General features: G+C 42.3%; 203 protein-coding genes, 14 pseudogenes and 1 riboswitch (2 of these 218 running past the window's edge). Of the genes and pseudogenes, 95 read left to right on the forward strand and 122 right to left on the reverse strand.

The annotated features are described in order from the left end of the window. On the reverse strand, nt 1-290 hold the beginning of the coding sequence (locus ACGEDC_RS08945; protein WP_394497745.1) for a hypothetical protein. Its footprint begins 445 nt before the window's first position; the window shows 290 of its 735 coding nt (coding positions 1-290); the start codon lies at nt 288-290; its stop codon lies beyond the left edge, outside the window. Between the two features lie 296 nt (nt 291-586). Here ACGEDC_RS08945 and prlC point away from each other — a divergent pair, with 296 nt between their 5' ends. Then, complete coding sequence (gene prlC / locus ACGEDC_RS08950) at nt 587-2,641, forward strand: oligopeptidase A (RefSeq protein WP_080914547.1); 2,055 nt, start codon at nt 587-589, stop codon at nt 2,639-2,641. A 196-nt stretch (nt 2,642-2,837) separates the two neighbouring features. Continuing rightward, a complete protein-coding gene (locus ACGEDC_RS08955) occupies nt 2,838-3,509 on the forward strand; it encodes a flagellar brake protein (RefSeq protein WP_082972452.1) in 672 nt (223 codons plus the stop codon). 81 nt (nt 3,510-3,590) lie between these two features. Here the strand turns inward: ACGEDC_RS08955 and ribB are convergent, their stop codons facing one another. Further along, a complete protein-coding gene (ribB, locus tag ACGEDC_RS08960; protein ID WP_080914548.1) occupies nt 3,591-4,247 on the reverse strand; it encodes a 3,4-dihydroxy-2-butanone-4-phosphate synthase in 657 nt (218 codons plus the stop codon). A gap of 93 nt (nt 4,248-4,340) precedes the next feature. Next, nucleotides 4,341-4,516: riboswitch (FMN riboswitch) on the reverse strand. A 239-nt stretch (nt 4,517-4,755) separates the two neighbouring features. Here ribB and ACGEDC_RS08965 point away from each other — a divergent pair. Next, the gene (locus ACGEDC_RS08965; protein ID WP_055026398.1) at nt 4,756-5,310 is read left to right on the forward strand and encodes a thioesterase family protein; all 555 of its coding nucleotides are present in this window, start codon (nt 4,756-4,758) and stop codon (nt 5,308-5,310) included. A gap of 46 nt (nt 5,311-5,356) precedes the next feature. Further along, nucleotides 5,357-6,045: pseudogene (locus ACGEDC_RS08970) on the forward strand (DNA-3-methyladenine glycosylase I). 7 nt (nt 6,046-6,052) lie between these two features. Here ACGEDC_RS08970 and ACGEDC_RS08975 read toward each other — a convergent pair. Then, nucleotides 6,053-6,610 (reverse strand): TetR/AcrR family transcriptional regulator, encoded by a 558-nt coding sequence (locus tag ACGEDC_RS08975; protein WP_394497749.1) that lies wholly within the window; start codon nt 6,608-6,610, stop codon nt 6,053-6,055. 167 nt (nt 6,611-6,777) lie between these two features. Here ACGEDC_RS08975 and ACGEDC_RS08980 point away from each other — a divergent pair, with 167 nt between their 5' ends. The 4 genes from ACGEDC_RS08980 (at nt 6,778) to ACGEDC_RS08995 (ending at nt 13,299) form a co-directional block, all read left to right on the forward strand. Next, nucleotides 6,778-7,869, forward strand: coding sequence for an MBL fold metallo-hydrolase (locus tag ACGEDC_RS08980; protein ID WP_394497751.1), 1,092 nt, complete (start codon nt 6,778-6,780; stop codon nt 7,867-7,869). Nucleotides 7,870-8,245: 376 nt separating this feature from the next. Then, nucleotides 8,246-9,391: an efflux RND transporter periplasmic adaptor subunit gene (locus ACGEDC_RS08985; RefSeq protein WP_055026394.1), complete on the forward strand. Its 1,146-nt coding sequence runs from the start codon at nt 8,246-8,248 to the stop codon at nt 9,389-9,391. A 9-nt stretch (nt 9,392-9,400) separates the two neighbouring features. Then, a complete protein-coding gene (locus ACGEDC_RS08990; RefSeq protein WP_394497753.1) occupies nt 9,401-12,562 on the forward strand; it encodes an efflux RND transporter permease subunit in 3,162 nt (1,053 codons plus the stop codon). A 275-nt stretch (nt 12,563-12,837) separates the two neighbouring features. After that, the gene (locus tag ACGEDC_RS08995; protein ID WP_192023106.1) at nt 12,838-13,299 is read left to right on the forward strand and encodes a TlpA disulfide reductase family protein; all 462 of its coding nucleotides are present in this window, start codon (nt 12,838-12,840) and stop codon (nt 13,297-13,299) included. Nucleotides 13,300-13,382: 83 nt separating this feature from the next. On the opposite strand, the pseudogene ACGEDC_RS09000 reads toward ACGEDC_RS08995, so the two are convergent. Then, nucleotides 13,383-15,012, reverse strand: a pseudogene (locus tag ACGEDC_RS09000) (AbgT family transporter). A 587-nt stretch (nt 15,013-15,599) separates the two neighbouring features. On the opposite strand from ACGEDC_RS09000, the gene ACGEDC_RS09005 reads away from it, so the two are divergent. The 3 genes and pseudogenes from ACGEDC_RS09005 to ACGEDC_RS09015 all read left to right on the forward strand — a co-directional run bounded on the left by ACGEDC_RS09005 (nt 15,600) and on the right by ACGEDC_RS09015 (nt 18,498). Next, nucleotides 15,600-16,814, forward strand: a complete 1,215-nt coding sequence (locus tag ACGEDC_RS09005; protein WP_394497755.1) for a lytic transglycosylase domain-containing protein — start codon at nt 15,600-15,602, stop codon at nt 16,812-16,814. An 8-nt stretch (nt 16,815-16,822) separates the two neighbouring features. After that, a pseudogene (locus tag ACGEDC_RS09010) lies at nt 16,823-18,201 on the forward strand (M28 family peptidase). 36 nt (nt 18,202-18,237) lie between these two features. After that, the gene (locus tag ACGEDC_RS09015; RefSeq protein WP_394497757.1) at nt 18,238-18,498 is read left to right on the forward strand and encodes a hypothetical protein; all 261 of its coding nucleotides are present in this window, start codon (nt 18,238-18,240) and stop codon (nt 18,496-18,498) included. Nucleotides 18,499-18,690: 192 nt separating this feature from the next. Here the strand turns inward: ACGEDC_RS09015 and ACGEDC_RS09020 are convergent. Next, a pseudogene (locus ACGEDC_RS09020) lies at nt 18,691-19,532 on the reverse strand (23S rRNA (adenine(2030)-N(6))-methyltransferase RlmJ). Between the two features lie 150 nt (nt 19,533-19,682). On the opposite strand from ACGEDC_RS09020, the gene ACGEDC_RS09025 reads away from it, so the two are divergent. Continuing rightward, on the forward strand, nt 19,683-20,432 hold the full coding sequence (locus ACGEDC_RS09025) for a class I SAM-dependent methyltransferase (RefSeq protein ID WP_394497759.1): 750 nt from the start codon (nt 19,683-19,685) through the stop codon (nt 20,430-20,432). A 19-nt stretch (nt 20,433-20,451) separates the two neighbouring features. On the opposite strand, the gene ACGEDC_RS09030 is transcribed toward ACGEDC_RS09025, so the two are convergent. Together ACGEDC_RS09030 and ACGEDC_RS09035 are read right to left on the reverse strand one after the other, a co-directional pair. After that, on the reverse strand, nt 20,452-21,321 hold the full coding sequence (locus ACGEDC_RS09030; RefSeq protein WP_394497761.1) for a VOC family protein: 870 nt from the start codon (nt 21,319-21,321) through the stop codon (nt 20,452-20,454). A gap of 23 nt (nt 21,322-21,344) precedes the next feature. Beyond that, nucleotides 21,345-21,734 (reverse strand): YybH family protein, encoded by a 390-nt coding sequence (locus ACGEDC_RS09035; RefSeq protein ID WP_394497763.1) that lies wholly within the window; start codon nt 21,732-21,734, stop codon nt 21,345-21,347. A 115-nt stretch (nt 21,735-21,849) separates the two neighbouring features. Between ACGEDC_RS09035 and ACGEDC_RS09040 the strand changes: the two genes are divergently transcribed. Both ACGEDC_RS09040 and ACGEDC_RS09045 read left to right on the forward strand, forming a co-directional pair. Next, nucleotides 21,850-22,704, forward strand: coding sequence for a LysR family transcriptional regulator (locus tag ACGEDC_RS09040; protein ID WP_394497765.1), 855 nt, complete (start codon nt 21,850-21,852; stop codon nt 22,702-22,704). Between the two features lie 595 nt (nt 22,705-23,299). Further along, nucleotides 23,300-24,490 (forward strand): annotated as a pseudogene (locus tag ACGEDC_RS09045) (efflux RND transporter permease subunit); the annotation flags it as partial. 80 nt (nt 24,491-24,570) lie between these two features. Here ACGEDC_RS09045 and sigZ read toward each other — a convergent pair. From sigZ to ACGEDC_RS09060, 3 genes are all read right to left on the reverse strand, one after another. Beyond that, entirely contained in the window at nt 24,571-25,143 is a 573-nt protein-coding gene (gene sigZ, locus ACGEDC_RS09050; RefSeq protein ID WP_394497767.1) for an RNA polymerase sigma factor SigZ, read from the reverse strand. A 147-nt stretch (nt 25,144-25,290) separates the two neighbouring features. After that, nucleotides 25,291-25,989, reverse strand: coding sequence for a glutathione S-transferase family protein (locus tag ACGEDC_RS09055; protein WP_394497769.1), 699 nt, complete (start codon nt 25,987-25,989; stop codon nt 25,291-25,293). A gap of 105 nt (nt 25,990-26,094) precedes the next feature. Next, complete coding sequence (locus ACGEDC_RS09060; RefSeq protein WP_394497771.1) at nt 26,095-26,649, reverse strand: TMEM165/GDT1 family protein; 555 nt, start codon at nt 26,647-26,649, stop codon at nt 26,095-26,097. Nucleotides 26,650-27,062: 413 nt separating this feature from the next. Between ACGEDC_RS09060 and dmeF the strand changes: the two genes are divergently transcribed. The 3 genes from dmeF (at nt 27,063) to ACGEDC_RS09075 (ending at nt 30,502) form a co-directional block, all read left to right on the forward strand. Continuing rightward, entirely contained in the window at nt 27,063-28,058 is a 996-nt protein-coding gene (gene dmeF, locus ACGEDC_RS09065; protein ID WP_119968228.1) for a CDF family Co(II)/Ni(II) efflux transporter DmeF, read from the forward strand. Between the two features lie 3 nt (nt 28,059-28,061). Further along, entirely contained in the window at nt 28,062-28,478 is a 417-nt protein-coding gene (locus ACGEDC_RS09070; RefSeq protein WP_394497774.1) for a MarR family winged helix-turn-helix transcriptional regulator, read from the forward strand. Nucleotides 28,479-28,672: 194 nt separating this feature from the next. Further along, on the forward strand, nt 28,673-30,502 hold the full coding sequence (locus ACGEDC_RS09075) for a tetratricopeptide repeat-containing diguanylate cyclase (protein WP_394497776.1): 1,830 nt from the start codon (nt 28,673-28,675) through the stop codon (nt 30,500-30,502). A 195-nt stretch (nt 30,503-30,697) separates the two neighbouring features. On the opposite strand, the gene ACGEDC_RS09080 is transcribed toward ACGEDC_RS09075, so the two are convergent. Next, the gene (locus ACGEDC_RS09080; RefSeq protein ID WP_065110240.1) at nt 30,698-31,153 is read right to left on the reverse strand and encodes a hypothetical protein; all 456 of its coding nucleotides are present in this window, start codon (nt 31,151-31,153) and stop codon (nt 30,698-30,700) included. A gap of 340 nt (nt 31,154-31,493) precedes the next feature. Between ACGEDC_RS09080 and ACGEDC_RS09085 the strand changes: the two genes are divergently transcribed. The 3 genes from ACGEDC_RS09085 (at nt 31,494) to ACGEDC_RS09095 (ending at nt 35,374) form a co-directional block, all read left to right on the forward strand. Next, nucleotides 31,494-32,345, forward strand: a complete 852-nt coding sequence (locus tag ACGEDC_RS09085) for an HAD-IIB family hydrolase (RefSeq protein WP_055025931.1) — start codon at nt 31,494-31,496, stop codon at nt 32,343-32,345. Nucleotide 32,346: 1 nt separating this feature from the next. After that, nucleotides 32,347-33,567 carry a glycosyl transferase gene (locus ACGEDC_RS09090; RefSeq protein WP_394497779.1) on the forward strand — a complete coding sequence of 407 codons (1,221 nt, stop codon included), beginning with the start codon at nt 32,347-32,349 and terminating at the stop codon, nt 33,565-33,567. A gap of 64 nt (nt 33,568-33,631) precedes the next feature. Then, nucleotides 33,632-35,374 carry a sugar phosphorylase gene (locus ACGEDC_RS09095; RefSeq protein WP_394497781.1) on the forward strand — a complete coding sequence of 581 codons (1,743 nt, stop codon included), beginning with the start codon at nt 33,632-33,634 and terminating at the stop codon, nt 35,372-35,374. 80 nt (nt 35,375-35,454) lie between these two features. Here ACGEDC_RS09095 and ACGEDC_RS09100 read toward each other — a convergent pair whose 3' ends face one another. Continuing rightward, nucleotides 35,455-36,909, reverse strand: coding sequence for a methyl-accepting chemotaxis protein (locus ACGEDC_RS09100; RefSeq protein WP_394497783.1), 1,455 nt, complete (start codon nt 36,907-36,909; stop codon nt 35,455-35,457). A 607-nt stretch (nt 36,910-37,516) separates the two neighbouring features. Between ACGEDC_RS09100 and ACGEDC_RS09105 the strand changes: the two genes are divergently transcribed. After that, nucleotides 37,517-38,314, forward strand: a complete 798-nt coding sequence (locus ACGEDC_RS09105) for a molybdate ABC transporter substrate-binding protein (protein WP_065110237.1) — start codon at nt 37,517-37,519, stop codon at nt 38,312-38,314. Between the two features lie 44 nt (nt 38,315-38,358). On the opposite strand, the gene ACGEDC_RS09110 is transcribed toward ACGEDC_RS09105, so the two are convergent. Then, nucleotides 38,359-40,296: a sensor domain-containing diguanylate cyclase gene (locus ACGEDC_RS09110; protein ID WP_394497786.1), complete on the reverse strand. Its 1,938-nt coding sequence runs from the start codon at nt 40,294-40,296 to the stop codon at nt 38,359-38,361. Nucleotides 40,297-40,780: 484 nt separating this feature from the next. Here ACGEDC_RS09110 and ACGEDC_RS09115 point away from each other — a divergent pair, with 484 nt between their 5' ends. The 3 genes from ACGEDC_RS09115 (at nt 40,781) to ACGEDC_RS09125 (ending at nt 42,490) form a co-directional block, all read left to right on the forward strand. Then, nucleotides 40,781-41,131, forward strand: coding sequence for a DUF4870 domain-containing protein (locus tag ACGEDC_RS09115; protein ID WP_055025937.1), 351 nt, complete (start codon nt 40,781-40,783; stop codon nt 41,129-41,131). 107 nt (nt 41,132-41,238) lie between these two features. Further along, nucleotides 41,239-41,895 carry a Bax inhibitor-1 family protein gene (locus ACGEDC_RS09120; RefSeq protein WP_055025938.1) on the forward strand — a complete coding sequence of 219 codons (657 nt, stop codon included), beginning with the start codon at nt 41,239-41,241 and terminating at the stop codon, nt 41,893-41,895. 73 nt (nt 41,896-41,968) lie between these two features. After that, a complete protein-coding gene (locus ACGEDC_RS09125) occupies nt 41,969-42,490 on the forward strand; it encodes a GNAT family N-acetyltransferase (protein ID WP_394497789.1) in 522 nt (173 codons plus the stop codon). A 5-nt stretch (nt 42,491-42,495) separates the two neighbouring features. Here ACGEDC_RS09125 and ACGEDC_RS09130 read toward each other — a convergent pair whose 3' ends face one another. After that, nucleotides 42,496-43,035 (reverse strand): NADPH-dependent FMN reductase, encoded by a 540-nt coding sequence (locus ACGEDC_RS09130; RefSeq protein WP_055025940.1) that lies wholly within the window; start codon nt 43,033-43,035, stop codon nt 42,496-42,498. A 90-nt stretch (nt 43,036-43,125) separates the two neighbouring features. Beyond that, nucleotides 43,126-43,524 carry a VOC family protein gene (locus tag ACGEDC_RS09135; protein ID WP_080914567.1) on the reverse strand — a complete coding sequence of 133 codons (399 nt, stop codon included), beginning with the start codon at nt 43,522-43,524 and terminating at the stop codon, nt 43,126-43,128. A 210-nt stretch (nt 43,525-43,734) separates the two neighbouring features. Here ACGEDC_RS09135 and ACGEDC_RS09140 point away from each other — a divergent pair, with 210 nt between their 5' ends. Further along, a complete protein-coding gene (locus ACGEDC_RS09140) occupies nt 43,735-44,640 on the forward strand; it encodes a LysR family transcriptional regulator (RefSeq protein ID WP_394497792.1) in 906 nt (301 codons plus the stop codon). A 90-nt stretch (nt 44,641-44,730) separates the two neighbouring features. Here ACGEDC_RS09140 and hutW read toward each other — a convergent pair whose 3' ends face one another. From hutW to ACGEDC_RS09180, 8 genes are all read right to left on the reverse strand, one after another. Beyond that, complete coding sequence (gene hutW, locus ACGEDC_RS09145) at nt 44,731-46,116, reverse strand: heme anaerobic degradation radical SAM methyltransferase ChuW/HutW (RefSeq protein WP_394497794.1); 1,386 nt, start codon at nt 46,114-46,116, stop codon at nt 44,731-44,733. A 239-nt stretch (nt 46,117-46,355) separates the two neighbouring features. Beyond that, nucleotides 46,356-48,179: an ABC transporter ATP-binding protein gene (locus tag ACGEDC_RS09150; protein WP_394497796.1), complete on the reverse strand. Its 1,824-nt coding sequence runs from the start codon at nt 48,177-48,179 to the stop codon at nt 46,356-46,358. A gap of 251 nt (nt 48,180-48,430) precedes the next feature. Next, nucleotides 48,431-49,354, reverse strand: a complete 924-nt coding sequence (locus ACGEDC_RS09155) for a heme ABC transporter ATP-binding protein (RefSeq protein ID WP_394497798.1) — start codon at nt 49,352-49,354, stop codon at nt 48,431-48,433. A 1-nt stretch (nt 49,355) separates the two neighbouring features. Beyond that, nucleotides 49,356-50,372, reverse strand: a complete 1,017-nt coding sequence (locus ACGEDC_RS09160; protein ID WP_055025945.1) for a FecCD family ABC transporter permease — start codon at nt 50,370-50,372, stop codon at nt 49,356-49,358. A gap of 59 nt (nt 50,373-50,431) precedes the next feature. Beyond that, a complete protein-coding gene (locus tag ACGEDC_RS09165; protein WP_394497800.1) occupies nt 50,432-51,322 on the reverse strand; it encodes a heme/hemin ABC transporter substrate-binding protein in 891 nt (296 codons plus the stop codon). Between the two features lie 103 nt (nt 51,323-51,425). Then, nucleotides 51,426-51,848 (reverse strand): ExbD/TolR family protein, encoded by a 423-nt coding sequence (locus ACGEDC_RS09170; RefSeq protein ID WP_055025947.1) that lies wholly within the window; start codon nt 51,846-51,848, stop codon nt 51,426-51,428. After that, nucleotides 51,848-52,618, reverse strand: a complete 771-nt coding sequence (locus ACGEDC_RS09175) for a MotA/TolQ/ExbB proton channel family protein (protein WP_119968100.1) — start codon at nt 52,616-52,618, stop codon at nt 51,848-51,850. Before ACGEDC_RS09175 ends, ACGEDC_RS09170 begins: the two co-directional genes overlap by 1 nt. A gap of 20 nt (nt 52,619-52,638) precedes the next feature. Continuing rightward, nucleotides 52,639-53,403 (reverse strand): energy transducer TonB, encoded by a 765-nt coding sequence (locus ACGEDC_RS09180; RefSeq protein WP_394497803.1) that lies wholly within the window; start codon nt 53,401-53,403, stop codon nt 52,639-52,641. A gap of 354 nt (nt 53,404-53,757) precedes the next feature. Here ACGEDC_RS09180 and ACGEDC_RS09185 point away from each other — a divergent pair. The 3 genes and pseudogenes from ACGEDC_RS09185 to hutZ all read left to right on the forward strand — a co-directional run bounded on the left by ACGEDC_RS09185 (nt 53,758) and on the right by hutZ (nt 57,082). After that, a pseudogene (locus ACGEDC_RS09185) lies at nt 53,758-55,793 on the forward strand (TonB-dependent hemoglobin/transferrin/lactoferrin family receptor). A 164-nt stretch (nt 55,794-55,957) separates the two neighbouring features. Then, nucleotides 55,958-56,467 (forward strand): heme utilization cystosolic carrier protein HutX, encoded by a 510-nt coding sequence (gene hutX / locus ACGEDC_RS09190; protein ID WP_055025951.1) that lies wholly within the window; start codon nt 55,958-55,960, stop codon nt 56,465-56,467. Nucleotides 56,468-56,539: 72 nt separating this feature from the next. Next, nucleotides 56,540-57,082, forward strand: coding sequence for a heme utilization protein HutZ (gene hutZ, locus ACGEDC_RS09195; RefSeq protein ID WP_055025952.1), 543 nt, complete (start codon nt 56,540-56,542; stop codon nt 57,080-57,082). A gap of 320 nt (nt 57,083-57,402) precedes the next feature. Here hutZ and ACGEDC_RS09200 read toward each other — a convergent pair whose 3' ends face one another. Continuing rightward, nucleotides 57,403-59,277 (reverse strand): methyl-accepting chemotaxis protein, encoded by a 1,875-nt coding sequence (locus ACGEDC_RS09200; protein ID WP_394497806.1) that lies wholly within the window; start codon nt 59,275-59,277, stop codon nt 57,403-57,405. Between the two features lie 324 nt (nt 59,278-59,601). Between ACGEDC_RS09200 and ACGEDC_RS09205 the strand changes: the two genes are divergently transcribed. Then, nucleotides 59,602-60,135 carry a dihydrofolate reductase family protein gene (locus tag ACGEDC_RS09205; RefSeq protein ID WP_055025954.1) on the forward strand — a complete coding sequence of 178 codons (534 nt, stop codon included), beginning with the start codon at nt 59,602-59,604 and terminating at the stop codon, nt 60,133-60,135. A gap of 28 nt (nt 60,136-60,163) precedes the next feature. Here the strand turns inward: ACGEDC_RS09205 and ACGEDC_RS09210 are convergent, their stop codons facing one another. After that, nucleotides 60,164-60,490, reverse strand: a complete 327-nt coding sequence (locus ACGEDC_RS09210) for an ArsR/SmtB family transcription factor (RefSeq protein ID WP_080914574.1) — start codon at nt 60,488-60,490, stop codon at nt 60,164-60,166. Between the two features lie 124 nt (nt 60,491-60,614). On the opposite strand from ACGEDC_RS09210, the gene ACGEDC_RS09215 reads away from it, so the two are divergent. The 5 genes and pseudogenes from ACGEDC_RS09215 to hmpA all read left to right on the forward strand — a co-directional run bounded on the left by ACGEDC_RS09215 (nt 60,615) and on the right by hmpA (nt 65,756). Next, a complete protein-coding gene (locus ACGEDC_RS09215; RefSeq protein WP_065110222.1) occupies nt 60,615-61,541 on the forward strand; it encodes a permease in 927 nt (308 codons plus the stop codon). A 622-nt stretch (nt 61,542-62,163) separates the two neighbouring features. Further along, nucleotides 62,164-63,045 carry a LysR family transcriptional regulator gene (locus tag ACGEDC_RS09220; RefSeq protein WP_055025958.1) on the forward strand — a complete coding sequence of 294 codons (882 nt, stop codon included), beginning with the start codon at nt 62,164-62,166 and terminating at the stop codon, nt 63,043-63,045. A gap of 33 nt (nt 63,046-63,078) precedes the next feature. Further along, the gene (locus tag ACGEDC_RS09225; protein ID WP_055025959.1) at nt 63,079-63,615 is read left to right on the forward strand and encodes a DUF2937 family protein; all 537 of its coding nucleotides are present in this window, start codon (nt 63,079-63,081) and stop codon (nt 63,613-63,615) included. 183 nt (nt 63,616-63,798) lie between these two features. Beyond that, nucleotides 63,799-64,271 (forward strand): annotated as a pseudogene (locus tag ACGEDC_RS09230) (peroxiredoxin). Between the two features lie 291 nt (nt 64,272-64,562). Beyond that, nucleotides 64,563-65,756, forward strand: coding sequence for an NO-inducible flavohemoprotein (hmpA, locus tag ACGEDC_RS09235; protein WP_394497810.1), 1,194 nt, complete (start codon nt 64,563-64,565; stop codon nt 65,754-65,756). Nucleotides 65,757-65,854: 98 nt separating this feature from the next. Here hmpA and envZ read toward each other — a convergent pair whose 3' ends face one another. The 10 genes and pseudogenes from envZ to ACGEDC_RS09285 all read right to left on the reverse strand — a co-directional run bounded on the left by envZ (nt 65,855) and on the right by ACGEDC_RS09285 (nt 77,184). Beyond that, on the reverse strand, nt 65,855-67,177 hold the full coding sequence (envZ, locus tag ACGEDC_RS09240; RefSeq protein ID WP_055025962.1) for a two-component system sensor histidine kinase EnvZ: 1,323 nt from the start codon (nt 67,175-67,177) through the stop codon (nt 65,855-65,857). A gap of 42 nt (nt 67,178-67,219) precedes the next feature. Then, nucleotides 67,220-67,945, reverse strand: coding sequence for a two-component system response regulator OmpR (gene ompR, locus ACGEDC_RS09245; RefSeq protein WP_055025963.1), 726 nt, complete (start codon nt 67,943-67,945; stop codon nt 67,220-67,222). A gap of 196 nt (nt 67,946-68,141) precedes the next feature. Then, complete coding sequence (locus ACGEDC_RS09250) at nt 68,142-68,924, reverse strand: hypothetical protein (RefSeq protein ID WP_394497813.1); 783 nt, start codon at nt 68,922-68,924, stop codon at nt 68,142-68,144. A gap of 179 nt (nt 68,925-69,103) precedes the next feature. After that, the gene (gene greB, locus ACGEDC_RS09255) at nt 69,104-69,583 is read right to left on the reverse strand and encodes a transcription elongation factor GreB (protein WP_055025965.1); all 480 of its coding nucleotides are present in this window, start codon (nt 69,581-69,583) and stop codon (nt 69,104-69,106) included. 98 nt (nt 69,584-69,681) lie between these two features. Next, a complete protein-coding gene (locus ACGEDC_RS09260; protein WP_394497816.1) occupies nt 69,682-70,200 on the reverse strand; it encodes a hypothetical protein in 519 nt (172 codons plus the stop codon). 44 nt (nt 70,201-70,244) lie between these two features. Further along, the gene (locus ACGEDC_RS09265) at nt 70,245-70,931 is read right to left on the reverse strand and encodes a TorD/DmsD family molecular chaperone (protein ID WP_394497818.1); all 687 of its coding nucleotides are present in this window, start codon (nt 70,929-70,931) and stop codon (nt 70,245-70,247) included. Between the two features lie 50 nt (nt 70,932-70,981). Next, a complete protein-coding gene (locus ACGEDC_RS09270; protein WP_055025968.1) occupies nt 70,982-71,662 on the reverse strand; it encodes a DMSO/selenate family reductase complex B subunit in 681 nt (226 codons plus the stop codon). Between the two features lie 12 nt (nt 71,663-71,674). Then, nucleotides 71,675-74,188 carry a DMSO/selenate family reductase complex A subunit gene (locus ACGEDC_RS09275; protein ID WP_055025969.1) on the reverse strand — a complete coding sequence of 838 codons (2,514 nt, stop codon included), beginning with the start codon at nt 74,186-74,188 and terminating at the stop codon, nt 71,675-71,677. 46 nt (nt 74,189-74,234) lie between these two features. After that, a pseudogene (locus tag ACGEDC_RS09280) lies at nt 74,235-76,222 on the reverse strand (MtrB/PioB family decaheme-associated outer membrane protein). Nucleotides 76,223-76,236: 14 nt separating this feature from the next. Further along, on the reverse strand, nt 76,237-77,184 hold the full coding sequence (locus tag ACGEDC_RS09285; RefSeq protein ID WP_394497821.1) for a DmsE family decaheme c-type cytochrome: 948 nt from the start codon (nt 77,182-77,184) through the stop codon (nt 76,237-76,239). A gap of 193 nt (nt 77,185-77,377) precedes the next feature. Between ACGEDC_RS09285 and ACGEDC_RS09290 the strand changes: the two genes are divergently transcribed. Next, complete coding sequence (locus ACGEDC_RS09290; RefSeq protein WP_080914582.1) at nt 77,378-78,310, forward strand: helix-turn-helix transcriptional regulator; 933 nt, start codon at nt 77,378-77,380, stop codon at nt 78,308-78,310. Nucleotides 78,311-78,779: 469 nt separating this feature from the next. Next, nucleotides 78,780-81,137, forward strand: coding sequence for a Tex family protein (locus ACGEDC_RS09295; RefSeq protein ID WP_394497823.1), 2,358 nt, complete (start codon nt 78,780-78,782; stop codon nt 81,135-81,137). A 66-nt stretch (nt 81,138-81,203) separates the two neighbouring features. Here ACGEDC_RS09295 and ACGEDC_RS09300 read toward each other — a convergent pair whose 3' ends face one another. The 3 genes from ACGEDC_RS09300 to bioH form a co-directional block, all read right to left on the reverse strand. Beyond that, nucleotides 81,204-82,130: a hypothetical protein gene (locus ACGEDC_RS09300; RefSeq protein ID WP_065110211.1), complete on the reverse strand. Its 927-nt coding sequence runs from the start codon at nt 82,128-82,130 to the stop codon at nt 81,204-81,206. Between the two features lie 173 nt (nt 82,131-82,303). Further along, entirely contained in the window at nt 82,304-82,825 is a 522-nt protein-coding gene (locus tag ACGEDC_RS09305) for a hypothetical protein (protein WP_394497826.1), read from the reverse strand. A 66-nt stretch (nt 82,826-82,891) separates the two neighbouring features. Next, complete coding sequence (gene bioH, locus ACGEDC_RS09310; protein WP_394497828.1) at nt 82,892-83,686, reverse strand: pimeloyl-ACP methyl ester esterase BioH; 795 nt, start codon at nt 83,684-83,686, stop codon at nt 82,892-82,894. A gap of 60 nt (nt 83,687-83,746) precedes the next feature. Between bioH and ACGEDC_RS09315 the strand changes: the two genes are divergently transcribed. After that, nucleotides 83,747-84,511, forward strand: a complete 765-nt coding sequence (locus ACGEDC_RS09315) for a ComF family protein (protein ID WP_394497830.1) — start codon at nt 83,747-83,749, stop codon at nt 84,509-84,511. Between the two features lie 161 nt (nt 84,512-84,672). After that, nucleotides 84,673-85,134 (forward strand): hypothetical protein, encoded by a 462-nt coding sequence (locus tag ACGEDC_RS09320; protein ID WP_394497832.1) that lies wholly within the window; start codon nt 84,673-84,675, stop codon nt 85,132-85,134. Between the two features lie 193 nt (nt 85,135-85,327). Here ACGEDC_RS09320 and ACGEDC_RS09325 read toward each other — a convergent pair whose 3' ends face one another. Next, nucleotides 85,328-87,946 (reverse strand): M14 family metallopeptidase, encoded by a 2,619-nt coding sequence (locus ACGEDC_RS09325; RefSeq protein ID WP_394497834.1) that lies wholly within the window; start codon nt 87,944-87,946, stop codon nt 85,328-85,330. A gap of 256 nt (nt 87,947-88,202) precedes the next feature. Between ACGEDC_RS09325 and nfuA the strand changes: the two genes are divergently transcribed. After that, entirely contained in the window at nt 88,203-88,781 is a 579-nt protein-coding gene (gene nfuA, locus ACGEDC_RS09330; RefSeq protein ID WP_055025978.1) for a Fe-S biogenesis protein NfuA, read from the forward strand. A gap of 206 nt (nt 88,782-88,987) precedes the next feature. After that, nucleotides 88,988-89,575 (forward strand): type II secretion system protein, encoded by a 588-nt coding sequence (locus ACGEDC_RS09335; RefSeq protein WP_394497837.1) that lies wholly within the window; start codon nt 88,988-88,990, stop codon nt 89,573-89,575. Between the two features lie 102 nt (nt 89,576-89,677). On the opposite strand, the gene ACGEDC_RS09340 is transcribed toward ACGEDC_RS09335, so the two are convergent. Beyond that, entirely contained in the window at nt 89,678-90,757 is a 1,080-nt protein-coding gene (locus tag ACGEDC_RS09340; RefSeq protein ID WP_055025980.1) for a PepSY-associated TM helix domain-containing protein, read from the reverse strand. Between the two features lie 577 nt (nt 90,758-91,334). Between ACGEDC_RS09340 and ACGEDC_RS09345 the strand changes: the two genes are divergently transcribed. Next, nucleotides 91,335-93,473 carry a TonB-dependent siderophore receptor gene (locus ACGEDC_RS09345; protein WP_055025981.1) on the forward strand — a complete coding sequence of 713 codons (2,139 nt, stop codon included), beginning with the start codon at nt 91,335-91,337 and terminating at the stop codon, nt 93,471-93,473. Nucleotides 93,474-93,598: 125 nt separating this feature from the next. On the opposite strand, the gene ACGEDC_RS09350 is transcribed toward ACGEDC_RS09345, so the two are convergent. The 4 genes and pseudogenes from ACGEDC_RS09350 to dinF form a co-directional block, all read right to left on the reverse strand. Beyond that, on the reverse strand, nt 93,599-95,548 hold the full coding sequence (locus tag ACGEDC_RS09350) for an alpha/beta hydrolase family protein (RefSeq protein WP_394497840.1): 1,950 nt from the start codon (nt 95,546-95,548) through the stop codon (nt 93,599-93,601). A gap of 54 nt (nt 95,549-95,602) precedes the next feature. Next, entirely contained in the window at nt 95,603-97,108 is a 1,506-nt protein-coding gene (locus ACGEDC_RS09355) for an alpha/beta hydrolase family protein (RefSeq protein WP_394497842.1), read from the reverse strand. Further along, nucleotides 97,030-97,536: a hypothetical protein gene (locus ACGEDC_RS09360; protein WP_394497844.1), complete on the reverse strand. Its 507-nt coding sequence runs from the start codon at nt 97,534-97,536 to the stop codon at nt 97,030-97,032. The genes ACGEDC_RS09355 and ACGEDC_RS09360 overlap by 79 nt, the downstream gene beginning before the upstream one ends. A gap of 80 nt (nt 97,537-97,616) precedes the next feature. Continuing rightward, nucleotides 97,617-98,965, reverse strand: a pseudogene (dinF, locus tag ACGEDC_RS09365) (MATE family efflux transporter DinF). A gap of 9 nt (nt 98,966-98,974) precedes the next feature. Between dinF and ACGEDC_RS09370 the strand changes: the two are divergent. Continuing rightward, a complete protein-coding gene (locus ACGEDC_RS09370; protein ID WP_394497846.1) occupies nt 98,975-100,021 on the forward strand; it encodes a polysaccharide deacetylase family protein in 1,047 nt (348 codons plus the stop codon). A 189-nt stretch (nt 100,022-100,210) separates the two neighbouring features. Here the strand turns inward: ACGEDC_RS09370 and ACGEDC_RS09375 are convergent, their stop codons facing one another. Beyond that, on the reverse strand, nt 100,211-100,402 hold the full coding sequence (locus ACGEDC_RS09375) for a hypothetical protein (RefSeq protein WP_394497848.1): 192 nt from the start codon (nt 100,400-100,402) through the stop codon (nt 100,211-100,213). A 773-nt stretch (nt 100,403-101,175) separates the two neighbouring features. On the opposite strand from ACGEDC_RS09375, the gene ACGEDC_RS09380 reads away from it, so the two are divergent. Further along, entirely contained in the window at nt 101,176-101,967 is a 792-nt protein-coding gene (locus ACGEDC_RS09380; protein WP_394497850.1) for a hypothetical protein, read from the forward strand. Between the two features lie 192 nt (nt 101,968-102,159). Here ACGEDC_RS09380 and ACGEDC_RS09385 read toward each other — a convergent pair whose 3' ends face one another. From ACGEDC_RS09385 to ACGEDC_RS09405, 5 genes are all read right to left on the reverse strand, one after another. Next, nucleotides 102,160-102,780: an SCO family protein gene (locus ACGEDC_RS09385; protein ID WP_394497852.1), complete on the reverse strand. Its 621-nt coding sequence runs from the start codon at nt 102,778-102,780 to the stop codon at nt 102,160-102,162. Between the two features lie 95 nt (nt 102,781-102,875). Next, nucleotides 102,876-103,790, reverse strand: a complete 915-nt coding sequence (gene cyoE / locus ACGEDC_RS09390; protein WP_394497854.1) for a heme o synthase — start codon at nt 103,788-103,790, stop codon at nt 102,876-102,878. Nucleotides 103,791-103,804: 14 nt separating this feature from the next. Further along, on the reverse strand, nt 103,805-104,785 hold the full coding sequence (locus tag ACGEDC_RS09395; protein ID WP_055025404.1) for a COX15/CtaA family protein: 981 nt from the start codon (nt 104,783-104,785) through the stop codon (nt 103,805-103,807). After that, complete coding sequence (locus ACGEDC_RS09400) at nt 104,785-105,339, reverse strand: hypothetical protein (protein ID WP_080914602.1); 555 nt, start codon at nt 105,337-105,339, stop codon at nt 104,785-104,787. The genes ACGEDC_RS09395 and ACGEDC_RS09400 overlap by 1 nt, the downstream gene beginning before the upstream one ends. Before the next feature lie 21 nt (nt 105,340-105,360). Beyond that, entirely contained in the window at nt 105,361-106,128 is a 768-nt protein-coding gene (locus ACGEDC_RS09405) for an SURF1 family protein (RefSeq protein WP_394497857.1), read from the reverse strand. Between ACGEDC_RS09405 and ACGEDC_RS09410 the strand changes: the two genes are divergently transcribed. Next, complete coding sequence (locus ACGEDC_RS09410) at nt 106,127-106,354, forward strand: DUF2909 family protein (RefSeq protein WP_055025401.1); 228 nt, start codon at nt 106,127-106,129, stop codon at nt 106,352-106,354. The genes ACGEDC_RS09405 and ACGEDC_RS09410 overlap by 2 nt on opposite strands. Nucleotides 106,355-106,382: 28 nt before the next feature. Here the strand turns inward: ACGEDC_RS09410 and ACGEDC_RS09415 are convergent, their stop codons facing one another. From ACGEDC_RS09415 to lexA, 6 genes are all read right to left on the reverse strand, one after another. Continuing rightward, on the reverse strand, nt 106,383-107,258 hold the full coding sequence (locus ACGEDC_RS09415) for a cytochrome c oxidase subunit 3 (RefSeq protein ID WP_055025400.1): 876 nt from the start codon (nt 107,256-107,258) through the stop codon (nt 106,383-106,385). Next, a complete protein-coding gene (locus tag ACGEDC_RS09420) occupies nt 107,255-107,818 on the reverse strand; it encodes a cytochrome c oxidase assembly protein (protein WP_065110194.1) in 564 nt (187 codons plus the stop codon). The genes ACGEDC_RS09415 and ACGEDC_RS09420 overlap by 4 nt, the downstream gene beginning before the upstream one ends. 1 nt (nt 107,819) lies before the next feature. Beyond that, nucleotides 107,820-109,436 carry a cytochrome c oxidase subunit I gene (ctaD, locus tag ACGEDC_RS09425; RefSeq protein WP_394497860.1) on the reverse strand — a complete coding sequence of 539 codons (1,617 nt, stop codon included), beginning with the start codon at nt 109,434-109,436 and terminating at the stop codon, nt 107,820-107,822. Nucleotides 109,437-109,445: 9 nt separating this feature from the next. After that, nucleotides 109,446-111,005 (reverse strand): cytochrome c oxidase subunit II, encoded by a 1,560-nt coding sequence (gene coxB / locus ACGEDC_RS09430; protein ID WP_394497862.1) that lies wholly within the window; start codon nt 111,003-111,005, stop codon nt 109,446-109,448. A 439-nt stretch (nt 111,006-111,444) separates the two neighbouring features. Further along, on the reverse strand, nt 111,445-111,951 hold the full coding sequence (locus ACGEDC_RS09435; RefSeq protein ID WP_055025396.1) for a cell division inhibitor SulA: 507 nt from the start codon (nt 111,949-111,951) through the stop codon (nt 111,445-111,447). Continuing rightward, the gene (gene lexA, locus ACGEDC_RS09440; RefSeq protein WP_055025395.1) at nt 111,948-112,565 is read right to left on the reverse strand and encodes a transcriptional repressor LexA; all 618 of its coding nucleotides are present in this window, start codon (nt 112,563-112,565) and stop codon (nt 111,948-111,950) included. Before lexA ends, ACGEDC_RS09435 begins: the two co-directional genes overlap by 4 nt. A gap of 409 nt (nt 112,566-112,974) precedes the next feature. Between lexA and plsB the strand changes: the two genes are divergently transcribed. Together plsB and mtr are read left to right on the forward strand one after the other, a co-directional pair. Continuing rightward, nucleotides 112,975-115,395, forward strand: a complete 2,421-nt coding sequence (plsB, locus tag ACGEDC_RS09445) for a glycerol-3-phosphate 1-O-acyltransferase PlsB (protein WP_394497865.1) — start codon at nt 112,975-112,977, stop codon at nt 115,393-115,395. 11 nt (nt 115,396-115,406) lie between these two features. Beyond that, complete coding sequence (gene mtr / locus ACGEDC_RS09450) at nt 115,407-116,651, forward strand: tryptophan permease (RefSeq protein WP_055025393.1); 1,245 nt, start codon at nt 115,407-115,409, stop codon at nt 116,649-116,651. 34 nt (nt 116,652-116,685) lie between these two features. Here mtr and ACGEDC_RS09455 read toward each other — a convergent pair whose 3' ends face one another. Further along, nucleotides 116,686-117,729 (reverse strand): helix-turn-helix domain-containing protein, encoded by a 1,044-nt coding sequence (locus ACGEDC_RS09455; RefSeq protein WP_394497868.1) that lies wholly within the window; start codon nt 117,727-117,729, stop codon nt 116,686-116,688. A gap of 160 nt (nt 117,730-117,889) precedes the next feature. Here ACGEDC_RS09455 and ACGEDC_RS09460 point away from each other — a divergent pair, with 160 nt between their 5' ends. The 4 genes from ACGEDC_RS09460 (at nt 117,890) to ACGEDC_RS09475 (ending at nt 120,852) form a co-directional block, all read left to right on the forward strand. After that, the gene (locus tag ACGEDC_RS09460) at nt 117,890-118,234 is read left to right on the forward strand and encodes a hypothetical protein (RefSeq protein ID WP_055025415.1); all 345 of its coding nucleotides are present in this window, start codon (nt 117,890-117,892) and stop codon (nt 118,232-118,234) included. Further along, on the forward strand, nt 118,231-119,454 hold the full coding sequence (locus ACGEDC_RS09465) for an HlyD family secretion protein (RefSeq protein WP_080914607.1): 1,224 nt from the start codon (nt 118,231-118,233) through the stop codon (nt 119,452-119,454). The genes ACGEDC_RS09460 and ACGEDC_RS09465 overlap by 4 nt, the downstream gene beginning before the upstream one ends. A 238-nt stretch (nt 119,455-119,692) precedes the next feature. Next, nucleotides 119,693-120,487, forward strand: coding sequence for a VOC family protein (locus tag ACGEDC_RS09470; protein WP_065110189.1), 795 nt, complete (start codon nt 119,693-119,695; stop codon nt 120,485-120,487). 98 nt (nt 120,488-120,585) lie between these two features. After that, nucleotides 120,586-120,852 carry a hypothetical protein gene (locus tag ACGEDC_RS09475; protein WP_394497871.1) on the forward strand — a complete coding sequence of 89 codons (267 nt, stop codon included), beginning with the start codon at nt 120,586-120,588 and terminating at the stop codon, nt 120,850-120,852. A 76-nt stretch (nt 120,853-120,928) separates the two neighbouring features. Here ACGEDC_RS09475 and ACGEDC_RS09480 read toward each other — a convergent pair whose 3' ends face one another. The 3 genes from ACGEDC_RS09480 to ACGEDC_RS09490 form a co-directional block, all read right to left on the reverse strand. After that, nucleotides 120,929-124,072, reverse strand: a complete 3,144-nt coding sequence (locus tag ACGEDC_RS09480) for an efflux RND transporter permease subunit (protein ID WP_394497873.1) — start codon at nt 124,070-124,072, stop codon at nt 120,929-120,931. 12 nt (nt 124,073-124,084) lie between these two features. Continuing rightward, entirely contained in the window at nt 124,085-125,728 is a 1,644-nt protein-coding gene (locus tag ACGEDC_RS09485; RefSeq protein WP_394497875.1) for an efflux RND transporter periplasmic adaptor subunit, read from the reverse strand. A gap of 221 nt (nt 125,729-125,949) precedes the next feature. Beyond that, on the reverse strand, nt 125,950-126,378 hold the full coding sequence (locus ACGEDC_RS09490) for a hypothetical protein (protein ID WP_394497877.1): 429 nt from the start codon (nt 126,376-126,378) through the stop codon (nt 125,950-125,952). Nucleotides 126,379-126,831: 453 nt separating this feature from the next. Between ACGEDC_RS09490 and ACGEDC_RS09495 the strand changes: the two genes are divergently transcribed. After that, nucleotides 126,832-127,395, forward strand: coding sequence for a NapC/NirT family cytochrome c (locus ACGEDC_RS09495; RefSeq protein WP_055025386.1), 564 nt, complete (start codon nt 126,832-126,834; stop codon nt 127,393-127,395). Nucleotides 127,396-127,760: 365 nt separating this feature from the next. Here ACGEDC_RS09495 and ACGEDC_RS09500 read toward each other — a convergent pair whose 3' ends face one another. Together ACGEDC_RS09500 and rsmD are read right to left on the reverse strand one after the other, a co-directional pair. Next, nucleotides 127,761-128,045 (reverse strand): DUF1145 domain-containing protein, encoded by a 285-nt coding sequence (locus tag ACGEDC_RS09500; RefSeq protein ID WP_055025385.1) that lies wholly within the window; start codon nt 128,043-128,045, stop codon nt 127,761-127,763. A gap of 9 nt (nt 128,046-128,054) precedes the next feature. Beyond that, nucleotides 128,055-128,639, reverse strand: coding sequence for a 16S rRNA (guanine(966)-N(2))-methyltransferase RsmD (gene rsmD / locus ACGEDC_RS09505; RefSeq protein ID WP_055025384.1), 585 nt, complete (start codon nt 128,637-128,639; stop codon nt 128,055-128,057). Between the two features lie 178 nt (nt 128,640-128,817). Here rsmD and ftsY point away from each other — a divergent pair. The 4 genes and pseudogenes from ftsY (at nt 128,818) to rpoH (ending at nt 133,368) form a co-directional block, all read left to right on the forward strand. Beyond that, nucleotides 128,818-130,613: pseudogene (gene ftsY, locus ACGEDC_RS09510) on the forward strand (signal recognition particle-docking protein FtsY). A 6-nt stretch (nt 130,614-130,619) separates the two neighbouring features. Continuing rightward, nucleotides 130,620-131,312, forward strand: a complete 693-nt coding sequence (ftsE, locus tag ACGEDC_RS09515; protein ID WP_055025382.1) for a cell division ATP-binding protein FtsE — start codon at nt 130,620-130,622, stop codon at nt 131,310-131,312. Next, nucleotides 131,312-132,277, forward strand: coding sequence for a permease-like cell division protein FtsX (gene ftsX, locus ACGEDC_RS09520; RefSeq protein WP_055025381.1), 966 nt, complete (start codon nt 131,312-131,314; stop codon nt 132,275-132,277). The genes ftsE and ftsX overlap by 1 nt, the downstream gene beginning before the upstream one ends. Nucleotides 132,278-132,504: 227 nt before the next feature. Then, a complete protein-coding gene (gene rpoH / locus ACGEDC_RS09525) occupies nt 132,505-133,368 on the forward strand; it encodes an RNA polymerase sigma factor RpoH (RefSeq protein ID WP_055025380.1) in 864 nt (287 codons plus the stop codon). Nucleotides 133,369-133,447: 79 nt separating this feature from the next. Here rpoH and menE read toward each other — a convergent pair whose 3' ends face one another. The 5 genes from menE to ACGEDC_RS09550 form a co-directional block, all read right to left on the reverse strand. Beyond that, the gene (menE, locus tag ACGEDC_RS09530) at nt 133,448-134,947 is read right to left on the reverse strand and encodes an o-succinylbenzoate--CoA ligase (RefSeq protein WP_394497882.1); all 1,500 of its coding nucleotides are present in this window, start codon (nt 134,945-134,947) and stop codon (nt 133,448-133,450) included. 48 nt (nt 134,948-134,995) lie between these two features. Next, nucleotides 134,996-136,102, reverse strand: a complete 1,107-nt coding sequence (gene menC, locus ACGEDC_RS09535; RefSeq protein ID WP_394497884.1) for an o-succinylbenzoate synthase — start codon at nt 136,100-136,102, stop codon at nt 134,996-134,998. A 72-nt stretch (nt 136,103-136,174) separates the two neighbouring features. Further along, a complete protein-coding gene (gene menH / locus ACGEDC_RS09540; protein ID WP_394497886.1) occupies nt 136,175-136,945 on the reverse strand; it encodes a 2-succinyl-6-hydroxy-2,4-cyclohexadiene-1-carboxylate synthase in 771 nt (256 codons plus the stop codon). Continuing rightward, nucleotides 136,945-138,672: a 2-succinyl-5-enolpyruvyl-6-hydroxy-3-cyclohexene-1-carboxylic-acid synthase gene (gene menD, locus ACGEDC_RS09545; RefSeq protein WP_394497888.1), complete on the reverse strand. Its 1,728-nt coding sequence runs from the start codon at nt 138,670-138,672 to the stop codon at nt 136,945-136,947. Before menD ends, menH begins: the two co-directional genes overlap by 1 nt. A 159-nt stretch (nt 138,673-138,831) precedes the next feature. Further along, nucleotides 138,832-139,260 carry an Lrp/AsnC family transcriptional regulator gene (locus ACGEDC_RS09550; protein ID WP_055025377.1) on the reverse strand — a complete coding sequence of 143 codons (429 nt, stop codon included), beginning with the start codon at nt 139,258-139,260 and terminating at the stop codon, nt 138,832-138,834. A gap of 178 nt (nt 139,261-139,438) precedes the next feature. On the opposite strand from ACGEDC_RS09550, the gene yjeH reads away from it, so the two are divergent. Next, nucleotides 139,439-140,707 (forward strand): L-methionine/branched-chain amino acid transporter, encoded by a 1,269-nt coding sequence (gene yjeH, locus ACGEDC_RS09555; RefSeq protein ID WP_394497891.1) that lies wholly within the window; start codon nt 139,439-139,441, stop codon nt 140,705-140,707. A gap of 76 nt (nt 140,708-140,783) precedes the next feature. Here the strand turns inward: yjeH and ACGEDC_RS09560 are convergent, their stop codons facing one another. Both ACGEDC_RS09560 and ACGEDC_RS09565 read right to left on the reverse strand, forming a co-directional pair. Next, on the reverse strand, nt 140,784-141,233 hold the full coding sequence (locus ACGEDC_RS09560) for a TerB family tellurite resistance protein (RefSeq protein WP_055025375.1): 450 nt from the start codon (nt 141,231-141,233) through the stop codon (nt 140,784-140,786). Nucleotides 141,234-141,361: 128 nt separating this feature from the next. Then, complete coding sequence (locus ACGEDC_RS09565; RefSeq protein WP_394498295.1) at nt 141,362-141,889, reverse strand: DUF2780 domain-containing protein; 528 nt, start codon at nt 141,887-141,889, stop codon at nt 141,362-141,364. 195 nt (nt 141,890-142,084) lie between these two features. Between ACGEDC_RS09565 and ACGEDC_RS09570 the strand changes: the two genes are divergently transcribed. Together ACGEDC_RS09570 and ACGEDC_RS09575 are read left to right on the forward strand one after the other, a co-directional pair. Further along, nucleotides 142,085-142,816 (forward strand): hypothetical protein, encoded by a 732-nt coding sequence (locus tag ACGEDC_RS09570; protein ID WP_055025373.1) that lies wholly within the window; start codon nt 142,085-142,087, stop codon nt 142,814-142,816. 31 nt (nt 142,817-142,847) lie between these two features. Next, nucleotides 142,848-144,250: pseudogene (locus ACGEDC_RS09575) on the forward strand (DUF4145 domain-containing protein). A gap of 166 nt (nt 144,251-144,416) precedes the next feature. Here ACGEDC_RS09575 and ACGEDC_RS09580 read toward each other — a convergent pair. Both ACGEDC_RS09580 and ACGEDC_RS09585 read right to left on the reverse strand, forming a co-directional pair. Next, complete coding sequence (locus ACGEDC_RS09580; RefSeq protein ID WP_394497894.1) at nt 144,417-144,764, reverse strand: NfeD family protein; 348 nt, start codon at nt 144,762-144,764, stop codon at nt 144,417-144,419. A 229-nt stretch (nt 144,765-144,993) separates the two neighbouring features. Beyond that, nucleotides 144,994-145,962, reverse strand: a complete 969-nt coding sequence (locus ACGEDC_RS09585) for a LysR family transcriptional regulator (protein ID WP_065110174.1) — start codon at nt 145,960-145,962, stop codon at nt 144,994-144,996. Nucleotides 145,963-146,092: 130 nt separating this feature from the next. Here ACGEDC_RS09585 and ACGEDC_RS09590 point away from each other — a divergent pair, with 130 nt between their 5' ends. The 3 genes from ACGEDC_RS09590 to ACGEDC_RS09600 all read left to right on the forward strand — a co-directional run bounded on the left by ACGEDC_RS09590 (nt 146,093) and on the right by ACGEDC_RS09600 (nt 148,438). Next, nucleotides 146,093-147,301, forward strand: coding sequence for a multidrug effflux MFS transporter (locus ACGEDC_RS09590; RefSeq protein ID WP_055025369.1), 1,209 nt, complete (start codon nt 146,093-146,095; stop codon nt 147,299-147,301). Nucleotides 147,302-147,449: 148 nt separating this feature from the next. Further along, nucleotides 147,450-148,049, forward strand: coding sequence for a tRNA-uridine aminocarboxypropyltransferase (locus ACGEDC_RS09595; protein ID WP_394498297.1), 600 nt, complete (start codon nt 147,450-147,452; stop codon nt 148,047-148,049). Between the two features lie 68 nt (nt 148,050-148,117). Then, nucleotides 148,118-148,438, forward strand: coding sequence for a hypothetical protein (locus ACGEDC_RS09600; RefSeq protein WP_174567616.1), 321 nt, complete (start codon nt 148,118-148,120; stop codon nt 148,436-148,438). Between the two features lie 30 nt (nt 148,439-148,468). Here the strand turns inward: ACGEDC_RS09600 and ACGEDC_RS09605 are convergent, their stop codons facing one another. Further along, entirely contained in the window at nt 148,469-149,980 is a 1,512-nt protein-coding gene (locus ACGEDC_RS09605) for an ATP-binding cassette domain-containing protein (RefSeq protein WP_394497897.1), read from the reverse strand. A gap of 191 nt (nt 149,981-150,171) precedes the next feature. Here ACGEDC_RS09605 and ACGEDC_RS09610 point away from each other — a divergent pair, with 191 nt between their 5' ends. The 4 genes from ACGEDC_RS09610 (at nt 150,172) to ACGEDC_RS09625 (ending at nt 155,098) form a co-directional block, all read left to right on the forward strand. Beyond that, entirely contained in the window at nt 150,172-151,470 is a 1,299-nt protein-coding gene (locus tag ACGEDC_RS09610) for an amidohydrolase (protein WP_197495564.1), read from the forward strand. A 95-nt stretch (nt 151,471-151,565) separates the two neighbouring features. Next, on the forward strand, nt 151,566-152,891 hold the full coding sequence (locus ACGEDC_RS09615) for a M16 family metallopeptidase (protein ID WP_055025364.1): 1,326 nt from the start codon (nt 151,566-151,568) through the stop codon (nt 152,889-152,891). After that, a complete protein-coding gene (locus ACGEDC_RS09620; RefSeq protein ID WP_394497900.1) occupies nt 152,888-154,330 on the forward strand; it encodes a M16 family metallopeptidase in 1,443 nt (480 codons plus the stop codon). Before ACGEDC_RS09615 ends, ACGEDC_RS09620 begins: the two co-directional genes overlap by 4 nt. Before the next feature lie 255 nt (nt 154,331-154,585). Then, nucleotides 154,586-155,098: a hypothetical protein gene (locus ACGEDC_RS09625; protein WP_225442147.1), complete on the forward strand. Its 513-nt coding sequence runs from the start codon at nt 154,586-154,588 to the stop codon at nt 155,096-155,098. Nucleotides 155,099-155,120: 22 nt separating this feature from the next. Here the strand turns inward: ACGEDC_RS09625 and trmL are convergent, their stop codons facing one another. From trmL to ACGEDC_RS09645, 4 genes and pseudogenes are all read right to left on the reverse strand, one after another. Beyond that, entirely contained in the window at nt 155,121-155,585 is a 465-nt protein-coding gene (trmL, locus tag ACGEDC_RS09630; protein ID WP_080914629.1) for a tRNA (uridine(34)/cytosine(34)/5-carboxymethylaminomethyluridine(34)-2'-O)-methyltransferase TrmL, read from the reverse strand. A 147-nt stretch (nt 155,586-155,732) separates the two neighbouring features. Continuing rightward, a pseudogene (locus ACGEDC_RS09635) lies at nt 155,733-157,108 on the reverse strand (ATP-binding protein). Beyond that, nucleotides 157,108-157,794, reverse strand: a complete 687-nt coding sequence (locus tag ACGEDC_RS09640) for a response regulator (protein WP_055025359.1) — start codon at nt 157,792-157,794, stop codon at nt 157,108-157,110. The pseudogene ACGEDC_RS09635 and the gene ACGEDC_RS09640 overlap by 1 nt, the downstream one beginning before the upstream one ends. A 130-nt stretch (nt 157,795-157,924) precedes the next feature. Next, complete coding sequence (locus ACGEDC_RS09645) at nt 157,925-158,815, reverse strand: DUF4437 domain-containing protein (protein WP_394498300.1); 891 nt, start codon at nt 158,813-158,815, stop codon at nt 157,925-157,927. Nucleotides 158,816-159,040: 225 nt separating this feature from the next. On the opposite strand from ACGEDC_RS09645, the gene ACGEDC_RS09650 reads away from it, so the two are divergent. Both ACGEDC_RS09650 and ACGEDC_RS09655 read left to right on the forward strand, forming a co-directional pair. Then, nucleotides 159,041-159,550, forward strand: a complete 510-nt coding sequence (locus tag ACGEDC_RS09650; RefSeq protein WP_174567600.1) for a lactoylglutathione lyase family protein — start codon at nt 159,041-159,043, stop codon at nt 159,548-159,550. A 235-nt stretch (nt 159,551-159,785) separates the two neighbouring features. Beyond that, entirely contained in the window at nt 159,786-160,298 is a 513-nt protein-coding gene (locus ACGEDC_RS09655) for a lactoylglutathione lyase family protein (RefSeq protein WP_394498302.1), read from the forward strand. 80 nt (nt 160,299-160,378) lie between these two features. Here ACGEDC_RS09655 and ACGEDC_RS09660 read toward each other — a convergent pair whose 3' ends face one another. Then, nucleotides 160,379-161,794 (reverse strand): cytochrome C biosynthesis protein, encoded by a 1,416-nt coding sequence (locus ACGEDC_RS09660; RefSeq protein ID WP_394497904.1) that lies wholly within the window; start codon nt 161,792-161,794, stop codon nt 160,379-160,381. A gap of 359 nt (nt 161,795-162,153) precedes the next feature. Here ACGEDC_RS09660 and ACGEDC_RS09665 point away from each other — a divergent pair, with 359 nt between their 5' ends. Beyond that, nucleotides 162,154-162,660 carry a Spy/CpxP family protein refolding chaperone gene (locus ACGEDC_RS09665; protein ID WP_394497906.1) on the forward strand — a complete coding sequence of 169 codons (507 nt, stop codon included), beginning with the start codon at nt 162,154-162,156 and terminating at the stop codon, nt 162,658-162,660. Between the two features lie 65 nt (nt 162,661-162,725). After that, entirely contained in the window at nt 162,726-163,598 is an 873-nt protein-coding gene (locus tag ACGEDC_RS09670; protein ID WP_080917338.1) for a cation diffusion facilitator family transporter, read from the forward strand. A gap of 279 nt (nt 163,599-163,877) precedes the next feature. Here the strand turns inward: ACGEDC_RS09670 and ACGEDC_RS09675 are convergent, their stop codons facing one another. Further along, the gene (locus ACGEDC_RS09675; protein WP_394497908.1) at nt 163,878-164,390 is read right to left on the reverse strand and encodes a gluconokinase; all 513 of its coding nucleotides are present in this window, start codon (nt 164,388-164,390) and stop codon (nt 163,878-163,880) included. A 155-nt stretch (nt 164,391-164,545) separates the two neighbouring features. On the opposite strand from ACGEDC_RS09675, the gene ACGEDC_RS09680 reads away from it, so the two are divergent. Together ACGEDC_RS09680 and ACGEDC_RS09685 are read left to right on the forward strand one after the other, a co-directional pair. Next, nucleotides 164,546-165,922, forward strand: a complete 1,377-nt coding sequence (locus ACGEDC_RS09680) for a GntP family permease (RefSeq protein ID WP_192021902.1) — start codon at nt 164,546-164,548, stop codon at nt 165,920-165,922. Nucleotides 165,923-166,109: 187 nt separating this feature from the next. Next, entirely contained in the window at nt 166,110-166,694 is a 585-nt protein-coding gene (locus ACGEDC_RS09685; RefSeq protein WP_394497910.1) for an outer membrane protein, read from the forward strand. A 90-nt stretch (nt 166,695-166,784) separates the two neighbouring features. On the opposite strand, the gene glnG is transcribed toward ACGEDC_RS09685, so the two are convergent. The 5 genes from glnG to typA all read right to left on the reverse strand — a co-directional run bounded on the left by glnG (nt 166,785) and on the right by typA (nt 172,355). Next, nucleotides 166,785-168,200, reverse strand: coding sequence for a nitrogen regulation protein NR(I) (glnG, locus tag ACGEDC_RS09690; protein ID WP_055025351.1), 1,416 nt, complete (start codon nt 168,198-168,200; stop codon nt 166,785-166,787). Between the two features lie 30 nt (nt 168,201-168,230). Next, on the reverse strand, nt 168,231-169,268 hold the full coding sequence (gene glnL, locus ACGEDC_RS09695; protein ID WP_055025410.1) for a nitrogen regulation protein NR(II): 1,038 nt from the start codon (nt 169,266-169,268) through the stop codon (nt 168,231-168,233). A 132-nt stretch (nt 169,269-169,400) separates the two neighbouring features. Beyond that, complete coding sequence (locus ACGEDC_RS09700) at nt 169,401-169,943, reverse strand: DUF4124 domain-containing protein (protein ID WP_055025350.1); 543 nt, start codon at nt 169,941-169,943, stop codon at nt 169,401-169,403. 91 nt (nt 169,944-170,034) lie between these two features. Continuing rightward, nucleotides 170,035-170,346, reverse strand: a complete 312-nt coding sequence (locus ACGEDC_RS09705; RefSeq protein ID WP_080914636.1) for a pyrimidine/purine nucleoside phosphorylase — start codon at nt 170,344-170,346, stop codon at nt 170,035-170,037. A 191-nt stretch (nt 170,347-170,537) separates the two neighbouring features. Further along, entirely contained in the window at nt 170,538-172,355 is a 1,818-nt protein-coding gene (gene typA, locus ACGEDC_RS09710) for a translational GTPase TypA (RefSeq protein WP_055025409.1), read from the reverse strand. Nucleotides 172,356-172,825: 470 nt separating this feature from the next. Between typA and glnA the strand changes: the two genes are divergently transcribed. Both glnA and ACGEDC_RS09720 read left to right on the forward strand, forming a co-directional pair. Then, nucleotides 172,826-174,235, forward strand: coding sequence for a glutamate--ammonia ligase (gene glnA, locus ACGEDC_RS09715; RefSeq protein WP_055025348.1), 1,410 nt, complete (start codon nt 172,826-172,828; stop codon nt 174,233-174,235). Nucleotides 174,236-174,527: 292 nt separating this feature from the next. Next, a complete protein-coding gene (locus tag ACGEDC_RS09720; protein WP_394497915.1) occupies nt 174,528-176,075 on the forward strand; it encodes a hypothetical protein in 1,548 nt (515 codons plus the stop codon). A gap of 89 nt (nt 176,076-176,164) precedes the next feature. Here the strand turns inward: ACGEDC_RS09720 and ACGEDC_RS09725 are convergent, their stop codons facing one another. Then, on the reverse strand, nt 176,165-177,106 hold the full coding sequence (locus ACGEDC_RS09725) for a LysR family transcriptional regulator (protein WP_394497917.1): 942 nt from the start codon (nt 177,104-177,106) through the stop codon (nt 176,165-176,167). Nucleotides 177,107-177,322: 216 nt separating this feature from the next. Between ACGEDC_RS09725 and ACGEDC_RS09730 the strand changes: the two genes are divergently transcribed. The 4 genes from ACGEDC_RS09730 to ACGEDC_RS09745 all read left to right on the forward strand — a co-directional run bounded on the left by ACGEDC_RS09730 (nt 177,323) and on the right by ACGEDC_RS09745 (nt 183,354). Then, a complete protein-coding gene (locus ACGEDC_RS09730) occupies nt 177,323-179,545 on the forward strand; it encodes a carbohydrate-binding family V/XII (protein WP_394497919.1) in 2,223 nt (740 codons plus the stop codon). 93 nt (nt 179,546-179,638) lie between these two features. After that, nucleotides 179,639-180,850 (forward strand): dicarboxylate/amino acid:cation symporter, encoded by a 1,212-nt coding sequence (locus tag ACGEDC_RS09735; RefSeq protein ID WP_282167527.1) that lies wholly within the window; start codon nt 179,639-179,641, stop codon nt 180,848-180,850. A gap of 356 nt (nt 180,851-181,206) precedes the next feature. Beyond that, nucleotides 181,207-182,793 (forward strand): sensor domain-containing diguanylate cyclase, encoded by a 1,587-nt coding sequence (locus tag ACGEDC_RS09740; RefSeq protein ID WP_394497922.1) that lies wholly within the window; start codon nt 181,207-181,209, stop codon nt 182,791-182,793. Nucleotides 182,794-182,823: 30 nt separating this feature from the next. Next, nucleotides 182,824-183,354 (forward strand): type II secretion system protein, encoded by a 531-nt coding sequence (locus ACGEDC_RS09745; protein WP_394497924.1) that lies wholly within the window; start codon nt 182,824-182,826, stop codon nt 183,352-183,354. A 14-nt stretch (nt 183,355-183,368) separates the two neighbouring features. Here the strand turns inward: ACGEDC_RS09745 and ACGEDC_RS09750 are convergent, their stop codons facing one another. Both ACGEDC_RS09750 and ACGEDC_RS09755 read right to left on the reverse strand, forming a co-directional pair. Beyond that, a complete protein-coding gene (locus ACGEDC_RS09750) occupies nt 183,369-184,487 on the reverse strand; it encodes an aminotransferase class V-fold PLP-dependent enzyme (protein WP_394498304.1) in 1,119 nt (372 codons plus the stop codon). Between the two features lie 14 nt (nt 184,488-184,501). Beyond that, the gene (locus tag ACGEDC_RS09755; RefSeq protein WP_394497926.1) at nt 184,502-185,680 is read right to left on the reverse strand and encodes a PrnB family protein; all 1,179 of its coding nucleotides are present in this window, start codon (nt 185,678-185,680) and stop codon (nt 184,502-184,504) included. A 172-nt stretch (nt 185,681-185,852) separates the two neighbouring features. On the opposite strand from ACGEDC_RS09755, the gene ACGEDC_RS09760 reads away from it, so the two are divergent. The 3 genes from ACGEDC_RS09760 to ACGEDC_RS09770 all read left to right on the forward strand — a co-directional run bounded on the left by ACGEDC_RS09760 (nt 185,853) and on the right by ACGEDC_RS09770 (nt 187,427). Beyond that, nucleotides 185,853-186,305, forward strand: a complete 453-nt coding sequence (locus tag ACGEDC_RS09760) for an Lrp/AsnC family transcriptional regulator (protein ID WP_055025342.1) — start codon at nt 185,853-185,855, stop codon at nt 186,303-186,305. Between the two features lie 178 nt (nt 186,306-186,483). Next, nucleotides 186,484-187,146 (forward strand): hypothetical protein, encoded by a 663-nt coding sequence (locus tag ACGEDC_RS09765; protein ID WP_394497929.1) that lies wholly within the window; start codon nt 186,484-186,486, stop codon nt 187,144-187,146. 125 nt (nt 187,147-187,271) lie between these two features. Further along, entirely contained in the window at nt 187,272-187,427 is a 156-nt protein-coding gene (locus ACGEDC_RS09770; protein ID WP_394497931.1) for a hypothetical protein, read from the forward strand. Nucleotides 187,428-187,435: 8 nt separating this feature from the next. Here the strand turns inward: ACGEDC_RS09770 and ACGEDC_RS09775 are convergent, their stop codons facing one another. From ACGEDC_RS09775 to ACGEDC_RS09885, 23 genes and pseudogenes are all read right to left on the reverse strand, one after another. After that, nucleotides 187,436-187,717, reverse strand: coding sequence for a hypothetical protein (locus ACGEDC_RS09775; RefSeq protein WP_055025340.1), 282 nt, complete (start codon nt 187,715-187,717; stop codon nt 187,436-187,438). Between the two features lie 56 nt (nt 187,718-187,773). Continuing rightward, nucleotides 187,774-188,199: a hypothetical protein gene (locus tag ACGEDC_RS09780; RefSeq protein ID WP_055025339.1), complete on the reverse strand. Its 426-nt coding sequence runs from the start codon at nt 188,197-188,199 to the stop codon at nt 187,774-187,776. Then, nucleotides 188,199-189,200 (reverse strand): flagellar motor protein MotB, encoded by a 1,002-nt coding sequence (locus ACGEDC_RS09785; protein WP_192021911.1) that lies wholly within the window; start codon nt 189,198-189,200, stop codon nt 188,199-188,201. Before ACGEDC_RS09785 ends, ACGEDC_RS09780 begins: the two co-directional genes overlap by 1 nt. Further along, nucleotides 189,200-190,057 (reverse strand): flagellar motor stator protein MotA, encoded by an 858-nt coding sequence (motA, locus tag ACGEDC_RS09790; RefSeq protein ID WP_065110153.1) that lies wholly within the window; start codon nt 190,055-190,057, stop codon nt 189,200-189,202. Before motA ends, ACGEDC_RS09785 begins: the two co-directional genes overlap by 1 nt. Before the next feature lie 15 nt (nt 190,058-190,072). Beyond that, entirely contained in the window at nt 190,073-190,795 is a 723-nt protein-coding gene (locus tag ACGEDC_RS09795) for an RNA polymerase sigma factor FliA (protein WP_055025336.1), read from the reverse strand. A gap of 13 nt (nt 190,796-190,808) precedes the next feature. Then, nucleotides 190,809-191,267 carry a flagellar basal body-associated FliL family protein gene (locus tag ACGEDC_RS09800; RefSeq protein WP_055025335.1) on the reverse strand — a complete coding sequence of 153 codons (459 nt, stop codon included), beginning with the start codon at nt 191,265-191,267 and terminating at the stop codon, nt 190,809-190,811. A gap of 15 nt (nt 191,268-191,282) precedes the next feature. Then, complete coding sequence (locus ACGEDC_RS09805) at nt 191,283-192,437, reverse strand: flagellar hook-length control protein FliK (RefSeq protein ID WP_394497936.1); 1,155 nt, start codon at nt 192,435-192,437, stop codon at nt 191,283-191,285. After that, the gene (locus ACGEDC_RS09810; protein WP_065110149.1) at nt 192,427-192,753 is read right to left on the reverse strand and encodes a hypothetical protein; all 327 of its coding nucleotides are present in this window, start codon (nt 192,751-192,753) and stop codon (nt 192,427-192,429) included. The genes ACGEDC_RS09805 and ACGEDC_RS09810 overlap by 11 nt, the downstream gene beginning before the upstream one ends. Further along, on the reverse strand, nt 192,722-193,102 hold the full coding sequence (gene fliS, locus ACGEDC_RS09815) for a flagellar export chaperone FliS (RefSeq protein WP_055025332.1): 381 nt from the start codon (nt 193,100-193,102) through the stop codon (nt 192,722-192,724). The genes ACGEDC_RS09810 and fliS overlap by 32 nt, the downstream gene beginning before the upstream one ends. A 16-nt stretch (nt 193,103-193,118) precedes the next feature. After that, nucleotides 193,119-194,476 (reverse strand): annotated as a pseudogene (gene fliD / locus ACGEDC_RS09820) (flagellar filament capping protein FliD). 357 nt (nt 194,477-194,833) lie between these two features. Beyond that, nucleotides 194,834-195,631, reverse strand: a complete 798-nt coding sequence (locus tag ACGEDC_RS09825; protein WP_065110147.1) for a flagellin — start codon at nt 195,629-195,631, stop codon at nt 194,834-194,836. A gap of 253 nt (nt 195,632-195,884) precedes the next feature. Further along, a complete protein-coding gene (locus ACGEDC_RS09830; RefSeq protein ID WP_394497939.1) occupies nt 195,885-196,916 on the reverse strand; it encodes a hypothetical protein in 1,032 nt (343 codons plus the stop codon). Between the two features lie 17 nt (nt 196,917-196,933). Beyond that, on the reverse strand, nt 196,934-197,851 hold the full coding sequence (gene flgL, locus ACGEDC_RS09835) for a flagellar hook-associated protein FlgL (RefSeq protein WP_394497941.1): 918 nt from the start codon (nt 197,849-197,851) through the stop codon (nt 196,934-196,936). Between the two features lie 16 nt (nt 197,852-197,867). Continuing rightward, nucleotides 197,868-199,235, reverse strand: coding sequence for a flagellar hook-associated protein FlgK (flgK, locus tag ACGEDC_RS09840; RefSeq protein WP_055025318.1), 1,368 nt, complete (start codon nt 199,233-199,235; stop codon nt 197,868-197,870). 58 nt (nt 199,236-199,293) lie between these two features. Beyond that, nucleotides 199,294-199,770, reverse strand: a complete 477-nt coding sequence (locus ACGEDC_RS09845) for a rod-binding protein (protein WP_394497944.1) — start codon at nt 199,768-199,770, stop codon at nt 199,294-199,296. Beyond that, a pseudogene (locus ACGEDC_RS09850) lies at nt 199,770-200,878 on the reverse strand (flagellar basal body P-ring protein FlgI). The gene ACGEDC_RS09845 and the pseudogene ACGEDC_RS09850 overlap by 1 nt, the downstream one beginning before the upstream one ends. Before the next feature lie 115 nt (nt 200,879-200,993). Further along, nucleotides 200,994-201,656, reverse strand: coding sequence for a flagellar basal body L-ring protein FlgH (gene flgH, locus ACGEDC_RS09855; protein ID WP_055025315.1), 663 nt, complete (start codon nt 201,654-201,656; stop codon nt 200,994-200,996). A gap of 98 nt (nt 201,657-201,754) precedes the next feature. After that, a complete protein-coding gene (flgG, locus tag ACGEDC_RS09860) occupies nt 201,755-202,540 on the reverse strand; it encodes a flagellar basal-body rod protein FlgG (protein WP_055025314.1) in 786 nt (261 codons plus the stop codon). Nucleotides 202,541-202,580: 40 nt separating this feature from the next. Continuing rightward, nucleotides 202,581-203,315, reverse strand: a complete 735-nt coding sequence (locus tag ACGEDC_RS09865) for a flagellar basal body rod protein FlgF (RefSeq protein ID WP_394497947.1) — start codon at nt 203,313-203,315, stop codon at nt 202,581-202,583. A gap of 9 nt (nt 203,316-203,324) precedes the next feature. Continuing rightward, on the reverse strand, nt 203,325-204,530 hold the full coding sequence (flgE, locus tag ACGEDC_RS09870) for a flagellar hook protein FlgE (protein ID WP_080914660.1): 1,206 nt from the start codon (nt 204,528-204,530) through the stop codon (nt 203,325-203,327). Between the two features lie 22 nt (nt 204,531-204,552). Then, nucleotides 204,553-205,221 carry a flagellar hook capping FlgD N-terminal domain-containing protein gene (locus ACGEDC_RS09875; RefSeq protein WP_394497949.1) on the reverse strand — a complete coding sequence of 223 codons (669 nt, stop codon included), beginning with the start codon at nt 205,219-205,221 and terminating at the stop codon, nt 204,553-204,555. Next, nucleotides 205,221-205,640, reverse strand: coding sequence for a flagellar basal body rod protein FlgC (gene flgC / locus ACGEDC_RS09880; RefSeq protein WP_394497951.1), 420 nt, complete (start codon nt 205,638-205,640; stop codon nt 205,221-205,223). The genes ACGEDC_RS09875 and flgC overlap by 1 nt, the downstream gene beginning before the upstream one ends. A gap of 8 nt (nt 205,641-205,648) precedes the next feature. Next, complete coding sequence (locus ACGEDC_RS09885) at nt 205,649-205,999, reverse strand: flagellar basal body rod protein FlgB (RefSeq protein ID WP_055025309.1); 351 nt, start codon at nt 205,997-205,999, stop codon at nt 205,649-205,651. A 155-nt stretch (nt 206,000-206,154) separates the two neighbouring features. Here ACGEDC_RS09885 and flgA point away from each other — a divergent pair, with 155 nt between their 5' ends. The 4 genes from flgA to flgN all read left to right on the forward strand — a co-directional run bounded on the left by flgA (nt 206,155) and on the right by flgN (nt 207,811). Further along, nucleotides 206,155-206,832, forward strand: coding sequence for a flagellar basal body P-ring formation chaperone FlgA (flgA, locus tag ACGEDC_RS09890; RefSeq protein ID WP_225442148.1), 678 nt, complete (start codon nt 206,155-206,157; stop codon nt 206,830-206,832). A 214-nt stretch (nt 206,833-207,046) separates the two neighbouring features. Beyond that, nucleotides 207,047-207,217, forward strand: a complete 171-nt coding sequence (locus ACGEDC_RS09895) for a hypothetical protein (protein ID WP_394497954.1) — start codon at nt 207,047-207,049, stop codon at nt 207,215-207,217. A gap of 5 nt (nt 207,218-207,222) precedes the next feature. Continuing rightward, a complete protein-coding gene (gene flgM, locus ACGEDC_RS09900; protein WP_394497956.1) occupies nt 207,223-207,336 on the forward strand; it encodes a flagellar biosynthesis anti-sigma factor FlgM in 114 nt (37 codons plus the stop codon). A 4-nt stretch (nt 207,337-207,340) separates the two neighbouring features. Continuing rightward, a complete protein-coding gene (gene flgN, locus ACGEDC_RS09905; RefSeq protein ID WP_394497958.1) occupies nt 207,341-207,811 on the forward strand; it encodes a flagellar export chaperone FlgN in 471 nt (156 codons plus the stop codon). 1,099 nt (nt 207,812-208,910) lie between these two features. Here the strand turns inward: flgN and ACGEDC_RS09910 are convergent. From ACGEDC_RS09910 to ACGEDC_RS09945, 8 genes are all read right to left on the reverse strand, one after another. Next, nucleotides 208,911-209,324, reverse strand: coding sequence for a flagellar FliJ family protein (locus ACGEDC_RS09910; RefSeq protein WP_055025293.1), 414 nt, complete (start codon nt 209,322-209,324; stop codon nt 208,911-208,913). A gap of 51 nt (nt 209,325-209,375) precedes the next feature. Further along, complete coding sequence (locus ACGEDC_RS09915; RefSeq protein WP_394497961.1) at nt 209,376-210,731, reverse strand: FliI/YscN family ATPase; 1,356 nt, start codon at nt 210,729-210,731, stop codon at nt 209,376-209,378. Then, nucleotides 210,721-211,551, reverse strand: a complete 831-nt coding sequence (gene fliH, locus ACGEDC_RS09920; protein WP_394497963.1) for a flagellar assembly protein FliH — start codon at nt 211,549-211,551, stop codon at nt 210,721-210,723. Before fliH ends, ACGEDC_RS09915 begins: the two co-directional genes overlap by 11 nt. Continuing rightward, nucleotides 211,551-212,561 (reverse strand): flagellar motor switch protein FliG, encoded by a 1,011-nt coding sequence (locus ACGEDC_RS09925; RefSeq protein ID WP_055025292.1) that lies wholly within the window; start codon nt 212,559-212,561, stop codon nt 211,551-211,553. Before ACGEDC_RS09925 ends, fliH begins: the two co-directional genes overlap by 1 nt. An 18-nt stretch (nt 212,562-212,579) precedes the next feature. Beyond that, the gene (gene fliF, locus ACGEDC_RS09930) at nt 212,580-214,289 is read right to left on the reverse strand and encodes a flagellar basal-body MS-ring/collar protein FliF (protein WP_394497965.1); all 1,710 of its coding nucleotides are present in this window, start codon (nt 214,287-214,289) and stop codon (nt 212,580-212,582) included. Between the two features lie 78 nt (nt 214,290-214,367). Further along, nucleotides 214,368-214,721 (reverse strand): flagellar hook-basal body complex protein FliE, encoded by a 354-nt coding sequence (fliE, locus tag ACGEDC_RS09935; protein ID WP_055025290.1) that lies wholly within the window; start codon nt 214,719-214,721, stop codon nt 214,368-214,370. A 30-nt stretch (nt 214,722-214,751) separates the two neighbouring features. After that, the gene (locus ACGEDC_RS09940; protein ID WP_082420021.1) at nt 214,752-216,047 is read right to left on the reverse strand and encodes a sigma-54 interaction domain-containing protein; all 1,296 of its coding nucleotides are present in this window, start codon (nt 216,045-216,047) and stop codon (nt 214,752-214,754) included. Then, nucleotides 216,044-216,940 (reverse strand): OmpA family protein, encoded by an 897-nt coding sequence (locus ACGEDC_RS09945; RefSeq protein WP_394497966.1) that lies wholly within the window; start codon nt 216,938-216,940, stop codon nt 216,044-216,046. The genes ACGEDC_RS09940 and ACGEDC_RS09945 overlap by 4 nt, the downstream gene beginning before the upstream one ends. A gap of 617 nt (nt 216,941-217,557) precedes the next feature. Between ACGEDC_RS09945 and ACGEDC_RS09950 the strand changes: the two genes are divergently transcribed. The 7 genes from ACGEDC_RS09950 to flhA all read left to right on the forward strand — a co-directional run bounded on the left by ACGEDC_RS09950 (nt 217,558) and on the right by flhA (nt 223,960). Further along, on the forward strand, nt 217,558-218,439 hold the full coding sequence (locus ACGEDC_RS09950; RefSeq protein WP_065110133.1) for a flagellar motor switch protein FliM: 882 nt from the start codon (nt 217,558-217,560) through the stop codon (nt 218,437-218,439). Continuing rightward, nucleotides 218,432-218,794 (forward strand): flagellar motor switch protein FliN, encoded by a 363-nt coding sequence (gene fliN / locus ACGEDC_RS09955; protein WP_055025287.1) that lies wholly within the window; start codon nt 218,432-218,434, stop codon nt 218,792-218,794. Before ACGEDC_RS09950 ends, fliN begins: the two co-directional genes overlap by 8 nt. A 1-nt stretch (nt 218,795) precedes the next feature. Continuing rightward, complete coding sequence (fliP, locus tag ACGEDC_RS09960; RefSeq protein ID WP_055025286.1) at nt 218,796-219,524, forward strand: flagellar type III secretion system pore protein FliP; 729 nt, start codon at nt 218,796-218,798, stop codon at nt 219,522-219,524. A gap of 95 nt (nt 219,525-219,619) precedes the next feature. Next, nucleotides 219,620-219,889: a flagellar biosynthetic protein FliQ gene (locus ACGEDC_RS09965; protein WP_055025285.1), complete on the forward strand. Its 270-nt coding sequence runs from the start codon at nt 219,620-219,622 to the stop codon at nt 219,887-219,889. Nucleotides 219,890-219,953: 64 nt separating this feature from the next. Next, nucleotides 219,954-220,727, forward strand: coding sequence for a flagellar biosynthetic protein FliR (fliR, locus tag ACGEDC_RS09970; protein WP_055025284.1), 774 nt, complete (start codon nt 219,954-219,956; stop codon nt 220,725-220,727). Nucleotides 220,728-220,729: 2 nt separating this feature from the next. Beyond that, a complete protein-coding gene (gene flhB / locus ACGEDC_RS09975; RefSeq protein WP_055025283.1) occupies nt 220,730-221,863 on the forward strand; it encodes a flagellar biosynthesis protein FlhB in 1,134 nt (377 codons plus the stop codon). A gap of 15 nt (nt 221,864-221,878) precedes the next feature. After that, entirely contained in the window at nt 221,879-223,960 is a 2,082-nt protein-coding gene (gene flhA, locus ACGEDC_RS09980; RefSeq protein WP_372036270.1) for a flagellar biosynthesis protein FlhA, read from the forward strand. A gap of 151 nt (nt 223,961-224,111) precedes the next feature. Here the strand turns inward: flhA and ACGEDC_RS09985 are convergent, their stop codons facing one another. The 3 genes from ACGEDC_RS09985 to ACGEDC_RS09995 form a co-directional block, all read right to left on the reverse strand. Beyond that, nucleotides 224,112-225,302, reverse strand: coding sequence for a GGDEF domain-containing protein (locus ACGEDC_RS09985; protein ID WP_394497971.1), 1,191 nt, complete (start codon nt 225,300-225,302; stop codon nt 224,112-224,114). A gap of 369 nt (nt 225,303-225,671) precedes the next feature. After that, nucleotides 225,672-226,319 (reverse strand): DUF2959 domain-containing protein, encoded by a 648-nt coding sequence (locus tag ACGEDC_RS09990; RefSeq protein ID WP_055025280.1) that lies wholly within the window; start codon nt 226,317-226,319, stop codon nt 225,672-225,674. Between the two features lie 29 nt (nt 226,320-226,348). Further along, on the reverse strand, nt 226,349-226,570 hold the full coding sequence (locus ACGEDC_RS09995) for a hypothetical protein (RefSeq protein WP_055025279.1): 222 nt from the start codon (nt 226,568-226,570) through the stop codon (nt 226,349-226,351). Nucleotides 226,571-226,657: 87 nt separating this feature from the next. Here ACGEDC_RS09995 and ACGEDC_RS10000 point away from each other — a divergent pair, with 87 nt between their 5' ends. From ACGEDC_RS10000 to ACGEDC_RS10015, 4 genes are all read left to right on the forward strand, one after another. Next, nucleotides 226,658-227,638, forward strand: coding sequence for a virulence factor BrkB family protein (locus ACGEDC_RS10000; protein WP_394497974.1), 981 nt, complete (start codon nt 226,658-226,660; stop codon nt 227,636-227,638). 195 nt (nt 227,639-227,833) lie between these two features. After that, nucleotides 227,834-228,403, forward strand: coding sequence for a hypothetical protein (locus ACGEDC_RS10005; protein ID WP_055025277.1), 570 nt, complete (start codon nt 227,834-227,836; stop codon nt 228,401-228,403). A 46-nt stretch (nt 228,404-228,449) separates the two neighbouring features. After that, nucleotides 228,450-228,899: a D-aminoacyl-tRNA deacylase gene (gene dtd / locus ACGEDC_RS10010; RefSeq protein WP_055025276.1), complete on the forward strand. Its 450-nt coding sequence runs from the start codon at nt 228,450-228,452 to the stop codon at nt 228,897-228,899. Nucleotides 228,900-228,911: 12 nt separating this feature from the next. Next, nucleotides 228,912-229,409, forward strand: a complete 498-nt coding sequence (locus ACGEDC_RS10015) for a thioesterase domain-containing protein (RefSeq protein ID WP_055025275.1) — start codon at nt 228,912-228,914, stop codon at nt 229,407-229,409. Between the two features lie 77 nt (nt 229,410-229,486). Here ACGEDC_RS10015 and ACGEDC_RS10020 read toward each other — a convergent pair whose 3' ends face one another. Both ACGEDC_RS10020 and ACGEDC_RS10025 read right to left on the reverse strand, forming a co-directional pair. Beyond that, complete coding sequence (locus tag ACGEDC_RS10020; protein WP_394497977.1) at nt 229,487-229,831, reverse strand: rhodanese-like domain-containing protein; 345 nt, start codon at nt 229,829-229,831, stop codon at nt 229,487-229,489. Nucleotides 229,832-230,019: 188 nt separating this feature from the next. Then, nucleotides 230,020-230,686, reverse strand: partial view of a hypothetical protein gene (locus ACGEDC_RS10025; RefSeq protein WP_394497979.1) — the 3' portion only. 86 nt of this gene lie beyond the right edge of the window; only the last 667 of its 753 coding nucleotides appear in the window; its start codon lies off the right edge, out of view — the gene reads right to left on this strand; the stop codon is at nt 230,020-230,022.

The following is a 230,686-nucleotide window of genomic DNA, read 5'->3' on the forward strand; positions in this document are numbered from 1 at the left end:
TCATGGAGGTGAAGTTCATACTCAAGCCCCCAATTATATTCAATGTAATGCGTTGAATCGCCTCTGATTACAGCTGCATATGCTGTTAAATCACCTGTAGATACTGCAGCAGCACCAGAATATATGCCACCACTTTCTAGATTGTTGCGCCCTTCCGAGATGTATTTTGAATCCCAACCTAAAGCAACGCCAAAACTAAGGTCTTCGGCATGGGCATGAAACGATGTGGTTAGGTATGTTGATATCATGCTTAGAGTTGTCACTAATAAAGGGGATAATTTAGTTCGCATTTCGACAACCTTTCTCAAAATCATATATTCAATAAAGGAGAATACCTGAAAAACATTTTTTGGAAATGATAACGAGTTAGATTTGCGATCGAGTTGTCAATATCTTCAGTGTAAAGTTTGCGTAAAAAAATCTGGGTGTTTACTCACGTTTTTTAAGCTTATTTTAATATACGTGTTTAGTGTATAGACAATACCAAATCGGTGAGCTCAAAACTGCTATAGACTTGAATTTACAGCTTGTTGCCCTTATTAATGGATAAAGGCCACAATTACCCTATTTCCCCGAGGAATCACCTATGAGCAATACATTGCTAGATAATCCTTTACTCGAGCAGAGCGAGCTTCCGCAGTTTTCGAAAATTAAAGCGGAGCACATTCAACCAGCTGTAGAACATGCTATTGCTCAATGTCGCAGTAAAATTGATGAAGTCTTAGCTGAAAACAGCACATATTCATGGGAAAACTTAATTGAGCCATTAGAAGAAGTGGACGATCAGCTCAGTAAAATTTGGTCGCCTGTATCACACATGAATTCTGTGACCAGCACTGATGAATGGCGTGAAGCTCATGATGCTTGCCTGCCGTTATTATCTGAATACGGTACGTTTGTTGGCCAGCACCAAGGCTTGTATCAAGCCTACAAATCCATTCAAGAGTCGGCGGCGTTTGATACGCTGTCTACGGCACAAAAAACATTATTAACTCAAAGCCTTCGTGACTTTGAGTTGTCGGGCATTGGACTCGATGAACAGCAAAAAATCCGATATGGCGAAATTGTAAAACGCCTTTCTGAACTGACTAGCAGTTTTTCTAATCAGTTATTAGATGCCACGCAAGCGTGGACTAAATTGATTACTGATGAAACTGAGCTAGCAGGCTTACCAGACTCTGCGATTGCAGCAGCCAAGGCGATGGCTGAAGCGCAAGAAAAACAAGGTTGGTTATTTACGCTAGATTTCCCATCTTACTTACCCGTGATGACCTACAGTGAAAACCGTGAGCTGCGTGAAGAGTGCTACCGTGCATTTGTCACTCGAGCGTCAGATCAAGGCCCGAATGCGGGCGAGTTTGATAACAGTGCCAACATGGACGAAATCCTAGCACTGCGTCATGAGCTTGCTAACCTACTGGGTTTTGATAGCTATGCTGATAAATCATTAGCAACTAAGATGGCGAATGATCCTAGCCAAGTATTATCGTTTTTAAATGAATTAGCCTTGCGTTCAAAAGAGCAAGGTAAAGCCGAGCTAGCAGAGCTTAAAGCCTTTGCTAAAGCTGAGTTTGGCGTGACAGAGATGGCGTCGTGGGATTTGAGTTTTTATGCTGAAAAGCTACAACAGCATAAGTATGAAGTGTCACAAGAGTTATTACGTCCATACTTCCCAGAAGACAAGGTCTTATCAGGTTTGTTCTACACTGTGTCACGCTTATTTGGTTTAACCATTGAAGAGCAACATGGTTTTGATAAGTGGCATGATGATGTGCGTTTCTTCCATATTTACGATGCGGATAACGTGCATCGTGGTAGCTTCTACTTAGATTTATATGCACGCAGTGGTAAACGAGGTGGGGCATGGATGGATGATTGCCGTGGCCGCCGTGTAACAAGCAATGGTCTGCAAAAGCCAGTTGCCTACTTAACCTGTAACTTCAATGGTCCAGTTGATGGCAAACCAGCGCTCTTTACTCATGATGAAGTGACAACCCTATTCCATGAGTTTGGTCATGGTATTCACCACATGTTGACTAAAATTGAAGTCGGTGGTGTTGCTGGGATTAACGGTGTGCCTTGGGATGCCGTAGAGTTACCTAGTCAATTTATGGAAAACTGGTGCTGGCAAGAAGAGGCATTAGCTGAGATCTCGGGGCATTTTGAAACGGGTGAGCCTTTGCCTAAAGCCTTATTAGACAAGATGCTAGCGGCTAAGAATTTCCAGTCAGGCATGATGATGCTTCGTCAGTTAGAATTTTCGTTGTTTGATTTTAGAATGCATCATGAGTTTGATGCTGAGAAAGGCGCTGATATTCAAGGTATCTTAGATGAAGTTCGTAGCCAAGTTGCTGTGAATGTACCGCCTGCTTTTAACCGTTTTCAACATGGTTTTGCACACATTTTTGCTGGTGGCTATGCAGCTGGTTACTACAGCTATAAATGGGCAGAAGTGTTATCAGCAGATGCATTTTCTCGTTTCGAAGATGAAGGGATCTTTAACCCAGAAACAGGCAAAAGCTTCCTTAACAACATCCTTGAAATGGGGGGCAGTGAAGAACCTATGACCTTATTTGTGCGCTTTATGGGGCGTGAGCCAAATACTGATGCGCTATTACGTCATTCAGGCATTAATGCGTAATCTTGTGAGAAATAAACAAGCACACTGTTATAAGTGATTGTTTAGGAACCGCAAAAATTAAATGATAAAAGGCACCTCAAGGGTGCCTTTTTTGTCTTTATGCTACTTAGGTCAATTAATTTTGCTAATGAACTTATTAATTCAGTAAAGTTACATTACTATGTTATCGATAGCATAATTTGAACGGACTCGTACTTTGACAGAGCAAGCATCTCCAGAAGAGCCAGTATTCTTCACCTTAACTCCGGGCAGAACCGTAGATTTACAAATTGATTTCCCAGTCAAATTCAGAATTAAAGCCACTTTGGTAGGCTATGAATTGGGTAAATATATCATTTTAAAACATCCTGCTCCGCAGCAAATGAACAATTATAAAGATGTGTTCGTTGAAGGTAATGGTGTGGTTGTTCGTTACTTGCTAGAAGGTCAGCAAGGCGAATGTTATGCATTTAAATCGATTATTCGCAATATCACTAAAATTCCAGAAAAGTTTATTTTTCTGTCGTACCCTAAGCAGATAGAAAACCGTCAGTTACGCACCCATCAACGTTATACCACCCATTTGCCAGCAATGATTCAAGCCAAAGGTGAAAACGACACCGCTCATGGTTCTCAGTTAAGAGGTATTATTTCTGATATTTCTATAAAAGGTTGCGGTTTCGTCTTTAAAGCTGACAACCCTAAAGTGAAAGTGAGCCAAAAAGACATCACAGTCACCATTCGTAATACCAATAACGAAGATATTTATATTTCTGCCAAGGTGTGCAATAGCCGGTTTGAGCATGGCAAAGTGAATGTTGGTATTCAGTTTGAAAATGATGATGAGCAAGTCAAAACATTACTGACTCAGCTATATATTGATTTGTAATGCAGGGGTGAACTCAGATTCAGATTATAAAAAAGCGACTGATAACAGTCGCTTTTTTGTCGATATACTATTGATATAAACTTACGCTAGTTTCAACTCATATTGCTGACGATACATCACCATATCTTCAATCGTCAGTACTGGCATATTATGCTTAAGGCCGAAGGCGACTATTTCAGGGGCTTTTGCCATAGTGCCATCTTCGTTAGTGACTTCGCATAGTACGCCAGCTGGTTGTAGCCCTGCCATTTGCATTAAATCTACCGTACCTTCAGTGTGACCGCGACGTGACATAACGCCGCCAGCACGTGCACGAAGTGGGAACACATGTCCTGGGCGAGCCAAATCAGATGCTTTAGCGTCAACTGCCGTGGCAGTTTTAACTGTTGTCACGCGGTCTTGAGCTGAAACGCCCGTGGTCACGCCTTCTTTAGCTTCAATGGATACGGTAAAAGCCGTTTGATTAGCGCTATTGTTATCCGCCACCATTGGCGGCAGTTCTAGCTTGTTGGCTTGCTCATCTGTTAAACATAAACACACAATGCCGCTGCATTCACGGATCATTAATGCCATTTGTTGACTGGTGAGGTGCTCTGCTGAATAAATAATATCGCCTTCATTTTCGCGATCTTCATCATCTAGCAATAATACGCCGTTACCTTCTCGTAAAGCAGATAAGGCTTTTTCGACACGTTCGATAGGATCGCCAAATGGCGAAAGTAGTGATAGCTGATTCATGGTTAACTCCTAAAAAATACCAGAATCAGGGCTTTAAAGAGGGTTTTTACGCCAACCGAAATACACCAGCAAGCACAATGCTCACTGGCGTATTTCTATTCTCTCTCATCCGGACTATAACCGTCGGCTCTGGAATCGTAGACATTACATCTACATCACCAAATCTGCTGACCTCGACGAATCGAGCGCTCGCGGGCTTAGTTAAGTTTACATTAGGGTAAGTTAACATCACCGCCGGTGGGGAATTTCGCCCCGCCCTGAGAATTAAAATAACCTGCTTAACACCCTATGTGCTAAACAGCGCCGTCATGGTAAGCCAAAAGTTTGGATTTAAAAAGTGATAAGGCACTCAGAGTTCATAAATATTTCTATCATTAAGGTGGCTGAACTTTGGCGGAGACATTTTCGTATAAGTTGTTCTATTTAATGATTTGTTAATTTAGTGAGTGGACTTGATAGCTGGTATGACCTCTGTTAGCCTGATGCGTTCATAAGGAGTAAGCAGTATATGAATTTATATTTTCGTCTCATTTGGTTGATGTTGTGGCGTAATCGCCAAGCTAAAAAAATTGGTTTTTTAGATACCAGCCGTATTAGTTACCGTGCATTGCCGCTAGATTGCGACATCAATATGCATTTAACCAACTCTCGTTATCCTGCGTTTATGGATCTTGCTCGTACTCATATGATTGCAGAAATGGGCCTAATGCAGAAATTTCTGAAGCTGAAATGGCTGCCTATTGTGAATGCATCAGAGTTTACTTTTTTCCGTGATATCAAACCGATGGAAAAATTTGAAATCGAAACTCGCATTGTTGGGTGGGATGAGAAATATTTTTATATTGAACAACGCTTTGTTACCGCAAGAGGCTTACATTGCATCATGCATGTACGTGGCGTGTTTATTTGTAAGGGTAAACAAGTTCCGATTACTGATTTAGTTGCTGCAGCGGGCTATGAAGGGCCGACACCCGCTATGCCTCCGGAGCTGGTTAAGTGGAAAGAATTTTTACAAGTTAAGAAAGACCAAAACCTTGCTCCTAAATTGAGTTTAGCTTCGTAAACGTTATTATATCTAAAGATAATAATGTATTGAGTAGGTAACCTAAGTGGCCACATTAGAGAAGTTTAGCGATATTTTTGACCGCGCAGCCGAACGTAAAGGTGGTGCTAAAGCGCTAGGCTTATTAATGCCGCAAACATTAGATGCTGATGAGATTGGGCAATTTACCGATGCCCAATTGTTATCTGCAATGAGCAAGCAAGTGTTTCAAAGTGGCTTTGTTTGGCGAGTGGTTGAGAATAAATGGCCTGTTTATGAAGAAGCCTTCTTTAACTTTGAGCCTTTTAAAGTGTTAATGTTGTCTCCTGATCAAATTCAAGAGCGTGCCACAGATGCCACGCTTATCCGTCATCAAAAGAAAACCCAATCCATTGTTGATAATGCTTATATGGTGCAACAATTGGCAGCAGAGCATGGCAGCTTTGCAGAGTTTATTGCTAACTGGCCAGAAGATGACATTACTGGGCTTTGGCAAGTGCTGAAGAAAAAAGGCAGTCGCTTAGGGGGAATACTGGGCCTTATTTTTTGCGCACGGTTGGTAAAGATACCTTTTTATTGACCAATGATGTGCAATCTTATTTAAAAGCCAACAAGGTCGTTGATGCAGGATTTACCTCTCAAACTGCGCTAAGACAGGCGCAAGCTGCGTTTAACCATTGGCAACAAGAGTCTGGCTTAAGCCAAGCTCAAATCAGCCGTATCATTTCATTAGGTGTGGGTGACAATCGCGTCTAACTACGGGCTAAGTTGATGCGTTTTGATAGCGACACAAAAACATCTTGGCGACTTCATTGGCTATTTCTTGTTGCTCATCATGGTTAAGTCTGTCAGCAAATTGCATGACTTGAGGCCAAAAACAACTTCCTTTAATCAAGCTATGTATTTGCTGTAGCGCCAATTCCTCATTAGTGACTGAAATCTTTTTGTCGGCCATGGCTGCTCTTATCCAGCGCATTGTGGCGCTTTCTTGCTTTTTAACACGTTGAAACTCTTGGTTCATGGACTCTGGTGTATAGAAAAAATGCCCAATAGCCATACGTGTCAGCTCTATGTATTCATGGCTACTGATAAAATTGATTTCTTTAAATACCACTTCCGATAACTGCTCAAGCAAAGGTGTATTGCTTTGGTATTCTGCAACATTATGTTTGAAAGAGCGGTCCCATAGATCAGCCATTAAGTTCATAACAATCGCTTCTTTCGTGGCAAAGTGATTGTAAACCGTGCGCTTAGACACGCCGGCAACTTCGGCCAGCTTGTCCATACTGGTTGCTGCAACACCAAATTCAGTGAAGGTCACTTTGGCTGCGTTGATGATGGCAGCACGTTTTTTTGGCTCAAAGTCATTTTTTCAGTCGGCATGGTTTTTACTCGTAATGTAAATCTCGAGACATTCTACACTGGGTAGTTTACTTTTCAATCATATTTTAATAAACTGCACCGTGCAGTTTACTTTTGGGTTTTAAGATGAAATATTTTTTGATTTTGGTGGGGGTATTGGTGATGGCTTTTTCAATTAAATCATTTTTTGCAGCTGATAAAACTGACGCTGTTAAATTTGAAAATACCGATATTCAATACCAATCAGGCTTCAGTGATATTTGGAATATCGCTAAAAGCTACATGACCACCAAACGTTTACACCCTGCTCCTGTGGTTGAGGTACCTGTACAACCAATAACGGCAACGAGTTTAAGCTTTAGTAATGAAGATCAGCTCTTTCGTCTAGGTCATTCAACGATACTTATTCGTCTTGATGGTGACTATATCCTGTTAGACCCTGTATTCAGTCAGCGTGCTTCGCCAGTACAGTGGGCTGGGCCTAAGCGTTTTCATCAATCGCCGATCAGTATTGAGCAATTACCGCCAATCAAAGCGGTTATCATTAGTCATGATCATTATGATCACCTTGATAAATCAGCCATTACTGAACTAAGCGATAAAGTGGAGCATTTTGTCACGCCCGAAAAGGTGGGCGATTATTTAATTGAATGGGGTGTTGAGCCGAGTAAAGTCAGTCAGCTTTCTTGGTGGCAAGAGCTCACTATTGGAGAGCTAACCTTAGCGGCAACACCTGCACAGCATTTTTCAGGTCGTGGATTACGTGATCGTGATACAACGTTGTGGGCAAGTTGGGTTATTAAAGGTACTAACAGCAATCTATTTTTCAGTGGTGATGGCGGATATTTTTCAGGTTTTAAAGAAATTGGAGAACGTTATGGGCCTTTTGATATCACGATGATTGAAACTGGCGCCTATAATGAAATGTGGAGTCAGATCCACATGATGCCTGAACAAAGCCTGCAGGCGCATATTGATTTAAATGGTTCTGAATTTGAAAGCAGTGTGTTGATGCCAATTCATAATGGCACCTTTGACTTGGCGCTACATGATTGGTTTGAACCTTTAGAGTGGATTAGCGACTTAGGCGAACAGGCCAATGTGTCAGTGATTACTCCCGTTTTCGGAGAGCCGGTTAATGTCGCCTCACCGCAAAAAACACAGGCTTGGTGGCGTGAGATGCTATCGAATGATGAATGGATTTTACAATCTCAATAATTTTTTGCTAAGAGATAGAAAAATATCTGGTTTCACCTACAATAAACCAAATAAAATACTATTTCATATGCATTTTTTTTAACGTTATGTTGTATATTGGAGTTTTTTAACTCATTCAGTTGTAACGTTATAGTAACATTTAAGGCTGTTTAATTTTTGTTAGCACAGCCTTGTTAACAAGCTTGAAACAAAGCCGCAAAACTTATTATTTGTTTACAATTTATAATATTTTAAGTGGTTGTTGAGTTCACATGGGTATGCGATAACAGTGCCCATAAAGTTTAGTCAATTTAAACGTTAGGATTATCGCTATTTAGCAATCGTTACGTAATGAAGCGTAAGGTTACTGATGATGTCATTAGGAGTAAGAACAGTCATGCATAAAGCACTGAAAATAGCCTCAGTTATCACTGCGGCTTTATGGATTACAGCATGTGGTCAAGCCCAAAAGGCTCAGGCCCCGCAAGAAGCACCACCCGTTCCAGTTGGCGTGTTGAGTGTGACTGAGCAATCTCAAGCTATTCATGTTGAGTTACCTGGTCGTAGTCGTGCATTTTTGGAAGCTGAAGTGCGTCCACAAGTCTCTGGCATTATCACGAACCGTGGTTTTGTTGAAGGTAAGGACGTTGAAGCTGGCCAATCACTATATCAAATCGATTCAGCAACATATAAAGCGGCGCTGATTAGCGCAGAAGCTGATTTAGCAAGTGCAAATGCGTCTTTAGCGTCGGCTAAAGCGACAGCTGATCGTTATGCTGCATTGGTACAAACCAATGCGATTAGTAAACAAGATTTTGATGAAGCAGATGCGGCTTATAAAGAAGCGATTGCCAATGTAACGGTAGCTAAAGCGGCAATTAACACAGCAAACATTAACCTTGAATACACTGAAGTTAAAGCACCAATTTCAGGTCGTATTGGTAAATCAAGTGTAACTCCAGGCGCTTTGGTAACAGCTAACCAGTCTGACACCTTAGCTAAAATTCAGCAGCTTGATCCAATCAATGTTGATATTGCTCAATCAAGCGCGCAATTACTGCGTTTAAAGGCCAAGTTGAAAGCTGGCAAGCTACAGCAAAGCGAGAATGCTGAAGTGAAGTTGATTCTTGAAGATGGGTCGACTTATGAGCAAACAGGTACATTGCAATTCGCCGAAGTGAGTGTGGATGAAGCAACAGGTTCTGTGACACTACGAGCTGAGTTCCCGAATCCAGATGGCGTGTTATTACCTGGTATGTATGTACGTGCAATTCTTAATGCAGGGCAAGATCCAAAAGCGATTTTAGTTCCTCAAAAAGCGCTGACACGAAACACCAAAGGCCAAGCTGTTGCTATGGTAGTTGGTGCAGAAAACAAAGTAGAGACACGCATTGTGACTACTGCTGAAGTCATAAACCACCAATGGCGTGTGACTGACGGATTACAAGCGGGTGATAAACTGATTGTTGATGGCTTGCAAAAAATCCGTCCTGGCGCAGTCGTGACACCACAAGTTTTATCTGCCACTCCAGCAACTAAATAGGGTAACGTTATGGCTCGTTTCTTTATCGATCGCCCTATTTTTGCTTGGGTGATCTCAATCTTAATTATGTTGGCAGGGGTCTTAGCGATTAAAGACCTACCTGTCGCACAGTACCCGACGATTGCGCCGCCAACCGTTGAGATTACTGCGTTTTACCCTGGTGCTTCAGCAAAAACCATGGAAGACACGGTAACTCAGGTTATTGAGCAGCGTATGACAGGTATTGACCACTTACGCTATATTTCGTCTAGCAGTGATAGCTTTGGTAATGCGACTATTACCTTAACTTTCAATGCTGAAGCCGATCCAGATATTGCTCAGGTTCAGGTACAAAACAAGTTGCAAGCAGCAATGACTTTGTTACCACAAGAAGTACAGTCGCAAGGGGTTAACGTTGTTAAGTCTAGTGCTGGCTTCTTAATGGTTGCAGCGTTCGTATCTGAAGATGACTCGCTACAAAAGACCGATATTGCCGATTATGTTGCTGCTAACATTCAAGACCCGTTAAGTCGTGTTGCTGGTGTTGGTGAAATTCAGCTTTTCGGTGCGCAATATGCGATGCGAATCTGGCTTGACCCGTTAAAACTAACGCAATACAACTTAACTAGTATTGATGTTATGGCGGCAATTCAAGAGCAGAATGCGCAAATTTCTGCTGGTCAATTAGGTGGTGCGCCATCCATTGCAGGTCAAGAATTGAATGCGACAGTGACGGCGCAAAGTCGTTTGCAAACGCCTGAACAATTCCGTGAGATTATCCTTAAGTCTGATTCTTCAGGTGCTAACGTTTATTTGAATGATGTGGCTCGTGTTGAGCTAGGCTCTGAAAGTTATTCGGTTGAGTCTTTCTTCAATGGTAAACCTGCTGCAGGTATTGGTATTCAATTAGCAACAGGTGCAAACGCACTTGAAACTGCTGATAACGTACGTGAAAAACTCGCTGAATTACAAGCTTACTTCCCTGATAGCTTAGAAATTTACTATCCATATGACACGACTCCGTTCGTTGAGAAGTCAATTGAAGGTGTGGTTCATACGCTAGTTGAAGCGGTTATCTTAGTGTTCTTGATTATGTATCTGTTCCTACAGAACTTCAGAGCAACATTGATTCCGACAATTGCTGTACCTGTGGTGCTGCTGGGTACTTTTGCTATTTTATCGGCCACAGGCTTCTCGATTAACACCTTAACCATGTTTGCGATGGTACTGGCGATTGGTCTACTGGTGGATGACGCCATTGTTGTGGTGGAAAACGTTGAGCGGGTGATGTCCGAAGAGGGATTAAGCCCGCTTGAAGCGACTCGTAAGTCGATGGATCAAATTACCGGCGCCTTGATTGGTATTGGTTTAACCCTATCTGCTGTATTCGTTCCAATGGCATTTATGTCAGGTTCTACGGGTGTGATTTATCGTCAGTTCTCAATCACGATTGTGTCTGCAATGGCGCTATCTGTATTGATTGCGATGATTTTAACCCCAGCATTATGTGCGACCATGCTTAAGCCTATTCCAAAAGGCCATACTCACATTAAAACGGGTTTCTTTGGTTGGTTTAACCGAAGCTTTGACAAGCTAACATCGCGTTATGAAGCGAGTGTTGCTGCTATCTTGAAGCGCACGGTTCGTATGATGGGGGTTTATCTTGTATTGGTGATTGCTACTGGCTGGATTTTCATGCGCATGCCAACGGCATTCTTACCAGATGAAGACCAAGGTATCTTATTTACTCAAACTATTTTGCCGACTAACTCAACACAAGAAAGCACCATTAAAGTGCTGGAAGAAGTGAGTGACTATTACCTTAATGAAGAAGGTGACACTGTTAAATCTGTATTCAGTGTTGCGGGCTTCAGTTTCGCAGGTTCTGGTCAGAATATGGGTATTTCATTCGTTGGTCTAGAAGATTGGGCTGACCGTACTGAACCAGGCCAAGATGTTCAATCATTGTCAAATCGTGCAATGGGTCGCTTCATGCAAATTAAAGAAGCCTTCATATTTGCATTTGTACCGCCAGCGGTAATTGAGCTAGGTACCTCGAATGGTTTCGATATGTACCTGCAAGATCGTAGTGGTATGGGCCATGAAGCCTTGATTGATGCTCGTAATCAGTTATTAGGTATGGCTGCACAAAACCCTAACCTAGTTGGTGTTCGTCCTAATGGACAAGAAGATGCACCAATGTACGAGATCCATGTTGACCAAGCTAAAATTCGTGCTTTAGGTGTTGATATTGATAACGTCAACAGCGTACTGGCTACCGCTTATGGTGGGTCATATGTGAATGACTTTATTGACCGTGGTCGTGTGAAGAAAGTATATGTTCAGGGTGAAGCTGAATACCGTATGCAACCAAGCGACTTAGACACGTGGTATGTACGAAATGCTGAAGGTGAAATGGTACCATTCTCTGCCTTTACAACAGGTACATGGGAATTTGGTTCACCACAGCTACAACGCTTTAATGGCTTACCTGCAATCAATATCCAAGGTGCGACAATGCCTGGCTATAGTACAGGTGATGCAATGCTAGATTTCGAAGAAATGGTGAAGCAATTACCACCAGGATTCGGTATCGAATGGAACGGTTTATCATACGAAGAAAGATTATCAGGTAACCAAGCGCCAGCGCTCTATGCCTTATCTATCTTAGTTGTATTCTTAGTACTTGCAGCGCTATATGAAAGTTGGTCTGTACCATTTGCGGTTATTCTAGTCGTACCGTTAGGTGTGATTGGTGCACTGCTTGCGATGAATGGCCGTGGTTTACCTAATGACGTATTCTTCCAAGTAGGCTTATTGACGACGGTGGGGCTTGCGACCAAGAATGCGATCTTAATTGTAGAATTCGCTAAAGAATTCTACGAAAAAGGTGCTGGCTTGATTGAAGCAACACTGCATGCGGTGCGTGTACGTTTACGTCCAATCCTAATGACTTCGTTAGCGTTTGGTTTAGGTGTTGTGCCACTTGCTATCAGTACCGGCGTAGGTTCAGGTAGTAAGAATGCACTGGGTACAGGTGTACTTGGTGGCATGATGAGCTCAACCTTTATTGGTATCTTCTTAATTCCACTATTCTTCGTTGTGGTAGAGAAAATATTCAGTAAGAAAGAGCGCAAAGGTTACAAGCCGCCAGAAGCGGAAGCACAAACTGAAACATCAGATAAGAGTTAATAAACCCTCTTAACTGGTTCATACTAAAAGCCTGCATCAAGCAGGCTTTTTTATGTCCGAACATAAAATATAGCGATACATTGAGCCGCATTGATCTTTAGCATGGGCTATAAACGTAGTTATCAACAGCGAGTCGTTAATTGATAGAAGTGGCCAATACGAGCAATTGATGCAAGTCGTCATTTTTATGAGGGTTAACTGAATAGACATCGGCATATAGGGACAGTAAAGATATGACAAACACACAGCCTGTTAAGTTAATGGTCTTTAGTTTTATGCTGATAGCTGCAATAACAGTATCGAATCAAGTTAACGCCGCGCCGTCGTTAACACACATGGTACAAAACGAACTGGGTGAGCAAGTCAGTTTGAATGAGTTTGAAGGTAAAGTTGTTTATGTGGATTTTTGGTCTTCATGGTGCGGACCTTGCCGTAAGTCGTTTCCGTGGATGAATCAAATGCATGCTAAATATCAACAGCAAGGGTTAGCTGTAGTGGCAATTAATTTAGATGTTGAATTGTCGTTAGCACAGCAGTTTTTACAAGACTTTCCTGCTGAGTTTACCGTTCGTTACGATCCAGATAGTGAGGTCGCAAGGCTATTTGCACTTAAAGGTATGCCAAGCAGTTTTATCTTCAATCGCCAAGGTGAGTTAGTGCAGCAGCATACAGGGTTTAACTTGGATAAACTCGAGCAATATGAACAAGAATTGGTTGAGCTTTTACAACCTAAATAGCTTATAAAGCGATGAGCGAACATAAAAAAACCAGTAACACGAAATATGCTACTGGTTTTTATTTATTAGCTTAACCTATGTCATTACGGCGTGTAGTAAGTCGCTGCACCTGGGCCTACCGGGAAGCCAAGTACGAACACCCAAAGGAAGAAGAACAAGGTCCAACCGATAAAGAACACGATTGAGTATGGCAACATGGTTGCGATGAGTGTGCCGATACCTAAATCCTTCTTATAACGACTCGCTACTGCAAGGATAAGCCCGAAGTAACTCATCATTGGGGTAATCAAGTTCGTGACTGAGTCGCCGATTCGGTATGCCGCTTGAATGGTTTCTGGTGCGTAACCTACCAACATCAGCATAGGAACAAAAATCGGCGCTGTCACAGCCCATTGGGCAGAAGCACTACCTAGCATTAAGTTAATCACGCCACACAGCATAATAAATAACACAAACACTAAAGGCCCTGTTAAGCCGATACTGCTTAGTGCATCCGCGCCTGTCACGGCAAGCACAGCGCCTAAGTTCGTCCACTTAAAGAAAGCAACAAACTGCGAGGCGAAGAACACAAGAACAATATACATGCCCATGGTGCTCATACTGTGTGACATTGCATTAATCACGTCAGTATCTTTCTTCATTGTGCCGACGACTTTACCGTACACCAAGCCTGGTATTGCAAAACCAATAAAGATGAAAGCGACAATCCCTTTTAAGAAAGGCGAACCAGCAACTAAGCCAGTTTCAGGGTTACGTAAAGCCCCCCAGTCAGGCAAGATAGTGAGCGCTAATAATGCTGAGAAAACCAATACAGAAAGTCCCGCCATTTTTAACGCATATTTTTCAGTTTGAGTGACTTTATCCATCTGCTGTTCAGATAGATCATCTGCAGCCTCAGAGACATCGTATTTGCCTAACTTAGGCTCAACGATTTTTTCAGTCACGATGGCGCCTAGCCCAGTGATTAAGAAGGTCGATACAAACATGAAGTACCAGTTCACTTCAGGGCCGACGATATAGTCAGGATCAATCATTTGCGCAGCAGCTTCAGTAATCCCTGATAGTAAAGGATCAACCGTGCCTAATAATAAGTTAGCGCTGTAACCGCCTGATACCCCAGCAAAGGCTGCTGCTAAACCAGCTAAAGGGTGACGCCCAAGCGAGTGAAATATCATGGCTGCCATTGGAATTAGTACCACATATCCCAACTCTGAGGCCGTGTTAGATACGATACCGGCAAACACAATGGTTAAGGTGACAAGGCGTTTTGATGCCCCCATGACCAATAAACGCATTGCTGCAGAAAAGTAGACCTGAACGTTCGGCAATCCCCACACCCAGTAGTGCGACTAACACTGTGCCTAATGGAGTAAATCCGGTGAAGTTGGTTACCAAGTTTGAGACGATCATTCTCAAACCTTCAGCATTCATTAGGCTGACAACGTGAATGAGTCCGTCTTCACTTCGGCCTGAACTGTCTATTGGCCTAGGGTCTGCAACGGTGAGTTCGAAGTAACCTGCTATGCCACTGAGTGCGATCACCGCTAAACAGAACATGGCAAATAAGGTGATTGGATGCGGTAATAAATTACCTAAACGTTCAACAATATTAAGAAATTTTACGAAAGCCCCACTTGAAGCGAGATCTTGTGGCGTGTTGCTTGGTGGCGCCCCGTTGTTAGGCGGCGTGGTATTTGATGGAGTAACGGACATGATCTTCCCTTTAGCTTGGCTTATTTATTATGAGTTTGAGATTTTGCCAACTTACAGACTAGCTGATAAATTTTAAATTAAGCTTAAATTAACGATGAAACAGTTGATAAATAATACTTAACAACAGTTATTCAATCAACGCAACGTAATGACAACTCATTTTAATTGAAATTGGTATTTAAACCATGATTTTTTTGTAAGAGGGTATAAAAAACACCCACTGCTGTTTTTGGTTAGCTTTATGTTTTTAAATAATAAAAAAACAAACGATATTTTTTGTTCATGATTTTATTGCTTAATCAGTATTTCGTCGTAGCTATTTGTAAAGCATTCATTTTGTAAGGTTTTAACCCTTATTTTTGTCAGGTTTTAGCCAAGGTTGTGAAAAAATGACTAATAAAAAAACACCTTCATTGTATTACTAAGATGAACTTTGTACTGAAATATGGCTATTATGGGGAAGTGATAGCAGTAAGCCTTACGCTTTAGTGGGGCGATTCGATATTAAAAAGTGGCAAGAAATTCACTGCTTAAACAAACTAAAATAATGTGTTTTATTAGATAATTATAAGAAAATGAATAAAATTGTGTGTGTAATTTACAAGGCTGTTGTGACATATGCCATTGCTGCGTTGTGTGGTAGTGCACTGGCAGATCCTAACAGTGCCTATCTTCCAGAATCTAAGGCTGTGATAAAAGCCAAAGTGTCAATGCAAGCTAACGATGCCAATGATGAAGTCATTACATTAAAACCGCAAAAAACGCTTTCGCCTTCAGTTGTGGATAACACAGATATTGTTGCTGATATCCAAGATCAAGCTATCGTCAAAACCAAAACCAAAACCAAAACCAAAACCAAAACCAAAGCACAAAAACAATTACAACCATCCCTAGCTCAACATAAGCCGACTCGGGTGTCAGTGCCTCAAGTTGCATTAAGCAATCAAGATAAACCTAAGTCACGACAAGTTTTGTTAGCGCCCATTGTGGTGCTGCCAGCAGAAGATGATAATCAAGATGTTGAAAGCCGCTTATACTTAAAACCTAAAAAGCAGCAAGTGCTCCATCCGGCAGTTGTGGCACTGCCTGATGAATCACCTAAACCTATGCTAGTGCTGCAACCTAAAGTTATCACCCAACCAGCGGTGGTCGTTGCTCCATCTTCGTCCAGTAAATCCGTGAGCAAGCCTAAGTGGGTTAAGCCATCAAAAACCGCTTCTTTTTCCGATCAAAGCCTCAATACCGGTAATAAACCCAAACGTAAAATCTACCAATATGAGCTGGGTGGGATTACGACTTTCTCAAATATTGTGCCTGACTCAGCGGACTTTGAAGTCTTACTTTACGACTGTTTTGCTTGCCAAGTGAACTCACAAGTTGATTGGCATCGTATTCCCTTATTCGCTTCTAAACACAGCGACTTTGTCAGCGATGCTGCCGAGCAGTTTGACTTGGATCCTGCTTTGATACGGGCAGTGATCCATGCGGAATCTGCATTTAATGCCAAAGCGCGCTCAAAAGTGGGGGCGATAGGGTTAATGCAATTGATGCCAGCAACGGCAAAAGAGTTAGGTGTCAGTGATGCCTATGATATTAAACAAAATATTTGGGGAGGCAGTCAGTATTTAGCGTATTTACTTAAACGCTTCGATAACGATATTGATTTAGCCTGTGCTGCCTATAATGCTGGACCGACAACAGTGACGAAATACCAAGGAATACCGCCTTATCCTGAAACCCAAGCCTATGTAGAGCGAGTCAAAATACTCTTAAAACGTTACCGCACTGCACTGCAAAGTTAGAGGAAACTATGAAAAAAACATTACAATTAACCCCTATGGCCGCTGCATTGTCTGGGCTCATATCATTATTCAGTTTAGGCGCGAGCGCTACGCCAGCGCCTTCGCAAGAAGACTTACGTTTATATGATATTGCTGAGGCGCCGCAGGCAAGCAGATTGCATAACGATGTCGCTAAGCTAGTCAGCTTCGGTACTCGACATACTTTATCTGAAACCGAATCTGATACTCGTGGGATTGGTGCTGCAAGGCGTTGGATTAAATCTGAGTTTGAGCGAATTTCTGCAGACTGTGGCGGTTGTCTTGAAGTCGTTATGGTAGGGGAAACCGTATCTGGAAAACGGATTCCCGAACCGACCGAAGTGGTCAATGTATTTGCTATTCAACGTGGCAAAACTGACCCTAATCGAGTCGTCATGATGAGTGGCGATATTGATTCGAGGGTAACCGATCCGATGAACTCTACCTCAGACTCTCCTGGGGCAAATGATAATGCTTCAGGCGTTGCTGGTGCACTAGAAGCAGCTCGAGTGTTATCAAAGTATCAGTTTAACGGCACCATTGTTTATGCAGCACTGTCTGGTGAAGAGCAAGGTCTATATGGCGGTGATGTGTTAATCAATTATGCCAATAAGCATGACTGGCAAATTCAGGCTGTTTTGAATAACGACATGATTGGTAATATTGCTGGTATTAACGGGGTGATAAACAATTCAACGGTAAGGGTTTTTTCGGAAGGCGTCAGAATTGCTGAAACGAAAGAAGAAGCCAAAGAGCGTTATTTCAGCGGCGGAGAGAATGATTCTGCGTCGCGCAATTTAGCTCGAAATATTAAAGCCCTAGTTGATCAATACATGACAAATTTAGATGTTATGTTGGTATACCGTCTTGACCGCTTTGGTCGCGGTGGACACCATTTACCGTTTAATAAAGCAGGCTTACCCGCTGTACGTGTAATGGAAACTAACGAACATTATGATCGCCAACATCAAGATTTACGCACCGAAAATGGCATTGAATACGGTGATGTGATTGAAGGTGTCGACTTTGATTTTAATGCCAAACTGACCGGATTGAATGCCATTAGTCTAGCCTCTATGGCATGGGCGCCAGCGCCGCCAACAAAGGTGAGTATTAAGGGGCAAGTCTCGGCGAATACGACCCTAAGCTGGGCAAGTGCGGATGATGATACCATTGCGGGATACCGTGTTTTTTGGCGCCTTACCACAGAGCCTGAATGGACTCATAGTCGCTATGTGGGAGACGTTAATGAATTTTTTTAAAAAACATGGTCATAGATAACTACCTATACGGTGTTGCAGCTGTGGGTAAAAATGGTAATAGCAGTCCAGTCGTGTTTCCGGGGGCTGCAGGTGCCTATTTTGATTAGTGTGACATGAGCTTGTTAATGTAAATGGAGAGATAGATGCGGAAAAGGATGCTGTTTATATGTCTACTAATGCCAATGATGATGACAGGATGTTCGTCTCGTTCTGCGTCAAATGCTGGTTGTGACTTTGTCACTGGAGCATACGGGAATGCTAAAGACAGAGAGGAGAGGGAATCGCGATCTCACCGTGTGTCTTCTAGTGATAACAATAAACAAGATGCGGCAGTCGGCCTTTTTAGTGCCATGTTTGGTGCACTGAGCCGCGCATTGAATAATGATGAATCCAGTTGTATTTAGTGCAGGTATTTAGCTTTTGTAAGTCGCTCTTTATATAGCCGCTTTTTATATAGCAGCATAGTTTAACTGGCTCGAAGTATTAAAACCCATGTACTCTCTTTTATCACAAAGAGCGACATGGGCTTTTTTCACTAAATGAATTGACCTAAATGATTGTTTGCAGGCTCTGTTAATCTAGATTGTTTTAGTGCCCTATTCTGGTACTTCTAGCTTAACCACGGTCTTACCGCCGCTTTGCCCTAAGCATCGCTCTAAGTAATCCAAGGTTTCTTTTGCTGCAATATCTAACTGCCAAGGCGGATTAATAATCCATAATCCAGCTGCAGTCATACCAAAAGCATCGCTGTCAGGGGTAATGGATTGCTCAATTCGCAATTGATTTTTAATGCCACTATCAGCCAATATTTTTAACATGGTCTCTGTTTGCGCTCTATCCACAACAGGATACCAAAGCATGTAAACCCCAGTGGCAAAACGTTTGTGAGCCTTAATGATTGCATTGGCGACATCTTGATAGTCTGTTTTGATTTCATAACTTGGATCAATTAGCGCAACACCACGACGTTCAAGTGGCGGTACAGCCGCAATTAAGCCTTTAAGACCATCACCTTTTACAACTCGAATATGGCGGTCATTGGCAAATTGTTCATCAAGGGAAGCGAAGTCAGTACCGTGTAGCTCATGTAATACCATGCGGTCTTTTTCGCGCATATTCATGTCAACAAATGCTGGTGAGCCAGGGTAAAAAGCCAGTTCTTCTTCACCTTGATTAAAATGTTTTACATCATCAACATATTGCTGCAAAGGCTCAGGTAAGTCGTCTTTGCCCCACAGTTTGGCGACACCGTCTAAATACTCGCCCGTTTTTTTGAAAACTCGTCGGTAAGTGCATAGCCGCCAGCACCCGCATGGCTATCAATGTAAGCCATAGGCTTATGTTTTTTGTGCATAAGTTTAAGTACTTGCAGCAACATTGTGTGCTTGAGTACATCAGCATAATTGCCAGCATGGTAACCGTGACGGTAACTTAACATGAGAATGTCCGAATATGAGTAAGCAGTAAAACTGCAAGATGGACACATTATAGGGGCTAAGTCATAGCAGGTATAGGTATTCACTGTTGCAGGCTTTTGGCATAATAGGCTTGAGTCTCATAAATACTGGAAATACTTTTGCACATACCAATGTTTTTTAATCAGCAATATCCGTCACTGGTCGATATTAGTGAACGTTGGGGATTGGAGTGGGATAAAGCCGCGCTATTTGAACTGCGCTTTGAACACAACACCTTAAGTTTGCATAAACGTGATGAGCCAAAGCTAGATGGTATTAGTGTAGATTTTGTTTCTGGTGCCGTCGCACACCGTCGTAAATTTGGTGGTGGCCGTGGGCAAACGATTGCTAAAGCTGTGGGTTTAAAGCAAGGGATTAGTCCCACAGTGGTCGATGGTACGGCGGGCTTAGGTCGTGATGCATTTGTATTGGCAAGCTTAGGCTGTAAAGTCATCATGGTTGAGCGTCATCCTGTGGTGGCTGCTTTACTTGAAGATGGCCTGCGCCGCGCTTATGAAGACGCTGAAATCGGTGATTGGATGTGCGAGCGTATGAGTTTATTCCATGGTTCAAGTATCGAAGCTTTGACCGATGCTGCTGAGCAATCAGGCGATGAAATTGATGTAGTTTATCTTGATCCTATGTACCCGCACCGTGAAAAATCCGCATTAGTGAAAAAAGAAATGCGCGTGTTTCAAACGCTTGTTGGTGCAGATTTAGATGCCGATGGATTATTAAAACCTGCCCAAGCATTAGCGACAAAGCGTGTGGTGGTTAAACGCCCTGATTATGCAGAAGATTTAGATGGGGTAAAACCTAGCATGGTATTAGCGCAGAAGAAAAACCGTTTTGATGTTTATGTAAAAGCGGCAATGAAGTAAGCATGTCTTTATTAATGGGTTAGTCGATTCGCAATAAAAAACCGTCAGGATCTTTAACGAGTTTATTAACACTATTACTTTGCCGTTCTTCAATTCCTTTTAAAGTGAGTCCTGCAAAACCGCTGTGGGTCGATGTATGGTAACTAAAGTCCTCATCCTCAGCGGTGCCGTCAAATTGCTGCAGTTCCAATATTGTTTCTGGGTATTGCCATAATAATTCCACAATTTCGGCATTCATTGATTTGCTGACTGATTGGCTGGTTGAATTAATTGCAGCTTGTAAATCGGCAAAGGCTTGTGTGTGTTTATCAGCCAGAAAGTATAAGCTCATGTTGCGCTCGTCTGAGCGGAAAGTATGTACTAGCTCTAATCCCAACTCTTGGTAAAACGACAGGCTTAATGCAATGTCTTTGACTCTTAAGGTCGATAGATTGAAGTGCGCGGTGCTGCCTAATGGGTAGTTTGGTGCTTGCTTTATTAATGAGCTTTGGCTGTTTTTAAGCAAATGTGTTTGGATTAACTCAATGCTATAGCCGTCAGGATCTTCAAGGTGACATAAGTACGCGAGATCAGGGATTTCTAAGCAAGGCGTAGTGGTAATGCCATTATCGATGAGGTTTTGACGTGCTGTTTTTAAGTGGCCTACCGCAATTGAAAATTTCCAATAGCCATCCACTCGACTTGGCTGCTTAGCAATACTAAAGACGCGCTGAGGATCATGTATTAATTCAAGTTGCGCATGGTTCGCAGCGTTGGGAAACTGCAATAAGTAATGACTGCGGCTGCCAATTTGATCCTGCTTTACCAGCTGCATTCCCAACTGTTGCAGATAAAACGCCAAAGATTGTTCAGGGTTACTGATATATAAACTGTGGTGGCTTATCTGCATGTTTAATTCCTTTTAGTAATTTTTTAACGCTCACCCTGTACTTCAAATTCGTCACTAGCAAGTCTGGCTTTACCGTCAGCATCAACGACCCATAGCTCACGATGTACCACGCCAAAGGCTTTATTCATGGTCCAGTGTGAAGTCAGAATATAACCATTGTCTCCTTCAGCTTCCCAAGTTACCTGAGTGTAGTCAACATCCTTAAAGCCTTGATCCATAATCCCTTGCCAAAACGCTTCAATGGCTTCACGGCCTTCAAATATGCCAAATGGACGAGCTGTCATCACGCAATCTTGTTGATATTGTGCAGCGCAGCCTTTGGCATCTTGATTATTAAAAGCGCTTTTCCAAGCAGCAATGCCATTTTTACATGCGGTTAATACTGGGTTTTCTGTAGTGGTTGATTGAGTCATTTTTAATCCTTAAGTGAGTGATGAACGCATCGAATAAGACTGATATTAGTCATGTCACTACTTCGGAAAAACAGCTATATTTACAATCACTGTTTAATAAAACTAAACAATAATAATGAATCGATTACGTCAAATGGCCGTGTTTGCCCATATTGTTGAGTCTGGCTCAATTACTGGCGCAGCTGACTCGCTTGAACTGTCAAAGTCAGTGATCAGTCAGCACTTAAAAGCACTAGAAACAGAGCTTGATGTGGTGCTGTTAAAGCGAACAACGCGCAGGCAGTCTTTGACTTCCGCAGGTGAGCAGTTTTATCAGCAATGTAAATTGCTCAATAAAATTGCCAGTGATGCTTGGTTTGAAGTTGAGCAAACTAAAGTCCTGCCTCAAGGGCGAGTACGTATTACCGCACCAAATGCATTGATGGAAACTTTAGTGACACCAGCAATTAGTGGCTTACTCAAGCAGTATCCATTACTTGAGCCGGAGCTGATTAGCCATGATCAGCATTTAGATTTGCTCAATGAAGATATTGATTTAGCCATTCGAGTGGGGCAATCTGAGCAGAATATGTTGATGCAAAAACGCATTGGCTCTTTTCGTGATGTGCTAGTGGGCCATAAGTCGATAGTAGATAATGGTGACATTCATGATTTGCCTTATATCGCCAATACTTGGCAGGGCAAACATATCACTCATCAGTTTGAATCAAAACAAGCATCAGCTATTCAATACACAGCCACAGCGCACTGCATGGCTAACTCCTTTCACACCTGTTTGGCGCTCATTCAGTCAGGCTGCGGTATTGGTATCGTGCCGGATTTTTACTTGCCTAAGTTGAGCGGTGAAATTAACCCTGCTGTTCCTCTGCATCGTCTGCCAGTCAATCACATTTATGGCTTACACCCTTATGGCCAAAAAGCCCCTCTTAATGTTAAAGCCTGCTTAGATGCTATTGCCAGTATGTTCTAACAGTGGTGATGGCGACGTATAAGAGTGCGGTTTTTCATTTTACTCAAGCGATTTTTCTTGAGTTTAGGAGCAAGCTTGTTATTGGTTCTGACTGGCGCTTGAGAATGTAAGCAAGTATGTCTTAACTTTATTCTTCGCCCTTGATATAAATTGTGTCACAGAAATAAAATGGAAAACTATTTAAGTTATTGTTTTTATGAAGCTAATTTTAAATGTTGAACTTCATGTAAGCGTGATACTACACAAAGAAATTCGAGTTTTTTTGACAAATTAGAAAGATAAAGTTGATGTTTTGTAAAGCCGTGCGAAGTTGGCATATAAGAGTGTGAATTTTCGGTGCAAATCTCTAGAATTATTAACATAAAAATAATGACATCTTGGGATCTAGGTAGATGAACAAACACCTCACTATAGCGATGATCGCCATGTCGTTGAGTGTATTAGCGGGTTGCACAAGTAACACATATTTGGACTAGAAGCAGGTTACGCCTGAATTACCGCCAACTTGGTATACCAGTGCACAAGCATTATAAGAAAACCAACCTTGGGTAGAGGCTATTGCAACTGAGCAATTGCTGGAGCTGGCGAGTATTACGCTGAATCAGTGACTTATCGTGCTGAAATTGGCCGAAGTTCCGTCCCTATTGATGTGCAGTTAAGTGCTAATTCGTTGGATACACTGCGAGAGATTGCCGATCAAGTTAAAGTCCATTTAGCAACCTATCCAACCGTGTTTGATATCTCTGATAGTTTATCTAACGGTAAAGAAGAGCTGCTGATTGAACTTACAGAACAAGGCAAAGCCTTAGGGTTAACTCGTGAGGAGGTCACTAACCAAATCCGCAGTTTCTACTTTGGCTCACAAGTACAGCGTATTCAACGTGGGCGTGATGATATTCGTGTCATGGTGCGTTTGCCGCTGAATGAGCGACAGTCATTAGCTGATTTAGAGAAAGTCTTGATCAGTACCAGCCAAGGGACGCAAGTGCCACTTGGCCATGTGGCTAAAATGACTTCAGGCAAAAGTCCGTCGACCATTAAACGCATCGATAGATATCGAGTACTTAATGTCACCGCCGATGTGGATAAAGACAACTCCAATATGACCGTGCTGCAAGCCGACCTTAAAATCTATCTTGATGGGTTAGTGGCGCAATACCCAGGTGTGCGTCATTCGCTGGAAGGTGAAGCCAGAGAGCAAAGTGAAAGCTTTGGTTCGCTTCAATGGGGCTTAATATTCGTATGCTTCATGATCTATAGCTTATTGGCGATTCCGTTTAAGTCATATATTCAGCCATTTATTGTGATGAGTGTGATCCCTTTTGGCTTAATCGGAGCTGTCATGGGGCACTGGATTATGGGTTCAGCATTGACCATATTCAGTATTTTAGGCATGTTAGCGCTGGTGGGCGTTGTGGTAAATGACTCACTGGTATTGGTTGATTTTATTAATAAAAAACGTGCAGAAGGTGTTGAGCTGGTGGAAGCTGTTCTGACTGCTGGAGCTAAGCGATTTAGACCCGTTATGCTAACGAGTTTAACCACCTTTATTGGTTTAATGCCGCTACTGTTAGAGCAATCAACCCAAGCGCAGTTCTTAATCCCAATGGCGATATCGCTTGGTTTTGGTATTATTTTCGCGACTTTCATTACCCTTATTATGGTGCCAGTAAACTACATGGTCGTTGAGCGCATTAAAGGGGTAAAAGTGGATGAAGCTGAATTTGATAAGGACTTTGGTGATACGTTTAATGTGGGAGTGAATAACCCCTTAAACGCTAACTAGTCACTGCAAGGATCATAACTCATTATTGAGGTTTAATGAGAGATCATTAAACCTCTTTTTTTGCTGGTTAAATTCTATTATTAGCACTTACCGCCACAATCTTTACCGGTTTTACGGGTGTAAGAAACGAGATTACCTTTGGCATCAAGGTGAAAATCACAACATTGATTAAATAAGCTGTATAAAGATTGGCGGCTTTTTTGCACTCGCGATTTTAAGGTCGAATACTTAATATCTTGCTGCTCAGCATAGGCTTTTTGGGCGACACCATTGAGCTCAACTGCGGTCAATAACGCCGCTTCTTCTGGTGGCAGACCATTAATAAATGGCGTAATACAATCAGTCATTTGTTCAAAAATATCTTCGCTTTCTTCTAAAGCCCAGTCATGTTGATCTTGTAATTCGCTTGTTTGGTTTCTAGCACGCTTGCGATAAAAATCGATGATGGTGTGATTAGCAATTTGGAATAACCAAGACTTTAGCTTTTTGGTATCTTGGATTTTTTCTAAGCTGTTATAACTTTTGATTAAGATCTCTTGCAGCAAGTCATCAACATCAGCATGATTGGAGACATTTTTAGTCAAAAACGCCTTAAGGCTAGTGCGATATTCAGCCCAAATAGTTTCAATGCTGATAGCGGTTGATGTTGTCATATAAGTTCCTGTAAAGCGCATTTATTGGAAACGCAAAAACTGATCTAAGCAGAGCTTAAATCAGTTTTATGGGTATTTACCTGTTGAGTATAATAGATAACAAGCCCTAGTTAACTAATGCGGTTAGCTAATTTGCTAGCTTGATTTTTATCCGCAGCAGTTAGCGCTGCCGCAAGCATCAGTTGGTTGAATATCTTTACCTTCAGCTAAAAACGTATTGGTTAAGTAAAAGTCAGCAAACTTTTCAGTAAAGTCATTAGCAACTGTTTTCTCAATTAATCCCGATGCCATAACAGCTTGTTGCCATGCCTGTACTTTAGGCAGTCCGCAAAGCATATCCTGCCCCGTTTTTTGCTTGACGATATTGGCGCGATGTAACAGCGGCAGCCAAGCAATATCAACATTGCTGAGTTCATCTGACTTAAAGAAGCGCGTATGACCGGAAAGCTGATTTTCCATCTTGTGGAATGCTTTGTATAGCTTGGCTAAACGTTCTTCGAATGTCGTTTGGTTTTTGCTACTCATAGTGCCACATTGCGCTAAATAGTGTTTAGCCCCCAAGTAACTCCATGCTCGGTCTAATGCGCGCTGCTCATTGGTAACGTTTTGCTCAAGCGGACCATATTCATCTTCGATGTATTCAATGATCGCATCAGACTCAAACAGGGCGGTGCCGTTGTCTGTCACCATCACTGGTACTTGGCCGTTGGGTGAGATATCTAAAAACCATTGTGGTTTATCACTCAAGCTAATGTATTCGATTTCATAAGCGATATTTTTAGCCGCTAATGCAGCTGTAACACGTTGAACAAAAGGGCAAATTTTGAAGCTGATAATTTTAATCATAACTGACACCTGATAAATATAAAGGTTATTAATACTGATAAGACGAAGTCATAATTAAAAAGACGAAAATTTTATTTTTTTAGGACATATTTACTTTCATGGTGCTTACATTAACACGCTGGCCATCGCCAATAGAATAAACAGGCTGGCTGTTATTTTACGAATTAATGCCAATGGCAACTTATCAGCTGATAGCTTTCCAATTATCACTACGGGGACATTAGCGAGCAACATGCCGATAGTGGTACCTATTACCACCATGGCTAACACATCAGCATATTGAGCGCCAAGAATGGAGGTGGCTATTTGGGTTTTATCGCCTATTTCGGCAATGAAAAAGGCAATAAAGCTGGCAACAAAGGGCCCTCTGTTGGAAATTTTTTCATCATCATCGAGCTTATCAGGAACCAGTATCCATGCTGCCATGGCTAAAAAGCTGATTGCGAGTACCCAAGTTAATAGCTGAGGAGAAAGGTAGTCGGCGATGACGACACCTAAATATGCAGCTAAAGCATGATTTGCAATAGTGGCTAAAAATATCGCTGCAATTATAGGGATAGGTTTACGGTACCGACTGGCAAGCAGTAATGATAATAGTTGAGTCTTATCACCAATTTCGGCTAATGCGACTGTGGTAATTGATATGGCAAGTACGCTCAAGAGGCTCTCTTTTAGAGGTGGGGAAAATTAACAACCAAGACAACACTCGCTCCCCCACCTCGGGTTGCGATTGTTGTCTATGGTCTCACTCAGCTCTGTGGTGACAAAGCCTTGAACGCCATGATGATTTTGCATCAATGATGTTGACGAACAAACCAACTTATTTAAAGGCTGTTTAAATGAGTGGCAAGTTACTCCCCAAAGACAGCGGCATTGTAAAGATTGTCAGCGTTCTTTTCAAGTTAGCGTTTGCTAAATAACGGCCGAAGTCGCGCCATTATTGGCTTTATCAACTCGGTAGCTTTCTACGTTATGTTATCTATGTCATTGGTTTAAAAGGATGGTGTTGAAATAGTTTGATAATCAAGTTAAATTCTAAAGAATACTTTGATTGTCAAACTATAGGTGCCAGCGTGCGATTTACTACAGAACATCAACATGACTTTTGTGCCCAACAAAGTTCCGGTGAAAAGAGAACCCTCTACGTATTGATATTGACTGTGACGGCGATGGTGGTTGAGATCATTGCTGGCACAGTATACGGCTCTATGGCTTTGTTAGCTGACGGTTGGCATATGGGCACCCATGCCGCCGCTTTTTGCATTACATTGTTTGCTTACCGTTATGCTAGGAAACATGCCAATTCTGATAAGTTTTCATTTGGGGCAGGTAAGGTGAGTGTTTTAGGCGGGTACACCAGTGCGATTGTACTTGGTGTGGTGGCACTATTAATGATGGTGGAATCAATTAATCGTTTATTTAACCCACATGATATTCATTTTAATGAAGCTATTATGGTGGCTTTTATTGGTTTAGCGGTTAATGTGGCAAGTATTTTTTTGTTAGGTGATCATCACCATCATGATCATTCGCACGGCCATTCTCACGGTCATTCTCATGCCCATGACCACACATCACATTCTCATTCTCATGAGCACCATCATGAACAGCATGCACACGGTCATCATCACGCATCAGGTGAAAAACACCATGACCATAATCTACGGGCGGCTTACATGCATGTGTTAGCAGATGCATTAACCTCTGTTTTAGCGATAGTAGCGCTGGTGTTCGGTAAGTTTTATGGTTGGCATTGGCTTGATGCCGTGATGGGGATGGTGGGTGCAATTGTGATTACTAAATGGACGCTAGGATTAATGAAGCAAACCAGTCCTGTGTTATTAGATGAGAGTATTGATGCTGAATATAAACAGCAAATTGAACAGGCATTAGCCCCTTATGCTGATGTCAAAGACATGCATGTTTGGAAGGTCAGTGGCCACCATTATTCGGCGGCGATAACATTAGTTGCTAAACAAACAACTTATTCTTTGCATGAATATAAGACCTTATTAAATCAGTTTGATAAAATCCATCACCTGACACTTGAAGTACACCCTATGAGATAAGCGATGCCAAATACTGAACTGCTAAATCAAACCATTACTGAATTTTATGACAAGATGTCCTCTTGGGAGCAATCGGTTGTAAAAGAGACTGGCTACAGTTTAGCTCAGACTCACACTATAGAAGTGTTGGGAAACTTTGGCGCGTTAAGAATGAATGCATTAGCGCAAAAACTGGGGATCACCACAGGTACGTTAACTGTACAAGTCGATAAATTAGTGAAGCTTGGGCTGATGGTACGTTGTGCTGATCCTAAAGATGGTCGAGCCACATTATTGAACTTAACCGAGGACGGCCTGGCAATTCATCGCCAGCACCATCAGCTACATGTCGAGTTAATGCAAGATTTAACCTTAGAGATGTCTCCATCAGAGGCTGAAATTTTGATATCTGCTATGCAAAAAATGAATAAATTATTTTAAAACTGTTAACTAGGCACTTTGTTACCAATGTAACTAAAGGTAACATTATCCCCATACAATCAATGCTTTAATATAGACGTATTATCATGTTACCCTGCTGGCAAGCATAATACGAAAGGATGATAAAATTGGGGCGGTATATGGATGTATTGTTATCAAGAGGGTGGATCTTCTGTTTATGCGGATGCCTTCTGATGTTCACTACTGAAGGATTAGCAAACCCCACACTTAATCAGTTAGAAACTGATGTTTATGCCGTTACTCCCGCCGAAGCAATTAACTTGCTGGATCAGTTTGATCTGAACAATCATGATTTTACACCTGAAGAGCAGGCCAAAGTGTACTTTCTGTATGGACAGATACACGAAAAGCTACGCCAGCTCGACCTCGCCATCAGTAGTTATGATAAAGGTATTGCCCTAGTAAAATACCTCTCGATCAGTGAGGTGTTAATCGACAGCCATTTAGAGCGTTCATTTGCTTGGTATCTTAAAGCGAATGACCCCGCAAGCTATTGTCCTGATAGACACCAAGCACTCGAATATGCCCGTAACTATGACAATGCAGAATTATTAGCTAAGGCGATGACACAAACTGCCTTTTGCTTTATTGAACCAGACAATGTCTATAAGGGCATAGACTTATTAGATGAAGCATTGCTGATTGTGGATAGAAGTGACAATTTGAATGTCAATCGTAAGGCAATGATATATAACGCCACAGGCAGCTTATATCGTCGTGTAGGCTTACACCAACGCGGCTACGAAAACTTTCAAAAAGCGTATGAAACTTGGAAAACCATTAATGATATTGAAGACATGTTCAATATGCAGCACAACATGGTGAGCCAAGCGATTAAGCTAGGTGACTGGGATAAAGCCGAAGATAATATTCAGCAGCAATTTGAACTTGCTCGTCAGGCCACAAAGCCAAATGATCTGTTATTTTTCTCCCATCTTAATGCTGGCAGAGTGGCGCTAAGAACCTTTGATTTTAATCAAGCGGTATTGCATCTCGAAAAAGCCATATCGTTAAAAGACACCACTAAAGAGCAGTATTTTGTCACAAGTGGGTATTTGTATCTGGCGATTGCGTATGTTCGTAGTGGTAACCTACCTCGCGCTGCGGAAATGGCACAGATATTTAGGCAAAATAAAAACTTCCCTGCCAACATGAAAGCCATGTTTTTAAAAGCGGATGCGATTATCGCCCTTGCGGCAGGCGAGTCGAATAAAGCTGCTAACTTGTTTTTGGAAGTTATTGATGTTGAGAGGGAAGATAATCAAAGCATTATCGATAATAAGGTACTGACAACGTCACTTGATCATAATATAAAACTAGCGAGTTTTGAGAATGAGTTATTAGCCAATCGCTTAGCCATTAATGAACTCAACTGGGCCGCCGTTGCTGATAAAGAACGCATTAGCGATCTAAAGCTAACCTTATTTCTGGTCTTGGCCATTGTATTGTTTAGTGTGATTTTAGTGTTATTGCATTCTCGAAAGACGTTGAAAAAACGTGCTCAAACCGATTATCTCACCGGATTATCAAACAGAGGCTATACCTTCCGAAAAGGCCAGCGCATTATAGAAAGAGCCATCAAAAAACAGCGCCCAGCCTCAGTGATAATTTTTGATATTGATAACTTTAAAGCAATTAATGATCGCTATGGGCATCATATTGGTGATTTAGCGATTAAAGCGGCAGCCAAACGTGCAAGCAGTTGGCTCAAAAAACAAGACTTAGTCGGGCGTATTGGTGGAGAGGAGTTTTTGATTGTATTAGACAACACCACGCTGGACGAAGCCTTTACCATCTCAGATAGGTTGAGAAACGGTATTGCGGCTCAATCATTTCACTTTGATGGGATTGAAGTGGAGTTTACGATTAGTTTAGGCGTCGCGACATTGAGTGCTGGTCAGCCATCAAATTTATCCGATCTTACCAAGCAAGCAGATGATGCATTATACCAAGCGAAGTTTTCTGGTAAAAATAAAGTCTACCTTGCTCCCCAATGTGCTTAAAGCTCAGTTAACGAGGCGAGAGTATATCCAACAGTGCAAAGAAATAGATAAAAAAGCAAGCAACGAAACCCTTGGAGTGGATGCAATGTTTAGTTGAGTGAAACATTCTCGTTGCCTGCCAATGTCTTTCGACGTCAGAATGATAAGTGAAAGGTCGCAAAGGCCAAACTCGCATTTGAAGGATCAGACCCTCACTTACATATCATCCATACGATTAACCGCTTGAGCTAATTGTCGATGGCGTTGATTAAGCGAATCAGTGATGTTCTGTAATTGAATCAGCAAATCTTGATTGGGGATTACGTTGGTCGTGACATTAAGCCAAACGATGATGTTTTCATGAAGCGTGTCGACGTGCTCCATCAACTCATGGGTTTTGACATTAGAGGCAACATGTATATCTTTTGTCGCACTAATAATACTTTTCTCGATATCTTCATCTATCCATGTGTTAAGCAGTGACTCTGGCATTCTCAATTTTATGTCGCGTATGTACTGGATATTTTCACGTTGTTTTTGAATTAAATAATGCAGCAACATCCGAGATCGTTCAGTTTCTGTTTCATCTAATAAGCGTTCACACGCCATCGAAATAGCTTCATAAACATCAATCAAATGATCTAATACCTCAAAAGCCTGGTTAAATCGCATGCTCACTCCTTACATAGCGGGTTTCATGAGTTCAAATAAGCCATTTCTAGGTTAAATTTCAGCCCTAATGTAATGACAGTTTATTAAGGTGTAGTCGATAGTGTGAACAATGTAAAATTGCACCTTTATAGTGCGTCGATGATGTAAAAGTCAGCACAACATTGTTTGAATCTTGAATTTTTAATCCTATTTATGATTCCGTGCATTAATAAATTAACATTTAAAATCAATGTCTAAAGTCAGTAATTAACCAATTTGGTGCATTTTATATCAAGCTGGCATGTTCCCTGTAACGTTTAATTTAATCACACAATGATTAGCGAAATGGCAGGGGAAGAAAATGACGACTCAACCGCTTATTTTTACCGATATGGATGGCACTTTACTCGACCACTATGACTATAGTTTTTCGAGTGCAATTGGCGTGATAGAGGCGTTGGTTGAAAAACAAATTCCTATTATTCCCAATACCAGTAAAACCTTTGCTGAAATGGAAAAAATTCAACAAACCATTGGTTTTAATTCTCCATTTATTTCTGAAAATGGCGCCGTGGTATATATCCCAATTGGCTACTTTGAACAACAACCTGAAGATACTGTGACCGAGGGGTATTACTGGGTTAAAGCCTTTTGTGAAACAAGGCAACATTGGCTCAGTCTATTAGATAATCAAGCAAGTGAATTTGCAGAAGACTTCATTGGCTTTTCATCACTCAGTGCTGATGAGCTATGTGAACTCACCGACTTATCCGCAGAGAAAGCAGAACTGGCCTTAGTAAGGCATTACTCAGAGCCGCTATTGTGGACGGCTGATGAAGAGCGCAAGCAACGCTTTATTGACCATATGCAGAAGCTTGGTGCCAATATGTTGCAAGGTGGTCGATTTTTGCATGTGGGCGGCCATACCGACAAAGGGTGTGCAATGAACTGGCTGGCACAGGTTTATGCTAACGCATATCAGGTAGGGGTTAACACAATAGCATTGGGCGATAGCGGAAATGATAGTGCCATGCTTGAAGCCGCCGATATTGCGATTCAAATTAAGTCACCAACCCATACTTTTCCAACAATTCAAACCAGCAATAAAACCATGCAAAGCCGCCACTACGGTCCCAAGGGCTGGGCTGAATGCTTGCAAGCGTTATTACTTGATTCTCCCACCCCAAGTTTATTTACAGCTGAGGAGGCATAACATGGCTGACTTTTATCAGAATGGCATTGTGACCACATTACATAATTTAACCCAGCGTACCCATGAGGAAATGGAAAAGGACCTCATGAAATTTGCCAAAACTCGACCACTAGGGCTAATTTTACCTTCGCTATATTCAGAGCTGGAAGGTGAAGCGTTACCCAATATCATTAATAAATTGAAAGATGTGCCGTATTTATCGGAAGTGGTAATAGGTTTAGACCGAGCTGATAAAGAGCAGTATCAGCAAGCGCTAAAATTCTTCAATCAATTACCGCAACATCACCGAGTGTTATGGAACGATGGGCCAAGATTACAAGCACTAGATGCAAAACTCAGTGCACTGGGTTTAGCGCCCAAAGAGTTAGGGAAAGGACGAAATGTTTGGTATTGCATGGGCTATATTTTAGCATCAGGCAAAACTGAGTCAGTCGCCCTGCATGACTGTGACATCGTCACCTATGAAAAGTCATTGTTAGCACGCTTACTTTATCCTGTTGCTAACCCGCAGTTTAATTATGAGTTCAGTAAAGGTTATTACGCCCGCATGTCAGACGGCAAAATTAATGGTCGTGTGTCACGTCTGCTGGTCACGCCATTGATCAAAGCGCTGCAAAGAGTCGTTGGCCATAACGATTACCTTGAATACATGGACAGCTTTCGGTACCCACTGGCAGGTGAATTCTCCTTTCGACGTGATGTGCTAAATGATTTACGTATCCCGAGTGATTGGGGCTTAGAAATTGGCGTGCTCAGTGAAATGCACCGTAACTATGCCCACAACCGTATTTGCCAAGTCGATATTGCCGATAATTATGATCATAAGCATCAAGATTTGTCGCTCGATAATGCCGAAGCGGGGTTATCAAAAATGTCGATAGATATTACTAAGGCGTTTTATCGCAAACTGGCTACCCAAGGTGAAACCTTCAATACAGAAGCCTTTAGAACATTAAAAGCAACCTATTATCGTATCGCCTTAGATTACGTGGAAACCTACCATAATGACGCATTGATGAACGGGTTATCAACCGATATTCATACCGAAGAAAAAGCCGTTGAAATGTTTACTCAAAACATTGTGACAGCAGGTCAGCGCTTTTTAGATAACCCAATGGAAACGCCATTCATGCCAACATGGAGCCGAGTGATCAGTGCTATGCCTGACGTACTTGAGCAACTTAAATCGGCAGTAGAAGCGGATAACGCTGAGTTTATGTAATGAATAAGGTCGATAAGGCTGGTGGGCTGCCAGTCTAATCTGATAAACGTTAGAAGATAGGCTTATGACAGAAATAGAAAGTTTAAAGCATAAACTGATTCAACAGCTTGGGTGCATTTATAAAGATGTTGAGCTAACACAAAGTTATGATGAACTTGCTGATGTGTTGGTCGATATTATGCGCATTACTCAAGGTGGCTTTACTCCTCGACCATACAGTAATCATTGGTCTGAAAAAGATGTGGTAGTGATAACCTACGGCGACAGCATTATTGCAGCAGATCAAAAACCGTTGGCTACGTTATCCGACTTTATGGATACGCATCTTGAATGCATTAATGCGGTGCATATTCTGCCATTTTTCCCATTTAGTTCGGATGATGGCTTTGCTGTTATCGATTACTCAAGCGTCAATGATGGCTTGGGTGATTGGTCTGATATTACCGCCATAGCGTCAAAGCGCAGACTCATGTCTGATTTAGTCATCAATCATTGTTCTAGTCGAAGTGCTTGGTTTCAGAACTTTATCAAGTGTGAAGGTATTGGGCATGATTACTTTTTTACCGCCAATGTTGACGATGATTTATCTCAAGTGGTTCGCCCAAGAACCTCTGCGTTATTAAGGCCAACTCATACAAGTAAAGGCTGGCAGCATGTCTGGTGTACCTTCAGTCATGATCAAGTGGATTTTGACTTTAGAAATCCACAAGTGCTTATCGAATTTACACGTATCATTAGGCAATACCTTGATGCCGGCGTGAATATTTTCCGCCTTGATGCCGTGGCATTCTTGTGGAAAATTGCCGGCACGAAATCAATTAACTTACCGCAAACCCATGAAGTGATCCGTTTATTACGCACTTTAATAGAGCATGCTCAACAAGATGCAGTCGTGATCACCGAAACCAATATTCCCAATACTCAAAACCTGACTTATTTTGGCAACGCCAACGAAGCGCACTGTATTTATAATTTCTCATTGCCGCCTTTACTGATTAATACTTTGATTACAGGAAGCTGTTTGTATTTAAAACGTTGGCAAATGAGCATGCCTCCAGCACAGGATGGCACCACTTATTTTAACTTTATTGCTTCACATGATGGTGTGGGTTTAAGGCCTGTTGAAGGGATATTAGAGCAGGATGAAATTGACAGTCTAGTAGAAACCATGGTGTTGTTTGGCGGTAAGATTTCCAGCCGAACGAGCGAAGATGGCCATAAAAAGCCCTATGAAATGAACATCGCACTCATCGATGCCTTGCAAGGTACAACGAAAGGCAAAGACCAATTTGGTTTAGCGCGCTTTACCTGTGCCCATGCCATTATGTTGGGGCTGGAAGGGATCCCTGGGATATATATTCATAGCTTACTGGGCACCGAAAATGATTATGAGAAACTGGCTAATACCTCTCATAATCGCTCTATTAATCGTCATCGCTGGGATGCAGAACAATTGAATGGCTTGCTTGCCGATGACAATAGTACCCATGCTAAAGTGCTTGCTGCACTGACTAAGCTGATAACTATTCGAACCAATCAAGCTGCATTTAATCCTAATGCGACTCAATTTACCTTGCACTTAGGGTTGCAGTTATTTGGCTTTTGGCGTCAGAGCCGCGATCGTAGACAGAGCATTTTTTGTATCAGTAATATTTCAGACCAAGCGATAGATTTACCCTTGGCCGAGCTGAACTTAATTGGTACCGAAACCTGGTTTGATTTGATTGACGGCGAAGTGATCCACGATATTACTGCTACGCAATTATTAGAGCCTTACCAAACGGTTTGGATTAGTAACGTACCTTAACGATCAAAGCCTATTAACGAAAAACACAATGAGGCGAAGATGTGATTCGCCTCAATGAGTTAGCGAGTACTTAAGTCGGCTTATGATTTAGCCAAACGATACTGTTTTAAAATATCATCTAATCCAACAGATGCTTGAGTGAGTTGGTTTGCAATGGTCACTGAGCGATGTGATGTTTCATGTATCGTTTCTGCTTGGCTACGAATGTCATGCAGTTGCTGAGCAATATCACGAGAAGCTGCGCTTTGTTGCTCAGAAGATGAAGCGATTTGCGAGCTCATATCAAACACATGGTTAATTGAAGTGACCATGCCATCAACATCTTCACCTACCGAGGCAATGGCTTGTTGCCCTTGCTCAGCTTGTTTAACAATGTCTTCAGTAATATGCGATAAGGTGCCCGTGTCTTTCTGTAATCCTTCTATCATGGTTTGTATTTCTACTGTCGCTTGCTGAGTGCGACTAGCCAAAGTACGTACTTCATCGGCAACGACAGCAAACCCACGACCTTGTTCACCCGCTCGTGCCGCTTCAATGGCAGCATTAAGCGCCAATAAGTTAGTTTGCTCAGAAATACTATTAATCGTGGTGACCACTTCACCAATATTGGCAGCAGCTTTTGATAGCTCATCAACAGAGATAGATGCCTGCGAGATGCGACCTGTTAAAGTGCCAATACGATTGACGGCTTCACTGATTTGCACTTGGCTATTGTTGGCTTGCGATGAGCTTGTTTGAGTTTGTTCACTGGTACTGCTTGCATGGTGCGAGACAGCTTCAATCGCCGTGGTCATTTGCGACATTGCCACCGATACTGTATCTAAAAAGTTATGTTGATACTCAGTAAGTTGCTCACTTTGCTGCGCTTGCTGATTAAATTCTTGTGCAGCATTAGACAAGGTTTGCGCATTGGCTGCAATGGCGGTCACCATTTCGCTCATGTTATCGGCACTGCGATCAATTTCTCGGGCAATAAGACTGAAATCATCCGTACCAAAAAAATTAAGGCGACAGGTTAAGTCACCTTCAGCAAGACGTTTGATGGCAACATACATGTCCCATAGTCCGCCACCTAACGAAGTCGAAATCCAATAACACAGTAGGTACAGAGGCAGTAAACCGGCAAATGCCCAAATCAGCATGCTGCTTGCGCTGGATAAGGGTTCTGCCTCTAATTTAGCGACATTCACTGTTAGAATTAACGCTGAGTTATTGACGGGTGCGCTAACGGTAATGTTGTCTTGATAGCGTGTAGCCTGAGTTAATTGGCCAACTTTTGCATCAATGAGATGAGCGAAATCAACTAATGCTTGTTCATCAAGCCCTTGAGCTTGAGCGCTTTGTGCAAAAGCATTGACTCTGGATTGAGCGAATTGCTCTGAACTGTATTCAATTTGATTGGTGTAATTGACGTATTGAGTCATAGCTATAGCGGCGGTAATCGCGGTGACAAGAGCGCATATAACCCAAAACTTACCGTTTAAACTGAGCTTAATGAGTACAGCATCTACTTTACGAAAGCTAATTTGTTTCATGTCGAGCATTCCTTTAGTCAAAGCAACAATCTAGCCCTGACATTAAGTTGCAAATGCGGTCAGTGCCTACAATATATTCTGTAAATTATATTGATAATTTAATTCATCAATACAAAGTGTTACATGTAATAAGCTGGCATGTTACCGAGTATTACCAGTGAATAAATCGAGACAGATCTCAGTCTGACTGTCACTGATTATTTTTTATCTTTTTTTAGCGATTTATCTGTTGATTAATTTCACGTTACATCACCAATCAAACCCAATTAATTGGTTGAGCTAAGTGAGGTGACATAAACACATTGTTTATTGGCACTGATAAAAGAGATATCGGCGCAGATAACAAAAAGTTTAGCGAGAAGTGCTGCGTCATTGGGCTAATAATGTCATGTCAAATAGCGAGCGATAGTCACTAACGTTATGTTATTTACCGCTGTTTTCCTCTATGTAAATTATTGATGTGAATGTTTGATTTTGCGATGAATGCCGAGTTTATTTTGTGCCGAAAAGCATAGTGTAAGCGACTGAGAATAATGTAACGGCATGAATCAATAGTGATTAATGCCAAATCATTGACCTTAAAATATTAACTTGTGAGCGAATTAACATGAAAAAATGGTTAGTCACCTTAGCTGTAATGAGCAGCTTCTCAGCGAGTACGGTTGCCGCTGAGACAGTAGAGTTTAGAGCTGCAGGAAGTTTAAAGACGGCAATGACGGAAGTCGTTGCTCAATATCAAGATCAATATGATGTAGCAGTGGCGTCGCAGTTTGCCCCATCTGGATTATTACGTAAGCGAATTGAGCAAGGCGAGCATGTCGATTTGTATGCATCAGCAAACATGAAACACCCAACGACTCTCAATAAAGCTGATAAAGCAGGGCCTGTAGTGCGATTTGCTGGCAATAAGCTCTGTGCCATTGCCCAGCAAAATGTCTCACTTACCAGTGAGCAGTTATTGGATAAAATGCTAAGTAAGGATATTAGAGTGGGCACATCGACACCCAAAGCGGATCCTGCGGGTGATTATGCTTGGAAGTTATTTGCCAAAGCTGAACAGTTACAAACTGGTGCAGAGCAAACATTACAACAAAAAGCGTTACAGCTAACAGGTGGCGAACACTCAGCTAAAGCGCCTGAAGGGCGTAACCCTTATGGTTGGGTAATGGAAAATAATCAGGCAGATATCTTCTTAACCTACTGTACCAATGCGGTATTGGCACAAAAAGAAGTGCCAGCGTTACAAATTATTAGCGTGCCAGAAGCATTATCTGTTGGCGCACAATATGGGCTAACGCTTGTTAATGGGGCTAACCCTGATGCCGCTGGTTTAGCGCACTTTATTTTATCATCGGATGGCCAAGCAATTTTGGCTAAATACGGTTTTGATACCCCATTAAAATAGTGATTTTAGGCCAGTATCGCTGGCCTAAATCAAGCGTTTTAGCTTTATACGACACTCAGTTTCGAGCTTGATGTCATTCGCATCTGAGTGTTGCTCGTCGTTGTCGCATCATATTGCATAACCTGATTTCGCCCCGCTTTTTTTGCTCTATACATGGCGATATCAGCATGTTTATAGGCTAAGGTCGCATCGTCTTTTACTTTAGTGACTCCACCACTAATGGTGAAAGGGAACTGCGAATTGGCATCAATAATACGGCAAAGTCGGTTAAGCACAGCCTCAGCTTGAGCAGCAGAGGTGTGAGGCATTAACACTGCAAACTCTTCTCCACCAATGCGAGCGACAATGTCTGTCTCACGGCATTGCTGATTTAAAAAGTGGGCTAACTTTTGCAATGCAACATCACCAGCATCGTGTCCATGCTTATCATTGATGACTTTAAAATGGTCTATATCGATGATCCCTAAACATGCTTGGTAATCAGGGTAACGTTTAGTATAAACCGTGAGATTATCTAGCTCCTTGTCAAACTTACGACGATTCCAGACTCCGGTTAAAGGATCCGACTCACTTTGGTTTCGTAATTCTTCTTCAAGCAGTTTTCGTTGCGTAATATCGATAAAGGTAATCACGTACTTTTTGACTTGCCCTATGTTGTTTTTTAACGTTTGTATTCGGGTTATCAGCGTATATTGCAGGCCTGATTTGTTATGACCGACAATCTCACCTTTCCATAAGTCATCTTTTTCTAATTGTATTTTTATGGCGGCAACTTGATGCTCATTGAGCGACAGGTTTAATTGATACAGTGATTTATTGAGTAGCTGTTTTTGGGTATAACCCGAAACCCGCACAAACTCTTGATTCACTTTTATCAATGCAAATTGTGGATTAGTAATAATCACGCCCGCAACACCATTAAAAGCGGCTTCAATCAATTGGCTGTTAGCCAATTCATTTTCATGCTGGTTGTATAATTGGAAAATGTAGCCACAAATACCCGCAATCAGTAGCAAAATGAGTAAGCCATTCACCAGTAGGTGTTGTTTTTGTTGTTGCACATAAGGTGAGTCTGTCGGGCTAGATATAACAATATACTGGCCAAGTGGGCTGTAGGCCTCTCCAAGGGATAGCCTTGCATAAGAGTAGACTGCATCATCTTGAGTTAGGCGGCCATTTTCAGACGATTGAATTTGCTTCCATAAATTAGGCATAAGCTCAGCCAAGCTAGAGCCTGCTTTGTTATGAAGTAAATTATCTAATGTTTCATTAGGTTGATCGCTTGCAAGTAAGTGGCCTTGATGTTCAAATATTTTTGTCACGACATTATCTTGATGAATCCCATCAATGGCGCTTAGCATGTTAGAAATACTCAGGTTTATCACCATAAACCCTTGACGTTTTTGTTGGTGATAAACAGGCGAGATGATACGCATGCTTGCCTGAATAGGTTGTGATAACTCACCATTTTCAATTTCTAAGTCGACTGGCCAAGTACCAACTTCACCTTGTTTTAGCTGCTTTGCATACACAAAATACGGGCGTTGAGACTTGTTTTGTAATTGCGCTGTAGGCACTCGCAAGGGTTGAACACCTAGGTTATTAACCCTAATTAGCTCAATACCATCATTGTTTATATAACGAATCTGCGAGTATATGGCTTCATTTTTTGCCACAAAATAAAACATATTTTCAAGCGTATCGCGGCTGCTCTGACTAGGGTGCTCAGTAAATTTCATGATCTGCGGGCTCGTAGTGAGCTTTTTGATGATGTCATCAACGCCCTCAATAACAGCTGCGAGCTTGTCTGTTGAAAACGTTAATCGCTGACTGTGCTTGTCATTGATACGCTTCATTTCGTCATTTTCAATTTTTTGGTACTGATTAAATATGTAAAACCCCACACTGATACTGAACATCAATATGACACTAAAAATCAGCTTGAATACGCGAATATTTTTTCTTCGTTGAGTTTGTTGCATAAGCCTACTTAGATGATAAAAAGTTGATAATCAATATGGCAGCACGTCACCAAACAGCCGCTCTTGGGTGATAACTAGCTTAATAAAAGTCGTAATTAAAGAGTTACCATTTAATGCCACAGAGCCTTGTTACGACTTTTTATTGAGGTTGATGACGCTGTAGTTTTAAACAATGACGCAAGGAAGGAGAGTCAGGTAAGCGTTATAAGATGATGTTTTTAAATGTTTAATGATAATTGTAAAGTGTGATTTTAATCAAAGAGTACTATTGCACTAACGAGGTGAGCTGGGTAATCTAAGTTAAGAAACATATTGTCATTCGAGACGTGAAGGATTGCAATCGAGTACGTGAAAAGGAGCTTTCAGATTTATCCTTACACCAGCTTTTGCATATTCCTGTCATAAACTCTGCTTAATATGCCTTCGATAACCACAACAACTCTAAAAGAAAAGTGCCTAAATCAGGCAAATAAGGATTGCAAAAATGAGTGAAGAAACAACATTACAAACTCAAGAAGTGAGTCAAGACTCTAAAAACTTGGCACTACTTTGTTGGATAGGCACCATCTTTTTTGGTTTTATTCCTGGTTTGGTTTTATATCTCGTCAAGACTGATGATGAATATGTTCGCCAGCAAGCAAAAGAATCGTTAAACCTCTCGATCACCGTTATCATTGGTTACTTTATTTCAAGCCTTCTATTTATTATCGTTATTGGCATGTTGACCATGTTTGCTGTTGGGATATTTAACTTAGTGTTTTGTATTTTAGGTGCGATTGCGGCATCAAAAGCAGAAGACTTTAAAGTGCCTTATATCTTACGTTTAATTAAATAAACATCACTGGGTCAGTATGACCAGAAAGGCTCAATGACGAAAGCTGTGCTTTCGTCATTTTTATTTGAACGTAAGTTGAAGAATGATTGAGTGATAAGGAAAGCTAAGTGGAAACAAATGTATTTGATCGAACATATACCACAGACAAGATTATCAGTGGGCCATTATACAATTTATTGATTGGGTTAACCCTATGCTGGGGCTTTGGCATTAACTGGTGGATGGTGACTAATATTTCCCCAGAAGCAATTGCATCTGTTAATTCTTGGGTATTTTTTATTGGTTACTTTGCGTCATGTTTTTTAGGTATTTACCTATTTTCATCGTCAGATAAACCTGTGGTGAGCTTTATTGGCTACAACTTCGTGGTCGTGCCATTTGGTTTCATTATTAACTTGGTTGTGAGTCAATATGACGCTGCACTCGTGTCTGAAGCCATTCGTATTACTGGGTTAGTGACTATTGCAATGATGTGTTTAGGCACATTGTTCCCTGCTTTTTTCAGTAAAATTGCCGGAGCGTTAACCATTGCGCTGCTGTTGGTTATCGTCATCGAATTAATTGAAATTTATGTGTTTGGGATCCACCATGGCATATTAGATTGGATAGTCGTGCTGATCTTTTGTGGCTATATTGGCTACGACTGGGGGCGCGCAAATCAAATTCCTAAAACAGTTGATAACGCGATAGATAGCGCTGCAGCCTTGTATATGGACATCATTAATTTATTCCTAAGAATTTTACGTATTTTAGGTCGCAAGTAAGTGCTCATTAGGGGTTAACATTAAAGAGCCGTGAGGCTCTTTTTTTGTCTCAATTAATATAGGGAAAGTATCATTGAAACTCGTTAAACCCAGTGCAGAATACCAATCCAGTTATCTTGCTTATATTGCCGAACTAGCCGATGAAGAGCGTTATCCTTTTCCACTGGATTTTGAACATCAAGATTTTGAAGCCATGTTGCAAAAAATTCAGAACTTTGCTGATGGGGTTAACTTGCCTCAAGGTTATGTCGCCAGCGAAACCTATTGGTTAGTTGATGAGGCTGAGTTAGTTGGTGTCGCCAATTTACGCTTGCGGTTAAATGACGCTATTAGACATTGTGGCGGGCACATTGGCTTGGGCATTCGTCCAAGTTATAGAGGTCAAGGCTTAGGGGCTGAACTCATGGGACTGGTTATTGCTAAGGCAAAACTCAAAGGCATTAATGAGCTACACATTCATTGCTATAAGCACAATGTTGCTTCAGCAAAAATGATAATGGTAAATGGTGGGATACTAGCGTCAGAGATATCATTGTCAGACGATCAGAGCTCAGATAACGCTGCGGCAATAATACAGCGTTATCGAGTGGTTTGAATGACTTAGCTAACTAATTGAACCACAGCTTGATTCAGTTCTGCGACAAGTTCTGCATTGGTTAATTGACCTTTCTCGGTATCAAAGTTTTGATAAAAGCTAGGGACTGACATCGAGCCTTTGACCTCAGCGGCAAAGTAAGGGGCTGAACCTGTCGCCGCTGCAAGTACTGTACTCGCGCCGCCTGGGCCAGGCGAGGTGGCCAATAGTAATGTTGGCTTACCCTGAAATACTTTTTGATCAATGCGTGATGTCCAATCAAATAGGTTTTTATATGCTGCGGTGTATGAGCCGTTATGCTCTGCAAATGAAATAACAATAGCATCCGCATGACCAATTTTGTTGAAAAAAGCTTTAGCCAAGTCAGGCTGACCCAATTCTTTCTCACGGTCTTCACTGAATAATGGTATTTCGTAGTCATTGATATCGAGCAATTCAACTTCGGCATTATCAACTAATGTCGCGGCATGGTTAGCCGCATATTGTGCGAGTTGTTTATTAATGGAATGACGACTGCTGCTTGCTGCAAATGCTAAAATTTTCATGTTATTGCCTTAGGCTCTTTAAGCCAGAATAAGTCAGTTAAAACAAAATGTATGTTGGGGTAAATTACTCGTATTTATTTATGTTTAACATTAATTTACGTGCTTGTATTCAATAAATTCGATGACATTTTTGTCAGGATCTCGAATGAAGAATGAACGTCCATTAATGTGCTGCATTAGTTCACCACTGAGTGGAATGTTGCGTTTGCTTAATTGCTCAATCATGACGTCAGCATCATTAACTTCTAACGCAATATGGGTATAGCCAGTGTGTTTAGTGGGAATATCCATTAGTACATTCGTGTCAGTTTGTGCGGCATTCAAAATAAAATTAATGTTGATACCACTCGGGTGTTCGACAATTGCTACTGGCTCTGGCCCTAATGGACCAGCCACATAATTAAATCCAAGTTGCGCGTAAAATGCTTTAGCAATATCAAGGTCTTTTACGCGTAATCCATAATGATTAATTCGAGTGATCTGTTCCATGATTATTTCCTTATAGTTAACCACTTAAAGGCTTGAGCCCTCGTGCGTTGATGTGGTTACTTTAGCGATATCATGACGTGGGATTAAGTAGGTATAAGGTAAATGATTATTTCCATATGACTTGTAATTGTGGGTTATATTAAAAATTGGTGTTATTTTGGAATGAATGTCGACCTGTGTGTCTGGCTAATTTGATGAAGAGAGTGACATATGAATCTTGACCCTAAATTGTTTGATGGCCTGGTAATTTTTAGTCAAGTTATCGAATCTGGTAGCTTCTCGATTGCCGCCGAAAAAACCGGTCACTCGACATCGCACATCAGTAAAGTGGTGACAAAATTAGAACAGCGATTACAAACTCGCTTGTTACATCGCAGTACACGCTCATTGAGTTTAACACCAGAAGGTAAGTTATTTCATCAGCAGTGTATGCAGATAGTCAAAGATGCAGAGCAAGCTGTCGCTATGTTAGATAGTCGCTTACAAGTGCCTAGTGGCACGTTAAAAATTAGCTGCCCGGTCACTTTAGGTTTAATGCACTTACAACCGATATTGTCCTTATACATGCAGCAATACCCACAAATTAACTTAGACATTGATTTTAGTGATCGTCATGTCGATTTAATTCAAGATGGTTATGACTTAGCGATAAGAGCAACCCAACAGCTCGATGATTCTAATTTGATTTGTAAGCGCCTCAGTCGATTTCACGCATTAGTGGTAGCAACGCCAGCATATTTAGCAAAACATGGGACGCCGCAGTCTCCAGAAGACCTTATTACTCATCAATGTATTTGTTACACCAATTTAAAGCATCCTAGTCGTTGGGTATTTGAACACCCTGAAAAAGCGACAGTGACGGTCGATGTTCCCCAAGTTATCGGTTGCAATAATGCGGATATGGAATTAGCAATGGTGCTGGATGATCATGGTATTTGCCGCCTGCCTTCTTTTTATTTATCTAAGGCATTAGAGCAGAAAAAGCTAACGGTGTTGTTTAGTGACTATGTGCAACCTGAAGTGGATATTTACGCTGTATATCCTAGTCGCAAGCATTTAACTCCAAAGGTGCGAAGTTTCATTGATATGCTGGTGGAGCATATGCCAGCTTCATAACTTGTCCATTATTTACGATATGAACAAGCGGTATTTGATGCAGCAGATATCCTAGTTTATTGGTATATCTGCTTCGCCTAAGTTGGTCAATTAGCTTGCTAACTGTGCTTCTGCATTCATTGGGTTTTTAGCTAAATACTCAAATAAACCCGTTTGCATATTCACGTTCCAAAAACGGCCTGCAAGCGTGAGTTTCAAGCAACGGTCATCTATCGTTGCGAGTCCATTTTGCTGCCAAGCTTCAAATAATGGCTGCAAATGAATAACAACATCGGTTTCAATCCCATCGAATGATAATGTGCCTGAGTCTAAGCCACGTTTAAAAATAGCATCAAATGCGGCAGATGGATTTGGACTGAGCGCCATGCCTGGTACTTGTGCTGGCAATCGTGTCTGGCTGCTCGACTCTGCATCTTCAGTGACAACTTGTGCTTGGTGCCACTCACTTAAATCTCTGGCATTCATCATGCCATGACCATGAATGCTACCGCCGCCGCCAGCACCAAAAGGCAAAATTTCGATACCGCTTTTAGCGAGTGAGTTATACACACTGCGCTCACGGTCATCTCTGCGCCAATGACAGCTAGATAATCTTTGCCATTGCTGGCTTTCTAGTGCATTAGCGCCATAGGCATACATGCTGGCACGGGTTTGGCTATCAGCCTGAAATTCACTGGTTTCAGTACCTAATACTTTGCCTTTTTCGCTGGCTTTATCGATACGGTTACCCGCTAAGCCAATTAACTGATATAAATCGACGCCATGGGCTCCACAGTCAATTGCAGCTTGAATATCTTGTTGCCAAATATCCATGGTTTGCCCAGGTAAACCAAAGATCAAGTCGATGACAATACTGGCGTTTGGATGTTGGCTAAGCTGTTGTAATCGCTTAAGCAAAGTCTCTTTATCATCAAAACGACCTGCAGCTTTGCGTACAGCAGTATCAAAGCTTTGAACACCAAATGAAAAACGATTAAAACCGTTATCTAGCGCATTGTTAAACTTAGCGTCATCAAAACCATTTAGGCGGCCTTCTAGGGTGACTTCTGCATTATCAGCTAATGGAAATCGTTGAATAGCTTGGCCTAACTTGGCAATGTCCTCAGCGGTAATATCAGTCGGTGTACCACCACCGACGTAAACCGTGTCAAAGGGCTGACTTTGTGCCAGCTTTGTTTGCGAGGCGAGTGTTAACTGCTGACACAATACTTCCATGTAGTGGCTAATGCGCTCAGGTTTAGCGCCATTTTCAAAGAAATTACAGAAGCTACAACGCTTACGACAAAATGGAATATGAATATATAAAGCACGTTTATCTGCAGTTGTTTCCGTTTGCCACCATTGTTGCCAAAGCTGTTCATCAACTTTAATTGGACGGCTACCACTTCGACCTGCATGGGGAGCGCTTTTGACTTTAAATGCATGTTGCAAAGGGTCTGGGCTTGCAATGCCTGTCATGGAAGAAGTTAAGATCATGGTTACTCACATCAAGTAAAAATAAATATAGTTAATGATAACCATTATCATTTGCATTTTGCTTGGTTTAGATCAAGTTTTGCCGCTTTGCATTGTAAAGATTGTCAGCGAAGCTGGGTTAAATTGATGCGTTAGTGATCTTGTTGTAAGGCGAGTAGTTGGATTGCATTGAATAAAAAAGGCATGCTAATGCATGCCTTTTTAGTCACGTTAAACAGCCTATTGCTATGCTATTTGCGCTAAGTCGTGGCAAACAATTGCTTAAACAATCCCGCCTCTTGTTTGAGCTGCGTCTGGTTACCTGACTGCACAATTTGGCCGTCATCTAACACCAGAATTCGATCGGCTAAATCTAGGTTATTCAGTCGATGGGCAATAATAATGCAGCTACGGTTTTGCAAAAATGCGTGTAAGTTTTGCAGTACTTTGGCTTCTGTTGCGGCGTCAAGGGCTGAAGTCGCCTCATCTAAAATGACTAAATCAGGTGCTGAGATCCACATTCTGGCAATCGCGAGACGTTGCAGTTGCCCGCCTGATAATCGTGTGTCGCTGCGACCTAAGTCTGTATCTAACCCTTCTGACCAACTGGCTATAGTGGTTGATAATTCCGCTTTTTCAAGGGCTTGCCATAGTGTTGAATCACTTACATCAGCGCCGAAAGTCAGGTTTTCACGTAATGTGCCAGCGATAAGCTTAGGGTGTTGCGGCACGTAACCGACTCGACGCCTTAATGCGTTGATACCAAAGTCATCGATAGTCTGACCGTTTATTAAGATGTTCCCTGATTGAGCAGGGTAAAAGCCGAGCAGTAAATTGACTAAGGTTGATTTACCGCCGCCACTCATTGCTAGTAAGGCAACGGATTCATTGGCAGCAATATGTAAGTTAAGCTGGTGGAACAAGTTTGGCGTTTCGGCAAAACCAAAGCTGACATTATCAAATTCAATGGTTAAGCCCATTGCTTGTTGTGCTGATGTTTCAGTAAGTCGTTGTGGTTGAGTCACTTGTTTTGGCTGTTGCGTTTCTACTTCTGCGGGTTCAGTCTCTAACGCTAATAACTGATTGAGTCGTTCCATCGAGGCTTGTGCGCCAAATCGAGCATATTGAATGTTCAATAACTCTTGAATGGGTCCCATCAAATACCAAAGGTAACTGAAGATGGCAAAAATTTGGCCGACGGATAAATCTGAAACCAACACCATAAAGATGGCCATCGCACGAAAGCATTCAAATCCCAGCAAGAAAGTAGTGAAGCTGAGTTTATTGAGCGCATCTGTTTTCCATTGGTTGGCAATGGCATGCTGGCTTAAATTGCAGGCTAAGCCAAATACACGTTGATAATAGTGCTTTTCTTGCTGTGCTAAACGTAACTCTCGTGTGGCATCAATGGTATCGACAAGGGCTTGTTGAAATGCCTCAGTTGCTGCGTTTTCTTTACGACGTAATGTTTTAACGTGTTCAGCAAATCGAGAAGAGAAGTAGATAACCAATGGATTGAGCAAAATGATCATCAAACCCAATTGCCAGTTGAGCCATAGCAAGACACTGGCAATGGCGACGATAGTCAATACGCTGATGATCAGCCGTGACAAAGTGTCACTGACAAAGCGCTCAAGAGTATCAACATCAGTAATACAGCGAGATGCCAACCCTGCACTACCGTATTTATCAAACGCGCTTATTTGCATATTAGGTAATTGCATTAGCATGCGCTCACGCACATCTAAACTGATGCGTTTGGCGATTTTGGTGAACTCTCTGGCTTGGATAACTTGTGTCACCATCGTCAGTAACCGCAGCACAATCACAGCCACTAAAACAATAACAATATACACGCCAGCACTGTGCATACTGTCAGGCAAAATTGGGTGCAAGGTGTTTAATAGCCAACCTGGTTTTTCTAGCAACACTTCGTCTACTAGAAATGGCATTAGCATTGGGATAGGTAAGCTTAATAACGTGGCGGCAACTGCTATCATATTTGCCTGAAATAGTTGCCGTTTATGGGCAAGAATCTTCTGTTTTAACCAAGCCCAATTAAGCTGTGGATGAGGTTGTTGCAAAGTTGCGTCCTTAACAAGGTTTTATACCAATCGTAATAAATAACTGTTCAGCCTAGCTTGTGAAAACACGCGATAACGGTGTTGGATTTTTTGGTTGTAGAATCACTACTTATAAAAAATCTGCCTTGTTCTCAAGTATGTTTCCTACGCTATTTCTGAACACTTATTTATCGTGATTGGTATTAGAGTAAAAATGGCAGTGACCTCCTAGCAATGGCTAGGAGGCTGCGCGATATTTGAATGTCTGTATATTAAAAAATAAGTGGAAGGTTGCTTTTAGGATCGATAACTAAGGTGGGCTTGTAGTGCCAAACTTTCTCGATCACTTCAGCGGTTAGCGCTTCATAAGGTGCGCCATCACTGACTACTTCACCTTGTTCAAGTACCACTAACCTGTCGGCATAACGGCAAGCTTGATTGAGGTCATGTAATACCACAATAACGCAATAGTTTTGCCCACGAGCCAAGCTTTGAGCGAGTTCTAGGACGCGATGCTGTTGAGCTAAATCCAATGCGGATGTGGGCTCATCAAGAAACAGAATTGGGTGACTCGGTGCTTGAGCAAGTTGGGTTAACACCCGCGCTAATTGCACACGTTGTTTTTCACCACCTGAAAGCGTTGGATAGCTGCGATATTTCAATGCAGACAGTGCCACTTGTTCTAGTTGTTTATCCACCAAATCAGCACCTTGCTGCTGATTAAGGGTTAATGGGTATAACCCCATCTGTACCACTTCGTGGACTTTAAATGGAAACGTGAGTGACGCATGTTGTGGCAAAACAGCAAGGGATTTCGCTAGTTCAGCACGATCCCACTTGGCGAGTGGTTTGTTTTGTAAAGTGATCTCACCAGAGGTTAATGCTACTTCTTGGCAAAGGCTTTTCAATAGCGTGGATTTACCCGCACCATTAGGGCCAAGCAGCGCCGTCACTTGGCCGGGCATAATGTCTATATTGATATCTGTTAACACGGCTTTTTTGCCAATATGAACAGATAAATCTCTGATATTAATAACCGATTGTGAGGCTTGCACCGCAGAGTGACTGAATGCATCGGGCTTTGACTTATGTTGAGTCAATGGCGTGTTGTCAGCGCCAGCCAATTCTAATCCTGATAATGCAGGCGCAGATTTATGTGTTTTAAACATGGATTTTAATTCTAGATTTCTCATCATATTACACCAACTTATTGCGCTGTTTGAGTAATAGAATAATAAAGAAAGGCGCACCTAACAGTGCCGTGACAAGGCCAACAGGTAGCTCAGATGGTGCAACAATAGAGCGTGCGCCTATGTCAGCAACCACCAATATTGCAGCACCTAACATCGCGCTTAAAGGCAATAATAAGCGGTGGTCTGGCCCTATCATCATTCTCACTAAATGCGGAACAACAAGACCGATAAAGCCAATAATCCCAGTAGCTGCAACAGCAATACCGACGCCAATAGCACACAAAACAATTAACTTGAGTTTGAGCTTATCAACATCAAGGCCAAGGTGCCTTGCTTCTGCTTCGCCTAGCAATAATGCATTTAATGCCTTAGCACTTTTATTAAATTGCCAACTGATTAAGGCTAGGGCGATTAAGCTCAGTACAACATAATGCCATTGTGCTCCCGCGACCGAGCCCATTTGCCATAAGGTTAAGTCACGTAATGCCATATCGTTGGCCATATAGGTCAGCACCCCGATACCAGCACCTGCAAGTGCGGCTACGGCAACACCTGAAAGCAGCAGTAGCACAACAGAGGTACCGCTTGGGCTCGATGCTAAACGGTATACAATCAAGGTGGTAATAAGCCCAGCGAAAAAGGCGCTAAAAGCCACAAGGTATTCGCCACCTTGGGGAAATAACACAATACAAATTGCTGCACCAAGTGCTGCTCCTGAGGACACACCAATAATGCCAGGATCCGCCAGCGGATTTCGGAATAACCCCTGCATGACAGCGCCGCACTGGGCTAATGTTGCGCCCACAGCTAGAGCTAAAAGAGTACGGGGTAAACGGACGTTATTAATCACCAGTTGCTCGTGGGGAGCAACCGCAGCTAATTCTTGTCCAGTTGCCCAATTCACCATGGCATTGAAGCTGGTGGAAGGGCTAATTTGTAATGGTCCGATGCTGACAGACAACAGGCTTGTTATCACCAAAGCGGTGAGTAAACAGGGCCAAAGCCAACGTTGATTTTCCATGATAGTTCCTAGTGCGTTAATGCAGCACGTTTAATATTTGCTATAGCCGTTCAACAAACTTAGCGCTGTTGGATCTCAATAAAGTCACTGGCAAGCTTATCGGCAGCTTCGACAGCACTGATCCCCAATCCGCCGAGCAATGCTTTAGCTGACAAGTTTTTAATCAGCTTATGTTCGCCTGCTGGGGTATGAGCAAGTAATGGCATTTGGGTTAATAGCGTTTCTGCAGGATCTTCTGCCACTTCTTCGCTGCGGTTTGAAATCAGAATGACATCAGGTTGCAGGGCTAAAATACCTTCTTGAGAAACGCTCTTATAACCTGAGAAACCCGCTATATTATTGCCGCCAGCAAGGTTAATAATGATATCTGCAGCAGTGTCATCGCCGCCAACACGTGCTGGACGGTCAGGTTGTAGTAGTAGGAAAAGAACTTTAGGGGCATCACCTTGTTTGGCTATGGTGTGTTTTTTAGCATCAATTTCTGCAAAAGACTGTTGAATTTGCTCTGTGAGTGCTGCCGCTTGAGTTTCTCTTTCTAGTAGCTGCCCCATTTTTTCAACATTTTGCAGGAGTTGTTCTTTAGTATTGGCATTAGGTAGCGATACCACTTCAACATTGGCGCCAGCTAAAACCTCTAAGGTATTTTTAGGTCCCATAGCATCAGAGCCCAATAATAACGTTGGTGATAACGCTAAAATACCTTCTGCCGACAGCATTCTGTGGTAGCCAAGTTTTGCAACTGAGGTGAGTTCTTCAGGGACTTGACTAGTAGAATCGACACCAACTAACTCGTTACTCCCCTCCAAGGCAATCACTAATTCAGTGATACCAGCACCTGCACTGACAACGCGCTGTTCAGCCATGGTTGCTGAGCTAAAAATAGCCCCAGAAAGTGCCATTAAGCTGGCGAATAAAAAGGTTTTAGATTGACATGTTTGTTGCTTGAGCATAATTAAAACTCCGAATAAATATGATAAAGGCTCAAAAATTACTGTGGAAACCCTATGTGTTTCTTTTACTGTGAGTCGATTGTCAGTATTAGAAGCGCAGTCATTAGGGTTCCATTAAAATTTGGGTATTACTGATTTGCTGTCTTTGTAATAAAGCAAGTACGGTCATCAATGGTTGTACTGGCGCATTTTTATCTGCAGCAACCACCACATTGAGATCAGGTGAAGCATTAAACGCACTAATAAAGGCTGCTTCAAACTGATCAAATTGGTCAAACGTTTGTCCGTCGAGTGCCCAATGTGGTGCTTCATCCATGATGTTGACTGAAAGGTGTTCTTCCTGAGATAAGCCCACCAGTTCTGACTTGGTTTCAGTGGGTACATCCACAGGTAGCGTCAGTAACTGGGTATTGGCAGTCAGTAGCAGAAACACCAATACGATAAAGATGATGTCGATAAGCGGCGTAAGATCGATGCCAATGCTACTTTGAGCCGATGATCCTATACCTTGTTCAGAGCCAATCATCAGTTTGACTCCGACAAGGTTGCTGCCATTGGTGGTGTCATGTTTGATGATGTCTGTTGCTGACTTGCGTGGGTATTGCTGGCTTTAAGGCAAGGTGCATTTGCGCCGCAAGGGACTTCACAACCAATATTTAATGCTTGGTCGAAGCCTTCTAACCATAAGTTAAGCTGGTTGAGAGCATGAGCCATTTTGTTGCAGCGTTTTTCAGCCCATAACCCAATCAAATGTGACATGGTGATGGCTGGCACGGCAATGATAAGACCTGCAGCTGTGGTATTCATTGCTAGCCCAAGTCCTGTTGCCAATTGTGATGGAGTGACGGGACCGTCTGAAATTCCCAGCTGGCTGAACATTTCAATAAGACCTAGTACTGTGCCCAATAGGCCGAGTAACGGGGTGATGACACCAATAATATGTAATACTTTTAAGCCCGATTGCAGTTTTTCTTTTTGCTTGATTAGCCATAAATTTAAAATTTCTTCACGCATGGCTCTAGGATGGTCACCATGGGATAACAATAGCCCCGTTCCTTTAGCCAACATACTGCGGCCTTGGCTTAGTTGAGCAATTAATTGCTGACGCTGCTCCGTTGTCGCACTGCGAGTTTGTTTTCTCAGTTCTGTTAACCAAGCGTCACGTTTTAATAACTCATTGGCCATTAACGCAAGTCGTTCAAGAATGATAAGTGATGCTAAAAAAGCACAAATAAACAGTGGCCAAGTTAAGTAGCCTAATTGCTCTGAGAGCTGCAAATATAGTGGTTGAGACATGTTGGTTTCCTATCTTCAGATTAATTTAGCGCAAACTTCACCGGGACTCTTACTGTGTAAGCAAAAGCGGTTTGCGGTGAAGGTGCGGCAAATTTCCACTTTTCAACAGCATCAATCGCAGCTGCATCAAGTAGGCTATAACCTGAACTATTAACTAAAGTGAGCGAAAGTTGCTCACCAATTTGATTAAACATGACTTCCACTGTCGCTGTGCCCTCAAAGCCTCTTTTACGTGCTTTTCTTGGGTAATTAGGTTGTGATGGCGGCGCTGAAAATGTCGGTTTCTGTAACGCGACGGTTTGTTGAGTAACGCCTTGTTGGGCCTCCACTTGTTGCTGTTCATGGGTTGCACTTGCATCTGTGCTGGCAAGTTCGGTATCTGATATTTCGGTTGGAGGTTGCTCGGTCACAGGCGTTGGTGTTGGTTCAACGACTTCTTGCTCAATGACCTCTTCAACTTTTGCGATGACGTTATCGGGTGCTGGCTTTTTAGGATCGGTTTTGACGATTTTCTCAGGAATTGGCTTAGGTTCTGGTTTAACTTCTGGCTTCGGCTCTGGTTTAATTTCTGGCTTAAGCTCTGGAAGCACTTCTTCAATGGTTTGCTCAGTGCTTTGAGCTTGTGCACTTGCTTGCATTGCTACCATGACACTAACAGCTTGATTTGACCCCATTGCGGACCCTGCCGCGAGCTGAATTTCAGGCTCAGTATTTTGAGAGGCGAGAACGCCTCCTTGGATTAAAACGGTTAAACATCCAAAAGCAAAATATCGTCTAGGTGTCATGATCTATATTCTTCTACAACAGAATTCGGTTAGATATTGACCATTTTTAAGAAAAGCAATCAGTTAGCTTAAAATCTTTACAATCTTTGCAAAGCTAATAATTACAACCACTTAATAATAGTAAGTATCAAGATATCGCTAAACATACAACATAAGTAATGAGATCGCAAATGATAATGATTTTCATTTGATCTAGGTTTTATTCTCAGGTAAAGTGCGGCAATTAGTTAGGCGGTAATAATACTTTGTGATTAGTTTTTCTGAATGATTCATTAGCTTTTTCACTAACACAGAGTGGTCATTACTTCCCTCGAACTAAGCCGAATTTTGTATTTATACTTTGAGGATTTAATCATGACCAAGAAGCCACTCGTAGTAGCAATGGCAATGGTTTTCAGTACAACCGCATATGCACAAGAAAGCAAAACAGTCACCGAGTTTGATGAAGTTTTAGTCACAGCAACGCGTATCAGTGAAAAAGTCTCTGATACTAGCCGAAGCGTGACAGTGATCAGCGAAGATAAAATGCAAGAGTCACAACCTTCATCGGTTGCAGATGCACTGAAAAACGAAGCTAACGTTAGTGTGACTAATGGTCCTCGAGCTTCGTCTCAAGGTGTTGAAATCCGTGGTCTAAGTGGACAGCGAGTCCTACAAACTATTGATGGCGCGCGTCAAAACACCAATTCTGGTCACCGTGGCACCTATTTCATGGATCCTGAGCTACTAAGCTCAATCGAAGTTGTGCGTGGCCCTGCAAGTAGCTTATGGGGAAGTGGTGCGATTGGTGGTGTGGTTGCACAAAATACCAAATCAGCCCAAGACTTTTTAGATGAAGGCGATACCTTTGGTGGCTACATCAAACAAGGTTTTGAAACGAACGGCGACAAGATCAAAACCAGCGGTACTTTATATGGTTTAGCTGACAATATTGATTGGTTATTAAGTGGTAGCTACCACGACAGCAACAATATCAAGATTGGTAACGACCAAACCCTTGAAAACAGTGCTTCAGAAGCAACGAGCGGTTTAGCTAAATTAGGTTGGGAACCAACTGATGATCAGCGTCTACAGTTTTCTGCACGTTTTTCAGATACTGATGAGTTAGTACCAAGTAATCCTGCGACTAACGTGGGCAGCTCAGTACCATTAGTTCAACGCAATACGACAGATCAAAACGTGACGTTAGATTACAGCTTAAACCCAACAGATAACCCATTGTTGGATTTAAACGCGACGCTATATTGGAATAGCACTAATTACGACGAAGATCGTGTGACTAAAGACCAAGTTGATAGCACGGAATACGACACCATAGGTTTTAGTCTTAATAACAGCTCTACCTTTGGCAATACTGTGCTGACATATGGTGTGGATGGTTACAAAGACACCATTAATACTGTACGTGACGATAATGGCCAAGCTGGTGAACGTCCTGATGATATCGACGGTGAGTCTACGGTTTGGGGGCTTTCACTAAAGCCGATATTAGCTTAACCGATACCTTGGCACTAGATGCTGCAGTACGTTACGACACCTTCAAAAATGAAAGTAATAACTTAAACCAATCATCTGACGACAATGCGTTTACGCCATCAGTTGGCTTAGTGTGGAAGACGACTGATTGGTTAACCTTAAGTGCACGTTACGACGAAGCATTCCGTGCACCAAGCATGGAAGAAATGTACTCAACAGGGACACATTACTGTATTCCTTCTATCCCAGGTTTCTTGCCAGATGGCTTATGTAACACTTTCGAGATTAATCCAGATCTGAAAGCTGAAAAAGCGCAAAACAAAGAGATCAAAGCCGACATGCGTTTTGCTGATTTAGCGGGCGATGATGAGTTAGTAGTGACCTTAAGTGCATTCAGAAACGATGTTGATGATTTCATCGAACAGTCTGTATCTAACCCACTTTATGGGATTCCAGGACTTGAGCAAACGACCTCTTGGGATAATGTCGACGAAGCTAAATTAACCGGTTTTGAGTTCACCACTCGCTACCGTTTTAAGCAAACTCGTTTGACCTTCAACTATGGTCAAACTGAAGGTAAAGATAAAGAGTCAGATGAGTATCTATCTAATATCCCAGCTAAGAAAATGGGCTTAGATTTATCGCAAGCCATTATGGAAGGCGATATGAAGTTTGGTACTCGTTTTACGTATGTTGCTGAGCAAGATCAGTTACCAACTGACAACCTAGAGCAATATGACTCGTACAAATTGTGGGATGTTTACGTAGCTTGGGAACCAGCAATGGGGACATTCGAAGGCTTGCGTGTAGATTTTGCAGTAGAAAATATCGGTGATGAGGAATATCGCCAAGCGTGGCAAACCTTGTATGAGCAAGGCAGGAATTTCAAATTGTCAGCGCGTTACTCGTTTTAATTCTTTTACCCTGTAAACGAATTAATTAGACCGAGCTGAGAGAGCAATAGTGTGGATAACACTTGCTCTCTTATCTGGAAAGCCTCTCAAAGTTAAAAGCTTGAGCGGCTTTTTCAGGATTTAAGATTCGTATATTAGGGTTATTAAATATTTGGAGATATTCCATGGCTGTATCAGTAGAACAAATCAAGCAGTACCTCGCCGACAACCCAGCAGCGATGCCAGGACAGGTTGCAGCTGAGTTAGCAATCACAGAGTTAGAAGTCGTTAAAGCACTGCCTTCAGAGCAGTTGGCTTTATTACCACTGACAGAAAAAGATAACTTACTGGCTTCACTACCAGAGTGGGGCAATATGACCACGATTGTGTCTGCATCAGGTAGCATTTTTGAATTTAAGGGTAGCTTCCCTAAGGGTAAGTACGCTCATGGTTACTACAACTTAATCACCAAAGGTGAAGGCTTACATGGTCACTTAAAGCTGGATGATATCAGTGCAATTGCCCTGATCAGCAAGCCGTTCAGAGGCACTGAAAGCCACTCAATTAACTTCTTCGGCGCACAAGGTGAAGTGGTTTTTAAAGTGTATTTAGGCAGAGATAAAAAGCGCGTGTTATTAAGTGAACAGGTTGAGCGTTTTCAAGCACTTAAAGATAGCGTGAACATTGCAGCTTAGTTGTTGATGACAACGTTTTTGATGACTGTTTGTCATCGCTGCTGATTAGAAAATAGAGAAAAGGAATGTGTGATGTCGACAGAAAAAGAGCAACGCTTACGAGAGAAACTTCTTCCAGAAATTGAAGAATTCAAAGCGCAACGTTCAACCTTACAATTGGCAACGCAAGATGCTGATGGTGTACCTAACGCCAGTTATGCTCCATTTGCATTGGCCGATGATGGTTTTTATATTTTGGTCAGCGAGTTAGCACGCCACGGCACTAACTTAAAAGCCTCTAATAAACTGTCTGTCATGCTAGTTGCTGATGAGTCTGAGTCGAAAAGTGTGTTTGCACGTAAGCGTTTAACCTTTGATGCGACAGCTGAAATTGTTGCCCGTGATAGTGAAACATTCACTAAAGGTGTGGCGGCATTGTCGGCACGTTTTGGCGAAATGATTGACAATCTAGCAGGATTAACTGATTTCAATCTATTTAAACTAAATCCGCATCATGGCTTATACGTTAAAGGATTTGGCCAAGCATTTAGCTTGTCAGGTGCAGAGTTACTTGATGTAGATTGGAAGCGTGATGGTCATCATGGCACCCCAAAAGAGCCTGCTGAAAAAGCGTAATCAGAATTCAGTTAGCCAAGGTTAACTGAGTTTTATGCTACTTTTTCGACATGGGGTTTGTAATATTTTTGCAATGTATTTGTAATGATTTAGTACTAGTTAAGTGCATTTCTAGATGTTACGATATTTGCCATGACAAGTGAGTGTGTTACTGCACTATTGTGGTTTTACTTAAACAAATACAATAACTTCAACCCCAAAAGATGATATTGTTTTAACAAGATTTGTTGCTCACTTTAATGGCAAAAAGCCCAAGTTTACTTAATGTAAACTTGGGCTTTTCCTTATTGAGGCCTTGGCCAAAAATTGTCGATGTTTGCTTATAAAATAAAAGTGGCCACTAAGTCATTAAGTGCCTTTGCTTGCCCTTTTAATTGCTGCGCTTCTTGATGGGCTGTGACGGATGCTTGTGCAATTTCATCCGTGACGTCTTTAATTGCCACTGTATTTTGCGTGATCTCATTTGTCACTTGGGTTTGTTCTTCTGCCGCGGTAGCAATTTGACTGGCCATATCTGAAATTAATGCCGCTGCTTGGGTAATTTCTTCAATGGCTTTATTCGCTTCATTGGCATCTTCGACACTGTTAGTAGCGAGTGCTTGGCTGCTTTGCATTAGCTCAACAGCATTTGATGTGGTGGTTTGTAGCGTTTCAATCGTTTCATAGATTTCTTGGGCTGAATCTTGAGTACGACGAGAAAGTACACGTACTTCATCTGCAACAACGGCAAACCCACGTCCTTGTTCACCAGCTCTTGCTGCTTCAATGGCCGCGTTTAGTGCTAACAAATTGGTTTGTTCAGCAATTCCCTGAATCGTCGATAAGATGCTGGAAATAGCATTAGCATGACGGCTCAATTCACTAATCACATCCGTTGCTTGGGTGACTTCATTGGCCAATAAATGAATTGATTGACGGGTATTATCCACTAAGCTTTGGCCTTGTAAGCTGCTACTACTGGATTGTTGCGCTGCGGTAGCGGTATTTTCTGCACTGGATGCAATTTCATGTGTCGCACTGGCCATTTGAGTTACCGCAGTGGCGACCATAGTGACTTCTTGCTGCTGGATTTGAATTTCTTTTTCAGCATGACGACTGTTCACTAAGCTATTATCAGCATTTTGATCAAGTTGGTGTGCCACTTGTCTTATTTGACTAATGAGTAAGTGCTGGCTGCTAACAAAACGATTAAAGCTATCTGCTAACACTCCCACTTCATCTTTAGACTCAACGTCAATACGCTGGGTTAAGTCACCGTTTCCATCAGCGATTTTAAACAGTGCATTTGAGACACGACCGAGAGGGAGAAGTAACTTAGTCATTAACCATGAAATCACTGCCATACTTGCTAAAAGCACTAATGCAGCTAGTCCAAGTTGTTTGACAAGCAAGCTCGCTAGAGGGGCTTCAAGCGTTGCTTGATCAAGTAGAACAATCAGTTCCCAATCCGTTTGAGGAATATCCTCAACCCAGACTAATTTGTCACGGCCTTCAAGCTCAAAATGGATTGGAATTAATTGATCACTGCGGCGCTGTTGCTGCAACACATTAAGATCCAGTTGGTTATCAATATCGCGAATATGTCCCATTGTTTTTGATGCATCTTTATAAGCGATAACCGTACCATCTTTATGCATCATGATAGCGAAGCCATTAGAAGGCAAGGTCATACGGTTAACATCATCGACTAAGTCGTTAATATTCACATCGCTGGCAATGACGCCATTATGGATTTTTTCAGCAAGGGTAATCACGACTTTTTTAGTCGGGAAGTCTACATAAGGTTTGGTAAGAATCATCGCTTGGCTGGTCATTGCTTGCTGATACCAAGGACGAGTACGAGGATCATAACCTGTATTATCAATGCTAGTGTCTGCATCGATCATCTCACCGGTATCTTTACCAAAGTATGTGGACTCGAAGCGACCTGAATCTAATGCTTGTTGCAAAACATGAATGTCGTCGCCTTGGTTAATCCGTGATTTGAGCGCATTCAGAATATCTTTTTTAGATGATAACCAATCACTAATTCTTTCAGTTTGTTGGCTGCTGAGTCGCTGAACCTGCTCTAGATTTGAGGTTAACAACATGGTTTTTTGGCTGGAATAACTTTGCCAAGACAATAGGGCAATGACGACTGATAAGGCGATTAATACCGGAAAGATAATTTTCAATTTTAACGAATTAGATTTCATATAAACCAGTGTGACCTTGCTATTGAAAGGGGTAAGTATTTAGCAACCAATGCTTGCCCAAATAGGGCTATTTTTCAGCGGCGGATGATGTCATAAGTGGTCGTTTTTTCATAGCAAATTGCTGATTAAATCAGCAAGCAAAACACCTTGATAACGAAACCAGAACAGACGATATACAAGCTTGCTTTATTGCAATAAAAATTCATCCTTGTTCAAAATGCTATAGCTTGAAAGTAATAAAGCGACGTAGATTTGAGCTTTCTTAAACTCATCATTTGCAGAATAAGTTTGCTACACTCATGTGAATATTATCGAGGTGACACAATGGCAAATATCGTATTTATTGCAACGAGTTTAGATGGCTATATTGCCGATAAAAATAACAACATTGATTGGCTTCATGAAACGCCTAATCCAGAAGGGTCTGACATGGGGTTTAGCGACTTTATGGCACGCATTGATGGCTTGGTCATGGGACGAAATACCTTCGAAAAAGTATTGAGCTTTGATTGTGATTGGCCTTATACCAAACCCGTATTCGTGTTGAGTCGCACCTTATCAGAAGTCCCGAGTGAATTGACAAATAAGGTGTCTTTAGTGAAAGGCGATCTTGCGCAAGTGGTCGCTGAGCTTAACGCCAAGGGATTTAATGACTTATATATTGATGGTGGTGTGACAATTCAACAATTTTTGCAGCACGACATGATTGATGAGTTAATCATTACCACTATACCGACGCTGCTTGGTGGTGGTATTCCATTATTCGGTGATTTAGCTGAACCACTTAAATTTACACATATAAGCAGTCAACAACATCTTGGCTGCTTAGTGACTAATCAATTTAAACGAGTTCGATAGGTTTATTTTGACTATATATTTGTTTTGATTATACGTTTGTTTTGCCTATAACGGGCTTTTCACCGCAAGTTTGATCGGCGCAGCATTCATTTTGTAAAAAGACGATGACAGACTCTAATTGGGTAAATTCGGCAACGCAAAATAAGGTGCGCCCTTCACGTCGCTGAGAAATCAGCCCCGCAGAGGCTAAACTGGCAATATGGTGTGAAAGGGTTGAACCTGGAATACCGAGACTTTCTTGTAAACTGCCCACTGCAATACCTTGAAACCCTGCTCGTATCACTTTGTTATATATGGTTAACCTTGTTGGATGACCTAATTCTTTTAGTGTTTTCGCAACCGTATCGATTTCCATTGTTTAGTTCCTTAGGAGCGGTATAACAAAAATATATTTCGATAATACTAGAAATATATTGATCTATCTAGTGAGATCACTTATATTTCGATTATTCTAGAAATATAGATATAAGGTTTACACTATGTTCGACTTCAATTCAGTTGATAGCACTATGATTAAAGAAACACTCGACATGTTTGTGTTCTTAGCCGTTGAGTTAACGATTCTGTTTATTGCTATTAGTTATTTAGTGGGCGTATTACAGCAATACATTCCACCAGAAAAAATTCAGCGGATTCTGAGCAGTAAAAATGGCCGAGGTTATGTCGTAGCTGGGTTGTTAGGTGCCATTACCCCATTTTGTTCTTGTTCAACTATTCCGTTTTTAAAAGGATTACTGCGTGCTAAAGCAGGCTTTGGCACCATGATGGTATTTTTATTTGCAAGCCCACTGCTAAATCCAATCATTATTGGTTTATTTGCAGTGACATTTGGTTTGAAAGTCACACTGTTTTATTTTGTGATGGCAATGGGCGTATCTGTCATTGCTGGTTTTACCCTTGAAAAGCTTGGGTTTGAAAAATATGTCAAACCTGAAGCCTATATTGCACCTGAGTCAAAAGGTTGTGGGAGTGGTTGTGGGGCTAAATCTGTACCTGTAAGCAAGTGGCGCAAGATTTGGAACAGCACATGGGCTGATTTTAAAACGGTTTTACCTTACCTGTTAGGGGGTATTGCCATTGGCTCATTAATTTACGGATTTATGCCGACAGAGTTTGTTGCAAGTATCGCTAGTGAAGATAATCCATTAGCCATTCCTGTGGCAGCAGTTATCGGTATTCCGTTATACATTCGAGCAGAAGCGGTGATCCCATTAAGTGCAGCACTTGCAGCAAAAGGTATGGGATTAGGTGCGGTAATGGCGCTAATTATAGGCAGTGCAGGTGCGAGCTTAACTGAAGTGATTTTGCTTAAGTCGATATTTAAAAACCAAATGATTGCGGCATTTCTGTTTGTCATTATTTCAATGGCGATCAGTGCAGGGTTTTTATATCAATTCATTTTCTAAGGGCAGGTACCTCATTCACGATGGGTAAATAGGGTTTTACCCATCGTTTTATATGATGTTAGTAACAACAATCACAGTTAATCTAGATTACCCTTGTTCGGAGCAGGCGGTAAATTTTTCAGCTGATACGCCGAGTTTTTCCGAAAAATTAGATACCAAACAAGCCGTGGTTTTCTCATCATCTTCCTCTAGCATATGTTTCTCAACACATGCGCGCATCACCTCGCGAAATACCGATTCTACTTTGCTTTTGATTGATTTACACAGCTGGCCATTTTGGTAAATTCATCATCCGCTTTCATTTGATTAACGGAAATTTGAATCACCATATCTAATTGTTCAGCGGTGAGCTCTTCTGAGAGGGGGAACTTGCCATTGTAGATGATGACAGTAACAAGGTGACAATAATCGCGGCTTTCATGTATTAATCCTTTAATGTAATGTCCATATTGATCGCTAATGCTATAGCGCCAACTACACCGTATAGCCTAATAACATAAGCGTTATTACTAGCTGATTTTAATGGGCTTGCTACAATCGTAGGCATTCACCAAGCCGTTATTAATGGCTATCGCAATTTGTAAACGGTATCTGCCATTCGGTTAATCTTGCTGGAGACGACATGCTGACACGTTCAGATGATTTAGAAATATTACTTACTGTTGTCGATAGTGGCGGTTTTTCAGCTGCGGCAGAGCACTTGGATATTCAAGTGGCACGAGTATCACGTTCTGTTAGTCGAATAGAGCAACAACTTGGCGTGACGATATTAAACCGCACCACTCGACGAGTTGATTTAACCGATGAAGGTCGTCAGTTTGTTGAGTCTATTCGCAATGGGCTGCAATGCCTTAATCAAGCTGAGCATGACTTGATTTGCCGTGGCGATCTACCCAAAGGACGGTTGCGAGTTAACGCAGCTAGTCCATTTGTATTTCACCAATTAATCCCATTAATTCATGAATTCAAAGAGGCATATCCAGATATTGAATTAGAAATCACCTCTAACGAGGGTTATGTCGACTTATTAGAAAAGCACACGGATGTCGCTATTCGTATTGGTGAACTTGCTGATTCTACTTTGCATGCCCGCTTATTGGGTCACAGTATGTTGTATTTCGTGGCGACACCTGAATACTTGCAAAAGCGTGATATTCCAAAGCAGGTTTGTGAGTTAAATTATCATAATTTAATCGGTTTTAGTGAGCCTAAAGTGCTGAATCAATGGCCGCTAAAGGGCGGGTACACAGCTGTGCCTGCGATGACATGTAGTAGTGGAGAAACCATTCGACAATTGGTGTTAGCCGGCCATGGCATTGGCTGTTTATCTGGGTTTATGGTGAACAAAGATATTGAGGAAGGGCGGTTAGTGACCTTGCTTGAGTCTGAAAAACTGGTCAATGCTGGCTGTCGTCAGGTCAATGCTGTGTATTATAAATCATCTTCTGTGGCGAAGCGCATTTCTGCTTTCATTGACTTTATCCAACCTAAATTAACGTTATAAGCCAAGCCATTCACACTTTTTAAAGGCATTTACATGAAATCGATAATGGATTATTTGCGGCTCATCTTGTTTGTTAGTGGCGTACTGCTTGGGGTGCAAGTGCCTGCTTTTGTCGATCAATACGGTCAACGTTTACAAGCGCATACTCAAGAAGCCAAATTAAGTCTGGATCAATTTCAGCGAGATGCTGATCGGTTTTTTGCGGGTGATATCCAACGGCTTATTCAGCATTACCAACAAAACCCTGATCAAGTTGTCAATGCCGGCGGAGACAGTATTGAAGCCATTTATCAGCGGTATCAATTACTCAATGGCGCCTTAAATCAATTTAACCAAACCGCTTACAGCGGTTTTGAACAAGTGGCTTTCGAGCCATTAGAGGATATTCGCCAAGAGGTTTGGCAAAATTTTAGCCATACCATTATGTTGGACACCAGAGCGATTGCTATAGGCTTAGTCATTGGCTTTATATTATCCCTAGCTTGTGAATTGTGTCTTGTGGGCTGCGGTAAAGGATGCCGACATGCGTATCGGGCGATGAAACCTAAAGCTAAGATGAATACCGAGTAATAAAGAGCCACGAGAAGTTAAGTGAAGCATAGCGAGTATACCAGAATAGCAGCGAGTGCTTTAGTGGCTACTTTCACGTTTATTGGATAAATTAACCATACAATTCTTCGGTGTTTGTTTGAAGGATTTCGTTTTATGCTAGTCATTATGTTAATCATCATTTCACTTGATTAAGGATATCCCATGATAGAACAAGGACACACATTACCTGCAGGCATCTTATCTGAGTTAACACCAGACGGAATGCTCAATCACAATGTGAGTGATTTTTTTGCTGATAAGAAAGTGGTGTTGTTTGCAGTACCTGGTGCATTTACGCCAACTTGCTCAGAATCCCATTTACCGGGTTTTGTGATTTATGCCGATCAGCTTAAAGCCAAAGGAGTTGATGTCATTGCCTGTGTTTCAGTGAATGATGCCTTTGTAATGAAAGCATGGGGGAGGCGCAAAATGCCTCTGAACTGACTATGCTCGCCGATGGCGATGCAAGCTTTACCAAAGCATTAGGGCTAGATATGGATACTGCTGGGTTTGGCGGTATTCGTTCGCAACGTTATGCCATGGTTGTTGATAATGGTGTTGTGACGACCTTGAATGTTGAAGCGCCGAAATCTTTTGAAGTCAGTACTGCAGAAGCGATATTAGCGGTTTTGTAAATATTACGAGAGAGATTAGCTTTTAAAGGCGACTGATATAGTCGCCTTTTTTATTCAAATTTAATCCACCTTATCCAAGAGTTGTGTCGTAAACGTATAACTGTATTAATTTATTTTTAGGGCCATCACTGATTCTTGATCTTGGTGCAATCGAGTCAACTCTTTCAGCTACCAGTATGATATTTACGAGCTAGATAAATTCAAATTAATCTGAAATACATTGATCTAAATCAAATACATGTTTAGTATTCCTTTAAAACATGCATTTTGAATACATATTAGAGGTTGTTTATGTTAGATCAGCATACCAAAGACGTTGTTAAGAGCACGATTCCGTTATTAGAAGCAGCAGGCCCAGCGCTAACCACACACTTTTATCAACGTATGTTTGAACATAATCCTGAGTTAAAAGATGTATTTAACTTGGCTCATCAACACACTGGCGGTCAGCCAGTTGCATTATTTAATGCCGTGGCAGCCTATGCCAAAAACATAGATAACTTAGAAGCACTTGGCGCTGCCGTTGAGCGTATAGCCCATAAACACACAGGTTTTTTAATTAAGCCTGAGCAATATGCCATTGTTGGTGGTCACCTACTTGCGACCCTTAAAGAACTCGGCGGTGATGCAGTAACCGAAGAAGTATTGACGGCATGGGGCAATGCATATGGTTTTTTAGCGGATATTTTTATCAATCGAGAAGCGCAGCTTTATCAGCAAACCGCTGCCAAAACGGGTGGTTGGGAAGGTAAGCGCCGTTTTGTTGTAAAGGCTAAAACAGTAGAGTCTTCAGTGATTACTTCATTTTTGTTAACGCCTGAGGACGGTGGATCGGTTGTCGATTTTACGCCTGGACAGTACTTAAGCGTGTCGCTTGAGCATGAACAGCTTGAGTTTACTGAAATTCGTCAATACTCATTATCGGATGCGCCAAACGGGAGTAGCTACCGCATAAGCGTGAAGCGTGAAGCGGAAGGTAAAGCTTCAAATTTACTGCATGATCATTATCATGTTGGTGATGTGATTGAGCTTATAGCCCCAGCTGGTGATTTTGTACTTTCTGCACAAGCTGATACGCCAGTGGTATTACTGTCTGCTGGAGTGGGGGTGACACCAATGAAGAGTATGCTTAATCAGTTATTGTCTCAATCTCACCAAGCAGATATTACGTGGGTTCATGCCTGTGAAGACGGTGCGCAGCATGGCTTTAAAGATGCGATAAAAGCTAAGCGCAATGCCAATACTCACCTTGAAAGTTATGTGTGGTATCGTCAACCATTAGCGACAGATTTACCCGCTGAAGACTTTGATTTTGAGGGGACTATTGCACTGAAAAATATCGCTGAGCGTATTGTGCCAAATGCACAGTATTATTTCTGTGGCCCTATTGGGTTTATGAAGGCGATTAAGCAGCAGTTACTCGCGCTTAATGTGCCAGAGTCGCAAATTCATTACGAAGTGTTTGGCCCACATTCAGACTTATAAACAGAGTAATAACCAATCTGAAAAAGCGACTCACTATTTACGCTATAGCAGTCGCTTTTTTGGTATCAAACTTTGGGCAGTCAACAAGCTCAATAGCATTAACTATTATCTATTGGCAACCATACTTGTGCTTTTAAGCCGCCTTCTGGACGATTACTCAATTCAATTTTTCCGTGGTGGCGGTCAATAATCCGTTTTACTATCGCTAAACCTAGGCCAGAGCCCACTGAGCCACGGGCGCTGTCGCCTTGGGTGAATGGTTGAAATAGTTCATCGATTTTAGCTTCGTTAATGCCAGGGCCATTGTCTTCGACAATAAAGCTGACGTATTTGGGCTTATGTTTAGAGCTGATTTTTATCCAGCCGCCACCATAGCGAAAGCCATTTTCGACTAAATTACTCAGTACTCGTTTAATAGCGATACTTTGAAAAGGCACTAATGGACAATCTTGTAAATCTAACTCGATTTCACCATCACGATTAACCTCTTGCTGGCTAATTTCTTGGATTAAGCGATTAATCTGATTCGGCTCGCGCACGCTTTCTTGATCATGACGAACATAAGCAATAAATTGCTTAATGATGTCATCCATATCCTCGATATCATTAATAATACCTTCTTGAAGATACTTGTCCTCATCGACCATCATCTCTGAGGCAAGACGAATGCGTGTCAGCGGGGTGCGTAAATCGTGCGAGATCCCTGCCATCAACAAGGCTCTGTCTTGCTCCAATTGCTTCATGCTATGAGACATTTGGTTAAAAGCGTGGGTCACTTCAACGATTTCAGATGAGCCACTTAATGGTAAAGGTTTTGGAAACTCACCTTTGGAAACTGTCACCGCTGCTTGTTGTAGGCGTTTTAACGGTCGATTTAACCGTCGAGCGAATATCCAGCCTCCTGCGACACTTAATGCACCAATCACTAATAAGTATAGAGTCAGTGGAGAGAGATCATTTTCATTGAGGCCAGTAAGCGGCACTTTTATCCACAAGGTGGGTGCTTGTGGTGGTCGGATCCAAACTTGTAATTGCGTTCCTTGGGAAAAGCGAACTTCAGCCTCGCCACCTAAGTATTGCGACATTTGCTCAGACAAGAAGCCATAATACGTTGCACTATCAAGCCCTGCTTTGATGGCATCTTGTTGATTGTAGATTTTCATTTCATCGTGGCGTACTTTTGCATTGAGGGCATCGACCATGGTGAGGTGTTCACGGCTAATCGTGACGCCATCGATGAACAACAAATTAATCTGACGGGCAATCAGTTGGTTAATTTGTTCGTAGCTAGGTTTGATGAAATATACAGTGACAGATAAGTATGACACTAGCTGATTGATAAGCAGCAAACTACCAATCAAGAGAACGGTTTGACTGAAAGAGTTGCGTGGCAGAAAACGCTGCCACCACTTCAGTTTAATTGCCGTTGGCGGGCTAATGGATTTACTCTGGCTAATGGGGAGTTACCCTCTTGCGGTGCCATCAGGCACAAACACATAACCCAAGCCCCACACAGTTTGAATATAGCGTGGATTAGCCGCGTCGACTTCAATTAAGCGACGTAATCTTGAGACTTGAACGTCAATGGAGCGCTCGAGTGCTGAGTAATCACGGCCTCGAGCAAGGTTCATCAGTTTGTCACGAGATAATGGCTCTCTTGGATGTGATACCAATACTTTAAGCACAGCAAACTCACCCGAAGTCAGTGCAATACTCTTATCGTCGTGGAACATTTCACGAGTGGCAAGGTTCAATGAAAAATCACCAAAGCTGATGACTTCTTCTTGCTGAGCTGGTGCACCAGGTACTTCCGTGGTTTGACGGCGCATAACGGCTTTAATACGGGCAAGTAATTCACGAGGATTAAATGGTTTTGGCAGGTAATCATCTGCGCCTAACTCTAAACCAATAATGCGGTCTACTTCATCGCCTTTGGCTGTCAGCATCACAATAGGGATAGGGTTTTCTTGCTGACGTAAGCGTCGGCAGATAGAGAGTCCATCTTCACCCGGAAGCATTAAATCAAGCACTAAAAGGTGAAAGTTTTCACGTTCTAATAAACGATCCATTTGTTCAGCATTGGCAGCGCTTCGCACTTGATACCCTTGCTCAAGTAAATAGCGTTCCAATAATGATCTGAGTCGCATGTCATCATCGACAACGAGAATTTTAGATGTTTCCTGGCCCATGAAATATCCTTTAGTCTAAATTTCGGCGCTAAATACCATTAATCAGTTCAATATAGCGAGTTTATTAGAGTGCAAACAAGAGGTGTTACAGTCGATTATGGCAGAACAAGGATAATATGACTAATAATGACAATTAAGTCTATGAAATTATTTATAAATAATGAAGTGGATTTGATTTTTGGAAATTGTAACTAAATCAGTTTTTGCGCATTAATCGTGAAAAAGTATCTATGATGCCATCTTCGTTGTGATCCAGTAGAAAGATTAATTGGTCATCATGTAATTTGACATTATAGGCCGCTGAGGCGATTTCTCCATAACGACTAAAACCTGTTTGTTGATTGTCGTCATATTGAGTTTGAAAATACACTTCCCCAGAGTCTGATTGGTGTTGATATTGGCCCCACTCCATCCCTGTCAGTTCGTCATCATGTTCAAAGTTGATTTGCAGTTGCACATAAAGGCCATTTTCTAGCATTAGGACTGCATAAAGATCGTCATAGTCTTGGTTGTACCAATAGCCTTCAATTTCTCTTGGTTCTAATTGTTGGTACTCAATCACGTTATCAATTGAGTTATCACCTAAGGTGTCCATGTTTAATTGTAAGCGAGAGGCATCACTGTTGAGGTACACATGGCTTTGATTTCGTTGGGTGAGTAAGGTGATAAAGCCTTTGGTTGGATTATTGCTAAATGTCGGATTAAAGCTGATAGAAAGCGGCAATTCAGAAAACGCTTTCGTGTTAGACAAATTAAAGTAACCCCATTCGGCAAAACTGTTATCTGGTGCCTGCAGGTCTAGACCAATCTGTAAGTAACTGAGGTCATCGTTGATTTGTAAAATTTCAATGTGATCGGTTTGTTGACTAAGCCAGTTACCCACAATATGAGACGGTGGCGAGGCGTTGGCCACCCCACAACAAACGAGCAATATGCAGACGATGCTCTTGTTAAATCGCACTAACCATTGCCCATACATAAAAGCTCCATTTTTATGCCACTCAAAAAACAATAGAGATAAAAAACAGGATCTCAAGTTTAGTAAATGAGCGCTATTGCGCAAACTTATGCCAGTTAAATCGACTCAAAGTCTTATTAATCTTGGTGGATGCGCCTAAATGGGGCTTTGTTCTATTCCTTTATGGTTATCAACTCTACCTATAAAGCTGTATAAGATATTTTATTGATATACCAATCTTGTGGGCCTGTTGGTGTTGGAACGACAGCATCGTCGTCGACTTCTTTTTTCAGTAAGGCGCGTGCCATGGGGGAGTCAATTGAGATATAGCCTTTGGCATCGCCGTAGATTTCGTCGGGGCCGACAATTCTAAAAGTGAGTAGCTTGCCGTCATCGTTTTCAATTTCCACCCAGGCTCCGAAGAATACTTTTCCTTCTTGTTCGGGGGCATATTCGACGACTTTTAACGTTTCGATACGTTTACGTAAAAAACGAACTCGGCCATCTATTTGACGAAGCAGGCGTTTATTTTCTTTGTAATCTGCATTTTCACTGCGATCGCCAAGGCTGGCTGCCCAGGTAACTTTTTTGGTGATCTCTGGGCGGTATTCTCGCCACAGGTAATTCAGTTCTTTTTTGAGTTTGGTCATCCCTTCAGGGGTGATGAGGTTGGTTTTCACTTGGGTGTGTACTCAATCTGATGGTGAGTTATTGCTTATGAGTGAAATTACCTAAAAGGAATGCCGTTGTCGACACTTAAGTCGATACGAGTCTGTTGTTAGCTGCCCATATTGCGGCTTTGACTACGACGTTGTTGACGCAGCTGTGCTAACTGATCCATTGCAGAGATGACTTTTTGACTTTGATGACATATCACAGCGAGTCTAGTATCAGTGCCTTGAGTTTGCTGGTTGTTTTGCAAAGCATCGTTGTCGGTGTGTGATTTGGCGGCTAACTCGTCAGCTTGTTTGAGACACTGCTTGGCGTAGTGCTCAGTAATTTGAATGATTAAGGCTTCTGCTTGAGTCAGGTTGTTACTGTTGATTTCTTTGACAAATAACAGCAAAAAACAGTCGAATAATGCGCTAAACACTGCTGGGGTATCGAACTTAGCTTGTTCGCAAGAGATACGACGAGATGGGTCGATTAATGCGGCGACTAGATTAGCTGTGGTTGTGGCATTCGTTGCGCCTGCAAAAAGGCTGTTAACGTAGGTATCTTGCTGCCAGAATGCGACCAGTTGATGCGACCACTCGGCCTTATCCCACTGTGCGCCCATTGCGTGAATGACTGACATAACAACTCCTACGAAAACAACATGATATGAGTATAAAACGGCGTTTATCTGAATAGCTTTCTTGGCATTGGTATAACCTTAAATGCGTCAGTAAGCTCAGCTAAATAGTCATTAGCCAATAGCGCAATGGCCAGATAAAAACCGGTTTCTGCATTGGTTTTCGCTAATGCTAAACAGCGACCCGCCCAAGGTAGCATGTGTTGCTGTAACAACACCTGAATAAACTGGGTTAATTGCTGCTCATCGACATCAGATTCAGGATTGGTTTTAGCCTCAACGAGTTGGGCAAAACTTGAATCTAATACGCTAAAGAACAAGCCAATATGATCAACGGGTTGTGGCATCTCAAGTTCGAAACTCACGCCGTACTGCTTGTAAAAATCAATTAATGCGATAGTTGATGCATCAAAATGTACTTGATCTTCACCTAAGTAAGCAGAGCCTTGTGGTATCGCTTTAGGTTCACCTGGACCGAAAAATAGCTGACCATAGTCAACTTTTAAGTCCATTAGGTGCTCAGATTCATCCCATTGATTGAGGTACGCTGTTAGAGCGTCACGTCCTTGTTGATTGTCACTGCGATTGGCAAATTCAGGCCAAGTAGCAGCAACGTCATTGTCTTTGAAGTTTGCAATAAGCTCTGCTTCAGGATAATGACAAAAAAGGTTATGCAGAATACGGGCTACGGCTTGGTATTCACATAACTGTTCAACTGACTGTTCAATACTCATGTTACTTTTCCTCAAAAAGGGCAGTGGTTAATGACCACTGCCAGATCTGATTAGACTTCTTTCGGGTTCAAGATATTACCCGCACCGCCACCTGCTGGTTGACCATTGCGATTCGCTTTGATGATCAAGTTCGGGGTAGTGATTGATGGGTTTGGTAATGGTGCAATATGACCGTCACCTGAACCATACTTAGCTTGAATGTTTTCTGTTGTATCAAAGTCTAGTGCACGTAATGGGCAAGACTCAACACACACTGGCTTACGGCCTTCAGCTAAACGGTCATAACAACCGTCACACTTGGTCATCACTTTACGTTCTTGATCAAGTTGCGGCGCATCGTATGGACAAGCACGAGAACAGCTTTCACATGCAATACATAGCTCTTCTGCTACAAGCACTAAACCGTCTTCACGACGTTTGTGCATCGCACCAGTAGGACAAGCTTTAACACAAACAGGCTCGCTACAGTGGTTACAACCTACAGACATGTAGTAAGCAAATACGTCTTGCTCAAAAGTACCTGTTGCAGGGTCAACATTCCATGTACCGCCACCGTATTCGTAAACACGACGCCAGTTAACGCCGTTTAGGCTTGGCACGCCATTTTCAACTGGCTTAGTGGCATTACGGATTTGCTCACCTTGTCTGTCTTTACAAGAGATATGGCAGGCTTTACACCCTGTACATTTAGTCGAATCGACATAAAAACTATATTGGATAGCATCGCTCATTGTAGCGCTCCCTTATAAAACTTTACGAATTTGAACACGGTTAGTGTGTTGTGGATTACCTTTAGCCACTGGGCTAGGCATGTATTTGGTTAGCGAGTTAATTGCGCCACCAATATCAACCACTTTACCTGTTGAGCCAGTACGGCCGTTTGGATCTGGTAAGAACCAAGCACCTTGACCAAGAGCTACAACACCCGGTACAACACGAGGAGTAACACGTACTACAACTTCAATTGAACCACGATCGTTATACATTTCTACTTTGTCGCCAGAAGCAACGCCGTATTGTTGTGCATCAATAGCGTTCATCCATACTGCATCTTCAACTGCTTCACGTAACCAAGGTACGTTATGGTAGCTAGAGTGAGTACGACCTTTAGTGTGATAGCCCGCTAATTGCAGTGGGTAATCTTCTTTAGTGTCTTCATCTTCATAACCGTCCCACGTTACTGTGTACTGAGGGATAGCAGTGATGGTGTCGCCTTTAACTTTGTTTTGTTCCCAGTTAGCCGCGCGCCATGCAAGTTCTGCAGAATGAATTTCGATTTTGCCTGATGGCGTACCTAGTGCTTCACCGCCATTAACAAAACCTTGTAGTGCAACGTTGCGGTTTTCCATGTTCTTACGGAAGAAACCAATTTCTTGTGCTTCTTTGTAAGTTGACGGGAACGCAGGGCTCACACCTAAGTTTTTGCTGTTTTCACGGGTTTGTTGGTATAGCTCTTCTAGCCATTCGTCTTCAGTTTTACCTTCAGTAAACTCAGCACCAACACCCATTTTTTCAGCGATTAATGCTGCAACTTGGTACATAGACTTACAGTCCCAAATTGGGTCTACTGCAGCTTTCATTGCTGTGATGTAACCCATTGCACCTGAAGCGTAAGAATCATCAACTAAGTCGTTAGATTCTAACCAAGAGGTATCAGGAATGATGATGTCGGCAAATTTAGCGCCTGGTGTCATCCAACAATCACAAGAAACAATCAGTTCAACCCCGCTTTCATCTTTTAAGATTTCTGCAGTGCCGTTGATGTCAGCATGCTGGTTTAATAGCGAGCTGTCTGATGCTGAAATGATCACTTTGATGTTAGTACCAAGTGGCGTATCTAAATCATCAGTACCCGTAATACCGTGGGTACGTGCCGTCATGGTTTCGCCATTGTGAATCGCTTCTGACCAAGTGAAGAAAGAGATTTTTTCTTTCACTGGGTTAGTGCCTGTTGGGATAGAACCACGGAACATGTTAGTCATGTTTGGTAGCTCACCGTTTGATGAACCTTCACGACCTAATTTACCGGCTAATACACCTAGCATGTAGATAGCACGAACGGTTTGCTCACCGTTAGCTTGGCGGTTAACACCAGCGCCAGCAATGATGTATGGCTTTTCAGATGCCATTAAGTCATCAGCGACTTTCTTAATGTTAGCTTCAGAAATACCAGTGATTTTTGCTGCCCACTCAGGAGTGCGTGCTTCACGGTCAGCGAACTTGCCTTGGCCCATGATGTAATCGTGGTAGTTCTCTTCTGAATCCATCGCAGCAGCGTATTCGATTTTCTTCGCATCGCCACTGTTTAAGAAGATTTGCTTTTGCGCTTCAATTGACGCTGCGTCATAACCGACACTGTTCTTGTTGATGAAGTCGATAGAGTTTGCATCAACCCAGCCTGAGCTGATCATCAAGTAAGCAATTGCTTCTGCTAATGCAGCATCCGTACCTGGACGGATTGGTAACCAAGATGATTCTTTACCCGTCATTGAGTCAGTGTAACGAGGGTCAATCATGGTGACTTTAAGGCCATTTGCACGTTGCAATGCCTGTAAGTAGTCATAACCTTCGCCAGAGCCTGATTGACGAATTTCACTTGGGTTGTAAGCAAAACCCAGTAAAAAGTCACTGCTTTCTAAAGTGACAGTTGCAGAACCTGATGTACTGCCAGTACCAAAGGTATGCTTAGCAGCTTCAGTTTGTTGTGCCCAAGAATAGTTACCGAAGTATTGTAAACAACCACCAACTAGGTTGAATAAACGGTTAAAACAGCCATTTGATGCAAAGCCGTAGTAAGCGCCAGAGCCGTAGCTTCTGAAAATTGCTTTGTTACCGTGCTCAGCGATCACTGAGTTTAATTTGCTACCAATCGTTTCAGCTGCTTCATCCCAAGTGATTGGAACGAATTTACCTTCGCCACGTTCACCAACACGTTTCATCGGTGATTTTAAGCGATCTAATGCGTAAGTACGTTGACGTAGTGAGCGGCCACGGGCACAAGCACGAACTTGGTGCATACCGTAAACATCTTCTACTTCATGGTCCGTCTCAACGCGGGTAATCATCCCGTCGCGGCTATATACTTTAACTGGGCAGTTTGAGCCACAGTTAACGAGACATGCAGACCAAGTTAGTGCTTCATCAACAGGTGGTTGCGGCGGTAGTGGCTCAGCATCTTTTGAGCTTGAATTACAGCCCGTTACTGTTGCAGCACAACCCAATGCAGCACTCATTTTTAAGAAACTTCTGCGTTCCATTATTATTTCCTCTTACTAAAATAAATTCAGCACGTTTGTTAAACGACTACAGCACATAGCTGAAATTCAGCATGATTTGATGGGCGTTATAATTGTGATTAAGCTCGCCCAGGGTAACCATGCCTGGCACTTGGTCAGGGGTCATTTGAGCGTCATCGGTGTCGTAATAGCGTTCGTAGCTGTAGGTCAGCTTTAATGCCATGTCATCACTCAAGGCATAGTTAGCGTAAAGGCTAGCGCTATGGTTATATGAGTAGTAATCCCCATATGGGCTGGTGCCATCTGCGGTGACATAAGTGTCACTGCTTGAGTTACTGAATAAGTAATCAGCACCCAGTGTCAGCTTGTCTTCCATTAGGCCGCCATAACTTACGCCAGCACCTAGGTTGATAAATTTATCTTCAATATCAGCGTACCAATCTGGACTGCTGTAGCTTTGGCTGCCTGCTTGAGCAGAGTTAATCCATTGCTGACCTGCAAAACCGTAAGCAGAGAACTGCTTCGTTAGTTGCATATTAAGATTGATGTCGTAGCTGTAATCTTCTGATTCTGTTAAACCAATAACAGTGTCATCGTAATCGTCTTTGGCATAACGACCTGTCAAGTCGATGCTTAACCAGTCAAGGGAGTGTGGCTAACTCGCAGCTCAACTTCGTTGCGCTCTCTGTCTGCTAAATAGTATTTACGCATCAGTGAGTTTTCTTCGCTCGACGTTAGCTCTGTTGCTTGATACTCAGAGCCGCCACGATTACTGTGACCTGCTTTTAGATCGATAGTGAAATTGTCGATGGCACGAATAGACAGTTTTGCCCATAAGCTACCTTCATTGGTTTGTTCACGTTCGCTGTAAGTGCGTTCGATGTCTTTGCGATCATAGCCAGCTTGTAAGCGGTAGCCGCTAGCAATGCGGTAGCTGGCGTTCACTTTAAAGGTTGAGCGCTCAATATCCGTGGCGACGTTTTCTTTGAATGTGCCACTGACACTATCGAAGTTGTATTGTTGGAATTCAAAGACTGAACTGTTGTTTTCACGATTGCTGTAGTCGTAACTACCACCAAGGCGTAAACGGTTGTTGAGCATAGAAGTGATGCGGAAGTTTGCATCTGTGGTATCGACTTCGCCGTCCCAGTTTTGAATTGGGTTGCCTGCCACTTGAATCAAATCGTCATCTTGGATCATACGACCGACAATGAAACGACCTGACATGACAGTGCGGTCTAGCTGGTACTGACCCGATAACGATACTTGGTGTGCTTGATTATCTGGGGTTGCAGCATACACATCGTATTCAGTTGGTAAGCTTAGGTTGTCAGTATTGTTTTTATACTGACTGCCAAAATAACTTAATTCAGTTAACCAGTTATCGCCGGTGAGTGCTGCGCCAGCGGTGAATGAGTCAGTGGTTGAATCAACACGTTGACCAAAGTTAATTGGACCTGGGCTCACTAAACTACTGCTTTTATAACCGGTTTTATCTTCAGAGTCGAAACGCACATAGGCTTGATAAAAGTCTTGGTTGAAATCGGCGCCGATACCCACTTTTTCACGTTGCTGAGATAACTCAAATACGTACGGTACATCAGGCGTCATCATGCCATCGTCGTAGTATAAGTTACTTTGGGCATCACCGGACTGGTAAGTGGTTAATAATGAATAATCAGCATCGACATTAAATAAGCCTTTTTGGCCTACACTAATGCTAGCGCTGCTGTTTTCAAATCCCAGTTGATGAGCTTGAGCACGTGCTTGGTAGCCGTTTTCATCTTGGTATTCAATATCGCCGCTCAGTGCAGTAACAAAACCATCTTGGTCTGTGCCTAGTGCATTAGCAGCATGGACATCATCACTGTCGATGTAGCCTGCAGAAATATCGACACTACCGCTATAACCCATTGAGTTGGTGCAGCGCTTACACTCATACTTCTCTTGATTAAGGTTTTCAGTATTGGCATTACCGACGGCAAAGTTTGCCGCCATTGCTGGCGCTGATGCAACTAATAAAGAAGCAGTAATTAAATTCAGTTTAAAGTTCATGTTATGGCTCCTAATTAGCGCTGCAGCAAGCTGCCGGCTGGGTGGTTAGAACCATGGATTTGGCTATGACAGTTCAAACAGCTTTTTCCACCGCCAAAGGCATCCATTCCAGGTTGAAGAACAACGCGACTTGCGTGACCGTCATCAGCGTGACATTGCTGACATAGTTGTGGTGCACGATTGTTTAGCATGCCTTCGTTAACGCTGCCATGTGGGTTATGACACGTGACACAGTTTTCAGTCACAGGTGCATGTTCCCATAGCATTGGGCCACGCTTTTCAGCATGACAGCTGTAACAAGTGTCATTGACTGTTGGCTTGTTTAGGGCGCTTTCAGACATAGAACCATGTGGAGAGTGACAATCAATACAGGTCATTTGATCCCATTTCATTGGATGAGATGAGCGCTTGTTCATGTCAGCTTTTTCACGAGTGTGGCAGCTAGTACAGGTGTCATTAACGGTTAACTTGTCTAAGGCTGGGTCTTTAGCAGCATGTACCACGTGACAATCGGCGCAAGCAATCTCTTCAAGATTGTGAGTGCTGCTATGCCATGCCATTTGCTGTGGGTCGTTATGACAACCTTGGCAAACGGTATTTTGAGTTGGTGCATCTAATTTGCTGTCTTTACCAAATTGGATCATGGGCTCTTTGCCGCCACGATTGTGGTTGCCTTGAGGGCCATGACAGGCTTCACATTGCAGTCCAGCCATTGGTGAGTCTTTACTGGTTAAGTCGCCATGTGCGCCTTTAAAGATGTCGGTAACACCTTCGGTACGTTGGTGACACATTAAGCAGCTGTCTGCTCCTTTAGGGGAATACTTACCTTCAGCGAACTTCTCAACGAGTTTTTGAGAAACCTCTTCACCTGTCATGTCATCCCATGGCGCAGCAGCGACACCAAATGAGCACAAGTAAAGGGTTACACTGATAGATGCGATTAAGTTTCGACACCAATTCATAATGTCACCTGACCTTATTAAATCTTAAATAAAAATGGAGTAATCAATTGGAGGTATTTTAAAGAAGAGGGGATTTCAGATCTAAGAATAGTGATTATCAAAAAACGACATTTGTGATCTAAATCTACATCATAGGTAGCAAAAAAACTAAAATATATTTTCCAATAGTTCCTTTATTTAAAAAGTTCCCCAAATGATAAAATATAAATGCAGACCTGCAATTCACACAAAACTTGTTTGTGAATACTGTAATAGTATTGATTTTCATTTGCCGGTGGAATTTGCCCATTTTAAATATTTTAATGACACAGAATGGGTTGGCATAAATATAATAACCAAATTATTAAATTATATTGAGAATAATATTGAAGACCCTTATTTCTTTCTGAATTTAGCGAAGTATTTTGTTAAAAGGGTAACTGAGTTTACTAAAATAGACTTATCTGATGATGTCGATATCGCTCAGAAATTGATTGATTTCACAATGTTTTATAGCCAAGTATCTGATCTAAATTGGGTTACTATTGATGCGGGGGATTACATTGGCCTAGTGGCTAAGCGTAATCCTATTGAACGTGCTTCTAAGTATGATGACCTATTTGTTTATCTCTCAGTGATGCAAATATTGAATTTCCACAAAGAAGTAAATGGTAATATAATCATTGAGTTACCGTTTGAGTGTGGTTTTTACGGTTACAATGTTGCCATTTTAGAAAATGTTAAATTCAACTGTCAGAACCTGTCAATTTTTGCCAAAAAAACGCCAGGTAAGCAGTATGATATTAGGCCATTATGCATTGAAACGATTACTAGCTTGGACAGGATTCATGCGGCAGCTAAGAGTATGATTCCAGCTGAGTTATCTGTTGATACATTAGCTATTGCGTTAGGAATGTCGACACGAAGCTTGCAGCGAGAAGTGAAATCTATGGGTCTTTGTGTCAAAGATATCATTAAAGAAGTGAAAGCAAATAGATTAAAATTAGTATTAAAGAAGAACCAAGATAATATAAAAGTTACTGCATATGAGTGTGGTTTTAAAAGCTTGGCAATATTTAGTCGTCACTTTTCTAATAATGTTGGATGTTGCCCTTCTGAATATGTCAGTCGAATTAACGATAAATAAGTTTATTTTTTGTAAATAAATAAATGTATCAAATGTTACATTTGATAATGGTTATCATTTACGGCCCTTTGTTAGTATATTTTTTATTTTAAATAATACCAAATAAATAAAGGTAAATAAGATACCTCTTTGTGGGTATAAATTGGTTTTTATTTATTGACTCCCTCGTTTTAAATTTTCATTAACTAAAATAACTCATTGTTTTTTATAACCCTGATAAAAGTAAGTCTACTAGCGGTAAATTAAAAATTGATACGAACCTGTATTTTGATTGTTCTGTTTTAAGAATTTAGTCCATTGTGTCGCTTTGCTAATGCCTAAAAAACCGAGCTAAGTTACCGTTAAACTGAGCTGTCATCCTATTTAGGTTGAAAATACCCTGTAAAAATTCACTTTCTCAATAAACGTTTTAAGCAGGTTATGCTATCTTTGGGCGATATTTGTTATTCAACGCCGAATAAGACCTTTTATGCTAAGTATTGCTCAGATTATCGCTCAGGAATTGAATGTCCGTGAGCAACAAGTTTCAGATACCATTGCGTTACTTGATGATGGCTCCACCGTCCCGTTTGTTGCTCGATACCGTAAAGAAGCGACAGGGGGATTAGATGATGCTCAGTTAAGAACACTCGATAGTCGTTTAGGCTACTTACGTGAACTGGCAGAAAGAAGACAAGTGATTCTTTCTAGCATTGAAACCCAAGGTAAGCTTACGCCTGCTTTGCAACAAGCGATCAATACTGCTGATAGTAAAACACGTCTTGAAGATCTCTACCTACCTTACAAACCTAAGCGCCGTACTAAAGGCCAGATTGCTATCGAAGCAGGTTTGCTACCGCTAGCTGATTTTTTATTGACGAATCGCCAAGCGGATTTAGAAAGCAAAGCCGCTGAGTTTGTGAATGCAGAGGCTGGCTTTGGGGATACCAAAGCCGTATTAGATGGTGCTCGATTTATATTAATGGAGCGCTTTGCTGAAGATGCAGACTTACTGCAAAAAATTCGTAAACACCTAAGTCAACAAGCTGTGCTTGAAAGTCGCATGGTTAAAGGTAAAGAAAAAGAAGGTGCCAAATTCCGTGACTATTTTGAGCATACTGAAGCCATAACTAAGGTGCCATCACATCGCGCATTAGCGATGCTGAGAGGGCGCAATGAGGGTGTGCTGAGTCTGTCGATGAATGCAGACCCTAAAGCAGAAGTGGCACAAAGCAGTTATTGCGTGGTTATCATTGCTGATCATTTCAATTTAAAGTTATCTGATTCGAGTGTCGATCAATGGCTTAAAACAGTGGTGACAGCCACTTGGCGAATTAAAATTGCTTTGCAAATGGAAACCGAGTTCATTAGCCAAATGCGTGAACGTGCTGAAGCGGAAGCGATTAATGTATTTGCGCGTAACTTGGGTGATTTATTGATGGCTGCACCTGCTGGAGCTAAAGCCACAATGGGTCTCGACCCTGGACTTCGTACTGGTGTTAAAGTTGCGATTGTTGATAACACAGGTAAATTTGTCGCACACACGACGATATTCCCTCATGCTCCACAAAATGTCTGGGATAAGTCTATCCGTACGCTGGCTAACTTAATAAAAATGCATAAAGTGGACATCATTGCTATTGGTAATGGTACAGCGTCACGTGAGACCGATAAACTTGCTGCTGAAGTGATTAGCTTTATGAAAGAAACACACCCGAGTTTAACCAAAGTGATGGTTAGCGAAGCGGGCGCTTCAGTCTATTCTGCTTCCGAATTAGCATCGGAAGAGTTTCCTAATCTTGATGTCTCGATTCGTGGCGCAGTTTCAATTGCTCGTCGTTTGCAAGATCCGCTAGCAGAGTTAGTTAAGATTGAGCCTAAATCTATTGGTGTAGGTCAATATCAGCACGATGTGAGCCAAAGCCAGCTATCAAGTTCACTTGAGGCCGTCGTAGAAGACTGTGTAAATGGTGTTGGTGTCGACTTGAACATGGCGTCTGCGCCATTACTGGCTCAAGTGGCAGGTTTGAATAAAACCTTGGCTAAAAATGTGGTCAGTTACCGCGATGAGAACGGTCAGTTTGAGTCGCGTAAACAGTTGCTAAAAGTGGCTCGTTTAGGCCCTAAAGCTTATGAACAAGCAGCAGGTTTCTTACGCATTCGTCATGCAAAAAATCCATTAGATGGCTCAGCAGTTCACCCTGAGGCCTATAAGTTAGTGGAAACCATTGCTACAGCTAAACAGCAGACGGTTGAACAGCTAATGGGTAACAGTGAATTATTAGCGCAGCTTAATGCCGCTGAATTTGTCACTGAGGAATTTGGTTTACCGACCATTACCGACATTTTAGCCGAGCTTGATAAACCTGGACGGGACCCTCGTGGTGAGTTCAAGACAGCGAGCTTTAAAGAAGGGGTTGAAGAGTTAAAAGATCTTAAACTCGAAATGATCCTCGAAGGGGTTGTGACCAATGTGACCAACTTCGGTGCTTTCGTGGATGTGGGGGTACATCAAGATGGTTTAGTGCATATCTCTTCATTGACAGACAAGTTTGTCAGCGATCCACACACGATTGTGAAAGCGGGTGATGTGGTTAAAGTTAAGGTCATGGAAGTGGATGTTGAACGTCGCCGTATTGCGTTAAGTATGCGATTAGACGAGCCATTACAAGCAGCGAATAAATCTAAACCTCAGTCTAACGCTAAGACGGGTTCAGGTCATAAGCCAAGTGGCGCTAAACATGCTGCAAACAAGCATAATGGCGGTCAGCGTAAACAAACTAAAGCGCCTGCCAATGCGGCAATGGGTAATGCATTTGCTGATGCCTTTGCTAAGCTAAAAAAGTAAATTAGCTGATGTATTAACGATTTAAAATCAATGATTAAGCCCTTAGCTTTAGGTTAAGGGCTTTTTTTATGGAAGGTAACCTGAGCAGGCTTCATCAAAATGAGTGTATGGCGATAACAAGTAGTTAGCTTGTTGCATTTCAGCTAGAAGCTTGGGATCCATTAACGGGTTTTCGATACTGAATATGCGTCGTTCACTGAGCTTTGATGAGATCAACTCTTGGCAGTACTGGCGGTAAAATGTGTTATCGAATTGGCCGTTTGCCATAATACGTTTAATGCCGACCTCGATCCGCTTAGCCAGTTGTGGCTCATCGGGTGAAACATAAAAGAAGGTCGCTAACGGAATATGTAGCAGCACATTTTCATCTAGCACTAAATCTGCAAATTTAACTTTAAATGAACTTAACTCGGCTGGCGCTTCATTAACTCCACGGCCAAAACTTTCAAAGCGGCCTTTGTCTAGCATATGAAATAAACCGTCGTAACTTGAACCGACAACCACGTCAAACCCGGCTTTTTCAAATGCCAGTCTTGTTGACCAATGTATGCCGCTGCCAGTTGGGATTTGTTTGAGTTGTTCAATGGTTTTGATCTTGGAAAATTGGGCTTGAGTTTGTTTTTTGATAATGAAAACTCTAAAACCCTGGATACCTTTACGAATAGGCACTCTTATCGGAATCAGCTTTTCATTCCAAGCGGGTTTTATGGCTTCTGCAATGACGTTAATGAGCTCGCCATCGACCATTTCTGTCAAAATCCGATCACGGGTCATAAAGATTGGAGAGTGGGTGATTTCCCATTCGCCAAAATCATCTTCGGTGTTTTCAAGTATCAGCTGCATTAACTCATAGCTGTAATGGTAACGCATATCATTGGCAGAGGCTGGCTGATTGAGAATGATAATATCTTTGGCAACGGCAAAGGGAGCTATTGTGAAATAGCTAAATAGGTAAGTAACAACAATGACTAGTATGTACTTAAATAATGACAAAAGAGTGCCTTGACTGAGTCCTTCAGAATATTAGCTTATTCAATATAATTAAATAGTTACCAATACTCAATATTTACAAGATACAAAAGCAAAATTTGCTTGATAACGATCAATATTTCATGGCGTTACCAAGTCATGTTGTTGCGTTTAAGCTAAGGTAGGTAAAGCAGGATTTAGACTAACGCGAATAGTTGGCTTTGCTCAGCAGGCGTTGTTTGCTGCTGATAAAACTGACCGACTCGTTCACCTAGTTGCTCATAAAATGCTTGCTCTTGTTCTTGGTTAGCATCATGAAGTAACAAGCTTTGAATCGCTCGGCTATTATTATTGTCGCTGATTTTATCTGTTTCAACATTCGGGTTATTTGGGTTTTTTTGCTGAATATCACGACGTTGAATCGTTGGGTTACTATTGGCTGCCACTCGTAATAGTTGTGGAAAAATACCTTTAGGTCCCAAGGTTTGTTGCTGCGTTTGCTGTTGCTCGGCAGATTGTTTTTGCTGCTGTTTTTGATCGAGTAATTCGTGGCGAGTTAACCGTTCATTTTGCTGATTATACGCCCGCTCTTGGTAGGCTTTAGACAACTCTTGTGGTGGCAGAATAGGCTTGGCTTGCTGATTATCCGCGCGCGCAAGATCCGTCGCAACGTTACTTGTTGCTATCGGTACTTGGGGATAATTAGTGACAACCAGCATAAAACTCACTTAGATATTGAATAATAACGTACAAATTATAGTCAATATTAAAGTGGTTTTATAGCGCTAGTCTGTATGTTTATTGATCCAAGTACATAATTCGTTCAAAAAATCATCTGTATGTGAAATGAACGGCGCATGGGATGCTTTATTGTGAATAACGTCTTTTATACTTGTTGCTTGCGGTAAAATAGAGATGATCTTTTTTGGAACTAAACTGTCACATTTGCCCCAAATTCGTAACCATGGCTGCTGAATTAGATGTAACTGCGAACGCAAATCTACGGTACGAAGCATCCCTAAACCTTGATCAAGTACTGGCTGACTAGGTAAGGGCTTTGCTAATACCAGTTTCTTTATCATGCCAATGTCATCTTTGGCTGAATCACTTCCCATTGCTTGAATCGCTAAAAAGCGCTCCACGGTTTTAGCTAAGTTTATGCTGAGTTGCTCCGAAAATTGTGCCAACACCTTAGGGGCAATACCTGGCCAGCTTTGCTCATCGTTATTTGGTTGCTGCGCCATAAAGCAAGGTGATGACGCAACCGTGATTAAGGCTTTAACTGAGTGAGGGTGATTAATTGCAACCTGAGTGGCTACCAGCCCACCCAGTGACCAACCTAACCAAATTGCCTGCTGCGGTAATTGGTGAGCAAGTTGTTCAGCCCATGCGTTGAGATCGCCTTCGTTGGCTTCACTATCGCCAAAGCCCGGCAGGTCGACAAAATGCACTCTATACTGTTCCAAAGCCGTTGCTAAAGGATGAAATACGGCTGAGTTAACTCCCCAGCCATGAAGCAGTATTAGATCTTGGCCTTCACCAATAGTGTGAACGTGTAGCTTAGAAAAAGTGGGCTGCAAAGGTTACCTCAAATCATCACGATACAGACAAGTAAGTGCCATACAGGATAAGGATATTATATGGATTGGCAACTCCCACAAGCCTATAGTCATCGTTTAACGTCGTTTGCCCATTGGCTTCGACGTCATTTACCAAATCGATGTCTATTATGCCGCCAAGACATACGTCAGTTTGATTCAGGGAAACCTCAAACGGGCATTTGTCACCACTGTTTAGTTGCTGGGCTATATCAGCACGAAGTGTGTTTAGGTTGTGGTAAGCGTATGGAGCAACTTCAAGCCTATTGTGGTCACTGTTTGCGACACAAACCTATGATGGTCATTGCACCTTGTAGTTATCATCAAAGTCTTGGCGAGTTAGTTTCAGGAATAAAATACCAACAGCAATGTGCGCCTCTTACTGCGTTAGTGAATGTGCTGGCGGTTCGGGTTATGGATCTGGTTGCCAGAGGAGTGATTACATTGCCGCAAGTGATCGTGCCTGTGCCATTGCACAAGAACCGTTTACAGCAACGTGGCTTTAATCAGGCGTGGCTAATTGCAGATGAATTAAGCCGTCAATTGGGGATCCCCATGGACGACAGTTTGTTAGTGCGAAGCATCGATACCCAAGCTCAGGCTGGGCTAGATGGGCAAGCTAGGCGACGCAATTGCGCCGATGCTTTTAATACAACGAAAGCCATACCTTATCAGCGTGTGGCATTAATTGATGATGTGGTAACGACAGGGACGACAGTCAATGAAATTGACAAGCTATTTGCGGCAGATTATGTTCATGTTCAAGCATGGTGTTTAGCACGAGCTGAAGCGCCAGGCCTGCTGTAATGTAGATAGCTTAAGTTGCTGATTTAAGTTGATAATAAGAAATGTATGTCGCTTCAATGGCGGAGTTGTCAAATACTGATAATAAAAGTATCTTACAGCCTTATTCACTATAAGCCTTTTATACGAAACATATCGTCGAAACATGGAAGTTACTGATAAAAATGGAAATTAAACAGAAAAAATTATCAAATCAGCACACATTTACATTCAATGAACATAGCCTAAATTTTGCTTTTAAAAATAAATCGGGCGCAGAAGATGTGGATGTCGAATATGGGACTTTTCCTGATAAATCATCTTTACTCATTGAGCAAAATGATTGGCTAAGAAATGTAGGTATTCTTTGGTTTTTATTGGGAGCATTGAATATTGGCCGTGCGGTATTCAGTGATAATCCTGTTACAGGTACTGGTTTATGGCTTTTTCTAGGCGTTATTTGCTTAATTTGGTTTGCAGTGACTAAGGTCAGGTATTCGGTATTTAAAACTGAAACCAGCAATATATTTGTGATTCAAAATGGGCAGCATGATCACATCATTGATGAAATTTCAAAACGAAAAAAGCACAACTACTGCAGTGGTATGGTGATGTTAATGTTGATAATGACCCTGAAAGCGAAATAAATAAATTTAGATGGTTAGCAGAGCAAAATGTGATCACCAAAGAGCAAGCAGAAGAAAAAATAGCCCAAGTTGAGTTTGCGCATAAAGATCCTGACTTACAGCATAAACTGAATTAGCTTATATTTTGATATTAAAAAAGAGCGACTTGCGCTCTTTTTTATTTGTAGATTATGCCCTGAAGGTTCGGATAAAATTACATCGCTGATGGCACAAAATACAGGGCATTGGCATACACTTTCTCTGTGCCTAGCCAGATGTTTCTGAACAATAAATTATCCGTTAAGGCAACCACTTCACCTTTACCTTTCTTTTCGACAATCATAGCCGGCGTGTTGGCAAAAGAGCGTTGATATTCTTTTGCTAGAAAGCCACTGACCAGTAGTTCATTATCGTATTCTGCCGCCACAATAAATGGTGTGGACGTTGGGCCAAAGCTGATTTCGCGATTTTTCATCACATGTAATGGGTTTGGTAAGCCAAAGGTGATGGGGTGAGTTTGGTCTAACGTTAACGACACAATAGCGCCACCAATTGACTGACGAGCATCTAACTTTGACTTGTCGCCAAACTTAAGTCCTGAAGTACTAAATAGATTATTGAGCTCACGCTTAGATTTAGGCTCTGACTTTAAAATATTGCGCTTTTTAAGCCAAACTAAGGCACGTTTTTGCGCCACAATAGTCCCCCCATCCGAAACGTATTTTCCTAACTGTCTCGATGTTGCATCACTAATGACATGATAAGGTCCATCAGCCATAAATATATGGCTATAAGCGGACAAATCGATTGAAGTCAGTCGTTCACTGTTCACCATAGTGACAGGGATGCCTAAGGTCTTATCAAGGTAGTACCAAAGCTGGCCTGTTTCTGAAGCATTGGTATCGGAGCCGGTGACCAATAATGGTGTGACGGGCTGAACTTTAATAAAGTCATCGCTACCTAAATCCATACCTGCAGCAGTATGCGATGAACTGGCAGCCACAATATTGACTTGATATTGAGCGGCAAGCTCACTGACAATTTGTCGGACTTGCTCTTCTGATACAGGTTGCTTTAATGGAATTTGTAAGCTTCCCGCGACAAATTCAACGGGCAAGTTTTTACTGTTAGCTGCACTGAGACTAAATGGCTTGAGGGCATATTTTACTAATACACCTTGATGCAATAATTGCTGTAAAAAAGGGGCTGCAGCTGCTTGTTGCCAATCTACAATAAGTGCAACCGCCTCATCAGGGAACACGGTTTTTGTGGTGTTAGCACTTAGTGTTAGTGCTTTCGCTACCGGTTTATCTGCAAGGAATTTAATACTCGGCTTAGCACCTTCAATCAATGTTAACCCCAGTGCCGACTCAAAGTTCCATGTGGAAATATCGTAAAAGGTTTCATCCTTAAACTCGGTCCGCTTATCAAATAAGGCTTCAACTAAGTCGTGCTGTGGCTGACTTTTGGGAATAAAGATACTGTCTTGCTCCGAGAAGATAATGTCGTCATCTTCTATTGGTTTAGCAAGGTATTTAAAGCTGATTTTATGCTGATTTAGGATATCTGTTAGCTGTGATATATGAGCTGCTCCGCCATGAGCTTTAATCAATCTCCCCGTTTGCTTGCCATCTCGTGTGCGCTTAGCATTGCTTGAGAAAAAGTCTGTTTGATACTTCATCAGTTTCTCGCGCAAGTTATGCGCGCCTTGCAAGCTCGAAATTGAAGTAGCGAACTGGTTATCAATGCTATTTGCTAGCGTCACTACACCATTTGGCGATGCTTGGGCTTGTCCACGGGAGCTGGCTTGTTCAAATAAAATGCCCACTGCGCCATTAATATCAGGATAGGTTGAGCCTTTGCCATAGAAAAAATCATCAAACATTTGTTCACTAAAATACACCTGCTTCACCTGATCTAATGCTTGGCGATGAAATGCTGCCAGTTCATTTGATAATTGCTGGTTGGCTTTACTGGTAAGCGGGTTAACCCTATCAGGCACTCCGGGCTGAAAAAAGTAAGACTGTTGATGCCACATTTCGTGGAAGTCACCGACATAATGCGGTTGCCACTTGTGAAAGAAGGCAACTCGGCCTTGAGACGCTGGATGACGTAGAAACAACCAATCACGGTTTAAATCTGCTAAGTAATGGTTAAAGCGGCCACCTGGCCAATCTTGATTATGTTCTCGATGATTGTTATCGGTGACGACCACTTGGCCCTTGTTATTATTGGCCCAGTTTGAAAAGCGATCAAAGCCATCAGGGTTTTGTGTTGGGGTAATTAGAATCACGGTATCTTCAAGTAAGTCTTTAACCCAAGGCGCATTGGCAGAAGCAAGGTAATGGCTTAATGCTATTGCCGCATGGGCACCACTGGCTTCGTCGCCATGAATTGAATAGGCAAGCCAAACGACGAGAGGTTGAGTATTACTGCGGCTATTTTGCATGGTGCCGAATTTGACTTTACTGCGATAAGCTAAAATATCAGAAAGATTTTTTTGGTTGGTTTCAGAGGTAATCACCGCAGTGAGCTGATGTCGTCTTTCTTGGCTATAAGCTGCTGAGTCCAACGACACACGCTCGCTCTCAGTGGCCAGAATCTGCAAGTACTGATTAATTTGATCGTGTCTTAAATGCCATTCGCCCAGCGGATAACCTAAGTATTCAGCTGGCAAGGTAATATCAGCGTTGATGTCTTCGCTGAGTAATCGTTGATTAATTCGTGTGTCTGCCGCGCTCGTCTGTGAAGATGCGCTTAAAGAAACAAAAAGTGGCAAGCTTGCCATCACAGCAATGAGTAGACGAACAAGGTGGCTTGGTAAACTAATCATAGGAGAAACAACATCATAAAATAAAACAATGCAATTACCATAAAGTGATTAAGCTTAAATCTCCATTAAAAACCCCCTTAAATAGGATATTTTTTGTCACACTTGCGAGATGAGGGCTATAAAGCAGGAGCAAGTAGGAGTATCATAGCGCTAAATCTTAGTAAATCACTCAAGTACTATTTAGATGGTGCACCATGTTGTACGGGTACTGATTGAGCTAAGTAGCATTTTTTAAGTTTTTCAACGGAGCAGTTATATGATCAACATTACTGATACGGCTCAGGCGCATTTTGTAAAATTACTGGCCGATCAACCTGAAGGCACTCATATCCGTGTGTTTGTCATCAGTCCAGGCACCGCTCAAGCTGAGTGCGGTGTATCTTATTGTCCGCCAGATGCTGTAGAAGCAGATGATACTGAGCTTCCTTTTAATGGATTCAGTGCCATGGTTGATGAAAAGAGTGCACCATTTTTAGAAGAAGCTAGCATTGATTTCGTGACCGATCAGCTGGGTTCGCAACTCACGCTAAAAGCCCCTAACGCTAAAATGCGTAAAGTGGCTGCAGATGCACCGCTAAAAGAGCGTATTGAGTATGTGATTCAATCAGAAATCAATCCACAGTTAGCCAGCCATGGTGGTAACATCATGCTAGTTGAAATCACTGAAGAAGGAACCGCTGTTCTTCAATTTGGTGGTGGCTGTAATGGTTGTTCTCAAGTCGATATTACTTTAAAAGATGGTATTGAAAAGCAGCTATTAGACATGTTCCCAGGTGAACTAACAGGCGTTAAAGACGTGACTGATCACCAACATGGTGCTCACTCTTATCAATAATCGTTAACGCAATATTGATACTAAAAACGCGGCAATATAAGTCGCGTTTTTTTATGGCTTTTTCAAGCTGAATGCCATTGAATATAGCCAGTTATTTATCTTTCCTTATTCTTTACCTTGTTACACTTGTAATGCTTTTGTTTGATGTAATGGCTGATGAGTATTAAACTTGCGCTATACCTGAAAGTATTATTAAGGAGAAACAAGTGGCGTTTTTTGTAAATACTCGTAATGTTTCTTCTGCCAAGGGCTTCACCATAATCGAACTGGTTATTGCGATTATTGTGTTGGCCATTTTAGCTGTTATCGCAGCGAGTCAGTTCACTGATGTGAAACGTGATGCTGAAATCAGCCGCGTAAAAGCAGTGGCGGCTTCGTTTGAGCAGTCAGTTACCTTTGCGCATACTCGCTGGCAAATTATTGGTGGAAGCGAACCAATGAATGATTTGCCTGATTTTGCTGATAACGATTTAGATATGAATGCCTCTGGCTATCCATTAGGCACAGGCAAAGGTAATCCAATGGGGAACCCAGTTAATATTGGCCAAGGTCAGGCTGGGTGTGTGGATTTGTGGAATGCATTGATAGAAGACCCACCTAGCGTTGCCATTAGAAATACATCTGATGATGTTGATTTTGAATCCTATCGCCATAGTGCAGATGGCGGTACTGGTGCGACGCAATGTACTTATGTATTAAGAACACTGGGAGATACCAGAGGACGAAATCGCGCAGAAATCAAGATTGTTTATGATTCGGTAGCAGGGACTGTCACTCCTTTCATTGAAGATTAACCCGTACTCCAGAGAGAGAGTTTGGTGTAATTTCAACGTTTAATAAAACAAAACGGCTTACTGTTTCCAGTAAGCCGTTTTTTGTTGTCATTTTAGCGGTAACTAGCGTTTCTTTTTAAAGATTCGGCGGTAAAAAGTCACCGCGCTGAATATTAAGATTACTGTGCCAATCAATGCGATGACAGTGATAAATGCCACATACTTAAACGGCATATTCATTGCGTCATGCAAAGGTCTAACAAACGTAGCGATTTGGCCTGAAAGTGGTCTATCGCTGTGAAGCAGTGCTGACTTAATTGTGCCTTTATCATAGTTCATGTTGATACTATCAGCTTGACGTAACCAAACGTCATTATGGGTATTAAATCGATAGCTATAAATTGCGTCAACAGGCTTTTTAGGTGCCTCTGCCTTCGCTTTTGGATCCGGTCTAGGCTGACGTGGCTTGCTGATTGATACTAACTCAGAATCTGGCCATACACTTTGTGCCGTTTGAATTTGGCTTTGCCAATCTTTTGCTTGGCTGATTGGGTATTGAATACTGCTATCTGGCGTTGTTTTAAGTGCGCCTGTCCACAACCCTTTGTAAGTAATTAAAAAGCCAGTAATACACAGTAAAAACAAAGGAACTGAGATGAAAAGTCCTAGTTGAATGTGGCTTTTTACTAAGCTACTTGACTTAGTATTGCTTGGGATTGAATGCTTTAACCTGAATGTTTTGCGAACACGCCACCAAAGATAAATACCCACTAAGGTAATAACACCACCGATCATCGATGCCCATGCATTAAGGTATTTACCAAAATCACCTAATAAGAAGTTGCGGTGTAGCCAGAACATGGTGCTATAGAGTGGAATATCTCTCATTTTATAGGTTGAGAGTTCATTTAAATCGTTATCAAAAGCAATGGAGTGGCCTCTTGCAGCGATTTCGACATACGGAGAGTATTCAGTTGGAAAGCGAACCGTGCTCATTTCAGGGTAACGCTCAAAAAGTGTTTCGGTAACGTGTGCTTTTTGCTCAGACGTTAACGGCACATATTGCTGCCCTTTGTCGTCCATTCTTTTAAGCATATCCATGCCGCCAAGATAAACACCTGTCGTTAACACAATCAGCATAGAAACACTGATAACGAAACCAACCCAGTTATGAAACCATTTTAAAGCAGGGACTACATTCATAGTGAAGTTCTCAAAGTACGTTATTAATGGCCAGTCAAAGATTGATAAGCCTGCTTCACTGCCAATAAATGACCGTCAAAGCAAAAATTTCGTGAATGATAATTAATCTCATTTCTTTACACAATTAAAGAAATGTAAAGACGCAACTTAATCAGAAAGATTGCCAAACAGGTCACAGTTTTTAATGAATGTTAAATATTGGGTATATTAACAAGTGCATAACTATTCTCTATTTATTCACGTGTGTAGAAGGTGCTTATTTCAATTAAACCCTTTTCATATAAGAGATATGAGCTTATACACTTTGTTATAGTTATGTTAATTGTTGATTTTAATCGATTGTTGGGTTTGTTTTGGGTTTCGGTGGTTTTGTGATGAAAAGTAAAATTTTTTATTCTGTTAACATTAAAAACAGTTAATACGCAATATTTATTCAACAACCGTAATGGGATTTGTTCTCATTAGTGCGGTTGTTCACAGTTCTTAACTCCATTCATAAATAAAACTTCACAAAACAAAGAACGCAAATGATAATCCATCTCATTAACGATAACTGCCAAATTAAGGGCTATTTTGTATGAGAATTTCACCAATTGCGTTCGCTGTTCTAGCAAGCTTAGCGTCAGCATCAGTTGCAGCAGAAGAAGCTGCGAATAACACTGAGTCAAGTCAGGGGTTTACCGCTGAAATTGAGCGCATTCAAGTCACTGGGATGAACTTCAACAACTACAAAGTGGGTTCTTCTTCTGGCGCAATGCGTGGCGATATCGACTTAATGGACACGCCGCAGTCTGTGAATGTGATCCCTGATTTTGTTACCGACGAGCAGTTAGCAAGAAACTTATCAGAAGTACTTGTTAACGATTCAAGTGTGACCGGTGGTAGTGAAAAGTGGAACCGCCAAGTATTCAATATTCGTGGTTTTGAATTAGATTCAGGTAGCGGCTTTTTAATTAATGGTCAGCAACAATGGTCTCACTACGTACAGCCAATTGAAACGCTACAACAAGTTGAAGTGTTGAAAGGTCCATCAAGTATGTTGTACGGTCAGTCAGGTCCTGGTGGCTTGATTAACATGGTCACTAAAAAGCCAACTTATGACACGCTATTTGATGTCGCATTTGATACCGATGCTCACGGTTCTACTCGTTTTCAGTTAGATGCAGGCGGCGCGTTAAACGATGCAGAATCTATTCGCTACCGCACTGTGTTAGTGAAGCAAGATACGAAATACTGGCGTGAATACCAAGACGGTAACGGTGAGCAAGAACAAGAACGTGACCGCTTTTTAGGTTACATCAACCTTGAATTTGACTTACACGATGACGTGATGCTGTCGGTTAAATATGACTACACCGATGACAAAACAGGTATCGATAGAGGTGGTTGGTTAGACGACAATGGTGACTTAGTTGGCGACCGTGAAGATATCTGGGATATGTCTTGGGCATTTACTGACAACAACGTAGAAAACTTAGGTGCTGACTTAACTTGGTATATTTCTGACGACTGGAAAATGACCACAGGTTATAACCACCAAACCTTTACTCGCCAACGTTTAGATTCGTCTCCTTCTATGGTGTCGGGTATGGATCCTGTGACCGAAGGTTACCAAATTAAAGCCTTTGACCGTTACGATGATTGGCAACACAAAACAGCTTATATGGATTTCACAGGTATCGTGAATGCCTTTGGTATGGAGCACCAATTATTAGTCGGTGCTAACATTCTTGATTATTACTACGGTCAGCTAAGAGACAGTGGCGATGCGCAAATTGTCATGCCTGGTCAAGATGTTCCAAGACCTGATCTTGATTACAACAATGACCCGACCAAGTCAGAATCTAGCTACAAGCATTATGGTTTCTATGTTCAAGATTTAATGACCATCAACGATGAGTGGCAAGTGCTTGCTGGCGTTCGTTATGATGAACAAAAGAAAGATGGTGAAGGTGAGAACAGTTATGCCGTATCACCTAAGTTTGGTGTGATTTACTCACCATCTGAGAATGGCAGTATTTATGTTAACTACTCAAAGAGCTTCAACCCTCAATCAATCGTGAGTAGTGATAACGATGTCAATGAAGGCATGAACTTAGAGCCTGAGTACGGTGAGCAATATGAAATCGGTACTAAGTGGGAACTGTTTGATGGTGGCTTATTGCTAACGGGTGCGGTGTTCGATACCACTGTGACAAACGTGACTGTGCAAGAGCAACTTGAACAACCAATTGGCGATAAAGAATACATCACAACTCAAAGTGGTAAGCAGCAACACCGTGGTTTCGAAATGGGTGCACAAGGTCAAGTTAGCGACAATGTGTTCATAACGAGCTCAATGATGTACTTAGATGCTGAATACATTACTAGCGCAGAAGATACTGCACAGCTTGATGGTAAAACACCTGTTGATGCACCTGAATGGTCAGCTAATATCTGGACACGTTACGAAGTCACTGAAGATTTAGCGTTTAACATTGGTGCAATTTATGTGGGTGAGCGTTTTGCTAATACACAAAACACCATTGTTAAAGATGACTATGTTCGTTTTGATTTTGGTGCAGCATATACATTTGCCGTGCAAAACACTGATATGAGTGTTCGTTTTAACGTTAAAAACCTATTTGATACTGACTACTTAGGCGGTGGTACTAACACTGACGTCACTGTGGGTGAAGGTAGAAACTTTAGCTTAGCGTTTGAAGCAAAGTTCTAAGATAAGTGTAAAACGGCCTTTAAGGTAAACCGTGTTTTAGTGAAAAGCCCTAACGTCAGCGATGATGTTAGGGCTTTTTTTATTTAGATAAATACTGCAAAGCAAGAATGAGGGCTAAGTTCACTTTATAGGTTGGTAGCAAGGAATTTCTCAATCGCTTTGAAAGTCATTAAACGATGTTGATTATTGCTTAGGTAGTGATTGCCATTTTCAATTTCGACATATTCAACCGGTTTATCTAATGCGTCTAACTTGCGATACATATCTCGGCTTTGACTGACTTGAACCACTTTATCGTTGTCGCCGTGGATCAATAAAATAGGCACATTAATTTTGTCAGCATGGCGAATAGGTGAGTTTTCATAAAGTTCATCATAATCATCACCAAGGGTTTTCTTAGTTAATTCATGGGTCGTATAAAAACGCGATAGTTTTACTAAATCCTCTACATCAGCGACACCAGCAAAACTGATGACACACTGATAAAGCCCTGGGTTCATGGCTGCGCCCATCATGGCTGCATAACCGCCGTAACTGCCACCAACAATACAAATTTTGTCAGGGTCTGCGATACCTTGGTTGATTAAATAGCGTGTGCCTTGATCAACATCGCCCTGCATGGCCTTACCCCAACCTTGCATACCCGCCTTCTTGAATTCATAGCCCAAGCCTGTAGACCCCCTGAAGTTCATTTGCAATACTGCGTAGCCTCGGTTGGCAAAAAACTGAGTCCAATAATCAAAACTGTCAGAGACATAACTATGAGGACCACCATGTGGAAAAATGATCGTAGGCAGTTTTTTGGCTTCAATGCCCTTCGGCAAGGTGAGATAAGCTGGAATTTCTAAACCATCTTTCGCTTCATAGCTGATTTGTTGTGGCTCAACTAATAGCGCGGGTGTTAATTGAGAATATTTAGCTGCAATCACTTCCAGTCGGTTGGCATCACGATCGCCATACAAAAACAATCCGGGTTGAGTGGGGCTGGTGGCATACACCATATAGCGGCGTTCATTGTTGCTAAATTGAGTCAGGTAATTTTGGGTATCTGGCAGTGCAGCTTTTAAACGATTAACTAGCTTTTTATAGTTTTTATCCCAAAAATGATATTCATTGTCGTCACCAGTAGCTATACCAATTGCTTGACGCGTCACTTTAGAATGGATCAGAGTGGCATGCACATCAGTATTATCTTGTTTATATACCAATTCTTTTGTCAATTTAGGATCGGTTAAATCCACTTTGAAAACAGCATAAAAGCCTTCATGGTAAGCTTTTACATAAAGCGTGTTGGGATTGACATCAAACCCCAGTGGAATAACGGTTTCTTCAGAATAAGCTTCACTTTTCCACAACAGTCGTAAGTCGCCATTGGCTTCGCTTTGCTCATAAATTCGGTACTCGGTGGTATCCCGATCTTGATAAGTGGCAATGCGTACCCGATGCTGTTGATCCGTCATCCAATCAATAACGTGTTCTCGATAATATTGTTCAGTGGTAAAGCTGCCGTTATATAAATTGACTTTGATGACTGTTGGTTCGCTGACTCGTTTACTGAAACCCGATACAGATAAAAGAATATGTTCAGGATTTTTAGGCAATAAATCAATAACGTCGCCTTGATATTGTGGGATAGAGTCGAATCGTTTTAACGCTTTTTTAGTTAACACACTGCCAGCTTCACCCGTGGTTAAATTGTATTTAATGAGTAGGCTCTCATTGGCATTTTTACCAAAACGCTTAGATGGCATGAGTGCGGTTATCAGCAGTATTTCATCACTCGCCCAAGTTAGATTAGTGATCATGAACTTTTCGTGATCGTTTTTCATTGGGATATGAAATTGACCTGTTTCAGTATTAAATAAGGCCACAATTTTATGTGGTACTTCTGCAGTATCGTCTAAAAGAAGTGAAGCAATATGCTTACCGTTGGGGGACAGTCGTACATGACTTACATCAGGAATACTGGCAAAAGCCTCAACAGGTAATTGGGTGACTTTTGATGTTTGCGCAGGGGCTGAAAAAGGCGTATTGGTGATACATAACAACAGTATCAACATAAAAATCCGTTTCATTTAAAGCTCTCTTTGGTATTGCCCACCCTCAATGTGAGGGTGGGGTTAAGTTGGTTAAAGTAAGTTTTTTTGTAGGAAGGCTTCGATTGCCATAAAGGTGTTAATGCGGTGCTTGTTATTACTTAAATAATGATCACCATTTTCAAGTTCGATATATTCAACTGGCTTGTTAAGGTCTTCGAGTTCATCAAACATATCTTCACTGTGTTGTACCCGTACCACCCGATCTTTATCGCCATGGATAAGTAATACTGGCACATTAATATCTTTGGCTTTACTCAGAGGGGAACGCTCATACAGGGCATCATAATCATCGCCGATTTGTTTTTTGACGATTTCAAAGTTGGTGTAACGTCTTGACGACTTCACTAAATATTCGATGTCAGTGACACCGGCAACACTGACAGCACATTGATAAAGATCTTGAGTGGTAGCAACACCCATTAGTGCGGCATAACCACCATAACTTGCGCCCACAATGCAGATTTTATTGGGGTCAGCAGTGCCACGTTCAATTAACCATCGCGTGCCATCTTCAACATCATTTTGCATATCGAGCCCCCAGTTTTTAAGGCCCGCTTTCATGAAGTCATAACCATAACCCGCAGAGCCCCTGAAATTCATTCTTAACACCGCATAACCTCGGTTGGCGAAGAACTGGGTCCAATAATCAAAACTGTTTGAGTCATAACTAATTGGGCCACCATGGGGAAAAATAATGGTCGGTAAGTTTTTAGCTTCTTGGCCTTTGGGGGTGGTTAGAAACGCTTGGATGTCTAAACCATCACGGGCTTGATACGTCAGAGTTTCGGTATCGGCTAACACATCAGGTGACAATTGCTTGTAGCGATAAGCAATAGGTAAGAGTTGGCCAGCATCTCGGTCGCCAAAAAAGTAGATCCCTGCCTCTTTCGCGTTGGTTGAATAAACGATATAACGGCGCTCATTTTCACTAAATTGAGTGATATAGTTGCGGTAATCTGGCAGAGCTTTGTTCAATCCGTTAGCAAGGCCAATGTATTCTTTGTCCCAAAACGTGTATTCAGACTCATCGCCATCATCAATGCCGATCACTTTCTTTTTTAATTTTGAATAAATTAGCGAACCATTGACGTCACTAAACTCTTTGCTGAAAACTAATTCTTTAGTGAGCTTAGGATCTTGTAAGTTAACTTTAAAAATAGCCTCATAGCCTTCATGGTAGGCTTGTACATAAAGTATGTCTTTATCTTCTGCAAAGCCCATTGGCCATACTTGGTCTTCTTCAAATGCTTCGAACTCCCAAAGGAGCCTGCGGTCTTTATGGGCATCAGCTTGCTCATAAATTCGATATTGGGTGTCTTTACGATAAATACCAATTCGAATTCTATTTTGTCGGTCTGTTACCCAATCGGTAATATTACTTTCAGCAGGTTGTTTGAAGCGAACATTGCCATTATTTAAATTCACCTGAATGACGGATTCATATTGAGGTTTGTTACCTAAGCCATTGATACCAAGCAATATATGTTTTTCATCATTAGGCAAGTAATCAATAATGTTGGATTGAATTTGCGGCATCCACTTAAACTTTTTAAGACCAAAACGGCTGAGTAAATTCGAGATTTTTTCTTACTGACAGAGTAGGTAATAATGCGAGTTTCAGTGGTGGGAGTACCGTAACGAACGGCGGGAAATTTTGCTTCAACAAGAAGCAAGTCATCACTGGCCCAACTCATTGACAATATGACAAATTTTTCATTATCTGTTTGGACAGGAAAAATGGACTCACGGGTATCAATATCTAAGATATTGATGATAGCGCCTTGTTGTTTATCAGTATTTAGCCTGACTAACGAAGCGATAAGTTTGCCATTAGGTGACATGGTGACATGACTGACATCAGGAATGCTGGCAAAAGCTTCTAGTGGCAGTAGCTGATTTTTCGCTACAGCGATATTGGCAAACAGCATCACAAAGGCCGTAAGCGAGGTTAAAATCCGTTTCATTGAACTATCCGTACAGAAATATGTGTTAATTTAATGTTATCAGTAAAAAGGTGGAGATTGATAGTCCATCGATGCTTAAACTACTGAAAGTCATATATTTGCTTGAAGGTTTTACTGTAACGATAATGTAACCCTAACGACAGGCTCCGACACAGCATAAACGCACTCATCGCTGCCCATAAGCCATGATTGCCATAATCTTGAAATGCATACCAACAGGGAAAAAATACCGCAAATGTGGCGATGACCATACTATTACGCATAACTTTGCCTTGAGCTGCGCCAATATAAACACCATCAAACAGATAAGAGCCAAATGCCAAAAGCGGCATAAACACTAACCAAATTAGGTATACCTCAGCTTGTTGTTGCACGACCTCAATGCTGGTAAGCATAGTGATAATCGCATCACCCCCAGATAAAATAATACACAAAAGCCCAATGAAAATAGTAACGACCAATAGCCCGCTAATGTCACTGAGTCATGCAATAGCGCTAAATCTTGTTGACCTATAGCGCGCCCGACTTCGGCTTCGGCATAATAAGCAATACCATCCAAAGCGTAAGAGATAAGCAGCAACAAGTTAAGTAAAACCGCATTCGCAGCTATGATGTCATCACCTAACCCAGCACCATAAAATGTCATAAAGGTAAAACTGGCTTGTAAGCATAGGCTGCGAATAAAAATATCACGGTTGAGTTTTAATAAGCGTGAATAACCTTTTAGGCTTAAATGAACTAAAAGCTGACGGAAGTGAAAATCGTGTTGTTGGTATAGCGCTCGTTTGACGATAGTCGCCGCAACTAAAAACGCACAAATATCGGCAATCACAGAAGCAAGAGCCGCCCCTTTGACGTTCCATTCAAAACCAATGACGAACAATACATCAAGGATAATATTCACTATGTTGGCAATGATTAACTGCCACATTGCCGCTTTGGGTGCTTGCCTGCCAAGTAACCAGCCCAATAACACTAAATTTACTAATGCAAAGGGAATCGACCAAATACGGATGTTAACGTACTCGCGACAAAAGTGTTGCACCTGTTCACTGGCTTGACTTAATGACAGAGCAAAATCGATTATCGGTTGCTGTAATAAAATCGCCGTAAAACCAAACATCAATGCCAGGCTGCAACCTTGAACCAGCAATTTTTGCTGAGTTACGTTATCATTAGCACCATAAGCTTGGGCAACAAGACCAGTGGTCGACATACGTAAAAAGCCCAACAGCCAGACAATTAAGGTAATTATTGTACTGCCTAGTGCCACACCGCCTAAGTAATAGGCTTCACTTAAATGACCAATAACAGCGGTATCGACTAAACCTAATAGTGGGATAGTGATATTGGATAAAATCATCGGCAAAGCTAATGCAAATAGCTGACGGTTTTTTTGGCTGTTAAATAGTAATACTTTTAAGGACATAGGAATCTTATGTTAAAACAAAGTCTGTTGGGATTAATTTGGCTTTTTTCTGTTAATGCGCATGCCGTGGTCATTTTGCAATACCACCACGTATCAGAAACAACGCCAGCAATTACCAGTGTGACGCCTACTCAATTTGAAGAGCAGATGCAGTATCTTGCTGATAACGAGTTTACCATCATTAGCTTACAAGAAGCGGTTGATGCCATAAAACAAAATAAGCCAATCGCGGATAAAAGCATTGTCATTACTTTTGACGATGGCTATGACAGCATTGCAAAAGCGGCTGCTCCTGTGCTGAAAAAGCATAACTTTTCTTACACTTTGTTTGTTTCGGTTGAACCGATTGAAAAAGGGTATGCAGGGATGATGAGCTGGGATGACATTAATCAACTTGCTAAAGATGGTGCGACGATTGCCAATCACAGTTGGGCGCATGAGCATTTGAATCGTAAGCTTGAAGGCGAAACTAAGCAGCAGTGGTTAACTCGTATTGAGAAAAATTTATTAGACACCGAAGCTGAAATTAAAAAGCACACAGGCCAAAGTGTGAGAATGCTGGCTTATCCATATGGTGAATACAATGCTGATGTTGAAAACATCCTCAAGCAGCATGATTTTATAGGATTAGGCCAGCAATCTGGTGCCGCAGGTAAATACTCTGCATTAACCGCATTGCCTCGTTTTCCTGTGGCAGGCCCCTATGCAGACTTGGATAGTTTGAAAGTTAAATTTACTAGTTTGAACATGCCCGTTATCAAACAAAATATCAGTGACCCTTTATTAACTGCTGGTAATTGGCGTCCAGAGCTGACTGTTGAGCTGGATACTAGTGATATTTACCCACATCAAGTCATGTGCTTTGTTCAAGGGCAAGGGGCTAAAAAGCCAACGTGGATTTCTGAAACAGAATTTAGCATTCAAGCGCCAGCTAGCTTACCAGCAGGGCGCAGCCGCTATAACTGCACAGCGCCGAGTAAAACCCAAAATGGCTACTATTGGTTTTCACAAGCGTGGGTGAGACCGAATAATGATGGAAGCTGGCCAAAAGAGTAGTCTTTTGGTTTAGGATAAAACTTAGGTTTTCGATATTGGTTAACCTAGGTTCATATCTAATTTATTTCCAAACTGCGTTTGGATTAAGGTCGTGGGTTTCCACCCACACCCGACCAAAAAGGAGTCAACACTGACTCCCTTTTCGTTGATTTTTATAAAACCTTTGCCGCTGCGGCTATGTTTTATTCATCATTTGAAATCCAAATCCAAATCCAAATCCAAATCCAAATCCAAATCCAAATCCAAATCCAAATCCAAATCCAAATCAAGATCGTGGCGCTTCGCCCCATCTTTTGCAAAGAGTGACGAAAGGGAAACAACAGCATTTCCCTTTTCGATATCCCTTGCCGCCCCTACGAAATTACTCTGAAAAGCGAGCAAGCTTCATGCTTATTCGAAAATAGCTAACGCGTTAGATAGGCCATCCATGGCCAACTAAAGCTAGCCTGACGTCCTGTCAGGCTTACGCAATTTTCTTCAACGCATTTCAGCAATTTCAATGGGGATCATTGTGCCCGCAGGTTCATTTGTTGTTTTAGAGAGTGTTGATAAATGAGTCGTTCGAGCAATGTCGGTTTTTTAAATTTTCTTTGAATACTCAATTTGAATTGAGGCAAGCAAGAAAATCGCGTGAGTCTAGCCATGGCCTTTCTCGCACATCCATGTGCTTCAAGGCATTTAGTACATCCTGTACTTAAGATTCTGGCTAACTTTCGAGGGGAAGGGGCGTTCCATCGGAAGCGTTAGAGCTTCATTAAACCAAAGTTGTAGCTTGCCGAAGCGGGCTACAGATAAAGTTTAACGCTATGAAAGTCCCCATTGAAATCTTTCGCTTCTTAGAAAATTTCGTAGGGGCGGGTGGGTGTTCCAAGAGGGAGTTGCCGTTCACTCCCTTTTGGTCTGGTGTGGGCGAAGCGCCACGACCTTGATCCTAATTCAAACGAAGTTTGGAAATGAATTTAGGAGTTGACGATCATAATCAAGAATACGTTTGACAAATTGAAGAGCTAGCTCATCTTTGCCTGATTCCAAGCTTGCGCACTAACCCGTCATACTTTACGGATAACTATTTGACCTACTTTTTCTAATCAGTGTAGTGTCTAGTTAGCTGGGGTTATCAGTCACTTCATCCGTTTTTGGTTACTTGATTAATTGTGAAAGAGATTTATCAATATCATCTTACTTTAATAGAGGCTCGAATCATCGAACATATAACTATCAATCAACTGTTAGTGTCTGAATTTAATGGCTATATTTTAGAAAGACTTGAGAACATCAAGCTGATAGAAAGTCCTGACCAAGAGCTACAGAAAAAGCTTCTATATATGGCTTATTTGGATAGCTTGGCTGGTGCAAGCTATCCAAATAAGTCAAACAAGAAGGCTTTTATTAACGTAATCAAAGATTATTCGACTTGGGAACACTTTGACAAAATTTGCCCTCTTGCTCTGAAAAGATTAAGTGATAAACACCCCCAATATACTGAACTGAAAGATTTCGCAGAGCAGGCTTATAATCGAATGGTTGCTCAAGGAGGTCAATTTGGTGCAGCTCAAGTTAATCTAAATGATTTACCTAGTAAGGATGAACTTGATGTTGTTTGGCCTGAGAATTGGAACGACGAAACTAGTTCTCCTAATCGAGAAAATTTGACCCAAATCATTCAGCTTTATCATTGTAGAAACACTTTGGTTCATTCACTTCAGCATCGAAAAGAATCACCTTACCCAAGAAGAAACTCATATGTAATACACTACAGGCAGTATATGAGAGTTGAGGGAAACAGTATCATTGCTAACCTGAAGCATGATGAGTTTGAGCTAGTTCATCCTATCCAGTTTCTTTATAAGTTGTGTACTGAAGTTACATTGAATATGACTAAGTATTTTCTGAAGGAGGAAATTAATCCATTTGAAAGTTACTATGATGACTTTGGTAGATACTAATGTCGACAAAGTCGTTCTATGCTACATATAGCAGTTATTGTCATACCTTAATTAATTCATTAACTATTAATTTAGCGAATACTGAAACTTAGAGGTGTCCAAATATAATTTAGTTCTCAGTATCAACCTTCTAAAAAGCCTCAATATTTTCATACTGAGGCTTTTTGATATTTCCAATACTTATATAAAAACTTAAGCACTTTCAATAATCAATTTCAAATCAGCAACCAGTTCTTTGTTCAAAATCTGTGGAATTTTCCCTGGTTGTTGCTTGGGTTTAAACACCGCGTATTTTTCCCCTTGGGGTGAAACTAAAACATAACTAGCACTGTGGTCGACTTGATAATCAGCGCCGTCACCCACCATGGCATAGGCGAAACCTAAATCACGGGTGAACGGGAACAGTTGAGTGTGGTCAGCTGTGACAGCTTTAAAGTCTCGATTAAAAAAATTGATGTAATCTAAGCGTTTTGTTTGCGTGTCTCTGTCTGGATCAACTGATACAAACACCACCTGAATATCTTCTGATACTGATTGCAGTTCAGCATAAGCGGCATTGAGTTTATTCAACGTTGTTGGGCACACATCTGGGCAAGAGGTAAAACCGACAAACAGTAAACTCCACTTACCGAGTAATTGTTGATTGCCAAACTCATTGCCCAACTGATCATGCAGGGTAAACGGTGCCAGTGGTCTTGGGTTATCAAAAAGATAACTACTTTGAAGGGCTAAGTCTGGCACCTGAGTCATCAAGGCGGTATTTGCTGATTGGCGAGGGAATAGCGCTGCAACCGCAACGCCTAAGCCCAACATGATGACGGCTAATAAAAGGATTTTTTCAATCGGTCACTCCCCGTTTATTCATTGCAGCATTGGTTATTGCTATGCGCATAACTTAAGCCCATAGCTTAAACCCACAAGTAGTGATCAACTAATAGCACTAAGAATAAAATCATTAAGTGGTAAATTGAGAACTTGAATACATCCATTGCCAGACCAGTTTTGTCATGGAACTTTAATTGCCAAGCTTTATAGATAAACCCACAACTTAATAAAGTTGAACCGACTAAATAAACAGGTCCACACATGCCCACTAACACAGGTAATAAACAAGCGATGGCCAGTAATAAGGTGTAGAGCAATATGCAAGTTTTAGTGAACTCTACACCATGGGTGACGGGCAACATCGGCACGTCGACTTTGGCGTATTCTTTTTTACGATGAATCGCTAACGCCCAGAAGTGTGGTGGTGTCCAAGTGAAGATGATGATCACTAAAAGCAGGGCATTACCATGTAACTCGTTGGTGACCGCTGTCCAGCCTAGTAATGGTGGCATGGCGCCAGCTAATCCGCCAATGACGATATTTTGCGGTGTGGCACGCTTTAAATATGCGGTGTAGACCACTGCGTAACCGATTAAACTGGCGAATGTTAGCCATGCGGTTAGCGGGTTAACCAACGCATACAGAACAATGAACCCACCTAAGCCGATTGAAGTGGCGAAGGTCATGGCTTTGATTGCTGATACTTTGCCTTTAGGTAAAGGGCGGTTGTAGGTACGCGCCATTAAGCCATCAATACGGCGATCGATAAGGTGGTTATAGGCCGCTGCAGCACCTGCCATCATGGCGATGCCAATCATGCCAAAAATAAGCGGTTGAAGTGGAACAGCGCCGGGGAGCGCAAGACACATACCGACCAGCACTGTTAGCAGCATCAGTGCGACCACCTTGGGTTTGGTCATTTCAAAATAAGCACGCCACTGTAGTGGGCTAGTGTTGGTTTTCGTTGCGCTTGCGGACAGTGAAAGTGATTTAGCCATAATAGAATCCTTGCTTAAGCTTTACGCCACAGCGCATAGTTAATGAAAATAACGGTTAGCAGTAATAATGCTGCGCCGCCATTATGTGAAACCGCAATACCAAGCGGCAGGTGCATAACAATATTGCTAATGCCTAATCCCACTTGGATTACGACGAGTGCGAACAACAACCAAGCACTTTTACGCATCACTGATGACTGTGCTTTTAGTAATTTAAAGGCCAGCCAACATAAACAAGCGGCAGTGATAATGCCCCAAATTCGATGGGTTACATGAATAGTCATGCGGGCTGGGTATTCTAATACGCCAAATTCAAAGCTAGGGTGATCGCCTTGAAATGGCGAAAATGCTTTGGCAAACGCTAAGTTATCCATCCAATTGCCTTCACATATCGGTAAGGTTGTGCAGGCTAATGCGGCGTAGTTTGATGAGGTCCAGCCGCCCAGTATGATTTGTAATATCAGAACTAGCATGCTGACCATAGCAAGCGGTGCAAGCTTTCTGGCGTAGGCATCACCACCTGGGATCCGCAAAGGTTTGGTTCTAAGATAGAGTAATAGCAGTAACGAAAATAAACTGAATCCACCAATTAAATGACCCATTACGATAATGGGCATTAGCTTCATGGTAACAGTCCACATCCCGAGTGCGGCTTGAAATAGTATTAAGGCTGAAATAAATATCGGCAGTTTTTTAGGTGCATCTGCACGCTTCAAGCACACAATTAAAATGGTTAATACTAAAAGTCCTAGGGCTCCTGCAATATAGCGGTGAATCATTTCGAGCCATGCTTTTTTAGGCTCGACAGTTTGGTTAGGGAAATTTTCTTCGACTTTGGCTAATGCGGCGGAGTCACTTGGTACGCCAATGTGGCCATAACAGCCGGGCCAGTCAGGGCAACCTAAGCCGGCATCAGATAAACGGGTATAAGCGCCCATTAAGATCACGGCAAAGGTAAACACCAAAGTGAATTTGAGTAAGGTTTTGATGTTCATTAACCGACCCTCGACAATTTGAGCATTTTGCGCAAGTCGCTGATCATGGATTTACCTTGCGCAATATTCTCTTCTTCACCAGCAATACCTGGATATTGCATGACTAAGCTACCGAGGGGATCAACAATAATAAGCTGTTGCTTTTCCATCATTGAAGTTAGCTGTGGGCTGGCTTGAGCGGTGGCAAAAGGCACATTTAAACTGGCTAAAATTTGGGTGTCACTGCCGTCTTGTAACAAAACAATAGGGCTGACACGATCTTGATGTTTACCCAATGCCACATGACTTTGATGTAAAACGTATAAACGTTGTTGGCACTGCTCAAGGCATTGTTTTGGCAGTAAATAAAGTAACTGCCACGACTGAGGCTGAGGGTTGTCCATTGATAAGCTCTGATAGCTTATTGAAGGCGAAATCAGTTGGCCTTTATTGGTCGCTGCACCATTATAAAGATCCATACTGAGCACGAGTTTGGCCATAGCTACGGGTAGAATAAATACCAACAGCAGTAAATAAAGCGTCTTGTTGCTCTTTGGTTTTGCTGGGGAGTTCATACTTGCTCCTCTTGTTACGACTTATTTTGTTATAGGGTGTGTTGATTTCTTCAACGTTTTAAAACCAATCCATAGCATGAGCCCTAAAAAAACCGCTGCCATGGTGAACCATTGCAATGCATACCCTTGGTGTTTCTGTGCTGATAAGGGAATGGGTGTCCAAGGTTTTGCTAATGTCATTGTTGGAGTCACATCTGGCTGCAATACTGCCGGTGCCAGTTCGTGGCCTACTTTCTCTGCTAAGGCCACAAGGTTTAAATTTTGAAACCGAATCACTTCATGGTTATTCATTGAAAATGTTTCGGCATATAGCGCTTCGCTTAATGGGTTTGTTTGTTTTTGATAGACCCGCCCTGTTAACTCATATGGCTGATTAGGCATGGGAGTCAGTGCTGGCAGAATACGTCTGTCTTTATTGGCGCCAACAAACCCTAGTTCAACCATTAACCAAGGTTGTGACTCAGACACCTTGACCAATTGATATGCGAGATAACCCACTTGACCGTTATGAACTTGATTATCAAGTAATAAAATTTGTTCGCTGACTGCGATGGTATCGACAGTTAATCGGTAACCTGTCATAGCGTCATTGTTAGCTAAATTAAGTAAACTTTGGTAATCCAATGCGCTGGCGGCTTGTCGTTCAGCTAGCGTGGTTTGCCATGCTTGTTTGTACTCCGCTCTATCGAGTTGCCATAAACCTAACTTGACCAAAATAGAAAACACACTCACAGTAACAAGCAGCAATAACCCAGTAGATAGTCGCCAGACTCGCAAAGGAGAGCCCATGGCAGCGTTAGATACCTTAGTTATTTTCAAGCTTGTATTAGTACTACTGCTTGTATTCATATTATTTAATTTAGCTAGAGCCTTGTTTATTATGGTTAAAGCTGAAAACAAACAGCCAATGAGTCAATATTTGGGGCGACGCGTTATCTTTTCAGCTGTGGTGATGTTGTTATTGTTGCTGGCCCTAGGATTAGGCTGGGTAACACCTAACCCTAGGCCGTATTAGCTCGCCTCTGTAGAGGTGAGCCATACTCTTAAATGACGTAGACAAAAATAAATAAGCATAACCAGACTACGTCGACAAAATGCCAGTACCAACTACCAGACTGGAAGGCAAAATGACTCTCAGGGGTAAAGTGGCCTTTGAGCACCCTAAAGAACAGAATAATCAAGAACACAGTCCCCAATGTGACGTGCATACCGTGAAAACCCGTCAGTAAGAAGAAAGTGTTGCCGTAGATCCCTGATGAAAGTGTCAGTCCCATTTCTTGATAGGCATGAATATATTCTTCAACTTGTAAAAATAAGAAGCCAATACCCAATAAGATGGTTAGTCCTAACCAGACTTTTAATGCCCCACGCTTAGACTTTTCAAGAGACACATGGGCAAAGTGTAAAGTGACTGACGATGCGAGTAATATCAGGGTGTTGTATAGGGGTAACCCTGTCCAAGGCATCGCTTCAGTCGTAGTGCCATCAGGTGTTTTAGTGAGTGGCCACATGGCCTCAAAAGTCGGCCAAAGCACTTCATGGGTCATGGCATTGTTTGAAGCACCACCTAACCACGGAATAGCGACCATTCGTGCGTAAAATAGTGCGCCAAAGAAGGCGCCGAAGAACATAATTTCAGAGAAAATAAACCAGCTCATTCCTTGTCTAAAAGAACGATCCATCTGCGCTGAATATAAGCCAGACATTGATTCATCAATGACGTTTTTAAACCAACCAAACAGCATAAAAATGATGACTGCGATACCAGCCACGAGGATATAGCCGCCCGATGTTTCTTCGGTGGCGAGTTGTTGTACGTACGAACCTGCGCCAAAAGCAATCAGGAATAACCCAATAGCGCCAATGATGGGCCAGGCACTTTGCGCTGGCACGTAATAAGTTTCATGTTTTGTTGTCATCTTGCTGCTCCTTGCTCTATGGCCGCAGTTTGTTTGTCTGTGATGTCATAGAGGGTATAAGAGAGAGTCAAAGTTTTAATGGAATCGGGTAAGTCAGGATCCACATAAAAGATTAATGGCAGTTCAGCATCAGCCTTTGCAGCTAGGGGCTGTTGATTAAAACAGAAGCATTCCGTTTTATTGAAATATGCAGCGCCTTGGCCAGGCGATACCGAGGGTATCGCTTGGCCTACAAGAGGTTTAGCAGAAAGGTTTTTTGCTAAAAATGCAGTGCGAGTTAGCTCACCTGGATGAACCTGTATTCGGTTCACTTTGGGGCCAAACTCCCATGGCATACTGCCTTGCACTTGGGCGATAAATTCAATAGTAATGGTGCGTTCTTTATCAACGACCACCGCTTCATAACGACTTGCTGTACCTTGAGGCTTTCCGTTAATGCCTAAGGTCTCGCAAAGCACGTCATAAAGTGGTACCAGCGCAAAACCAAAGCCGAACATACCTATTGATCCTAATACCAGACCTATAAGTAAGTTACGGTTTGATTTCGTTGGCTGGCTCATATCACTTCACCTCTGGTGGTGTGGTGAATGAGTGGTAAGGTGCTGGACTGGCAATGGTCCACTCCAGTCCTTCAGCGCCTTCCCAAGGTTTATTAGCCGCTTTCTCGCCACCTTTGACACATTTAATCACTACGGCTAAGAAAATTAGCTGTGATAAGCCAAATGCGAACCCGCCGATTGAGACAATTTGATTAATATCAGCAAATTGAATGGCGTAATCTGGAATTCGGCGAGGCATGCCTGCTAATCCTAAAAAGTGCATCGGGAAAAACAGCACATTGACTGAAATCACGCTACACCAGAAATGCCAGCGCCCAAGGGTTTCGCTATACATATGGCCAGTCCATTTTGGTAACCAATAATAGGCAGCAGCCATAATAGAGAACACCGCTCCAGTCACCAGTACATAGTGGAAATGCGCCACCACGAAGTAAGTATCATGGTATTGGAAATCAGCAGGTGTTATCGCCAGCATCAATCCTGAAAAACCACCAATGGTAAAGAGAATAATAAAGGCAATCGCAAATAACATAGGGGTTTCGAACGTGATTGAACCACGCCACATCGTTGCTACCCAGTTAAATACTTTTACCCCTGTCGGCACCGCAATTAACATGGTGCAGTACATGAAAAACAGTTCAGCAAATACTGGCATCCCTGTGGTAAACATGTGATGCGCCCAAACCAAGAAGGATAAAATCGCAATACTGGATGTGGCGTAAACCATCGAAGCGTAACCAAACAACTTTTTACGACTAAAGGTGGGAATAATGGCCGAGATAATCCCGAACGATGGCAAAATCATGATGTAGACTTCAGGGTGACCGAAGAACCAGAAAATATGCTGGAACATGACGGGATCACCGCCACCTGCGGCATCAAAGAAACTGGTACCAAAGTATTTATCGGTTAATACCATGGTAACCGCACCTGCAAGTACGGGCATCACCGCAATCAGCAAGAATGCAGTAATGAGCCATGTCCATACAAATAATGGCAACTTCATCCAAGTCATGCCTGGTGCACGCATATTAACAATGGTCACGACCACGTTAATTGCGCCCATAATCGAACTGATCCCCATGATATGCACCGAGAAAACAAATAGTGCAGTGCTATCAGGGCTATAGGTTGTTGATAGCGGTGCATAGAAAGTCCAGCCAAAGTTAGGGCCGCCGCCTTCCATAAACAACGAACTCAACAGAATCGCGAAGGCAAATGGTAAGATCCAAAAGCTCCAATTATTCATTCGAGGCAGTGCCATATCAGGTGCACCAATCATCATTGGGATCAGCCAGTTGGCTAACCCTGTGAAGGCGGGCATGACGGCACCAAATACCATAATAAGACCGTGTACTGTGGTCATTTGGTTAAAGAAGTTAGGGTCAACTAACTGTAAGCCTGGCTGAAATAGTTCTGCGCGAATGACCATTGCCATCGCACCACCAGTGAGGAACATAATAAAACTGAACCATAAATACATAGAACCAATGTCTTTATGGTTAGTGGTTAATATCCAGCGCATGATGCCTTTCGGCGCGCCATGATGGTGATCATCATGGCCGTCATGAGAATGTTCATCATGAGCTGGGGTAGTATCTTGTGTAATTGTGCTCATCTGTATCCCTTACTTTCCATGACCAACAACATCGGTGGCTTGAACAGCATCACCAGTATTATTTCCCCAAGCATTTCGCTCATACGTCACAACAGCTGCGAGTTGCTGAGGTGAGAGTATGGAGCTAAATCCTTGCATTGCTGTACCAGGTTGGCCATTGATAACCACTTCAAGGTGTCCTTCAACAGGCCCCATGACTAACGGACTGCCCACTAATGCAGGGAAAGCGCCAGGTAAACCTGTACCAGCGGCTTGGTGACATGCAGCGCAGCTGCTGAGGTAAACTTGCTCACCCATTGCCATCAGCTCATCCATAGATAGGTCATCCATAACAACGTCAGGTGTTGCTTCTTCAACGACGTCAGCAACCACTTGTTCTACCTCAGGTTGTGTCGCTGGTAACTCAGCAGGCAAAGTGACAGGCGTTGGTTTATCACTTGCATCGCTAGGTGCCCCACCAGAGTTCACATCAGCAGCTTGAACCACATCACCAGAATCATTACCCCAAGCGTTTCGCTCGTAGGTCACAACAACTGCAATTTCTGTTGCAGTAAGCTGTTTCGCGAAGGCTTGCATGGCAGTACCAGGCTGGCCGTTGACGACAATATCAATGTGGCCAGCAACTGACCCTTTAATGATTGGGCTGCCGATAAGAGATGGGAATACACCAGGTAATCCTGCACCATTTGGTTGGTGACAAGCGGCACATCGGCCCATGTAAACTTGTTCACCTTGAGCCATCAACTCATCAAAGGTCAGGGTTTGCGACAGTGACGCTTCGGCCGCGGCTTTTGCATCAGCAGTTAGTTGTTTTTGATCTTTTAGCCATTGCTCAAAGTCTGCTTCAGAAACGGCTTCAACTACCACCGGCATGAATCCGTGGTCTTTACCACACAACTCAGCACATTGGCCTCGGTAGGTACCAACCTTATCAATCTTGGTCCAAGCTTCATTAATAAAACCTGGGTTAGCATCTTTTTTCACCGCAAATGCAGGAACCCACCAAGAGTGAATCACATCATCTGAAGTCATTAAAAAGCGTACTTTACGATTGATTGGCAGAACGAGGGGCTTATCGACTTCTAGTAGGTAAGTTTCAGTTTTCGTTTCTGTCCCAGTAATTTGATCGGCAGGGGTGGAAAGTAAACTGTAAAACTCGACGTCTTCATTAAAATAGCTGTAATGCCATTTCCATTGAGAGCCGGTTACTTTGATAGTTAACTCCGCATCACTTGGGTCTTCCATAGCAATGAGGGTTTTTGTGGCAGGAATTGCCATACCAATGAGGATAAGAAACGGCACGACAGTCCATGCTATTTCCACTTTGGTACTATCATGGAAATCAGCAGGTACTGCACCCTTTGATTTTCTATGATAAATCATGGAGTAAATCATGATTCCAAATACCACAACACCAATAGCACAACAGATATAAAGAATGATCATATGGAGGTCGTAAACCTTACCACTGATCTCTGTTACCCCTTGGGTCATGTTAAGCGGCATATCAGCCGCTGCAAGCGGCACTGCAAAAAACAGCACCATTAATCCATACAACAATCGCTTCACAAGACTACTCCTCTGCCAATTGCGATTTGCAATAACAACAAGGAAAAGTCACACAGTAATACTCTGCTCTATGCAAACTTTTCTATTCCCGAAAAAGTTTGATCACTTCAAAGCACACGGTGGCAGTGAGTATTAATACTCGATTATTCTATTGGGTTTTGGTGGCCACACTTGTACCTAATACTGAACTTTTCAATTCTTAAATTGACGCTTTTTATTCAAGGCTTTCTATACCGCATGGTACCAGCACAATCTTTACAGCGTTTTATCACTTATGTTCATTTTTACCACTAAGAGAGGTCAATAAATGTTACTCCCTTGTTAACTACATTACTTGGAGATTAAATATTGATCAAGATCACTTTATCATCTAATTTGCTGAAAAAAGGCGCAAAAAAAGCCCGTCACCGAAATGAAGGGCTTTTTTAGCAAATAGACTTTAGTGAAATGCAGATAAATTCAATTGGGTTGCAGTCACAGGATTACTGGCGTTTAATTGGTCATCACGTAAGTGAGTATTTACATCTTCAATAATGACACCTTGCGCTAAGGCGCTTTTAGCGACTAATTGAATGCGACGATTATCACGAGCATCTAATGGGGTTGTCCATGTAATGACTGCGCTGGATGTACCACTTGTGAGTGCTTTTTCCATTGCCCACAGTGTTTCGACTTCATCTTTAGTGTGAACCAGTAATACACGGTCCATTCTGACATTGGCGTTCGCTAGAATTTGTTTGTAACCAATGTGAGGCGGATTAATCAGTACAATCCATCGCCCTTGTTGACTTAATACGGCTAACTGGCCGCATAGCTGAGTTAATTCAGTTAACCCTTGGTTAGCTGTTTGTTTGGTTTCGATACCTTGCTTTACTGGCGCAGCTGCTGATGCCATGTCCATCCATAAACCTGGGTGACGTGGTGCATTACCTATTAATGTGTTCATAACCAACCTCCATTACGGATAACGCCAACAGCGAGCCCTTCAATCGTAAGGCTTTGGCATGTTAAATCGACTTTTATCGGCGAGTACTGCTCGTTTTCTGCATGCAGATAAACAACGTTGCCTTTCTTTTCAAAACGCTTCACAGTGACATCATCATCAACACGGGCAACAACGACTTGACCATTTTTAGCTTGCTGCATTTTGTGAACCGCTAATAAGTCGCCTTCAATAATGCCAATATCCTTCATACTGTCGCCACGAACACGTAGTAAGAAATTAGCATTGGGTTTAAACATTTCAGGATCAACTTGAAAGTATTGTTCAACATGTTCTAACGCCAAAATTGGTTCACCAGCCGCAACCTGACCAATCAGTGGTAAGCCTTCTTCGACTTCCTCTTCTTCTTGGACCATACGGATACCGCGAGAGGTACCTGGAATAATTTCAATGCAACCTTTTTTAGCGAGTGCTTTTAAATGTTCTTCTGCAGCATTAGCACTTTTAAAGCCTAATCTAGTGGCAATTTCTGCACGAGTTGGTGGCATTCCTGTCTCGGCAATATTGCATTTAATTAATTCTAGAATTTCAGCTTGTCGTGGCGTTAAAGGTCTCATGTTGATTCCTGTCTTTTTATACAGTGACTGTCATTATATACAGTATCTTTGGTCGCGCAAGTATTAACCAACATTTTTTGCTGATAAAGCAATAGATATGAATTTTTATCGAAGTTTTTAGTTATTTAAAGGTTATTAAATCAGTGGTTTATTGTTTTTGTGGGTCGTCGGTAAATTAGTGTGTTTTATTATTTATGACTTAAGGCAATAAGCCAAAAAGTACTGGATACCGTCTATTTATACAGTACTGTACCTAAATGTTTTGCTACTTACTAAGTGATTGATACTTGATGTTAGAACCAACAAAACTTGCTACTTAAATGTTAACTAGATTTACCGAGGTTAGTGTAACTGAATGATATTCTGGTATCCTATGCGCAATAAATCGTTGTTGATAATGCGAAGACCCATGCTAAAACCAGATTCTATCATTGCTAAATCATTACGTTGGATTCAGAAATTAATGGTACACAGTGTTGTTGTGCCTGAAGATCCGTTCGCTGACCTTAACTTAGATCCTGACAAGCCAGTGGTCTATGTGATGAAAACGGAGTCGCTGAGTGATATTGCTGCCTTACATGAAATGACAGCTAAATATAACTTGCCAAGTCCGTATGAACGGTTAGATGTTGATGGTTTCAATACCCCTAGAATTGTGTGTGTGGAAGGGCGTAAACCCTTGTTTGGTAAGCGCCATAGTAGCGATAAATTTGTAGCAAACTTTACTAAGTTGCTCGAATTACACCAAAAGAACAAAGAGCTCGACATCCAGCTTGTTCCTGTAAGCCTATATTGGGGTCGTATCCCTGGTAAAGAAGACGACACCATGACCGCTGCGGTTTTTGAGCGTGAAAACCCAACATGGTTACGTAAATGGTTAATGATTCTATTTTTAGGTCGCCATAACTTCATTCAATTTTCTAATGCCATGTCGCTGCGTTATATGGCTGATGAACACGGTACAGATGTCAGTATTGCGCATAAGCTTATCCGTGTGGCTCGTGTGCATTTTCGCCGTCAACGTAAAGTGATGACAGGGCCTCAGCTTCCTAATCGTCAAGCGATGTTCAATTCGCTGTTAAAGTCAGAATCCATCAAGCGTGCCATTCAAGAAGAAGCCGTTAACAAAAAAATACCCGAAGAAAAGGCACGTGAAAAAGCCATTGAGTACCTTGATGAAATCGCAGCAGACTATTCGGATAACCTGATTCGTATTGCTGAGCGTTTCTTAACTTGGCTTTGGAACAAGTTATACAGTGGTATTAGCATCAAGAGTGCGGAGCAAGTTCGTAAACTGCATCATGATGGTCATGAAATCGTTTATGTGCCGTGTCATCGAAGCCATATGGATTACTTGTTACTGTCATATATTCTTTATTATCAAGGCATGGTTCCACCGCATATTGCGGCAGGGATTAATCTTAACTTTTGGCCAGCAGGTCCAATGTTCCGCCGTGGTGGTGCCTTCTTTATCCGTCGTAGTTTTAACGGTAATAAGCTTTATACCGCAGTATTCAGAGAGTATTTAGATCAACTATTTGCTAAAGGCTATTCAGTTGAGTATTTCACTGAGGGTGGTCGTTCACGTACTGGTCGTCTACTTGCTCCTAAAACAGGCATGCTAGCGATGACGGTAAACAGCGTATTGCGTGGTATCGAGCGTCCTGTGACCTTAGTGCCAGTGTATCTTGGCTACGATCATGTCATGGAAGTGTCGACTTATCATAAAGAATTAAGTGGTAAGAAAAAGCAAAAAGAATCTGTATGGCAAGTGTTTGGTGCATTGCGTAAGTTGGGTAACTTTGGACAAGGTTACGTTAACTTTGGTGAGCCAATTAACGTACAGCAGTTCTTAAATCAGCAGTCGCCAGATTGGCGTGAAGAAGTGGCTAAAGATCCTGAGCAAAAACCAACATGGTTAACGCCTGGGGTTAATCAATTAGCCAATAAAGTGATGACAAACATTAACAGTGCAGCAGCTGCGAGCTCTGTTACGTTAACCAGTATGGTGTTATTAGCCGCTGAACAAAATGCATTAGAGCGCACAGAGCTGGAACGTCAGCTAGATTTATATCTTAAATTGATGAAAGAAGTGCCTTACACTGATTACACCTCAGTAGCTCAAGGCAGTGCTAGTGAATTAGTTGATCAATGTCTATCACTGAAAAAGTTTACTTCGCACACTGATCAAATTGGTGAAATTATTGCGATTGAAGAGTCTTCAGCAATTGCGATGAGCTACTACCGTAATAACATCATCCATTTAATGGCAGTTCCTTCGTTAATTGCGAGTTGCTTGGTGCAATACGAAGAGTTTAATCGTCAAAAAATTCATGAAATCGTTAATGACTTCTATCCGCTACTCAAGGCTGAGTTGTTTATGGGGATTGAAGACTTACCCGCTTACATTGATAGCGTATTAAACTTATTTGTTGAGCAACAGCTTATTTCGGGTACAGACGAGTTTGAACTCAATCAAAGTAATATTACCCAGTTAATGTTATTGTCTGAAACTGTCAGTGAGACATTACAACGTTACGCGATTATCTTTAATTTATTGGCTTATAAACCGGATATTGAACGTTCAGATCTAGAAAGCGCGAGCCACTTATTAGCTCAGCGTTTAGGTGCTTTACACGGAATTACTGCGCCAGAGTTTTATGATAAAAAACTCTACAATAATTTGAGTGTAAAATTAAAAGAATTAGGGCACTTGTCGGGTAATGACAATCAGTTTGCTGTCATCCGAATTCGCGACCATGCCAATGGTATGTTGCGTTTATCTGTTCGTAAAACCATAGTAGATAGCGTCACTATGGAACATGGGTAACCACTAACTTTATGAGTTCAACACAATCACAACCGCACAATAAATCATTATTAGGCGGTGCTATGATTATTGCCGGTACCACAGTCGGTGCCGGTATGTTTTCCCTTCCTGTTGTCAGTGCTGGTATGTGGTTTGGCTATTCCATTGCCATGCTAATCGGTATTTGGTTTTGTATGTTGGTGTCAGGCTTAATGCTACTTGAAACCAACTTGCATTTTAAACCTGGCGACAGTTTCGACACGTTAACCAAAGTGACATTAGGCCAATTCTGGCGGATAGTTAATGGGCTTTCCATTACCTTCGTATTATATATTCTAACTTACGCTTATATCAGTGGTGGTGGCTCTATTGTGAACCACACCTTGTCAGGTATGGGCATTCATTTACCACAAAGTATTGCAGGCTTAGTTTTTGCCCTTGTGCTTGCTGCGATTGTGATGATTAGCACTAAAGTGGTCGACCGTATTACGACAGTAATGCTTGGCGGGATGATCATTACTTTCTTTTTAGCCGTCGGTAATTTGCTGATTGATGTGGAAACCGTGAACTTGTTAGTCCCTGACGGACAGGCGAGTTTTGCTCCATATATTTTAGCTGCCATTCCTTTTGGTCTGACAAGCTTTGGCTATCACGGCAATGTGCCAAGCTTAGTCAAGTATTATGGCAAGCAGCCTAATGTGATTATCAAGGCGATTTGTATCGGTACCTTTATCGCGTTAGTGATATACACGTGCTGGTTAATTGCCACCATGGGCAATATTCCTCGTAGTCATTTTAGCGATATTATCGCTCAAGGTGGGAATATGGGCGTATTGGTTGCGGCATTGTCAGATGTGATGTCCAGTGCTTGGCTAAATACCATGTTAACTCTGTTTGCTAATTTGGCCGTTGCGTCATCTTTCTTAGGGGTGACCTTAGGCTTGTTTGATTATTTAGCAGACTTATTTGATTTTGATGAATCGGCTAATGGCCGAATCAAGACTGCTGCAGTGACCTTTATACCGCCAACCATCTTAGGCTTATTATTCCCAGATGGTTTTTTAATCGCTATTGGTTTTGCCGCTCTTGCCGCGACAATTTGGGCTGCTATTGTGCCAGCGATGATGGCGTATAAGTCTCGTAAAATGTTCCCTGATGAGAATAGCTTTAGAGTTCCTGGTGGTACGCCGTTAGTGGTTGTAGTGATTCTTTTTGGTGTGCTAACAGCAGCTTGTCACTTATTGGCAATGGCTGATTTATTACCTGTTTATCGATAAGCTATACGCAATATTGATAATCTAAAAAAGCCCTCTATTGAGGGCTTTTTTGATGCAATTTTTCAACGTACTGAGTCGGTGATTGATGATGTAATCGCCTAAAACTTTTACTGAAGCTGCGTACACTGGCATAGCCAAGTAGCTGCGAAATCTCTTTAACCTCTTTGCCTTCAAGCATATATTTCACTGCTAAATTTCCTAAGATATAGCGCATTAACTCTGTAAAACTAAAGCCATTACGCTGCAATCGTCGCTGTAATTGTTGTTTCGAAAAACCACATAATTCCGAAAGGGAATCTAATGTGGGTAAACCATAAAAACGTATGTAATTCACCAGCTCATAAAGCACTTTAGGCGTGTCATGGGGTTGAGGCATATTTAAATATGAGTCGAGTTGATTGAGGCTAATACTACTTTTGTTATTGCGCTGAATATGTTGGGAGGTGGATAGCGAGGCCAAAAAGTGTTGTTCAGAGCTAATCAAGGAGTCGACATCAAGCCATATCTCGGTTTGCGGCGCATTCCAGGTCACTTTGGTTCCAAATACTGCTTCGCTCTCCTGTTGATTTATGGCGGGGCCACTGAGCATCACTTTAATCGGGGTGAAGTCTTTGCCTAAAAAGTGCTTGCAGGTATTTAGCAGTGTTAAGGCTATGCGGAGCGAGTCATGGGATTTGGCTTTGCCGCTGACATAGTTATTGCGATAGCACCATTTAATAATCTTATTCGACTGAGCACCGTAGTAACTTGCACCTGAATGAAAACAAGCCATGGCATAGTTAATGCGCCGAAAGGTAATTGCCAAGTCTGGAGTCGCCAAGAACCAGTTGTTAGGCATATTAAATTGGTTGACGGTTAAGTAGTGTTGGAGCGTCAACATATAATCTTGAACATTCGATAATTGCTCAATCTTACTCAGCCACATTGATACTTCCGAGTAAGGGATTAATGTCATGGGCTCATTCAACAAGCTTTGAGGGATCGATAGATCCTGTGCTGTGATGCCATAGTGGGCTTCAACCCCTTTTAGCACGGGTAAAATACAGCAAACTCGAATAAATGAAACTTCAAATGCCATGTCAATTTCTCGTTAAGTGCTTGGGATCGGTAGATGATATTTAAGTAACTACATATATCAAAAAACATTGATAATTGATACGTATGGTTACTTTGTGTTGTGGTTTTGTCGATTGGGTGCACACTACGCAGCATCTAAGTTAACAAGAGGTGCAATCACTATGAGTTTATTCAGTATGCCATTCGTCGATTCTGGAGTTGATGTTGCACTTCATGGTGTGGCTTTAGTTGTATTGGTCGGGGCTGTCGCTGCCGCAGGATTCGGTTTTTGGAAAGTTCACGAATTGCCGATTCATAAAGCTCACAAAGAAAAACATCAACAAATAGGACTGATTACTGCGCTCACATGGATAGGATTTATCTGGCATTGGGTTTGGGTGTTAGCAGTCATGGTCGCGTTTATTGATAGTGGTAAAGCATTAAGAAGGATCAGAGATATTTGGCGAGAGAATGAACGGGAAGAGCCTGTTACCGCCACTCCAGCAAAAGAGGAGATTAGCTCATGATTGAAGGTTTAGCAGTTTGGGCGTTGTTTATCTATATTTTACGCTTGGTAGGTATGCCTTGGAATAAAGGCACAAAAGCTTTTTCATACTTAGGCGGTGCTGGCTGGTTACTGTTTGTATGGGTAGGACTATTAAACTATGCGCCTATGGATATTACAGGCGGCTCTGTTGTGCAATCTCCGCATATTCAATTGCGTCCAGCTTCGACACAAATTAAAGGTAATGTAAAAGGTATCTATGTCGAACCTAATCAAAGAGTAACAGCAGGGCAATTAATCTACGAGATAGATGATGAGCCTTATCAAATAGCGCTGAATAAGGCTAAAGTGCAGCAACAAACAGCTAAGGTTGCATTGTCACTTGCTAAGGAAGATATAGGTATCGCTGAAAAAGTTTTACACGCTGCGCAGTCTGATGTTGCGATTAATCAAAACCAACTGCATGCGAGTAAAAAAGACTTGGTGTGGAAGCAAACCACCATGAATCGTTATGTTGAACAAAACAGTAAAGTGGCTGACACCATTACTGAAAGTCAGCTAGATGAGCAACAAACGGCTGTCGATTTAGCGCAAGCGAAAGTGGATTCGTATGTGACACAAATTGCCAAATCGAATACCCAAGTACAAAAAGCAAAGTTAGATATTCAAAAAGCACACTTAACAGTAGAAAGCCGTCAGTCTGATTTAGACAGTGAACTTGAAAATGTGGCTCAGGCGCAATGGAACTTGGACAATACCAAGGTTTTTGCACCTGCAGATGGTTATTTAACGAACTTCATCATGCGTGAAGGGCAGTATGTGGGGGTCGCACCTCGTATCCAAATGTATACCGATGAAAAGTACGTGCTTATGCGGGTGAATCATCAAGCGATTCGTAATGTGAAAGTTGGCCAAATGGCAGAGTTTGCTTCAGCAGTATATCCTAGCAAAATTTTCAATGCAGAAGTTGAAGGGATTATTGAAGCAACAGGTGAAGCTCAAGGTAGTTTGTTGGCTCGTGATGACAATGTTAGACAAACAACGGGGCAGAACATTAATAACAAGCATCACTTTGTGCGCTTAAAGTTACATGAGGCTGAAGGCTTTGATATTCCAGTAGGCTCTGTTGGCTTAGCATGGGTATCGGCGGCTAAACCTGTTGAGTTCCTCGCATTTTTAGATGTGATACGTGGAATTATTATCAGAATGAAGTCGCAAATATACTACATCTGGTCAATATAACCTCGGGTTATACAACCAAAGTTTGAATGGTATATCGCGTTAAAAACGCTCTCGCAAGAGGGCGTTTTTTTATGGTGCAAATTAAACTGATTATTCCCTCGACAGGCTAACTAAAACGGTCTTAACTATAGACATGATTTCCAAAATATTTGCAGTGTCAGTTTTAGTCTTGATAGTGAATATCAGATAACTTTGCCGTTAATCGCACTGAGCAAATATACATTTCAAGGATAGGTTTATGAATGTGACTCACTACATGCAAGGTCAGCCTTGCTGGGTGGAACTGGCCACTCATGATTGGTATTCCGCAAAAGGATTTTATCAAGCGTTATTTCAATGGCATCCTGATGATATGCCTATGCCAGAAGGGCATTACACTATGCTACAAATAGACGGAGATGATATTGCCGCTATGTATCAAATGCCCAAAGAAATGGCCAGCCTTCCCACGCATTGGGAGTTGTACTTTGCGGTTGATGATGTCGCTGAAACCGTTAAAGCTATTCAGCATGCTGGTGGAGAAATTATCGCAGGGCCACATGCTGTGGGTGATTCTGGAAAAATGGCCGTCTGTCGCGACCCTGAAGGTGCTCGTTTTTCAATTTGGCAGGCGATAGAACATATAGGTATCAAGCGGACTTTTGAGCCAAACACCTTATGTTGGGTCGAGTACATGTGCCGCAATGTTGGCGTGTCGAAGAATTTTTATTGTCAGGTTTTGGGTTTTGATACTGAGTCCGTGGATATGTCAGAAGTGGGTGTTGCTGAATATGTGCAGTGGCTTGTTGCTAAGCAAGCTGTTGGCGGTATGATGGAGATGACCGAAGAGTTTGGTGATATGCCATCGCATTGGATGTTGTATTTTAGTGTCGATGATTGCGACATGATGGCGCAAAAGGCAGAAGAATTGGGCGGTAAAGTTTGCGTCCCTCCTACTGATATTCCAGATGTTGGCCGCTTTGCAGTGATAGATGACCCTCAAGGTGGGACGTTTTCTATTATCAAATTAAGCTTACCTGTTGCTAATGGATAATCTGCTTTAACTTAGGCTTTTGGTTTGATAGCTTAATGATGCTTTGCTGATGGTTTAGCAAAGCCTTCACGGAAATCAACAGAGCTCAAGGAAGCAGCATGCAGCAAACGAAAGAGCACAAACTCGCTGAAATTCAAAAGAAAATGATGCTGGTGGCAATAATTGATTTACCTGGGACATTGCTATTAGCGGTAGGTCTATATGGGATAGTTGTTGGCTACAGGCTTGAGGCTTTGCCAATGTTAGATAACCCCAATGTGCTTTACGTTATGATGGCCGTCGGTGCGAGTATCATGTTATGGGGTTTAGTCAGTATGTTTCGGCTTGCTCGTATCAAACAGCAAATAGAACACGATGATTCTTAAATAATGTGATTATTTTTACAAAAAAAGGCGCTATTTGCGCCTTTTTTAATGTGTTATTACTAGGTGTTAACTAAGTTTAGTTGATTGTTTTTGGAAGCTTTTTTCCGTAAATCAACAAGTAAATAGCAGGTATAACAAACAAGGATAATAACGGCGCAGTGACCATGCCACCGACCATAGGGGCGGCAATTTTTTGCATCACCTCATTACCTGTACCACTGCCCCACATGATTGGTAGTAAGCCGAAGAAAATGGTCGCAACCGTCATCGCTTTCGGACGAATTCGCATCACCGCTCCATGAATTAATGCTTCGGTTAAGTCGCTGCGTTGTTGGTATTGGCCTTGGCTTTTTCTATCTTTAATACTGTTATTTAAATAGACTTGCATGACGACCCCAAATTCAGCAGCCACGCCAGCCAGCGCAATCATGCCGACAGAGACTGCAACCGAGAAATTGAAGTCCAGTAAGTACAATAGCCAAGCACTTCCTACTAATGAAAATGGCAAACTCAGCATAATCACTGAAGCTTGAGTGAATGAACCAAACGTCATCATTAGCAGCATAAATATCACCGCAATCATTAAAGGAATGACTAACTCCATTTTGGCTTCGACTCGCTGCATATACTCATATTGCCCAGCGAAGGTATAGCTATACCGTGCTGGTAATTGGATCTGCTCATCTAATGCTGCTCGAGCTGTCTCGATATACTCACCGATAGATATATTGTCTAAATCGACAAATACCCAACTGATTATCCTGCCGTTTTCGCTGGCCAACATGGGAGCCCCATCGCTAATCGTAATGCTGGCTAAATTGCCTAATGGCAAATATTTCCCTGTTTTTGTCAGGACAGGCAATGCAGTAAGTTTTTCTATGCTGTCACGCAACTCTCTTGGGTATCGAATATTAATGGGATAACGCTCTTGCCCTTGAATCGATTGTCCGACTTGCATACCGCCAATGGCCATTTGTACTACATCTTGTATGTCTTTTAATGTCATACCATATCGAGCAGCGTTTTTAAGATTTGGCTCAATATCAATATAACGTCCGCCGCTGGTTCGTTGGGCAAAAGCTGACTTAGTGCCAGGTAGTGAACTGACGACAGCTTCAATCTCAGTACCAATACGTTGTAACTCATCAATATTGGCGCCTGAAATCTTGATACCAACGGGGGTACGAACCCCCGTGGAGAGCATATCAATACGGGTTTTAATGGGTTGCACCCATGCGTTGGTCATACCGGGGATTCTGACCGTTTGCTGTAACTCTGCAATGATCCCTTCAAGTGTCATACCTTCACGCCATGTATCACGAGGCGCTAACATGATTGTGGTTTCTAACATGGTTAACGGTGCGGGATCTGTTGCTGTCATGGCGCGTCCGACTTTACCAAACACCCGCTTAACTTCAGGTACAGTCTTAATTAATCGGTCTGTTTGCTGCAAAATTTCAGCGGCTTTACCAGCGCTAACGCCTGGTAAGGTTGTTGGCATATAAAGCAAGTCGCCTTCTTCGAGTTCAGGCATGAACTCACTGCCCATTTTCGTCATAGGATAAACCGCACTACCTAGGGCGATTATCGCTAATAAAATGGTGAACTTGGGAAAGCGTAATACCAATCTGAGTAAGGGCTCATACATCGCAATGAGCAAGCGGCTGAGTGGGTTCTTTTTCTCGTCAGGGATCTTGCCTCGAACAAAATATCCCATCAATACAGGGATAAGGGTGATAGCCAGCAAAGCACTGGCTGCCATCGCAAATGTTTTAGTGAATGCTAACGGATGAAATAAACGTCCTTCTTGAGCTTCAAGTGCAAACACTGGAATAAAGCTTAAGGTGATAATCAACAGACTAAAGAAAAGCGCCGGACCGACTTCAATAGAGGCTTTGCGTACCAGCTCCCAATGGGCTTCTCCTGTGGGCGCTTGGCCTTGATGTTGCTGTCGGTAATGTTCAAGATGTTTGTGGGTATTTTCCACCATGACAATGGCTGCATCAACTACCGCTCCAATGGCAATGGCAATGCCGCCTAAACTCATGATATTGGCATTAACACCAATCAAGTTCATCGCAATAAAGCTGATTAAAATTGAGATAGGCAGTGAAATAATCGCTACCAATGTTGAGCGGGCATGAAGTAAGAAAATCAGACAAATGACGCCAACAACCAACATTTCTTCTAAGACTTTGTTTTTAAGGTTATCCACTGAATTAAGGATGAGCTGTGAACGGTCATAAGTGATGACTAACTCCACCCCATCGGGTAAGCCGTTTTCGATTTCTGTCAGCTTTTGCTTAACATTGTTGATAGTGGATAAAGCGTTTTCGCCGTAGCGCATGACAACAATGCCACCGACCACTTCACCTTCACCGTCTAATTCTGCGATACCGCGTCTTGCGCTTGGGCCTGTGCGCAGTTGGGCGACATCTTTCATCAATACAGGAATACCTGAATCAGAAACAATGCCTAATGGAATTTCGTTAAAGTCAGCCAAGGTTTGGCGATAACCGGTAGAGGTAATCATGTATTCGGCTTCAGCCATTTCGATGACTGATCCGCCGGTAGAACTGTTGGAGTTATCGAGCGCATTTTTAACCGTCATCAAATCAATTTGATATAAGGCCAGCTTATGCGGATCGACAATGATTTGATAAGACTGCTCCATACCGCCAATCGTTGCGACTTCTGAAACGCCAGCCACACTTTGTAATTCAAGCTTTAAAAACCAGTCCTGCAGTGAACGAAGTTGGGCTAAATCATGCTGGCCTTTGCGGTCAACTAACGCGTACTGAAATACCCAACCAACCCCAGAGGCATCAGGCCCTAATGTTGGGGTGACATTATCAGGTAGCTGGGTTTGGGTTTGCGAAAGGTATTCCAATACCCTTGAACGAGCCCAATAAATATCGGTGCCATCTTCGAAGATGATGTAGACATACGAATCGCCAAACATGGAAAAACCACGCACCGTTTTTGCGCCAGGTACAGCAAGCATGGCGGTTGATAACGGATAGGTAATTTGATCTTCCACAAGCTGTGGTGCTTGCCCAGGATACGATGTTTTAACAATCACTTGTACGTCAGACAAGTCAGGCAAAGCATCCAGCGGTGTTGTTCGCATCGCTTGATAACCAACTAATGCAACAACAAGGGTCAGCAGTAACACCATTGCTCGCTGCTTAATCGAAGTACTGATTATTTTTGCTAACATGACAGTCTCCGATTAATGATGCGCATGCGCATCTGATGTGTCAGTGGTGTTGTCTGCATTACTGCCACTTAGACGTTGTAAACTGCCTTGAATGCTGGCTTCGGAGTCTAACAAGAATTGACCAGAAACAATGACTTTTTCACCTTCATCTAAACCATCAATAATCTCGGCTCTACCTTGAGCAATCATGCCAACTTTTACGGGAACTGAGGCAAAGCTGTTATTGTCACGCTGCACAACAACGCGATTTTCTCGTCCAGTAAGAATGAGCGCTTCAGTTGGAATGGAAAGCACATTACGTTTTGGCCCACCAAACAATTTTACATCGACCAGAGTGCCGGGTTTTAATTGCTTACCTGGGTTATCCAGCTTGATGCGCACACGCATTGCTTTTGAGACGGGATCGAGCTCTGGGTATATGTAGTCAATGGTCGATTCTAAATCGAAAATCCCTTGAGCCGCAGAAGACACTTCAACGGGGCGATCAATCTCAAGCCAGCTTTGCTCGTTTTCAAATACATCAGCAATCACCCAAACACTTTTTAAATCAACGATTTCAAATAATGTTGTGCCAGGTTCAACAAACATGCCGTGCCTTACCGACAGTTTGCTGACAAACCCATCTTGGTCAGCGTAGTAAGGTACGCGGTAAATGGTTTCACCTGTGCGTTCAAGTTGTTTGATGGTGCTATCACTCACTCCTAATAGCTCTAGACGCATGCGCGCTTTGCGCAGTAAGCTTGCGCCGCGTGCTTTATCTTGTTTAAGGTAATCAATGGCTTGCATGTAATCATCTTGTGCTGTAATCAACTCTGGCGAATAGAGTTCATAAAGCAGTTGACCTTTTTTCACTTTCTGGCCGACATTGTGGACCATTAACGTTTCCAGCCAGCCATCAACACGAGTATGGGCGTGACCAATTCGGTTTTCATTGTATTCAACGGTTCCGATTGTACGTACTAATTTCCATAAGGTTCCGCTTGTAACTTGTTCACTGCGCATACCTAAAGCTTGTTGCATACCGCCTGATACGCCGACAAGTATCTCACTAGAACTTGCATCGCCCATGGTGACTTTTTCTAAATCCATACCACAAATAGGACAGCTGCCAGGTTCATCTGAAACCACGTGAGGGTGCATAGGGCAAACGTATTTAATATGACTCGTTTGTGCTTGCTTGTTAGCAGGTGTTAGCGTGGGTTTAGGTTGGCTTAGGATATTGTCCGCTTGGGTTTGAGTAGAAGTGTCGACGACAGTGGACGCCATTGCATGGGCATGTCCGGCATGTTCATCTGCGGAAAATTCCTCCTCTTCTTTCACTAAAAACATATTGCACTGAGGGCAACGGCCTTTTTCGTGGCTGGTTTCTTCTGGATGCATTGGGCAAACATAAGTAGAGGTATTTTTAGTCTCTTCTTGAGCGATGTCTTTGGCAGCATGGGAGCCGGATACTTGTTCTGTCGACTGGTGAACTAAAAACATGTTGCACTGAGGGCAACGGCCTTTTTCATGGCTGGTTTCTTCTGGGTGCATTGGGCAAACATAACTCTGCTCAGTCGCTTGATGTATTTGACTATGCTGTTGTGCCTGAGATGGCATAGAAACAAGCGAGAACCCAACAGAAATCGCAATCAATATACAGTTTATGTGTTTCATAAAAACCTCAAATGGCGCTTATATTCGTCGCTGTGACGCACAAATTCGCCTAAATATCTTGTCAGTAAAGCATTGAAATTGGCTGTGGCTATAACAGCTGACTTTCAGTATGAACAAGCGGTATTACTCTGTGATGTATCTCAGTGTATACCTACCGTTGTGCTCATGCCTTCTGTACCTATGCTTTGGCACAAGTAAAGCGGCTGATATAGCAAAGGTTGTTATACGATGGGAGGTTTGAATGCCGGTAAAGTTTGATGAAAAAAGAAATGCGGCAGAGCTGTGGCTTCTGCTTTGATATTAATGGGTGTCGCTAAGGTGATATCCAGGCTTTGCAAGTGACCGGTCATTGAGATTGTTAAGCAATGTCCACAGTCGATGCTGCATCCAGACACTGAATCACAACAGGCATTTGATGCCATTTTCACCATTTCAGGCATGGTGTCACAACATGAATGATCTTCTTCATCTGCTGAAGATGCCATTGCACTGTCCATGTGGTGCTTAACATTTGTATTAGAAGCGAGTTCGTAAGCGTCATGTGTCATGCTCGGCATAACCATCGCATAGCCATTAGTCACCAAACCTTGTCCGAGTAAAGCGAACAAAGCGAGGAAAGTCATGATGTGATGCGATAATGAAAGCTTCATGGTTCTCCAATCGGTGCCAACAAACAAATAAGTGATGAACATTTGAGGCAAGCAATGATACAAGTGCCAAATATAGCTTGTTAACAACTTGCCAGCAATCAAAGTGTCATAAAAAGCCTAACTTCTCATCTAGACCCATTAAAACCAAGATAGTTCAATGCGTTAATATGGCATGCTTGATATGAGGAGTATTGTATCAAGTTAAAGAATCTTTGCGAATATGCTCAGCTTGTATTAGGTTTAAGTAAGTTGTATTGAGTCACTATTTATGTGGTTATTTAGATCTGGCTCTCATTTTGAGCATAATTTGGCAACTTATTAATTAAAACATGTCCTTAAATCATTTTTTTAAGGTTAAAACAACCTAGAATATAATTATTATTTTTAGAATTTAAAAATTATATTTTAGAGTTCAAAAATTATAAATTAAATATTCTATATTGGAGATGAGTGATGAACTGGCGTGCACTTTTTAAACCTAGCGCAAAATATTCAATTATTGCACTGATTATTGTCGGTGTGGTTATGGGTGTAGTGGGCTACTTCGCTACTCAACAAACTTTACATGCAACCAGTACAGATGAATTCTGTATGACTTGTCATAGTAACCATTCACTGAAAGATGAAGTCCTTGCTTCAGCTCACGGCGGCGGTAGTGCTGGTGTGACAGTTCAGTGTCAAGATTGTCACCTTCCACACGGTCCAGTTGATTACTTGATCAAGAAAATCATTGTATCGAAAGATCTATATGGTTTTGTGACTATCAAAGACTTCAACACGCAAGCTTGGTTAGATGAAAACCGTAAAGAACAAGCTGACTTAGCACTTGAGTACTTCCGCGCAACGGACTCAGCTAACTGTCAACATTGTCATACTCGCATCTACGAAGACCAGCCTGAAACAATGAAGAAAATGGCTAAAAGAATGCATGAACGCAACGCCAAGCAAGAAGGCGATAAGAGAAAGACTTGTGTAGATTGTCATAAAGGTGTTGCTCACCCTTACCCTAAAAAGTAAGTAGACCTATACAAGGGTAGTTCATTGGGAGTGATGACCTGAGAGGCTACCGATTAAAAAAACCTCGCAATAGCGAGGTTTTTTTATGGCTTAAATTTGGAATCACCTCTTAAAAATAGAAGAAACGAATAAACAGAAAAGGAAATCATAAGCCGGCCGTTATTACGAATTTAACAATATGACCAGTTAAAAAACGATACCAATTACCATCGCCGACACTCAAAGTTTGTATCCTCATATTAAATGAGCTGGGTAGCAGAGTTTATTGCGAGCGATAATGTAGGTAATGACTAGGTAGGTAATGACAAGGTAGGCAATTAAAAAAGCCCCACATTTGTGAGGCTTATGTCAAAGCAGAAATATGATTATTTTTCTGCTGGTGGTAGGTCTAACACTTTTTGGCGGTAGACTAATAACCCAAAGACACCGAAAAAATATACCTTAATATAATCAATGAGTTTAAGTTTAAGTAAGCTGCTAAACATCGTATGAAATATCAGTAGCTGGAAGAAATGCATCATCACTGTAATCAGCAACAAGATATTTAAAATAATACTGACTTGCCCTTCAAAAGGAATAAACAAGTTATAAAACATCACTAACCAAGTGAGTAGGGTAAAGCTTTTACCTGCAGTAATAAAAAACTTCATTATTGACCCTTAATCGATTTGATATTGGAATAAACGGTAGATCACTTGACCTGCCTTTTTCTGTTTTAGCTCCACCCAAGTATTGGGTAGCTCAAGGACATCAAGTTCAGATTCCGTCTCGACATAAATCTGTGCATTCTCGTTGAGCCATTGCTTTTCATCCAGTAAAGCAATGGTCTTGTTCGCTAAGTTTTTTCGAAACGGTGGGTCGACAAACACGATATCAAAGCCTTGTTTATCCATTGGTCCTTTTTCAAGTATAGCCAAGCTGTCGCCGTTAATGACGTCAGCATTGTCGCACTGTAAGGTTTGCAAATTTTGAGTTAGCTGTTTGGCTGCGCTGGTTTGTAATTCAAAAATGCGTGCATAACTGGCGTAACGAGAAAGCGATTCAAGACTTAATGCTCCGCTGCCTGCAAAGCAATCTAATACTCGTGCACCACGAACATCACTTGAAAGCCAGTTAAACAGGGTTTCTCGAACTCTGTCAGTGGTTGGACGTAAACCTTCAAGGTTATGAATAGGGAGCTTACGTGAACGCCATTGCCCTGAAATGATTCTGACTTGGCCGCTTGCCGAGTTATTTTTGGACATTTTGCCCTCGTGATTTTGCCTGAACAAAGAAAGTGGTAGACTATGCAACCAATTAGAATACTCGATATTTTATACCAAACTGAAGTGTAAGGGTGAGCAATCCTTTGTACATTATGATGAATGGGCTATCGAGACTATTTTTCCGAATTTTTTAGCTCAATAAGCACTGGTAGTAGACATGGCAAAGAAAGGTTTTTTTTCGTGGTTTCGTAAAGACAAAACCAAAGAACAAGAGAAAGTAACAACCGAGAGCGCACAAGAGCAAATTGATGCCAGTCATGCTGATCAGCAAGCGCAAGATCAGCAAGCGCAAGAACAGGAAGCTGCACGCCTTGCTGAAGAACAGCGTCTGCAACAAGAACATGAGCAAGCAGAGCTTGAGCAAGAACGTCTTGAACAAGAACGTTTAGTAGCGGAACAACTTGCAGCAGAACAAGAGGCTGCTCGTATTGCTGAAGAACAGCGTCAGCAACAAGAACGTGAGCAAGCCGCCCTTGAGCAAGCCAAGCAGAAACAAGCACGTCTAGAAGCCGAACGCGTTGAGCAAGAACGTCTTGAACAAGAACGTTTAGCTGCGGAACAACTTGCAGCAGAACAAGAAGCTGCTCGTGTTGCTGAAGAACAGCGTCAGCAACAAGAACGTGAACAAGCCGCCCTTGAGCAAGCCAAGCAGAAACAAGCACGTCTAGAAGCCGAACGCGTTGAGCAAGAACGTCTTGAACAAGAACGTTTAGCTGCGGAACAACTTGCAGCAGAACAAGAAGCTGCTCGTGTTGCTGAAGAACAGCGTCAGCAACAAGAACGTGAACAAGCCGCCCTTGAGCAAGCCAAGCAGGAACAAGCACGTCTAGAAGCCGAACGCGTTGAGCAAGAACGTCTTCAACAAGAGCGCCTTGAGCAAGAACGTTTAGCTGAGGAGCAACTTGCAGCAGAGCAAGAAGCAGCCGAACAAGAGGCGGCACGTATTGCTGAAGAAGAACGTTTAGCCGAAGAAGCGCAGCAAACTGATGCTGAACTCATTGATGAGCCGCAAGCAAAACCTGCTAAAGAAGGCTTATTTGCACGACTAAAGCGTGGCCTATTACGCACCAGTGAAAACATTGGTAGCGGATTTATGGGTATTTTCCGCGGGAAAAAATTGATGACGAGTTATTTGAAGAACTCGAAGAGCAACTACTGATTGCAGATGTGGGCGTTGAAACCACGACTCGCCTAATCGATAGTTTGACAGAGAGTGCATCACGTAAACAGTTAAAAGATGCTGAAGCTTTATATGAGCTGATGCGTGATGAAATGCAAAAAATTCTCGATCCTGTTGCTATCCCTCTTGTACCTGAAAACAGTGACGGTCCTTATGTTATTTTAATGGTTGGTGTGAATGGTGTTGGTAAGACAACCACCATAGGTAAATTGGCAAAACAGTATCAAAAACAAGGCAAATCTGTCATGTTAGCTGCGGGCGATACTTTCCGTGCAGCAGCTGTTGAGCAATTACAAGTATGGGGTCAGCGTAATGATATTCCGGTTGTTGCGCAACATACTGGTGCAGACAGCGCATCCGTGTTATTTGATGCATTGCAAGCGGCTAAAGCACGAAACGTTGATGTATTAATTGCAGATACCGCAGGACGTTTACAAAACAAAGGTCACTTGATGGAAGAACTGAAAAAAGTTGTTCGTGTCATGAAAAAATTAGACCCTAATGCACCGCATGAAGTGATGTTAACCCTCGATGCAAGTACAGGACAAAATGCCATTAGCCAAGCGCAATTATTCCAAGAAGCGGTTGGTGTAACGGGTATTACCATCAGTAAGTTAGACGGTACAGCAAAAGGCGGGGTTATTTTTGCCATTGCTGATAAGTTTACTATCCCAATCCGTCATATCGGTGTGGGTGAGCAAATTGATGATTTACGTACCTTTAATTCAAACGATTTTATCGAAGCATTATTTAGTCAAGACAAGGCAGAATAGTCATATATGATCCATTTTGAGCAAGTCAGTAAAATTTATCCAGGTGGCCAAAAAGCCTTGTCAGAAGTCAATTTTCGCCTGCATCAAGGTGAAATGGCGTTTTTAACCGGACATTCTGGCGCTGGTAAAAGTACCTTGCTCAAATTGATCACTGTGATCGAACGTGCTAGTGCAGGTAAAGTCTCAATTAATGGCCATGATATTGCTAAGTTAGGCAAAAAACATGTGCCATATCTTCGCCGTAATATCGGTATGATATTTCAAAACCATCACCTATTAATGGATAAAAGCGTATTTGATAACGTGGCTTTGCCTCTTGTTATTGAAGGCTTTTCCCATGGTGAAATTCGTAAGCGAGTTGCTGGTGCTTTAGATATGGTTGGTTTATACGGTAAAGAGCGCCATCTACCGGTCATGTTATCAGGCGGTGAGCAACAACGTGTAGGCATTGCCCGGGCGATTGTTAATAAACCGCCTTTATTACTTGCCGATGAACCAACGGGTAACTTAGATCCTAAGTTATCGATGGATATTTTGCGGTTATTTGAGACCTTTCATGATGCGGGAACAAGTGTGCTTATCGCAACCCATGACTTGGGCTTAATTGCTCGGATGAAATATCGCACCTTAACCCTACGCCAAGGCAAGATGCTAGGTGGTGATGAGATTTACACGACAGATACTCAGGGACAGGCGTAATGACAAATAAGGTGAGCATTACCGCAAGCAAACTACCGTTTACTGGTCGATTAGTGATGTTTTTCGTTCGTCATATTCAACAAGCGATGGCGAGTATTGGTGAGTTGTGGCGAAACCCTATTTCGTCAGTGATGACCATGGCAGTATTAGGGGTCAGTTTAAGCTTACCTGCGGCGCTGCAAGTCTTAGTAAAAAATGCAGAGAATATTACCCAGTCGTGGAATAACGCTGCAGAAATTTCATTATTTATTAATGAAGGCCGAAGTGAGCAGTCCATTCAAAGCCTAATTTCCCGTATAAAAGTTTACGCCGAAGTGGATGTGGTTGATTATATTAACCGAGACCAAGCACTAGAAGAGTTTCAACGTTTATCTGGTTTTGGCGAAGCATTATCTTATTTAGATTCAAACCCGTTACCTGCCGTGGTGGTGGTCACACCTTTAGCGCGCCATTCTAGCCCAGAAGGGGCAAGGCAGTTGCTGGCTAAGCTTGAGCAAGAGCCTGAAGTGAGCTTTGGCCGCTTAGATATTGAATGGCTAGAGCGTTTGCAAGCCATGGTTAGATTAATAGAGCGTACTGTTTTAGCCATAGCGGCCTTATTGGTTTTGGCTGTGGTATTGGTTATTGGTAATACGATTCGCCTGGCTATTATGAATCGCCGCACTGAAATTGAAGTGATGAAACTTGTCGGTGCGACAGAAGCGTTTATCCAGCGTCCCTTCCTTTATACAGGTATTTGGTATGGTGTAATCGGTGGCGTTTTGGCGTGGATTATTATCAATTTACTGGTTTGGTACCTCGATTCTGCACTTGCTGAGCTATTGGGTTTGTATGGTAGTCAGTTGCAGATCCAATCTTTGAGTGTGGCTGAGTTAGTTAAGCTAGTACTGCTAGCTTCGTTCTTGGGGTGGTTGGGTTCATATTTGTCTGTTAGGCAACATCTTCGTGCAATTGAACCGTCTTAATAATTCTGTCGTATTGGCATGCTAGATTAAGACTATCGAAAAAATGAACATTTGTTCACTTGCATTTTCTTATGTTTCAGACGACTATCATTTAGCGCATATTTTATGTGCATTTCGGTGTTGAACCACTGTTGACATATCTTGTCTTATAATAGATAGTTCACCACTTACTTAAAATCTTTTAAGTAAAAAAAGTGTTAAAAACGCAGTAACTAGTAGGAGCTTTAATGGCCTTTCAATCGCAATCTATGTCACTCACTGTCCCTAGAGGAAGTAGCAGCTTAGAAGCATACATGCAATCAGTCACAGGCATCGAGATGCTTGGGGCAGAGGAAGAGCATGAGTTAGCTAAACGTTTGCAAGAAACTGGTGATCTACAAGCTGCGAAGAAATTAATTATGTCTCACTTGCGCTTTGTTGTGCATGTGGCGAAAGGTTATTCTGGTTATGGTTTGCCGCAAGCTGACCTTATCCAAGAAGGCAACATTGGTTTGATGAAAGCAGTAAAACGCTTTGATCCTGATGTTGGTGTGCGTTTGGTGTCTTTTGCTGTGCATTGGATTAAAGCGGAAATTCATGAGTACGTACTTAAAAACTGGCGTATCGTGAAAGTTGCAACCACTAAAGCGCAACGTAAATTGTTCTTCAATATTCGTAAAACTAAAAAGCGCTTAGGCTGGTTTAGTGATGAAGAAGTTGGCATGGTTGCAGAGAATCTTGGTGTGTCTAAAAAAGACGTTACCGAAATGGAGTCGCGAATGGCGGCGCAAGATCCTGCATTTGACTTAACCAACGACAATGACGACGACAGCAGCGCTGATTTTGCTCCTGTTCATTACCTAGAAGATCACTCTTCTGATGTGGCATTAGAAGTTGAAAATGAAAACTGGGAATCAGATTCACAAGCTCGTTTATTCTCAGCGATTAAAACCCTTGATGAGCGAAGCCAGCATATTCTTCGTTCTCGCTGGTTAGATGACGATAAAACCACATTGCAAGAACTTGCAGCCACTTATCAAGTATCGGCTGAACGTATCAGACAGCTTGAAAAGAATGCAATGAACAAATTGAAATCTTGTATGGAAATCTAAGTTTATTAGTGATGCGACCAAGATGATTAAAACCTGCTCCGGCAGGTTTTTTTATGCCTTGAAAAGACTGAGTATGTCTTTAGTTGTTTACTTCATTCAAGTTGGCTTTAACCGCAGCAATGATCGCTTTTCGAGGAACTTTAAGGCTCGTAGTGATGACATTTTCAGGCCATGAATAATACTGGCGAGGACGTTTAAAGCGTGCCACTTTCGCCAGGACATGTTGCTGTAACGATTCGATAATCTTTGCTGTAAGGGGCGAGTGTTTATCTGTTAACTGGATAATGGCAGCGGGTAATAAGCTAAACTGCGGGTCAGCTTGAGCAAATACCACTGCATCATTAACTAGAGGGTGCGACTTTAGCGCAGCTTCAATCTCCTCAGGGTGAATATTTTCGCCGCCACAGATAAACATATTATCAGTGCGTCCAAGCAAGTATAAATTGCCTTTTTCGTCCTGCTTTGCTCGGTCTTGAGTATTGAACCAACCTTGTGAATCCAGTGGCAATGTTAGTGATGCTTGGGTGATTGCTGCGTGTGAAGACTCATTTTTATCTGAGTCAGCCAAATAACCCAAGAATAGGCAGTCGCCTTTAACCCAAATGGTGTTATCGACGATGTTAAGTTGGCGATGCAATAATACTTGGCCGAGATGCCCCTGTGGATTGATAGCTGCCGTGGTGATTTGCGAACTCATCTCAGACATACCGTAACTGCAATAAGCATTAACTTGTTTGTCAGCAAGCGCTGAGACTAAATGAGGTTCTATAGCGCCACCACCTAATAATAAGGCTTTGACACTATCTAATGCGTGGGGATGTTGTGCAAGTAGCTTACTTAATTGCGCCGCAACCAGCGAAACGTGAGTCACCTTGCTTGCAATGATCTGTTGCCACAAAGCTTGGCTATCATTTAACACCACTGCTGCACCAGCAAGAGCGCATCGATTAATGATGGCTAAGCCACCAATATGAAATAACGGCAAGGATAATAACCAGCTATCACCCTGCGCTAACGCGATGTTGTTAGCAGAACCTACTGCACTAGCAATGTGGTTTTCCAAGCAATGTACAACGGCTTTTGGCGCACCGCTAGAGCCTGAGGTCAAAATGATATTTAACGGTTGCTGGGGATTTATTTTAGGTATCGCGCCACCTAAAGCAGTGTTAGATAGCGAGATGGTAAGTTGTTGCTTGTTTACGACGCGATTATTGTCCGTTTTGTGATTGTGCTTAATGCTTGATTCATCCATAAATGAAGGTTCAAGCCATATCGCATCAATGTTAAAGCGTTGACATAATTGGTTAATTTGCTGTGCAGGAAAGCGTGGGGAAATGGGTAACAACACGGCACCCAAGTCAACACAAGCCCAATATAAGCAAACCATTTCGAGATTATTTTTGCTGACACAAGCGAGTCGGCTATGTTGTTTAATACCCTGAGTTTGCAACGTCTTAACTAGGTGGCAAACCATGGCACTGAGTTGCTGATAGGTTAACGAAGCCACTGAACTTGATGCTTGCTTGATGGCGATAGCATTCGGTTGATTAAGGGCTGTTTGATGCAATGGAGAAATCATCTTCATACCTATTTTATACTGCCTACTTTTGCTCAATAGCGACCAGAATTAACCTTGGTAGTGTTGAAGCAGTTGACATACCTCAAGGTTAAGTTGATTGTCTGAGTTCATTAATGGCTGAGTAAAACTGGCAAGTGTGTCAAGCCCAGGAATTTCGTCTGGTGTTAACACTGCAGCAAGTTTCGCCAGATCTCCAATCCCAAGATTGGCCTCTAAACTTGAACTTAAAATACACCGCACGCCATGGCTAGTAGCAAGGTTAATCAGCTGAACTAATTTATCAATATTACCGAGTACCATAGGTTTGATTATCAAGGCTGCTAGTCCTTCAAGCATTTCAAACTGGTAATGACCATCATTTAAGGTTTCATCAAGTGCAAAGGGGATATGTAGGCTTTGGTATACAAGTTGGCTTTGCTCGGGCGTTTTACAAGGCTCTTCGATGTACTCTATAGCTTGTTTCGGTAGGCAAGCTAAGAACTCAATAGCTTGTTCAACGTTAAAACCTTGATTGGCATCAAGGCGTAATTTCAGTTTTGGATTAATAGCTAAAATTTGATGAATAAATGCAATTTCTTGCTCGATACTTGCCTGAGCGACTTTAACTTTAATGGAATAAGTCCCTATGGGTAACGCATTAACTTGCTGCGTTAAGGTCTCAATACTGGTGTCGTCTTTATAATAAAATAGGCCAACTTTACGTTCATCAACATGGGCATATTGAAATTGTGATGACGATTTAAACCCGAGCAAACTTAACCCTAAACCTATAGATGCAAAGGGCGCTTGATTGGCAAGTTCATTCAGTGCCTTGATAGGTTGCCCTATCAGAGAAGGTAACTGTTGTTCAAGGTATTCAGTGACCTGTGATAATGATTCAGGACTAAACCCAGTTAGCGGTTCACCTTGAATATCAACACCTGACAAAGGGGCTATTTCAACAAACTCTGGGGCGCAGTTATCAAATGTGGCACTGATGATTAGCCCTAAACGTTGATTAATTCGCTGACTGGCGACGGGCAGAGCCGGTTCAAGGTCAATTTTATATTGATGTATGCTCAGTTCTCGGATGCTTGCTTGCGCCACATTGTCAGTCGTTTCGCCAATTTGAGTAGAGCATGAATGGCTTAAAGGTTGTGGGGCATCAAAGTGCATAAAGCAAATATCCTATAAAGCGATGGCCACCTCGGTTAAGGTGGCTAAATTTCATTTACCGTTAAAGGTTAGCTAAGGATATAAAAGTTGTACTATCCTTGCGGCAAACATCTGTGGTTGGGCTTTATGGGTATTGTGGCCAGAATTCGGAATACTGATCACCGACATATCGATTTTTTCTTGCCACTTAAGCGCCAGCTTAGAAAACTTGCTGTCTTGCTCACCCACCAACATGTATCTTGGGCAGTGTAATTGTTTCAACACTTTTTGGCCATTACCTTGTAAACCCAATGAAGTGCTTCTAAAGCAATGGAGTAGCGCTTGCGGATCATTTTTACTGCGTATACTAATCAGTTGCTCACGCGCGCTGTCTTGTAGATCTGCAAATACAGGCTGCTGATACCATTGGGCTAAAAAGTCAGTTATCTGCATATTATCGAGTTTATCTGCCCATTTTTGGTCATGCTTCAAACGAGCTTGTTTATCTCGAGTGGAACATAAGCCTAAATGGGCGGATTCTAGCATTAAACTTAACAATGCTTGTGGGTGGAACTTCGCAATGTGCAAAGCAACACGCCCACCAAGAGAGTAACCCAGTAAATGAAACTGCGGGTAACCTAGCTTGATCACTTTATCGACAATGGTTTGAGCTAATACTTCAAAACCAGGAGAAGGTAATATTTGATCGTTTTCCCCATGGCCTGGTAAATCGATACAGATACAATGAAAGTACTGGCTTAAAATGGGCAAGCTGGCTTGCCAATCTTCTTTTGAACCTAAAAAACCATGTAATAAAACCAGTGCAGGTAATGCTGTGTCACCGTAACGTTTAATGGTTGGCATTAGTGTTGTTTCACCCATTGTGCAATGAGCTTTATTTGATCGCTTGCCTGATTGGGGCCAACATTGACTTCAATTACAGAAGTCCCTGCATAAGCCATTGCATCAGTATAAGCCTCATTAAAGCTAGATAAACAATCTACTTGGTTATAAGGCAAGCCAAACATGGCAGCGGCATAACCAAACTCCAGCCCGTGACTTAAACGGTAGAATTCATCTCTGACCGCTTCATTTGGCACAGGTAATAAATTAAAAATATTGCCGCCATCATTGTTGAGCACCACGATCACAAATGGGTTTGTGATTTGTTTGCAGATAGCCAGCGAATTAAGGTCATGTAAACTGGATATATCACCAATTAACAAAGTACTAGGTTGTTGCGTGGCAAGGGCCATACCGCAGGATGTTGCAATTAATCCATCAATACCAGATGCACCACGATTGGTATAAATATGCGGTGTTTCACAGGTTATAGGAGAAAACATGTCGTATAAGCGCACCGGTAAACTATTTCCAATAAACCACTGGTGGTTTGAGGTCTGCGCTTTAGCAAGTTGACGTACAACTTGCGGCTCACCAAAACTACTTTGATCTATGTGCTGTGTGAACAGCGCCTCTAGTTGCTGGTTCATTTCAATTAAAGGTAAAGCCCAATTTGCTGAAGATGAACGGGGCCAAGGCGCGTTACATATGGCTGTAACACTGGCTTGCCAAATACGTTTAGATTGGTGGTTAGGATCGAGTCGTTGCTGATTAGGAAGTACTTGCCAATAACTGTGCCATTGATGTTGTGCAATAAAGCTAATAAGCCTTTTTGAGATAAATCGGCCGCCAAATACCAATAATCTATCTGCTTGCTCTACAAATTTGGTTGCTTTGGGGTGTAGCATCAATTGATCAATATGGCCGATAACACTTGGGTGTTGTCGTAATTGTGACTGCGCATCTGTGACGACTGGCCAGCCTAACTTTTGTGATAATTCAATGATGAGTGATGGATTATCATGAGGCGAAAGCGTACCCACTACAATGATGCCTTTGCCATGGACAAAACGCATCATGGTGTCTTCTGAGGGCAGGTTATTACAGGAAACCTGGCCATAGTCGGTATAAGGGTGGCTGTGATTTGCCCATTCTGAGATCGGTTGAGTATAAGATGCTGATGATGCTATCAGTGCTGGTAAACTCTCCAACTCGCTTGGGTAAAGTGGCTCACGATACATGCAATTAAAATGCACAGGTTGTTGAAGGTTAGCCACGGCTTCGTCAATTGTTGTTAAGAGTGTGTTTGGACTGATAGCGAGATCTGGCGTTGGCAAATTCACTTGCTTGGCATAATCAGCAAAAATAGCAGGTTGGATAATGGCTTGATTGGCACCGCAGCCAATAAGCTCAGGTGGCCTGTCTCCACTTAATACAATTAATGGAACTTGAGTTAACCATGCTTCAACGATGGCAGGGTATAAATTAGCAACAGCTGTGCCTGATGTTGTCACTATTGCAACTGGACTATTGCTGGATTTGGCAAGGCCTAGCGCCATAAAACCAAGTCCTCGCTCATCAAAATGCATGTGGCGCTCAAGTTTATGTTGCGCCGCCGCAGCTAGGGTTAAAGGCGTTGAGCGTGAGCCTGGAGCCATGCAAACGTGTTTTACGCCAAGCCGAGCTAGCTCTTCTAGGATTAACGCACCCCATAGTAAGTTAATGTCAGACGTAGGTTGTGTTTGCATAGTAATAAATACCCAATTAAAAGTGCCTGAAACCTAAGGTTTCAACATGGTTGTTTACGCTAAGTGTTAACCACAAACCTTACAGAATGTGAGTCACTGGCTTAATAAATGTTGGCTATTTTCATCAGTATAACCAATAAATTAATTATAAAATGTGCGTTACGCTTGATTGTTAATCCATTCGCTCATTACAACATGAGTTTTAATTTTGACAATATCGGCTTGTGCATCAATATACTCTCGGATTTCATGTAATCGCTTCATGGATGCCGCATTGACATACACCAATAAATCCATTTCTCCGGTGATTCCTTGGCAAGTGATTACCTCTGGAATAGCGTGGAAGACATGGACAACATCGGCGCAATTTGCCCGTTCATGCTGAATTTCAAAATAAGCGGAAACGCCTTCTTTTTGTGACTCGCTTAATAGCACTTGATAGCCACGAATGATCCCTGATTGCTCGAGCTTTTTAATCCGCTCGGTTACAGCACTACGTGATAAGCTGACTGTCTCAGCAATATGAGAAATACTTTGGCGGGCATTGGCACGTAGTGCATTAATGATGAGTTGGTCGAATTTGTCCATGTGAAGTCTTACTCGCTTTAAAAGGCTGAACCGTTATAAGTGGACCGTCATAATGTCGGTTTTTTGCATTAATTCCGTCAATATGGTGGTTTAATCCATTATCTTGTGGGGTATTTACGGCAGTTTGTTTATCATTTTAATTTTATAATTCTTTCAAACTTCACCATAGAATAAGCCAATGAATCAAATTACAGGAACGATAGGGCGCTGGCAAGGTGCTGGCTTGATGGCCACCACTTTGCTAGGTACAGGGGTATTTATTTTGCCGCAAATGACCATTGCGGTGGCAAATAGTGGTGCATTATTGGCGTGGGCTATATTAACCATCGCCATTTTGCCTGTTGCGGTGGTGTTTGGGTTATTGGCTAGTCGCTTCCCACATGCCGCAGGGCCTGCCTATTTTATTGAGAAAGCTTATGGCACCACAGCAGGGCGCACGATAGGATTAATTTTCTTGTTTGTGATACCTATTGGAGCGCCAGCAGCGATTTTAATGACCTTCCAGTTTATGGATGCACTTGTGTCTATTACTGGCTGGGGGCAATTAGCGGCCGAACTCACCATTGTGGCGGTATTGTTACTGCTTAATTATCGCGGGATTCAAGTTTCTGCCAAGTTGCAATTTGCGTTAACGCTAGCCATTGTCGCTGTTGTGGCAGTGCTATTTGGTGCGAGTGGCGCCAATGTCAGCCAAGTGGAATCTTTTGCAAGTATGGCTTCACCAGAAGCTTCTACAGTGATGTTAGCTATGGGGATCGGTTTTTGGAGCTTTTTGGGCATCGAAGCCATGACACATTTAGCCAATGATTTTAACGATCCTAAAAAGGATATGTTACCGGCTATGATGATAGGCACTGTCCTCGTTGGCGTGATTTACCTTATCTGTACTTTATTGCTGTTGATGGTGCCAAGTGATAAAGAAGGCTTAGCCATGATCCATGCATTCAATGTGTTATTAGGTGATATCACTTGGCAAGGCATGGGTGCACAAGTGATTGGGGTATTAGGTATTGCCAGTGGTTTGGCGACGGTCAATGTGTATTGTGCAAGTGCAGCGAGATTATTGTGGAGTTTCAGTAAAGAAGGGGTGCTGCCAAGTTATTTTAGCCAGCTTAATGGCTATGGCGTGCCATTACGTGCGTTGATCACCATTTTGACCATCATGGCATTGGTCATCACCTTAACCTTTGTGACAGAGCAAAAGCTTGAAGATCTTATTGCATGGAGTAATGGTGTGTTTGTGATTATTTATCTGCTGACCATGCTATCGGCAGTAAAATTGCTTAGCAAACGTTATTTGCCATTGATTATTGGTGGTAGTGTATTTTGTATTGGCGTGGGCATCGCCTTAGCTGAAAATATGCTGTATTCATTTATTCTACTGGTGGTGATAGCGCCGTTTATGTATTGGCAGAAACAGCATCAAGCTCGCAAACAGTTGGCGTAGTATTCCCTAGGTTACCAAAACAAAAAACAGCGCTTAATGCGCTGTTTTTCAATGACTAAATTATGCAAAAACCGAGTTAGCGTTGCTCCATGGCAATATTACGCATTTGAATGACTTCACTATGCTTTAAATACAGCAAATCTGCAGTTCGGCGAATGATTTGATCTTCGTTTCGGCACAATTTGCCATCAGAGTATGCCAGCTTCCACATACACAGTAGCAGCTTTTGCTTTTGCTCAATTGAGCATTGAGCATTAATTTCGGCGGTGAACTCAAATAACGACGTTGCGTTACCTTGAACTAATTTGGCCTCGTCAATTAATGCATTTGCTTCAGCTGAACTGATATTTAAGCTGTGACTAATCATGCTTGGGAGCATGGCGACTTCTTGCTCATCGAGCGTCTCATCTGCATACATGACTTCAAGCAGTAAACTCACTGCGGCTAATTTTAGCTGTTGCGCTTGCTCTTCAGGGGTCACTGCTTGAGCATGGGATTGTAAAAACTGTTTCAGTTTCGCGATCATTTTGCCTCCTACACGCCAGCTAATGAGCGCATTTAATGGGAAATCTATATCGATTAAGCTTAACAGAGACAATAATGCCGAGCGAATTGCTCGGCATTAAATTATGTTAATCCTAAATGCTGATTGGCTTATAGCAATGAATTAACACCTTTCATCAGCAAATCGACTGTACCTTCGCTGCCGTTAGTCTCTAAATATGATTTAGCGATATCGACCATAGGCGCTACGTATTCTTTTTTGATACCGAGTTGTTCAAATGCATCATAAACCATAGCTGCGCCTTCAAATGACTGACCTAAGTCACCCGCCTGGGATAATAACCCTGACATACCAGAATCTGAAGATAGCTCAGGTACTGCTGCGAGTAATGCATCAGCTCCAGGAATACTGTTTGATAGCTGGCTGAAATCAGAACCGCCTAGGTTTGATTGCGCTAGGCTTAAAAGCGTACCTAACCCGCCTTCAGCTTGTTCTTGGCTTAACCCGAGTTGTGACATGACATTACCAACTAAGTCAGTAGATTGAGTAGCCGCTGTGTCTACTTGTTCTACTTTCTTTTCATCGTTTCCAAATACACTGTCTAACCAACTTGCCTGTGCTGGTGAAGTTACGGCAAACATCGCTATTAGAAGACTTACTGCAGGGCTTAATTTCATCATGGCCATCCTGTGGTTTTGTTGAATGATTAAAGGTGAGGTATCGATATTCTGTCACCATTTTAACGTTATTCACAAAAATGTGACAATTGATTTGATTAACTTCTATTAAGCTTCAATATCAATTGTGCAAAAACACTGTTTTTTCGGTATCCTTAGCAGCATATTTGTCTTATTTAGATTATTGGAAATCCCATGTCATTGTCTGCAATTTTGACTGAAGCATATAATTTCTTTCGTAACCATATTGCACAGCTTGCTTCGCTTACTGTGCCACTACTGTTAATTCAAGTAATGATCCAAGTGTGGTTAGGAACAGAACTCGCAGCGCAAGCTGAAGTAGAAATCCCACAGTTTGGCGCTATTCATGGTGCAGCCATGATGGCGTTACTGTTAATTTTTTCATTATTGATTGCCGCGCTAACCTTGTATTTAGAGGTTCGTTCACGAGGTCATGATGTGACCCCTGGTTTAGTGCTTAAAAACAGCTTTACCTTTGTGCCACCATTACTACTCGCAGGGGTATTCTCTGGTTTAGCTATTTTGGCACCTGTTATGTTATTTGCCGTCTTTGGTCCATTTTGGATTATTGGATTAAGTATTAGTTTCTACTTGTTTGCTCGCCTTGCATACGTCAACTTTATGGTTATCGTAGAACGTGTATCACCGCTTGAAGCCATTAAGAGTAGCTTTAAGTTTTCATCACCAATCGTATTGAAAACTATGCTTATTTTAATGTTATATCTGCCACTTTCTATGGTAGGTGGTATCGTGTTGCAGTTAACAGAATTCGGTGGTTTCCCACTACGCATTATTATTGATACCTTGTTCGCATTTTTAGGACTTTTCGTTAACGTTGCCTTATTTAGATTGTATATGGTTAACCGTACGACAGATGATAGTGAATCAGATACCACAGAAATCTAAATGCGAGTAATCATGCTAAGGAGCCAAGCCAGTGTTAAATGATATTGAATTTATTGGCGGCTTCTCGGCTGACATCGTAGACGATTACACCAAAGCCAAAAGCTATGTTAGAGATATTCCAACACAGGCTTTGGTGTTCGTTCGTAGTTTTACCCATCAAGTCACCTCGCTATTAGCCGATAAACATTCCGTTAATTTTAATAGCCCGAACTTATATGACCGCATCGAGCAATTGAATCGAATGCGTTTTATTGATGTACCAACCACACGTGCACTGCACCGATTACGCAGCGACGGTAACCGTGGTGCTCATCCAGAAAAATATCATTTAACGCAAGATCAGCTTGTTTCACTGGCAGAGAAAAGCATCAAGAATATCTTGTCGTTAATTACCTTGCTGTATCCAAAAGTACACCGAAAAAAGCGCCTGAGTATCAGTTTGAAGCCTTTGATTCATATGTGGGGCGTGAGCTGTGCTATCAAGCTGTGATGCACAACGATCCGCAGGCTCAGTACCTGGTGGGTATGTCGCTTAAATCAAAAGCGTTAATGCAACAAGAGCAAGAGCAATCACTTGAGCAAGATACCGAAAATCAAGTTGATTCATCTGGCACATTTAAGCAAGCGGCTAATTGGTTTGAGCTGGCTTCAGACAAGCATCAACAGGCCTTATTTGAGCATGGCGTTGCTTTACTGCATGGCTACAGTGGTGAAAAAAATGCCTTAGCTGGCGAGATAGCTATTGAACGTGCTGCAGAGGCTGGCGTCATAGAAGCGAAAGCTCTATTAGGCTTCTTTTTCTTGGTTGGTAGTGAAAACTTTGCAGTGGATTTAGCGGTAGCGGCGAATTGGTTAGAGCAAGCTGCATTAGCTGAAAACACTGAAGCGATGTCAAACCTAGGCGTTTTGTATTATCAGCAACAACAGCTTGATAAAGCTTTTGAATGGATTAATAAAGCGGCTCAAGCGGGTTATCCTCATGCTCAATATCATCTTGCCTTGATGTTATTTAATGGTGAAGGCTGTGAAGCAAATCCAAATGCCAGTGAACATTGGCTGGCAGAGGCGGCCGAGCAAGGTCAATTAGACGCCATGTTTACCCGAGCCCAGCATATGCTTAATGATGATTCAGGTTTAGGGGCAGATGTATGCTTAGCAGAGCGATATTTGCGAGATGTGATTAACTACGGCCGCAGTGTTCCTGCAATGATAGAGCTAAGTGTCGCGCTTGCTGATGGTGTATTTAAACGCATTGATGTGGTTGAATCGGCGTCATTGCTTAAACTAGCCAAACAATATGCTAATGATGAACAAGCTGAGATTATCGAACCGATTTGGCAATCGCTTCAAATTCAAATTGATAATGTGATCGCGCTTAAACCTAGTGAAGAAGAACTGAAATCTTTGATTCATGCACAAGGGATCTTGGCTTAGTTATGTTTTATTAGCCATATTCTATTTGTCATCAGGTAAAGTGAATTTTCAAAATCTGAGATTTTTTACACTCAACTATCAACTTCTTGAATGAAGTAACAAAAACACCGCCAAATGGCGGTGTTTTTGGTTGAGTCATGACTCATGTGTGACTCAAACAAACATATTAATCAGGTTGATGGTCGAAGGTGCGACCGCTGCGCTGCCTGTTATTGCCTGTTTGCTTAAACATATCTGATTGATAAACCGAGTGTTCACGTTGGATGTTCGGATCACCTCGATAAACCTCATCTGGTGCTTGTTGACCGAAAATTGGCTGCATTTTTGGGGCTAGGTACTTGCGCCCAAGTAGGTTTAACCCGATAAAGCTAACAACGGCAAATACAATTAAAAATGGCAATAAAACAATCGACATCAAGCCGATAGCGATAATCGATAGTAGTGCAAAAATAGGATTCATGGTGCCAACTTTTTGTTTCAGTTGGGCTTGATTTATAAACTGGTTAAAATTCATTAATATTCCTCAATTTACTGGCTAGATACGAATCAAAAGGCGATGGAAACGTCTCTAGAATGGCTTGTTAAACTCGAAGCCTTAGAATTTGTATATTAATAATGCAATGGAACAGCTATTAACGTCACGTTAAACCTGGTTAATGTTTGTTAGCTAAGGTTACGGGTTTGGGACTGCAAGCATTAAGTCATTGGTTTTAATCAGTATCGTTTATTTGAATCTAGGCAAATTATACATCGCTTTGATTCACGGCCTTCGCCACACTTTCACAAATAATATTCCGTAGCCATAAATGTCCAGGTGCTTGACTGTTACGTTCATGCCATAACAACACATAAGCCATTGGCATAAATTCAAATGGCAAGGGGACTTGTACCAAAGGGTAGAGTTTAACCGCGTGGCGGGCAAAACTCGATGGTAAGGTAAAGATTAAATCGCTGTACGCGCAAATACTGGCAGCGCCATAAAAATCGGGCACTGTGGTGCTGATACGACGATGTAAGTTTTGTTCTGCTAGGTGATAATCTAGCGCCCACCAATCATTGCCTTCGCAGCGCACTTGCACATGTGACATTGTGAGGTAGCTTGCCAAATTCCATTGCGGGCTTTGTATTATTGCTAGCATGGGGTGATCTTGGCGAACCAAGCATACTTGCTTATCTTTAAATAGGGTTTGATGCTCGATACCGTCTGGTAGTTGCTCAATTTTTAAATCGGCTTGAGGGTGAGTGTCACGACCTGCAATACCAAAATCAATTTGTCCTAACTGTAAATCTTGCATCGACTTTTCGGTCCAAACATACGAATCGAGTTTGACGTTAGGGGCATCATGTAACAATGTGCCGATAAAATACGGTAGCAAAGTTTCGTAAGCACTTTCGACCATGGAAAATGAAAAATGTTGATTACTGCTTGCAGGCTCAAAAGTTGGTGGCTGAGTGAGCTGATGCAATGTCTGTAATATTTGTGGCAATTGCTCGCCTAATTGAATGGCATGCGCGGTAGGTTTAAGTCCGTGTGCGGTTCGCTGAAATAAAGGATCATCTAAAGTTGAACGTAAGCGATTGAGACTTTTACTCAATGCTGACTGGCTTAAGTGCAAGCGGCTGGCGGCGCGCGTGACGCTTTGTTCTTCGAGCAGGACTTGCAAGATGACCAGTAGATTTAAGTCAATCTTGGCAAGATTATCAATATTCATGTGATATTCCTCGGCTGATATTCCTCTAGGGAAATTTACTTAGGAAATCATACCATTTCTATTCATACCATGAGTAGTCTAAAATGCGCGCCTAAATCAATACCCGAAATTAAGAAAGAGACTAGAACAAATGAGACGTAACCTGCTACCCACCTTGATGTTTATGGTGCTACTAAGCCCATTAGCCATCGATATCTACTTGCCTTCTATGCCAACGATGGCGATAGAGTATGGTGTGAGTGGTAGCCAAGTTCAGTCGACATTAGTGCTGTTTTTGTTTGCGATGGGCTTAGGTCAAATTCTGATTGGTCCTTTAGCAGATCGTTTTGGGCGCCGTCCTATCGCATTATTTGGTATCGTCCTTTATGGCGTTAGCAGTCTTATTGGCGCAATGGCACAAGAGTTTGAAGTGCTACAATTAGCTCGAGTTTTACAAGGGTTAGCAGCTTGTTCAACCTCAATTGTAGTATTCAGTGCGGTACGTGATTGCTATAGCAGCAAAGAAAGCGTCAAAATGTACAGTTATTTGAATGGCGCTATTTGTGTTATTCCTGCTTTGGCACCAACACTAGGTGGCTTACTCGCGCTGCAATTTGGTTGGCGATCTACATTTATTTTTATGGCACTGTACGCCATTATCGTGCTCGCAATTGTCCTCATTAAATTCCCAGAAACTCGTCCAGAAAACACCGATACCAGTGGCCCTTTATATCGTTGGGCACGTTATAAGCCAGTGCTAAGCGATCCGCATTTTATGTTTTATGCGAGTACTTGTATGGTGGCTATGGCTTCTATTGTCACGTATGTATCGTATTCACCTATGTGGCTGATTGGCGAGTTAGGGGTAAGTGAACTTGAGTTTAGTGGCTTATTTGGCTTAAATGCTGCGGTAAATATTGCTGCGTGTTTTGCCGCGCCAGTGTTGGTTAAGCATATTGGCAATCGCCCAGCAGTTATTGCTGCGCTCGCAATGATGTTGTTAGCTGCTGTTATTGAAGTCGTCATGCAGTTAGCTGGACCTGAAACAGGTCTTGCAGCAGGGTTTGCCTTCATGTTGCCAATGATGTTGTTATGCATTGGTTTTGCAGTATTACTTGGCCCTGCAACGTCAATGGCTTTATCAGCTTTCGGTGAAAGAGCGGGTACTGCAGCAGCCATGTTAGGCTGTATTCAAATGAGTGGGGCATCTGTGTTAGCAGGCTTAATTCAGATGACTGACATCAGCGCTCCTTATGCCGTAGCCTTCTTAATGGGTGGTTTATCGTTAGTATTGCTATTAATCATGTCGATAAAAAGTTTAAGCCATTTGCATATGGAGCAAGTACAGCCAGAGCATTAAATTTTTTCGTTATTTTATAGATGTTGCTCAATGCCGCTGATGAATTATTAGCGGCATTGTTGTTTCTGGCATATATATATCGAATAACGCTAAAATAACCCTAACTAAGCGGTACTGCTTAAGTGTTAAGTTTGTTTCGAGGTGCGTTATTAGAATCATCTGTAATGGCTGTGGTTACCCATCAGCAACGTGTATATGCGCTAGCATTTCTCCTATTCAGGTCAAAACCGAAGTGATTGTGCTGCAGCACCCTTCAGAGGTTGAGCATGCTAAAAATACGGTTAAGTTATTGTGCTTAACCTTACCAGAGACGCAAGTTGTGGTAGGGGAAACAGCAGAAGACTTTGCTGAGCTGCAAGTGTATCTGCAACAAGCCAGCAAGCCTGTATATTTAGTCTATCCAAACGAAACAAGCCAACGTGCTTCAGAGTCAAATTCACCTGAAGATTGTATTATTTTATTGATTGATGGCACTTGGCGAAAAGCCTTCAAAATGCTGCAGCTTAACCCTTGGTTACTTGATTTGCCGGCATTGCATATTGAGTTTGAAGGCGTGTCACAGTATCGCATTCGTAAAGCGAAACGAAGTGATAGCTTGTCGACGCTTGAAGCGACAGCATATATGCTGCAAGCCATTAATCCGACATTGGATATAGCGCCAATGTTTGCAGCCTTTGATGCGATGGTGCAACATAAGCTAGATGCCATGCCGCCAGCTGTGCGTGCTCGTTATGATCAAGAACAATAACAAGGAAGATATACCGCATGTTGAATCAAACGCGATTGGGTAACACATATTTCATTGCTGTCACGGTAATGGCAATCTTGAGTGCGATCAGTTCATGGCACGTGAGCGCAAGTGAAAAGCCTAGGCTGACATTATCTCAAAAAGCGGATCAAGGGCGAATTGACTCCAAAAAGACTGAGCAAGAACAGTTAGAAAAAGCTCGTAAAGCAGCAAGTGATACCCAAAATCGTGAGCAAGAAGTCTTAGCCCGTCAAGAGTCTGGTGAGTGGGAAAAAGAGCAGATAAAAAAGTCTCAAGCACAATTTAATGAGCGTGAATCTCGTGCCGACAAATATCTGCGTGAAGCAAAAGAAGCTGCCGCGAAAGAGCGAAAAATTGAAGAGAAATAGCTTCCAGCAGTTAACGCTGTTAGCAGTGTATTACTCACTAATCACTGCTCGGTAACCTTCACCATTTTCTTTGGTCACAAATGTTAAGTAGTTGTCAATACTATCGATACTGTCTTCATGATAATGGGATACAAACAATAACTGGCTCAGGTTCTCTTTGGCGATCAACTCAAGGGTCTTTTTAACTAAACGTATTCCCAAGTAATCTAAGCCTTGATAAGGCTCATCTAAAATCAGTAGCGTAGGCTGTTTAACGAGTGCTCGAGCAATCAGTAATAATCGTTGTTGGCTATAGTCTAATTGCTTTATCGATGTATTGGCGTACTCAACCATGTGCAGCATGATGAGCCAATCTTTTGCGACAGCTTTCTGGTCAGCACTGGCTTGCTGATATAAGCCTATCGAGTCATAAAAACCTGATAAAATCACATCTGTCGCGCTGCAATTTATCCGATATTGTAAGTGGAGTGCTGAAGACACCATGCCAATATGCTGTTTAATTTCCCATATGGTTTCGCCGGAGCCTCTTTTTTTGCCAAAAATATGAATATCATTGCTATAGCATTGAGGGTGGTCACCAAATATTAACCCTAACAAGGTGCTCTTACCGCAACCATTTGGGCCTTTAATTTGCCAGTGTTGGCCGTTATCAATTCGCCAATTCACATCGGTAAAAATCGTTTTATCGCTATAGGCAACTTTGCCATTTTTAAGTTCAAAAACCGGATTGTTAAAATGACTCTGGTGGCGATGTCGTTGCATTGTCGCCAACATTAATTCGCTTTGTACCTGAGTTTGTGAGGTTATTTGGGCGATGACAGGGTGCTGCTCCCAATCGTGTTTGTTCATCTTTCTGCCTAACTTTCCGTGGCTGAAAATAGCAATGTTATCTATCCACTTGGGTTGATCTTCTTCTCTTGAAAACACCAGTAACATCGGGATTGGTAATTGGCTTAAATAGTCAGATAATGCATCTCGATGTTGAATATCTAACCCTGAAAATGGATTATCAAGCACTAAAAAGTCTGGCTGACTGGCGATGGCAATTGCCAGCATGACTCGTCGTGTTTCCCCTGTCGATAATTCTCGAAACCCTTGCTCTTGTAGTGAGTGTAGATCTAGCTTTGTCAGTAGTGCATCAATGGGCTCGGGGTTATTGGTTTGTCTGCTACCCGCTGCGGGCAGTGCTTGTTTTATCAGTTCGATGACTTTAGTGCCTGTGTCGACAATATCTTGAAAATCTGTGTCGTCACTTTCAAGCTCTAAGGCTAATAACCTTTGCTGCTCGGTTAATGAAACTTGGGCAATGTGATGCGCCGATATACTCATGTCACCTGACAACACCTCAATATCTTTGGGTTGGTTAGTCAGTTTGTTATCAAATAATGCAGCGGATTGCTGGCAAAGCAGATCGCCTAGTATGGATCCAATATCACCATGAGCACTAAACACTCCCCACGACTGGTTGTGAATATGCCAATCGGCAATATCCAGTGTCAGTGAGTGACTCAATGCAGTGAATTGATTAAATTTGATATCCATTAGCTAATGTCCTTGTGTTACAACCACTGGCGAAAGGGTAACGATTCGCACAGGTCAATCGTACAGAAGTTCACTAAGTAAACAAATCGAAACAATTTCTTAGGTTCTCCTTTAACAAAATATTTAACAACTCGAGCCAGACCTTGTAGATTGGAATGCTACAAAAAATGATAATAACCATGGATGATAATATGCGCCTCTCTACTTTAGCCTTATGTGTTGCGACACTGTCAGGCACATTTGCTCCTGCCGTTTTTGCTAATAGCCCTGATGCAGCTAAATTGACTGCGAATGTTGAACAAAAAGTCATTGAGTGGCGTCGGGATTTACATCAGCATCCTGAGCTATCTAATCGAGAATTTAGAACCAGTAAAGTGATTGCTCAGCACCTAGAATCATTAGGTTTAGAAGTACAAACTGGTGTGGCTCACACAGGCGTTGTAGCGATTTTAAAAGGGGCAAAACCTGGGCCATTAATTGGTATTCGTGCTGATATGGACGCATTGCCTGTCACTGAAGTGGTGGACTTACCTTTTGCCTCAAAAGCCACAGATACTTATCGTGGTCAAACTGTAGGCGTGATGCATGCATGTGGTCATGATACCCATGTGGCGATGTTAATGGGCGTGGCCGAAAACCTTGTTAATGCTAAAGATAGCCTTGCTGGTGACGTAATGTTTATCTTTCAACCGGCAGAAGAGGGCGCACCAGCAGGTGAAGAAGGTGGTGCAGAGTTAATGCTTAAAGAAGGCTTATTTGCGAAGCGTAAACCTGAGCAAGTGTTTGGCATGCATGTGACTTCAAGTTTACCAACGGGGGTTATTGGCCTTCGTTCAGGCCCTGCGATGGCATCAGAAGATTCATTCACTATTACCGTTAAAGGCCGTCAAACCCATGGTTCTCGTCCTTGGGGCGGAGTGGATCCTATTGTGGCATCTGCGCAAATTATTAATAGCGTGCAAACCATTATTAGCCGTCAAGTTGATGTTACCAAAGCGCCAGCGGTCGTTAGCTTTGGTGCCATTAATGGTGGTATTCGCTCAAACATTATTCCTGATGAGGTAGAGCTTATCGGAACGATACGTACGTTCGATCAAGATATGCGAGCAGATATTAAAGTTAAGCTTGCCGAAATTGCAGAATTATCAGCTAAAACCCTTGGGGCAACTGCCACAACAGAAATTGATGCAGGTTATCCTGTGACAGTAAACAATCCTGAATTAGTCGCTAAAATGCGCCCTGTCATTCGCAGTGTTGTAGGCGAGGATAACTTAATTGAGCCAGGGCTGATTACTGGCGCTGAAGACTTTTCTTATTACGCATTAGAAACCCCAGGTTTGTTTTATTTTCTGGGGGTCACCCCAGCAGGCAAAGATCCTGCAACAGTGGCCAGCAACCATTCACCGGCGTTTTATGTGGATGAGTCTGCATTAAAAGTTGGTGTGCAAACCATGACACAATTGGCGTTAACGGCCTTAAGCGCTAAGTAATAAAACGAATTACCTGACAAGTAACAATCTTGTGTCAGTTAACAAAGACCATGAAAGATATCGTCGCTGTGACGGATGATTAAAAGGAAACCAACATGAAACGCAGAATGACCGCGTTATTGGTATTACTCAGCGCTTGGGTTAGCGTAGCGCAAGCTACCACTCAAGAAGATGTAAATACTTTTACGTTAGATAATGGCATGAAAATTATGGTGCTAGAAGACAGCAGCATACCCAATGCCAATATGTATCTATTTTGGAAAGTCGGTTCACGTAATGAAGTGCCAGGGATTACCGGTATTTCACACTTCTTTGAGCACATGATGTTTAACGGTTCAAAAAAGTATGGTCCGAAAATGTTTGACCGAACGATGGAAGCTGCTGGTGGTGCTAACAATGCCTACACCACTGAAGACATAACCGTGTATACCGATTGGTTTCCTGCCAATGCATTAGAGACCATTTTCGACTTAGAAGCCGATCGTATCGCCAACTTAGATATAGACCCTGAAATGGTCGAAAGTGAACGTGGCGTAGTGCAATCTGAACGAACCACTGGCCTAGAGAACTCTAACTGGCGCACCATTCAAGAGGAAGTTAAAGGTGTGGCATTTAGAGCGCATCCTTATAGCTGGTCAGTGATTGGTCATGAGTCAGATATCGCAGCTTGGAGTTTAGAGGATTTACAGCAATACCATAAAACTTATTATGCACCCAATAATGCCGTCGTGGTGATTGCTGGGGATGTGAAGGTTGCTGAAGTCAAAAAGCTGGCCAAACAATACTTTGGCGTCATTCCTGCGCAAACGCCACCTCAAGCTGTGCGCACTGTAGAGCCACTTCAAAAAGGCGAGCGTCGCGTGTTTGTGGAAAAAGCGTCAGTGAGTACGCCAAACGTAATGTTGGCTTACCACGTACCCTCGACAAAACATGAAGATTATTATGCACTTGATTTGCTAAATACCATTTTTAGTGAAGGTAATAGCTCTCGTTTATATCAAGGGCTAGTTGACAAGCAAGTTGCATCAAACGTGGTGTCTTATCTGCCATTATCATTTGATCCTAACCTGTTTTATTTTCTTGGTGTGGCAAATGCGGGAGTCGATGCTGAGCAACTTGAAGCCAACATGATTGCGGAAATTAACCGTATTAGCACTGAAGGGGTGACTCAACAAGAGCTTGAAAAAGTTAAGAATATCAAACTGATGAATTTCTATCGTACGATGCAAACCATTAATGGTCGTGCCAATACCTTAGGCCGTTACGAGCTGTATTTTGGCAGTTATGACAAACTATTCAGTGCCCCAGAGGCATATAACAAAGTCACAATAGAAGACATTCAACGTGTGGCGCAAACCTATTTACGTAAGGCCAATCGCACCGTGGGCGTGTTAGCTGCAACAGAAGGAGCTGACCTATGATGTCATTAGCAGGATTTACCTCAAAACGTACGCTTACAGCCATGGCGCTGGCATGCTCATTAGCCTTAACAGGGTGTGCAAGTACTACAGGCACCAGTAAAACGGTTGATACTGGCAGCTTTAGCATGCCGCAATACGAATCAATGACCTTAGATAATGGCCTAAAAGTGAACTTTATGGTGCAGTCTGAAGTGCCGATTATTAACATCAATGCGGTTGTCAGAGCTGGCGCTGTTAATGACACTACCTCGGGCGTGTCGTATATGACAGCTAAGAGTTTATTATTAGGTGCTGGTGGCAAATCGAAGGCGGAAATTGAGCAAGCCATTGATTTTCTTGGTGCAAGTTTAAAGACAGCTTCAGGGCGTGAAAGCTCGCAAATTGATGCTGACTTTATGAGTAAGGATCTCGATACCGTACTTGCGATAATGCAAGATGTGTTGATATCACCAGACTTTGATAGCGCTGAATTTGAAAAATTAAGACAGCGTGAAATAGTGGGATTATCGCAAGCAAAAGAAAGCCCCCGCGCGGTTATTGGTCGTTACTACACTAAAATGGTATTTGGACAGCACCCTTATGCTAACCCAACAACGGGTAACAGCGTTTCGTTAGCTGAGATTAATATTGCACAATTACGTGCTTTCCATAAAAGCTATTATCAGCCAAGTAACATGGCCATTAATGTTGTCGGTGACTTTGACCCAGCCCAAATGAAGGCAAAGCTAACTCAAGCTTTTGGTCGCTGGCAGGGAACTGAAAAAGCCGTCCAACCTGATTTATCACAGGGATTACCGTCACTCAATGCTAGCCGAGTATTGTTAGTTGATAAACCTGATGCGATTGAAACAACATTTGTTTTTGGTGGTTTAGGTATTCGCCGTGATAACCCTGATTATGTAGGGCTAACGGTAGTCAACACCATTTTAGGTGGCCGTTTTACTTCATGGTTAAACGATGAGTTAAGGGTCAACGCTGGATTAACTTATGGCGCTCGTTCTGGCTTTAATCCTTTTTCTGATTCTGGGGTTTTCCAAGTCAGCACCTTTACCAAAACCAGTACGACTAAAGAGGCCATGGACTTAGCGTTAAAAACCTATGCGCGTTTATGGGAACAAGGGATAGATCAGCAAACCTTAGATTCAGCTAAAGCCTACGTAAAAGGCCAATACCCGCCTAAATTTGAAACAGGTGGTCAGCTAGCTGAGCTAATGGCAGATATGTATATCTATAAATTTGATGATTCTTTCATCAATGAGTTTCAAGCCAAAGTCGACGGCTTAACCCTTGAAGATACTCAGCGTTTAATAAGCACCTATTTCCCTCAAGACAATTTGCAGTTTGTGTTGATTGGTAATGCTGCTAAGGTTGCTGATATTGCTAAAGAATATGGTGAAGTCACGCAGATTAATATGACGGACGTGGGCTTCGGTCAATAACACTCATCTCGTCTACTTTTGATTGTAAATGCCTTTCTTATTTGAGAAAGGCATTTTTTATTGGTCAAATTTGTCGGTTCAATAACTGACGTGATTTGCAAAAATAGTTTAGTTATTTGAAAATCGTGATGGAATAAAATAATGTGCTAGCTAATCACTGATTAAGCTTACTTCAAGGCCTTTTTGTCCATGTCTTATAATATTGGAATCTCAAAAATAAGCTGTAGCTTAGCCCTCTTGTTAGGATTTATAGGGATGCTGCCCGCAGCCAGCGTGAGCGCGGCGAAAGTGGATTTGAGCCAGTTTTGTCCACGACTTGATGGTGACTGGGTTGGCTCGGCGGCTAAGTCGGGCTCCAGACCAAAACAAGTGACAACTGCTGCAATTTGCTCATCTGATAAACGGAATCTAATGCTGACGGTGAGCCGTGGCGACAGTAACCCCAATAGTGAAGTTTGGTGGTTTCGTGCACATAGTGGTGATGTACTCCTGACATACACTGACGGTGTTGGTGCAGATAGAGAGCAAGTTTTTAGTTTATATCAGCGTGGGGATAGTTTTACTTTTTTAGGAAAAGGGCAACTTAATCAGCGGCCTGCATTGATTCGTTTAAGCTTTGAGCCCTTATCATCGACGACTAGCGCTCCAATTGATAATGGTAATAATGACAGTTGGTTGTGGCGTCAAAGTGCGCATTATCTTGATGATGATAGCCAGCAATATCAATTGATCCGCGCGATTGAGCTGACAACCGTTCAGCCCAATTAGCCAGTGCTACAAGTTAAATTAGCTATTCAGCTCCAGCGTAATCAAGCTGACGCCAAGCTTCGTAACTAATAATCGCCACAGAGTTGGATAGATTTAAACTGCGATTACTCGCAGCCATCGGAATGCGTAAACGTTGGCTGGCGGGAATAGATTCAATGATATCCATCGGTAACCCACGGGTCTCAGGACCAAATAACAATACGTCATCAGCGGCAAATTCAAGCTCGCTATGTGGGCGGCTGCCTTTAGTCGTGCACGCCATGATGCGCTTGCCTTGCATCGCCTCAAGGAAGGCTTCAAAATTCTTGTGGCGAGTGATATTGGTTAAATCAGCATAATCTAAGCCAGCTCTACGAAGCTTTTTCTCTTCTAAATCAAAGCCTAATGGCTCAATCAAGTGAAGTTTTGCCCCATTGTTGGCACACAGACGAATTATATTACCCGTGTTTGGAGCAATTTCTGGTTCATAAAGCGCAATATGGAACATGTTAAATACCTTGATTGAATGAATCGAGAATTATACTCAAAACATCATAGCCAGGGAAAGAAATCATCAAGATGATGATGTTTTGCCTGACATTCTGCATATGCCTCCTGCTAACGCTTATCTGAGAGTTAGAAAGATAGCCTTAGGTTACTGCATGGTTTTAGGCAGGCTAATGACAACACTTAGGCCATGGGGAGAGATATTTTTTGCCTCAATGTTACCTTGGTTGAGCTTAATGGCTGCTTGGGTAATGGCCAGACCTAACCCCCAGCCACCTGACTCACGATCGCGAGCATCATCAGGTCGGTAAAACGGCTTAAAGATTTCTTCTAAGTCGGCTTCATCAATCCCTTGTCCATCATCATCAATGGTGATCACCACTCGATCTTGTACCTGTTCTGCCGTAATAGAAATCACAGATTCGGCATAGCGAATCGCATTTCTCAGCACGTTTTCTATCGCGCGAGATAAGGATTTTGGGTAATGGTCGAGACTGATTGTTTCAGGGATCACAATATCTAAGCGTTTTTGCTGCTGCTCGGCTTCAAACTCAGCATCATCAAGAATATGGCTAAGCGATTCAGCCAGTTCAAGATGGACTTTATTTTCAGTGTTGCTGATGGTGACACGAGATAGGGTTAATAGCTCAGATATGAGGGCTTCTAACTGTTCTGCTTCATAGCCAATACGTTCTATATCAGGGCTACTTTGATCTTTCTTACGGGCTAATGCCAATGACAATTGCAGCCGGGTTAACGGCGTACGTAGTTCATGAGAAATATCACCCATTAAGCGTTGTTGATTATTCATCATGGTTTCGATGGACTCTGCCATCGTATTAAATGCTTGGGCCAGCTCGCCAATTTCATCCCCACGTTTTACCACGCTGGTTTCGACTCGACTTGATAAGTCTCCTCGCGCTAGCGCATTAGAGCTTTGCTTGAGTGAACGTAATGGCTTACCTAAGTTCCAAGCTAAAAGGCCGCACAGTAGACCAGACATTAACATGGCGATAATGGCTGTCAGCAGCTTGTTATCACTGAAAAAGAAAAACCAAGGGCGTGGGTGATTATCTGAAATACGTGCATAGACGCGGTAAGGCTTCTCACCTGCTATAAATTCGTAAGGACCGAAAATTAACTCAGTGCGGAATTGGTGACTAATAGGGGCACCATTGTCTTCGCTGATAAGTAAAAACTCACGAAAAGTACGTGGTACTTTGTTCGTATTTAACACCCTGCTTTGCTCGTCAAGAATATAAAACTTAAAGCTTTTTCCATCACGATTTCGGTGACGATTTAAACGTCTTAACGCTTGTTCATCTTCAAGTAACGACGGCTCTTCTATAAAGTGCTTTGCCGCACGTTTGAGCAGTTGTGTTTGTTTGTCCGACAAAGGGAGTTGATCATGGCTTTGCTGTAAAAAGGCAAAATCGCCACAAAGGCGATGATGAGCGAACTGCATAACCAAAAACCCAGTAATAACTTAACAAATAGGCGATTTATAGAAGAGAGGAAAGTCATTACGGGATCCAAATATAGCCTTTACCACGGATGGTTTTTACTCTTGGTCGACCATCGCTGCGTTCAGGTAATTTTTTGCGCAAGTTAGATAAATGCATGTCTAAGCTGCGATCAAATGGCATTAATTTTTTACCGAGTACGGTTTCGCTAAGTTGTTCTTTTGTGACCAAATCGCCCGCTTGGGTGATCAAGCTATGCAGTAAGGAAAACTCAGTACCCGTTAAGATAATAAGTTGTTCGTTACAATAAAGCTCTTGTCTTGCTTGGTCTAAACTGAGGTCACCAAAATCTAATCTAACTTGCTCATTTTTGTCAGCTTGAGTTAATACCGAGCGGCGTAAAATCGCGCGCATACGTGCAATTAACTCACGGTCGTTAAACGGTTTTGGTAGGTAGTCATCAGCGCCAATTTCAAGGCCAACCACGCGGTCAATTTCATCACCACGAGCAGTTAACATGAGTACTGGCGTTTGCTTTTGAGTTCTGAGGGCACGTAAGACTTCAAAGCCATTAAGTTTTGGTAGCATTACGTCAAGTAAAATTAAATCAAAATCTTGGTTCTGTGCATAATCAAGGCCTTGTTGGCCATCAAATGCTTGGGTCAATTCAAACCCTTCAAGTACCAAAAGCTGGGCTAATAATTCTGATAAACCTGCGTCATCATCAACTAATAAAATACGACTCATTGCGATCCTCACTCTTTCATTAATTGCACTATATAACGAATGAGGATCCAAGTTTAGCAACATTGCACTCTTTTACATAAAGATGAGTAAGTGCGACATAAACTTTGCTACGCGTTACCACCTAGCCGCACTATTTTTCTGCGACGTGATATTTTCCATCAGTGCGAATATATACCATTGCCCCTTGCGCTGACGTTGTCACTTTATGGCTGAATTTACCGTTAGAGCCAAAATAACTGCCCGCGGTTAATCCTTTTCTGTTTGGTGTTTCAACAGATTGATAGCTAAGGCTACCTTTGATAACAATGGCTCTAAACTCTTCAGCATCGCTTGTCAGTGTTCCACTAAAGTTGGCTGGCAATTTTATCATTGCACCGCCGAGTTCCCCGACTTTGTTACTGCCCCATAATGCGGTTATTTCAGCATTATTTCCATTGATAGACTTCATGTCGGTTTGGTCTAGCCAAACAAGGTTTGATTGATGAAGATTTATTGGTCGTTCGCCATTGTCAAATTGCTCACTAGATGGTTTAACCAAATAAGGGCCACTATCAATTTCAAGGAAGATGAGGTTGTCTTCTCCATTGGCTGCAGTGATGTGGTTCTCGCCAGCAGGTTGTGTCCAAAAAGAACCTGTTGGCATCCACATGGTTGCAGCATCGGGATCGTCATTATGCATTTTCCCCTCAATAACCACACCACGATAAGTAATATTATGAATGTGGGGAGGTGAGGAAAACCCTTTATTGAATTTCACTAACATACCCGTTGGCACATTTTGGGTGCGATCGCCCCAAAGGTTGGCCGCCCCAGGGCTTTTATCGCCACGAAGTGGGTTTAAATAACCCCAGTCAATATCAGCTGTCGTGATGACTTCTGACTGGGGGAGGTTTCTGCAAAGACAGCGGTGGCAGGTAAAGTGCTGAGTAAAATAGCCGGTAATACTGTGTGTAATAGATTCATGTTTGCGATCTCTGTCGGTGCTGAATATCGTGATTAAAATAAGATTTTTAAAATTAATCTAAAAGTATCAGTTAATTATAGTTGCTGAAGGAAATACAGAAAGGCCACTTGGTGAGAAACAGTATCAAACAAATCGGCATAATCCAGCACTTCATAATTTCAATTATTACAAAATATTATTAAAAACATAAATATTGATAATTTAACTTTTTGGTTGTAGTTCTCCTATACTTTTCTTATCGAAATTAGCCCGACTTTATGAACAACAACTGGAGAGATAAATATGTCTGCACCTATGCCTTACCCAAGAACGTTTTCTCATATTGGTATTTCAGTACCTGATTTAGAAGCGGCAGTGAAGTTCTACACCGAAGTACTAGGTTGGTACTTAATTATGGAACCAACAGAAATTACTGAAGATGATTCTGCCATTGGCGAAATGTGTACGGATGTATTTGGTGCAGGTTGGGAGCGTTTTAACATTGCCCACCTCTCTACCGGTGACCGTATCGGCGTCGAACTGTTTCAATTCAAGAATCAAAAGAATCCTGAAGATAACTTTGAATATTGGAAAACTGGCGTGTTCCACTTTTGTGTTCAAGATCCTGATGTTGAAGGACTAGCAGAGAAAATTGTTGCTGCTGGTGGCAAAAAACGAATGAAAGCACCGCGTTATTATTACCCAGGTGAAAAACCGTACCGCATGATTTACATGGAAGATCCATTTGGAAATATCCTAGAAATCTACAGCCACAGCTATGAATTACATTATGCCAGTGGTGCATATAAATAACATTCACAGGGGGTTATGGAGGCTATTAGGTTTTTCGTCATCCCCGTTTTCAATCTGTTAGACATCCTCTATTGTATCGCCGTTATAGGAACACACTATGTTTATCAATCATCCCAGTCGAAGAGAATTCATGAAGTTACTGGGTGTAAGTTTTGGGGCCGCTGCTTTGCCTATGGCATTAACGGGTTGTGTGTCTGCCACCTCGCAACAAGAGGCTACTGCTGAGGCCGCAGCAATGCCAGATTCACCTACACCGTACCCTAGAACCTTTTCTCATATCGGTATCTCGGTGCCAGATTTAGAGGCTGCAGTTAAGTTTTACACTGAAGTCTTAGGTTGGTACTTAATCATGGAGTCGACAGAAATTGTTGAAGATGATTCAGCCATCGGTGAGATGTGTACCGACGTTTTTGGTCCAGGGTGGGAGCGATTTAAGATAGCCCATTTATCTACTGGCGACCGAGTTGGAGTGGAGTTGTTTGAATTTAAAAACCAGCAAAACCCTGACGATAATTTTGAGTATTGGAAAACAGGTATTTTCCATTTCTGTGTTCAAGATCCTGATGTTGAAGGTTTGGCTGAAAAAATTGTTGCCGCTGGGGGTAAAAAACGCATGAAAGCGCCTCGTTATTATTACCCTGGTGAGAAGCCATATCGGATGATTTACATGGAAGACCCTTTCGGTAATATTTTAGAAATCTATAGCCATAGCTATGAGTTAACTTACTCGGCTGGAGCTTACCAATAAAATCTATTGGCTAATTAAATACAAAAAGCGAGTCTTAGGTATAAGACTCGCTTTACTGGTTACTGAGCTTTATAGCGAGATTAAGACTTTTGCTTCAAGCGTTTAATCTTAACGATGACATAAGTCAGCAAGATAGAACCTACAATCAAGCCTACAGAGAACACCACGTTTTGCAGCGCCATCGGGTCGATAACAAGCATGCTGCCTAAACCTAACATCATAATACCCGACATCAGTTTAAGTACTTCGCCTTCTTTTTCCGTTAGCTTACGCTTGCCAAGAGTGGCTGCGAATACAATCACAATGGTTGCTAATGGAATAACGTAAATGACGTTATAAGCGATGAGATACATATAACGCTCAATGGTATCTAACCCCGAAATTGATAACACAGACGTGTAAATCATCGGGAAACCAGCAGTACAAAGCAACTCATAAGCGTTGGCCATAATCGCCAATAACGCAGAACCGAATATTAAGGTTGGTAAAGAGCTGGTTTTAGACAATTTCCCCATCCGCTTTATTAAGCTGCCACGGTTTTCAACCGACATAGACAAGCTGACATCGCCCTTACCAAAGAAGAAGTCTTTTATGTTGACCAAGGCAGCCACCAGTGCAATTAACCCCGCACCTGTGATAATCCAGCCTCCGTCTCCACCACCTAGCAGTTGGAACAGGTTGAGCCATGCGCTCATAAAGATGAAGTAAATAAAGCCAGAGAAGAAAACGAAAATTCCGCCCACTAATAGCATGCGTCCACGACTGCCCGCATTCACCATGATGCTTAATAAAAAGAGCAATACGAAGAAGGCGCAAGGGTTAAATGCATCGACGCCAGCTAGCACTAAGGTCAATACAGGTAGCGACATTTTTTCAGGCTGAACAGCACCGATCAGTGGAATATCAACAGGTTGTACGTGAGGGGTATCATCTAGTTTGGCTTGGCTTGCTGCATTTGAACCAAAATCCATATCACAGGTACTAGGGTTGTTTGGATCTGAATTATCCGAGCAAGTTTCAAATAACGGTGCATCAGCGGTGGTTTTATCTTCATAAAAATCACCCATTAAATCTTCAGCAGGCATGGTGCCGCCATTTCGCTGATAACATGCTTCTAGGCGTTCAAGAATATAGCGACCAGTCACATCATGGCTATTATAGCCTGTAATGGCTTCGCCACAGACGGCAAAGTAAGGCACTGACTTGGGCTCGACGCCGGTTTTCTCGCCTATGGCCATCAGTTTATCAACATTGCCTGATTCTGATATAAGGTAATCATGTTGATTTATCCAGCTATATCGTTCAGCAAGTGCATCAATGAATGGGTGTGCTTTACGGCAGTGTGGACAGGTTTCTGACCAGAAAAAATGTAAATTTACCGAGGGTTCAGCGGCGCTATTATCTATCCATAAAGCATCATCGTTTGCCTGCGCCATACTGGCAAAAGAGAGCAATAAACCACATAACAAAATCAATCGGCTGAAAATCTTACTCATCCATAACCTCAACTTATACACCTTATTAAAACGTTCAATTAGTGTTATCTCAGATACATATGTCCTATGTAGGTTCAGTATGAAAATGATCCCTTTTTATATACGTGAACTGGCTCCCATTATGGTGTATGAGATTACTTTTGTTCCAGAAATGAGATCTTTACATAGCTTTACCGAGGCTAAACCCTTACTGACATTGCAATTGCTAAACTAGCTTCATATCAAAAACGCATTAAATACACATAAATTCGTTTTGGGATATTGAAGACGACATTCTGTTAGCAGTGTTACTTAAAAAAGGGATTAAGCGCTGTTAGCCCATTGTTTTAATTGAGTAAAGCACATAGATAGGTGACATTATGAAATCACGTTTAACAGTAAAAAATAGTTTATTAGCCTTTGTTGCTACTTCAGCATTATTAGCTGGTCAAGTGTACGCAACAAGCACAGACACCAATACTCAAACTGAACAGACTCAAGAAAAGGGTGAGCGAGCACATGGTGGTAAGCACCATGGCAAGAGCATGCATAAAAGTATGCGTAAAATGCTACGTTCACTTGATTTAACTGACACTCAACGCACAGATGTAAAAGCGATTATTGAGAAGTACAAAGCTGAGAAAGGCGAGCGTCCATCTGCTGAAGAGCGCACAGCACATAAAACTGAAATGTTAGCGCTGATTAGCAATGCTAACTTCGACGATGCTCAAGCTGATGCCATTATTGATGCTAAGCAACTTAAGCAAAAAGAAGGCATGAAAAACTTCATGAAAATGCAAAATGAAATCTACCAGCTACTGACTGAAGAGCAAAAAGCGAAGTTTGACTCACGTTTTACCAAAACCAAAGGTAAAGGTCGTGGTTAATTGTTAGCTGACTCCGTTATACTGGAGGTTACCACTGCATTTATTTAGGCGTGATGACCTCTATTATGACAACAGATTCAGACTACGATTTTTGGGTTAAGTTAGCTAGTCGCGCAGCTGTAGCCACAGCGTTAATCCTTATTGTGATCAAATTGCTCGCATGGCTCTATTCTGGGTCTGCGAGCATGCTTGCATCGTTAACCGATTCGTTTGCCGATGCACTTGCCTCTATCGTTAATTTTATTGCCATCCGTTATGCCATTTTGCCTGCTGACAGTGATCATCGTTATGGTCATGGAAAAGCTGAACCATTAGCCTCGCTTGCTCAATCTGCTTTCATCTTAGGCTCAGCATTCTTATTACTGTTTTATGGTGGAGAGCGGTTATTCAATCCTGTTGAAGTCTCTCATGCTGGTTTAGGCATGGTGGTGTCTATCATTGCGCTAGTGATGACATTTGCCTTGGTGATGCTGCAGAAAAAAGCGTTAGCAAAAACCAATAGTACTGTGGTGGAAGCGGACTCACTGCATTATAAATCTGACCTATTTTTAAATGGGGCAGTGTTACTCGCTTTAGTACTGGCACAATATGGCTGGTGGTGGGCTGATGGTTTATTTGCGGTATTAATTGCTTTATACATAGGTCATCAAGCAATAGATTTAGGTTATCGCTCTATTCAGTCCTTGCTTGATCGTGAGCTAGATGAAGCAACCCGTGAAGACATCATCGCAATTGTTAAGCAAGACCCTAGAGTGAATGGCTTACATGACTTACGTACTCGACAAGCGGGTAAGACCACGTTTATCCAGTTTCATATCGAGTTAAAAGGCTCATTACTATTACGTGAAGCCCATGAAATAACCGACAACACTGAGAAACGTTTATGTGAAGCGTTTGATAGTGCGGAAGTGATAATTCACCAAGACCCTATCGATTAAATGCATATCAAACAGCTCTTTGCACCGCTAACTGTGTTGAATTTACTTGCAATAGACCCGCTATTGACGCGTAAATTCGCCTTGTTATCAGCGCAAAGCTCAAGTTTGAATTTAACTGATTTATTTTAAAAGAGTGAATATGGCTATTTAAACATAACTTATTGAACTCTTATCCCGAGTTCAGGTTATTTAGATTGCTACTAGATTCATATAAAGACTAAAAGCCGCTAACAAGTTAATTTATTAGCGGCTTTTTTATGTCTGTTTGAACAAGATAGGCTAATAACCTAGCTGTTTAAATTGCTTAACAGCGAGTGAAACAATATTGTCGATACTGTTATCGACATTAACAGTGACGACTAAGTTTTCTTGGCTAGGATCTTCAAGGGTAGCAAACTGGCTGTCGACCATGTTTTGTTTCATAAAGTGGCCACTTCGAGCCTGCATTCTTGCCAAGATAAGATCGTAACTGCCTTGTAGATATAGAAAAGCGACTTGTTGGTTACCTTCTCGTATGGTGTTTCGGTATTGTTGTTTTAGTGCAGAGCAAACAATGATGGCGGTTTCATTTTTTGATTCGATACTGTAAGCCGCGTCTCGAACGCGCTCTAACCATGGTGCGCGATCATCATCGTTTAATGGCTCGCCACGGGCCATTTTTTGAATATTAGCTCGTGGATGTAGGTCGTCACCATCAATAAATTTCGCATTCAAGCTATTTGCTAACTTTTCGCCAACGGTGCTTTTACCACAAGCACACACACCCATCACAATAATGGTTTTACCGGTCATTTACGTACCTCAAATCAGGGTTGATCTATATACTTTAGCCGTTTCGAAAGTATATCTCGAAGCTGAGTGATAGTACCGCGTTGAGTTGATTTTTTTGACTAGATTAGATTTAATCAACTTGATAAAGAATACCTAAAAGAACGATGGAACATACCATGGACACTTTAGCTCAATCTGCTGATCCTACCTACCTACTAATGGTCGCTGCAGCGGCTATAACTGCTTTACTCTTATTGATCATAAAACTCAAAATGCACGCCTTTGTGGCGTTAACATTAGTGAGTTTATCAACAGCTCTTGCGACAGGAATTTCTACTGAACAAGTCGTGCCGACGATGATGTCAGGTTTTGGCGGCACGCTGGCAGCTGTCGCACTTTTAGTAGGCTTAGGTGCCATGATTGGTAAAATCTTAGAAGTTACTGGTGGGGCGCAGGTATTAGCCGACAGCCTTATTGGCCGCTTTGGCGCAGAAAAAGCGCCTTTCGCATTAGGTGTTGCCTCACTCTTGTTTGGTTTCCCTATCTTCTTTGATGCGGGCTTAATCGTGATGATGCCGATTATATTCAGTGTGGCCAAACGCTTTGGCGGCTCACCATTAAAATATGCGCTGCCATCTGCGGGTGCCTTTGCGGTAATGCATGCTTTTGTGCCACCGCATCCAGGCCCGGTTGCCGCAGCTGATTTACTTGGGGCAAACATAGGCATGCTACTAATGATTGGTATTTTAGTGGCGATCCCAACTTGGTATATAGGGGCTTATTTGTTTGGCTTATATGCAGGCAAGAAGTTTGATATTCCTTTATCTAAGGTTTTCTTAAGTTCTGAGACCGTGATTGACCCGGCTAAACAGCCTAAATTCATTACTGTATTAATGATCTTACTGCTACCAGTATTGCTAATTTTTCTAGATACAGGCTTGAACACCTTGAGCGTAGCAGGTGTGATAGATGGCAGTGCCACTTGGGTTGAAAGCCTGCGCATGCTAGGTAAAACTCCCATTGCATTGCTAATAACCTTACTCGTTTGTCTTGCTGTGTTTGCTAAAGATTACGGTATGAAGCAGCTTGAGAAATTGTGTGGTGATTCGCTCGCTCCTATTTGTGGTGCAATTTTAGTGACAGGCGCTGGTGGTATGTTTGGTGGTGTATTACGTGCCAGTGGTATTGGTGAAGCCTTAGCTGGAGTATTAAACGATACCGGTATGCCCATCATTGTAGCAGCCTTTGTCATTGCAACATGTTTGCGAGTAGCGCAGGGGTCGGCAACGGTTGCATTAACCACAACAGCAGCGTTAATTGCGCCTATGGTCGCTGTGACTTCGGGTCTGACACAGTTTGATCTTTGCTTTATTGTCATTGCCATTGCTGGTGGCTCGACGGTATTGTCTCACTTTAATGATTCAGGTTTCTGGCTTGTGGGTCGTTTAATGGAAATGGATGAGAAAACCACTTTAAAGACCTGGACTGTGATGGAAACATTACTCGGGACTATCGCCTTTATTATTGTGGGCGTGCTGAGCATGGTTATTTAGCCTGAATTCAGGTTTTTAATACGTTAAGCCAGTATTAATCTATTAGTTAATGATAAGAAGGAGCAGCAATGCTCCTTCTTATTAGATTATCGTTATTGACACATTTTCGAACAAATACCTACATTTGAAATGATTGATGAGTGAGTGCTTTCTGCTATGCTGCCTGCGCTGATAGAATTATTAAGGAATGATATTGAAACGCTTATCTGTAGTAGCAAGTGCAATATTAATGGTCGGTTTATCTTTTAATGTCACAGCCGAAGAACATAAAGCCCGCGATACGGGTTGGTATGTGGGTGGTGAACTGAGTAATGTACAACTGGAAGTCGGCAGTTTTGACGATTCTGGTGCAGGTTTCGGTGCTTATGGTGGTTATAACTTCAATCATTGGTTTGGCATCGAAGGAAAATGGATGCTGACCAATGATCTACAAGATGGTCGTGTTGATCTTGGTTTAGCTGTTTTTTCGGCTGCGCCGAAATTTACTTGGGCTATCAATGATACCTTTTCTGTTTTTGGTAAAGTGGGCTTAGCGATTCGTGCACTCGAAGTTGACCCTGATTACGATTATGACGAAGGCTTTGATACTGCCGATTGGAGTGGTGTTAATGTGCTTTACGGTGTTGGCATAACAGCTGCTGTTTCCGAATCACTGCGCTTACGTTTAAGTTATGAGTATGCCACCGGTGACTTAGATGCCGATCGTTCTGAAATGCTAGATATTGATGCAGATACTTCGCAGTTAGCATTGGGGCTGCATTACCAGTTTTAAACTGAGTGCTCTTAGTATAAAAAGATAAAGCGAGTGTAAATAAAGAAGGATAGCTTTCGCTATCCTTTTTGTTTTAACTCTTGTCGTAAATTAATCCATTTCTAATTCTTTGAGTTTACGCGTGAGGGTGTTTCGCCCCCAGCCTAAACGTTTTGCTGCTTCTTGCTTATGGCCTTGAGTATGCTTGAGCGCTGTTTTTAATAATATCCGCTCAAAGGCTGGTTGCACTTCTGTGAGCAAATCACTTTCACCCGCAGATAGCTTTTCATCAATCCATTGGGTTAATGCCACTTGCCAATCTGAAACACCGTCAGTTCTTTCACCTGAAGCGACTGGGTCTTTAAGTAACTCAGCGGGTAAATCCTGAGGCAAAATCTCTTGGCCTGAGGCCATCACCGTTAACCAGCGACATGTATTTTCAAGTTGTCTAACATTTCCGGGCCAAGGTAATTGCTCTAATTTGGTTGCTGTTTCTTTTGTCAGTACTTTTGGCTCTACACCGATTTCTTTTGCTGCAGAAATCAAAAAATGGGTGGCCAATTGGGCAATATCTTCACGACGCTGCGACAGTGGCGGTAGGTGTACTCGAATCACGTTTAAGCGGTGAAATAAATCTTCACGAAAATCGCCTTTTTGCACCAATAATTCTAAGTCTTGGTGTGTTGCGGCAATAATTCGCACATCGACCTGTACTGCCACATGGCCACCGACGCGATAGAACTGCCCATCGGCAAGAACACGTAAAAGGCGGGTTTGCACATCAAGTGGCATGTCGCCAATTTCATCTAAAAACAGAGTTCCGCCATTGGCTTGTTCAAAGCGACCTTGGCGGACATTGGCTGCTCCTGTAAAGGCGCCTTTTTCATGACCAAATAGTTCAGACTCTATTAGGTCTTTTGGAATAGCAGCCATGTTCAATGCGATAAAAGGGCTATCTTTACGAGGGCTGTGTTTATGCAGTGCGCCAGCAACCAGTTCTTTACCAGTACCAGATTGACCATTTATTAATACACTAATGGATGAACGAGATAGGCGACCAATCGCACGGAATACCTCCTGCATTGAAGGTGCTTCACCAATGATCTCAGGGGTTTTCACCACTTCGGGTTCTTCAGCTGGCGGAGGGACTTGTTCTGTTGCATGGGTCAGTGCGCGTTCCACTAACGCAATGGCTTCATCAATATCAAATGGCTTTGGTAAATACTCAAAGGCCCCCGCTTGGTAAGCGCTGACGGCACTGTCTAAATCAGAGTGCGCCGTCATGATAATGACTGGAATATGCGGGTAGTGCATTTGTAAGCGATCAAGCAAGGTTAAGCCATCAGTTCCAGGCATGCGGATATCTGACACAATCACAATAGGCTGTGAGATTTCTAATGCTTGCCATAATGACTCGGCCGCAGCAAAGCTGGCAGTAGAAATCTTGGCACCCAGTAGGGCTCTTTCTAATACCCAGCGAATAGAACTATCATCGTCGAGGATCCAAACTTGTTCGCTTATACTCATGTTACTTCCTCAATAGCCATCAATGGCATGTTATTGTAATGGCAGGATAATGGTGAATTCTGTGTGCCCTGGTGCCGATACGCAATCAATGCGACCTCCATGTAATCGTGCAATATTATGCGCAATCGATAAGCCTAAACCTGAGCCGTCCTCTCTGCCTGTTACCATTGGATAAAACAATGTATCCAGTAGTTCTGCCGGGATCCCAGGTCCGTTATCAATAATCGATAGCGCCAATACTAATTTGAACCTTTGAGTGCCAATAGTGACTTGATGCTGGGTTCTACTTCTAATGAGTATTTCGCCACCGGTTTTCTCAAGCGCCTGAGTGGCATTTTGTACTATGTTAAGCACGGCTTGTTGCAGTTGATCAGGATCCATATTCATATCGGGAATGGATGGATCGTAATCTCGCGCTAACGTGACGTTATCCGGTAGGGTTAACTCAATCAGTTTTAAGACTTTTTGCACTACTTGGTGGATATTGTGTTCGGTATGCTGGGTAGGACGTTGTGGTCCCAATAGCTTATCAACCAAGTTTCTTAGCCTATCGGCTTGCTCAATAATTAGATCGGTGAACTCTTTTAATTGCGGCTCAGCTAACTCACGTGAAAGTAACTGGGCTGCACCTCTGAGGCCGCCTAATGGGTTTTTAATTTCATGGGCAAGGTTGCGCACTAAGAATTGCGCAGCTTGTTGTTGGGCATCTAAGTTCAGTTGCTGGTGGATACGATGTTGCTGATCGACTTGTCTTAGCTCGAGCAGACTTAAGTCATCTTCATGCTCCATGGGGATCAAGGTGATATCAATAATGTGGTGCACACCGTCAAGGGTTATTAACGCAGCAGTATTAACTGTAATCCCTTGGCTGGCTTTTACCGAATCAATTAAGAGTTCAGACTCTACTCCCATAAACTGATAGAGTTCAGGCAAACGCTGTTCTCGCAATTTATTTACACTGATCCCTAACAGCTGCTCAGCTGCCGCATTGGCATAATGAGGCATCAGTTTGCTATCGATAACAAGAACAGCGGTAACTAAATGATTCAGCAGATTATTTGTATCCATCAATTGTCCTGCATATTGAAGTTGCACCACCATGTTGCACCAGTATGGTGCACTAAGCAACTTATTCTACATCGACAATCAATTTAATAATCTTTTAATATTGTTTCTCTATCTATATGAAAAACAATATTTTTATTCAGTCCTAGGTGTTGGTCTAGGTTTATTAAGAATGGAAGCCTGATGTAGAAATATCTTTCTAGCAGAACTTGATGCAAGGACTTTGCCGTTTTGGGTCAAAATCTTAACGACAAGATTATGTTCACCGCGATTTACTTCAGTGACATTGAAGATTGCACTGGATTGAGGCTGACCATAAAGAATGTCGTCAATATACAGTGCAAGTAAATAACCATTGGGTAGTTCTGGCGCCGCACTGGCGACAACAGTGAAGTTTCCTTGGTTACTTCTGATGGTTTCTTCTTGAGTGGGATTAACGATTCTCACCCTGTAGGTAACCGCTTCAGCTGGTTTTGTATTGGAATCCACTTCGGCAGGAACACGAACAGAAATGCTATTTTGCGTATTTTGATTGAGCTCTACTGTTTCGGCATTTTCCCTTGGTTCGTCGCTGTAGTGGACTTTACCATTCTCATCTACCCAGCGATAAACCGTTGCATGGCTGCTTGAGAGGACAATACTGGTTAAAATGAGACTAATGATTAAGACTAAGCGCATGTGGGATTCCTTCACCTTTGGCGTTCAACACATTAATATTAGCTTCTTTTTAACATAAAATCAGCAATTACTGATGAACTGCTGACGCTAATTACTTGTACTGGCAGCGATATTCACTGATTTCGTTAGTGCGAATTTTAAAGTTAACATTGGCATCTAATTCAAATAATTCGCCTGCTGTGACGGTTGTCCAATCTGTGGCATGAGGTAATAACACCTCAAATTTACCAGAGGTGATATTCATGATTTCAGCTTGGCTGGTATCAAAGTTATATTCACCAGGTAGCACAACCCCAAGGGTTTGATGACTACCATCAGTAAAATGAATTGTGCGACTGATGACTTTACCATCAAAGTAAATATTGGCTTGATTAGCCACGTTAACATTTTGAATCACAGACATTTTGCGATATTCCAACCTAAGAGACAATAAGTAAGGGTGAATATATATTCGTTTAAAGTGAATATAAAGACTGTTAGGTTATAGGTTAGATGAAATCAGTTTTTTATTTGCTGTACTGGTACTTATTAGAATAACAGGCAATAAAAAACCCGCCTGAGCGGGTTTTCATATTCAAATTACGTTAGCTAAACTTAGCTACCAGAGCGGCTAGCACGCTTACGGTCATTTTCTGTTAAATGACGCTTACGAACACGAATATTTTCAGGTGTTACTTCAACTAACTCATCATCATCGATGAACTCAAGTGCTTGCTCAAGTGTCATTTGGATGTGCGGAGTTAACACTTGTGCTTCATCTGTACCTGATGCACGCATGTTGGTTAGCTGCTTACCTTTCAGACAGTTAACAGTTAAGTCGTTAGAACGTGAATGAATACCAATCACTTGACCTTCGTAAACTTCTGCAGCGTGACCGATTAATAGACGACCACGGTCTTGTAAACCGAATAATGCGAATGTTAGGGCTTTACCTGTTGCATTAGAAATCAATACACCGTTAGCACGTTGACCGATGTCACCGCCTTTCACTGGACCGTAATGGTCGAATGAATGGTAGATAAGACCTGTACCAGAAGTTGCAGTCATGAACTCAGTTTGGAAACCGATTAAGCCACGGCTAGGAATGATGAAGTCGATACGTACACGACCTTTACCATCTAGTTGTAGATCTTTCATGTCACCTTTACGCATACCTAATTTTTCAATTACGGTGCCTTGGTGCTCTTCTTCAACGTCAACAGTTAATGTTTCGAATGGCTCGCACATCTCACCGTCGATTTCTTTGGTGATAACTTCTGGACGAGATACTGCTAATTCGTAACCTTCACGACGCATGTTTTCAATTAAGATAGAAAGGTGAAGCTCACCACGACCAGAAACACGGAAACGATCTGGAGAATCAGTTTCTTCAACACGTAGTGCAACGTTGTGGACTAGTTCTTGTTCTAGACGCTCAAGGATATTACGTGATGTAACGTACTTACCTTCTTTACCTGCGAACGGAGAAGTGTTCACTTGGAAAGTCATTGTTAACGTTGGCTCATCAACTGATAATGCAGGTAATGCTTCAACTTGGTTAACACCACAAACAGTGTCAGAAATCTGTAAGTTACCTAAACCGGTAATCGCAACGATATCGCCGGCGTTGGCTTCAGCAACTTCGTGACGGTCTAGACCCATGTAACCTAATACTTGGCCCATTTTACCGTTACGAGTTTTACCTTCAGCATCAACGATTGTGACTTGCTGGTTAGTTTTAACACTACCACGCTTAATACGACCAACACCGATAACACCTACGTATGAGTTGTAATCAAGTTGAGAGATTTGCATTTGGAACTCACCTTCAGCATCTGCATCAGGAGAAGAAACCTTCTCAACAATCGCTTGGAAAAGCGGTGTCATGTCTTCGCTTGTTTCTTCTGGATCAAGAGTCGCGAAACCGTTTAATGCAGAAGCGTAAACGATAGGGAAATCTAACTGTTCGTCAGTTGCACCTAGGTTGTCGAATAAGTCGAATACTTGGTCGATAACCCAATCAGGACGTGCACCTGGGCGGTCAATCTTGTTGATAACAACGATTGGCTTAAGGCCTTGTGCGAATGCCTTTTTAGTAACAAAGCGAGTTTGAGGCATTGGGCCGTCAACTGCGTCTACTAATAATAAAACTGAATCTACCATAGATAGAACACGCTCTACTTCACCACCGAAATCGGCGTGACCAGGAGTGTCTACGATGTTAATACGGTAGTCGTTCCATTTGATGGCAGTGTTTTTTGCCAGAATGGTGATACCACGTTCTTTTTCAAGATCGTTAGAATCCATTACACGTTCTGCGGCTTCGCCTCGACTTTCAAGGGTGCCTGACTGAGCCAATAGCTTGTCTACCAAGGTCGTTTTGCCATGGTCAACGTGAGCAATAATGGCGATGTTACGTAAATTCTCTAACACGGATAAAACCTCTATACCATCAAATAAAAAATAGGAGTTTATAGGGCTGATAAGTATAGCCACTATAAAAAAGCGTGCCATTCTACTCCACCGAGCGCCGAGTAGATAGGATTATTTTTGAACAGGTCGTTTTTAATAAAAAATTAAACACTAAAGATAGAAGATAAAAACGAAAAAGGATCATACTGCCGCAATAAAATGACGCTTTAATGAACTAGATCAATTCATGCGCTAAAAACCCTGCACCGAAATGGACTTTTGCACCAATTGTGATCATAGTGGTGCACCGTATTTGTGCAATATGGCTTTTCCTATGGCTAGTGATTTTTTTATTAAGCTTTAAATCAATCACTTACCTTTCTGGCATGGAAATAGCTTTTAATTGAACAAATTCGCAAAGCAGATAGTTTGTCTGACGAATAACAAGATTATATTAAGGGACAACCCTTTACCCTACCGGAGGCTTAAGAATGTCAGTTGAATCAATATTAAAACAAATTGAAGAACTAGAAGTTAAGTTCGTAGATTTACGTTTTACAGACACTAAAGGTAAAGAGCAGCACGTCTCTATTCCTTCTCATCAAGTAAACGAAGATTTCTTTGAAGATGGCAAAATGTTCGATGGTTCATCTATCAACGGTTGGAAAGGTATTAACGAATCTGACATGGTATTGATGCCAGATCCTTCTTCTTTCTTACTTGATCCGTTTACTGAAGAAGTGACTGGTCTTATTCGTTGTGACATTTTAGAACCTTCTACTATGACAGGTTATGAGCGTGACCCACGTTCAATCGCTAAGAAAGCAGAAGAGTATTTAAAATCTACCGGTATTGCTGACACTGTATTAATTGGTCCAGAGCCAGAGTTCTTCTTATTTGACGACGTTAAGTTTGGTACTGACATGTCAGGTACTTTCGTAAAAGTTGACGCGAAAGAAGCGGCATGGAACTCAGGTACTAGCTACGAAGATGGTAACACTGGTCACCGTCCATTCGTTAAAGGTGGTTACTTCCCAGTTGCACCAGTTGATTCATCACAAGACATTCGTAGTGCAATGTGTCTAATTCTTGAAGAATTAGGTCAAGTTGTTGAAGCGCATCATCACGAAGTTGCTACAGCGGGTCAAAACGAAATTGCGACACGTTTCAACACGCTGTCAAACAAAGCGGATGAAATCCAAATCATGAAGTATGTTGTTCATAACACTGCTCATGCATACGGTAAAACGGCGACATTCATGCCTAAGCCAATTGTTGGTGATAACGGTAGTGGTATGCACGTTCACCAATCTTTAGCTAAAGATGGCGTTAACTTATTCTCTGGCGATAAATATGCAGGTTTAAGTGAAACTGCACTTTACTACATTGGTGGTATCATCAAGCACGCTCGTGCATTGAATGCATTCACTAACCCAAGTACTAACTCATACAAGCGCCTTGTACCGCATTTCGAAGCGCCTGTAATGCTTGCTTACTCAGCACGTAACCGTAGTGCTTCAATCCGTATCCCAGTGGTACCAAGCCCTAAAGCTCGTCGTATTGAAACACGTTTCCCAGATCCAACCGCTAACCCATACTTAGCATTCTCTGCATTGCTAATGGCTGGTCTTGACGGTATCCAAAACAAGATTCATCCAGGTGAAGCAATGGATAAAGATCTATATGACCTACCTGCTGAAGAAGCGGCTGAGATCCCACAAGTTGCAACGTCTCTAGAAAACGCACTAGAAAACTTAGCAGCTGACCACGAATTCTTAACTAAGGGTGATGTATTCAGTAAAGACTTTATTGAGTCTTACATTGCACTTAAGTCTGAAGAGTGTGAGCAAGTATCTCGTACTACTCACCCAATGGAATTCCAACTTTACTACAGCCTATAAGCCTTGGCTTAACGCTCATGTAAATTGGCCATAGGCTAAATTCAAAGCCCTTGATGATTATCATCAAGGGCTTTTTTATTGGTTACTTTTCGCCTTATCTCATTCCAAATTGAATTGTATCAATATGTATCTGATAACTTTTGGTTATGATGCTAATAAGGATTAACAATTATTCACCTTTCATTTTAGTCACTAATATACGCTCCATAACAAGCGCTTACACAGTCAGGTGACGGTATAGCAACAAGGTGGGACCACTCATCCTCAAGACTAAATTTAATGAGAGAAACAAATGAAAGTTAAACTATTAACCACGCTCGTTACTGCTGCTTTAATGACAGCTTGTTCATCAGATTCTTCATCTCCAGAAAGTGATTACAGAACCATTACTGTTGGTTTTGACTACGGGTTAATTATCGATCCTATGGCCACAGATGTTGCAGGTTCTGCTAGCGATCATTTATTAACTGATGATTATTACCTTCTTATTAACGGAGTTGATAATAAAGAAGAAGCGATTGGTCCTTTCAGTATTGATGATAGTTATATCTTTGAAGTAAGAGATGGTTACCATTTAGAAGTTGTACATGGTGAAATCTTAGAAAAGTTAGAAGCTGAAGTCACAGATGAGTATTCTGTAGCGGGAAATATGACGGTAGCGACAGATATCGATTCGTACACAATGACGCTTGAGAATAGGCATTTTACTTATGTGACGGTTGATTCAAGTGAAAAAATCGACAACATTAAGGTTAATGGTGAAGAGCTATATGACAGCGAAGAGAAAAGCTACTTTCACGCATTCGTAAATGGTGAAATATACATTATCGAAGGGGTTACAGAAATGGGACCTTTCGAACAAGAATTAGAAGCTGTAGTAGGCCAACATCATAAGTGGTACATCATTGAAGGTGATGGTGGTTTCGAAATTGAGAACGATTGGGATATTGTTGATCGACCTGCTGAGCCTCAAGAGCCAACTATTCCAGAGCCGGATTTTAGCTATAAGGGGTTAGAATTGGTAGCCCTTGATCCTGAAACTGCTACTTATACCGCAACTGTGAACTCTGAAGCGTTTCCACAGACTGGCTTATTAGTGCCTTCTGATGTTTCTATTGCTCAAGTTAAATTTGAAGCATGGATGAAAAAAGACGATGAATTATATGGCTACACCAATATTTGGCTATCTGATGGCGTTGCAACTAAATGTGCGACCATTTTTAGCGATGAAACTGTGAAGTTTTACGACACGAATTCGTGTAGTGCTGGAGAAGCTGAGAACTTCAACTCTTGGGCAGAGTTTACGGAAGAAAGAGACGATTTAGCGTTTCAAAAAGGACGTCATGAGTTTGGCTTAGGCTTGGTGAACATTATTCATCGTAATGCTCAAGCTCAAGAGGATGATGTCGTTCAAGTACATATGTCATATGACGTTATTGTAGAAGAGGATTGTGATTATCATCGTGTTGATAATGGCACGTGCGTAGGACAAAGTGTGGAAATAAAAAATACCCAGTCACGTACTTCAGTGGGTATTCAAATAGAAGGCTTTGAAGCAGGCGTGACAACGTTATCAGAGTTAGCTAACCCGCAAGTTTCATTAGAGAATGAACAAGACGCGTTCATTAACTTTTATTGTAAAGCAGGGCTGCAAGCAGACAGTATTAGTTATCAATTAACTCAAGATTGGGACACATTTACAAAAGCTAACCAAGATTGTGAACTTGTGTCGTATCAAGGTTTTGATGCTTTAGGTAGTCATGCGGTTCTAAGAAGTGGCAGCACGACACTAAATCAACATCAATTTAGTCTTTCTAATTTCGAAATTGTTAAACAGTAATCGGCCTAGAGCTTGATTAATGAGGTATTGATTGTGTTTCAATACCTATTTACCTAAATTTAGCCATTTGGTTGCTCACGCCCAGTACTTTATTGTGCTGGGCTTTTTTGTGAACTCTCATCAAATACTTGTGCTATAAGGTGGCTAAGCCAATTCATTAATGGACTGGAACGATTTTTATAGTGGATATATGTAGCAATGTCTTGCTGAAGCCATTTTTCTTTGTTTTTAAACTTAATAGCACGTAATTGAGGGTAAAGGCTCATATCAAGAAAGCCAGATAAAGGCACAATCATGTCTGTTTTACTCACGGCCTCAATAACAGCAGAAGGCAGTTCTGAACGAAACTTAATAGAGTAATCTAGATTATATTTTTCAAAGACTTGTTGAGCAAAAGTGCGAGTGGCATTCCAATCTGCTGCGATGATAGTGGCAAAGTCAAATTCGGCAGCTTCAGGGATAGTGATAATATTCTTTTTACAAGGGTGCCCATTTCTCACGTAGCATTTAAACGTATCTTGAGCTATCACAGTTTCAGAAATCTCTCCAGGCAACTGACTTCCTTGATAATTAATTCCTAAATGTATTTGATCTTGTTGAATACTAGCTAAAGTGTCATTAGACCATTTATACATATGAACTTTGCAGTTTGGTGCCGCAGCATGAATTATGCCATACAGCTTACTGCCGATACTGTTGAGTAAGAATGAAGAAAGGGCAATATTTAGCGTGTCATCTAACGCTTCAGGTGAAAAAACATTGGCACTGTTAATCGCAATTTCAAGATTTTGGTAGATTGGGCTAGCACTTTTATAAAGCTTGTCAGCAAATGACGTAGGCTCAAGGCCAGTAGATATTTTCACAAACAACTCTTCATCAAAATGATGGCGAAGCTTTTGTAGTGATTTACTGATAGCGGGCTGAGTGACGAATAAACGATTGGCGGTTAAACGCATATTTCGTTCTTGGTACAAAATGAAAAAGACATGTAACAGGTTCAAATCAAGGTTCTGAAATAAATTTTTAGCCATGGTTTTGCCTTTCATTTTGCTGGTGAATCTAATCTAGCAGTTATCCTCTACTTACCTCAATTTATAGTTGTATTTTATAAAGATTTTTCCCTTTTGCAGTTAATTGTCGGTATATTAATTGTGCAATCAAATGGATTAATCGTTGCTACTGTTCGAAGCGAATTCAGCACAGCCCGTTATACTCAATATTACGCCAGCTAAGACTAAGGAAGGATAATGATTAATTACGCCAGTCATCGATGGTTTCATAAGCTTTGCATTAGCTTGACGCTTTGGATTTGTTCCTTTTCTGCAATGGCTCTCGAATGGCCTCAAGAAGTCGAAACTAAGCTAGGTACGTTAGTGGTATATCAGCCACAGCCAGAATCGCTTGAAGGTAATGTGCTGCAAAGTCGTGCGGCTATGTCATTTGAAGTGAAAGACCAAGCAGACCCAGTATTTGGCGCTTTTTGGTTTAGTGCCAGAATCGATACAAATGATGATGTCACTACGGTTCGCAATATTCAGGTGACAGAAGTACGCTGGCCGTCATCAACTGAAGAAGATCAGCAAACCTTTACCGATACGGTATCTGAAGCATTAGCGAGCACCAGTTTTGAAATCTCAATGGCACGCCTTTCTGCCAGTTTAGAAACTGCAGACCAAGTTAAACGCAGTTTAGATAATATTAAAAATGACGCGCCAGAAATTATTTTCAGCTCAAGGCTGAGTGTGTTGCTGTCTTATGATGGCGAACCTCAATTCCGTGATATCGACAATAGTGATTACGAGCGAATACTGAATACGCCATTCGCAGTGGCTAGAGATAAAAAATCTAAAAAACTGTACTTGAGCAGTGGGACTTATTGGTACGTTGCGGACGATCCAATGGGGCCTTGGCAAGTCACTCTTTATCCACCTGAAGACTTGGTCAGTATGGTTAATACCGAAGATGACGAGCCAGCTAAAAGTACGGCTAATGCGCCGCACATTATTACTTCTGATGAACCAACTGAGTTAGTCTCGACAGATGGTGCCCCTAAATGGCTGAGTCTGATTGATGGTAAGTTATTGTACGTTAGTAATACCGAAACACCGTGGATTAGAGAAACCAGTTCAGGCGACATGTATGTTTTGCTTTCTGGACGCTGGTTTAACTCGAAAAAACAAGCTGGTCCTTGGGCCTTTGTGAGAGGTGATAAGTTACCTGAAAGCTTTAATGATATTCCACCTGAGTCTGATATTGGTGGCTTGAGAGTATCAGTTGCTGGCACTGATGAAGCGAATCAAGCGATGCTCGATGCGCAAATTCCACAAACTGCAGCCATTAAACGTGATGAAGCCAAGCTAGAAGTCGAATATGACGGCGAACCTAAGTTTGAAGCTGTAACTGGCACAGCCGTTTCTTATGCTGTGAATACCTCTACCCAAGTCTTGTTGATTAATAAGGTGTATTACGCCGTTGATAATGGTGTGTGGTTTACATCAAAAACGGCTAAAGGTCCGTGGATTGTTGCTGATGAGATCCCGAATGAAGAAATCGCGCAAATACCGGCTAGCTCACCTGTTTATAACACGACCTATGTGCAAGTTTATGATTCAACCCCAGAGGTGGTGTATGTTGGATATACCCCAGGTTATATGTGGTCGTATCCATACTATGGCGTACCGATTTACGGTACGGGTTGGTATTACCCACCTTATTGGGGCCGCTATTATTATCCTCGTCCACCAACCTGGGGCTTGCATGTTGGCTATAACCCGTGGACAGGCTGGAATGTGGGTGTGACCTGGAGTAATGGTTTTTTCCGTGCAGGCGTCGTGTGGGGCGGAGGTTATGGTTATCATCGACCTTATCGTTGTTGTGGTGGTTACTACGGTGGCGGGTATCGCCGTCCTGTAGTGATCAATACTGGTGACATCAACATTGGGAACAGTATCAATGTCGGTAATCGTACTAAAATTTCCAATAGAATGAATAAAGCTAATATTAATGGTAATCGAGTCGGTCGAGATAACTTATATCAACGCCCTGCGACCCGAGATCGGTTAGCCAGCCCTGCAATTGCTAATCAAAACCTTAAAAAAGCGACGCACAACAAGAATCGTACAAATGATGTGTTTGCCGATAAGCACGGCAACGTGGCTCGTGATAATCAAGGTAAGTGGGAAAATCGCAGTGATGGTAAATGGAATACTGCGCCGTCTACTCGTGATTTGAGTAAACCTAGCAGTGTAAGCAAGCCTTCAACTTTACCGTCTAGTCGTCCATCGACTCAGCCCACGTCTAGGCCTTCTACTATGCCGTCAAGTAGGCCGACAACACGACCTTCAAATATGAATAATTCAATTAACCGTAGCCGTCCTACTGGCGGCTTTGATCATCAAAGTTTGAATCGTTCACGACAAGCTCGTCAATCCGGTATGGCAAGAGAAGGTCATGCTAGGGGACGTCGCTAGTTCAGATGAATAAAGCCTGTTTTTACAGGCTTTATTCACTTCTGCATCATTGAAATAAAGATTGAAATCAGATGTTAATAATGGAATGGATTTATGTGGAACACACTTAAAGCTTATCGCTCATCGATAATTCTACTTGTGGCGTTAATGCTGGGTGGGATGTTTGGTTTTTTACTGCCAGAAATGGCAATAAAACTTAAACCTATCGGGCAAATTTTTCTGAATTTATTGTTCATGATTATCGTGCCATTAGTTGCAGTTAGCGTTATGTCATCGATTGCCAAAATGACTGACTTAAAAGCATTAGGGGCGATTCTCGCCTCGATCATGGCGGTATCAGTGATGATGGCTATGATCCCCGCAATTGGCATTGTGTTGTTAGCACTGGCTTATGATCCTGCTCAAGGGGTCACGCTTGAGCTAAAAGAGACTGTGGAAACCGCAGGGAGTATGGATTTTGTAAGTTTATTGACAGCGAATGATTTTGTGGGGTTATTGTCTAAATCGAATATTTTGGCATTAATTATTATGTCAGTGATTAGTGGCATCGCCATTGGTCAATCAGGCGAAGATGGACGTAAAGTTTCTGCGTTACTGGATAGCTTAAATACAGTCATCATGAAAATCATTGCCATATTAATGTATCTTGCGCCCATTGGCTTAGGGGCCTATTTTGCTGCCACTATGGCCAGCCAAGATGCAGAGTTAATGGGCACCTTTGCCCGTGCCGTGGGATTATTCTTGGTGGCGACTCTGGTCTACCTCACCTTAGGGTCAACTGTATACGCATGGCTTGGTGGAGGTATTCAGGGCGTAAAGCGCTTTTGGCAACATATGCTGGCACCAGCAGTAACAGCATTGGGCACCAGTTCATCACTTGCGACCTTACCGGTCAATATTCGCAGTGCCAGCAAAATGGGCTTGAATGAGCAGATTGCTGAGATAAGTTTGCCGTTATTGGTGAACTTAAATAAAGGCGGTGCAGCAATGATCACGGCTTTGAAGATAGTGTTTATATACTCGTTGCTGGGGATGGAGTTTACCTCTGAGGTATTCATGCTCACCATTTTAATTTCGGTGTTGTCTGCGTTTGTGATAGGTGGAGTCCCGGGAGGCGCTTTTCTTGGAGAAATCTTTATTGTCACCACCTTGGGACTGCCCCTTGAGGTGATCCCTATCTTGGTGATTCTGGGAGCAATTACAGATGCGGCATCAACCGTGATTAACGTAGTGCATGATTTAACCGCAACGCAGATTATTGAGCGAATTAATGGTAAACAATATCAGGCCGAATCAGTCGGTTAAATCGTTTATCAATCAGCGTGTTTTATTATCTAAATAACCAGGTTTGATGATTGTGAGAATGGCTTTTACTGCTTATTGCTATAGGCCATTCATTACAACTAGAGTAACTATTCAGTTTTCGACGCTAATGGTTGAACAGTCTTTGAGCATATGTAACAATGCGCATCAAATTTTGTAACATTATTTTACACTTAGCTCATGCAACATTATGTAGATTAATTGACTAAGTATGAGAAAAATAAACGTCATTTTAAGGCGTATAACAGATGCTAATGCGTGATGATATGACTGAGCCGCGTTTCTATACACGGTTTTATTATTGTAAATTAGCGAAGTAACCTGAGCATGGAATCTCAATGAAATTACCTTTTCGTCATTTACTGTTTCTGGTGATGACTTTTATGTCAATAATCCCCATTACAGCAATTTCATTTTGGTCTGCAAATTCTGCCCTCGAAAACGAATATAAGATGGTCTATGACAAGCACTTATTGCTTGCCAATAACATTACCACGGCATTAAATCGATATGCTGTGGATGCCTTAGCCATATTTACTGCGGTGACCAATACCAGCGCCAACAAAGCTGAATTAGACAATGATATGCAGCTGCTATTGAACTCCATTGATGTCGCATCTATTGCCATGTATCAACCAAATGGTCAGCGTAAAAGGGTACTTTTGGGCTCAGAGCAAGCTCAACCTGATGACTTAACCAGCGAGCTCAATCCTTTTGAATTAACAGGGCTAGCGCAAGCACGATTTACTCCTGTACATAAACAAGGTGTCGATGTGCCCACTTTGTACATGATCCGTCAAACCGCTGATGGCAATATTTGGTTAGCTACCTTAAAAGCGACTTATATTGAACAAGTGCAAAATGCGGTCATTTTTGGTGAGAAAGGGCATGCTGCTATTGTCGATCAGTTAGGAAATGTATTGGCGCACCCAAATAAACAATGGCAGTCTGAAGCTAAAAACATCAGCAAGATCAGTATCGTTCAGCAAATGATGGCGGGAGAGTCTGGCGTGAGCCAGTTTTATTCACCTGCAGTGAAAGCAGATATGATTGCGGGATTTGATGTTGTGCCAGCAACAGGTTGGGGCGTGATGATACCGCAGCCATTGACTGAGTTAGATCAACGTGCATTTGATGTGATTAAAGTGACCTTATTGATTGCGTTTGTTTCGTTATTGGTGTGCTGCGCTATTAGCTGGTGGATTGTTGGTTTAATCACTCGCCCAATTGATATTTTAACGGCTAAAACACGCCTTATTACCGAAGAGGCTAGCGATACTGTTTCTCGACGTTATCGTGGTTTTCATACTGCTGAATTTGCCAAGTTATTCGATAGTTTTAGACAAATGTCATTAGAAATTCGTAATGGTCGAGAAGAGCTAGAAATTAGAGTCGCACGCAGAACCGCTGATTTGGCTCAAGCGCAGGCTAAAGCGCTTCATTTAGCTAACCATGACACAGTGACTGGGCTTGCCAACCGTGTGGCAATCAGGGAGCAAATAGCGTCGTTATTGCACGAGAGTAAACACTTTTCTTTATTGTTTATAGATCTCGATGGTTTCAAAGCCGTCAATGATCAATACGGCCACAAAGTCGGTGACATCTTATTGAAAACCTTGGCTGACAAGGTCAATAAACATTTGTTCATTGATGATGTATTAGCTCGATACGGTGGCGATGAGTTTATTGTACTGATGCCAAATATGGATTCTATCGTAGCAGCTGAATGTGCCGCTGAAAAACTACTACAATTATTCAGTGAACCATTGATTATTGAGGATAAAGTGATAGCAATTAGCGCCTGTATTGGGCTTGCGCTATCAATAGGGAAAGATAAAGACACGGATAGCTTAATTCATCGTGCTGATACCGCAATGTATCGTGCAAAACATCAGGGTAAAAACCAAGTTGCAGTGGCAAGTTGATGATGCTTTGTTGTTATTTTTGGAGGGGATATGCGTAGTCTCTATATACCTTATAAGTCTCAGCAAATGGCTTGTTTTTCTGCACGTGAGCAAGGGTTTAGTTTAATTGAGCTTGTCGTCGTGATTATTGTTTTAGGCATTTTATCTGTCATTGCTGCGCCGAAATTCATTGACTTAAAACAAGATGCTTACGCAGGTCAAATGCAAGGCGTGTCAGGTGCCATTGGTAGTGCTAAAGAGCTCGTTCACTCAGCGTGTGTTATCAGTCGAGATTGTGACTCAACTGCGCCAGCAAGTGGCAGCAATACTATTGTAGTTGAAGGCGAACGAATAAGTTTAGCTTATGGTTATCCAAGAAACACTGAAGCGGGTATAGCGCGAGCAATAAATATTGTTGATGGAGATGACTTTGAACTGACCCGCTACAATATTGGTGGCCGAAGTGGCTTACGTATCAGGCCTGCTGCAGATTACTCAGTGAATGACTGTGAAATTCGTTACTCAGAGCCTCAAACTGCCATCGAAACCCCACTAATTGAGAGGGATCTTGCTGGCTGTTAGTTTACTGGTTTTGTTTAGTACTCTGCTTGGATTCGATCAATAAAAGTGTGGATGTCATCAGCATCAGTATAAATATGTGGTGACACTCGCATTCCCATATTACGTACATCAACGCTGATATTATGGTTTTTAAGCATTGTCATAATATGTTGTTGTCGCGCTCCAAAATCTAAAATGACTGTTGCGCTTTGGCGTGAAGCATCTCGCGGTGATACCGTAAAGTCAGCAAGGGCCTTAGTGAGTTTTTGGATCATTTGTTGATTGTGCTGGCGCAAATGTTCAATGCCGATACGGTGGAAATATTGCAGACTATTTGTCGCAATAGCGTATGGCGCAATCGAAGGCGTTCCTCCCCAAAACCGCAGTGCACTCGGGTGATAGCTAAAGTGATGGATATCAAACTCGAAAGGGTTTTCATGGGAAAACCAGCCGACATCTTGCGGGCGACAATTTTCTAATTGCCACGGGTTAATCCATAAGTAAGCAGCGCCCGGGCCTGAGCATAGCCACTTAACACAAGAGCCAATCATAAAATCTGGGTTCAGTTCGCTTAGGTTAATGGGAATGATCCCAGCTGACTGAGCGACGTCAATTAAACTCAGGCAACCTTGCAGCTTTGCGTGGTTAATTATATGGCGAATTGGTGCCTGTTGACCGGTATTAGAATAAACATGGCTAATAAAAACTAAGTCTACATCCTCGTTGATGTGCGACTGCCACACGGCTTCATTGGTGATATCTAGCTGTTTAGGAATAAAACGAATTTCACAGTCTGGTAATGCTTTTTTTATTGCAAATCCCATACTCGGAAAGTCAATTTCACTCATTAAAATGACGCTATTACGACGTTGCAATCGAGGAATGGACATCACTAGCTTAGTGAGTCCACTTGACAAGTTTACCTGGGGGCAAAACGCATCGGCTTGGTGATGAAATAGTCTTGCTAGGGCGTGTTGAAAATCGGTTATTATTGCAAGCCATTGCTGCCAAGGCTCAATATTGCTTTGTTGCCACGGCGCCCAGAACGCTTCCCCGAAGGCTTGTTGGGCACTAATAAGCGGCCTGCCCACCGAATGGCTGAGCAAATATGTGCCATCGGCTAAACAAAAGTCCTGTTTCAACGTGTCGCTCATGCTTTGTGATTGATTCATTTTAAGCTGGCCTGTAATGTTTTTATATCGTCAAAACGAGTGTGAATATCATCACGTTTGTTTGCTGCACGGCGGTCTCGAAGCTTCTCTAGCGCTGCAATCAATACTGGCAATGGCGGACCACTGGCGGTGACTTTTGCCATATGTTGTTGTGCCATGTCGGTAGATGGCTGGCTAATATACTTACTTACAAGTTGGTCGTGATGCTGAATGGCGCCTTGGCCATGACGTTGGCACACCACAAGAAATTGTTGCAGATTTTTTTGATACCAAGCTTGTTGACTGGCTGAACGTTGAAGTAAGAAGTCATCCATGATGCTTTGACGGCGCATACAGTCACGTAAAATCCGCTGATCCTCAGGCATCATGTATAAAAATTTATCGACTAAAAGTTGAGAGTAAGATTGGTCGTTGGCAGCACATAGCCCTAGCTGTAAATCAATCACATTGATACCGGCAAAGTCACCCGCATTGGCGCCACGATAAACCTGTGAACCTACTCGATAGGGTTTGTAATAAGGTCTAACACAGTAGAAAAATCGGTCTGCATCTAATTTATTGAATAAGCGGCTATTTGAATCTATAACTTCAGATAATGCCTGTTCTGCGACGGTTAATAGGTCGAAGCAAATCGGGTGGGAAATACCTAAAGGTTGGATTTTTAGTAGGGCATCAGCTGCCCGTTTATATGCCAAAATCCCTTTGGTGTTGTAGTCGACAAATATCTGCTCGTCTTCGAGGCTGGTAAAGCGTTTATATGTGCCATTAACAGCACGGTTGTGGGTGGTTAAATGTGCGGTTGCGAATCTGGGCGTGACACCAATAGAGGCGCCAATATGCATCGCTAATGCCGATGCTTGTTTTAGAGGTGAGTGGGTTTCTCTGGAGGGCTCAGTAATTTCATGGCGACGACAAGCTGCCATAAATAATCCCACATTACCGAGCAAATCGAAGGCACTGTCAAATCCTTGATCGGTATTGCCTTCCTCCAATAAATGACTGATTAAGTCATTGCCTTGAGTGAGTAACACTTGTTTTATGTCATCGCCAATACCTTCGACATTGTTTTTATCAGCTTGCTCAAAATAGGCCTGCTCAAGCTGATCATTTAACGCCACAAATCGATGACGGATCCATTCATCAAAAGCTTGGGTATGGCGGGTCGGTGTTTTCATCGATGACACTCTTATGCTGGTATAGGTTTAATGTAATGGGATCTAGGCTAGCATTATGCCGTGGGGAAATTCACCAAATTGAGTGGCTAAAAATTCATCTTTGCGCAGGAATTAACTCAAAAATGTGATAATTTGAGTGAAATTCACTCATTTTTAAGCTGGGTTACTCACGATGGACAAAAAGGATCGACAATTACTCAATGTGCTACAGCATCAAGGTCGTATTGCGATATCCGAGTTAGCTAACCAACTAAATATGTCAGACACTCCCTGTTTACGGCGAGTGAAAAAACTCGAACAGCAGGGCGTCATTATTGGGTATGGTGCCCACTTAGAACCTAAAAAGTTGGATTTAAATGTCGTGGTATACGCTTTTATTCGATTAAAAGAAAATTCTGATAATTCGGCGCGCTTGTTTGAGTCTACTGTTGCTCAATTGCCACAAGTTATGGCGTGTTCTGTGGTGACAGGAGCACATGATTACCTATTAAAAATTGTGGCAGCCGATTTATTGAGTTATGAGCAATTTGTGAAGTCAGCTTTAGGGAGCATTGATTGCGTTGCTGGGATTGAATCGACTGTGGTGCTTAAACAAAACTTCAGTCGTACTGTGTTACCCATCTAACCTTTGATAAGGCTGTAAAACATAGGATGAAATTAAGAGATTGCAGTCTTAAGTTGATGTAATACAGTTAGTTTATACGATAGGCTAGGTGCAATATTGCCTCTGGGTTTTTAGTGAACACTCAATATCATTTACTAGGTGGTTGCAAATGATAGATGTTGTTGGAAATGGACTTTGAATGAAAAGCGTTAACTTTGCTTGGCTTATTTTAATAGCATTATTGCTTATGAGTGGATCTATTCAGGCTAATGTATTTAATACTCAAATTAGTATCCAATGTAATCATTGTCGTACAGATGCCGATTTTCACCATGCGGCGCTTAATGCTTTACAAGATAGAGAGCAAAAACAGATTGATGTTGTCAACTTTAGTCACTTTGAGGTGCGACGTTTTGATGTCAAAAAGCTTGAAGTGGAAGTATGTAGTGATTACCGCCGCTCGGCAACAAAGGGGTATTGTGAGCTCTCCGATTACTCCACGATAAAGCGCCTGACATTGCCACACATTGTGCGTGAGCAATACATTGTATTGGCGGAATATCTACTACAACACGATTTCTTTAGCCCGTTTAATATTCAGGTTGACCCAAACCTAGTCGCTTCAGCTTGGACCTTGTTACAAGATAAATACCAAGCACAGGTCGTTAAAATGTGGCAGCAAGATGCCTCATTTACGTCACTTTATCAGCGCTGGCAGGCCGGTAAATTCATGACGAATCAAATGGGGTTTACCTTTAAGCATCTGTCGCCCAATATGGTGTTTCATTTTGCTGATCAATCTCGGTTTGATGCGATTATTGATACACAGGCGATAAATGCGACAGGGGGGATGAAGCTGTAATTACCGCTGCTGAGGTTACCCGCTTAGGTGTTGATAATATACTTAATGTTGAGTTTACCTATTTAAATGATAGGCATGCTAACCACCTAGATGCCACACAGGCTGAGCCATTAGATGATGGTGACTTGTGGTCCTTTCGCTCTGTCGATGATGCAGACTTTATTGCGATGAAACAAAAAGCAGCGCAATTGAGTTTACAGATTTTACAGCAAGATACTGCCACAGGTATTAAGGTTAATTTATCAGCCTGTAAAGCAGACCCTCGACCTTGTAATCAATAACGAACGATTTAAAAAATAAAGAATAACAACAATAAAAATGACAGTAAGCCGCCACAAATCACTGGATAAATAATATAGCCGTCCGTGGTGCGTTTAGCTCTTTTGGTACATAGCTTACCGAGAATTAAATTAAAACCCAGAAGCAAAGCTAAGGTTAATAGCCCTTGGCGAAAAGTCATTTTACTGATTGTTGAGGTCGTATAAATCAGTAAAAACCATTCCAACAATATTAGATAAAGAAAGAGCTTTTGTAAGCCATCAGGTCCTTTTCTTCTATCTCTGGCGCGCATAATTCTCTCCCTATCGTTTACGACAGAAACATTAGTGATTCAGTGGTTTACGGTTATTACGCTTTGGCGTTATTGATATACACCAAGAGTTTGTTGATGTCGTCTGGCTTTGATTTCCACTTGCCGCCAATAAAGTTTAATCTTTGGTTAATTGGATACTGTCTCATAATGGTAAATTCAAATAAGGATTGCTCCACTTCGAGCCAAATCGATTGATTTAGCTCAAGCTGAAGAGGAGTGATTAATCCTACTCCGCCTAAGCTAATATCTTTGATATTGGCAATCCCTAACTCTTGAGTGATAAACCAGATTTTTTGATGTAACTTTACGCTGATCCCATCGCAAGCTTGTGCGAGCTCTTCATTGGACTCTCTTAGACTGTGTCTAATATGATCTCGGTTATCTGTAACAACAGGTGCAGTGGTCTCCTCGCGTTGCTCTCGTTCAATAAATTCCGTCACCTGCTCTTGATCTGTATTCATTAGTTTGGATACCGTGTTCTTGGCATGTTTTGTTCGGCAGCTTTGATTGCTGAATCAACTTTAAGATTAATATCTTGATTATCTTTACTGTGGCGGCTTTGTAGCCCTGTCATCATCCTCAGGCTCTCTTCGGCCTCTTGGGTTAATACCAGTAGCTCAATGCGCCTGTTTGCCGCCGCTGCAGGTTCGTCTGGAACATAAGGCGACTGATCTGCCATACCTGTTACTTGTACGACTTGCTTATAGTCAACACCACCGGCCTCAAGAATACGTCTAGCAAGTAATGCACGTTGGCTCGACAGTTCCCAATTGGTGAATGTACTACCGGCAAATGGCAATGAGTCGGTATGGCCAGAAATACTCAAACCGTTATTGATTTGCCCTAGTAGTTCACCCAAAGCCAGTAGTAAATCTTCAAAGTAAGGTTGGATAGTGGCACTGCCACGGGTAAACATGAATTGCTCAACATTGTCGTGAACAAGAATTCGAATCCCTTGAGGCACTATTTGTAAGTTCACATTGGCGCTCATATCGACATTGGCAATAATCTTGTCTATTTCGCGCGCCAACAACTCTAATTGTGCTTGGGTTTCAAACTCACCAGGTAAGATTGAGTTCAACTCATTACCTTTGCCTGACGGAGAGCTTTGTTCACCTAGAGCGTGACGCTTATCGATAGCGATATCATTCTTACCTTGTCCTGCTGACGGCACGATAGAGGTTTCGATACTCATGCCGCCTTCTAAATCGATAATGGACGATGAGTTGCTTAAATCAAACGGGTTTATTGGGCCCGATGAGAACATGTCGCCTTTGAGGTATTGCACGATTAAGGTGCGTTCTCGTTGATCGGCCACTTGCATGATCCACAACACCATAAACAATGCCATCATGGCCAAGGTAAAGTCGGCAAAGGCCACCTTCCAAGCACCGCCATGAGCGGCATGTTTTTTCTTACGCTTTTTCCGGCTAATGATCACCGGTTCGGGTTGAATTGCCATTAGCCACGTTGCTCCTCAATCCAGCGTTCAAGCTCAATAAATGAAGGACGGTTTTCTGATTGAATCTGTTTGCGACCGGCATCAAGTGCGAGCATCGGAGGTTTGCCTTTAGCAAAGGCGGTGAGCGCCGCCGCAACACAACGCAGTTGTGCACTTTTACGATCGACTAAATGTTCAAGAGATTTCGATAATGGGTCAAAAAAGCAATAACAGGCGAAAATACCAATAAAGGTACCGACCAGCGCGGCAGCGACTTTGACGCCAATCATGGTAATTGGACCGTCAATATTAGACATGGTAATGATAATGCCCATTACTGCGGCTAAGATACCAAACCCTGGCATGGCTTCAGCTATTTTGGCTAAAGCATGAGAAGGCCTAAGACTGTCGTCTTCAATCCGTTCAATCTCCTCAGCTAGCATATGTTCTAGATCGTGAGGTGACAGCTTACCAATCGACTGTAAGCGCAAGTTGTCGATGAGGAATTGCAGTACTTGAGGGTGTTCAAGCACTGCTGGGTACATTAAGAAAAGGGAACTTTCGTTGGGCTTATCGATATGTTCATCAAGAACTTTTAGCCCTTGAGATTGGATTTGGCTCATTAGCATACCCATTAAACCAAACAACTGCGGGTATAGCTCTGGATCTTCTTTTTCGGTTGAGAAAACAGATTTGACTTGCTCAACCATTTCATCGAGAACGGCGCGGGGAGAGGCGATAACTAATGCGCCTAAACCAGCGCCAAAGATAATTAGGATTTCAGCAGGTTGCCATAATGAGGTTAGGCTGCCCCCTGCCCATACATATCCACCAAATACTGAAAAAATAATGATCGATATCCCAATTAACTTGCTCATATTTCCTGCCTGGTATTATCGCTCCCACTGTTGATATATTTGCTGAAGATTCGCAATAGCCTGTTTATGTAGTTGGCATATTCGTGTTTCAGTTAAACCAAGAGTCGCAGCGATTTCTTTTAAATTAAGTTCATGTTGATAGTAAAGCGACAGGATTACTTGCTCTCTTTTGTTTAATTTCGAAATTGCTTTAAATAATGTGTCTTTATTGGTTATTTGCTCAATAAAGCAACTCTTATCCTTAAAGTTAACCCCTTCGGTTAATAACTCATCAAGACTCTTCATTGACTCTGATTGAGTCGCAAATAAGCGATCACGGTACTGTTCTTTATTGAGCCCTAAGGACTTAGCCACTTCGACATCAGTTGGTTCACGGCCAAGTTCTCTGATGAGCTTTCTGACCGTATCATTGAGTTCATGTGCTTGTTGTCTTACTGGACGAGGGCGCCAGTCTTGGCGGCGCAATTCATCTAAAATAGCGCCGCGGATCCGTTGCCCAGCAAAAGAAATAAACCCATTGTCATATTCACCCGGATAACGTCTTGCTGACTCAAGTAAAGCCATCATGCCTATTTGTTCCATGTCCTCTATGGCCAAAGCTGCACCGCAATGGGTTCTAAGGTGAGACACTGACTTCTTAACTAACGGCAAGTATTGCTGCATAACCTGCGCTTCAGATAAGCGGTGGACATGCTTCTCTTCAAAAGCTTCTTGATAAGCGAGTTGACCGGATTGCATATGACAGCCCCTTTTATTGAATAACCATTCTGGTAAATAAAACGTCGTCTAATTCAATGGAAAAATTGTTTTCAGTTAGCACCGTTGCCAATAACACTTGCGCTTCGGTTTGCAGTAATTCCAGTTGGTGGCTGGCATGAAGTTCTTCATATTCTTTTTGGGAAAACATTTTCATCAGTGCATTTTTTATCAGTGGATCAGCATCTCGAATGATGTTGGCAGCATCATCAGATCGGCTTTTTAATGCCATCTCTAATAACAAATAGTGCGAGGTGTCTTTACCCGGCACCGAGAATATGAATTTTTCGAGCGGGTAAAATTGCGCCACCTTAGGCGCGGGTTCAAAGGCGGTGAAAGGCTCACCGAACAACTCTGGTGACTTCCAACCTACCCAGAATATCCCTGCAGACCAGGCAAGAAATACCATAGTTAATCCGCTTAATTTCCCGATTTTTTTGCTACCTATAGCCATTGTGTTTTTCCTTTGTTAAGCGAGTAAATCAACTTGTTCAGGCTTTAATGAGTCTGATTGAGTGAGTGAGCTAACGTCTTGTTGTTCATGTTGTTGATTCGCTTCTTCTGAAATGAATTGCTGCGCTATTGCGTCACGCGATGTGTGTTGCTGCTCTGATGAGGTGTCCGACATTTCAAAATCAATTTGACCACCATGTTCCATTTCTAAATCATGACGCAGTCTCTCTAACCCCATTTGTAGGGCATCACGTACGCTATTGTTGGCTGCGTGCATTTGAATATGTAGCCGATCACCATCAAGGCGAATATTGAGCTCTACTTTGCCAAGTTCAGGTGGGTCTAAACGCAATTCAGCAGATTTAATTTGCTGATCAATTTGAAACCTGAGCTGATCTCGAAGCGGAGATAGCAGCTCGTTTGACTGTTGTAACATGGGCGCAGATTGAGACACTGAAACAGGGCCCCACTGGCTCGTTGCTTGTGTTTTAGCTGCGGTTTGACTGAGTTGGTTAATGACTTGGTTAATATTATCTAACTCTGTGCTTACCCCGTCAGTCACTGGCGGTGTTATTGCCGCTGCTGGAGCCATATTGAGGTGCATTTCCATCGCAGGCTGCATGCTTTGTGGTGCCAAGGAGGTTGTTACCGATGTCGGCTGTTGACCATTGGGCAAGCCAGAGGCTAATTGATTAACCTGGGCTTGTGATGGCGCTGACGACTGGCTAACTTGCTGGTTTAGTAAAGCTAAAAAGTCACGTAATTCAGGGCTAATTGATGATGGAGAATTCGTGCTATTTTGCATTAACGAAAGTTCGCTTAAAACTGACTTAACTTGCTCTGAAGCCTGAGATAATGCCGCTGGATTTTTACTATCAAATTCATTTGTTAATGCCGATAACGCCCCTGCAAGATAGGGGTTTTGCTTTATCTCACTGATAAGGTGGGCAGGGATGTGGCTTATCGCACTATTTTGTACAGTCACATTTTCTTGAGGCAATGTGACGACGTTTTTATCTGGTGAGACAAGGGATGATGGCAAAGGCATCACAAATCCCATATCGCCTTGAGATTCATGCTCAAAATCTGATTGTGTCTCACTTGAAATACTAAAAGGTTGCGATGATGAATGACTCGCCATCGCAGATAAATTGGACACATTAGTTATCATAAATTTCACCGCAAAGACTGGTTAGCTTATAAGCTGAGATACCGTCTTTTGTTGCTTGGAACTGCTTCATCTCTTTATTCAGCAAGTCTTTTTCTGCTGTAGCCTGAGCAATCACCAATTGATGGGTTTTTGAAAGGGATTGGCGAGCCAATAATTGCTGCTGAGTTTTGGGCTTACCCTGAACGGTAAGCGCCATCATCATTAGCTCATTAACTTTTTCTACCTTCTTCCAGTCTTTTGCTTTGGCATATTTAATCAGTGCAGCTTCAAATTGCTGCCACTGATTAGTTGAGGTTGGCCCAGCCGGCTCTGACATCTGTAATTACCTTAATGACGGGGGTAAGCTCCGTGACGCTGTTTTCAACACTAGCGGTCACTAATTGACGACTGCAGTAGTCGTAGAGGCGGTTTAGTGTGATAGCGACTTCACCACCATTCTCTAAATCCAACATCGAATCCAAACCATGAACAATGTTGAGACACTTGTTGACACTTTTCCCTTTATCTTCATAGCTTTGTCGCTCCATGTATCCACTGGTACGCTCAATTTCTTCCAGTAAACCGTCCAACAACATACGCACCATTTCATGGGGATTAGCTGAGGCGACTCTGGCGTCTAGTGTGGTTTGCTTGTAAGCATTAAAAGGATCGTATTCGTTCAACATTGTTCATTTTTCCTAATTAAAATAGGCCACTAGCCGTATTTAACTTGTTAATGGTGTTTTCCATTGCAGTAAACTGAGTGAGTAAAATTTGGTACCGTTGACTCATGTGGTTGTCATGACGAGACATGTTGTCTTCGATTTGTTCCACTTGAGAATCAAGGTTTTTCTGCTTTAAATCGATATAGCCATTGTTTTTAGTAAATGGGTCGATGATTGAATCGATACGATCAATGTAACCACCGTCAGCGGTAAACATTTCCTTGATCGCCTCTGAGTCACTGCTAATGGCTTGAGAGAGCTTTTCATCGTCGACAGACAGCTTGCCATCACGACCCATTTCAATGCCGATATCAGAGAGGCGCATGCCATTGGGTGCTTCATCGAAAATGGCATTACGAACACTGTTTTGCAGCATACGCAGGCTTGAATCGCCTTTTAAAATACCGATCTGATCTTCGCCGACTGATGAGTTTTCATCATCATCATCGTCTTCATCGTCATCATCTTTGTCTTTGTCGCCATTAATATCATCTAAAACCGAGCTCCCCATTGAGCGGGTGAGTTGGTTTAGTTGCGTCATTAATTCATTGAAAGAATCAACAAAATCATTAACGGCTTTTTCGGTGCCTTCGGTATCGTTACCTATGGTAATCGTGGCGCTTTCACCGACGTTATGGGCTTTTTCAGCTCGATATTGACGCCATCAATGACGTTATCGAGGTAATTGCTGCTACTGGTGATATCAATGCCATTAAGGGTAAACTCGGCATCTTGGGCTTTAATTCTTTCTTGAGTGCCCCAGTCTGTGCCATTCATCTCCATGGTGACTGTGCTGTCTTTTCCGGTTTCATCAGATGTCAGCATCAATTCAACTTGACCACCTGTTCTGACTAAAGAAGCTGTGACACCAGGGTTGTCAGGATGCTTGTTGATTGCATCACGTAAGTCACTTACCGTTGCGTTACCTGAAGCGTTAAGCTCGGCCATATCAATGTCGATGCTATTGCCACCGACATCGATGCTGACCACACCAGTGGTTGGTAGAATTTCATCTTCACTTGTGAAGGATTTAGTGATTTGATGCGCTTGAGCCAGTTGCTTAACATATAAATCGTAAACGCCAGCAGGTGCATCACTGTCTACTGTGATGGTGGCACTGTCATCGCTAATTTCAGACGTTTTACCTTCGAAGGCATCACCGTTTAAGTTTTCCAGATTACTGGTCATCTTGTTTAAGGTGCGTTCTAAAATTTTATAAGCATCAATTTGTGCTTTGCTGTTATCTAAGTTGTTTTTAAATAAAGCATCTTTACTCATTCGTTCTGCAGCAACTAATTGCTCGGCAAATGAGGCGGCACTCATACCTGAAATCATGGCAACTCCTATTGGCTAACTGACTTGAATGGCAATCTTTATGCCAATGGTTAAGTTATTGTTTAATAGTTATTTATTGGTTTTTCGATTTTTTTGTCGGTTAAGCAACTTCCGTTTTGTGCAGCACAATGGAAGCTGAGCTTCCGTTTGATCTACCGAGTGTCGAAAAAGGGTTTGTAACAGTGATTAAAGGCGACAGGGATAATGAGTGGCTGAAGTGCAATAAACATTTATTATCAATAAAATTAGATGCTTGCAGTGACTAGTAAGGCTTGAGTTGATAACAATGAAAGACGTACTGAATAAAAACAGAAAAAGGGCCAAGCGGCCCTTTTTATCAAGGTTATTAACGCGATATTAGCGTAATAGACCCATAACTAAGCCAGTGTTTTGGTTAGCGTTAGAAAGTACAGTAGTACCTGCTTGAACTAATAACTGGTTTTTAGTCATGTTAGCTGATTCAACGGCGAAATCTGCATCCATGATACGGCCTGCAGCTGCTTTAGTGTTTTCAGTAACGTTAGTTAGGTTAGACGCTGTGTGGCCTAAACGGTTGATGTTAGCACCAAGCGTTGAACGCTCAACACCAATAGCATCGATGAAGTCATCAACGTTATCGATTGCTGCGTTAGCTGCAGTTTCTAGATCATCAGTTAGACCAGCTAATGCAGATGCACCTAAAGTTACGTTTAATACTTCGTTTGAACCTGCACCGATTTGGAAATCAATATCGTCTAAAGCAGTGAATAGGTTGTTACCTGAGTATTCAGTGTCACCGATAATACGGTCAACTTCAGCACTTAATTCAGCAAATTCGTCGTTTAGAGCAGTTAAGTCTTCAGCTGAGTTCACGCCGTTAGCTGCTTGTGTAGCAAGCTCTTTTTGACGCATTGCGATAGTTGTTAGCTCTTCAAGTGCACCATCAGCAGTTTGTAGCATAGATGTCGCATCATTCACGTTACGGCTAGCTTGCTCCATGCCTGTTACGTTTGCATTTAAGCGAGTCGCAATTTGTAGACCAGCAGCATCATCAGCAGAGCTGTTGATACGAAGACCTGTTGATAAACGCTCCATAGCGTTGGTCATTAGATCGTTACTTTTAGTCACTGAGTTTTGAGCAATGTTCGAAGCAGTATTAGTATGAACAGATAACATAATGTTTTCCTATAGTTTAAAGTTTTGGTCTCACAATTAATTAAAACGACACAGGAAAACGAAACTGAATCGGAGTGATAAAAAAATACTAAAATTTTGTTCAAATGAGGGAGTAAAACAGAATCTTGTAGCTTGGTATAAATCCCAAAGCCCATCAAATATAGGGCGTGAGGGATGTGTGTTGAGACTCGAAGTGAATTACAACAAGGGACTTTTCACGAATAAAACCTCATTATCGTGAGAAACAATGTATTTATGGCTTACTTTTTAATAGTGATGACACATGGTCACGGCTGACATTAGCTTGCGCCATTAAGGACGTCACCTGGGCATAAAAAGGTGTAGGCTGCATCAGTTCTTTGAGTTTAGCCATGTTGTTATCAAGGTTGCCATGAAGTTGTTCTTGGTAGTTTGTTCGCTTTAATTGCTGCTGCACTTTTTGTTTGCTGCTGCGTAACTCCATCAACTGTTGAGTCACTTTTTGCTGAGTTTTAGCAATTTTAGCCTGTGTTTGTTTAATGTCCTCGGGCTTATCGAAGCGCCACTCTTTTGGATCTTGCCAAGATAATATCTCTACCACTTTTACTGTGCGAGCTTCGCCAGCTGGCAGGCGTTGTCCTTGGCCTGACATCAGTAAACCCGCTTGTATCTGTTGCCATTCACTATGTTCACTGCTGAGCATAGCTGAATCTCGTGCAGGTGCTTGTACCGTTATCCCAATGTCTTTTAAAGCATGAGTCAGTTGCTTGGCTAAGTACTGGCTATTTTGATGCGCGGGTAATAACGCACTTGCCGCTTGATTCCCATATTGTACGGTAATGCGTTCATCACGGGTTTTTACCCCAATTAAATCAACCGACTTGAGCTGAAAGAAATGCTTAGCTGCTGGGCGCTGGCTATTGATTAAATTCAGTTGGTGATCAATTAACGGTTGCTTTTGATAACTGATATCGAGCGCTGCTAATTGTTGTTGGAGTTGCTTTGCGGTATCAGATTGTTGTTCTGACAGGCCATGTTGCAAAGAGGCATTACTGAGAGGAACTTGCAGTTTTTTGAGTAATTGCGACACCTTTAATAAGCCTTGTTCAGCCACTTGATTGGCTGAAATAGCATGCTGGCCTTGAGTGACTTTCGCCCACTTTTGGTAGCTTGCTAATCTGTGGGTTGGAATCGAAGGCGCAGGTTTGGCTGTCGCTGGCTGTGAACTTGGCACAGCGGTAGGTGCTGGCGCAACCGTTTGGTTGCGCTGCAATACATTGAGACTCTCGGAAATACCTTTAAGCATGGATTTGGTTAACTAACTTACATGTGGTTAAACAATGATAACTGACTTACCTGCACAAAAGACTGTTGCGTCACCTGTAATGTGGTCAACTTCAAATTAAACTCAGCTGTGGCTTGAGCATAATCTAGGCCTTCGGTTTCACCGATAACTTCTTCGCTGAATAAAATGCGCTCTGTGTGAGTTGTTTGCATCAAACTAAGGGCATTTTGTTTACCACCAATATCAGTAATAGCGCCGCTAATGCTTGCTAAAGAATCATCTAATGCCGCTAACATATCTTCAGCTGCTTGGGTAAAAACATCATCGCCAGGACTTAAATCTGGGTCATTCAGTACATCGATAAATTGCTTGGTTTGATTCAGGATATCAGTGCCGCCTGATGAGAATAAAAATTCTTGAGCAGTCACGTTACCTGTCATCCAAGCTGAGCCGGATATCTGTACTTCTCGGTGGCCATCATCGCCCTGATAAAAGTAGTTACCATCAGCATCAATACCGATAGGAGCTGTCCCTGTCTCGTTACCTGAAAACAGGTAGTTTCCGCCGTCATCTTTTGCATTAACCACATCCACAAATGACTCTAATAATTCACTTAGCTCGGCAGCGTAAGCGGCTCTATCTTCAGGAGATAGCGCACCGTTATTGGCACCGATGGTGATTTCGCGCATCCGCATTTGCAGGTTAGTCATGCTCGAAAGGTAGGTTTCAGAGCGATCTAAACTGGTACTAAGTGATTCAGTGTTTTGTAAGTATTGCGATGTAGACGCTAAATCTCGCTGTGTTGTGATGACCTTAGCCATGCCAATAGGATCATCTGAAGGACGCAAAATGGACTTACCTGTGGCCATTTGCTGATTCACTCTAGCCACATCACTGGTGAGGTTTTGCATGCTTTGTAGGTTTTGGCTGTACATATTCATCATGCTAACGCGCATTGCAGAATTCCTTCAGTTAGATAGACATTAAAAGCGTTTGGAACAATTGATCAGCGGTAGAGATGACCTTGGCATTGGCTTGATAAGATTGTTGATAAATAATCAGATTCACCCCTTCTTCATCCATGCTGACGCCACTGGTACTCGCCCATTGTGATTGCGCTTCCATTTGCAGTTTTAATGCAGTGTCCTGGGCCATTTGCGCTTGGCGAGAGGCTGAGCCGAGTTGACCGACTTTACTGGCATAAACATCACCCATAGTGGTCGTGACACCCATAGACTCGAACGTAAACTCGGTATTGGCGAGTTCTAATATGTCTTTTAAGTTGTCGTTATCACCGGGTGTACCATCCTTACCAAATGCCAGCATTTCAGCGGTAAAGCCGTCACTGATTTTGATGGTGCCCGCAGGGTTACTCGGGTCGTAAGTGAATAAATCCAGGGTCGGCTTTTCGCCGTTAAGGTCCGTACCTTCGCGCAATACTGCATTAAACTCGTCAGCGACGGTTTGTGCGAGTTCGTTAATAAACGCCATTGACTCAGCTAAGCTGGTATCACGGTAATCGAGTAATGCTCCAAAGCTCCCTCCGGCGGTTTCATCAATCGGAAAACTGGAGTTACCAAACTGGATACTGACCTTAGATAATTGTGGGTTATCAGGATCTGGCTGAGTTGATAGCGTTGAAGACTGAGTGCCAGAAACCAACGGCTGTCCTTGAGCCAATGAGATGTTCTTCATCCCTTGAGAATCTTCAACGACGCGGATATCAACAATCACGGCTAAGTCATCAATCGCAGCATCGCGCGCATCAAGTAACGACAGCGGTGGGTTACTTCCTGATGATTGGATTTCTGCATTAAAGCTGGCAATCGTCTCAAGCAAAGCATTGATTTCTTTAGTTGAGGCGTTAATTTGTCCTTCGACCTGCTTGAGCTGTGAGTCGATACCGTCACTGATAGAATTGAATCTTTGGGTCAAGGCACGAGATTCATTTAATACACTCTGACGATGGGCAATTTCATTGGGTTGCTCCATAGCTGAGTTGAGCGAAGCGAACAATAAATCTAAACCTGCGGAAATGTTATTGCCCTCAGAACCAAATATTTGCTCGGCTTGAGTGTAATAACTGGCTTGAACACTGGTAAAGCCGACATCACTGGTGGTTTTCCACAGTTGCGCCACTTCATACTGATCTGAAATACGACGAACACCGTCAACCATGACCCCCATACCGCTACCGTAAGCACTGCTGCCTACAGAACTCATCAATACAGATTGGCGTGAATAGCCTGGTACCATTGCATTGGCAATGTTATTTGATGTGGCATTGAGTGCTGCCATACTGGCATTAATGCCTGACATCCCAATATTGAGCATGCTCATATCTAATCCTCATGTCACAGCGTCGAACCCTGTCGATATTGCGAATTGTTCGCCGCTGTTATTTGTTCGGTTTGGCCATTAGTGGAATATTTAACGCTGGCTGCATGGCTGTTGTGTTCACAGTCATCACTGAACTTTGTTCAGTTTTTGCAGGTATTTGCGCGCTGGTATTCTCAACTTGAGTGACGTGTTCAGTATGGTTATTAGAAGCGACACTATCAGGAGCCGACTGAAGCCCAGCGGACAATTGTTTTGTCATTACGCTAGCAAGGCCAGTGCTTTGTAGCTGACTTAATCGACCCGCCAATTCAGCATCATGCCAGTCTCGGTACATGCCATCATTTTGAGATGATAATGGACTGTCTTTATCGGCCATGACATCAGATGCCGAGCGCATTTGTTTGAGCACTGTCTGTAAAAATTGGGCTTCAAATTGCTGGCTCACCAGCTCTAAAGCACCATGTTCACCATTGGCTTCGATTAAGTCTTTTGCATTGAGGTTATTCAGATAACCGTGGTTATTATCTAATTTCATTAAATCACCACTAATTCAGCTTCTAATGCGCCAGCTTCATTAAGCGCTTGCAGGATTGCCATTAAGTCCATTGGTGAGGCGCCTAAGCTATTGACTGCTCTTACAACATCATTGAGTGCAATGCCTTCTGGCCACACAAACATATGCCCATCGCCTGTATCAATATCTATATCACTATCACTACCAACCACAGTTTGACCTTGCCCTTGGCCTATAAACGGCGCATTGGGCTGGCTGACAAATTCCTGCTCTACAATCGACACGACTAAGTTACCGTGGCTTACTGCTGCTTTTCTAACAACGACATTGCCACCCATCACTACTGTGCCTGTACGGCTGTTAAACACTACGCGGGGGATTTTCGCCCTTGTTCAATTTGCAGCTCTTCAAGGATAGACATAAAGGTCACACGCTCACGATTTGATTCAGGCGCACGAACTAAAACCTTAGCGCTGCTATCGGCTTCTGCTACATCAGGGCCAAATAACTCATTCACAGCTCGCTCAATATTGCGGGCAGTTTTAAAACTGGGGTCGCGCAAGTTAAGGACAATGTGTTCGGTTTCGTTAAAGTTACTGTGGATCTCTGCCTCTAGCAGCGCACCGTTAGGAATTGCCCCTACGGTCGGGGTATTAATCGTCAAAGACGTACCGTTACGACCTTGAGCTGAAATGCCGCCAACGACCAAGTTACCTTGTGCCACGGCATATACTTCGCCATCGACAGCACGTAGCGGGGTCATCAGTAAGCTGCCGCCACGTAAACTTTTTGCATCACCCAAAGATGACACGGTCACATCAATGGTTTGGCCCGCACTTGCCAGTGGCGGAATGGTGGCATGTACAGCGACTGCTGCGACATTTTTCAATTTAGGGTCGGTTCTATCATCAATTTGCACGCCAAACTGCTTGAGCATATTAACGATAGATTGGCTGGTAAAGCGCACTTGGTTACGGTCACCGGTGCCATCGAGCCCCACAACTAAACCGTATCCTACGAGTTGGTTATCACGGATACCTTGCACATCAACAATATCCATCAAATAACGATTTTGAATGGCTTGTTCTGTTTGCGGTGCAGCAGTGGTTTGAAATGACAAAATAGTCATTAACACGCTCGCAAAAAATGCGATAGCTTGTTTCATTTAACGCTCCATGCCTGCACGAATTGGCAGGCACTAACAAAAGTAAACTGGATGAGATGACGCTGTGCAAGTCGTGTCATTACAGCGGAAACCAAGGGCTATTAAAGTATCGAGACGCCCAACCCATTTGGTTACTGTCTGAAATTGCACCCTGACCGCCATAGATAATTCTGGCATCAGCAATACGTTGAGATGAAATAGTATTGTCGTTGCCTATGTCATCGGTGCGGATCAGTCCGAGTAATCTAAGGTACTCATCACCTTGGTTCAGCCTGAGCCATTTCTCGCCTCGAATGAGCAAGGCGCCGTTAGGTAACACTTTGGCGACCGTGACAGTAATGGAACCGGTTAATTGGTTTTGTTGAGTGCTTGAACCTGTGCCGTTAAATGAACGTCCTGTATCTGCGCCACCGCTGCCAGCAAAACTGCTGTTGCCTGACGAGCCTTGTGCGCCAATAGACATCGAGCTTTCTTTATTGGTTTTGGTATCAGCTTTTTTGCTCGAATAAGTTTTTTCATCCAGTGACACAGTGAGGATATCGCCTTCACGAAATGCCCGTTTATCTTTAAAAAGTGTCAACATATAACCTTGACGATAAACACTACCATTACTGGCTTCTGGCAAGCTGTAATCAATTTCTGGGGGAGCCCACTCTGGCTTACCCGGTGCCGTTTCTGGCTCAGGAAGGTGAGATGCACAACCCGATAGCAGTAGTACTATCGCAATCCAGCTATGTCGCATAATATTCCTTGTCGAGACGAAGTTAACCTGACCATGAGTCAAAGTATTACAAAGGCATTGAGCAAGGTAATGCCTTGCTCAATACCTGTCGTGAGTGTTTACAGTGCTTGGTTTAAGAATTTGAGCATGTCATCTGATGAGGACACGACTTTGGCATTCATTTCATAAGCACGTTGAGTCGAGATCATTTCAACCATCTCTTCAACAACATTAACGTTGGCACCTTCAAGAGAACCTTGGCGAATTTGGCCAATAGCTTGATCGCCTGCAACCCCTTCAATCGCAGCACCTGATGCGCCTGTTTCACGGTATAAGTTGTCTCCGCGAGCCTCTAAACCAGCAGGGTTGGTGAAATTAACTAAGGTGATTTGGCCTAATTCTTGTGCTTCGGCTTGGCCCGCCATTTGTGCAGACACTTGGCCGTCTGATGCAATCGTTACGGTTAACGCATCTTCCGGAATTTCGATATTGGGTACTAAAGGTAAGCCTTGTGATGTCACCATTAAGCCGTCGCTACTACGGAAAAATTGGCCATCACGGGTATAACCTAAGTCACCATTTGCTTCTTCGATTTGGAAGAAACCTTGGCCTTGAATCGCCATGTCTAGCTGCTGACCTGTAGTGAGAATATCGCCTGTGGTAAATACTTTTTGGGTACCAGCGACACGGGTACCTGTACCTAGTTGTAATCCAGAAGGTAATTCATTTTGCTCATCAACTTGGCCGCCAGGCTGGCGTTGTACTTGATAAAACAAATCGTTAAATGCCACACGATCACGCTTAAAACCTGTGGTGTTAACGTTAGCCAAGTTGTTGGCAATGGTGGTCATTTTAGTATCTTGAGCACTAAGGCCCGTTTTACTTACCCATAATGCAGATTGCATGATGTGATTCCTTTTATTTTATTCTGTCGTGCGTGCTTTGTTATGCATCACGCATTAAACGATTGCCTGATTCAGCCAGTTTCTCGGCGCTTTGCATCAGTTTCACTTGCACTTCAAATTGGCGGCTTAAGTCCATTGACGCTATGAGTTCGCTTACCGCTTTAACATTACTGGCCTCAAGAAAGCCGCTACGCACTAGCACTTCATCGTCTGCGGCTAATGGCATTCCATCGTTACTGTAAAACAGTCCATCTTGGCCTTTTCGAATTTGCTGTAAGTCTGGGTTAACCAGTTTGAGCTGACCGACTTCTTCGGTAATGTTGCCTGTGTCGGCAATGATACTGATGCGACCATCATCACCAATGAATAGCTCTCGGTATTCGGGTAGCACGATTGGACCATCAACGCCTGCGATAGGGCGACCATCTATGGTTAATTGCCCCGCAGCATCAGGCACGACGACACCAGAGCGTGTATAAGCCTCTCCATTAGGTGTCATCACACTAAATAGACCGCCATCATTGATGGCTAAATCTAATGTTCTGCCTGTTGGGTTGAGCACACCTGCCTGTTGGCTAAAGCCGCTACTTTCAGTTTGCGCTAAGACTCGAGTGTGTAAGCTATTACCTGTGGGGGTGACCACTTTGGCATTCACACGCTCAAGATCTGCCTTAAAGCCAGTGGTATCAGCATTTGCCAGGTTGTTGGCTCTGATAGCTTGGGCTTCCATGACTCTGGTCGCGCCTGTTGCAGCGGTATACAGCATCTTATCCATGGTTCAGCCTTAAATAACGTTTAGTAATGCTTGCTGCATAGTCGAGTTGGCATCTAACACTTTGGCATTTGACTGGTAGTTTCGCTGGGCGGTCATTAAGTTAACCATTTCAGCGGTGTTATCGACATTTGAGCTTTCTAGGTAACCTGCATTAATTGACCCTAAGGTGCCTGTTGTTGGCGTGCCAATCATTGGTTGGCCCGCTGAGTTAGTGGCAACCCACGCATTTTGACCTACAGGGTTTAAACCATTTGGGTTGTTGAAATCGGCTAACACCACTTGCCCTTGAAGTTGCTCTTCACCATTAGTGTAAGTGCCGTACAAGTTACCGCCATCGTCAAGGCGAATACCGTTAAGCTCACCTGATGTGTAACCGTTTTGGCTTAGGCTTGAGTTGTTATAGTCAGAAGCGTATTGGGTGCTTTTATCAAAGCTGAGTGCCAATACCATTGCGGCTGCACCGCCAGTAATATCTCGTGGGATGTCTAATTCAAAATCAGCGCCAGCAGTCAGCAAACCGTTTTCATCAAATGACAGTTGATGACCCGCAGCTGGCGTAATATCTTCATCGCCCATCACATAGTGAACTGACCACTCATTGTCATCCGTTTTAACAAAGTATTGCGTTAGTGCGTGCTCATTACCTTGTGAATCATAGGTCGTCACAGTACTTGAAGAGTGATACGTCGATGCATCATCTTTATCAAACGGAGTGTCAGTTTGGTCGATTGCATCGACTCGAGAGTCGAGGTTAGACACTAAGCTAATGGTACTGGTTGCTGAAGCAGGTAATGAGCCTGCTTGTATTTGTAAGTCTGTGACATTCCCGTTTTGTAATTGCCCGCCAGGTCCGACACTGTAACCTTGTAAACGGTTACCCGCTGGATCGGTTACATAGCCATTGGCATCTTGATTGAACATACCTGCACGTGAGTACATGGTGCTGCCATCTTGACCGCTAAGAACAAAGAATCCATCACCTTGAATTCCCATATCAAGTTGACGACCTGTGTACGCAAGGCTGCCTGCCATCGAGAAGTTTTGGCTAGTCGACATGGTATTTACACCGCCAGGTTGGCCACCATTGTAAACGGCTGCAAATTCGCTACGGCCACTACGGAAACCAACAGTAGAACCGTTAGCAATGTTGTTACTGATGGTGTTTAAGTCTTGTGTTGTTGCTTGTAAACCACTTAATGCGATATTGAACGACATGGTGTAATCCTATTAATTTTTGTTATGAGACTTCAGAGATTTCGAGAACAGAAACGGTGCCAAGCCCGTTACCTAATTCGGCCATCATGACGCCGGAGGCACTGACAAAATGAACTTTTTCAATGGTTGCAGCGATGAAGGTATCTGCGGTTTCTGTAACATCATCAGCAGTGATATTGGCTTCGATACTGTATTCGCCAGCAGGCAAATCTAGGGCTTCTGGATCAATGGTAAAGGCCACATCACCAGGCTCTTGAGAACCTAACTCTAAGGTATGTACCACATCACCATTTTCGTCGATGATATCGATACTGAGTTCTTCAACCGCATTACCTAGATAGACTTTGCCATCAACAGGTAAGCAGTCTATTTCAAGCTCTGATGCTGGCACCATGGCCGTTTTGCCCACAAGTTGCGCTGATTGCACAATGGCTAAATTTTCCATCATCACCATGCTGGTGGCTTGATTTGCGCGCATGTGCTCAAGACTTTCTACTTGTGAGAACTGTGCCAGTTGAGTGACGTACTCAGTGCCATCAATAGGGTTGGTAGGATCTTGATTTTGAATTTGCGCAATCATCAGGGTTAGAAATTCATTGCGGATAGATGAAGCATCATTGCCTGGTGAATTCATGACTTCTGTGGCAGTTGCAGCAGGGTCATTACTGGTTGTACTTGGGGTAACATTCATTATTTGTTTCCTAGCTGCAAGAGCCCTTGTTGCATAGAACGAGCACGGTTCATCACTTCTACATTGGTTTCAAATGAACGACTTGCTGCCATCATGTCAGCCATTTCTTCAACTGTGTTGACGTTTGAATAGGCGACATAACCGAGTTCGTCAGCAAAGGGATGATCAGGCTCGTATCGCATATCTAACGGAGCATCGGTTTCGACAATGGCGGCGATTTCAACTTGTGCACCAGTGGCTTTGCCTTCTTGGGTTTGGTTGTAGATCGTTGAGAAAACCGGCTTTAATGCACGATATGCATCATCAGGGTTTTCTGCCGCAGCACCTGAGTTAGCCAAGTTACTGGCCACGGTGTTTAAACGAATGGTTTGTGCGTGCATACCTGCACCCGCAATTTGGTATATTTCTCCAAATGACATATCAGTTCCTATTGTCCTTCGATAGCCGAGCGTAAGCCGGAAATTTTCATGTTCAAGAAGGTGAGACTCGTTTGATAATCCATGGCATTTTGCGAATACCTCGCCTGTTCTTTACCCAGCTCAACGGTATTGTGATCCGCAGAGCTTTGGTAAGGCACACGGTAGGCTGTTTGGTAGTCTCGACCGACATCCATTCCCGCATTGATTTGCGTCATGACAGCTTTGAAATCTAAATCCTTCGCTTTATAACCAGGAGTTTCAGCATTGGCTAAGTTACCCGCCAACATCTTGCTTCGCTCGACTCGAAAATCTAATGTTTGTGCGTGAATGCCTAAGGCGGTGTCGAGGTTGATAGCCATTAAAACTCCTAGTATGGTATGGACGATTTCAATATTTGCCTTGTCTATCCAATTAGTGTGCCAAAAGTTTAAAGCGAGTTTTATCAATGGTTTGTGACTATTTTAAAGATAAGATCGGAACGCTAGTTTCCTGTGTGACACTGGCGGCATCCTGTTTGCTTCCGCTGACAATACATGCGCAAGATCACAGCAATGCCACAGGGCAACTAAAGCAGTCTTTTACGCAAATGGTAGAAAAGGAACTAGCCAACTGGCAGCGACAAGCAGGGCTTGATGCCATCAAACACACGATTGATGTGCATTTACCTTCAGGGGCTGCTAACTTGCAGCAATGCCCAAACGCGCTGGTGATTAGCAGCGGTGCTAGATTGCCTTTTGGTAATGTTCAACGTCGAGTGACATGTGAATCATTAGGGTGGAGTTTATTTATTCGTGCTCGTGTTGATGTCACTGCCAATGTCCCTGTGGCAAATAGACCATTGGCAAGAGGCGAGCATATTTCTGCCAGTGATATTGAGCTGCAATGGCTTAAATTGACTCCAGCAGACCGAGATCTTATTACTCAAAAATCGCAATTAATCGGTCATCAAGTCAGCCACAAACTGCGTCGGTTCAGAGCGATTAAAACCAGCCAAGTAACTAATCCTCAATGGATTAATATTGGTGACCGGGTGATTATAGAAGCTAAAATGAATGGCTTTTATGCCAATATGCCAGGAGAAGCATTGGAGTCTGGCGGAGAAGGATCCACCATTCGAGTCCGCAATTTAAGTTCTGGTAAAATTATTCATGTTTACCCCACTGCGAAAGGCAGAGTGAAGACCTTATTTTAAGCAGGTCAAATAGACCCACTGACCTGCGAACTTTTCAGTCTTAGCTATCAAATTTCATGTTCAGTATTACAGCTCAAAGCTTGTCAACGTCCATAGGCTAAATTGCGCATCAATCCGCTTAAGTTATCAGGCTGATTTTATGATGATGATATTTTAGTTTTCTTGTTTATTAGCCGCCTTTAATAGATATCGACGACATATATGGTGAACCATTATGGATATCAACAAAATTTCTAGCGCAGTCACCGCTGACATGGGCACAACGAAAAGCAAATCCAATACCTCGCAACAGCATGAAGTTGCCGAGCTTAAAACACGGAAAATGCCTGTGCAAAGTACCGTGAGTGATGATTGGAAACTGATTGAAAAAACCAGCCTAACCTAGCCAGTATGGACGACTTTGACGCCGCAAAAGTGGCTGAATTACGTCAAGCATTGCAAAACGGCACATTCAGTTTAGATGTGAAAAAAATAGCAGAGGCGATGAAGCAAAATCATGGGTAATCAAGTGGAACAATCACATCAAGGTTCGGCTGCACCAGTATCTAAGCGGGAGCAAGTGCAAGGGTTATTGCGTGGAATAAGAGTGGATATTGATGGCTACAAACAGCTTCATGGCTTATTAATCCGCCAACGTGAATTGATGAAACGCCGTGATAATGCTGGTTTAGGGTTGCATAATGAAGCGCAAACACAATTGTGTGAAAAGCTAATGGAGCGCGCTAAAAACCGTTCAAGAACCTTAGTTGCTTTAGGTTTTACGGGTAACAGCAAAGGTATGGAAGATCTCATCGCGAGACTGCCTCACGCCAGCCAAAAACAAGTACTGATATTGTGGCGCAACTTGGTTGATTTAGTAAAAGAAAGCCAACAGTTTAACGAAGAAAATGGCAAGTTGTTGGTCAGCCAACAAGAAGTGATTAACTCGTTATTGAACAAGCAACCAGAAAGTCAAAACGACTATGGGTATGCTAGGTAAAGCCTAACTTTTTTGCTTACAAAAAAGCTAATATTGCATTTATCAAAAATCAAAGTCGTGGCGCTTCGCCCACACCCGACGAAAGGGAAACAACAGCATTTCCCTTCTCGACATCCCTTGCCGCCCCTACGAAATTGCTCTGAAAAGCGAGCAAGCTTCATGCTTATTCGAAAATAGCTAACGCTTTAGATAGGCCATCCATGGCCAACTAAAGCTAGCCTGACGTCCTGTCAGGCTTACGCCATTTTCTTCAACGCATTTCAGCAATTTCAATGGGGATCATTGTGCCCGAAGGTTCGTTTGCAACTTAAGCATTCGCTGTAATAACAATCGCACTGCTTTTGATCTTCTTCGAATGTTCCATTTGAATTGAGGTAAGTAAGAAAATCGCGTGAGTCCAGACATGGCCTTTCTCGCACATCCATGTGCTGCAAGGCATTTAGTACATCCTGTACTTAAGATTCTGGCTAGCTTTCGAGGGGAAGGGACGCCCCATCGTAAGCGTTAGTGATTTTCACAGCTTACCGAAGCAGGCTACAGATAAAGTTAAACGATATGAAAGTCCCCATTGAAATCTTTCGCTTTTCAGAAAATTTCTTAGGGGCAGCGGGGTGTTCCAAGAGGGTATTGCTGTTGATACCCTTTTGGTCGGGTGTGGGCGAAGCGCCACGACGTTAATCCAAACGGAGTTTGGAAATATGGGAGAAATCACGAATGTTAGAATTGGGTGTGGGCGAAGCACCAGGACTTTGATCTAATCCAAACGAAGTTTGGAAATACAAAGAATCTTTCACTTTGAAAGTTAGCAATTTTTGCTTCTAAAATAAGTTCTGTGCTTTCTTGATAAGTAAGCTAGCGCAAAGCTAATCACTATAATGGGGATTGAGTAATACGTTACCTTTACTCCAACGTAAGTTAAGTTCATCACAAGGAAAAGATATAGCAAAGTTGTTCCTATGCAGGTGATTGCCGACCATTTATGAAGGTTGCCCCAAATGACACTCTTATTTATATTCAAATTAACCTCTGTGCGCTAATAAAGTAAGGGGAGGGGAAAGCTAAACGAAGTTTGGTAATAAAAAACATCATTTAAGTATGTTTACTTAAGCTGATACCGACAGGCCAAATCATCCATTTGTTTTTGTTCTTGTTTATTAATATGAGCTTGTCGTTGTTTGAGACGATCTTGATAGAACCAATTAATGCCTTGTTGGCGCCCTAACTGGCTACGCCAGATTTTATCCACTCTTTGATGTTCTTGTTCTAATAATATTTTTTGACGTGTGAGCTTCTTTTGTAGGGGCTGAATTGCGTTAATCATTTGCACGCTATTTTGCATTAATAGCGGGTTGGCGCATTGTTGTGGGTAAGCGTGATATTGGCTGACCATGCTTGATAGTTGTTGCTGCTGCTGGGCGATTTCAAGCAAACGCTGTTGGCTGGCATTCTTTTGCTGGCTGAGCTGATGCAGTTTCTTTTCTTCTTGTTGGCATAACTGTAAAAGCTGTTTCATTTTACGATCTCTACAATGCGCTTTGGTTGATGACGTACTGCTGCATCTGCCTTATTCAGTCGAAGGAGGTGCTTGGTAACCCAGACCTTCAACTAACTGCTGTAATTGGCTGATGCTATGTTGATGGTCTGCCTGACTATGGGTCGCTTGCTGTAAAAAAGCGGCCATTTGTGGGTACGCTTGCACTGCAATATCCAGCTCTTTGTCTTGCCCAGGCTGATAACCACCTAAAGGCAATAATTCTTTCACCTGTTGATATTTACTATTTAAATGCCTAAACACTTGTCCGTGAGACAAGCTGTCAGTGCTGGCAACTTGCGCTGCAAGTCGGCTTACCGAAGCGCCAATATCAATGGCAGGGTAATGGCCTTGTTCGGCCAGTTTTCTATCTAGCACTATGTGGCCGTCAAGGATGGCTCGAGCGGCATCGGCAATAGGATCTTGTTGATCATCACCTTCCGTTAATACGGTATAAAATGCAGTTAAGGTGCCTGTAGGATGTTGGCCGTTTCCTGCCATTTCGACCAAGCTAGGAAGCTGGGCAAACGCTGACGGCGGATAACCTTTGGTTGCCGGTGGTTCACCTAAGCTTAAGGCAATTTCTCGCTGCGCTTGTGCATAGCGGGTTAAAGAGTCAACTAATAGCAGAACTCGCTTTCCTTGATCTCGGTAAGCGCAAGCAATGTGATGGCACAGTCGCATGGCACGCATACGCATCAATGGGGTGGTATCTGCTGGAGCGGCGATGACAACTGAACGTTGTCGGCCTTCTTCGCCCAATGATTGCTCGATAAATTCACGCACTTCACGGCCACGTTCACCAATTAGCCCTACGATGACAATGTCAGCCTCAGTAAAGCGGGTCATCATGCCTAACAGCACACTTTTACCGACACCAGAACCAGCAAATAATCCTAAGCGTTGACCACGGCCGACGGGCAATAAAGCATTGATAGCTCGGATCCCGACATCTAAAGGTTCGGTAATTGGCTTACGCTGTAGCGGGTTAGTACTCATTTGCACCATAGGAATGGTTTGTATCTGGCTAAGAGGGCCAAGGTCATCAAGTGGCTTACCTAAGCCATTAAGTACACGGCCAAGTAAGCCTTTACCAACAGGTATTTGGCAGCGCTCAGCGATAGGGATCACTCTTGCGCCAGGCATCAGTCCTGTGGTGTGTTCAATTGGCATTAAACAGACGGTGTCTTTGTAAAACCCGACAACCTCAGCTTCGACGACTCCACCATTGCGACACTCAATATGACAGCGATCGCCTGTACCTAGTTGGCAGCCGACAGCCTCAAGCAGCAAGCCATTGACTCGAGTGAGCTTGCCATACACTTGTGCCACTGGCACAGACGGCCAGTCAATTATCTCGGCGCTTGTTTGAGCCGAACTACTGCTCACTGGCGCCTCGAGTTTCGTCTGTTGTATCTGTTGCTGCCTGATTGACACTTGTATCTGATGACAGTTGTTGCTCGATATCTGTGCGTTTTAAGTGATTCTCTACTTGATCTAAACAGGCATTGAGACGGGTTTCCATTGAGGCATCGGCATCGGATTTATCGCCCACAATACGACAACCACCCGCACTGATAGTGTTGTCAGGGATTAAAGTCCAGTCTTGCACTTTATCAGCTGCGATATCTTTCAATTGCGTGACAGCTGATGGCTCAAGATGAATTTTCACGTCAGTGGGAGCATCAGGAATCGCGGCTAGTGTTTCTTCAACTAAGGCAAGAATTTGTTGAGGCTGTAAGGTCAGTTCACATCGGATAACTTGAATTGATACTCGACGAACCAAATCTAAAATCAGCTCCTGTTGCTGCATCACCTGCTGAGTATGACCCTCTTCGAGCAAAGATTTCATTGCTGACAATGGCGTAATTAAGTTATTAAGTTGCTCATCAATAGCTTCTTTACCCTTTAATTGCCCTTCAATTCGTCCTTGATTAAATCCTGCGGCATAGCCAGATTGTTGGCCTTCTTTGTGGCCTGAAACTAAGCCAGCTTCATGACCTTTTACGACGCCTTCATCATAACCTTTATCAAAAGCTTGTTGGTAATCTTGCCATGATGGCTCTTCATGGTTTTGGGCAAGCTCGTCTGCATGTAATGGGCTAAATTGGTGACGGCGTACACGCTCGCCGCTGAGGCGAAAGCGTCTGTCAGAATGCGGTGACTTGTTCATGGCTTTACTCTTTTGATCAGTCAAAAATGGGCTCATTACTCAACAACCTGTTCTTCAAACAGCTGTAATTCTATTTGGCCTTCGTCCATCATTTGCTTAGCCAGCTCCATAATGTCTTTGCGGGCTGCTGTGGCTTGACTCAATGGGACTGTGCCTATGGCTTCAATTTGGGTTTCTATCGCTGAAGACATACGCTTTGGTAACGCTTGCAGTAAGGTTTTCTTAAGATCTGATTCAATACCTTTAAGCGCTAGCGCTAACGTATCGGCAGGCACAAGCGCCATGATTTCTTGCAAGGTTTCCGCTTTTTGACGACCTAAAATAATAAAGTCGAACATGTTGTCTGCCACTTCACCCGCCAGTTTTTTATCGTGGAGCTTAATCATCTCCATCAATTGCTCTCGGTTACCTTCAAAGCGATTGAGAATGTCGGCAACTTGGCGAATACCAGATACTTGAGTATGACTTTTTTCCATTGCTATGAGCATGCATCGTTCTACGAGGTGGCGCAGTTCTTCAACGACACCGCGCTCAAGCTCTCCTAATTGAGCGATACGAACCAGTAATTCGTCTTGGCCTGCTTCTGGTAAACCTGATAATACTTGGGCTGCACTTTCTGGTGGCAATAAACCTAAAAGTACCGCTTGAAGTTGGCTATGTTCATTGGTGATTTCACGGGCAAGTAACTTAGGGTCGACCCACTCAAGACGTTTAACCAAGGTTTTGATTTCGTCACCATAGATGTTGTCTATCAAGCTTTTTGCTACACGATCCCCTAGGGCTAAATCGAGGGTTTTTTGCAGGTATGAGCGTGAGGCGCGGGCAATACCTGATTGTTCTTGGTAGCGCTTAAAAAAGCGTCCTATGACAAAGTCGGCTTCATTTTGAGTAATGCTCGATAGGCGAGCCATTTTATGGCTCAAATGCTGCACATCATTACGGTCTAAATGAGCCATCACTTGCGCTGCGCCTTTCTCGCCCATGCTCAATAGGATCATGGCAGCTTGGTCGAGATTATCTAAGTTAATATCAAGTTCATTCATCATTAGTCTTTTCCTATCTCGCTATGAGTGTTGTTTAGCATCTTTGTCGCTGATCCAGTGGGCAATGACTTCTGCTACACGAGCGGGCTCTTTTTCAGCGAGAACACTGAGGTGCTCCATTTTCACTTTTAGCGGAGAACTGGTTTCTGGTAGTCCAATATTCATTAGGTCATCATCAGCTTGAGGCTGACCAAGTCCCATTAGCTCATCTGCAAGAGACTGTGCATCACTATTGCTACTGTCTAATTTTGCAGGGCTAGGCTCTTGATATTGATAATTATCCTGCTCTTCAACTTCCTTCATCGCACTTAAGTCAACGGTTTTAGTTAAGTGGCGAACTAACGGACGTAAGACAAAGAAAATCAGTCCAATACCGAGTAGTAACCCAATAAAGTAACGCAGGTATGACTCGTAACCTTCTGTTTGCCACCATGGCATAGGCTGGAATTCAGCTACTTTCACTGGCGCAAAATCAAAACTATTGATACTAAATTGATCGCCACGCGCAGCGGTAAAACCAATGGCGTCTTGTACCATGTTGCTCATTGATTCAAGTTGCGCTTCAGTCCAACCGTTTTCGCCTGCAGCTTGATTATTTAACAACACAGAAATTGACAGGTTCTCTAATTGCATTTGTTGGTAGCGGGTATGTTTAACCGAACGTCCCACATCAAAATTACGTTGAGTTTGCTGAGTGACATTGCGGCGTTGATTGGTTTCAGCACCTTCTGCAGCTGGAGGCTGGTTACTGAGCGCACCGGGTATTCCCATGGCCAAGTCACCATTGACTTCATTTGAGCTTTGCTGTTCGTTGCGCATAACAGATTGAGGGTCGAGTGACTCATTCGTTTCTTCGACTTGATTAAAATTAACTTGCGCAGCGACCTGAACTTGGAAATTTTCTTGCCCAAGGATTGGCATTAACATACTTGAAGCACGGTTGATGAGGCTTTGCTCTAGCTCGTGGGTGTACTTGAGCTGGCGATCTCGTGCTTGGGTAATGTCATTATTGAGGGTTAACGCTGAGCTTAAGTGATTACCTTGTTGGTCGACAACTTGTACTTGCTCTGCAGTCATTCCTGTGACACTGCCTGCAACCAGATTGACAATCGATTCAACCTGTTCAGATTGAATGTTGCTACCTGCATAAAGATCAAGCATGACCGATGCCGAAGGTAATTCAGGTTGCTGCCTAATAAATAGGGTTTTTTTAGGAATAGCTAAATGCACTCTGGCTGTACGAACAGCACGTAGCGCCATAATGGTACGAGAGAGTTCACCTTCAAGACTGTAGCGATATTTAGCTTGTTCCATAAATTGGCTAGTACCAATCCCTGAACTATCTAGTGACTCCATTCCCATCGGCATTTGTGCTTTCACGCCACGGGCTGCCAAAATCATTCGCGCTTTGCCGAGTCTGTCTTCAGGCACTAAAACCAACCCAGAATTAGTATCAAGACGATAGCTTATTCCTTCAGTTTCAAGAACTTCAATAATTTGCGCCGTTTCGACTTTTTCCTGGCTGCCGTATAAAGGTCGGTAGCCTTGGCTTGCGGTCCATAACATCAGCACGATGACGCAGGCCACGACGATGGCGAAAACCGCAAGCACGACAACTTGTTTATCGCCTTGATTGAAACTGGTCCATTTCTCTTTTATCGTCGTAAAAGGCGATTTTTTCTCTCCAACCTCGGTAACGGGTTGGCTAGTTTGAGTAAGAGTTGTAGGCATTGTGTCTAATTTCCTTGCACTAAGGCGGTTTAGGCTATTGAAACTTATCGTTAATGAGCTGATTTATATCAATATTGATTAAATCGGCATTTTCATTACGTCATCGAACGCTTGTACCAAACGGTTTCGAATTTGAATCATAGTGGCGAATGACAAACTGGCTTTTTGTGAGGCCACCATGGCACCAACTAAATCATCACTTTCGCCACTATCGACAGCACGCATAAGTGCTGATGAGGTGTTTTGGTCGGTGTTAACTGCAGCAACCTTTTGCTCCATCAATTCAGTGAATGAAGGGTGTTGAGTGCCAAAGTCTCTCGGATTTGGACCGACTTTGATGGCGCCTTTGGCCATTTCTGAATGGACATTCATTTGGTCCATTAATGTTTGAACATTGGTCATTGGTGCACTGACCATGGTTGCATTAGCCATTGGTTTTCCTATCTATTTGCTAGAGGGTAATTACGCTACTTTGCCAAGAGCAAGGTCTATGTCTATCCCTTGTTCGCGCATTTGAGCAAGCTTGTAACGCAATGCACGTGTTGTCATGCCAAGAGATTCTGCGGTGAGGTTTCGCTGACCATTGAAGCGTTTCAGTGTGTCTATGATGTATTGAAACTCTGCTTGTCGTTTAGAGTCTTTCAGGCCACTTTGTTGAGGCGCTAACTGAGCTGTTTGTTCTGCTTCTATGCCTAAGTCAGCGGTCTGAATAGCTTGACCACGGCGCATGATTAATGCGCGCTGAATTGTATTTTCAAGCTCTCTTACATTGCCACTCCAGTCATGGCCGAGCAGTACACTACGGGCCTGATCACTGAAGTAACAGACTTGTTCAGAGTTATTGTTGTGGTACATGTCTAAAAAGTGCTCTGCAATAGGCATGATGTCTTCACGACGTTGTCTTAGTGGGGTAATTTTTAGCGGTAATACATCTAAGCGGTAGAATAGATCTTGCCTAAACTCACCATTCTCAACAGCTTTGCGTAAGTCTTTATTTGTAGATGCAATCACGCGAATATCGAGTGGTATCGCTTTATGGCTGCCAATTCTTTCAACTTCGCGCTCTTGTAAAACTCGCAGTAATTTAGCTTGTAAGACGAGCGGCATTTCGCCGATTTCATCTAACAGTAAAGTGCCACCATTGGCTTGTTCAAACTTACCTGATTGATCGCTGACAGCTCCAGTAAAGGCGCCTTTGACATGGCCAAATAGAATTGACTCTAAAATACTTTCAGGAATGGCCGCACAGTTGATCGAAATTAATGGGGCTTGTGAACGATTGGAGTGACGATGAATATAACGGGCTAATGGCTCTTTACCTGTACCACTTTCACCAGTCAATAATACCGTAGCATTGGTGACAGCAGCACGTTGAGCAAGCATCAATAATTGACGACTGACAGCGGATGATGCAACGATGTCTGAATCAATTTTATCTAAAGTTTTTAGACGGGTTAACAGTGCAATAAGTTGTTGATTATCAATCGGCTGCAATAGGTAATCTTGCACCCCTGACTGCATTGCAATACTAGCCAATTCGGTTTGTTCTGGATCAAGTAAGGCAATCTGATTCTTACTCGGGTACATGGCTAAACGCTGTGCCACTTGTTCAGGTTCACAATCTGATAAATTCACCAGATTCAGCCAAGGCGATGGCTGTTGATTGCCCCATAACTGAAAGCCATTGCTTAGCAATAATGCGGCAGCGGTTTCACACAGTTGGCAATCGACCAACTGGATTGAGTATTGCTGACTCATCGACTGGCCTTCTGCGTTTTGAGAGCGGTAAGGTTGTTCGTTTTAACTAATCTCACCATAACGCGACGGTTCAGCTCACGTCCTTGGGAACTATTATTACTGGCAATGGGGGTTCTCGTGCCATGATGGCGCACTTGAATCATTGTATTGGGCACGCCAAGCTCAATTAATCTTGCTTGAACTTCATAAGCGCGCTCCTTGCTTAATTGCAAGTTCACGAAGTGATCTCCTGATGCATCAGCATGCCCATCGATAAGGACTTCTGTGACATTGTCATCAGCCGCAATATAGCGAGCAATTGCGATTAAATCCTGTTCGTTCTCAGGAGATAGATGTGTCGAGTTGCTATTAAACTGCATATCCACTCTGCGTACATAGGAAAAAGGCTTAGGCAGCAGGTTTTGCTTACATAATCTGAATTCTCTTACGATGGCACGAGTAGAAACGGGTGAAGAATTCACCTTATATTTGATATTTTTACCTGGATCAATATTGACTTGCCACGTCAGTCCTTGCTCTAAGGCCTCTAAAAAAGCTGCGCTGTTTCGGCTCGTTTTAGCGGTATGACCTTGCCAGTTTAGTTCTGATTGTGCAAAAGGGGCGTTGTTCTGCTGCTGCCATGAAGAAGATTCAATTATTATTTCGCTGGCATGATCACGCAAGCTCAGCCAGTCAGCAGTTAAACTAATGAATAACTCGTCACCTGGCGTGGCAGTGAGCATAAAGTCTCCGAACCCATCCACTTGGTGGCTTATTTCACAGTGAAATATATTTCCACTGAACTCCCAAGAAGATTTTTCCATCTTGGTTTGATATTTATTCTCTATTACTCCTGCATACGATTTAAGCGGAAAAATAAATGCGATAATTGTAATCAGTATTATTTTTTTCAATTACTAACATCCTATTTTTATTTGTTATGTCTGTAACGTAATAAAGTTTTGCAGTATTAAACACTAAAAGAAAAATTATTAAAATGAAATTTTATAAAAAGTTTTAAATAGTGCAAGGTTTATTGTTTGTTCATATATATGTCATTGTCTTTCGTTATTTAAATGATGTAGTATCTTGCCGAAATACTGACTCCTCTAAGTTATACAGAAACTAGATACAGTTATTCTGTTTTTAAGTATTTGATTTTATTGAATTTAAAAAATATTTTTTGTTATTTTAAAATAAATTTAAAGTTTTTTACGATTATAGTCGCTTTGTAATAATATTTATTTTTTTTGTTTTTATATTTGGAATTTATTTATTATTTAAGTGTTGTTGGTTATTTGTTTTGATTATCTGTTTCTGTGGTCGTTGTTATATGTACTACTAGCTGATTTATTATGTTTGGTTGTCAAAATATATTTGTTTGCCAAAAAAATGTCGCCTGAATTATTTGTATATTAATAAGGTGGTCGTTTTTAGTTCAGTTGCGTGTGGGTGATAATATAATTTTGATACATATTATTACGGTTATTAATTTATGGATATTTTATAGTTAAGTGAGTTTTAAATTAAAATGAAAACCACAGCTAAAGCAAGTTTGATTAAGAAGCAGCAGCTTCCAAAAGTGAGAACCGTTGCGTTAGTTCAAGAGAAACTTGCACGCAGCCGACTAGTATTGCAACTAGAGCGTTGCCATAGAACGCTGCTCGACAATATAAATGACTTATTAGGCCCGATTATTGGCCAAGGTCATCACGCATTGTCAAAAGTATCGCTTTCAACCGATCTGAATACAGTAACACCTGACTTAAACCACGCGTGGTTTTTGATGAGTTACCGCCGAACTCCGCTGGCTTGGTGGCGAATTGATAAATGTACGTTAGATCAGTTGGCTAGCGGTTACTACGGTAGTTTCTCCAGCCCGTTACAGTCACCTTTACGGGCGCCTAGTTTGTCTGAGTTTCGTTTGGTGAAGCGTTTATTGCGTTCTGCGTTGGACGTTTTACCGATAACTGAACTCGATGACGACGGCTTAGATCTTGAATTGGTGGTGAATACCACGCCATTAGAGGTGCCTCTTGCTTGGACTCTGAGCTTTCCAGCTGAGCATGTTGGCCCGCCAATGATGTTATGCATGACTGAATTTGCTTTGGGATTGATGGCTGAACAGCCAAGTGAATATCAAGCTGCTGAAAACCTCAATAGCCAATTAAGTCAGCGTTTAAGACAAATTCCGATAAAAGCCACGTTAGAAATTGGTCATCAATTAATGCCTGTGACGTCATTAGAAGGCTTGAAAGTCGGTGATATTTTACCGATGAGTTTGCATTCTCGTTGCCCAGTGACTATCGGTCGCAGACCCCTATTTTATGCCACTGTTCATAATGATGATGGACAAATGGTCGCCAAACTTACCCAGGAAGCGTTTCACCCAGAGGACTCTACCCATGCCTGAAAATATACTTTTACAAGATGATGAATTCTTACTTGATGATGATCTGTTATTAGAAGATACCCTAGCAGAGCCACAACCTGCTCCAAAGGCTAAAACCTTAAAAGAGATGTCATTTTTTCACCAGTTACCAGTGCAAGTGACATTGGAATTAGCGAGTACAGAAATGTCTTTAGGTGAGCTAACCCAAATGGGAGAAGGCGACGTTGTTGCATTGGATCGCATGGTAGGCGAACCATTGGATATTCGTGTTAATGGTGCTTTGTTAGGTCGTGGTGAAGTGGTTGAAGTGAATGGCCGATATGGTGTGAGATTGCTTGAAGTGGAAGCGATAAGCTTAACTGGAGCAAACGACTAATATGGTTCGTGTCATCCTGCTTCTGTTATGCCTATTAGCACCCAGTGCTTATGCTAATGATGGATTAACCTTATTCACTTTAGCGGACGGCGACCAGTCGCAAACCGTGAACGTCAAGTTAGAAATCTTAGCCATGATGACCTTGCTAAGTTTTTTACCTGCGATGTTGATGATGATGACAAGCTTTACTCGAATTATCATTGTGTTAGCAATTTTGAGGCAGGCGTTGGGCTTACAACAAAGTCCACCTAATAAAGTGTTAATTGGCATTGCTTTAGTCATGTCTATTTTTATTATGCGCCCCGTTGGTGATGTGATTTATGAAGATGCATTTTTACCCTATGACAAGGGTGAAATTGAATTAACAGAATTGATTGTGAGGGCAGAAGTGCCTTTACGACAATTTATGTTGGCGCAAACTCGTGAAACAGATTTAGAGCAAATGCTAAAAATTGCTAATGAGCCAGTGACATTAACCGCAGATGAAATCCCCTTCTTTGTTTTGATGCCTGCATTTGTATTGAGCGAGCTGAAAACAGCATTTCAAATTGGATTCCTACTTTATATTCCCTTTCTAGTGATTGATTTAGTGGTTGCGAGCGTCTTGATGTCGATGGGGATGATGATGCTGTCGCCATTGATTATATCTCTACCATTTAAACTCATGGTGTTCGTGTTAGTGGATGGTTGGGCAATGACTGTGGGTACGTTAACAGGCAGCTTTGGCTAGCTAGGGTAGACGATGATACATCTAGCATGGATTTTAATGACCAGTACAAATCAGATGATTGAACAGCTGAAGCGGCCACCTGCGGGAGCAATAAGATGGATGTAAACGAGCTAACGTCATTTTTTGCTGAAGCGATATTTTTAGTGGTGATGATGGTGGGCGTATTGGTCGTGCCAGGCTTGATTGTGGGACTGATTGTCGCTGTGTTCCAAGCGGCGACCCAAGTGAATGAGCAAACATTAAGCTTTTTACCTCGCTTAGTGTTAACGCTGTTGATGGTGTTATTTGCAGGTGAGTGGTTGTTGATGAAAATCAGTGACTTGTTTGAGCGGCTATTTTTCAGTATTCCCCATGTGATTGGTTAGGCGAGTAGATGAACGCATTTAGCATGGCTGAGCGGCTGAATTTTGACTGGGTAGATAGCAACTGATGTTGTCGTTAACATCGGTACAAATCAGTGCTTTTATTGGCTCATTTTGGTGGCCATTTTGTCGGTTTATGGGGGCATTTATTGTGATGCCTTTTTTAAGCAGTAACTATATTCCGGTCAAAATACGACTGCTATTTGCCATGCTGTTGAGTGCTTTGGTGGCGCCAATTTTACCCCCAGTGCCTGCCGTTGACGCTATCTCACTAGGGGCTGCGTTATTGGCCGTTGAGCAATTGCTTGTTGGCTTTATGTTGGCATTATTTTTACTGATCATGATCAGTGTAATGACCAAGATGGGCGCGATGATGTCAATGCAAATGGGCTTGGCAATGGCCATTATGAACGACCCTGCTAACGGCAACTCTAATCCTATTCTTGGTCAATGGTTTTTACTGTATGGCACATTATTATTTTTGGCGTTAGACGGTCACTTAGTTGCTATTGGCGTTATCGTTGATAGCTTTTATTTGTGGCCAATTGGCATGGGCATATTTGAGTTGCCTTTAATGGGACTGGTTGAGCGAGTCGGCTGGTTATTTGCGGCCGCATTTATGCTGGCTTTACCTGCGATTGTCGCCATGTTGATGGTTAATTTAACTTTTGGTGTGTTGAGTAAATCTGCGCCTTCATTAAACGTGTTTGCCTTAGGTTTTCCTATGTCGATGCTAATGGGGCTGCTGTGTGTGTTCTTTTCGTTTAGCGGCCTTGCCAGTCGCTATAGTGATATTTGCCTCGATGCCTTATCTAGCATGCATCAGTTTATCGGGGGCTAGTGATGAGCAATAAAGATACCGGCCAAAGTAAAACTGAACAGGCAACACCACAAAAACTCAAAAAAGCCCGCGAGCAAGGGCAAGTTCCACGCTCTAAAGACTTAGCCGCATCAGCGCTGATCATTGGTTGTGCTGTCATGCTAACGAGCAGCGCCGAGTGGATAGGCAGTGAAATGGCCGAAATTACTCGCTTCAATATGAATCTCACTAAAGAGCAGTTAAATGAGCCCAAAATGCTAGAAATGCATATGGGGGCTGCGATTGTCGGAATTCTACATCTTCTTGGGCCGTTATTTATCTTAGTGGCCGCTATCGGCATGATTGCAGGCGCATTACCTGGTGGGCCGCTATTTAGTATTAAAAATGCCTTCTTCAAATATAGCCGTATTGATCCCATTGCTGGCTTAGGGCGAATGGTGTCAATTAAATCATTGGTGGAGTTGGTTAAATCGGTCTTAAAAATCACTTTGCTAGTCAGCATCATGCTGTATTTTTTGCAGAGTAACTTGCAAGGCATTATGGCAAGTAGTCAGCTGCCAGTAGATGAAGCCGTTAAATACAGCATTGATACGATATCAACTGGGATGTTTTATTTAGGCGTCGGTCTGCTGATTATCACATTTATCGATGTGCCATATCAGTATTGGCATCATCATAACGAGCTAAAAATGTCTCATCAGGAAGTGAAAGATGAGCATAAACAGCAAGACGGTAAGCCAGAAATTAAAGCTAAAATTCGCCAAATGCAGCAAAAAATTAGCCGCTCTCGTGCTGATGTTGCTGTGCCACAAGCCGATGTATTACTGGTTAACCCTACTCATTATTCAGTTGCACTTCGTTATGACGCTGATAAAGCAGATGCGCCTTATGTTATTGCTAAAGGAGTGGACGAACTGGCGCTTTATATGCGTGATGTAGCAAAACGTAATGCGGTTGAAATTATTGAAATCCCAGCACTGGCTCGTGCGATTTATTATTCCACTAAGATTGAACAACAAATTCCAGCGGCATTGTTTGTCGCTATTGCGCATGTGCTGAGTTACGTGTTGCAAATCAAAGCAGCAAGAACAGGCAGCCAAGAGAAGCCTGAACCATTGCCGCATTTTTATATTCCTCCCCATTTACGACATGATTAAAGGAACCATTAAACCATGAATTGGTTTGCACAAGTCTTTACTGGCAATCGAAGCTACATCGGTATTCCGATAATGTTATTAGCCGTTCTGGCGATGGTCATCTTGCCATTGCCACCTTGGCTGTTGGATATTTTATTTACGTTTAACATCGTACTTGCAGTAATGGTGTTGCTAGTCAGTGTATCCATACGTCGGCCTTTAGAGTTTTCGGTATTCCCGACGATATTGCTACTCGCCACCTTAATGCGATTAACTTTGAACGTTGCCTCAACTCGTGTGGTGTTAATCGAAGGCCACAATGGTGGAGACTCGGCAGGTAAAGTCATTCAAGCATTTGGTGAAGTGGTGATTGGCGGCAACTATGTTGTAGGCGCCGTGATCTTCTTAATTCTGATGATTATCAACTTTGTGGTGATTACCAAAGGTGGTGAAAGGATATCAGAGGTTTCAGCACGTTTTACTCTGGATGCGTTGCCTGGTAAGCAAATGGCAATTGATGCTGATTTAAATGCTGGGATTTTAAGTCAAGAACAAGCCCGTGTTCGACGTCAAGAAGTTGCTCGAGAAGCAGACTTCTATGGTTCGATGGATGGTGCGTCTAAATTTGTGCGTGGTGACGCTATTGCTGGCATCTTGATCCTGCTGATTAACATTATTGGTGGTATTGCCATTGGTGTGTTTATGCATGGTATGGGCGCAGCTGATGCATTTAAGACGTTTGCCTTACTGACCATTGGTGACGGTCTTGTTGCTCAAATCCCATCATTACTATTAGCTACCGCAGCGGCGATTATTGTAACCCGTGTTTCGGATGCTGAAGAAATGCCTGAGCAGCTGCAAAAGCAACTGCTTGCAAACCCAAAAACCTTAGCAACAGCAGCATTGGTAATGCTGATTTTAGGTTTAGTGCCAGGTATGCCTGGCATGGTATTTATTTCTTTCGCTGCTTTATTGGCTTTTGCTTCTTGGAAACAAAGCCAGCATAAACCCGCCGTTGTTGAAACCAAGCTTGAAGAGCGACTGGAAAGCAATACTACAGAACCATCGCCACCAAGTTGGGATGCATTACCTTATACCGATTTGATTGAAGTACGTTTGGGATATCAGCTAGTGCATTTAGTTGAGCGGACTAAAGGCGCTGAGTTACAAAAACGCCTAACAGGGATCCGCCGCACCTTGTCTGAACAAGCGGGCTTTTTACTCGCAGAAGTGCGAGTGAGGGATAACTTATCGTTAGCGCCAAATGCTTATCAAATTAATATGATGGGTAACCCAACAGCGACAGCGGAGTTGCAAGCTGAAAAACTGATGGCGATTCAAAGTGGGCCGGTATTTGGTGATATTGATGGAATCATTACTAAAGAGCCTGCCTATAACATGGACGCGATTTGGATTGACCAAGATGCTAAAGCGAGAGCATTAAACTTAGGTTATTCGGTGGTGGACAATGCCACTGTGATAGCGACACACGTCAGTAAGCTGATCCGTGAAAACTTGCCTGACATGTTACAACACGATGATGTGCTGGCACTCAGTGATCGCTTGGCAAAGCAATCACCCAAGTTAGCGGAAGCGCTTAACGGTGCGTTAAGTCCAATTGTGCAGTTAAAAGTGTACCGGTTATTACTGAAAGAGCAGGTGTCATTAAAAGATATCCGCACAATTGCAACCACACTACTTGATTGCAGTGAAAACAGTAAAGATCCAGTGCTGTTAGCTGCAGATGTGCGTTGTGCTTTAAGAAATAACATAGTGCATAGTATTGCTGGCGCAGAACCCAAATTGAATGTACTGACATTAGCGCCAGAGCTTGAGCAAACCTTAATGAACGCTTTAACCCAATCGCAGCAGCAAGGTCAGGTCGCGCTGGATAGCTTCCCTGTTGATCCAACGTTACTGGCTCAGTTGCAACAAGGCATGCCGCAAATCTTAGCTGATGCTAAAGAGCAAGGACATAGTCCACTGTTGTTGGTTGCACCACAGCTTAGGCCGATACTGGCCCGCTATGCTTTAGCATTTGCAAGAGGCTTACATGTATTGTCGTACAATGAAATACCTGAGAGCCGAGAGCTTATGGTGGCAGGTCAGCTTGGTTAATACCTTTGTCTGAAACTTGTGTAATAAAAAGGCCGAAGCGTTTTGCGCTTTGGCCTTTTTTGAATGTTAATCTTGTGACAAACACCAATAAAGCTAATCGCTACGCTGTGATGAATAAAAGCGGTGATGACGATAAAAGTGGTGCAGAGTATTAAAACCTGACTTGGTTACGACCTCTGTCTTTAGCTCGATACAGGGCTTTATCTGCCAGTTTCATGCTTTGCTCAAAGCTGTGTTCAGGTTTGTGTTCGGCACAGCCAATAGAGACGGTAACGTTGACGGTTTTCTTTTTTACAGGGGCTTTATTACGCTGTTTTTTTGAGCTGTTCTTTCTATTTTCATCTCTCAGCACAATGTCATAATCTTCAATACTTTGCCTCACATCATCAAGATGAGAGTAAACTTGTTCTATGTCTTTGCGGGGAAATACAATCGTGAACTCTTCGCCGCCATAACGGAAGGTTTTGCCGCCACCAGTGACTTTGGATAACTTTACCGCCACTAATTTCAATACATCATCACCAACATCGTGCCCATAGGTGTCATTAAAGCTTTTGAAGTGATCGATATCGACCATAGCAACCGTGTACTTTCTGCCTAAAGCTAGGCTTAAATTAAACAAGGCTCGACGTGACGGTAGTCCCGTGAGTTCATCCCGATAAGCTAAAAAGTAAGAGTCGAACAGGACTGTGATTAAAAAGCTAATCGCAATACAGCTAAATAGTACAGATAACGGCAGGTTAGTCGGTACCAAAAAGTAGCCCAGCCATAGCAGCAAACAAATACCAAGGCTGGTTTGTGCTAAGTTGCTTTTCCAACTGAGCTTACACAGTAAGATGATTGCCAGTGGATAAATAGGGAGCAGATACAAGGGGGACTGCTCGATTGTTAACCCAATACTTTGCTGAAATTGACTAATCGTTGCCGAGTATTGGCCAGTGAGATACACCCAGCAATAGGCGATTAAACCACAAAGAACAATGCCACCGATACGATAAAAACTGTGCACACTGATGACGCCGCGATCTTTAATAAAACAAAATAGCGTGATCACCAAGGTACCAAAAAGCGGTAAAAATTGATGAATGATAGGCGATAAAAACAGACGGTTACTTTGCAATGCGTAAAAGGTGAGTAACATCAAACCTATATAAAACAGTCGACTACGATTAAATTGCAAACAAATTAATGAAGATGCCGCCAATAACCAATAAGGTGCAAAATGTAGGGTATCTTGCCAATCAATCCAATGAGTTTGAAAGTGTTCTAATAAGCCTAATGATAGAAAAGTGATAATAATCGGCAGTATAAAAAAGCGCATGGTATGCATTAGGCTGCTCATTGAATCCACCATAGTAAACTAATAAAAGTAAGCATTAAAAAGTTAGCAATTAATATAAGACGTTACGGGTTAAATGTATGTAGCGAGTAGACTTCCATATTGATGCAGCTTGCGATGCTGTTGCCATTTATACCTGTTACCATTTTAGGCTTATTACCGTTTAGACATGGTGCGTTTATATAAAAACTGCTACTAACAGAGCGACCTTGAATGCGGCAAACTGAAATATAAATCAAATCGGTTTAAGTTAACATCTTCTTACCCGATAACTGTGGGCTAGGCGAAAGGGCGGCTAGGCTCAATAAAAATGGCGCCGAAGGTAGAGGTCTTCAAGCGCCATTTTATGCTTCATGATATCAATGGTGGCAGTTAGCCTTTTTCCATTGCCTCAATAAACTTATTTGATTCAGCAATTGATTTATTCATTTCTGAAATCAAGCTAGAAATGTCAGACTGTAAGCTATTAAACTCGCCTTTAATTGCGCCAATGGCTTGGGCATTAAGGTTATGCTTTAAGTACAGCATGTTGTCTTTCATCGCGGTTAAAATCGGAGGCATTTTGGCTTCTGCACGGCGCATGCCTTTGACTAATGAATTATACGAACGCTCAGTTTCGTTTAACTTATTAGTGCTATTACGACGAAGGCTTGCTTTACTGATTTCTTGAATTTCAGCTTCCCACTCTTCGAATAAGGCTTCGGCCACATCTTCAACTTTATCAATGCGGCTACCAACTTCATCGGCTGCTGATTGAGCTGATTCATATTCATCTTTAGCTTTGTTATAGGCGTCTTCTAAATCGCCGCCATCGAAAGCGAGTAGTGCTTGCATCTCTTCGAGAGCGGAACTGAATTGTTCTTGTGCTTCTTCTTGAGACTCTTTTGCTTCTTGAACGCGATCCACCATGATGTCACGCTTGTGATAGCCAACTTTTTCCATTGCACCGTAATAGGCGCTTTGGCAGCCACTTAGTAACAAGCTTGCGCTAAGGAAGGCAAGTGATATCCATTTCTTCATCTTATGCTCTCTTAAATGTTGTCGTTAAATTAATCTGCTTTAAACATGGCAGCATCAATGATGCTCCAAAGATGAAACACCGCTCCAATGATGGCGGGAATAATAAGTACCCAGAAGAAATAACACACTGCAGTGATCACGAAGAATAAAATTGCAGCAATGATACGGCCTTGAACGAGTTGCCCTAAGCCTGGGAAGAAAACACTGGCAATGGCGGCGATGACATTGCCAGCTGAACCTTGTTGAGACATTAAAAAACTCCCTTGGAGTGTAACTATCGTGTTATAACATTGTACGAAGTTAACTCGGTAATTGAAAATAAATAATCAGAGAAAATTGTGACAAATAAGATAGATGTAGCGTATTTAAAAAATATTAATCTCAGTATTTGGAAATTTATCGTCCATGTAAAGCGACGTGTGGTTGAAGATCAAATTAACGTTAAAGCAGGTCATTTAACTTATGTCACCTTATTGTCGTTAGTTCCAATGGTTGCTGTGACCATGTCGATGCTGTCTGCTTTTCCTGTATTTCAGGGGATCCGCGGCAAGATTGAAAGTTTTATTTATGACAATTTTTTACCTGCAGCGGGTGACACAGTACAAATTTATATCAATGAATTTGTTGAAAATGCTTCGAAAGGCACGTTTGTCGGTGTCATTGCGTTAGTGGTCGTAGCGTTAATGTTGATTTCTGCCATTGATAAAGCATTAAACAATATTTGGCGTACCACAGAGACCCGCTCTTATGTGGTGTCTTTTTCGATGTATTGGATGGTACTGACCTTAGGTCCAGTGTTAATTGGGGCAAGTTTAGTGGCAACCTCATATGTCGTGTCACTTAAAGTATTTGAAATGGCAGAAATTTCAGGGCTGATGACTTGGCTGGTTGAGCGTTTACCAATGTTGTTTTCTGTAGCATCAATCTTACTTTTATATATGGTTGTTCCTAATAGAAAAGTTCGATTTTTACATGCGCTACTCGGGGCTATCGTTGCGGCAATGCTGTTTGAAGCAGGTAAGAAAGGGTTCGCGTTTTATGTGACTCAATTTCCGAGTTATGAGGCCATTTATGGGGCTCTGGCGACGATTCCTATCTTATTCGTTTGGGTCTATGTGTCTTGGATGATCGTGTTACTTGGCGCTGAAATTACCGCTGCAATGCCAGAATATTTACAAATAGAGATGTTGGCTGACAGCACTTCGGAAAATAGTGAGGTGCAAGCCAGTGATGACAGCAATGGTATCGCTGCAAGTGAGCAAGAAAAGAGTAATCAAGCAGCGTCTACTTTTAACACTCAGGCATCTAATAAAACGTGATTGCTAAGAGTCTAATAAAGCGTATATCAGCAAAATATTAAGTAATTTTGTTGGGCTTCTGTCATTATCATGGGCAAGTGGCCTGACTTTTTCGCTCCAATTTGGGGTAATTATAAATGTCATTCAATAGCAGAAGTCACAATGAAAGCCTACTGCTATGGCAGTAGTGCAGTCTGTATTCTATAAGGAAAGCAAATGAAAAAATTGATTTTAGCGGCATGTGTATTAGGTTTATCGGCTTGTGCAACAACAGATAATAACACTTCAGAAAGTGTTGTATCTGCTGCCCCTGCCAGCATTGACATGACAGGAATGACGGACCAACAAGCTGCTGATGCGCTTTATAACGCATTGATTAAGTCTAGTTATTTAGCGACTAAACTTAGCCCTACCAGTGTGGCTGTGCAATTTGGCGATAATCAATTTGTATTGCAACCAAGTATGAGTGAAAAGGGGATAGACCGCATTTTAACGAACCGTTTATTTGCCGTTCACCCGCAATTACATGGCAGTAAAGAACTGTTGGTTTTGATTGGTTCATTAAATCAAAAGCTTAATTTTGCAAAGTTTGTTGTTCGTGAAAATGGCGGTGTGATTCAGGTTCAAGGTGCTGCGACATTTGTTGATTCTATTCAAGTTGAAGAATTACGTCGCTTTATGTTGTGGACCGATGAAGGTTTAAAGCAAGTGGGTAAATCTTTACCTAAAGGTTCTGAGCACTTGATCAAACCTATTCCTGTGATTAAGCCTGACACGGGCGCATAATCTTGTAGAATATCGGCTTTCTCAGGTCGATTAATAGGAAGTAACTTTGATTGGGTTAATTCAACGGGTGGCACATGCCAGTGTCACCGTTCATCGTGATGATGATAAGCATGTCACAGGTAGCATCAATAAAGGTTTATTAGTGCTACTTGGTGTTGAAAAAGATGATGACTTGGAAAAAATGCGTAAGTTGGCTAAAAAAGTGATGGCTTACCGTGTTTTTGGTGATGAAAATGGCAAGATGAACCTCAACCTGCAACAGGTAGGTGGCGAATTGTTAGTCGTGTCTCAATTCACCTTGGCAGCAGATACTGGCCGCGGGTTACGTCCTAGCTTTTCTTCTGCTGCAACCCCTGAACAAGCTAATGAGTTGTATGAAGCTTTTGTTGCCTATTGCCAAGAGCAAGGCGTGGTGACGCAAACTGGTGAGTTTGGTGCAGATATGAAAGTTGAATTGCTCAATGATGGTCCAGTTACCTTTAATCTTCAGGTATAACGGAAAGGCATCATGAATACTGGCTCATCCAGGATAGCGGTTTTACTTAATGAGTTAACACAGACGTGGCATCAAACCATTCCTGTGAGTCAGTTTATGCAAGTTACTCCGCTCAGTTTTGACAATCAATGCTTTACTGTTACAGCGCCACTTTCTCCCAATATTAACCTTCATCAAACTATGTTTGCTGGCAGTATTTATACCTTAATGACCCTAACGGGGTGGGGAATGTTGTGGTTACAACAACGCTTGGCTGGAGTAGAAGGTAATATTGTTTTAGCCGATGCAAACATTCGATATTTGGCTCCTGTAACCGAAGCGCCAATAGTGACAGTTATTTGGCCAGAATCGCTGACTGATAAATCAGCTTCTTCTGAGACGGGGTTACCCGATATGAGTGTCTTCGAAGCAATTAATAATGGTAAAAAAGCGAAGGTTAAGCTTGAGGTGCAATTACATTGCGCAGGTAAGCTCTGCGCTACGTTTAGTGGCTTATATTTTAGTTACTAATTCTTAGAGAATCGTTAGGTATTATTCAAGGACACAACCATGTCGTATAGGCCTAGCTGAGGGTATCCTTCACTAGATTACTGACTTAAAGATTCGCAGCACAGTAAGTCCTTCATTGCTCCACCATTTACTGCACAATTGAACCCTTTAGACTCGAATATATCGCAACCCTTTTGCGCTCTTATCCCGGCGCCACAATATACGACAAATTGCTGCTCTACATGATGGGCATCAAGCCAAACCGGTAATTCAGTTAACGGCACGTTTATGGCTTGTGGTAAATGGCCACTCGCAAATTCATCAGGGTTTCGTACATCAATTAGCATTGCACCATGCTTAATTAACTCCCAACAGGTTGCAGTGGCTTGTGCCCCTGTCAGCTTGGTATTTACCGAAATCGAAGTTGTGCTTGCCGTGACCATTAGAACCTCACTTTGAATTGCATTAGATTTTATTCAATAAGATTATTCTAATGCATTGTAAAGATCAAGGTTGTTAATAACAAGAGCATGAAGTGGTCATGCTCTATAACTAATGTTGATGACAAATTGTTTATGACTTACCGCTTATTGCTTAGGGATTAACGCCCATGCATCACTAATCAATGGGCTTAATAAAACTTCGCTAAATATTTAGTGGCGTATTTGCGTAGTTTTTTCTGTTTTGCATTTTGTGCGACGGCTTCCACATCAGCTTTAAAGTCTTCATTACCTGAGGTCGCTAGCGCGCGTGTTATCCAAGCGTAAGTATCTATGGCTAGCTTATTGTCGTCGATTAAACGCATAGGGCTAAGTTGTGCAGCCAGTTGTTGCAGCATGTAATTATCAAATAATCGCTCATTTGCGATACGTTTTGCCGTCGTTCTCATCAGCTCAAGGTTGTCACTACGTAGTGCTGCGGCATATACATTAGCTCGATGTGATTGCTCGGGCTTGTATTGACTTTTGTCTTGTAAAATCGGGTTCCACTGCTCGAATTTTGATAAGTCAGCTAGTGCACGTTTGGCGTATTTACGGATTTTCTTATGAGCATCGCCTTGTGCCAGTTGGTTTAGGTATTCACGAAATTGAGGATCGCCAGAATAGCCAAGCCCCTTTATTAACCAGGCAATATTATCAATGACATGCTTATCTTTGGCCGATGGTAATAAGGTATCTATCTTGGTTTTAATCGATTGGTAGGTACTGGGATCATTCAAACCAACGAAGAAAATAGACTCAATGGCTTGCTCTTGTTTATAGGTATCATCACCTGCAAATATCTGTTGGTATTCTTCC

The organism is Shewanella sp. ENK2, assembly GCF_043568515.1.
GTDB lineage: Bacteria > Pseudomonadota > Gammaproteobacteria > Enterobacterales > Shewanellaceae > Shewanella > Shewanella japonica.

What these genes read in the sequence shown, in the direction of transcription:
- ACGEDC_RS09420 (WP_065110194.1), bottom strand. Translation starts at nt 107,818, where the DNA reads ATGAGCCAGCCAACGAAATCAAACCGTAACTTACTTATAGGTCTGGTA.
- ACGEDC_RS09725 (WP_394497917.1), bottom strand. Translation starts at nt 177,106, where the DNA reads ATGGCTAAAAATTTATTTCAGAACCTTGATTTGAACCTGTTACATGTC.
- fliF (WP_394497965.1), bottom strand. Translation starts at nt 214,289, where the DNA reads ATGCCTACAACTCTTACTCAAACTAGCCAACCCGTTACCGAGGTTGGA.
- motA (WP_065110153.1), bottom strand. Translation starts at nt 190,057, where the DNA reads ATGAGCAAGTTAATTGGGATATCGATCATTATTTTTTCAGTATTTGGT.
- ACGEDC_RS09705 (WP_080914636.1), bottom strand. Translation starts at nt 170,346, where the DNA reads ATGTCTGTGATTCAAAATGTTAACGTGGCTAATCAAGCCAATATTTAC.
- ompR (WP_055025963.1), bottom strand. Translation starts at nt 67,945, where the DNA reads ATGGGCCAGGAAACATCTAAAATTCTCGTTGTCGATGATGACATGCGA.
- hutW (WP_394497794.1), bottom strand. Translation starts at nt 46,116, where the DNA reads ATGATCTTAACTTCTTCCATGACAGGCATTGCAAGCCCAGACCCTTTG.
- ACGEDC_RS09465 (WP_080914607.1), top strand. Translation starts at nt 118,231, where the DNA reads ATGATTGAAGGTTTAGCAGTTTGGGCGTTGTTTATCTATATTTTACGC.
- ftsE (WP_055025382.1), top strand. Translation starts at nt 130,620, where the DNA reads ATGATCCATTTTGAGCAAGTCAGTAAAATTTATCCAGGTGGCCAAAAA.
- ACGEDC_RS09015 (WP_394497757.1), top strand. Translation starts at nt 18,238, where the DNA reads ATGCGGAAAAGGATGCTGTTTATATGTCTACTAATGCCAATGATGATG.
- ACGEDC_RS09735 (WP_282167527.1), top strand. Translation starts at nt 179,639, where the DNA reads ATGTGGAACACACTTAAAGCTTATCGCTCATCGATAATTCTACTTGTG.
- ACGEDC_RS09435 (WP_055025396.1), bottom strand. Translation starts at nt 111,951, where the DNA reads ATGAACACATTAATAGGTAATGCACCACGTCACCCAGGTTTATGGATG.
- ACGEDC_RS09670 (WP_080917338.1), top strand. Translation starts at nt 162,726, where the DNA reads ATGACAACAGATTCAGACTACGATTTTTGGGTTAAGTTAGCTAGTCGC.
- ACGEDC_RS09665 (WP_394497906.1), top strand. Translation starts at nt 162,154, where the DNA reads ATGAAATCACGTTTAACAGTAAAAAATAGTTTATTAGCCTTTGTTGCT.
- fliN (WP_055025287.1), top strand. Translation starts at nt 218,432, where the DNA reads ATGCCTGAAAATATACTTTTACAAGATGATGAATTCTTACTTGATGAT.
- ACGEDC_RS09785 (WP_192021911.1), bottom strand. Translation starts at nt 189,200, where the DNA reads ATGGCAATTCAACCCGAACCGGTGATCATTAGCCGGAAAAAGCGTAAG.
- ACGEDC_RS09155 (WP_394497798.1), bottom strand. Translation starts at nt 49,354, where the DNA reads ATGATGAGAAATCTAGAATTAAAATCCATGTTTAAAACACATAAATCT.
- mtr (WP_055025393.1), top strand. Translation starts at nt 115,407, where the DNA reads ATGAGTTCAACACAATCACAACCGCACAATAAATCATTATTAGGCGGT.
- ACGEDC_RS09130 (WP_055025940.1), bottom strand. Translation starts at nt 43,035, where the DNA reads ATGAAAATTTTAGCATTTGCAGCAAGCAGCAGTCGTCATTCCATTAAT.
- ACGEDC_RS09730 (WP_394497919.1), top strand. Translation starts at nt 177,323, where the DNA reads ATGATTAATTACGCCAGTCATCGATGGTTTCATAAGCTTTGCATTAGC.
- ACGEDC_RS09625 (WP_225442147.1), top strand. Translation starts at nt 154,586, where the DNA reads ATGCTGCCCGCAGCCAGCGTGAGCGCGGCGAAAGTGGATTTGAGCCAG.
- ACGEDC_RS09170 (WP_055025947.1), bottom strand. Translation starts at nt 51,848, where the DNA reads ATGATTGGCTCTGAACAAGGTATAGGATCATCGGCTCAAAGTAGCATT.
- ACGEDC_RS09640 (WP_055025359.1), bottom strand. Translation starts at nt 157,794, where the DNA reads ATGAGTCGTATTTTATTAGTTGATGATGACGCAGGTTTATCAGAATTA.
- ACGEDC_RS09160 (WP_055025945.1), bottom strand. Translation starts at nt 50,372, where the DNA reads ATGGAAAATCAACGTTGGCTTTGGCCCTGTTTACTCACCGCTTTGGTG.
- ACGEDC_RS09180 (WP_394497803.1), bottom strand. Translation starts at nt 53,403, where the DNA reads ATGACACCTAGACGATATTTTGCTTTTGGATGTTTAACCGTTTTAATC.
- prlC (WP_080914547.1), top strand. Translation starts at nt 587, where the DNA reads ATGAGCAATACATTGCTAGATAATCCTTTACTCGAGCAGAGCGAGCTT.
- menD (WP_394497888.1), bottom strand. Translation starts at nt 138,672, where the DNA reads ATGCAAACACAACCTACGTCTGACATTAACTTACTATGGGGTGCGTTA.
- ACGEDC_RS09115 (WP_055025937.1), top strand. Translation starts at nt 40,781, where the DNA reads ATGAGTGAAGAAACAACATTACAAACTCAAGAAGTGAGTCAAGACTCT.
- ACGEDC_RS09315 (WP_394497830.1), top strand. Translation starts at nt 83,747, where the DNA reads ATGGATTGGCAACTCCCACAAGCCTATAGTCATCGTTTAACGTCGTTT.
- ACGEDC_RS09385 (WP_394497852.1), bottom strand. Translation starts at nt 102,780, where the DNA reads ATGTTGGGCTTAGGCGTTGCGGTTGCAGCGCTATTCCCTCGCCAATCA.
- fliS (WP_055025332.1), bottom strand. Translation starts at nt 193,102, where the DNA reads ATGTTGAACGAATACGATCCTTTTAATGCTTACAAGCAAACCACACTA.
- ACGEDC_RS09825 (WP_065110147.1), bottom strand. Translation starts at nt 195,631, where the DNA reads ATGTTATCTGTTCATACTAATACTGCTTCGAACATTGCTCAAAACTCA.
- ACGEDC_RS09085 (WP_055025931.1), top strand. Translation starts at nt 31,494, where the DNA reads ATGACGACTCAACCGCTTATTTTTACCGATATGGATGGCACTTTACTC.
- ACGEDC_RS09305 (WP_394497826.1), bottom strand. Translation starts at nt 82,825, where the DNA reads ATGCTGGTTGTCACTAATTATCCCCAAGTACCGATAGCAACAAGTAAC.
- ACGEDC_RS09560 (WP_055025375.1), bottom strand. Translation starts at nt 141,233, where the DNA reads ATGATCGCGAAACTGAAACAGTTTTTACAATCCCATGCTCAAGCAGTG.
- flgC (WP_394497951.1), bottom strand. Translation starts at nt 205,640, where the DNA reads ATGTCATTTGGAGAAATATACCAAATTGCGGGTGCAGGTATGCACGCA.
- ACGEDC_RS09965 (WP_055025285.1), top strand. Translation starts at nt 219,620, where the DNA reads ATGGATGTAAACGAGCTAACGTCATTTTTTGCTGAAGCGATATTTTTA.
- ACGEDC_RS09600 (WP_174567616.1), top strand. Translation starts at nt 148,118, where the DNA reads ATGGCAATCTTGAGTGCGATCAGTTCATGGCACGTGAGCGCAAGTGAA.
- ACGEDC_RS09055 (WP_394497769.1), bottom strand. Translation starts at nt 25,989, where the DNA reads ATGATTAAAATTATCAGCTTCAAAATTTGCCCTTTTGTTCAACGTGTT.
- flhB (WP_055025283.1), top strand. Translation starts at nt 220,730, where the DNA reads ATGAGCAATAAAGATACCGGCCAAAGTAAAACTGAACAGGCAACACCA.
- ACGEDC_RS08990 (WP_394497753.1), top strand. Translation starts at nt 9,401, where the DNA reads ATGGCTCGTTTCTTTATCGATCGCCCTATTTTTGCTTGGGTGATCTCA.
- ACGEDC_RS09750 (WP_394498304.1), bottom strand. Translation starts at nt 184,487, where the DNA reads ATGAGCGACACGTTGAAACAGGACTTTTGTTTAGCCGATGGCACATAT.
- ACGEDC_RS09795 (WP_055025336.1), bottom strand. Translation starts at nt 190,795, where the DNA reads ATGCAATCCGGTCAACTCGCTTATCAAGAAGCTTTTGAAGAGAAGCAT.
- ACGEDC_RS08985 (WP_055026394.1), top strand. Translation starts at nt 8,246, where the DNA reads ATGCATAAAGCACTGAAAATAGCCTCAGTTATCACTGCGGCTTTATGG.
- ACGEDC_RS09740 (WP_394497922.1), top strand. Translation starts at nt 181,207, where the DNA reads ATGAAATTACCTTTTCGTCATTTACTGTTTCTGGTGATGACTTTTATG.
- rsmD (WP_055025384.1), bottom strand. Translation starts at nt 128,639, where the DNA reads ATGTCCAAAAATAACTCGGCAAGCGGCCAAGTCAGAATCATTTCAGGG.
- ACGEDC_RS09210 (WP_080914574.1), bottom strand. Translation starts at nt 60,490, where the DNA reads ATGGAAATCGATACGGTTGCGAAAACACTAAAAGAATTAGGTCATCCA.
- ACGEDC_RS09805 (WP_394497936.1), bottom strand. Translation starts at nt 192,437, where the DNA reads ATGATAACTAATGTGTCCAATTTATCTGCGATGGCGAGTCATTCATCA.
- fliP (WP_055025286.1), top strand. Translation starts at nt 218,796, where the DNA reads ATGGTTCGTGTCATCCTGCTTCTGTTATGCCTATTAGCACCCAGTGCT.
- ACGEDC_RS09475 (WP_394497871.1), top strand. Translation starts at nt 120,586, where the DNA reads ATGCAGCAAACGAAAGAGCACAAACTCGCTGAAATTCAAAAGAAAATG.
- ACGEDC_RS09760 (WP_055025342.1), top strand. Translation starts at nt 185,853, where the DNA reads ATGGACAAAAAGGATCGACAATTACTCAATGTGCTACAGCATCAAGGT.
- ACGEDC_RS09590 (WP_055025369.1), top strand. Translation starts at nt 146,093, where the DNA reads ATGAGACGTAACCTGCTACCCACCTTGATGTTTATGGTGCTACTAAGC.
- ACGEDC_RS09615 (WP_055025364.1), top strand. Translation starts at nt 151,566, where the DNA reads ATGAAACGCAGAATGACCGCGTTATTGGTATTACTCAGCGCTTGGGTT.
- ACGEDC_RS09895 (WP_394497954.1), top strand. Translation starts at nt 207,047, where the DNA reads ATGGATATCAACAAAATTTCTAGCGCAGTCACCGCTGACATGGGCACA.
- ACGEDC_RS09990 (WP_055025280.1), bottom strand. Translation starts at nt 226,319, where the DNA reads ATGAAGAAATGGATATCACTTGCCTTCCTTAGCGCAAGCTTGTTACTA.
- ACGEDC_RS09480 (WP_394497873.1), bottom strand. Translation starts at nt 124,072, where the DNA reads ATGTTAGCAAAAATAATCAGTACTTCGATTAAGCAGCGAGCAATGGTG.
- ftsX (WP_055025381.1), top strand. Translation starts at nt 131,312, where the DNA reads ATGACAAATAAGGTGAGCATTACCGCAAGCAAACTACCGTTTACTGGT.
- ACGEDC_RS09105 (WP_065110237.1), top strand. Translation starts at nt 37,517, where the DNA reads ATGAAAAAATGGTTAGTCACCTTAGCTGTAATGAGCAGCTTCTCAGCG.
- ribB (WP_080914548.1), bottom strand. Translation starts at nt 4,247, where the DNA reads ATGAATCAGCTATCACTACTTTCGCCATTTGGCGATCCTATCGAACGT.
- glnL (WP_055025410.1), bottom strand. Translation starts at nt 169,268, where the DNA reads ATGGATACAAATAATCTGCTGAATCATTTAGTTACCGCTGTTCTTGTT.
- ACGEDC_RS09775 (WP_055025340.1), bottom strand. Translation starts at nt 187,717, where the DNA reads ATGCGCGCCAGAGATAGAAGAAAAGGACCTGATGGCTTACAAAAGCTC.
- ACGEDC_RS09025 (WP_394497759.1), top strand. Translation starts at nt 19,683, where the DNA reads ATGTTTTTTAATCAGCAATATCCGTCACTGGTCGATATTAGTGAACGT.
- ACGEDC_RS09320 (WP_394497832.1), top strand. Translation starts at nt 84,673, where the DNA reads ATGGAAATTAAACAGAAAAAATTATCAAATCAGCACACATTTACATTC.
- ACGEDC_RS09810 (WP_065110149.1), bottom strand. Translation starts at nt 192,753, where the DNA reads ATGTCAGAGCCGGCTGGGCCAACCTCAACTAATCAGTGGCAGCAATTT.
- ACGEDC_RS09780 (WP_055025339.1), bottom strand. Translation starts at nt 188,199, where the DNA reads ATGAATACAGATCAAGAGCAGGTGACGGAATTTATTGAACGAGAGCAA.
- ACGEDC_RS09285 (WP_394497821.1), bottom strand. Translation starts at nt 77,184, where the DNA reads ATGAATTGGTGTCGAAACTTAATCGCATCTATCAGTGTAACCCTTTAC.
- ACGEDC_RS09355 (WP_394497842.1), bottom strand. Translation starts at nt 97,108, where the DNA reads ATGCCGCAAATTCAATCCAACATTATTGATTACTTGCCTAATGATGAA.
- ACGEDC_RS09885 (WP_055025309.1), bottom strand. Translation starts at nt 205,999, where the DNA reads ATGGCTATCAACCTCGACACCGCCTTAGGCATTCACGCACAAACATTA.
- flgK (WP_055025318.1), bottom strand. Translation starts at nt 199,235, where the DNA reads ATGAGCATGCTCAATATTGGGATGTCAGGCATTAATGCCAGTATGGCA.
- ACGEDC_RS09295 (WP_394497823.1), top strand. Translation starts at nt 78,780, where the DNA reads ATGCTAAGTATTGCTCAGATTATCGCTCAGGAATTGAATGTCCGTGAG.
- ACGEDC_RS09350 (WP_394497840.1), bottom strand. Translation starts at nt 95,548, where the DNA reads ATGAAACGGATTTTTATGTTGATACTGTTGTTATGTATCACCAATACG.
- ACGEDC_RS09660 (WP_394497904.1), bottom strand. Translation starts at nt 161,794, where the DNA reads ATGAGTAAGATTTTCAGCCGATTGATTTTGTTATGTGGTTTATTGCTC.
- ACGEDC_RS09360 (WP_394497844.1), bottom strand. Translation starts at nt 97,536, where the DNA reads ATGAAACGGATTTTAACCTCGCTTACGGCCTTTGTGATGCTGTTTGCC.
- ACGEDC_RS09370 (WP_394497846.1), top strand. Translation starts at nt 98,975, where the DNA reads ATGTTAAAACAAAGTCTGTTGGGATTAATTTGGCTTTTTTCTGTTAAT.
- glnA (WP_055025348.1), top strand. Translation starts at nt 172,826, where the DNA reads ATGTCAGTTGAATCAATATTAAAACAAATTGAAGAACTAGAAGTTAAG.
- lexA (WP_055025395.1), bottom strand. Translation starts at nt 112,565, where the DNA reads ATGAGACCTTTAACGCCACGACAAGCTGAAATTCTAGAATTAATTAAA.
- ACGEDC_RS09200 (WP_394497806.1), bottom strand. Translation starts at nt 59,277, where the DNA reads ATGAAATCTAATTCGTTAAAATTGAAAATTATCTTTCCGGTATTAATC.
- ACGEDC_RS09610 (WP_197495564.1), top strand. Translation starts at nt 150,172, where the DNA reads ATGCGCCTCTCTACTTTAGCCTTATGTGTTGCGACACTGTCAGGCACA.
- glnG (WP_055025351.1), bottom strand. Translation starts at nt 168,200, where the DNA reads ATGAGTATAAGCGAACAAGTTTGGATCCTCGACGATGATAGTTCTATT.
- flgE (WP_080914660.1), bottom strand. Translation starts at nt 204,530, where the DNA reads ATGTCGTTCAATATCGCATTAAGTGGTTTACAAGCAACAACACAAGAC.
- ACGEDC_RS09460 (WP_055025415.1), top strand. Translation starts at nt 117,890, where the DNA reads ATGAGTTTATTCAGTATGCCATTCGTCGATTCTGGAGTTGATGTTGCA.
- ACGEDC_RS09165 (WP_394497800.1), bottom strand. Translation starts at nt 51,322, where the DNA reads ATGCTCAAGCAACAAACATGTCAATCTAAAACCTTTTTATTCGCCAGC.
- flgL (WP_394497941.1), bottom strand. Translation starts at nt 197,851, where the DNA reads ATGCGCGTTAGCATGATGAATATGTACAGCCAAAACCTACAAAGCATG.
- ACGEDC_RS09400 (WP_080914602.1), bottom strand. Translation starts at nt 105,339, where the DNA reads ATGAACTCCCCAGCAAAACCAAAGAGCAACAAGACGCTTTATTTACTG.
- ACGEDC_RS09220 (WP_055025958.1), top strand. Translation starts at nt 62,164, where the DNA reads ATGCTGACACGTTCAGATGATTTAGAAATATTACTTACTGTTGTCGAT.
- menC (WP_394497884.1), bottom strand. Translation starts at nt 136,102, where the DNA reads ATGCACTTTGATGCCCCACAACCTTTAAGCCATTCATGCTCTACTCAA.
- ACGEDC_RS09830 (WP_394497939.1), bottom strand. Translation starts at nt 196,916, where the DNA reads ATGCTTAAAGGTATTTCCGAGAGTCTCAATGTATTGCAGCGCAACCAA.
- ACGEDC_RS09675 (WP_394497908.1), bottom strand. Translation starts at nt 164,390, where the DNA reads ATGACCGGTAAAACCATTATTGTGATGGGTGTGTGTGCTTGTGGTAAA.
- ACGEDC_RS09865 (WP_394497947.1), bottom strand. Translation starts at nt 203,315, where the DNA reads ATGGATAAGATGCTGTATACCGCTGCAACAGGCGCGACCAGAGTCATG.
- ACGEDC_RS09685 (WP_394497910.1), top strand. Translation starts at nt 166,110, where the DNA reads ATGATATTGAAACGCTTATCTGTAGTAGCAAGTGCAATATTAATGGTC.
- ACGEDC_RS09405 (WP_394497857.1), bottom strand. Translation starts at nt 106,128, where the DNA reads ATGGGCTCTCCTTTGCGAGTCTGGCGACTATCTACTGGGTTATTGCTG.
- ACGEDC_RS10020 (WP_394497977.1), bottom strand. Translation starts at nt 229,831, where the DNA reads ATGGTCACGGCAAGCACAACTTCGATTTCGGTAAATACCAAGCTGACA.
- ACGEDC_RS09455 (WP_394497868.1), bottom strand. Translation starts at nt 117,729, where the DNA reads ATGGCATTTGAAGTTTCATTTATTCGAGTTTGCTGTATTTTACCCGTG.
- ACGEDC_RS09745 (WP_394497924.1), top strand. Translation starts at nt 182,824, where the DNA reads ATGCGTAGTCTCTATATACCTTATAAGTCTCAGCAAATGGCTTGTTTT.
- ACGEDC_RS09410 (WP_055025401.1), top strand. Translation starts at nt 106,127, where the DNA reads ATGGCAGCGTTAGATACCTTAGTTATTTTCAAGCTTGTATTAGTACTA.
- ACGEDC_RS09565 (WP_394498295.1), bottom strand. Translation starts at nt 141,889, where the DNA reads ATGAAATTAAGCCCTGCAGTAAGTCTTCTAATAGCGATGTTTGCCGTA.
- rpoH (WP_055025380.1), top strand. Translation starts at nt 132,505, where the DNA reads ATGGCCTTTCAATCGCAATCTATGTCACTCACTGTCCCTAGAGGAAGT.
- ACGEDC_RS09940 (WP_082420021.1), bottom strand. Translation starts at nt 216,047, where the DNA reads ATGAGTCAGCAATACTCAATCCAGTTGGTCGATTGCCAACTGTGTGAA.
- hmpA (WP_394497810.1), top strand. Translation starts at nt 64,563, where the DNA reads ATGTTAGATCAGCATACCAAAGACGTTGTTAAGAGCACGATTCCGTTA.
- ACGEDC_RS09325 (WP_394497834.1), bottom strand. Translation starts at nt 87,946, where the DNA reads ATGATTAGTTTACCAAGCCACCTTGTTCGTCTACTCATTGCTGTGATG.
- ACGEDC_RS09175 (WP_119968100.1), bottom strand. Translation starts at nt 52,618, where the DNA reads ATGTCTCAACCACTATATTTGCAGCTCTCAGAGCAATTAGGCTACTTA.
- ACGEDC_RS09765 (WP_394497929.1), top strand. Translation starts at nt 186,484, where the DNA reads ATGAAAAGCGTTAACTTTGCTTGGCTTATTTTAATAGCATTATTGCTT.
- ACGEDC_RS09040 (WP_394497765.1), top strand. Translation starts at nt 21,850, where the DNA reads ATGAATCGATTACGTCAAATGGCCGTGTTTGCCCATATTGTTGAGTCT.
- ctaD (WP_394497860.1), bottom strand. Translation starts at nt 109,436, where the DNA reads ATGAGCACAATTACACAAGATACTACCCCAGCTCATGATGAACATTCT.
- trmL (WP_080914629.1), bottom strand. Translation starts at nt 155,585, where the DNA reads ATGTTCCATATTGCGCTTTATGAACCAGAAATTGCTCCAAACACGGGT.
- ACGEDC_RS09345 (WP_055025981.1), top strand. Translation starts at nt 91,335, where the DNA reads ATGAGAATTTCACCAATTGCGTTCGCTGTTCTAGCAAGCTTAGCGTCA.
- ACGEDC_RS09800 (WP_055025335.1), bottom strand. Translation starts at nt 191,267, where the DNA reads ATGGCTATAGGTAGCAAAAAAATCGGGAAATTAAGCGGATTAACTATG.
- ACGEDC_RS09215 (WP_065110222.1), top strand. Translation starts at nt 60,615, where the DNA reads ATGTTCGACTTCAATTCAGTTGATAGCACTATGATTAAAGAAACACTC.
- ACGEDC_RS08980 (WP_394497751.1), top strand. Translation starts at nt 6,778, where the DNA reads ATGAAATATTTTTTGATTTTGGTGGGGGTATTGGTGATGGCTTTTTCA.
- ACGEDC_RS09275 (WP_055025969.1), bottom strand. Translation starts at nt 74,188, where the DNA reads ATGGAACGCAGAAGTTTCTTAAAAATGAGTGCTGCATTGGGTTGTGCT.
- ACGEDC_RS08965 (WP_055026398.1), top strand. Translation starts at nt 4,756, where the DNA reads ATGAATTTATATTTTCGTCTCATTTGGTTGATGTTGTGGCGTAATCGC.
- ACGEDC_RS09080 (WP_065110240.1), bottom strand. Translation starts at nt 31,153, where the DNA reads ATGCGATTTAACCAGGCTTTTGAGGTATTAGATCATTTGATTGATGTT.
- ACGEDC_RS09140 (WP_394497792.1), top strand. Translation starts at nt 43,735, where the DNA reads ATGAATCTTGACCCTAAATTGTTTGATGGCCTGGTAATTTTTAGTCAA.
- flgH (WP_055025315.1), bottom strand. Translation starts at nt 201,656, where the DNA reads ATGCGACATAGCTGGATTGCGATAGTACTACTGCTATCGGGTTGTGCA.
- cyoE (WP_394497854.1), bottom strand. Translation starts at nt 103,790, where the DNA reads ATGGCTAAATCACTTTCACTGTCCGCAAGCGCAACGAAAACCAACACT.
- hutZ (WP_055025952.1), top strand. Translation starts at nt 56,540, where the DNA reads ATGTCGACAGAAAAAGAGCAACGCTTACGAGAGAAACTTCTTCCAGAA.
- ACGEDC_RS09415 (WP_055025400.1), bottom strand. Translation starts at nt 107,258, where the DNA reads ATGACAACAAAACATGAAACTTATTACGTGCCAGCGCAAAGTGCCTGG.
- ACGEDC_RS09925 (WP_055025292.1), bottom strand. Translation starts at nt 212,561, where the DNA reads ATGATGAATGAACTTGATATTAACTTAGATAATCTCGACCAAGCTGCC.
- ACGEDC_RS09950 (WP_065110133.1), top strand. Translation starts at nt 217,558, where the DNA reads ATGAAAACCACAGCTAAAGCAAGTTTGATTAAGAAGCAGCAGCTTCCA.
- ACGEDC_RS09700 (WP_055025350.1), bottom strand. Translation starts at nt 169,943, where the DNA reads ATGCGCTTAGTCTTAATCATTAGTCTCATTTTAACCAGTATTGTCCTC.
- ACGEDC_RS09585 (WP_065110174.1), bottom strand. Translation starts at nt 145,962, where the DNA reads ATGAATATTGATAATCTTGCCAAGATTGACTTAAATCTACTGGTCATC.
- ACGEDC_RS09910 (WP_055025293.1), bottom strand. Translation starts at nt 209,324, where the DNA reads ATGAAACAGCTTTTACAGTTATGCCAACAAGAAGAAAAGAAACTGCAT.
- ACGEDC_RS09035 (WP_394497763.1), bottom strand. Translation starts at nt 21,734, where the DNA reads ATGACTCAATCAACCACTACAGAAAACCCAGTATTAACCGCATGTAAA.
- ACGEDC_RS09580 (WP_394497894.1), bottom strand. Translation starts at nt 144,764, where the DNA reads ATGAATTTTAACCAGTTTATAAATCAAGCCCAACTGAAACAAAAAGTT.
- ACGEDC_RS09070 (WP_394497774.1), top strand. Translation starts at nt 28,062, where the DNA reads ATGCCAAATACTGAACTGCTAAATCAAACCATTACTGAATTTTATGAC.
- fliH (WP_394497963.1), bottom strand. Translation starts at nt 211,551, where the DNA reads ATGAGCCCATTTTTGACTGATCAAAAGAGTAAAGCCATGAACAAGTCA.
- menH (WP_394497886.1), bottom strand. Translation starts at nt 136,945, where the DNA reads ATGCCAACCATTAAACGTTACGGTGACACAGCATTACCTGCACTGGTT.
- ACGEDC_RS09395 (WP_055025404.1), bottom strand. Translation starts at nt 104,785, where the DNA reads ATGAACATCAAAACCTTACTCAAATTCACTTTGGTGTTTACCTTTGCC.
- ACGEDC_RS09755 (WP_394497926.1), bottom strand. Translation starts at nt 185,680, where the DNA reads ATGAAAACACCGACCCGCCATACCCAAGCTTTTGATGAATGGATCCGT.
- ACGEDC_RS09500 (WP_055025385.1), bottom strand. Translation starts at nt 128,045, where the DNA reads ATGAAGTTTTTTATTACTGCAGGTAAAAGCTTTACCCTACTCACTTGG.
- ACGEDC_RS09655 (WP_394498302.1), top strand. Translation starts at nt 159,786, where the DNA reads ATGCCAGATTCACCTACACCGTACCCTAGAACCTTTTCTCATATCGGT.
- ACGEDC_RS09650 (WP_174567600.1), top strand. Translation starts at nt 159,041, where the DNA reads ATGTCTGCACCTATGCCTTACCCAAGAACGTTTTCTCATATTGGTATT.
- nfuA (WP_055025978.1), top strand. Translation starts at nt 88,203, where the DNA reads ATGATCAACATTACTGATACGGCTCAGGCGCATTTTGTAAAATTACTG.
- hutX (WP_055025951.1), top strand. Translation starts at nt 55,958, where the DNA reads ATGGCTGTATCAGTAGAACAAATCAAGCAGTACCTCGCCGACAACCCA.
- ACGEDC_RS09845 (WP_394497944.1), bottom strand. Translation starts at nt 199,770, where the DNA reads ATGAAATTAGATAATAACCACGGTTATCTGAATAACCTCAATGCAAAA.
- ACGEDC_RS09270 (WP_055025968.1), bottom strand. Translation starts at nt 71,662, where the DNA reads ATGAGCGATGCTATCCAATATAGTTTTTATGTCGATTCGACTAAATGT.
- ACGEDC_RS09135 (WP_080914567.1), bottom strand. Translation starts at nt 43,524, where the DNA reads ATGGAACAGATCACTCGAATTAATCATTATGGATTACGCGTAAAAGAC.
- ACGEDC_RS09260 (WP_394497816.1), bottom strand. Translation starts at nt 70,200, where the DNA reads ATGTCAGTCATTCACGCAATGGGCGCACAGTGGGATAAGGCCGAGTGG.
- ACGEDC_RS09100 (WP_394497783.1), bottom strand. Translation starts at nt 36,909, where the DNA reads ATGAAACAAATTAGCTTTCGTAAAGTAGATGCTGTACTCATTAAGCTC.
- ACGEDC_RS09225 (WP_055025959.1), top strand. Translation starts at nt 63,079, where the DNA reads ATGAAATCGATAATGGATTATTTGCGGCTCATCTTGTTTGTTAGTGGC.
- ACGEDC_RS09620 (WP_394497900.1), top strand. Translation starts at nt 152,888, where the DNA reads ATGATGTCATTAGCAGGATTTACCTCAAAACGTACGCTTACAGCCATG.
- ACGEDC_RS08995 (WP_192023106.1), top strand. Translation starts at nt 12,838, where the DNA reads ATGCTGATAGCTGCAATAACAGTATCGAATCAAGTTAACGCCGCGCCG.
- ACGEDC_RS09720 (WP_394497915.1), top strand. Translation starts at nt 174,528, where the DNA reads ATGAAAGTTAAACTATTAACCACGCTCGTTACTGCTGCTTTAATGACA.
- ACGEDC_RS09680 (WP_192021902.1), top strand. Translation starts at nt 164,546, where the DNA reads ATGGACACTTTAGCTCAATCTGCTGATCCTACCTACCTACTAATGGTC.
- fliE (WP_055025290.1), bottom strand. Translation starts at nt 214,721, where the DNA reads ATGGCTAATGCAACCATGGTCAGTGCACCAATGACCAATGTTCAAACA.
- sigZ (WP_394497767.1), bottom strand. Translation starts at nt 25,143, where the DNA reads ATGACAACATCAACCGCTATCAGCATTGAAACTATTTGGGCTGAATAT.
- fliR (WP_055025284.1), top strand. Translation starts at nt 219,954, where the DNA reads ATGTTGTCGTTAACATCGGTACAAATCAGTGCTTTTATTGGCTCATTT.
- ACGEDC_RS09095 (WP_394497781.1), top strand. Translation starts at nt 33,632, where the DNA reads ATGACAGAAATAGAAAGTTTAAAGCATAAACTGATTCAACAGCTTGGG.
- yjeH (WP_394497891.1), top strand. Translation starts at nt 139,439, where the DNA reads ATGAATCAAATTACAGGAACGATAGGGCGCTGGCAAGGTGCTGGCTTG.
- flgM (WP_394497956.1), top strand. Translation starts at nt 207,223, where the DNA reads ATGGACGACTTTGACGCCGCAAAAGTGGCTGAATTACGTCAAGCATTG.
- ACGEDC_RS09985 (WP_394497971.1), bottom strand. Translation starts at nt 225,302, where the DNA reads ATGAGCAGCCTAATGCATACCATGCGCTTTTTTATACTGCCGATTATT.
- plsB (WP_394497865.1), top strand. Translation starts at nt 112,975, where the DNA reads ATGCTAAAACCAGATTCTATCATTGCTAAATCATTACGTTGGATTCAG.
- ACGEDC_RS09470 (WP_065110189.1), top strand. Translation starts at nt 119,693, where the DNA reads ATGAATGTGACTCACTACATGCAAGGTCAGCCTTGCTGGGTGGAACTG.
- ACGEDC_RS10015 (WP_055025275.1), top strand. Translation starts at nt 228,912, where the DNA reads ATGAATACTGGCTCATCCAGGATAGCGGTTTTACTTAATGAGTTAACA.
- ACGEDC_RS09265 (WP_394497818.1), bottom strand. Translation starts at nt 70,931, where the DNA reads ATGAGTATTGAACAGTCAGTTGAACAGTTATGTGAATACCAAGCCGTA.
- ACGEDC_RS09110 (WP_394497786.1), bottom strand. Translation starts at nt 40,296, where the DNA reads ATGCAACAAACTCAACGAAGAAAAAATATTCGCGTATTCAAGCTGATT.
- ACGEDC_RS09290 (WP_080914582.1), top strand. Translation starts at nt 77,378, where the DNA reads ATGATAAAATATAAATGCAGACCTGCAATTCACACAAAACTTGTTTGT.
- ACGEDC_RS09605 (WP_394497897.1), bottom strand. Translation starts at nt 149,980, where the DNA reads ATGGATATCAAATTTAATCAATTCACTGCATTGAGTCACTCACTGACA.
- ACGEDC_RS09875 (WP_394497949.1), bottom strand. Translation starts at nt 205,221, where the DNA reads ATGAATGTTACCCCAAGTACAACCAGTAATGACCCTGCTGCAACTGCC.
- ACGEDC_RS09090 (WP_394497779.1), top strand. Translation starts at nt 32,347, where the DNA reads ATGGCTGACTTTTATCAGAATGGCATTGTGACCACATTACATAATTTA.
- menE (WP_394497882.1), bottom strand. Translation starts at nt 134,947, where the DNA reads ATGATTTCTCCATTGCATCAAACAGCCCTTAATCAACCGAATGCTATC.
- ACGEDC_RS09340 (WP_055025980.1), bottom strand. Translation starts at nt 90,757, where the DNA reads ATGAATGTAGTCCCTGCTTTAAAATGGTTTCATAACTGGGTTGGTTTC.
- ACGEDC_RS09490 (WP_394497877.1), bottom strand. Translation starts at nt 126,378, where the DNA reads ATGAAGCTTTCATTATCGCATCACATCATGACTTTCCTCGCTTTGTTC.
- flhA (WP_372036270.1), top strand. Translation starts at nt 221,879, where the DNA reads ATGAATTGGTTTGCACAAGTCTTTACTGGCAATCGAAGCTACATCGGT.
- ACGEDC_RS09570 (WP_055025373.1), top strand. Translation starts at nt 142,085, where the DNA reads ATGTCATTGTCTGCAATTTTGACTGAAGCATATAATTTCTTTCGTAAC.
- ACGEDC_RS09030 (WP_394497761.1), bottom strand. Translation starts at nt 21,321, where the DNA reads ATGCAGATAAGCCACCACAGTTTATATATCAGTAACCCTGAACAATCT.
- ACGEDC_RS09995 (WP_055025279.1), bottom strand. Translation starts at nt 226,570, where the DNA reads ATGTCTCAACAAGGTTCAGCTGGCAATGTCATCGCCGCCATTGCCAGT.
- ACGEDC_RS09485 (WP_394497875.1), bottom strand. Translation starts at nt 125,728, where the DNA reads ATGAAACACATAAACTGTATATTGATTGCGATTTCTGTTGGGTTCTCG.
- ACGEDC_RS09495 (WP_055025386.1), top strand. Translation starts at nt 126,832, where the DNA reads ATGAACTGGCGTGCACTTTTTAAACCTAGCGCAAAATATTCAATTATT.
- ACGEDC_RS09075 (WP_394497776.1), top strand. Translation starts at nt 28,673, where the DNA reads ATGTTCACTACTGAAGGATTAGCAAACCCCACACTTAATCAGTTAGAA.
- ACGEDC_RS09205 (WP_055025954.1), top strand. Translation starts at nt 59,602, where the DNA reads ATGGCAAATATCGTATTTATTGCAACGAGTTTAGATGGCTATATTGCC.
- ACGEDC_RS09250 (WP_394497813.1), bottom strand. Translation starts at nt 68,924, where the DNA reads ATGTATGGGCAATGGTTAGTGCGATTTAACAAGAGCATCGTCTGCATA.
- ACGEDC_RS09550 (WP_055025377.1), bottom strand. Translation starts at nt 139,260, where the DNA reads ATGGACAAATTCGACCAACTCATCATTAATGCACTACGTGCCAATGCC.
- ACGEDC_RS10005 (WP_055025277.1), top strand. Translation starts at nt 227,834, where the DNA reads ATGAAAAAATTGATTTTAGCGGCATGTGTATTAGGTTTATCGGCTTGT.
- flgG (WP_055025314.1), bottom strand. Translation starts at nt 202,540, where the DNA reads ATGCAATCTGCATTATGGGTAAGTAAAACGGGCCTTAGTGCTCAAGAT.